At 69.4% G+C, this 194,968-nt stretch carries 183 protein-coding genes, 5 tRNA genes and 1 pseudogene (1 of these 189 cut by a window edge); 87 read left to right on the top strand and 102 right to left on the bottom strand.

Going from position 1 to position 194,968, the window contains the following annotated elements:
• The 9 genes from AC07OH_RS20415 to AC07OH_RS20455 form a co-directional block, all read left to right on the top strand.
• A protein-coding gene (locus tag AC07OH_RS20415) for an ABC transporter substrate-binding protein (protein WP_495261117.1) crosses the window boundary here: on the top strand, positions 1–110 show its end. The gene continues 904 nt to the left of window position 1, outside the view; 110 of the gene's 1,014 nt are visible here — the last part of the coding sequence; its start codon lies off the left edge, out of view; the stop codon is at positions 108–110.
• A gap of 16 nt (positions 111–126) precedes the next feature.
• Positions 127–957, top strand: coding sequence for an ABC transporter permease (locus AC07OH_RS20420; RefSeq protein ID WP_159275532.1), 831 nt, complete (start codon positions 127–129; stop codon positions 955–957).
• Positions 957–1,757, top strand: a complete 801-nt coding sequence (locus AC07OH_RS20425) for an ABC transporter permease (protein ID WP_159273407.1) — start codon at positions 957–959, stop codon at positions 1,755–1,757. The genes AC07OH_RS20420 and AC07OH_RS20425 overlap by 1 nt, the downstream gene beginning before the upstream one ends.
• Positions 1,747–2,820 (top strand): ABC transporter ATP-binding protein, encoded by a 1,074-nt coding sequence (locus AC07OH_RS20430; RefSeq protein ID WP_495301916.1) that lies wholly within the window; start codon positions 1,747–1,749, stop codon positions 2,818–2,820. The genes AC07OH_RS20425 and AC07OH_RS20430 overlap by 11 nt, the downstream gene beginning before the upstream one ends.
• The gene (locus AC07OH_RS20435; RefSeq protein WP_495301917.1) at positions 2,817–3,674 is read left to right on the top strand and encodes a phosphodiesterase; all 858 of its coding nucleotides are present in this window, start codon (positions 2,817–2,819) and stop codon (positions 3,672–3,674) included. Before AC07OH_RS20430 ends, AC07OH_RS20435 begins: the two co-directional genes overlap by 4 nt.
• 73 nt (positions 3,675–3,747) lie before the next feature.
• Complete coding sequence (locus AC07OH_RS20440; protein ID WP_495301918.1) at positions 3,748–5,409, top strand: Na/Pi cotransporter family protein; 1,662 nt, start codon at positions 3,748–3,750, stop codon at positions 5,407–5,409.
• Between the two features lie 348 nt (positions 5,410–5,757).
• Positions 5,758–6,414: a nuclease-related domain-containing protein gene (locus AC07OH_RS20445; RefSeq protein ID WP_495301919.1), complete on the top strand. Its 657-nt coding sequence runs from the start codon at positions 5,758–5,760 to the stop codon at positions 6,412–6,414.
• Positions 6,415–6,489: 75 nt separating this feature from the next.
• The gene (bamA, locus tag AC07OH_RS20450; protein WP_495301920.1) at positions 6,490–8,895 is read left to right on the top strand and encodes an outer membrane protein assembly factor BamA; all 2,406 of its coding nucleotides are present in this window, start codon (positions 6,490–6,492) and stop codon (positions 8,893–8,895) included.
• A 17-nt stretch (positions 8,896–8,912) separates the two neighbouring features.
• Positions 8,913–9,596 carry a response regulator gene (locus tag AC07OH_RS20455; protein ID WP_495301921.1) on the top strand — a complete coding sequence of 228 codons (684 nt, stop codon included), beginning with the start codon at positions 8,913–8,915 and terminating at the stop codon, positions 9,594–9,596.
• Positions 9,597–9,870: 274 nt separating this feature from the next.
• Here AC07OH_RS20455 and AC07OH_RS20460 read toward each other — a convergent pair whose 3' ends face one another.
• Both AC07OH_RS20460 and AC07OH_RS20465 read right to left on the bottom strand, forming a co-directional pair.
• Positions 9,871–10,674 (bottom strand): dioxygenase family protein, encoded by an 804-nt coding sequence (locus AC07OH_RS20460; protein WP_495301922.1) that lies wholly within the window; start codon positions 10,672–10,674, stop codon positions 9,871–9,873.
• A complete protein-coding gene (locus AC07OH_RS20465) occupies positions 10,664–10,924 on the bottom strand; it encodes a hypothetical protein (protein ID WP_495301923.1) in 261 nt (86 codons plus the stop codon). Before AC07OH_RS20465 ends, AC07OH_RS20460 begins: the two co-directional genes overlap by 11 nt.
• A gap of 166 nt (positions 10,925–11,090) precedes the next feature.
• Here AC07OH_RS20465 and AC07OH_RS20470 point away from each other — a divergent pair, with 166 nt between their 5' ends.
• Together AC07OH_RS20470 and AC07OH_RS20475 are read left to right on the top strand one after the other, a co-directional pair.
• Positions 11,091–12,674, top strand: a complete 1,584-nt coding sequence (locus AC07OH_RS20470; RefSeq protein ID WP_495301924.1) for an ATP-binding protein — start codon at positions 11,091–11,093, stop codon at positions 12,672–12,674.
• Complete coding sequence (locus AC07OH_RS20475; protein ID WP_495301925.1) at positions 12,671–13,366, top strand: response regulator; 696 nt, start codon at positions 12,671–12,673, stop codon at positions 13,364–13,366. The genes AC07OH_RS20470 and AC07OH_RS20475 overlap by 4 nt, the downstream gene beginning before the upstream one ends.
• 28 nt (positions 13,367–13,394) lie before the next feature.
• Here the strand turns inward: AC07OH_RS20475 and AC07OH_RS20480 are convergent, their stop codons facing one another.
• Complete coding sequence (locus AC07OH_RS20480) at positions 13,395–14,081, bottom strand: TetR family transcriptional regulator C-terminal domain-containing protein (RefSeq protein WP_492681772.1); 687 nt, start codon at positions 14,079–14,081, stop codon at positions 13,395–13,397.
• The gene (locus AC07OH_RS20485) at positions 14,078–15,520 is read right to left on the bottom strand and encodes an aminotransferase-like domain-containing protein (protein ID WP_495301926.1); all 1,443 of its coding nucleotides are present in this window, start codon (positions 15,518–15,520) and stop codon (positions 14,078–14,080) included. The genes AC07OH_RS20480 and AC07OH_RS20485 overlap by 4 nt, the downstream gene beginning before the upstream one ends.
• 252 nt (positions 15,521–15,772) lie before the next feature.
• Between AC07OH_RS20485 and AC07OH_RS20490 the strand changes: the two genes are divergently transcribed.
• The 5 genes from AC07OH_RS20490 to AC07OH_RS20510 all read left to right on the top strand — a co-directional run bounded on the left by AC07OH_RS20490 (position 15,773) and on the right by AC07OH_RS20510 (position 22,871).
• Positions 15,773–17,143 carry an NAD(P)-dependent oxidoreductase gene (locus tag AC07OH_RS20490; RefSeq protein ID WP_495301927.1) on the top strand — a complete coding sequence of 457 codons (1,371 nt, stop codon included), beginning with the start codon at positions 15,773–15,775 and terminating at the stop codon, positions 17,141–17,143.
• Between the two features lie 70 nt (positions 17,144–17,213).
• Complete coding sequence (preA, locus tag AC07OH_RS20495) at positions 17,214–18,524, top strand: NAD-dependent dihydropyrimidine dehydrogenase subunit PreA (RefSeq protein ID WP_495301928.1); 1,311 nt, start codon at positions 17,214–17,216, stop codon at positions 18,522–18,524.
• 100 nt (positions 18,525–18,624) lie between these two features.
• A complete protein-coding gene (locus AC07OH_RS20500; protein ID WP_495301929.1) occupies positions 18,625–20,130 on the top strand; it encodes an NCS1 family nucleobase:cation symporter-1 in 1,506 nt (501 codons plus the stop codon).
• A 26-nt stretch (positions 20,131–20,156) separates the two neighbouring features.
• Positions 20,157–21,596, top strand: coding sequence for a dihydropyrimidinase (hydA, locus tag AC07OH_RS20505; RefSeq protein WP_495301930.1), 1,440 nt, complete (start codon positions 20,157–20,159; stop codon positions 21,594–21,596).
• Positions 21,597–21,614: 18 nt separating this feature from the next.
• Entirely contained in the window at positions 21,615–22,871 is a 1,257-nt protein-coding gene (locus tag AC07OH_RS20510; protein WP_495301931.1) for a Zn-dependent hydrolase, read from the top strand.
• A 25-nt stretch (positions 22,872–22,896) separates the two neighbouring features.
• Here AC07OH_RS20510 and AC07OH_RS20515 read toward each other — a convergent pair whose 3' ends face one another.
• The 4 genes from AC07OH_RS20515 to ycaC all read right to left on the bottom strand — a co-directional run bounded on the left by AC07OH_RS20515 (position 22,897) and on the right by ycaC (position 26,223).
• A complete protein-coding gene (locus AC07OH_RS20515; protein ID WP_495301932.1) occupies positions 22,897–24,114 on the bottom strand; it encodes an acyl-CoA dehydrogenase family protein in 1,218 nt (405 codons plus the stop codon).
• Between the two features lie 98 nt (positions 24,115–24,212).
• Positions 24,213–24,809 (bottom strand): NADPH-dependent FMN reductase, encoded by a 597-nt coding sequence (locus AC07OH_RS20520; protein WP_495301933.1) that lies wholly within the window; start codon positions 24,807–24,809, stop codon positions 24,213–24,215.
• A gap of 90 nt (positions 24,810–24,899) precedes the next feature.
• Entirely contained in the window at positions 24,900–25,589 is a 690-nt protein-coding gene (locus AC07OH_RS20525; protein WP_369645980.1) for an isochorismatase family protein, read from the bottom strand.
• Positions 25,590–25,596: 7 nt separating this feature from the next.
• Positions 25,597–26,223 carry an isochorismate family cysteine hydrolase YcaC gene (ycaC, locus tag AC07OH_RS20530; protein WP_062479957.1) on the bottom strand — a complete coding sequence of 209 codons (627 nt, stop codon included), beginning with the start codon at positions 26,221–26,223 and terminating at the stop codon, positions 25,597–25,599.
• Positions 26,224–26,344: 121 nt separating this feature from the next.
• Here ycaC and AC07OH_RS20535 point away from each other — a divergent pair, with 121 nt between their 5' ends.
• From AC07OH_RS20535 to AC07OH_RS20550, 4 genes are all read left to right on the top strand, one after another.
• Positions 26,345–26,803 (top strand): hypothetical protein, encoded by a 459-nt coding sequence (locus tag AC07OH_RS20535; protein WP_495301934.1) that lies wholly within the window; start codon positions 26,345–26,347, stop codon positions 26,801–26,803.
• A gap of 179 nt (positions 26,804–26,982) precedes the next feature.
• Positions 26,983–27,681: a Bax inhibitor-1/YccA family protein gene (locus tag AC07OH_RS20540; protein WP_192193370.1), complete on the top strand. Its 699-nt coding sequence runs from the start codon at positions 26,983–26,985 to the stop codon at positions 27,679–27,681.
• Positions 27,682–27,717: 36 nt separating this feature from the next.
• Positions 27,718–28,263 carry an Rrf2 family transcriptional regulator gene (locus AC07OH_RS20545; RefSeq protein WP_495301935.1) on the top strand — a complete coding sequence of 182 codons (546 nt, stop codon included), beginning with the start codon at positions 27,718–27,720 and terminating at the stop codon, positions 28,261–28,263.
• Between the two features lie 101 nt (positions 28,264–28,364).
• The gene (locus AC07OH_RS20550; protein ID WP_062479963.1) at positions 28,365–28,811 is read left to right on the top strand and encodes a universal stress protein; all 447 of its coding nucleotides are present in this window, start codon (positions 28,365–28,367) and stop codon (positions 28,809–28,811) included.
• Positions 28,812–28,849: 38 nt separating this feature from the next.
• Here the strand turns inward: AC07OH_RS20550 and AC07OH_RS20555 are convergent, their stop codons facing one another.
• The 4 genes and pseudogenes from AC07OH_RS20555 to AC07OH_RS20570 all read right to left on the bottom strand — a co-directional run bounded on the left by AC07OH_RS20555 (position 28,850) and on the right by AC07OH_RS20570 (position 31,058).
• On the bottom strand, positions 28,850–29,278 hold the full coding sequence (locus tag AC07OH_RS20555; protein ID WP_495301936.1) for a hypothetical protein: 429 nt from the start codon (positions 29,276–29,278) through the stop codon (positions 28,850–28,852).
• A gap of 42 nt (positions 29,279–29,320) precedes the next feature.
• Positions 29,321–29,818 (bottom strand): GNAT family N-acetyltransferase, encoded by a 498-nt coding sequence (locus tag AC07OH_RS20560; RefSeq protein WP_495302035.1) that lies wholly within the window; start codon positions 29,816–29,818, stop codon positions 29,321–29,323.
• A gap of 21 nt (positions 29,819–29,839) precedes the next feature.
• Positions 29,840–30,406: pseudogene (locus tag AC07OH_RS20565) on the bottom strand (HD domain-containing protein); the annotation flags it as partial.
• A 64-nt stretch (positions 30,407–30,470) separates the two neighbouring features.
• Positions 30,471–31,058, bottom strand: coding sequence for a hemerythrin domain-containing protein (locus tag AC07OH_RS20570; RefSeq protein WP_062479967.1), 588 nt, complete (start codon positions 31,056–31,058; stop codon positions 30,471–30,473).
• Positions 31,059–31,207: 149 nt separating this feature from the next.
• Between AC07OH_RS20570 and AC07OH_RS20575 the strand changes: the two genes are divergently transcribed.
• Positions 31,208–31,720 carry a universal stress protein gene (locus AC07OH_RS20575; RefSeq protein WP_495301937.1) on the top strand — a complete coding sequence of 171 codons (513 nt, stop codon included), beginning with the start codon at positions 31,208–31,210 and terminating at the stop codon, positions 31,718–31,720.
• Between the two features lie 75 nt (positions 31,721–31,795).
• Here AC07OH_RS20575 and AC07OH_RS20580 read toward each other — a convergent pair whose 3' ends face one another.
• Entirely contained in the window at positions 31,796–32,980 is a 1,185-nt protein-coding gene (locus tag AC07OH_RS20580; RefSeq protein WP_495301938.1) for a DesA family fatty acid desaturase, read from the bottom strand.
• A gap of 181 nt (positions 32,981–33,161) precedes the next feature.
• Here AC07OH_RS20580 and AC07OH_RS20585 point away from each other — a divergent pair, with 181 nt between their 5' ends.
• Both AC07OH_RS20585 and AC07OH_RS20590 read left to right on the top strand, forming a co-directional pair.
• Complete coding sequence (locus AC07OH_RS20585) at positions 33,162–33,887, top strand: winged helix-turn-helix domain-containing protein (RefSeq protein ID WP_495301939.1); 726 nt, start codon at positions 33,162–33,164, stop codon at positions 33,885–33,887.
• Positions 33,880–35,991, top strand: coding sequence for a PAS domain S-box protein (locus tag AC07OH_RS20590; protein ID WP_495301940.1), 2,112 nt, complete (start codon positions 33,880–33,882; stop codon positions 35,989–35,991). Before AC07OH_RS20585 ends, AC07OH_RS20590 begins: the two co-directional genes overlap by 8 nt.
• Positions 35,992–36,004: 13 nt before the next feature.
• Here AC07OH_RS20590 and AC07OH_RS20595 read toward each other — a convergent pair whose 3' ends face one another.
• Positions 36,005–36,763 carry a Crp/Fnr family transcriptional regulator gene (locus AC07OH_RS20595; RefSeq protein ID WP_062481678.1) on the bottom strand — a complete coding sequence of 253 codons (759 nt, stop codon included), beginning with the start codon at positions 36,761–36,763 and terminating at the stop codon, positions 36,005–36,007.
• A 222-nt stretch (positions 36,764–36,985) separates the two neighbouring features.
• Here AC07OH_RS20595 and AC07OH_RS20600 point away from each other — a divergent pair, with 222 nt between their 5' ends.
• Positions 36,986–37,468, top strand: a complete 483-nt coding sequence (locus tag AC07OH_RS20600; protein ID WP_495301941.1) for a Rossmann-fold NAD(P)-binding domain-containing protein — start codon at positions 36,986–36,988, stop codon at positions 37,466–37,468.
• 12 nt (positions 37,469–37,480) lie between these two features.
• On the opposite strand, the gene AC07OH_RS20605 is transcribed toward AC07OH_RS20600, so the two are convergent.
• From AC07OH_RS20605 to AC07OH_RS20665, 13 genes are all read right to left on the bottom strand, one after another.
• Positions 37,481–38,182, bottom strand: coding sequence for a sulfite exporter TauE/SafE family protein (locus tag AC07OH_RS20605; RefSeq protein ID WP_495301942.1), 702 nt, complete (start codon positions 38,180–38,182; stop codon positions 37,481–37,483).
• Positions 38,183–38,186: 4 nt separating this feature from the next.
• On the bottom strand, positions 38,187–39,593 hold the full coding sequence (hemN, locus tag AC07OH_RS20610) for an oxygen-independent coproporphyrinogen III oxidase (RefSeq protein WP_495301943.1): 1,407 nt from the start codon (positions 39,591–39,593) through the stop codon (positions 38,187–38,189).
• Positions 39,590–39,832 carry a hypothetical protein gene (locus tag AC07OH_RS20615; RefSeq protein ID WP_062481687.1) on the bottom strand — a complete coding sequence of 81 codons (243 nt, stop codon included), beginning with the start codon at positions 39,830–39,832 and terminating at the stop codon, positions 39,590–39,592. The genes hemN and AC07OH_RS20615 overlap by 4 nt, the downstream gene beginning before the upstream one ends.
• Positions 39,829–40,119: a FixH family protein gene (locus AC07OH_RS20620; RefSeq protein ID WP_495301944.1), complete on the bottom strand. Its 291-nt coding sequence runs from the start codon at positions 40,117–40,119 to the stop codon at positions 39,829–39,831. Before AC07OH_RS20620 ends, AC07OH_RS20615 begins: the two co-directional genes overlap by 4 nt.
• A gap of 11 nt (positions 40,120–40,130) precedes the next feature.
• Positions 40,131–41,558, bottom strand: coding sequence for a cytochrome c oxidase accessory protein CcoG (gene ccoG, locus AC07OH_RS20625; RefSeq protein WP_492684738.1), 1,428 nt, complete (start codon positions 41,556–41,558; stop codon positions 40,131–40,133).
• Positions 41,555–42,469: a cytochrome-c oxidase, cbb3-type subunit III gene (gene ccoP, locus AC07OH_RS20630; protein WP_495301945.1), complete on the bottom strand. Its 915-nt coding sequence runs from the start codon at positions 42,467–42,469 to the stop codon at positions 41,555–41,557. Before ccoP ends, ccoG begins: the two co-directional genes overlap by 4 nt.
• A 13-nt stretch (positions 42,470–42,482) precedes the next feature.
• Positions 42,483–42,623: a cbb3-type cytochrome oxidase subunit 3 gene (locus tag AC07OH_RS20635; RefSeq protein ID WP_062481697.1), complete on the bottom strand. Its 141-nt coding sequence runs from the start codon at positions 42,621–42,623 to the stop codon at positions 42,483–42,485.
• Between the two features lie 23 nt (positions 42,624–42,646).
• Positions 42,647–43,291: a cytochrome-c oxidase, cbb3-type subunit II gene (gene ccoO, locus AC07OH_RS20640; protein ID WP_062481700.1), complete on the bottom strand. Its 645-nt coding sequence runs from the start codon at positions 43,289–43,291 to the stop codon at positions 42,647–42,649.
• Between the two features lie 26 nt (positions 43,292–43,317).
• Positions 43,318–44,760 (bottom strand): cytochrome-c oxidase, cbb3-type subunit I, encoded by a 1,443-nt coding sequence (ccoN, locus tag AC07OH_RS20645; protein WP_139702545.1) that lies wholly within the window; start codon positions 44,758–44,760, stop codon positions 43,318–43,320.
• A 247-nt stretch (positions 44,761–45,007) separates the two neighbouring features.
• On the bottom strand, positions 45,008–45,145 hold the full coding sequence (ccoS, locus tag AC07OH_RS20650) for a cbb3-type cytochrome oxidase assembly protein CcoS (protein WP_495301946.1): 138 nt from the start codon (positions 45,143–45,145) through the stop codon (positions 45,008–45,010).
• Positions 45,145–47,475: a heavy metal translocating P-type ATPase gene (locus AC07OH_RS20655; protein ID WP_495301947.1), complete on the bottom strand. Its 2,331-nt coding sequence runs from the start codon at positions 47,473–47,475 to the stop codon at positions 45,145–45,147. The genes ccoS and AC07OH_RS20655 overlap by 1 nt, the downstream gene beginning before the upstream one ends.
• 82 nt (positions 47,476–47,557) lie before the next feature.
• Positions 47,558–47,779 carry a DUF1059 domain-containing protein gene (locus AC07OH_RS20660; protein WP_062482949.1) on the bottom strand — a complete coding sequence of 74 codons (222 nt, stop codon included), beginning with the start codon at positions 47,777–47,779 and terminating at the stop codon, positions 47,558–47,560.
• Positions 47,780–47,799: 20 nt separating this feature from the next.
• A complete protein-coding gene (locus AC07OH_RS20665; RefSeq protein WP_062482952.1) occupies positions 47,800–48,861 on the bottom strand; it encodes a class I SAM-dependent methyltransferase in 1,062 nt (353 codons plus the stop codon).
• Positions 48,862–49,004: 143 nt separating this feature from the next.
• Between AC07OH_RS20665 and AC07OH_RS20670 the strand changes: the two genes are divergently transcribed.
• Complete coding sequence (locus tag AC07OH_RS20670) at positions 49,005–49,472, top strand: response regulator transcription factor (protein WP_495301948.1); 468 nt, start codon at positions 49,005–49,007, stop codon at positions 49,470–49,472.
• A gap of 25 nt (positions 49,473–49,497) precedes the next feature.
• Here AC07OH_RS20670 and AC07OH_RS20675 read toward each other — a convergent pair whose 3' ends face one another.
• The 11 genes from AC07OH_RS20675 to AC07OH_RS20725 form a co-directional block, all read right to left on the bottom strand.
• A complete protein-coding gene (locus AC07OH_RS20675; RefSeq protein ID WP_495301949.1) occupies positions 49,498–50,154 on the bottom strand; it encodes an energy transducer TonB in 657 nt (218 codons plus the stop codon).
• A complete protein-coding gene (locus AC07OH_RS20680; protein ID WP_062477298.1) occupies positions 50,151–50,588 on the bottom strand; it encodes an ExbD/TolR family protein in 438 nt (145 codons plus the stop codon). Before AC07OH_RS20680 ends, AC07OH_RS20675 begins: the two co-directional genes overlap by 4 nt.
• 17 nt (positions 50,589–50,605) lie before the next feature.
• Complete coding sequence (locus AC07OH_RS20685; protein WP_070062084.1) at positions 50,606–51,034, bottom strand: ExbD/TolR family protein; 429 nt, start codon at positions 51,032–51,034, stop codon at positions 50,606–50,608.
• Between the two features lie 28 nt (positions 51,035–51,062).
• Positions 51,063–51,929, bottom strand: a complete 867-nt coding sequence (locus tag AC07OH_RS20690) for a MotA/TolQ/ExbB proton channel family protein (protein WP_095746596.1) — start codon at positions 51,927–51,929, stop codon at positions 51,063–51,065.
• Positions 51,930–51,959: 30 nt separating this feature from the next.
• Positions 51,960–53,123, bottom strand: a complete 1,164-nt coding sequence (locus AC07OH_RS20695) for an alanine racemase (RefSeq protein ID WP_139702539.1) — start codon at positions 53,121–53,123, stop codon at positions 51,960–51,962.
• A complete protein-coding gene (locus AC07OH_RS20700; protein WP_495301950.1) occupies positions 53,120–55,486 on the bottom strand; it encodes an alpha/beta fold hydrolase in 2,367 nt (788 codons plus the stop codon). Before AC07OH_RS20700 ends, AC07OH_RS20695 begins: the two co-directional genes overlap by 4 nt.
• Positions 55,483–57,156: a serine hydrolase domain-containing protein gene (locus AC07OH_RS20705; protein ID WP_495301951.1), complete on the bottom strand. Its 1,674-nt coding sequence runs from the start codon at positions 57,154–57,156 to the stop codon at positions 55,483–55,485. The genes AC07OH_RS20700 and AC07OH_RS20705 overlap by 4 nt, the downstream gene beginning before the upstream one ends.
• 52 nt (positions 57,157–57,208) lie before the next feature.
• Positions 57,209–58,600 (bottom strand): MFS transporter, encoded by a 1,392-nt coding sequence (locus tag AC07OH_RS20710; RefSeq protein WP_095746600.1) that lies wholly within the window; start codon positions 58,598–58,600, stop codon positions 57,209–57,211.
• A gap of 1 nt (position 58,601) precedes the next feature.
• A complete protein-coding gene (locus tag AC07OH_RS20715) occupies positions 58,602–61,061 on the bottom strand; it encodes a TonB-dependent receptor (RefSeq protein ID WP_495301952.1) in 2,460 nt (819 codons plus the stop codon).
• 107 nt (positions 61,062–61,168) lie between these two features.
• Positions 61,169–62,173, bottom strand: coding sequence for a FecR family protein (locus tag AC07OH_RS20720; protein WP_495301953.1), 1,005 nt, complete (start codon positions 62,171–62,173; stop codon positions 61,169–61,171).
• Positions 62,170–62,742, bottom strand: a complete 573-nt coding sequence (locus tag AC07OH_RS20725) for an RNA polymerase sigma factor (RefSeq protein ID WP_223301388.1) — start codon at positions 62,740–62,742, stop codon at positions 62,170–62,172. Before AC07OH_RS20725 ends, AC07OH_RS20720 begins: the two co-directional genes overlap by 4 nt.
• A gap of 271 nt (positions 62,743–63,013) precedes the next feature.
• Here AC07OH_RS20725 and AC07OH_RS20730 point away from each other — a divergent pair, with 271 nt between their 5' ends.
• The 3 genes from AC07OH_RS20730 to AC07OH_RS20740 all read left to right on the top strand — a co-directional run bounded on the left by AC07OH_RS20730 (position 63,014) and on the right by AC07OH_RS20740 (position 68,270).
• A complete protein-coding gene (locus AC07OH_RS20730) occupies positions 63,014–63,406 on the top strand; it encodes an STN domain-containing protein (protein WP_495301954.1) in 393 nt (130 codons plus the stop codon).
• 193 nt (positions 63,407–63,599) lie between these two features.
• A complete protein-coding gene (locus AC07OH_RS20735) occupies positions 63,600–66,323 on the top strand; it encodes a sensor domain-containing diguanylate cyclase (RefSeq protein ID WP_495301955.1) in 2,724 nt (907 codons plus the stop codon).
• Between the two features lie 48 nt (positions 66,324–66,371).
• On the top strand, positions 66,372–68,270 hold the full coding sequence (locus tag AC07OH_RS20740; protein ID WP_495301956.1) for a GspE/PulE family protein: 1,899 nt from the start codon (positions 66,372–66,374) through the stop codon (positions 68,268–68,270).
• A 13-nt stretch (positions 68,271–68,283) separates the two neighbouring features.
• On the opposite strand, the gene AC07OH_RS20745 is transcribed toward AC07OH_RS20740, so the two are convergent.
• Positions 68,284–68,973: an EAL domain-containing protein gene (locus tag AC07OH_RS20745; RefSeq protein ID WP_495301957.1), complete on the bottom strand. Its 690-nt coding sequence runs from the start codon at positions 68,971–68,973 to the stop codon at positions 68,284–68,286.
• A gap of 396 nt (positions 68,974–69,369) precedes the next feature.
• Here AC07OH_RS20745 and AC07OH_RS20750 point away from each other — a divergent pair, with 396 nt between their 5' ends.
• Genes AC07OH_RS20750 through AC07OH_RS20765 form a run of 4 tightly spaced genes read left to right on the top strand, consistent with a single transcriptional unit; the run spans position 69,370 to position 73,490 of the window.
• On the top strand, positions 69,370–69,894 hold the full coding sequence (locus AC07OH_RS20750; protein ID WP_495301958.1) for a Csu type fimbrial protein: 525 nt from the start codon (positions 69,370–69,372) through the stop codon (positions 69,892–69,894).
• Positions 69,895–69,899: 5 nt separating this feature from the next.
• Complete coding sequence (locus AC07OH_RS20755) at positions 69,900–70,676, top strand: fimbrial biogenesis chaperone (RefSeq protein ID WP_495301959.1); 777 nt, start codon at positions 69,900–69,902, stop codon at positions 70,674–70,676.
• A complete protein-coding gene (locus tag AC07OH_RS20760; protein ID WP_495301960.1) occupies positions 70,654–72,999 on the top strand; it encodes a fimbria/pilus outer membrane usher protein in 2,346 nt (781 codons plus the stop codon). The genes AC07OH_RS20755 and AC07OH_RS20760 overlap by 23 nt, the downstream gene beginning before the upstream one ends.
• Complete coding sequence (locus AC07OH_RS20765; protein WP_495301961.1) at positions 72,969–73,490, top strand: Csu type fimbrial protein; 522 nt, start codon at positions 72,969–72,971, stop codon at positions 73,488–73,490. The genes AC07OH_RS20760 and AC07OH_RS20765 overlap by 31 nt, the downstream gene beginning before the upstream one ends.
• Positions 73,491–73,503: 13 nt before the next feature.
• On the opposite strand, the gene AC07OH_RS20770 is transcribed toward AC07OH_RS20765, so the two are convergent.
• From AC07OH_RS20770 to AC07OH_RS20815, 10 genes are all read right to left on the bottom strand, one after another.
• Complete coding sequence (locus AC07OH_RS20770) at positions 73,504–74,256, bottom strand: SDR family oxidoreductase (protein WP_369645956.1); 753 nt, start codon at positions 74,254–74,256, stop codon at positions 73,504–73,506.
• Positions 74,257–74,269: 13 nt separating this feature from the next.
• Positions 74,270–75,706 (bottom strand): aldehyde dehydrogenase family protein, encoded by a 1,437-nt coding sequence (locus tag AC07OH_RS20775; protein ID WP_495301962.1) that lies wholly within the window; start codon positions 75,704–75,706, stop codon positions 74,270–74,272.
• A gap of 1 nt (position 75,707) precedes the next feature.
• On the bottom strand, positions 75,708–76,796 hold the full coding sequence (locus AC07OH_RS20780) for an isopenicillin N synthase family dioxygenase (RefSeq protein ID WP_369645954.1): 1,089 nt from the start codon (positions 76,794–76,796) through the stop codon (positions 75,708–75,710).
• 52 nt (positions 76,797–76,848) lie between these two features.
• The gene (locus AC07OH_RS20785) at positions 76,849–78,042 is read right to left on the bottom strand and encodes an ABC transporter substrate-binding protein (protein WP_495301963.1); all 1,194 of its coding nucleotides are present in this window, start codon (positions 78,040–78,042) and stop codon (positions 76,849–76,851) included.
• Between the two features lie 83 nt (positions 78,043–78,125).
• Entirely contained in the window at positions 78,126–78,449 is a 324-nt protein-coding gene (locus AC07OH_RS20790; protein WP_495301964.1) for a hypothetical protein, read from the bottom strand.
• Positions 78,446–79,360 carry an ArgK/MeaB family GTPase gene (locus AC07OH_RS20795; RefSeq protein WP_495301965.1) on the bottom strand — a complete coding sequence of 305 codons (915 nt, stop codon included), beginning with the start codon at positions 79,358–79,360 and terminating at the stop codon, positions 78,446–78,448. The genes AC07OH_RS20790 and AC07OH_RS20795 overlap by 4 nt, the downstream gene beginning before the upstream one ends.
• The gene (locus AC07OH_RS20800; RefSeq protein ID WP_369645950.1) at positions 79,357–80,490 is read right to left on the bottom strand and encodes a CaiB/BaiF CoA transferase family protein; all 1,134 of its coding nucleotides are present in this window, start codon (positions 80,488–80,490) and stop codon (positions 79,357–79,359) included. The genes AC07OH_RS20795 and AC07OH_RS20800 overlap by 4 nt, the downstream gene beginning before the upstream one ends.
• A 61-nt stretch (positions 80,491–80,551) precedes the next feature.
• Positions 80,552–80,971 (bottom strand): cobalamin B12-binding domain-containing protein, encoded by a 420-nt coding sequence (locus tag AC07OH_RS20805; protein WP_369645949.1) that lies wholly within the window; start codon positions 80,969–80,971, stop codon positions 80,552–80,554.
• Positions 80,968–82,590 (bottom strand): acyl-CoA mutase large subunit family protein, encoded by a 1,623-nt coding sequence (locus AC07OH_RS20810; RefSeq protein ID WP_495301966.1) that lies wholly within the window; start codon positions 82,588–82,590, stop codon positions 80,968–80,970. The genes AC07OH_RS20805 and AC07OH_RS20810 overlap by 4 nt, the downstream gene beginning before the upstream one ends.
• Positions 82,587–83,342, bottom strand: a complete 756-nt coding sequence (locus tag AC07OH_RS20815) for an enoyl-CoA hydratase/isomerase family protein (RefSeq protein WP_495301967.1) — start codon at positions 83,340–83,342, stop codon at positions 82,587–82,589. Before AC07OH_RS20815 ends, AC07OH_RS20810 begins: the two co-directional genes overlap by 4 nt.
• A 213-nt stretch (positions 83,343–83,555) precedes the next feature.
• On the opposite strand from AC07OH_RS20815, the gene AC07OH_RS20820 reads away from it, so the two are divergent.
• On the top strand, positions 83,556–84,308 hold the full coding sequence (locus tag AC07OH_RS20820; protein ID WP_495301968.1) for an IclR family transcriptional regulator: 753 nt from the start codon (positions 83,556–83,558) through the stop codon (positions 84,306–84,308).
• On the opposite strand, the gene AC07OH_RS20825 is transcribed toward AC07OH_RS20820, so the two are convergent.
• The 4 genes from AC07OH_RS20825 to AC07OH_RS20840 form a co-directional block, all read right to left on the bottom strand.
• Positions 84,309–85,286, bottom strand: coding sequence for an NAD(P)H-dependent flavin oxidoreductase (locus tag AC07OH_RS20825; RefSeq protein WP_495301969.1), 978 nt, complete (start codon positions 85,284–85,286; stop codon positions 84,309–84,311). It lies immediately after the preceding gene.
• Positions 85,287–85,341: 55 nt separating this feature from the next.
• Entirely contained in the window at positions 85,342–85,947 is a 606-nt protein-coding gene (locus AC07OH_RS20830) for a TetR/AcrR family transcriptional regulator (RefSeq protein WP_062477248.1), read from the bottom strand.
• Positions 85,948–86,076: 129 nt separating this feature from the next.
• Positions 86,077–87,231, bottom strand: coding sequence for an aromatic ring-hydroxylating oxygenase subunit alpha (locus tag AC07OH_RS20835; RefSeq protein ID WP_495301970.1), 1,155 nt, complete (start codon positions 87,229–87,231; stop codon positions 86,077–86,079).
• A gap of 112 nt (positions 87,232–87,343) precedes the next feature.
• Positions 87,344–88,402 carry a beta-keto acid cleavage family enzyme gene (locus AC07OH_RS20840; RefSeq protein WP_062477244.1) on the bottom strand — a complete coding sequence of 353 codons (1,059 nt, stop codon included), beginning with the start codon at positions 88,400–88,402 and terminating at the stop codon, positions 87,344–87,346.
• Positions 88,403–88,637: 235 nt separating this feature from the next.
• On the opposite strand from AC07OH_RS20840, the gene AC07OH_RS20845 reads away from it, so the two are divergent.
• Both AC07OH_RS20845 and AC07OH_RS20850 read left to right on the top strand, forming a co-directional pair.
• A complete protein-coding gene (locus AC07OH_RS20845; protein ID WP_495301971.1) occupies positions 88,638–89,618 on the top strand; it encodes a Bug family tripartite tricarboxylate transporter substrate binding protein in 981 nt (326 codons plus the stop codon).
• A 25-nt stretch (positions 89,619–89,643) separates the two neighbouring features.
• Positions 89,644–90,684, top strand: coding sequence for an AraC family transcriptional regulator (locus AC07OH_RS20850; RefSeq protein WP_495301972.1), 1,041 nt, complete (start codon positions 89,644–89,646; stop codon positions 90,682–90,684).
• Between the two features lie 91 nt (positions 90,685–90,775).
• Here AC07OH_RS20850 and AC07OH_RS20855 read toward each other — a convergent pair whose 3' ends face one another.
• From AC07OH_RS20855 to AC07OH_RS20865, 3 genes are read right to left on the bottom strand one after another with little or no spacing between them, the layout of a single operon-like run.
• Positions 90,776–91,834 (bottom strand): beta-keto acid cleavage family enzyme, encoded by a 1,059-nt coding sequence (locus AC07OH_RS20855; RefSeq protein WP_495301973.1) that lies wholly within the window; start codon positions 91,832–91,834, stop codon positions 90,776–90,778.
• Between the two features lie 35 nt (positions 91,835–91,869).
• Entirely contained in the window at positions 91,870–92,712 is an 843-nt protein-coding gene (locus AC07OH_RS20860) for a TauD/TfdA dioxygenase family protein (protein WP_495301974.1), read from the bottom strand.
• A gap of 31 nt (positions 92,713–92,743) precedes the next feature.
• A complete protein-coding gene (locus tag AC07OH_RS20865) occupies positions 92,744–93,715 on the bottom strand; it encodes a Bug family tripartite tricarboxylate transporter substrate binding protein (protein WP_390349408.1) in 972 nt (323 codons plus the stop codon).
• A gap of 196 nt (positions 93,716–93,911) precedes the next feature.
• Between AC07OH_RS20865 and AC07OH_RS20870 the strand changes: the two genes are divergently transcribed.
• From AC07OH_RS20870 to AC07OH_RS20925, 12 genes are all read left to right on the top strand, one after another.
• Complete coding sequence (locus AC07OH_RS20870) at positions 93,912–94,883, top strand: quinone oxidoreductase family protein (RefSeq protein WP_307694967.1); 972 nt, start codon at positions 93,912–93,914, stop codon at positions 94,881–94,883.
• A gap of 23 nt (positions 94,884–94,906) precedes the next feature.
• Entirely contained in the window at positions 94,907–95,938 is a 1,032-nt protein-coding gene (locus AC07OH_RS20875; protein ID WP_495301975.1) for an AraC family transcriptional regulator, read from the top strand.
• 40 nt (positions 95,939–95,978) lie between these two features.
• A complete protein-coding gene (locus AC07OH_RS20880) occupies positions 95,979–98,675 on the top strand; it encodes a winged helix-turn-helix domain-containing protein (protein WP_495301976.1) in 2,697 nt (898 codons plus the stop codon).
• 159 nt (positions 98,676–98,834) lie between these two features.
• Positions 98,835–99,743: a TauD/TfdA dioxygenase family protein gene (locus tag AC07OH_RS20885; RefSeq protein WP_495301977.1), complete on the top strand. Its 909-nt coding sequence runs from the start codon at positions 98,835–98,837 to the stop codon at positions 99,741–99,743.
• 62 nt (positions 99,744–99,805) lie between these two features.
• Complete coding sequence (locus AC07OH_RS20890) at positions 99,806–100,864, top strand: beta-keto acid cleavage family enzyme (protein ID WP_495301978.1); 1,059 nt, start codon at positions 99,806–99,808, stop codon at positions 100,862–100,864.
• Positions 100,865–100,906: 42 nt separating this feature from the next.
• Positions 100,907–101,890 (top strand): tripartite tricarboxylate transporter substrate binding protein, encoded by a 984-nt coding sequence (locus AC07OH_RS20895; RefSeq protein ID WP_095746621.1) that lies wholly within the window; start codon positions 100,907–100,909, stop codon positions 101,888–101,890.
• Between the two features lie 14 nt (positions 101,891–101,904).
• The gene (locus AC07OH_RS20900) at positions 101,905–102,462 is read left to right on the top strand and encodes an RBBP9/YdeN family alpha/beta hydrolase (protein WP_495265788.1); all 558 of its coding nucleotides are present in this window, start codon (positions 101,905–101,907) and stop codon (positions 102,460–102,462) included.
• 38 nt (positions 102,463–102,500) lie between these two features.
• On the top strand, positions 102,501–103,472 hold the full coding sequence (locus AC07OH_RS20905) for a quinone oxidoreductase family protein (protein ID WP_495301979.1): 972 nt from the start codon (positions 102,501–102,503) through the stop codon (positions 103,470–103,472).
• A gap of 7 nt (positions 103,473–103,479) precedes the next feature.
• Positions 103,480–104,490 (top strand): YeiH family protein, encoded by a 1,011-nt coding sequence (locus AC07OH_RS20910; RefSeq protein ID WP_495301980.1) that lies wholly within the window; start codon positions 103,480–103,482, stop codon positions 104,488–104,490.
• Between the two features lie 58 nt (positions 104,491–104,548).
• Positions 104,549–105,790, top strand: coding sequence for a porin (locus AC07OH_RS20915; protein ID WP_495301981.1), 1,242 nt, complete (start codon positions 104,549–104,551; stop codon positions 105,788–105,790).
• Positions 105,791–105,849: 59 nt separating this feature from the next.
• Entirely contained in the window at positions 105,850–106,410 is a 561-nt protein-coding gene (locus AC07OH_RS20920; RefSeq protein ID WP_095746625.1) for a hypothetical protein, read from the top strand.
• Complete coding sequence (locus tag AC07OH_RS20925; RefSeq protein WP_495301982.1) at positions 106,407–107,606, top strand: PrsW family intramembrane metalloprotease; 1,200 nt, start codon at positions 106,407–106,409, stop codon at positions 107,604–107,606. Before AC07OH_RS20920 ends, AC07OH_RS20925 begins: the two co-directional genes overlap by 4 nt.
• A gap of 13 nt (positions 107,607–107,619) precedes the next feature.
• On the opposite strand, the gene AC07OH_RS20930 is transcribed toward AC07OH_RS20925, so the two are convergent.
• Together AC07OH_RS20930 and AC07OH_RS20935 are read right to left on the bottom strand one after the other, a co-directional pair.
• Positions 107,620–108,297: a peptidoglycan DD-metalloendopeptidase family protein gene (locus AC07OH_RS20930; RefSeq protein WP_495301983.1), complete on the bottom strand. Its 678-nt coding sequence runs from the start codon at positions 108,295–108,297 to the stop codon at positions 107,620–107,622.
• A 190-nt stretch (positions 108,298–108,487) separates the two neighbouring features.
• Positions 108,488–109,387 (bottom strand): LysR family transcriptional regulator, encoded by a 900-nt coding sequence (locus AC07OH_RS20935; protein WP_495301984.1) that lies wholly within the window; start codon positions 109,385–109,387, stop codon positions 108,488–108,490.
• Positions 109,388–109,484: 97 nt separating this feature from the next.
• Between AC07OH_RS20935 and AC07OH_RS20940 the strand changes: the two genes are divergently transcribed.
• From AC07OH_RS20940 to AC07OH_RS20950, 3 genes are all read left to right on the top strand, one after another.
• Complete coding sequence (locus tag AC07OH_RS20940; RefSeq protein ID WP_495301985.1) at positions 109,485–110,447, top strand: Bug family tripartite tricarboxylate transporter substrate binding protein; 963 nt, start codon at positions 109,485–109,487, stop codon at positions 110,445–110,447.
• A 4-nt stretch (positions 110,448–110,451) separates the two neighbouring features.
• Entirely contained in the window at positions 110,452–111,684 is a 1,233-nt protein-coding gene (locus AC07OH_RS20945) for a CaiB/BaiF CoA transferase family protein (protein WP_495301986.1), read from the top strand.
• Positions 111,685–111,835: 151 nt separating this feature from the next.
• On the top strand, positions 111,836–113,164 hold the full coding sequence (locus AC07OH_RS20950; RefSeq protein ID WP_495301987.1) for a porin: 1,329 nt from the start codon (positions 111,836–111,838) through the stop codon (positions 113,162–113,164).
• Between the two features lie 40 nt (positions 113,165–113,204).
• Here the strand turns inward: AC07OH_RS20950 and phaP are convergent, their stop codons facing one another.
• From phaP to AC07OH_RS20980, 6 genes are all read right to left on the bottom strand, one after another.
• On the bottom strand, positions 113,205–113,654 hold the full coding sequence (phaP, locus tag AC07OH_RS20955; RefSeq protein ID WP_495301988.1) for a TIGR01841 family phasin: 450 nt from the start codon (positions 113,652–113,654) through the stop codon (positions 113,205–113,207).
• A 44-nt stretch (positions 113,655–113,698) separates the two neighbouring features.
• Positions 113,699–115,039 carry an MFS transporter gene (locus AC07OH_RS20960; protein ID WP_495301989.1) on the bottom strand — a complete coding sequence of 447 codons (1,341 nt, stop codon included), beginning with the start codon at positions 115,037–115,039 and terminating at the stop codon, positions 113,699–113,701.
• A gap of 48 nt (positions 115,040–115,087) precedes the next feature.
• The gene (locus AC07OH_RS20965; RefSeq protein WP_495301990.1) at positions 115,088–116,704 is read right to left on the bottom strand and encodes a wax ester/triacylglycerol synthase family O-acyltransferase; all 1,617 of its coding nucleotides are present in this window, start codon (positions 116,702–116,704) and stop codon (positions 115,088–115,090) included.
• 39 nt (positions 116,705–116,743) lie between these two features.
• The gene (locus AC07OH_RS20970) at positions 116,744–118,456 is read right to left on the bottom strand and encodes a long-chain-fatty-acid--CoA ligase (RefSeq protein WP_495301991.1); all 1,713 of its coding nucleotides are present in this window, start codon (positions 118,454–118,456) and stop codon (positions 116,744–116,746) included.
• 56 nt (positions 118,457–118,512) lie between these two features.
• A complete protein-coding gene (locus AC07OH_RS20975; RefSeq protein WP_095948796.1) occupies positions 118,513–119,292 on the bottom strand; it encodes an esterase/lipase family protein in 780 nt (259 codons plus the stop codon).
• A gap of 534 nt (positions 119,293–119,826) precedes the next feature.
• Positions 119,827–120,867, bottom strand: a complete 1,041-nt coding sequence (locus tag AC07OH_RS20980; protein ID WP_495301992.1) for an AraC family transcriptional regulator — start codon at positions 120,865–120,867, stop codon at positions 119,827–119,829.
• A 299-nt stretch (positions 120,868–121,166) separates the two neighbouring features.
• Between AC07OH_RS20980 and AC07OH_RS20985 the strand changes: the two genes are divergently transcribed.
• The gene (locus AC07OH_RS20985) at positions 121,167–122,081 is read left to right on the top strand and encodes an alpha/beta fold hydrolase (protein ID WP_495301993.1); all 915 of its coding nucleotides are present in this window, start codon (positions 121,167–121,169) and stop codon (positions 122,079–122,081) included.
• A 58-nt stretch (positions 122,082–122,139) separates the two neighbouring features.
• Here AC07OH_RS20985 and AC07OH_RS20990 read toward each other — a convergent pair whose 3' ends face one another.
• The 7 genes from AC07OH_RS20990 to AC07OH_RS21020 form a co-directional block, all read right to left on the bottom strand.
• A complete protein-coding gene (locus AC07OH_RS20990) occupies positions 122,140–123,396 on the bottom strand; it encodes a hypothetical protein (RefSeq protein ID WP_495301994.1) in 1,257 nt (418 codons plus the stop codon).
• Positions 123,397–123,817: 421 nt separating this feature from the next.
• Positions 123,818–123,905 (bottom strand) — tRNA-Ser (locus AC07OH_RS20995).
• A gap of 32 nt (positions 123,906–123,937) precedes the next feature.
• On the bottom strand, positions 123,938–125,200 hold the full coding sequence (gene hemW / locus AC07OH_RS21000; RefSeq protein ID WP_495301995.1) for a radical SAM family heme chaperone HemW: 1,263 nt from the start codon (positions 125,198–125,200) through the stop codon (positions 123,938–123,940).
• 3 nt (positions 125,201–125,203) lie between these two features.
• A complete protein-coding gene (locus AC07OH_RS21005; protein ID WP_495301996.1) occupies positions 125,204–125,803 on the bottom strand; it encodes a non-canonical purine NTP pyrophosphatase in 600 nt (199 codons plus the stop codon).
• Between the two features lie 74 nt (positions 125,804–125,877).
• On the bottom strand, positions 125,878–126,609 hold the full coding sequence (rph, locus tag AC07OH_RS21010) for a ribonuclease PH (RefSeq protein WP_095948810.1): 732 nt from the start codon (positions 126,607–126,609) through the stop codon (positions 125,878–125,880).
• Between the two features lie 55 nt (positions 126,610–126,664).
• Entirely contained in the window at positions 126,665–127,573 is a 909-nt protein-coding gene (locus tag AC07OH_RS21015) for a PP2C family protein-serine/threonine phosphatase (RefSeq protein WP_062476311.1), read from the bottom strand.
• Between the two features lie 5 nt (positions 127,574–127,578).
• A complete protein-coding gene (locus tag AC07OH_RS21020; RefSeq protein WP_056573330.1) occupies positions 127,579–128,586 on the bottom strand; it encodes a serine/threonine protein kinase in 1,008 nt (335 codons plus the stop codon).
• A 91-nt stretch (positions 128,587–128,677) separates the two neighbouring features.
• Between AC07OH_RS21020 and AC07OH_RS21025 the strand changes: the two genes are divergently transcribed.
• The 4 genes from AC07OH_RS21025 (at position 128,678) to AC07OH_RS21040 (ending at position 132,808) form a co-directional block, all read left to right on the top strand.
• Positions 128,678–129,601, top strand: coding sequence for a YicC/YloC family endoribonuclease (locus AC07OH_RS21025; RefSeq protein ID WP_495301997.1), 924 nt, complete (start codon positions 128,678–128,680; stop codon positions 129,599–129,601).
• A 14-nt stretch (positions 129,602–129,615) separates the two neighbouring features.
• Positions 129,616–130,236, top strand: coding sequence for a guanylate kinase (gmk, locus tag AC07OH_RS21030; RefSeq protein WP_062476362.1), 621 nt, complete (start codon positions 129,616–129,618; stop codon positions 130,234–130,236).
• Positions 130,237–130,267: 31 nt separating this feature from the next.
• On the top strand, positions 130,268–130,471 hold the full coding sequence (rpoZ, locus tag AC07OH_RS21035) for a DNA-directed RNA polymerase subunit omega (protein ID WP_013543330.1): 204 nt from the start codon (positions 130,268–130,270) through the stop codon (positions 130,469–130,471).
• A 93-nt stretch (positions 130,472–130,564) separates the two neighbouring features.
• The gene (locus AC07OH_RS21040; RefSeq protein WP_095746649.1) at positions 130,565–132,808 is read left to right on the top strand and encodes a RelA/SpoT family protein; all 2,244 of its coding nucleotides are present in this window, start codon (positions 130,565–130,567) and stop codon (positions 132,806–132,808) included.
• 9 nt (positions 132,809–132,817) lie between these two features.
• Here the strand turns inward: AC07OH_RS21040 and greB are convergent, their stop codons facing one another.
• Positions 132,818–133,399 (bottom strand): transcription elongation factor GreB, encoded by a 582-nt coding sequence (gene greB, locus AC07OH_RS21045; protein WP_495301998.1) that lies wholly within the window; start codon positions 133,397–133,399, stop codon positions 132,818–132,820.
• Positions 133,400–133,497: 98 nt separating this feature from the next.
• On the opposite strand from greB, the gene AC07OH_RS21050 reads away from it, so the two are divergent.
• Positions 133,498–134,058, top strand: coding sequence for a thermonuclease family protein (locus AC07OH_RS21050; RefSeq protein WP_495301999.1), 561 nt, complete (start codon positions 133,498–133,500; stop codon positions 134,056–134,058).
• A gap of 69 nt (positions 134,059–134,127) precedes the next feature.
• Here AC07OH_RS21050 and AC07OH_RS21055 read toward each other — a convergent pair.
• Positions 134,128–134,204: transfer RNA gene (locus AC07OH_RS21055), tRNA-Arg, on the bottom strand.
• Between the two features lie 216 nt (positions 134,205–134,420).
• On the opposite strand from AC07OH_RS21055, the gene AC07OH_RS21060 reads away from it, so the two are divergent.
• On the top strand, positions 134,421–134,831 hold the full coding sequence (locus tag AC07OH_RS21060; RefSeq protein ID WP_070062003.1) for an HU family DNA-binding protein: 411 nt from the start codon (positions 134,421–134,423) through the stop codon (positions 134,829–134,831).
• Between the two features lie 189 nt (positions 134,832–135,020).
• Here the strand turns inward: AC07OH_RS21060 and AC07OH_RS21065 are convergent.
• From AC07OH_RS21065 to hrcA, 5 genes are all read right to left on the bottom strand, one after another.
• Positions 135,021–135,097, bottom strand: a tRNA-Arg gene (locus AC07OH_RS21065).
• 82 nt (positions 135,098–135,179) lie between these two features.
• The gene (locus tag AC07OH_RS21070; RefSeq protein WP_495302000.1) at positions 135,180–138,308 is read right to left on the bottom strand and encodes an efflux RND transporter permease subunit; all 3,129 of its coding nucleotides are present in this window, start codon (positions 138,306–138,308) and stop codon (positions 135,180–135,182) included.
• 19 nt (positions 138,309–138,327) lie between these two features.
• Positions 138,328–139,455, bottom strand: a complete 1,128-nt coding sequence (locus AC07OH_RS21075) for an efflux RND transporter periplasmic adaptor subunit (RefSeq protein WP_495302001.1) — start codon at positions 139,453–139,455, stop codon at positions 138,328–138,330.
• Positions 139,456–139,715: 260 nt separating this feature from the next.
• Positions 139,716–139,792: transfer RNA gene (locus AC07OH_RS21080), tRNA-Ile, on the bottom strand.
• A gap of 35 nt (positions 139,793–139,827) precedes the next feature.
• A complete protein-coding gene (gene hrcA, locus AC07OH_RS21085; RefSeq protein ID WP_139702596.1) occupies positions 139,828–140,835 on the bottom strand; it encodes a heat-inducible transcriptional repressor HrcA in 1,008 nt (335 codons plus the stop codon).
• A gap of 31 nt (positions 140,836–140,866) precedes the next feature.
• Between hrcA and AC07OH_RS21090 the strand changes: the two genes are divergently transcribed.
• From AC07OH_RS21090 to rapZ, 3 genes are read left to right on the top strand one after another with little or no spacing between them, the layout of a single operon-like run.
• Complete coding sequence (locus AC07OH_RS21090; protein WP_062476290.1) at positions 140,867–141,772, top strand: NAD kinase; 906 nt, start codon at positions 140,867–140,869, stop codon at positions 141,770–141,772.
• Between the two features lie 37 nt (positions 141,773–141,809).
• Complete coding sequence (gene recN, locus AC07OH_RS21095; RefSeq protein WP_062476288.1) at positions 141,810–143,492, top strand: DNA repair protein RecN; 1,683 nt, start codon at positions 141,810–141,812, stop codon at positions 143,490–143,492.
• 2 nt (positions 143,493–143,494) lie between these two features.
• Positions 143,495–144,367, top strand: a complete 873-nt coding sequence (rapZ, locus tag AC07OH_RS21100) for an RNase adapter RapZ (RefSeq protein WP_062476353.1) — start codon at positions 143,495–143,497, stop codon at positions 144,365–144,367.
• Positions 144,368–144,400: 33 nt separating this feature from the next.
• Here the strand turns inward: rapZ and mutY are convergent, their stop codons facing one another.
• From mutY to mutM, 3 genes are all read right to left on the bottom strand, one after another.
• Entirely contained in the window at positions 144,401–145,435 is a 1,035-nt protein-coding gene (gene mutY / locus AC07OH_RS21105; protein ID WP_495302036.1) for an A/G-specific adenine glycosylase, read from the bottom strand.
• Between the two features lie 40 nt (positions 145,436–145,475).
• Positions 145,476–147,449: a dynamin family protein gene (locus AC07OH_RS21110; RefSeq protein WP_495302002.1), complete on the bottom strand. Its 1,974-nt coding sequence runs from the start codon at positions 147,447–147,449 to the stop codon at positions 145,476–145,478.
• A 103-nt stretch (positions 147,450–147,552) separates the two neighbouring features.
• Positions 147,553–148,368, bottom strand: a complete 816-nt coding sequence (mutM, locus tag AC07OH_RS21115; RefSeq protein ID WP_492680352.1) for a bifunctional DNA-formamidopyrimidine glycosylase/DNA-(apurinic or apyrimidinic site) lyase — start codon at positions 148,366–148,368, stop codon at positions 147,553–147,555.
• 71 nt (positions 148,369–148,439) lie between these two features.
• On the opposite strand from mutM, the gene AC07OH_RS21120 reads away from it, so the two are divergent.
• The 8 genes from AC07OH_RS21120 (at position 148,440) to AC07OH_RS21155 (ending at position 154,984) form a co-directional block, all read left to right on the top strand.
• On the top strand, positions 148,440–150,296 hold the full coding sequence (locus AC07OH_RS21120) for a tetratricopeptide repeat protein (protein ID WP_495302003.1): 1,857 nt from the start codon (positions 148,440–148,442) through the stop codon (positions 150,294–150,296).
• A complete protein-coding gene (locus tag AC07OH_RS21125) occupies positions 150,297–150,839 on the top strand; it encodes a lipoprotein insertase outer membrane protein LolB (protein ID WP_495302004.1) in 543 nt (180 codons plus the stop codon).
• A complete protein-coding gene (gene ispE / locus AC07OH_RS21130; RefSeq protein ID WP_495302005.1) occupies positions 150,836–151,717 on the top strand; it encodes a 4-(cytidine 5'-diphospho)-2-C-methyl-D-erythritol kinase in 882 nt (293 codons plus the stop codon). The genes AC07OH_RS21125 and ispE overlap by 4 nt, the downstream gene beginning before the upstream one ends.
• A 71-nt stretch (positions 151,718–151,788) precedes the next feature.
• A tRNA-Gln gene (locus AC07OH_RS21135) sits at positions 151,789–151,865 on the top strand.
• A 142-nt stretch (positions 151,866–152,007) separates the two neighbouring features.
• On the top strand, positions 152,008–152,982 hold the full coding sequence (locus tag AC07OH_RS21140) for a ribose-phosphate pyrophosphokinase (RefSeq protein WP_062476346.1): 975 nt from the start codon (positions 152,008–152,010) through the stop codon (positions 152,980–152,982).
• Between the two features lie 86 nt (positions 152,983–153,068).
• Positions 153,069–153,722, top strand: a complete 654-nt coding sequence (locus AC07OH_RS21145; protein ID WP_489057721.1) for a 50S ribosomal protein L25/general stress protein Ctc — start codon at positions 153,069–153,071, stop codon at positions 153,720–153,722.
• An 81-nt stretch (positions 153,723–153,803) separates the two neighbouring features.
• Positions 153,804–154,439, top strand: coding sequence for an aminoacyl-tRNA hydrolase (gene pth, locus AC07OH_RS21150; protein WP_101488766.1), 636 nt, complete (start codon positions 153,804–153,806; stop codon positions 154,437–154,439).
• Between the two features lie 128 nt (positions 154,440–154,567).
• Entirely contained in the window at positions 154,568–154,984 is a 417-nt protein-coding gene (locus AC07OH_RS21155; RefSeq protein ID WP_495302006.1) for a hypothetical protein, read from the top strand.
• On the opposite strand, the gene AC07OH_RS21160 is transcribed toward AC07OH_RS21155, so the two are convergent.
• Entirely contained in the window at positions 154,967–155,272 is a 306-nt protein-coding gene (locus AC07OH_RS21160; RefSeq protein WP_495302007.1) for a YfhL family 4Fe-4S dicluster ferredoxin, read from the bottom strand. The genes AC07OH_RS21155 and AC07OH_RS21160 overlap by 18 nt on opposite strands.
• 145 nt (positions 155,273–155,417) lie before the next feature.
• Between AC07OH_RS21160 and AC07OH_RS21165 the strand changes: the two genes are divergently transcribed.
• The 6 genes from AC07OH_RS21165 (at position 155,418) to AC07OH_RS21190 (ending at position 162,238) form a co-directional block, all read left to right on the top strand.
• Complete coding sequence (locus tag AC07OH_RS21165) at positions 155,418–156,368, top strand: ABC transporter permease (RefSeq protein WP_095746670.1); 951 nt, start codon at positions 155,418–155,420, stop codon at positions 156,366–156,368.
• On the top strand, positions 156,365–157,240 hold the full coding sequence (locus AC07OH_RS21170; protein ID WP_062481348.1) for an ABC transporter permease: 876 nt from the start codon (positions 156,365–156,367) through the stop codon (positions 157,238–157,240). Before AC07OH_RS21165 ends, AC07OH_RS21170 begins: the two co-directional genes overlap by 4 nt.
• Before the next feature lie 11 nt (positions 157,241–157,251).
• Positions 157,252–158,241 carry an ABC transporter ATP-binding protein gene (locus tag AC07OH_RS21175; RefSeq protein WP_062481347.1) on the top strand — a complete coding sequence of 330 codons (990 nt, stop codon included), beginning with the start codon at positions 157,252–157,254 and terminating at the stop codon, positions 158,239–158,241.
• Positions 158,238–159,059, top strand: a complete 822-nt coding sequence (locus AC07OH_RS21180; protein ID WP_495302008.1) for an ATP-binding cassette domain-containing protein — start codon at positions 158,238–158,240, stop codon at positions 159,057–159,059. Before AC07OH_RS21175 ends, AC07OH_RS21180 begins: the two co-directional genes overlap by 4 nt.
• Before the next feature lie 273 nt (positions 159,060–159,332).
• On the top strand, positions 159,333–160,820 hold the full coding sequence (locus tag AC07OH_RS21185) for an ABC transporter substrate-binding protein (protein ID WP_495302009.1): 1,488 nt from the start codon (positions 159,333–159,335) through the stop codon (positions 160,818–160,820).
• Between the two features lie 23 nt (positions 160,821–160,843).
• Positions 160,844–162,238, top strand: a complete 1,395-nt coding sequence (locus AC07OH_RS21190; protein WP_370869615.1) for an amidase — start codon at positions 160,844–160,846, stop codon at positions 162,236–162,238.
• A gap of 9 nt (positions 162,239–162,247) precedes the next feature.
• Here AC07OH_RS21190 and AC07OH_RS21195 read toward each other — a convergent pair whose 3' ends face one another.
• Positions 162,248–163,111, bottom strand: coding sequence for a LysR family transcriptional regulator (locus tag AC07OH_RS21195; RefSeq protein WP_495302010.1), 864 nt, complete (start codon positions 163,109–163,111; stop codon positions 162,248–162,250).
• A 123-nt stretch (positions 163,112–163,234) separates the two neighbouring features.
• Between AC07OH_RS21195 and AC07OH_RS21200 the strand changes: the two genes are divergently transcribed.
• From AC07OH_RS21200 to AC07OH_RS21210, 3 genes are all read left to right on the top strand, one after another.
• Entirely contained in the window at positions 163,235–163,633 is a 399-nt protein-coding gene (locus AC07OH_RS21200; RefSeq protein ID WP_159273004.1) for a tautomerase family protein, read from the top strand.
• Positions 163,634–163,683: 50 nt separating this feature from the next.
• Positions 163,684–165,045 carry a tetratricopeptide repeat protein gene (locus AC07OH_RS21205; RefSeq protein ID WP_495302011.1) on the top strand — a complete coding sequence of 454 codons (1,362 nt, stop codon included), beginning with the start codon at positions 163,684–163,686 and terminating at the stop codon, positions 165,043–165,045.
• Positions 165,046–165,162: 117 nt separating this feature from the next.
• On the top strand, positions 165,163–166,755 hold the full coding sequence (locus tag AC07OH_RS21210; RefSeq protein ID WP_495302012.1) for an N-acyl-D-amino-acid deacylase family protein: 1,593 nt from the start codon (positions 165,163–165,165) through the stop codon (positions 166,753–166,755).
• 1 nt (position 166,756) lies between these two features.
• Here the strand turns inward: AC07OH_RS21210 and AC07OH_RS21215 are convergent, their stop codons facing one another.
• Positions 166,757–167,452, bottom strand: coding sequence for a histidine phosphatase family protein (locus AC07OH_RS21215; RefSeq protein ID WP_495302013.1), 696 nt, complete (start codon positions 167,450–167,452; stop codon positions 166,757–166,759).
• A 116-nt stretch (positions 167,453–167,568) separates the two neighbouring features.
• Between AC07OH_RS21215 and AC07OH_RS21220 the strand changes: the two genes are divergently transcribed.
• Complete coding sequence (locus tag AC07OH_RS21220; protein ID WP_185993669.1) at positions 167,569–168,279, top strand: alpha/beta fold hydrolase; 711 nt, start codon at positions 167,569–167,571, stop codon at positions 168,277–168,279.
• 9 nt (positions 168,280–168,288) lie between these two features.
• Here the strand turns inward: AC07OH_RS21220 and pcp are convergent, their stop codons facing one another.
• From pcp to AC07OH_RS21255, 7 genes are read right to left on the bottom strand one after another with little or no spacing between them, the layout of a single operon-like run.
• Positions 168,289–168,960 (bottom strand): pyroglutamyl-peptidase I, encoded by a 672-nt coding sequence (gene pcp, locus AC07OH_RS21225; protein WP_495302014.1) that lies wholly within the window; start codon positions 168,958–168,960, stop codon positions 168,289–168,291.
• A gap of 5 nt (positions 168,961–168,965) precedes the next feature.
• A complete protein-coding gene (gene pxpA, locus AC07OH_RS21230; protein WP_495302015.1) occupies positions 168,966–169,706 on the bottom strand; it encodes a 5-oxoprolinase subunit PxpA in 741 nt (246 codons plus the stop codon).
• A 55-nt stretch (positions 169,707–169,761) separates the two neighbouring features.
• A complete protein-coding gene (locus AC07OH_RS21235) occupies positions 169,762–170,760 on the bottom strand; it encodes a 5-oxoprolinase subunit C family protein (protein WP_139706437.1) in 999 nt (332 codons plus the stop codon).
• Positions 170,757–171,404, bottom strand: a complete 648-nt coding sequence (pxpB, locus tag AC07OH_RS21240; RefSeq protein WP_095747717.1) for a 5-oxoprolinase subunit PxpB — start codon at positions 171,402–171,404, stop codon at positions 170,757–170,759. The genes AC07OH_RS21235 and pxpB overlap by 4 nt, the downstream gene beginning before the upstream one ends.
• 39 nt (positions 171,405–171,443) lie before the next feature.
• Positions 171,444–171,947 carry a pantetheine-phosphate adenylyltransferase gene (gene coaD, locus AC07OH_RS21245; RefSeq protein WP_062481439.1) on the bottom strand — a complete coding sequence of 168 codons (504 nt, stop codon included), beginning with the start codon at positions 171,945–171,947 and terminating at the stop codon, positions 171,444–171,446.
• Positions 171,948–171,990: 43 nt separating this feature from the next.
• Positions 171,991–172,653: an RsmD family RNA methyltransferase gene (locus AC07OH_RS21250; RefSeq protein WP_495302016.1), complete on the bottom strand. Its 663-nt coding sequence runs from the start codon at positions 172,651–172,653 to the stop codon at positions 171,991–171,993.
• A 36-nt stretch (positions 172,654–172,689) separates the two neighbouring features.
• A complete protein-coding gene (locus AC07OH_RS21255) occupies positions 172,690–173,325 on the bottom strand; it encodes a LysE/ArgO family amino acid transporter (RefSeq protein ID WP_495302017.1) in 636 nt (211 codons plus the stop codon).
• Positions 173,326–173,404: 79 nt separating this feature from the next.
• Here AC07OH_RS21255 and AC07OH_RS21260 point away from each other — a divergent pair, with 79 nt between their 5' ends.
• On the top strand, positions 173,405–174,316 hold the full coding sequence (locus AC07OH_RS21260; protein WP_070061978.1) for a LysR family transcriptional regulator ArgP: 912 nt from the start codon (positions 173,405–173,407) through the stop codon (positions 174,314–174,316).
• Between the two features lie 18 nt (positions 174,317–174,334).
• Here AC07OH_RS21260 and AC07OH_RS21265 read toward each other — a convergent pair whose 3' ends face one another.
• Both AC07OH_RS21265 and AC07OH_RS21270 read right to left on the bottom strand, forming a co-directional pair.
• Complete coding sequence (locus AC07OH_RS21265) at positions 174,335–175,699, bottom strand: M16 family metallopeptidase (RefSeq protein ID WP_495302018.1); 1,365 nt, start codon at positions 175,697–175,699, stop codon at positions 174,335–174,337.
• A gap of 18 nt (positions 175,700–175,717) precedes the next feature.
• Positions 175,718–177,163, bottom strand: a complete 1,446-nt coding sequence (locus AC07OH_RS21270) for a M16 family metallopeptidase (RefSeq protein WP_492680320.1) — start codon at positions 177,161–177,163, stop codon at positions 175,718–175,720.
• Positions 177,164–177,192: 29 nt separating this feature from the next.
• Between AC07OH_RS21270 and ftsY the strand changes: the two genes are divergently transcribed.
• Positions 177,193–178,497 carry a signal recognition particle-docking protein FtsY gene (gene ftsY / locus AC07OH_RS21275; RefSeq protein WP_495302019.1) on the top strand — a complete coding sequence of 435 codons (1,305 nt, stop codon included), beginning with the start codon at positions 177,193–177,195 and terminating at the stop codon, positions 178,495–178,497.
• 305 nt (positions 178,498–178,802) lie between these two features.
• Here the strand turns inward: ftsY and AC07OH_RS21280 are convergent, their stop codons facing one another.
• Positions 178,803–180,602, bottom strand: a complete 1,800-nt coding sequence (locus tag AC07OH_RS21280; protein WP_489057702.1) for an ATP-binding response regulator — start codon at positions 180,600–180,602, stop codon at positions 178,803–178,805.
• Positions 180,599–181,318, bottom strand: coding sequence for a response regulator transcription factor (locus tag AC07OH_RS21285; RefSeq protein WP_495302020.1), 720 nt, complete (start codon positions 181,316–181,318; stop codon positions 180,599–180,601). The genes AC07OH_RS21280 and AC07OH_RS21285 overlap by 4 nt, the downstream gene beginning before the upstream one ends.
• Before the next feature lie 153 nt (positions 181,319–181,471).
• Here AC07OH_RS21285 and AC07OH_RS21290 point away from each other — a divergent pair, with 153 nt between their 5' ends.
• The 5 genes from AC07OH_RS21290 to AC07OH_RS21310 all read left to right on the top strand — a co-directional run bounded on the left by AC07OH_RS21290 (position 181,472) and on the right by AC07OH_RS21310 (position 187,324).
• Positions 181,472–181,936, top strand: a complete 465-nt coding sequence (locus AC07OH_RS21290; RefSeq protein WP_495302021.1) for an Mpo1 family 2-hydroxy fatty acid dioxygenase — start codon at positions 181,472–181,474, stop codon at positions 181,934–181,936.
• A gap of 189 nt (positions 181,937–182,125) precedes the next feature.
• Positions 182,126–183,469, top strand: coding sequence for an ABC transporter substrate-binding protein (locus AC07OH_RS21295; RefSeq protein WP_495302022.1), 1,344 nt, complete (start codon positions 182,126–182,128; stop codon positions 183,467–183,469).
• A 42-nt stretch (positions 183,470–183,511) separates the two neighbouring features.
• Complete coding sequence (locus tag AC07OH_RS21300; RefSeq protein ID WP_495302023.1) at positions 183,512–185,332, top strand: ABC transporter permease; 1,821 nt, start codon at positions 183,512–183,514, stop codon at positions 185,330–185,332.
• 13 nt (positions 185,333–185,345) lie between these two features.
• Positions 185,346–186,431 (top strand): ABC transporter ATP-binding protein, encoded by a 1,086-nt coding sequence (locus AC07OH_RS21305; protein ID WP_489057697.1) that lies wholly within the window; start codon positions 185,346–185,348, stop codon positions 186,429–186,431.
• Between the two features lie 14 nt (positions 186,432–186,445).
• On the top strand, positions 186,446–187,324 hold the full coding sequence (locus AC07OH_RS21310; protein WP_495302024.1) for a LysR family transcriptional regulator: 879 nt from the start codon (positions 186,446–186,448) through the stop codon (positions 187,322–187,324).
• On the opposite strand, the gene AC07OH_RS21315 is transcribed toward AC07OH_RS21310, so the two are convergent.
• Entirely contained in the window at positions 187,325–188,140 is an 816-nt protein-coding gene (locus AC07OH_RS21315; protein WP_495302025.1) for an aminotransferase class IV family protein, read from the bottom strand.
• Between the two features lie 125 nt (positions 188,141–188,265).
• Between AC07OH_RS21315 and AC07OH_RS21320 the strand changes: the two genes are divergently transcribed.
• Together AC07OH_RS21320 and rpoH are read left to right on the top strand one after the other, a co-directional pair.
• Positions 188,266–189,183 (top strand): LysR substrate-binding domain-containing protein, encoded by a 918-nt coding sequence (locus AC07OH_RS21320; RefSeq protein WP_495302026.1) that lies wholly within the window; start codon positions 188,266–188,268, stop codon positions 189,181–189,183.
• A gap of 136 nt (positions 189,184–189,319) precedes the next feature.
• Positions 189,320–190,261: an RNA polymerase sigma factor RpoH gene (gene rpoH, locus AC07OH_RS21325; RefSeq protein WP_099792678.1), complete on the top strand. Its 942-nt coding sequence runs from the start codon at positions 189,320–189,322 to the stop codon at positions 190,259–190,261.
• Positions 190,262–190,327: 66 nt separating this feature from the next.
• Here rpoH and AC07OH_RS21330 read toward each other — a convergent pair whose 3' ends face one another.
• From AC07OH_RS21330 to AC07OH_RS21355, 6 genes are all read right to left on the bottom strand, one after another.
• Positions 190,328–191,158: a DNA alkylation repair protein gene (locus AC07OH_RS21330; protein ID WP_495302027.1), complete on the bottom strand. Its 831-nt coding sequence runs from the start codon at positions 191,156–191,158 to the stop codon at positions 190,328–190,330.
• Positions 191,159–191,174: 16 nt separating this feature from the next.
• On the bottom strand, positions 191,175–191,798 hold the full coding sequence (locus AC07OH_RS21335) for an SCO family protein (RefSeq protein ID WP_495302028.1): 624 nt from the start codon (positions 191,796–191,798) through the stop codon (positions 191,175–191,177).
• A 17-nt stretch (positions 191,799–191,815) separates the two neighbouring features.
• On the bottom strand, positions 191,816–192,721 hold the full coding sequence (cyoE, locus tag AC07OH_RS21340; protein WP_095950890.1) for a heme o synthase: 906 nt from the start codon (positions 192,719–192,721) through the stop codon (positions 191,816–191,818).
• The gene (locus tag AC07OH_RS21345) at positions 192,718–193,941 is read right to left on the bottom strand and encodes a COX15/CtaA family protein (RefSeq protein ID WP_495302029.1); all 1,224 of its coding nucleotides are present in this window, start codon (positions 193,939–193,941) and stop codon (positions 192,718–192,720) included. Before AC07OH_RS21345 ends, cyoE begins: the two co-directional genes overlap by 4 nt.
• Before the next feature lie 22 nt (positions 193,942–193,963).
• Positions 193,964–194,647, bottom strand: coding sequence for a redox-active disulfide-containing membrane protein (locus tag AC07OH_RS21350; RefSeq protein WP_495302030.1), 684 nt, complete (start codon positions 194,645–194,647; stop codon positions 193,964–193,966).
• The coding region (locus AC07OH_RS21355; RefSeq protein WP_495302031.1) for an SURF1 family cytochrome oxidase biogenesis protein at positions 194,631–194,968 on the bottom strand (338 nt) is incomplete at its 5' end. The genes AC07OH_RS21350 and AC07OH_RS21355, both read right to left, overlap by 17 nt.

Genomic DNA, 194,968 nt, shown 5'->3' on the forward strand with positions numbered 1-194,968 from the left:
CGCAGTTCCTGCCCGCGAGCGACTACGCGCGTGCCAAGACCGTCGACTACGCCCGCATGGCCGACGCGCAACGTGGCTTCTCCGACCAGTACCTGAAGGAAGTGCGCTGACCCGGCGCCGCGCGCGATGACACGCACCACCTCCTCCAACGCCTGGAACCCGCGCTGGCGATTGCTGGCCTGCGTCGCGCCGGCGGCCGTCTTCTTCGCGGCCTTCTGGCTGCTGCCGGTGGTGCGCCTGCTCGCGCTGCCGGCCGACAAGGGCGCCGCCACCTACTTCGCGGTGCTGACCGATGCGCGCTACCTGCACAGCATGGCCAACACCGTCGCGCTGTCGGTGGCGGTGACGCTGGCCACGCTGGTGCTGGGCGCGGCGGTGGGCATCTACCTCGCGCGCCATGCCTTCCCGGGCAAGCGCATGCTGCTGTCGCTGCTCACGCTGCCGCTGTCGTTCCCGGGCGTGATCATCGGCTTCTTCGTGATCCTGCTCGGCGGGCGCCAGGGCGTGGTGGCCGACCTGAGCGACGCGCTGGTCGGCGAACGCATCACCTTCGCCTACGGCCTGCTCGGGCTCTTCCTGGCGTACCTGTATTTCTCGCTGCCGCGCGCCATTGCCACCTACGCCGCGGCGGCCGAGTCGATGAACACGCAGCTCGAAGAGGCGGCGCGTTCGCTCGGCGCCTCAAAGCTGCGCGTGGCGCGCGACGTGTGGATGCCCGAGCTGGCGCCCACCACGCTGGCCTGCGGCGCCATCCTGTTCGCCACCTCGATGGGCGCCTTCGGCACGGCCTTCACACTGGCCAGCAAGTTCGAGGTGATCCCCATCACCATCTACAACGAGTTCACCAACTACGCCAACTTCGCGCTCGCCGCGTCGCTGTCGATCTCGCTGGGTGTCGTGACCTGGCTGGTGCTCTTCGTGGCGCGCCGCTTCGGCGCCAACCCGGTCGCCCGATGATGAAGACCCCTTCGCAACCCCGCGCCCCTTTCCTGCTCGCCATCACGGTGATCGTGAGCCTCTTCATGATCGCGCCGATGCTGCTGTCGGTGATGGCCGGCCTCGTCAACAACTACAGCACCGGCCTGAAGAGCGGCCTCACGCTGCGCTGGCTGGGCGAGGTGTGGGAGAACTACGGCGGCACCGTCGGCTGGTCGCTCGCGCTGGCCGTGGCCTGCGTCGTGTGCACCGTGCTGATCGGCGTGCCCTGCGCCTACACGCTGGCGCGCAGCCGCTCGCGCGCGGCGCGCATCTTCGAGGAACTGCTGACCTTGCCGGTCGCGGTGCCGGGCCTGGCGACGGCGCTCGCGCTCATCCTCGCCTACGGCCAGCTCACGGCCTTCCGCCAGAGCTTCGCCTTCATCCTCGTGGGCCACATCGTCTTCACGCTGCCGTTCATGGTGCGCACCGTGAGCTCGGCCTTCCAGCGCGACGACCTGCTCGCGCTCGAAGAGGCCGCGCGCTCGCTGGGCGCGAACTTCCGCCAGCGCTTCATGGGCATCCTCGTGCCGGCCGTGTTCCCGGCCATCGTCGCCGGCAGCCTGATGGTGTTCACGCTGTCGGTGGGCGAATTCAACCTCACCTGGATGCTGCACACGCCGCTCACGCGCACGCTGCCCGTGGGCCTGGCCGACAGCTACGCCTCGATGCGCATCGAGATCGGATCGGCCTACACGCTGGTCTTTTTCGCCGTCATTCTTCCGGTGCTGTGGGGCCTGCAGTACCTTGCCAACCTGATGCAGAAACGCCATGGAACTTGAACGCATCCCCGTCGACATCTCGAACTGCGCGAAGACCTATGCCGACGGCACGCGCGGCCTGCAGCCCACCAACCTCAAGGTGGAAGCTGGCGAAGTGCTCGCGCTGCTCGGCCCCTCGGGTTGCGGCAAGACCACGCTGCTGCGGCTCATCGCCGGACTGGAAGCGCCCGACGACGGCAGCCGCATCGTCTTCGGCGACCAGGACGTCACGCAGCGCCCGGTCGAGCACCGCGGCGTGGGCATGGTGTTCCAGAGCTACGCGCTCTTTCCGCAGATGACGGTGGCGGCCAACATCGGCTACGGCCTGCGCATCCGCGGCGTGTCGCCCGATGAAGAGAAACGTGCCGTGGGCGAGCTGGTCGACCTCGTGCGACTGGGCGGCCTGGAGAACAAGCGCCCCGCCGAACTCTCGGGCGGCCAGCGCCAGCGCGTGGCCCTGGCGCGCGCCGTGGCCGTGCGCCCGCGCGTGCTGCTGCTCGACGAGCCGCTGGCCGCGCTCGACGCCAAGCTCAAGGAATCGCTGCGCGACGAACTGGCCGAGCTGCTGCGCCGCCTGCACATCACGGCCATCCACGTCACGCACGACCAGCAGGAGGCGCTGGCCATCGCCGACCGGCTCGCGGTGATGCGCGCCGGGCGCATCGTGCAGGTCGGGCGCGGCGAAGACCTGTACCGCGCGCCCGCGCACCCCTTCGTGGCCGAGTTCCTGGGCCGGGTCAACCGGCTGGAGCGCGCGCCCGACGCCATCGCACAGGGCGTTGTCCGACTCGGAGGGTCGTCGCTGCCCTGCCCCGCGCCCTGGCAGCAGCATGCGACGCTGCTGGTGCGGCCCGAAGACATCGAGGTCGGCGCGCCCCCGCCCGGCGAGGCGCCCGACTGGGGCCGCGCCACGGTCGAACGCCGCACCTTCCTCGGCGACCGCGTGCAGTTGCACCTGCGCCTGCAGGACCAGCCCGTGCTGGTGGCCGACGTGGGGCGCGACAACCCCTTCGGACCGGGCGACGCGGTGGGCCTGCGCATCCCGGCCGACCGCCTGATGACCTCGCAGGAAACCCGCGCATGACCACGACAACGAACCCCAACACCTTCCTGGTCCAGCTGACCGACCTGCACATCCGCGAGCCCGGCCGGCTGGCCTATGGCCGCATCGACACGGCGCCGTACCTCGCACGCGCCGTGCAGTCGGTGCTCGCGTTGCGCCAGCCGCCCGACGCGGTGGTGATCACCGGCGACCTGACCGACTTCGGCCGCGCCGCCGAGTACGACCACCTGGCCGCCCTGCTCGCGCCGCTGACGATGCCCGTCTACCTGCTGCCCGGCAACCACGACGACCGCGACCAGCTGCGCCGCAGCTTTCCGGGCCACGCCTACCTGGGCACGGGCGCCGACACGCACGGCTTCGTGCAGTACTCGGTGCGCGTGGGCGCGCTGCGGCTGCTCACGCTCGACACCTGCGTGCCCGGCGCCAGCCACGGCACGCTGTGCGACAAGCGCCTGGCCTGGCTCGAAACCCAGCTCGACGCCTGCCGCCACGAGCCCGTGGTGGTCGCCATGCACCACCCGCCCTTCGAGACGCTGATCGGCCACATGGACGAGATCGGCCTGCTCGAAGGCGCCGACGCGCTCGAAGCCCTGCTGCGCCGCTACACGAACGTCGAGCGCGTGATCTGCGGCCACCTGCACCGCGCCATCGACGTGCGCTTCGGCGGCACCATCGCCTCGACCTCGCCGGCGCAGGCGCACCAGGTCTGCCTCGACCTGGCGCCCGACGCCGCCTCGGCCTGGACGCTGGAGCCGCCCGCCTTCCGCGTGCACGCCTGGTCCGCGGCCGGGCGCCGGCTCGTCACCCACCTGGCGGCCTCTGGCAGCTTCGAAGGGCCTTATCCTTTCCACGACAACGGAGCCCTGATCGACTGAAGCGTCTACTTGTGGAAAATGGGGCTGAAACGAATCAAAACGAAAACAAGAGAAAGGTCAGACCCCGCCCTCCATGAAGCACCTTTTGAATCTGCTTGCGGCCGTCGCCCTGCTGGTGTGGGGCACGCACCTCGTGCGCACCGGCGTGCTGCGCGTCTTCGGCGCCAACCTGCGCAAGATCCTCGTGCAGAGCATGCGCAACCGCTTCACGGCCGCGCTCTCGGGCATCGGCGTCACGGCGCTCGTGCAGTCGAGCACGGCCACCTCGCTCATGACCTCCTCCTTCGTGGGGCAGGGCCTGGTCACGCTGCCGGCGGCGCTGGCGGTGATGCGGGGCGCCGACGTGGGCACGGCGCTGATCTCGGTGCTGTTCTCGGCGGACCTCTCGTGGCTCTCGCCGATGTTCATCTTCGTGGGGGTGGTGCTGTTCATCACGCGCTCGGCCACCGTGGCGGGGCGCGTGGGGCGGGTGCTGATCGGGCTGGGGCTGATGCTGCTGGCGCTGCAGCTGGTGGTGGCGGCCACCGAACCGCTGTTCTCGTCACCGGCCGTGCGGGCGCTGCTGGTGTCCATCACCAGCGATGTGCTGCTGGAGATCACGCTCGGTGCCGCACTCGCCATCGTGGCGTACTCGAGCCTGGCGGTGGTGCTGCTGGTGGCGGCCATGGCGAGCTCGAACGTGGTGCCGCTCGACGTGGCGCTGGGCCTGGTGCTCGGCGCCAACCTGGGCAGCGGCCTGCTGGCGGTGCTGACCACCGCGCGCTCGGCCGTGTCGGTGCGGCAGGTGACGGTGGGCAACCTGCTGTTCAAGGCGCTGGGCGTGGCACTGGTCACGCCGTTCGTGGGGCTGTGGGTGCGCTACGTGCAGCCCCAGCTGCCGAACCAGACGCACGGCGTGGTGCTGTTCCACCTGGCGTTCAACATCGTGATCAGCGTCGGCTTCATCGGCCTCACGCAATGGGTCGCCAAGCTGGTGACGCGCATGTTGCCCGTGCCGCCGCAGCCCGTGGGCACGAGCCGGCCGCACCACCTCGATCCTTCGGCGCTGTCGACGCCTTCGCTCGCCATTTCGAACGCGGCGCGCGAGGCGCTGCACCAGGCCGACATCGTGGAGACGATGCTGATCGGCACGCTCGATGTGATCCGCAACAACGACCTGCGGCTGGCGCAGGAGCTGCGGCAGCTGGACGACACGGTGGACGAGCTGTACTCGGCGATCAAGTACTACATGACGCGCATTTCGCGCGAGGCGCTGGGCGAAGAGGAAAGCCGGCGCTGGACGGACATCATCAGCTTCACGATCAACATGGAGCAGATCGGGGACATCATCGAGCGGGTGATCATTGATATCGAGGACAAGAAGATCAAGCCGCAGCGCAACTTTTCAGCTGCGGGGATGGCGGAGATTGTGGAGCTGCATGAGCGGTTGATTGCGAATCTGCGGTTGAGTATGAGCGTGTTCTTGAATGGCAATGTTCGCGACGCGCAGAAGCTGCTGGAAGAAAAAGCACGGTTCCGCGATCTGGAGCGGGCCTATGCAACAACCCATCTGGATCGGTTGTCGGATCGGACTACTTTGAGCATCGAGACGAGTTCGCTGCACATCGATCTGATCAGTGATTTGAAGCGGATCAATTCGCATATCTGTTCGATTGCTTATCCGATTCTTGAATCTGCCGGGGCCTTGGCGCCGAGCCGGCTTCGTGAATCTCGGCTCGGGAAAATCGAAGGCTGATCGTTTTGTTTCCCGAGGCCGGGTCTCGCCCCGGCGGGCGACTCACTTTCTTTTGCTTCGCCAAAAGAAAGTAAGCAAAGAAAAGGCGACCCTGCTGTCTGCGTCCCTCCGCTTCGCTGCGGGCAACCTGCGGTGCTCACGTTTCGCGGGGTCTCGCCCAAACTCGCTTCGCTCAAACAAGGGCGAGCCCTGATCCGCGAAACGCTGCGCTCCTCGGCGCATACAGAAGGGATGGGGAACCTCACAGGCCTTTGCTTCGCTCGGCCTGGGAACACCGCAAGGCTCTGCCTCGTTTACCAGAAGTCTCCTAAAAGGCCGGCAATGCTCGGGGCTTCGAAGGAGTTCGACATGACCATTGTTCTGCCGCAAAGCGCGGTCGCCGCGTCGCTCGGGGTGCAGCAGCTCGCCACGGCGTTCAGTCCGGCGTTTTCGCACCTGCGCATTCTTCGCAACCTCATCATCCCGATGCCCTCCGGTTGCGCGGTGCCCACAGCGCGCATCGATGCGGTGATCGTGTGCGAGACGGGGGTGTACCTGTTCGAGATCAAGGCGTGGCGCAACGCGTTCGTCTACCGCAAGAAGTCCGACGAAGCGCCGCCGCGCTGGTTCCTGCGGTTGCATGGCTGCACGCGGGCGCGCGAGGTGAAAGACCCGGCCTGGCAGGGCGGGCGCAAGACGACGCAGCTGCGCAGCCTGCTGCCCGACGACCTGCGGCTGCAGTACTTCGTGCTGCTGCCGTGCGAAGGCGTGGAGCTGGAGGGCGTGATGCCGGCTGCGGTGATCACGCAGCAGGACCTGCCGTACATCGCGCGCCTGGTGCGCAACAACGGGCGCACGGCGCGCACGTACCCGCTGCTGGACGCGCAGGCGGTCGATCGCACGGTGCAGCGGCTGCTGGAGATCCAGGGCGATCTGTCGCTGGAGACGCATGCGCAGAACTGCCGCGAACGCTTCGAACGGCCTGCGGTGGCGTGGCCGGCGGTGAACGCGATGGGGTTGCAGTAACGACTGCTCACCAACCGGCCCTGCGCGCGGGAGGGCGTCCCACATTCCTCCGACATTGGTGAAGACCATGCGGTGATGACGATTCCTCCCAAGTCTCTCGCAGCCCTTGCTGCGTTGTGCCTCGCGATGGCGGCCTGCCCGGCGCAGGCCGCCGACCCGTTCACCGTGCAAGACATCCACCTCGAAGGCCTGCAGCGCGTCGAAGCGGGCACGGTGTTCGCAACCCTTGGCCTGAAGGCCGGCGACATGTACAGCGACGACCGCGGCAGCGCGGCCATTCGCGCGCTGTTCGACCTCGGGCTGTTCAAGGACGTGCGCATCGACGTGAACGGCCGGGTGCTCGTCGTCATCGTCGAAGAGCGCCCCACCGTGGCCGATGTCGACTTCGCGGGCACCAAGGAGTTCGACAAGGCGGCGCTGCAGAAGGCGCTGCGCGACATCGGACTGGCCGAAGGCCGGACGTACGACAAGGCGCTGGCCGACCGCGGGGAGCAGGAGCTCAAGCGCCAGTACATCGGCCGCAGCCTCTACAACGCGCAGGTGGTCACCACCGTGACGCCGCTGGAGCGCAACCGCGTCAACCTGACGTTCAGCGTGACGGAGGGCGAACCGGCGCGCATCACGCGGGTGCGCGTGGTGGGCCAGCAGGCTTTCGACGAGCGCACGCTGCTCGACCTGTTCGACCAGGACAGCGGCGGCTGGCTGGCCTGGTACACGAAGTCGAACCAGTACGCGCGCGCCAAGTTCGACGCCGACCTGGAAACGCTGCGCGCGTTCTACCTGACGCGCGGGTACCTCGAGTTCCGCATCGAGTCGACGCAGGTCGCGATCTCGCCCGACCGGCAGACGCTGGAGCTCACGGTGAACATCAGCGAGGGCGAGAAGTTCGCGGTGGCGGGCGTGAAGCTGGCGGGCAACTACCTGGGGCGCGAGGACGAGTTCAAGTCGCTCGTCACCGTGCGCTCCGGCGCGTCCTACAACGGCGAGGACGTGGCGGCCACCACCAAGGCCTTCGCCGACCACTTCGGCACCTTCGGCTACGCCTTCGCGCGCGTGAAAGCCGAGCCCGAGATCGACCGCGCCCGGCGCCGCGTCGTGATGGTACTGAACGCCGAGCCCGGGCGGCGCGCCTATGTGCGGCGGCTGAACATCGGCGGCAATGCGCGCACGCGCGACGAGGTGATCCGGCGCGAGTTCCGCCAGTACGAAGGCGCCTGGTACGACGGCACGAAGATCAAGCTCTCGCGCGACCGCGTCGACCGGCTGGGCTTCTTCACCGAGGTGAACGTCGAGACCGCCGAAGTGCCAAGCAGCAACGACCAGGTCGACCTGAACGTCACCGTGGCCGAGAAGCCCACGGGCTCGCTGCAACTCGGCGCGGGCTACTCGTCGACCGACAAGATCTCGCTGAGCTTCGGCATCACGCAGGAGAACGTGTTCGGCTCGGGCAACTACCTGGGGCTGCAGGTCAACACCAGCTCGTACAACCGCTCGGTGTCGCTCACGGCCACCGACCCGTACTTCACGAAGGACGGCATCTCGCGCACCTTCAACCTCTTTCACACCACCACGCGGCCCTACTACGAAGCCGACGGCAACTACAAGCTCGCGAGCGACGGCGGCTCGGTGCGCTTCGGGCTGCCGGTGAACGAGCTGGACACGGTGTACCTGGGCATCGGCGTGGAGCGTTATTCGTTCACGCCGGGCACCAACGGCTCGTACACGCTGGTCAACGGCTCGTATGTCTACACGGCCACGCCGCAGGCCTACCTCGACTACTTCCAGTGCACCGGCACCGCGCCGAGCGTGGTGTGCGCGGGCAGGAACGTGGTGGGCATCCCGGCCACCGTGGGCTGGTCGCGCGACGACCGCGACAGCGCGCTGGTGCCCACGCGCGGGCGCCTGCAAAGCGCCAACCTCGAACTGGGCGTGGGCAGCGAACTGCGCTACCTGAAGACCAACTACCAGTACCAGCAGTACGTGCCGCTGTCCAAGCAGTACACGCTGGCCTTCAACGGCCAACTGGGCTATGCAAAGGCGCTGGGCGGCAGCAGCTTCCCGATCTTCAAGAACTTCTATGCGGGCGGGCTGGGCTCGATCCGCGGCTTCGAGCAGAACTCGCTGGGCCCGACCGACGCGGTCACCGGCGGTTCGCTGGGCGGCACGCGCAAGGCGATCTTCAACATGGAGCTGACCACGCCCTTCCCCGGCGCGGGCAATGACAAATCGCTGCGCCTGTACACCTTCTTCGATGCGGGCAACGTGTTCGCCGAACGCACGGCCAGCATGACCGACGCGCAGTGGAAGGCCCAGAACCGCCTGCGCGCGTCGGCCGGCCTGGGCATCAGCTGGATCTCGCCGCTGGGCCCGTTGCGCCTGGCGTATGCGGTGCCGATCGTCTACCAGAAGGAGGACACGGCCAACGGCATCGCGGCCGACCGCACGCAGCGCTTCCAGTTCCAGATCGGCACGTCCTTCTGAACCGGACCGCACGCGCCATGAGCCGCATCCTGCTGGTGGAAGACGGACGCGAGATCGCGTCGCTGTTGCTGGGCCCGCTGCGGCGCGCGGGCCACGAGGTCGAGCAGCTGGGCGACGGCGCCGCCGCGCTCGAGCGCATCCTGCACGCACCGCCGGCGCTCACGCTGCTCGACGTGGTGCTGCCGCGCATCGACGGGCTGCAGGTGATCGCGCAGGTGCGCGCGCGCAGCGACCACCCGATCATCGTGCTGACGGCGCGCGCGCACGAGGCCGACCGGCTGCGCGGCTTCGACCTGGGCGCCGACGACTATGTCTGCAAGCCCTTCTCGCCGCGCGAGGTGGTGGCGCGCGTGCATACGGTGCTGCGCCGGCGCGCGCCGCCCGACCTGAGCGTGGGCATGGCCTCGCCGGCGGTGGCCTTCGACAGCGCGATGGGCCATGCCTGGCTGGAGGGGCGGTTCCTGGCGCTCACGCGCCGCGAGCTGCTGTTGCTGCGCGCGCTGTCGCGCGAACCGGGGCGCGTGTTCACGCGCGCCAGGCTGCTCGAAGCGGCCTTTCCCGAGGCGCTGGACGTGAACGAGCGCGCGGTCGACGGGCACATCAAGAACCTGCGGCGCAAGCTCGCGGCCGTGTCGCCCTCCCACGGCTGGATCCGTTCGGTCTACGGCGTGGGGTTCAGCTTCGCGCAGCGGCTGGGCTGAGGGCCGGCCCGGCCTTGCACGGGCCGTGGCCGCGCGATGTGCGGCTTTCGCTGCGCCTTTGCATGATCGGCGCCAGCGTCGACAGGCTGGCATTGCGCACTGCCACCTGTCGCGCCTCCACGCAAGCGCCGCGTGCCGCGACGCTGATGCCCAGCGCCAGGCTGCAGAACGCAAGACAGCCCGCGCAGGTGTGCGCCAGTGCGCGCATCGCGGCCCGTGGTGTCAAGCGCCCCTCGACGGACACGGCAGGCGGGAGCGGCATCCGCAACACCGCTCAGCCTTCCGTGCGCGGCGGCACCAGCGCGCGGATGCGGGCAAGGCCCTCGGGCGTGCGCGGCCGCATCGGCCGCACGCCGCCCGCTGGCATGGGCCCCTTGCCGGGCGGCGGCGGGCGCTCGGTCACCGGGCGCGCGGCGGGGTCGACCACCAGCGTGAGCAGCGCGACATAGCGCCGGCCCTCCTCGCGCACCGCGCCCAGCACCGTGTCGCCGGCCCGCAGCGCGATGCCGTCGGCGCTGTTGAGCGTGTCGCGCAACCGCGCGCGCTGGTAGCTGGAGACCTGCGTGTAGAGGAACTCGCTGAGCGCATCGGGCAGGAAGAACTGCGTCGTGAGCACGGCGCGCTCGCGGTGGTGCACCTTGACGTGGATGTGCGTGGTGCGCCCCGCGTACCAGCCCGGGTAGAGCGTGGCGAACACGGCCTGGCCGTCGCGGTCGGTGCGCTGGCTGCCGCGCAGGAAGGCCTGGCCTTCGAAGCCGCGCGTGCGGTCGTCGCCCTGCCCGCCGAAGCCCGAGTAGTTGCCCTGCGCGTCGCAGTGCCACAGGTCGGTGCGCAGGCCGCGCAGCGGGCGCCCGGCGGCATCGCGCACGCGCAGGCGCACGTCGAGCGGCACGCCCTCGCGGCCGTCGGTCAGGTCGGTGCGGAAGTTCGCGAGGTCTAGGTAGTACGGGCCCTCGGTGGTCTGGGCGGTCAGCGGAAGCTTCTGCGCTGCTGCAACGGCCCCGGGTGCGGACGCGGCCAGGCCGGCCGTACCGATCGCGGCCAGCAGGCCCCGGCGCCCGATCGCTTCACCGGCCATGAGCGGCCTCCTTCCTGGCAGGCGCGCGCACGCCCGAAGCCCGGGCCTCGGCCCAGACCACGAGCAGCGTCCACACATGCGCGACGCCCCAGAACAGCGCCGCCAGCAGGAACAGCAGCAGGTCGGTGTCGGCGTCGCCCGGGGGCGTGGACGGCGGCGCCGCGTGCCCCGGCGGGGCCCAGGCGAGCGCGGCGGCGGCCAGTGCGCGGAAGGCGGAGGTGGGAGAGGCGCGGTGCGTGTCCGGTGTCATGACGGGCATCGTGCGATCCGAATCGGGAGAAATGTGGGAGAGGCGCGGGAGAGCGCGTCTCCCAGATTCCTCCCCAATCGGGCGCCATGATCCGCGGCTTGCCCATGCCATCCCCGCCCCCGAAACGCATGCCGCAGAATGCGGCCATGCCCCCGCCGCCGAGCCCATGCCGCGCCTGACCCTCTCCCGCAAGATCTTCCTGGCCCTGGCCGCCCTGCTGATCGTGCTGCTGCTGAGCTTCGTGGGCTTCTCGATCGTCGCGCTGCAGCGGGGCCTGGGCGCCTACGTGGCCGAGATCGAGATCCGCCGCATGGACTGGCTCTCGCAGCTCCTGCTGAAGCACTACACCGCCAACGGCGACTGGAAGAAACTGCGCGACAACGACGACGCCTGGCACCGCCTGCAGCTGGGCCAGTCGGCGATGGTGATCGACGGCGCCGCCACGCCCGACGACCGGCGGCTGCCGCCCTGGTACGAGCGCCGTGCGCCCGGCACACAGGGCGACGGCGCGCCGCCGGCAGAACCGTCCAGCGGGCTCTCGCCCACCGCCTCGCCCCCGCCACCACAGCTCGACCTGCTACCCCGCCGCTTCCTGATGCCGCCCCCGGGTTTCTTTCCCGGCCTGGCCGGCCCGCCCGACTCGATCTTTCGCCGCCTCGCCGTGCTCGATGCCCACGGCGCGCTCGTGGTCGGCGCGACCATCGACCCCGAGAACGCCGCGCGCCGGCCGATCCGCCACGGGCGCACCGTCGTCGGCTACCTCGCGCTCGCGCCGATGCAGGGCCTGGAGAGCGAGGCCGACCGCGCCTTTCTTGCCCGGCAGTCCGGCGTGATCGCGCTCACCGGGCTGTGCGGCCTGGCCTTTGCGCTCGTGCTGTCGTGGCTATTGGCGCGCCGCTGGTTCCAGCCGATCGACGCGCTCACGCAGGCCGCGCAAGATGTGGCGCGCGGGCGGCTCTCGACGCGCGTGGCGGTCCACGGCTCGGACGAGCTCGCGCTGCTGGGCAAGACCTTCAACGACATGGCGCAGCGCCTGGACACGGCCGAGGCCTCGCGCCGCGCCTGGCTGGCCGATGCGGCGCACGAACTGCGCACGCCGCTGGCGGCCATGCGCGCGGAGATCGAGGCGCTGCAGGACGGCGTGCGCAGCTTCGACGAACGCACCGCGCTGCGCATGCACCGGCAGGTGATCCGCCTCGGCCAGCTGGTCGACGACCTGCGCAGCAGCATGCGCGAGCCCCAGAGCGACCTGCTGAAGGCGCCGGTGTACCCGCTGTCGCTGCTGAAGGAGGCGCTCGACCACACGCGCGACCGCTTCACGCAGCGCAGCATCGCGCTCGACCGCGACGCCCTCGACCGCATCGCCGCCTCGGCCCAGCCGGTGATCGACGGCGATGCGCACCGGCTGCACCAGGTCTTCATGAACCTGCTGGAGAACACGCTGGCCTACACCGACGCCGGCGGCCAGCTGCGCATCGGCGTGAGCGTCGAAGGCGCATGGACCGGCCACTGCCTCACGCTGGTGTTCGACGACAGCGCACCGGGCGTGCCCGAGGAAGAGATTCCGCGCCTCTTCGACCGCCTGTTCCGCGGCGAGACCTCGCGCAGCCGCGCGCTGGGCGGCTCGGGCCTGGGCCTGTCGATCTGCCGCGCGACCATCGAGGCGCACGGCGGCAGCATCGAGGCGGCCCCCTCGCCGCTGGGCGGGCTGCGCATGACGATCACCCTTCCCCTAGCGGCTTCCGCATGACACGCATCGTGATCGTCGAGGACGAACTCGACATCGCCTCCGTGGTGCAGGACTACCTGCGCCACGCCGGCTACGACACCGAGCATTTCGCCGACGGGCAGAGCGCGCTCGAGCGCATCGTCGCCGCGCCGCCCGACCTCACGCTGCTCGACATCATGCTGCCGCGCCTCGATGGCATCGAGGTGCTGCGCCGCGCGCGCGAGCACACGGCGCACCCGATCATCATGCTCACCGCGCGCATCGAGGAGGTCGACCGCCTGCTCGGCCTGGAGCTGGGCGCCGACGACTACGTGTGCAAGCCCTTCTCGCCGCGCGAGCTGGTGGCGCGCGTGCGCGCCGTGCTGCGCCGCACCGCGCCGACCGTGGCCGTGGCGGCACCGGGCGATGCCCCGGGCCTGGTGCTCGACGACGTGCACTGGCGCGCCTCGCTCGACGGCACGCCGCTGAACCTCACGCGCCGCGAGTTCGGGCTGCTGCAGGTGCTGTCGCGGCACCCGGGCCGCATCTTCTCGCGCGCCCGGCTGCTGGAGCTGGCCTACGACGACACGGTGGACGTGACCGAGCGCGCCATCGACAGCCACGTGAAAAACCTGCGCCGCAAGCTCGGCGCGGTGACACCCGCGCACGACTGGATCCGCTCGGTGTACGGCGTCGGCTTTGCGTGGGAAGCGCCGGCCGACGCGGCGCATTGAACGCCCTGGTCCCTGGCGGAAGCGGCACTCAGCCGTTCCACGGCGGGCTTGCCACCACCGCCGACGTCGCGGGTCGCGACAAGCCCAGCGCCCCTTCCAGCATCCGCATGATCGTCTCGCGCGCCTGGTCGAAATCTTCCGGCTCCAGCGCCTGTTTGCCGAGCAGCATCCGCATCTGCCAGGCGAAGTCGGCGTAGGTCTGGGTCATGGCCCAGAGCGTGAAGAGCAGGTGCGGCACCGGCAGCGGGTCGATGTCGCCGCCCGCCATCCAGCGTTGCAGCACGGCCGCCTCGGCGCGAAAGGCGGGCACCAGCTTGGCTTGGATGTCGTCGGCGCACTGCGGGGCCTGCGAAATGATTTCCTGCGCGAACAGGCGCGAGCCCGAAGGGTGGTCGTAGGAAAACTTGAGCTTCTGCGTGACGTAGCGCTCCAGCGCCGCGTGCGGATCGAGGTCCGCATCGGCGAGGCTGTTCAGGTTCGACAGCCACGAATCGAGCACGTCGTTGAAGACGCGCCGGTACAGCGCCTTCTTCGAGGGAAAGTAATACAGCAGGCTCTGCTTGGACACGCCCGCGTCGGCCGCGATGTCGTCGACCGACACGCCGCCATAGCCGTGCAGCGCAAAGCGCTCCTGCGCCACCGCGAGGATGGCGCTCTCCAGGTTCTGGCGGCGCGCCTGGCGCTTCACCGCAGGGGGACGTGGCGCCACGCTCATGGGTGCCTGATCCGCGCCAGGAAGCGCACCAGCCGCTCGTCGCCGCACTGCGTGACGTTGAAGCGGAACCACGCGAAGGGCTGCGGCGTGGTGCAGAAGTCGGCAGCGGCGGTGAGCGGCAGGCCCTGCTTGCGGGCCTCCTGCAGCACCGCATCGCTCGACGGCCGCGGCTCGCTGCCGGCCGGCCAGCCGGCGCAGAGAAACGGCCCGCCATCGGGCACGCACAGTGCCTGCAGGCCCGCGCCGGTCAGCAGCGACAGGGTGCGCTCGCCGGCGATCTTCAAGGACGTGTTGAGCCGCTGCAGGAAGCGCGCATGGCCGGCATCGGCCAGCACTTCGCAGGCCACGCGTTCCTCGAACTCGCTCGGCCCAAGCGTGGTGTGCAGGCAGCGCAGCGCGGGGTCGTCGGTCCAGCGCTGCGGCAACAGCACGTGCGCGAGCCGCAGGCGGGCCGACAGGGTGGCCGAGACGCTGCCGACCTGGGCCACGCGCTGCAGGCCGTCCATGGCCGCCAGGCTGGGCGCCTGCAGCGGCGAGAGCCCGCGCCAGGCGTCCAGCTCGATGACGCGCAGGTCGTGCCGCTCGGCGGCCTGCAGCGCCTGGTGCGCGCCTTGCGGCGTCATGCACACGCCCAGCGGGTTGGACACGGCCGTCGACACGAACAGCAGCCGGCGCCGGCCCTCCACGGGCAGCAAGGCGGCCTGCTCATCGAGTGCGGCAATGTCGAGGCAGCCGCCGCGGCGCGGCACTTCCAGCGTGCGCCGGCCCAGCGTGTGGATCAGCCGGCGCAGCTGGCGCGACGCGGGCGACTCGATCATCACCGCATCGCCGGGCGCGGTCCACGCCTGCAACAGGCACATCGCGGCGCCGAGGCTGCCGGCGGCGGTCATCACCTGCTGCGGACCGAGTGCCGGCAGCTCGGTGCGATGGCGTGCGGCGATGCGCTCGCGCAGCCGCGCCAGTCCGAGCCCGGGCCTGGCGCCGTCGTCCCATTCGGGGGTCGCCCGGGCCACGCGGCGCATGGCCTCGCGCACCAGTTCGTCGCCGCGGTATTCGGCCGGTGGCGGCCTGTCGGGGTCCGCATGCGCCTCGGCCGCGGGCGCTGCCGCAACGTCCGGCGCGGGCGCCGGCCGGTGCAGCACGTAGTAGCCGCTGCCCGGCCGCGAAGCCAGCACCGAGCGCGCGCGCAAGGCGCTGTACGACTCGGTGACGGTGAAGGTACTGATGCCCAGCTTGCCGGCCAGCGCGCGCACCGAAGGCATCTTGGTGCCGGGCGCCAGGCGCCCGTCGATGACGCGCAGCTCGACGCCCACCACGAGGCGCTGCGCCAGCCCGAGGCCGGGTGCGGCCTCGTCCATGTCGCCCATCAGGCCCTGCATCCAACCGGCACCGGCCTGCGCCGGCTGGCGCAGCACCGACGCGTTGCTTGAACTCTGCATCACCGGGTCTCCTTCGACACACATGTGGCCCGCCTGGACAGGGTTTGCCCTCGGGAACTGTGCTGGGCAGTGCACCAAACAGCATGGTCGGCGGCGGCAAACACTTTCTCGTTCGCCGCGCCAACTGTGTATGGGCGGCACCCCTCGTTTGCTGAATCATCGCGACATTCGACCACTTGGTCAAACTTCATGAGGGCTCGATCTCTCATGTCGCACACGGTTACCCCACCACGACCTGGAGCTTGAAAGCCCATGAGCAGCACGATGAATCCCGTCGCGCCCAGCGCGCACATTGCCTCCGATGTGCGCGCCGGCCGTCTCGACCCCGCGCAGTACGCCAAGAACTTCTGCGATGCCCACCCGCCGCTGAACGTGGTGCAGGCCAACATCGAAGCCGAGCGCTGCTACTACTGCTTCGACGCGCCCTGCCAGACGGCCTGCCCCACGGGCATCGACATCCCGACCTTCATCCGCCGCATCGCCGACGGCAACCTGCGCGGCGCCGCGCGCACCATCCTCGAAGAGAACCCGCTGGGCGGCATGTGCGCCCGCGTGTGCCCGACCGAGGTGCTGTGCGAGCAGGCCTGCGTGCGCAACAGCAACGAGAGCAAGCCGGTCGAGATTGGCCTGCTGCAGCGCCACGCGACCGATGCCTTCTTCGACGCGCCCGGCGCACCGCTGTTCGTGCGCGCCGCCGACACCGGCAAGCGCGTGGCCGTCGTCGGCGCGGGCCCGGCCGGCCTGGCCTGCGCGCACCGCCTCGCGGTGCTGGGCCACCAGGTGACGCTGTTCGATGCGCGCCCCAAGCTCGGCGGCCTGAACGAATACGGACTGGCCAGCTACAAGACAGTGAACGACTTCGCCCAACGCGAGATCGAGTGGCTGCTGTCGGTGGGCGGCATCGAGGTGCGCAACAACCAGGCGCTGGGCCGCGAGCTGCACCTCGATGCACTCGCCAGCGAATACGACGCCGTGTTCCTCGGCCTGGGCCTGGCCGGCGTGAACACGCTGGGCCTGGGCGAGCAGACCGGCGTGCGCGATGCGGTGGACTTCATCGCCGAACTGCGCCAGGCCGCCTCGCCGGCCGACGTGGCCATCGGCCGCCACGTGGTGGTGATCGGCGGCGGCATGACCGCCGTGGATGCGGCCGTGCAGTCGCGCAAGCTCGGCGCGGAAGACGTGAGCATCGTCTACCGGCGCGGCGCCGAGGCCATGGGCGCTTCGGTCGACGAGCAGAGCTGGGCCAAGGAGAACGGCGTGCGCATCATCCACTGGGCCGCGCCCAAGGCCCTGCGCGCCAAGGGCGGCGTGCTGCGCGGCATCGACTTCGCGCGCACCGCGCTGGTCGACGGCAAGCTGGTCGAGACCGGCGAAGCGCTCGCACTGCAGGCCGACATGGTGCTGTGCGCCATCGGCCAGAGCTTTGTCGCGACGGCGCTGGAAGACAGCGGCGTGCAGCTGCAGGGCGGGCGCATCAGCACCGATGCGGAATGCCGCAGCTCGCTCCCGAAGGTCTGGGCCGGCGGCGACGCGCGCTTCGGCGGGCGCGACCTCACGGTCGAGGCGGTGGAAGACGGCAAGCAGGCCGCGCTGTCCATCGACCGCCACCTGCGCGCTGCGTGACGCGACAGCGCCCGCTCTTCCTTTCTCACCTCTCATCCGAGCGCGCCGCGGCGCGACAGGAGCAATTCACATGGCAGACCTGAGCATCGACTTCGTGGGCATCCGCAGCCCCAACCCTTTCTGGCTGGCCTCGGCGCCGCCGACCGACAAGGAGATCAACGTGGTCCGCGCCTTCGAGGCCGGCTGGGGCGGCGTGGTCTGGAAGACCGTGGGCGAAGACCCGAACGTGGTCAATGTGCACGGCCCGCGCTATGCCGTGTCGTATGCGGCCGACCGCCGCGTGACGGGCTTCAACAACATCGAGCTGATCTCCGACCGGCCGCTGCGCACCAACCTCGAAGAGATGGCGCGCGTCAAGCGCAACTGGCCCGACCGCGCGCTGGTGGCGTCGATCATGGTGCCGTGCACCGAAGAGGCCTGGAAGAACATCCTGCCGATGGTGGAAGACACCGGCTGCGACGGCATCGAGCTGAACTTCGGCTGCCCGCACGGCATGAGCGAACGCGGCATGGGCGCGGCCGTGGGCCAGGTGCCCGAGTACATCCAGATGGTGGCCGAGTGGTGCAAGCACTATTCGAAGCTGCCGGTGATCGTGAAGCTCACGCCCAACGTGGCCGACATCCGGCCCGCCGCGCGCGCGGCCAAGAAAGGCGGCGCCGATGCGGTGAGCCTCATCAACACCATCAACTCGATCATGGGCGTCGACCTCGATGCCATGGCGATGTTTCCGCACACCGACGGCAAGGGCTCGCACGGCGGCTACTGCGGCCCCGGCGCCAAGCCGATCGCGCTGCACATGGTGGCCGAGATCGCACGCGACCCGCAGACCGCCGGCCTGCCCATCTCGGGCATCGGCGGCGTCTCGACCTGGCGCGACGCGGCGGAGTTCATCGCACTGGGCAGCGGCTCGGTGCAGGTGTGCACCGCCGCGATGGTCTACGGCTTCAAGATCGTGCAGGACCTGTGCGACGGCCTCTCGAACTTCATGGACCAGAAGGGCTACGCCAACCTGGAGCAGTTGCGCGGCCGTGCGGTCGGCAGCATCACCGACTGGCAGCAGCTCAATCTGAACCACGTCGACAAGGCCGTGATCCACCAGGACCTGTGCATCCAGTGCGGCCGCTGCCACGTGGTGTGCGAAGACACCTCGCACCAGGCCATCAGCGCCACCAAGGACGGCATGCGCTTCTTCGAGGTGAAGGAAGAAGAGTGCGTGGGCTGCAACCTGTGCGTGTCGATCTGCCCGGTGCCCGGCGCGCTGTCGATGCGCACGCTGAAGGCCGGCGAGACGGACGCGCGCACCGGCCACCCGGTGGTCGGCCACTACGCCAACTGGACCACGCACCCCAACAACCCGATGCGCACCGGCAGCCCTGCCTGAGCGCATGCATGAATGACGAAGCCTGGCGCAGACCGGGCGGCGGCAGGAGGGGAACGACAACACGGCAAAAAACACGACACACGTGCAGGAGACAACCCACATGACGACCCCACAGCACGGCGGCGCACCCGCCGCAAACCTCTGGAACGAGGACCTGGCGCCCACCACGCTGGCGCAGCGAACGTGGCGCTGGTACCACTTCGCCGCGCTCTGGGTGGGCATGGTGATGTGCATCCCCGCCTACATGCTGGCGGCCAGCCTGATCGAGGGCGGCATGTCGTGGGGGCAGGCGGTGCTGACCGTGTTCCTCGGCAACGCCATCGTGCTGGTGCCGATGCTGCTCATCGGCCACGCCGGCGCGAAGTACGGCATTCCCTACGCGGTGATGGCGCGTGCCTCGTTCGGCACGCGCGGAGCGCGGCTCCCCGCATTGCTGCGCGCCATCGTGGCCTGCGGCTGGTACGGCATCCAGACCTGGTTCGGCGGCCAGATGATCTACACGCTGGTCGGTGTGCTCATGGGCCAGCCGCTGGGCGGCGACAAGCTGCCGATGCTCGGCATCAACGGCGCGCAACTCGTGTGCTTTTTGATCTTCTGGGCCATACAGCTCTACTTCGTGGTGCATGGCATCGAGTCGATCCGCAGGCTCGAAACCTACACCGCGCCGCTCAAGATCATCGTGTGCGTCGCGCTGCTCTACTGGGCCGTGCAACGCGCGGGCGGCCTGGGCCCGATCTTCGACCAGCCTTCGCAGTTCGAGGCCGGCGGCAAGAAGGCCGGCATGTTCTGGGCGGTGTTCTGGCCGTCGCTCACGGCCATGGTGGGTTTCTGGGCCACGCTGGCGCTGAACATTCCCGACTTCACGCGCTTCTCGCGTTCGCAGCGCGACCAAGTGGTGGGCCAGGTCATCGGGCTGCCCGCGCCGATGGGCCTGCTCGCGATGATGGCGGTGATGGTCACCTCGGCCACCGTGGTCATCTACGGCAAGGCGCTGTGGGACCCGGTGGACCTGGCCAGCCGCATGACCGGCGCCGCGGTGCTGATCGCGCTCATCATCCTGCTGATCGACACGGTGAGCGTGAACCTGGCGGCCAACCTGGTGGGCCCGGCCTACGACTTCTCGGCCCTCAACCCGAAGAAGATCTCGTACCGCACGGGCGGCTACATCACCGCCGGCATCGCCATCGTGATGATGCCGTGGAAGGTGCTGGAGACCACGCAGGGCTACATCTTCACCTGGCTCATCGGCTACTCGGCGCTGCTCGGGCCGGTGGCCGGCATCCTGATTTCCGACTACTACCTCATCCGCCGCAAGGAGCTGGACGTCGATGCGCTCTACCGCGAGACCGGCGCCTACAGCTACGGCAACGGCTGGAACATGGCGGCCATCGTCGCTTTCATCGTCGGCGTGCTGCCGAACATTCCCGGCTTCCTCAACGCCGCCTTTCCGTCGGCCGTGCCGTCGATGCCCGAGTTCTTCAAGACGATCTACACCTACGCCTGGTTCGTCGGCGTGGTGCTGTCGGCCGTGGTCTACATGGGGCTGATGAAGGCGCGTGCGCCACAGCTTCAGGGCATGACGCCACCCCTCAAGAACCCCAGCTGAAGCAAGAAAGAAAAGGAACCCACGCCATGACCGTTCTCATTCGCGGTGGCACGGTGGTCAACGCCGATGCCGAGCACCGTGCCGACGTGCTCTGCCAGGGGGACAAGATCCTCCAGGTCGGCACCGACCTGCAGGTGCCGGCGGGCGCCGAGGTGATCGACGCCGGGGGCGCCTACGTCATGCCCGGCGGCATCGACCCGCACACCCACATGCAGCTGCCCTTCATGGGCACCGTGGCAGCCGACGACTTCTTCAGCGGCACGGCGGCCGGCCTGGCCGGCGGCACCACCAGCATCATCGACTTCGTGATTCCCGATCCGCAGCAGTCGCTGATGGACGCCTTTCGCATGTGGCGCGGCTGGGCCGAAAAATCCGCCGGCGACTACAGCTTTCACGTGGCCGTGACCTGGTGGAACGACAGCGTGCACAAGGACATGGGCACGCTGGTGCACGAGCACGGCGTGAACAGCTTCAAGCACTTCATGGCCTACAAGAACGCGATCATGGCCGACGACGAGATCCTGGTGAAGAGCTTCCAGCGCTCGCTGGAGCTCGGCGCCATGCCGACGGTGCATGCGGAAAACGGCGAGCTGGTCGCGATGCTGCAGCAGCAGTTGTTGGCACAGGGCATCCGCGGGCCCGAGGGCCATCCGCTGTCGCGCCCGCCGATGGTCGAGGCCGAGGCCGCCAACCGCGCCATCGCCATCGCCGACGTGCTGGGTGTGCCGATCTACGTGGTACACGTGTCGTGCGGCGAGGCACTCGACGCCATCGCCCGTGCCCGCGCACGCGGCCAGCGCGTGTACGGCGAGGTGCTGGCCGGCCACCTCGTGGTCGACGAGAGCGCCTACCGCGACCCCGACTTCGCGCGCGCCGCCGCCCACGTGATGAGCCCGCCCTTCCGCTCGCGCGAGAACCAGGCCATGCTGTGGCGCGGCCTGCAGGGCGGCAACCTGCACACCACGGCCACCGACCATTGCACCTTCTGCGCCGAGCAGAAAGCGGCCGGCCGCAACGACTTCACGAAGATTCCCAACGGCTGCGGCGGCGTCGAAGAGCGCATGGCCGTGCTGTGGGACGCGGGCGTCAACGCCGGCCGGCTCACGCCCTCGGAGTTCGTGCGCGTCACCTCGACCACCGCAGCGCAGCTGTTCAACCTGTACCCGCGCAAGGGCGTGATCCAGGCCGGGGCCGACGCCGACATCGTGGTGTGGGACCCGAAGGCGACCAAGACGCTGTCGGTGAAGACGCAGCACTCCAAGAGCGACTTCAACATCTTCGAAGGCCGCCAAGTGACGGGTGTGCCCAGGCACACCGTGAGCGCAGGCCGCTGGGTCTGGCGCGACGGCGACCTGCGCGCCGAGCCTGGCACCGGCCGCTACCTCAAGCGCCCGCCCTTCGCGCCGATGTTCACCGCACTCGAACGTTTCAAGCAGCAGCACGCGCCCACGGCCGTGGCGCGCTGAACCCCCAAGGAGTCATACATGAATGCAGCAGTGGACACGCAGGTGCTGACGATCAACGGCGAGCGCCTGTGGAACTCGCTGATGGAACTGGCGCGCATCGGCGCCACCCCCAAGGGCGGCGTCAAGCGGCTGGCGCTGACCGACCTCGACAAGCAGGGCCGCGACCTCGTGGTGTCGTGGGGCAAGGCGGCCGGTCTGAGCATCACGGTCGACAAGATCGGCAACGTCTTCATGCGCCGTGAAGGCAGCAACCCCGCGCTGCCGCCCATCGTGTCGGGCAGCCACATCGACACGCAGCCCACCGGCGGCAAGTTCGACGGCAACTACGGCGTGCTGTCGGCGCTGGAAGTGGTGCGCACGCTGAACGACCAGGGCATCCGCACCGAGGCGCCCATCGAGGTCGCGTTCTGGACCAACGAGGAAGGCTCGCGCTTCGTGCCGGTGATGATGGGCTCGGGCGTCTTCTGCGGCGCCTTCAGCCTGGAGCACGCCTACGCCGCGAAAGACACGGAGGGCAAGACGGTGCGCGAAGAGCTGGCGCGCATCGGCTACATCGGCGACCAGACGCCGGGCGACCACCCCATCGGCGCCTACTTCGAGGCGCACATCGAACAGGGGCCGGTGCTGGAAGATGCGGACAAGGTCATCGGCGTGGTGCCGGCGGTGCTCGGCCTCTCGTGGTACGACTGCGTCGTCACCGGCATGGAGGCGCATGCGGGCCCCACGCCGATGCACCTGCGCCGCGACGCGCTGCAGGTGGCGACGCGGATCATGCAGGAGGTGGTGGCCATCGGGCTGCGCTACCCACCCTACGGGCGCGGCACGGTCGGCATGGTGCAGGTGCACCCGAACAGCCGCAACGTGATTCCTGGCGAGGTGAAGTTCTCGGTCGACCTGCGCAACGTGAGCGGCGAACTGCTCGACCGCATGCACGGCGAGATCCTCGCCTGCGTCGAGCGCACGGGGCGCGAAACCGGGTTGGGCGTGACGATCGAGCGCGTGTCGTACTTTCCGCCCTGCCCGTTTCACCCCGATTGCGTGGATGCGGTGCGGCGCGCGACCGAACGGCTCGGCTACTCGACCATGGACGTGGTGTCGGGCGCGGGCCACGACGCGATCTATGCCGCGCGGCTGGCACCGGCCGGCATGATCTTCGTGCCCTGCAAGGACGGCATCAGCCACAACGAGATCGAGGACGCGCAGCCCGGCCACCTGACGGCCGGCTGCAACGTACTTCTGCACGCCATGCTCGAACGGGCGAAGCGCGTCGACTGACGCCCTCGCGGCTGCGGCGCTGCCGTTACTGGTACGCCGCCAGCTCCTGCTTGGCGATCGCGTTGCGGTGCACCTCGTCCGGGCCGTCGGCCACGCGCAGGTGCCGCTCGTAGGCGTAGAAGTGCGTGAGCAGCGTGTCCTGGCTCAGGCCCATGGCGCCGAAGGCCTGCATGGCCCAGTCGATCACCTTCACGCAGTTGTTGGGCGTGAGCACCTTGATCATCGCGATCTCTTTCGCCGCGACCTTGTTGCCCACGGTGTCCATGCGGTAGGCCGCGTTCAGCACCATCCAGCGCGACTGCTCGATCAGCATGCGCGACTCGGCAATGCGCTCGCGCCACACGCCCTGCTCCGACAGCGGCTTGTGGAAGGCCACGCGCGACACGAGGCGCTGGCACATCATCTCCAGCGCGGCCTCGGCCATGCCGATGGCGCGCATGCAGTGGTGGATGCGTCCGGGGCCGAGGCGGCCTTGCGCGATCTCGAAGCCACGGCCCTCGCCCAGCAGGATGTTCTCGACCGGCACGCGCACGTTGTCGAACACGATCTCGGGATGGCCGAAGGGCGGGTCGTACATGCCCAGCAGCTGCATGTCGCGCACGATGGTGATGCCGGGCGTGTTCTTGGGCACGAGCACCATCGACTGCTGCTTGTGGCGGTCGGCGTTGTCGGGGTCGGTCTTGCCCATCAGCACGAAGATTTCGCAGCGCTCGTTCATGGCGCCGGTGATGTACCACTTGCGCCCGTTGATCACGTATTCGTCGCCCTCGCGGCGGATGCTGCAGCGGATGTTGGTGGCGTCGCTGGAGGCCACCTCGGGCTCGGTCATGGCGAACGACGAGCGGATCTCGCCGGCCAGCAGCGGCGTGAGCCAGCGCTCCTGCTGCGCCTTGGTGCCGTAGCGCGCCAGCACTTCCATGTTGCCGGTGTCGGGCGCGGAGCAGTTGAAGATTTCCGCGCACCAGTAGCGCCGGCCCATGATCTCGCACAGCGGCGCGTACTCGACGTTGCTCAGGCCCGGGCCGTGTTCCGACTCGGGCAGGAACAGGTTCCACAGGCCGCGCTCGCGCGCCTTGGCCTTCAGGCCGGCCATCATCGGCAGCTCGGCGTAGGGCCGGCCGGTGCGGGCGTTGGCGGCCAGCTCTTCCTCGCGGCGCTTCTCGTTCGGGTAGACGTGCTCGTCCATGAACTTGAGCAGCTCGGCGCGCAGCGCGAGCACCCGGGGCGTGAATTCGAATTGCATGTCGTCTCGTCCTTCTTCCAATGTGCGGTCGAAGATACGTCGCGATGCGGATCGGGACGGTCGTTCGCGCGACAGCACGAACGCCGCCCCTGCGCGGATCAACGTGGGGTGGGCAATGCCGTTGCGAGCGCGGCCAGCGCCGCCACCACCTTCTGCACCGACTGCGCGGCGCGCGCGTCCTTCAGCGTGCCGTCGGCATCGAAGGCCTCGTTCGCGCGCCCGAGCGCGAACTGCTGCGGCGCCACCAGCATGGCGAAGGCCATCTGCAGGTACTGTCGCAGGAAGTTCATCGAGCGCAGCGCACCCAGCGGCCCGGGTGAAGCCGACAGCAACGCGGCCGGCTTGTTGGCCGTGGCGGCCAGCCCGCCCGCATGGCCCTCGCCCGGCGGAATGCGCGAGAGCCAGCTGAAGGCGTTGATGACCAGCGGCGTGGGGAAGCCGTTGTACTCGGGCGTGACAATCAGCACGCCGTCGCTCGCCGCGATGGCGCTGCGCAGTTCGTGCGCGCCGGCCGGCACGCCCGAGGCGGCCTCGAGGTCGCCGTCGTACACGGGCAGCGCCAGCGCGCGCAGGTCCATCTCCGTCACCTGCAGGCCCGCCGCGCGCGCGGTGGCCGCGGCCACGGCCGCCAGCCGGCGGTTGAGCGAGCCGTCGCGGGCGCTGCCGGGAATGATCAGGATGCGGGGACTGTCCATGCGAGGCTCCTTGCCGTGCGTTGAAAGAAGGAAAGCCGCGCCACACGTTTCGCGTGCGGCGCGGCGTTCGTCAGTGTCGCATCGAGGCGATCAGCTGCGCTGCGAATCCAGCTGCTCGCTGTTCGTCACCACCTCCTGTGCCTTCATGTAGCTCTCGATCAGCAGCTGGTAAGGCGGGAACACGGCGCTGTAGGCCTCGGCCCATTGCGCGGCATCGTCGCGGTGCCAGGTCTTCTGCACTTCGGAGCACACGCCCGCGGTGTCGATCGGCACCACGCCGGCCTGCACCACGCGCGCCAGCGTGATCTCCTGCGCCATCTTCGAGTAGGTGCCCGAGGCGTCGATCACCGCGAACACGCGGTAGCCCTCATGCACCGCCGCGATGCTCGGGAAGGCCATGCACACGCTGGTGATGGTGCCGGCAATGATCAGCGTGCCGCGCCCGGTGGCCTTCACTGCCGCCACGAACTCGGGGTTGTCCCAGGCGTTGATCTCGCCCTTGCGCGCCACGTACTGCGCATGCGGCGCGTACTTGTGCACTTCGGGAATCAGCGGCCCGTTCGGGCCCTGCGGCACCGAGGCGGTGGTGATGACCGGGATCTTCGCCAGCGTCGCGACCTTGGCCAGCGTGGTGACGTTGGAACGCAGCTCGGTCATCGGCATGTCCTTCACGGTCTGGAACAGGCCGCTCTGGTGGTCGATGAGCAGCATCACGGCGTCATCCGGGTCGATGACGGGCTTGGCGCCGTTGAAGTTGGCGACGGTGTTCGGCGTGGTCATGGGGTGCTCACTTTCCTTGGGTCAGCTGCGTGTAGCTGGTGATGAGGTTGCGGTAGTCGGGGATGTGGTTGGAGAACAGCGTGCCCAGCCCCTCGATGTCGTTGCGCCAGTCGCGGTGCAACTCGCAGGCCACGCCGAACCACGACATCAGCTGCGCGCCGGCGGCCGACATGCGGTCCCACGCGGCCTGGCGCGTCACGTCATTGAAGGTGCCCGACGCGTCGGTGACGACGAACACGTCGAAGCCCTCGGCCAGCGCCGACAGCGCCGGGAAGGCCACGCAGACCTCGGTGACCACGCCGGCGATCAGCAGTTGCTTCTTGCCCGTGGCCTTGACGGCCTTGACGAAGTCCTCGTTGTCCCAGGCGTTGATCTGACCGGGGCGCGGGATGTAGGGCGCGTCGGGGAACTGGGCCTTCAGCTCGGGCACGAGCGGGCCGTTGGGGCCGTTCTCGAAGCTGGTGGTCAGCACCGTGGGCAGCTTGAAGTAGCTGGCGATGTCGGCCAGGGCCAGCACGTTGTTCTTGAACTTGTCGGGGTCGATGTCGCGCACCAGCGAGAGCAGGCCGGTCTGGTGGTCGACCAGCAGCACGGCGACATCGTTCTTGTCGAGACGGGTGTAAGGCTTGGACATGAGAGGCTTCCTTTGTGAGGTTGAATGCCGGGGAAAAATGGCCCCCGATGCATGTCCGTCAGCGTAAAAGCGCCCCCGAAAGTCCGGTAGTCGGCGAAATTCGCCTGCAGCGTTCCACCCGATGGACGATGACAACACCCGTGCGCGCTGGTCGGATGAATTCGCGCCCGCCGGAGCCGATCCCTCGCGGCGGGTAAAATACCCCTACATGTCCCGCTGGTTTGCCGCTACCGTCCTCGCTTTCATGCTGTCCTGCTACGGCTTCGCCGTGCTCGCGCACGGGCTCGTCGGCGGCAACCATGTGACGTCGACGGGTGACCGCCAGACCGTCGCGACGCTCGCCGTCGCACTGGCCGATGGCGGTAACAGCGAGTCCGGCAACACGTCTTCGTCAGAAGACCCGTCCGCCATGGACGAAGCCGGCTCCGAGCACGCCGAACTGCTCGACGCCCGCCCCCACGCGCGCAACCTGCTGGTGCTGTCCGCGCAACCGCCGCGGCTGGGCTCCACCTCGGTGCTCTCGCCGCTGCTCGACCGGCCCAAGCGGCCACCCCGGCCCCACGCCCTTCTCGCCGCCTGAGGCCGCGCGGCGGCGAGCGAACGCCTGAGGACCGATCCGGTCCGGGCGTTTGCGCTCACCCATCCGGCCCGTCGCCGTTTTTGCGCGACGCACCTGCCCCTTCTTTTTCAGCCGTCTGACGGCCCTGCCGCACGTGTCATGCGATCCGTCCGGCCCTCTCTCTTTTTCAGGATTTTTTGATGAACTCCAGCCCATCGGCCTACCCCTCCAGCTTCGGCGCACCGTTGGCCTCGGTCCAGGAACGCAACCGCGTTCTGCGCAACACCTACTGGCTGCTCGCGCTGTCGATGGTGCCCACCGTGCTGGGCGCCTGGCTCGGCGTGGCCACCGGCCTCACGCGCGCCATGTCGCCGGGCATCGGCATCATGGTGTTCCTCGGCGGCGCCTTCGGCTTCATGTACGCCATCGAGAAGACCAAGAACTCCGCCGCCGGCGTGCCCGTGCTGCTGGCCTTCACCTTCTTCATGGGCCTGATGCTGTCGCGCCTGGTCGGCAGCGTGCTCGGCCTGTCCAACGGCGCCAGCCTGGTGATGACCGCCTTCGCCGGCACCGGCGGCATCTTCCTGGGCATGGCCATGCTCTCGACGGTCATCAAGCGCGACATCTCGGCCATGGGCAAGTGGCTCTTCGTGGGCGCCATCGGCCTGCTGGTGGTGGGCATCGCCAACGTCTTCATCCAGTCGAGCGCACTGATGATGACGCTGTCGGTCGCCGCCATCGGCATCTTCTCGGCCTTCATCCTGCACGACCTGAAGCGCGTGAAGGACGGCCTGGAAACCAACTACATCTCGGCCACGCTGGGCGTGTACCTGAGCCTCTACAACGTGTTCCAGTCGCTGCTGGCCCTGCTGGGCATCGCCGGCGGCCGGGACGAGTAAGCGCGCCAGAACGACAAGACAAGGAAGGAAAGCACCATGCGCCTCACCACCAAGGGCCGCTTCGCGGTCACCGCGATGATCGACATCGCCCTGCACGGCCGCTCGGGCCCCGTCACGCTGGCCTCGATCAGCCTGCGCCAGCAGGTCTCGCTCTCGTACCTGGAACTGCTGTTCGCCAAGCTGCGCCGCAACGGGCTGGTCGAATCCACCCGCGGCCCCGGCGGCGGCTACTCGCTCAGCCGCAAGGCCACGGAGATCACGGTGGCCGACATCGTGCTCACCATCGAAGACCTGGGCGCCAGCAAGATCCGCCCGCGCGCCGCCGGCTCGGCCGACGAACCCGGCCGCTGCGAGATCGACGACCTGTGGGCCTCCGTGAACCTGCGCGCCGTCGAGTTCCTGCGCTCGATCTCGCTGCAAAGCCTGGTCGACGAACAGAAGGCCAAGGGCGTGCAGCCCGCCACCAGCGCGGCCGCGCGCCGCACCACGGCCATCGTCGGCTCGCCGGTGCGCAAGCCCTTCGTGGTCGACGCGCCGAACTCGGTGTTCGCACTGGGACGGCGCCACAGCACGAGCAGCTGATACCCGGCACGCGCGGGCGGCACGGCCTTGAATGTGCCGCCCGCGCGGACTAGACTGCAATGGCAAGGGCACCCGCGGTGCCGGGGGCCAAGGAGCCTGCCATGTACAAGCGTGTTCTCGTCGCCACCGACGGCTCTTCGCTGTCGGACAAGGCGGTGGCCGCGGCCATCGACCTCGCGTTGCTGACCGGCGCCGAGCTGGTGAGCGTCAACGTCGCGCACATCCAGCCCTATGGCTATTTCGAAGGCTCGATGCTGCTGAACCAGACGGACTTCGAAGCCAACCAGAAACACGTCGAGCAGGCGGCCCAGCGCGTGGCCGATGCGGTGCGCGACACCGCCCTGGCCAAGGGCGTGCGCCGCGCCGACGCGGTGGTCATGAAGTCGAACCAGGTGGCCGAAGCCATCATCCACGCCGCCAAGAACCAGGACTGCGACCTGATCGTGATGGCCTCGCACGGGCGCCGCAGCCTGGCCCGGCTGCTGCTGGGCAGCGAGACGCTGCACGTGCTGACGCACTCGCACATTCCGGTGCTGGTGCTGCGCTGAACTGAACGAATGAGGCACCGCGCACGCGGTGCGCGGGGTTATCTCGTCGCTGCGGACTCGACGGTCTCGACGACCGTGCGACCGGCCGGGGGGCACGACGGCCCGGCATCGCGGCCGAAGCAGCGCGCGGCCTGCGTGCGCGCCTGGGCTTCCTGCGCGTGGCGCGCTTCGGCGGCCCCGACCTGGTAGTCGAGCAGCCACTTCATCAGCAACACCATCGCGATCACCAGCCCCAGCGCCACGCCCAGCAGGGTCGTGCGCCAGTTGCGCGGGCGCGCCGCCGACGGCGCGCGGGCCGGGGGGCTGCTCTCCATCGCGGTGAAGCCCGCAAGGCTGCGGGACGCACCACCGTCATGGATGCGGCGGCGGGGTGGTTCGGGGGTCGCGGAACGCGCGGACACCGAGGTCTGCGCGCGCTTCACGCGCGGCGCATGGGCAGTGTCCGAAGGCAGGTGGCGGGCAGGCATGACGGGGGCGATTATGAACGCCTTGCGCCCCCGGTCCGTGCGTCAGGCACCGACGCCGAACGCCGCGTGGTACCGCACCTCGCCAACCGGCCACGCGCTGTGGAACGACACGGCCTGAAAGTATTCCGGCGGAACGCCCGGCAACACCAGCCCGGGCCGCACGACGAAGCCGAAGCGGCCATAGAAGGCCGGGTCGCCCAGCAGCACGCAGCCCTGCGCGCCAGCGTCGCGCAGGCCCGCCAGCGCCGCGTCCATCAGCCGCCGGCCGAAGCCCTGCCCCTGGCGCGCGGGCGCCACCGAGATCGGGCCCAGGCCATGCCAGCCAGTCGTATCGTCCGAGATCGCCACGGGCGACAGCGCCACATGGCCGACGATCTCGCCGCCTTCCTCGACCACGAGCGACAGCGTGAGCTGGCCGGCCGCGCGCAAGGCGTCGACGATGAGGTGCTCGGTGCCGTCGGCATGCGGGGCCTCGGCAAACGCCGCCACCGTCAGTTGCCGGATGGCGGCCTCGTCGCCCGGTTGCTCGGGGCGAACCACCGGCCCCGCCTCCGTCCGCCGCGCGGCCTCCACCTTCTTCTGCGTGTCGGCATCCACTAGCGCCCGCATGGCGCGAAACAGCGGCCGGCTGCCGGTGTGCTTCTGGCCGTAGCCGAGGTTGAATTTGTAGTCGAAGTCCGGCGGGTTTGCGCCCTGGTTGTGCTGCAGCAGGGTCTCGAGCTTGTCGAGCGCCTTCACCGCCTGCGCTTCGGGCGTCTCGGCCTTTTCGTACTCGTCCCACAGCGCCAGGATGCCGGCGCGCAGCGGCGCGTCGAGCGTGCGCGTGAGCACCTGCAGGTCTTCGCGCTCCTGCGCGCTCTTGTCGGGATGCGCGCCCTGTTCGATGGCGGGAATGTCGCCATGGATCGCCTCGCCCAGGTCGTGCACCACGCACATCTTCAGCACCTTGAGCAGGTCCAGGTCGGCCAGTTCGTCCTCGAAGGCCATGGCCATCAGGCACAGGCGCCAGCTGTGCTCGGCCGTGCTCTCGGTGCGGCCCGAAGCGGTGTGCGCGCTGCGCAGCACGCTCTTGAGGCGCTCGGCCTCGCGAAGGAAGTCCAGCCTTCCCCTGATCTGATCGATGTCCATCTCGCGGTCTCGTTCGTCCTGAATGTGTCAGGCCGAGCCTAAGCGATCCGCAGGCACACCGTTGTTACAGCGCCGGCCCCAGTCCGATCGGCGCGGGCACCGCGTTGACGATGCGCGTGAAGAGCGACGCATACACCTCGTCGGGCGCGGGGTGGTTGGAGAACAGGTCGCGGTTCTCGCCGAAGGCCGCGTCGAGCTCGCGCCAGTCGTCGGCACTGAGCACGCGCTCGGCCAGCGGCAGGATCTCGCGTTCCTCGTGCGCCATGTGGTCCAGGTAGAAGCTCACGTACTCGTTCATCGCCTGCTCGAAGGCCAGGCGGCGCGGCTCGCCGAGCATCTCGAAGGCGAGCAGCGCGTGCTCGACATGGCGGATCTTGCGCTCGCCCCAGGCGTGGTCGTTGTCCAGCTTGTCCATCAGGTCGCGCGAGATCGGCGTGCACGCGCGCAGCCGGGGAAAGAGCAGCTCGGTCTCCTTCGGGTGGTGGCGCTTCTCGGGAAACTCGTCCACGTAGAACAGCATCGCGCGCAACGTCGCGAAGTCGGGCATCGTGCCCTTGCGGCGGTGCTGATCGAGCAGCATCACGATGGAACGCAGCATGGCCGCCAGCGCGGCGTGCTCCTGGCGAATGATCCGGACGGCGGCATGTGTCATGGAGGGTCTCCTTCTTTCGAAGGCCCCAAGGGTCGCAAGCCTGACGCGGCCCAAGCTTGTTCCAGATCAAGGCCCGTGCATGCAGCCGGGCACAGACTGGCATGGCATCTCCTGTCTTTTTCTTCAACGCACCCTGGAGGTTCCACACCATGTACCAACGCATCCTGGTTCCCGTCGACGGCAGTTCCACCTCCGCCGAAGGCCTGGCCGAAGCCATCCGCCTGGCCAAGCTCACCGGTGGCCGCCTGCGCATCGTCCACATCCTCGACGAGCTCTCGTTCGCGCTCGGCATGGACGTCTACGCCGGCCATTCGGGCGACTGGCTCGGGGCGCTGCGCGCCAACGCCGTGACGCTGCTCGAGAAGGCGCGCGCCCAGGCGCAGGACGCGGGCGTCGAGGCCGAAGTCGTGCTGCGCGACGGCTTCAAGGCCGGCGCGGTCCACGACCAGGTGGTGACCGAAGCCATCGCCTCGAAGGCCGACCTGATCGTGCTCGGCACGCACGGGCGGCGCGGCCTGAGCCGCTGGGCCATGGGCAGCAGCGCCGAACACATCCTGCGCATGGCGCCCGTGCCGGTGCTGCTGATCCGCGCGCCCGAAGCCGCAGCCAAGGTGGAGTCCGAGCGCTTCAGCCTGCCGGACGGGCAGGTCGCGAACCAGTGAGTCTTCCGACGCGCGAACGCTGAAAAGCGCTGGCCGGTTTTCCACCGGCCAGCGCTTTTTCTCTTTCGAAGCCTCTCAGGCGTAGGAACGCAGCCGCACCGCAAAGGCCGCCAGCGGCGCGATGCCGCTGGCTTCGGCGCGCTCGCACCAGTCCTGCAGCCGCTTCACGAGCTGTTCGCCGGTGGCGCCCGAGCGGCTCCACAGCGCGGTCAGCTCACGCCGCATGGCGTACATCGTTTCCAGTGCCTGCGAAGCCACCAGCGCTTGCGTGAGCTGCGCATGGCGCGTGGCGTCGAGCGCCTTTTCTTCCTTGCCGAGCCAGGGCCGCGCGGCGCGCAAGGCACGTGCCTTGTTCGGCGCGAGCGCATGCACCCGCGCCAGCTCTTCGGTGCAAGCCTGCTTCAGCGAGCGCGAGTAGTTCGACAGCACGTCGTAGTGGTGCCGGATCACCGCCTGCACCGTGAGCAGGTCGACGGTGGCGCGCGGCGTGGTGAGGCGCGGCTTCGGCGCGAGGTGCTTCACCTTCGCCAGCCCCAGCGCCTGCAGCGCGCGGATGTAGACCCAGCCGATGTCGAACTCGAACCACTTGTTCGAGAGCTTCGCCGAGGTCGGGAACGCATGGTGGTTGTTGTGCAGCTCTTCGCCACCGATCAAGAGGCCGATGGGAAAGATGTTCGTGCTCGCGTCCGACGCGGGCCAGTTGCGGTAGCCCCAGAAGTGGCCGATGCCGTTGACCACGCCGGCGGCCCAGAACGGAATCCATGCGATCTGCACGAGCAGCACCAGCGCGCCCGGCAGCACGCCGAACAGCGTCATGTCGATCAGGCCCATGCAGGTGATGCCCAGCGTCTGGTAGCGCGTGTACAGCCGGCGCTCGAGCCAGTCGTCGGGCGTGCCGTGGCCGTAGCGGCTGAGCGTCTCGGGGTTGCGCGCCTCGGCCACGTACAGCAGCACGCCGCCCCACAGCACGCGCTTCAGGCCCACCACCTGCGGGCTGTGCGGGTCCTCGGGCGTGTCGCACTTGGCGTGGTGCTTGCGGTGCACCGCGGCCCATTGCTTGGTGACCATGCCCGTGGTCATCCAGAGCCAGAAGCGGAAGAAGTGGCTGGCGATGGGGTGCAGGTCGAGCGCGCGGTGCGCCTGGTGGCGGTGCAGGAAGATGGTGACCGAGGCGATGGTGACGTGCGTCAGCGCCAGCGCGGCCAACAGCACGCCCCACCACGGGAGATCGAGCGCGCCCGAGAAAAGAAAAGATGCCATTCGTTCGTACCTTCTGGACCCTGTGGACAACGGGCGCGATTCTCGGAAGCGCCCCGCCCGCATGCCTTGCGCCAGATCAACAGCGGGCGCTGCGGCTGCCAGCGCCGCGCCTTGCGTGCTACGCTTCCCGGCTCCCAGCGCCCTTCCCCGTGGCGCCGGCGTTTTTTCTCCCAGCCCCCGCATGACTTCTGCCCCCCACATCGCGGTGCTCGACGACGAGGTCGACATCACGCTGCTGCTGGCCAACTACCTCCAGGGCCACGGCTACCGCGTCACCCAGATCCACGACGGCGCGGCGCTGCGCTCGCTCATGGCTACCGACCCGGCCGACCTCGTGCTGCTGGACCTCGGCCTGCCCGGCGAAGACGGCTTTTCCATCGCCCGCCACATGCGCGAGAACTGGCGCTGCGGCCTCGTGATCGTCACCGGCCGCGGCGACCCGGTGGACAAGGTGGTGGGCCTCGAAGTGGGCGCCGACGACTACGTGACCAAGCCCTTCGACCTGCGCGAGTTGGCGGCGCGCGTCAAGGCCGTGCTGCGGCGCCTGACGCCCGACGCGTCGGCAGCCGCCGCCGCCCCCACGCCGCCCGAGCGCCTGCGCTTCGCCGGCTGGCGCCTGGACACCGCCGCGCGCAGCCTCAGCAACGCGCAGGGCGAGGCCGTGGCGCTGACCACCGGCGAGTTCGACCTGCTGTGCGCCTTCGCGCGGCACCCGGGCCGCGTGCTCTCGCGCGACTTCCTGCTCGAACAGACGCGCGGGCGCGAAGCCGCCCCCTTCGACCGCACGATCGACGTGCAGGTCGGCCGGCTGCGCAAGAAGATCGAGGCCAACGCCGACGATCCGCAGCTCATCAAGTCGGTGCGCGGCGCGGGCTACATCCTGGTGCCGCCGGTCACCCATGGCTGACGGCAGCGCACCCTCGATTCCCGGCCTGCCCTCGGGCGTCGAGGAAGGCAGCGTGTTCCGCTCGCTGTTCGCCGCGTATCCCGATTCGCTGCTGGTGGTCGACCAGTCGGGCCGCATCGTGCTGGCCAACCCCTCGGCCGCCGCCATGCTCGGCTACGCGGCCGACGAGCTCGTGGGCCTGAGCGTGGAAGCGCTGGTGCCCGACAGCATCCGCCCGCGCCACGCGGCGTTTCGCGAAGCCTACGGCCGCGCGCCGCGCCCGCGCCCGATGGGCACCGACATGGAGCTGGTAGCCAAGCGCAAGGACGGCAGCGAGGTGATGGTCGAGATCGCGCTGAGCCCGCTGCAGAACCAGGGCCTGCCCTTCGTGGTGGCGGCGATCCGCGACATCGGCGCCTACCCGCGCGTGAAGCAGGCGCTGCAGCGCGCGCGCTACAGCGAACACCTGGCGCAGCTGGGCCGGCTGGCGGTCGACACGCGCGACCTGCAGGTGGTGCTGGCGCAGGTGCCCGAGATCGTCGCGACCGCATTGCAGGTCGAGGTGGCGATGGTGTGGCTGCTCGACGGCAGCCAGCGCGAGTTTCGCCTGGCCAGCGGCGTGGGCCTGGTCGCCGACGAGAGCGTCGGCCTGCGCATCGCCAACCGGCCCGACACGCAACCCGGCTACGTGCTCTCGCAAGGCTGCCCCGTCGTGGTGACCGACTACCGCGAAGAGCGCCGCTTCACCGTGCCACCCGCCTACCTCGAGGCCGGGCTGGTCAGCGCGCTGGCCGTGCCGCTGTCCGACCGGGGCCGCGTGACCGGCATGCTATCGGTGCGCGCCACGGCCGCGCGGCGCTTCGGCGACGAGGAGATCCGCTTTCTCGAATCGGTGGCCAGCCTGCTGGCCACCAGCCTGCAGCGCGTGCAGACCGAAGAGGCACTGAACCACGCACAGCGCCTGGAGAGCGTGGGCCAGCTCACCGGCGGCATCGCGCACGACTTCAACAACCTGCTCACCATCATCCAGGGCAACCTGCAGGTGCTCGAAGAACTGCCGCAGCTCGCGGCCGACGGCTATGCGCAGCAGCTCGTGGCCGCCGCCGCGCGCGCCAGCCGGCGCGGCGCCGAACTCACGGGCAAGCTGCTGGCCTTCTCGCGGCGCCAGATGCTGCAGCCCGACGCGGTCGACGTGCGGCAGATGCTGCACTCGCTCACCGACATGCTGCGCCGCACGCTCGACCAGCGCATCCAGATCGAGATCGACGCCGACGACCCCTGCCCCGCCGTGCGCGCCGACCCGGGCCAGCTCGAATCGGCGCTGCTGAACATCGCCATCAACGCGCGCGACGCCATGCCCGAGGGCGGGCGCCTGCACTTTCGCGCCGAGGCCTGCGACGCCCTGCCCGCCACCGTGCGCCAGGAACTGAGCGACGCCGACGCCGGCCGCCGCTTCGTCGCGCTCTCCATCGCCGACAGCGGCACCGGCATGACCGACGCGGTCATGGAGCACCTCTTCGAGCCCTTCTTCACCACCAAGGAAGCCGGGCGCGGCACCGGCCTGGGCCTGAGCACGGTGTACGGCTTCGTGAAGCAGTCGCGCGGCGCCATCGCCATCGACAGCAAGCTCAACGCCGGCACCACCGTGACGCTTTACCTGCCGCAGGTCGAGGCCGAGGCGGCGAGTGCTGCAGCACCTGCCGATGAAGACCCCATCGAGATCGAAGCTGAAGCCACGCTGGCACCGGGCCTGCGCGTGATGCTGGTCGAAGACGACGCCGAGGTGCGCCAGGTGGTCCACACCTTCCTGACCACGCTGGGCTGCGAGGTCGCGACCGCCGCCAATGCGGAGCAAGCCCTGCCCGCGATGGCCGCCGAGGCCACGCCCTTCGACCTGCTGCTGAGCGACATCGCGCTCGGCCCCGGCATGCGCGGCACGCGGCTGGCCGCCGAGGCGGTGCAACGCCAACCGCGGCTCGCGGTGCTGCTGATGTCGGGGTTCTCGGCGGAGCTGCTTGACGCCGACCGCGAAGCGCCCCCGGGCTGGGAGCTGCTGCGCAAACCGTATTCGCGCAGCGAGCTCGCACGCGCGATGGCGCGGGCGCTGCTGGCCGCGCGCGAGTGAGCGAAACCTCCTCTTACTGAAGCATCGCGGGCGCCGGCGCCAGGCAGCGCTGCACGAAGGCCGAGAGCGCGCCCACATCGGGAATCTGCACCTCGCGCCGGCCCTTGGTGGCAAAGCCGATGACCTTGTCGCGCGCCAGCCGCGAGAGCGCACGGCTCACGCTTTCGAGCGTCATGCCCAGGTAGTTGCCGATCTCGGCGCGCGTCATGCGCAGCGTGATCTCGTCGGTGCGCATGCCGCGGTCGGCCAGCGACTCGGCCCAGTAGCGCAGGAAGTCGGCCACGCGCGCGTCGGCCGGCAGCGTGCACACCGACATCAGCGAATCGCGGTCGTGCGCGATCTCGCGGCTCATCGCGGCGTGCAGCATCTGCAGCAGCGCGGGGTGCGTGGTGCACGCCGCCAGCAGGGATTCGTAGGGCACGACCCAGACCTCGCCGGTGTCCATGGCCACGGCGTCGCACACGTAGCGCTGGCCCGCGATGCCGTCGAAGCCCAGCCAGTCGCCGCGGAACTTCAGGCCCACCACCTGCTCGCGGCCGTCGGCCGAGAGGTTCACGATCTTGAAGAAGCCCGAGTTCAGGATGTAGAGGTTGCCGAAGCGTTCGCCGGCCTGGTAGATCACGTCGCCCGTGTGCACCATGCGGCGCTGCGGTTGCAGCTGCTCGGCCAGCAGGCGCAGGCGCTCGGCCGTGCGGCGACCCGCGTCTTCCTTGTGCACCGTCGGAAGGGGCCGAAGCGGCAGGATGGGGTTGGGGCGGGCACTCGTGAGCATGGGGATTCCTCGGCGTTCTGTCTTGTGTAGCGTTGCCTGCGATCAGGCGATGTCTCGATGCTAGGAAGCGCGAGGCCCCGCAGTGACAACGGCCCGCATCGGTGCGTAACGTCGGGTGAATGCTCTGTGTCCGGCGTGTAACAGCGGGGCGGTCCTTGATGTGGGTCAAGGCCGGCGCGGCATCGACGGCTAGCCTCCGCGAGACACATGTCGAACCTTGCCATGCACCCTTCCACCGCCGCGCTGTCGCCCCAGAGAGAGGCCAGCCTGCTGGGCCGCGCCCGGCTGCTCCAGCGCGCCGCGCTCGACGGCGCCGCGCCGCCGCGGCTGCTGCGCGGCAAGAACCTCGGCCTGCTCAGCGAAGCCGGCGACAGCGCCGCGCTCGCCCTGCTGCGCCAGGCCGCCGAGGAACTGGGCGCGCAGGTCGCGACCATGCGTTCCAGCCTGTCGACCGACACGCCGGTGCAGGAGCTGCAGCACACGGCGCGCATGCTCGGCCGGCTCTACGACGCTGTCGCCTGCGAGGGCATCGATGCCGCGCTGGTGCGCCAGATCGGCCAGCACGCGGGCATTCCGGTGCACGACGGCGCGGCGGCCGACAGCCACCCCACGGCCGCGCTCGCGGGCCTGCTCGGCGAAGGCACGGCGGCGGCAGACAACCGGCGCTTCGTGTTGCAGGCGTTGCTGATCGAGAGCATCGCCTGAGGAGTTAGCGCGTCAGCCGCACCAGTCGGCGATGCGGTGGCTCAGGTCCATCCACAGCGCTTGCAGCGCCACCGCCGCCAACAGCACCCCCGCCAGCCGCGCACCCCAGGCCTGGCGCGTGCCGCTGTCGCCCCAGCCGCGCAGGCGCTGCCACAGCCACGGCGCAGCGAGCAGCGACACGCTGCTGCCGAGCGCGAACAGCGCCATCGTCGAGGCGCCCTGCAACGGGCCATTGCCCAGCGCGGCCAGCATGAGCGCCGAATAGAGCAGGCCGCAGGGCATCGCGACCCACAGCGTGCCCGTGGCGAGCACGCCCAGCAGCGAGCCGCCGGCCATCGGCCGCAGTCGGGCTTCGAGCGCGCGTCCGGCGCGTTGCGCCCACAGCGGCTGACGACCCGCGACAGCGAGCACCACGCCCCAGGCGAGCACGAACACATGCAGCATCACCCACAGCGGCCGCCAGGCCGCGACCTGTGCGCTGGCTGCGCCCAAACCGTGCAGGCTCGCGGCGGCGATGGCGCCGGCGGCTGCGTAGCTCGCCATGCGGCCGAGGTGGAAGGCGACCGGTGCGACGGGATGCACAGCCTGCGAGGGCCCGCCCACCGGCACGATGCGAATCACCGCGGACGACACCGCGCCGCACATCGCCACGCAGTGCGGCCCGCCCGCGAGCCCCATCAGCAATGCGGCGCCGGCGAGTGCGGGGGAATCCATCGAATCAAACGACGCGCGAAAAGCGCGTGCGCGTCGCTGCGCAATAACGATCGAACACCATCGCCACCGCACGCACGAGGAACCAGCCGGCCTCGGTGACCTCGATGGCGCGCGGCGACAGGCGCACCAGCCCTTGCTCTGCCATCGGCGCCAGCGCGGCGCGCTCGGGGGCGAAATAGTCCGCGAAGGCGATGCCGTGCGCGGCCTCGACGGCGTCGAAGTCCACGCGGCCCCGGCACATCAGCGCCATGATGACCTCGCGGCGCAGCAGGTCGTCGTCCGACAGTGCGAGCCCCTTGACCACGGGCAGGCGGCCCTGGTCGAGCAGCGCGTAATAGTCTTCCAGCGTCTTCGCGTTCTGGCTGTAGGTGGCGCCCACGCGGCCGATGGCCGACACGCCGAGCGCGACGAGATCGCCGTCGGGCTGCGTGCTGTAGCCCTGGAAGTCGCGGTGCAGCCGGCCCTCGCGTTTGGCCACGGCCAGCGGGTCGTCGGGCAGCGCGAAGTGGTCCATGCCGATGTAGACGTAGCCGGCCTCGGTGAGCGCCGCAATCGCGCGCCCGAGCATGCGCACGCGCGTGGGCGCATCGGGCAACTCGTCGGCCGCGATGCGCCGCTGCGGCTTGAAGCGCTCCGGCAGGTGGGCGTAGGCATACAGCGCGATGCGGTCGGGCCGCAGTTCGCGGATCTGCGCCAGCGTGCGCTCGAACGAGGCATCGTTCTGGCGCGGCAGGCCGTAGATCAGGTCGACATTGATCGATTTGAAACCCAGCGCGCGCGCCGCGTCCATGAGCGCGAAGACCTGCGCCGCCGGCTGGATGCGGTGCACGGCCTGCTGCACGGCGGGGTCGAAGTCCTGCACGCCGAAGCTCAGTCGGTTGAACCCAAGCGCGGCCAGCGCCGCGAGGCGCTTCGCATCGACGGTGCGCGGATCGATCTCGATCGACTGCTCGCCGCCCGGCACGAAGGCGAACGCGCGGCGCAGCAGGGCCACCAGTTCGCCCAGCTCTTCGTCGTCCAGGAAGGTCGGCGTGCCGCCACCCAGGTGCAGCTGGCCGACAGGCGCACCGGGGCCAAGTTGCGCGACCTGCAGCGCCACTTCGCGCGCGAGGTAGTCGAGGTACTGCCGCCCGCGCTCGCGGTGCTTCGTCACGACCTTGTTGCAGGCGCAGTAGTAGCACAGCGATTCGCAGAACGGGATGTGCACGTACAGCGACAGCGGCTCGCCGGCCGTGTCCGCATCGCGCCGCAGCTGCAGCGCCTGCGCGTAGTCGTCGGCACCGAAGGTCTCGACGAAGCGGTCGGCCGTGGGGTACGAGGTGTAGCGCGGGCCGGGCACGTCGAAGCGGCGCAGCAGCTCGACGGGCAGCACGGACGGGGTCTCGGGAACGCAGGCCAGGGACGAGCTCATGACGCAGTCTCTTTCTCGGACGGCAGCGCCAGCAGCGTGGTGCACGCGCTCGAGGCCGCCGCCATCAGCCAGAACACGAAGAAGGACACGGTGTAGATGCCCTGGCGCGACATGCGCAGCGCATCGGCGCCGCAGTACGAGTGGATCGGATCGATCATCGCGAACACCAGCACCTCCATGCCGCAAGCCACGAGGAACGACGGCCACAGGATGCCGGCGATGCGGCGCATGGCACTCATGGGGCCACCCTCTTGGGCACTGGCACATCGTCCTCCGGCGTCGCCGCGTGGTTGCGCCCGGCCTGCGCCGGCATGCGCTTCTTGTCGGCCAGCGTGCGGTTGATCTCGATGCCTTCGCGGTAGTAGTCCTCCGACACCAGCACCTCGGGGGTGCGCAGCGCCAGCCACACGGTCGCGATGCTCGCCAGCACCACGGCGGCGGGCCCCGCGATCACCAGCCAGACCAGCGGGTAGCGCCACCAGGGACCTGAGGTCGCGGGCGCGTTCATCGGCAGGGCATCGTTCATGGGAAGACCTTTCAGCGCGGCACCAGGAAGACCGCTTTTTCGGAAACCTGCGCCGCGCCATCCGCCTGCCGGATGTCGAAGTGCACCGTGTGCGAACCGGCCGGCGCGGCGCCATAAGGCACCTGCAGCCGCACCGCGACCCAGCGCGCCTGCGCGGGCTCGACCTCGATGGCCTCGTCGGGCGAGGCCACGCTCAACCCCTCGATGCCGCGCGCGGCGATGCGGTAGTGCTGCGTGCGCTCGGTCGCGTTCATGATCTGCAGCCGGTAGACGTTCTCCAGCCGCCCGCCCTCGACGATGCGCGCCAGCGAGGCACGGTCGCGCACCACGTCGACCTTCAGCGGCGTGCGCGCGACCAGGCTGGCGAGCAGGCCCGCCACCAGCAGCGCGAGCAATGCGGTGTAGACCAGCACGCGCGGGCGCAGCACGCGGCGCCACAGCTGGCGGCGCGACCAGCCGGCCTCCATGCCGTTCTGCGTGTCGTAGCGGATGAGGCGCGGCGCGTAGCCCATCTTGTCCATCACGCTGTCGCAGGCGTCCACGCACAGGCCGCAGCCGATGCACTCGTACTGCAGGCCCTGGCGAATGTCGATGCCGGTGGGGCACACCTGCACGCACAGGCTGCAGTCGATGCAGTCGCCCAAGGCGGCGCTGCGCGGGTCGACGTTCTTGCGGCGCGGTGCGCGCGGCTCGCCGCGCCGCGGGTCGTAGCTGACGATGAGCGTGTCGCGGTCGAACATCGCGCTCTGGAAGCGCGCGTAGGGGCACATGTACTTGCACACCTGCTCGCGCATGAAGCCGGCGTTGCCGTACGTGGCAAAGCCGTAGAAGAACACCCAGAACACTTCCCACGAGCCCATCTGCGTCTGCAGGAAGGCCATGCCCAGCTCGCGGATGGGCGTGAAGTAGCCCACGAACGTGAAGCCGGTCCACAGCGCGATGCCGATCCAGACGAGGTGCTTGAAGGCCTTCTTCACCAGCTTCTCGAGCGAGAACGCGCCGGCGTCGAGCCGGATGCGCGCGCTGCGGTTGCCTTCGATGCGCTGCTCCACCCACAGGAACATCTCGGTGTAGACGGTCTGCGGGCAGGCGTAGCCACACCACAGGCGGCCGGCCACGGCCGTGAAGAGAAAGAGGGAGAGCGCGCTGATCACCAGCAGGCCCGACAGGTAGATCAGGTCCTGCGGGTACAGCACCAGACCGAAGATGTAGAAGCGCCGCGCGGCCAGGTCGAACAGCACCATCTGCCGCTCGCCCCATTCCACCCAGGGCATGCCGTAGAACACCAGCTGCGTGAGAAAGACCATGGCCCAGCGCCAGCGCGCGAACAGGCCCTGCACGCTGCGCGGGTAGATCTTCTTCGTCGCCTCGTACAGGCCGACCTCCGGCGCGGCGGCGGGCGGCGCGCTCGCGATCGGGATGACGGTCTTTCGCGTCATGGTGTCCCGGTCGCAGGGTTGGACATGCCCCACACGTAGGAGGCCAGCAGCTTGATCTGCGCCTCGGTCAGGCGCCCGTCCTGCGCGGGCATGGCGCTGTGCTTGCCCTCGTTGATGATCTGCACGATGGCGGCCTCGCCGTAGCCGTGCAGCCAGATGCGGTCGTTCAGGCGCGGGGCGCCCAGCGCCGGGTTGCCCACGCCGCCGATGCCGTGGCAGGCCGCGCAGGCGGCGAACTTGGGCTTGCCCAGGCCCGCGCGCAGCGAGTCGTGCGGCTCGCCCGACAGGCTCAGCACGTAGTGGGCGACGTTCTTCACGTCGTCGGGCGAGCCGACCATCGCGGCGGCCGGCGGCATCACGCCGATGCGGCCCTTGGTGATCGACTCGACGATCTTGTCGGGCGTGCCGCCGTGCAGCCAGTCGGCATCGGTGAGGTTGGGAAAGCCCTTGCTGCCGCGCGCGTCGGAGCCGTGGCACTGCGCGCAGTTGTTCATGAACAGGCGCTCGCCGATGGCGCGGGCCTGCGGGTCGCGCGCGGCTTCTTCGATGGGCATGGGCGCGTAGCGCGCGTACACAGGTTCCAGCGCCTGCGTGGCCTTGGCCACGTCCTGCTGGTACTCGGCGCGCGAGCTCCAGTCGTTCGTGCCGCGAAAGCTGCCCAGGCCCGGGAACACGGCCAGGTAGCCGAGCGAGAAGACGATGGTCAGCACGAACAGGCCCACCCACCACAGCGGCAGCGGGTTGTTGGCTTCGCGCAGGTCTTCGTCCCACACGTGGCCGGTGGTGTTGTCGGCGTCGGAGGGCACGCGCTTGCGCGCCGTGAGCCACAAGAGCAGCACGCAGCCCAGGATGCTCAGCAGCGAGGCCACGGCCACGTAGCTGGACCAGAAGTTACCAATGAAGTCGCTCATCGTGCGGCTCCCTTCAGTCCTGCTCGAACGGCAACCGGGCCGCTTCGGCGAAGCGCTGCGTGTTGCGGCGCGAACAGGCCCAGGCCACGATGCCGATGAAGACGACGAAGCAGGCGATGGTGGCGGCGATGCGCAGGGTGGTGATGTCGGTCATGGGGCGTTGCCTGTTCTTTCTTCTTACTTGAGCGCCAGGCCCAGCGACTGCAGGTAGGCCACGGTGGCGTCCATGTCGGTCTTACCGGCGACCTCGTCGGCGGCCTTGGCAATCTCTTCGTCGGTATAGGGCACGCCCACCGTGCGCAGCGCGCGCATGCGGGTGGCGATGCTGCCGGCGTCGACCAGCCCCTTCTCCAGCCACGGGTAGGCCGGCATGTTCGACTCGGGCACGAGGTCGCGCGGGTTGTTCAGGTGGATGCGGTGCCACTCGTCGCTGTACTTGCCGCCCACGCGGTGCAGGTCGGGGCCGGTGCGCTTGCTGCCCCACTGGAAGGGGTGGTCGTACACGAACTCGCCGGCCACCGAGTAGTGGCCGTAGCGCAGCGTCTCCGAGCGGAAGGGGCGGATCATCTGCGAGTGGCAGTTGTAGCAACCCTCGCGCAGGTACACGTCGCGGCCGGCCAGCTGCAGCGGCGTGAGCGGCTTCACGCCCTCCACGGCCTCGGTGGTCGACTTCTGGAAGAACAGCGGCACGATCTCCACGAGGCCGCCGATGGCCACCACCAGCAGGATCAGCACGATCATCAGCAGGTTGTTGGTCTCGACCTTCTCGTGCGTGAAGCCGGTGGCGGCGGGCGCGGAGTTCTGGTTGTCAGGTGCGTTCATCGTGCGTCTTCAAAGGCTTCGGGGCTTCAGGCGTGGGCGGCGGCAACGGCCGGGATCTCGGCGCGCACCGAGCGACCGGTGATCACGGTCATCCAGACGTTCCAGGCCATGACCAGCATGCCGCCCAGGTAGAGCACGCCGCCGATCACGCGCACCAGGTAGTAGGGGAAGGTGGCCTTCACGCTTTCGACGAAGGTGTAGGTCAGCGTGCCGTCGGCATTGATCTCGCGCCACATGAGGCCCTGCATCACGCCGGCGATCCACATCGCGGCGATGTACAGCACGATGCCGATGGTGGCCATCCAGAAGTGCACGTCGATGGCGCGCACGCTGTACATGGCGAGGCGGCCGTACATGCGCGGGATCAGGTAGTACAGCGACCCCATGGTGATGAAGCCCACCCAGCCCAGCGCGCCGGAGTGCACGTGGCCCACGGTCCAGTCGGTGTAGTGGCTCAGGGCGTTGACGGTCTTGATCGACATCAGCGGGCCCTCGAAGGTCGACATGCCGTAGAACGACAGCGCGACGATCAGGAAGCGCAGGATGGGGTCGGTGCGCAGCTTGTGCCAGGCGCCCGAGAGCGTCATCACGCCGTTGATCATGCCGCCCCAGCTGGGCGCCAGAAGGATGAGCGAGAACACCATGCCCAGCGACTGCGTCCAGTCGGGCAGCGCGGTGTAGTGCAGGTGGTGCGGGCCGGCCCACATGTAGGTGAAGATCAGCGCCCAGAAGTGCACGATCGACAGCCGGTACGAGTACACCGGGCGCCCCGCCTGCTTGGGGATGTAGTAGTACATCATTCCGAGGAAACCGGCCGTGAGGAAGAAGCCCACGGCGTTGTGGCCGTACCACCACTGCACCATCGCGTCCTGCACGCCGGCGTAGGCCGAGTAGCTCTTCATCCAGCCGGCCGGAATGGCCGCGCTGTTGACGATGTGCAGCAGCGCCACCGCGATGATGAAGGCGCCGTAGAACCAGTTGGCCACGTAGATGTGGCGCACCTTGCGCAGGCCGATGGTGCCGAAGAACACGATGGCGTAGGCCACCCAGACCACGGCGATCAGGATGTCGATGGGCCATTCGAGCTCGGCGTATTCCTTGCCGCTGGTGTAGCCCAGCGGCAGGCTGATGGCGGCGGCGACGATCACCAGCTGCCAGCCCCAGAACACGAACGAGGCCAGCGCCGGCGCGAACAGCCGCACCTGGCAGGTGCGCTGCACCACGTGGAAGCTCGTGGCCATGAGCGCGCAGCCACCGAAGGCGAAGATCACCGCGTTGGTGTGCAGCGGACGCAGGCGGCCGTAGCTGAGCCAGGGAATGCCGAGGTTGAGTTCGGGCCAGGTCAGCTGCGACGCGATGATCACGCCGACCAGCATGCCGACCACCCCCCAGACCACCGACATGAGTGCGAACTGCCGCACGACGGTGTCGTCGTAGATGGCCGCGGGAGGGTGCGTGGTCTGCTGCATCGTGGTGCCCGTAGATGTGGTTTGCGGGCAGTGTCTGCCCGCGTCGCCCGGGCAGGCTTGATGCAGATCAAGCCCGCTCCGTTCTCCACTGCGGCTTGTGTCGACGGCGGCACACGAGCTCGAACGATGCCGAAGGCCGCGGAGCAGGCCGTGCCAGAACACCCGCGGAACTGGCTATGCCAGGCCGCAGGGTGTGCCCCCTGCAAGGGGGTTGGCGAAGCGACACGAAGTGCGCGTAGCCTGGGGGTTAGTCATCCTTCAGGATGCGATCGCCTTCGACCTCGATGTCCTCGAACTGGCCGCGCTCAATGGCCCACCAGAGGCCTCCGAGGATCGCCAGAACGAGCACCACCGACAGCGGCACGAGCAGGAACAGCACGTCCATCAGGCCACCGCCGCCTTGCCTGGCGCAGCGAGGCGCGCTGCGTTGAGCACCACCAGCAGCGAGCTCGCGGCCATGCCCAGCCCCGCGAGCCAGGGCGGCAGCCAGCCGGCCACGGCCAGCGGCACGCACACGGCGTTGTAGGCCGCGGCCCAGAACAGGTTCTGGCGCACCACGCGCAGCGTGCGGCGCGCCTGCGCCACCGCGGCGGGAATGGCCTGCAGTGCGTCGCCCAGCACCACGAAGTCCGAACGTGCGCGCGACAGCGGCACGGCGTGGCCGAAGGCGAACGACGCGTTGGCGCGCGCCAGGCTGGGGCCGTCGTTCAGGCCGTCGCCGACCATCGCCACCTCGCGCCCGGCCGCCTGCAGCTGCCACAGCACCTCGAGCTTGTCCTCGGGTGCGCAGTCGCCCTGCACCGCCGCGATGCCGGCCTGCGCGCCGATGGCACGCGCCGCGTTCTCGCGGTCGCCCGACAGCAGCCGCACCGACAGCCCCTGCGCCTGCAACGCTGCCACGGTCTGCGTGGCGTCGGGGCGCAGCTCCTCGGCGAGCACGAAGCTGGCGAGCCAGCCCTCGTCGTCGCTCAGGTGGATCTGCGCCGCATCGACCTGCAGCGGCGGGACTTCGCAGAAGGCCGCCGAGCCCAGTCGCACGGGGCGCGCACCGTGGTCGTCCACGGCATCGCGCCGGTGCAGCGAGGCCGCCACGCCCTGCCCCACCGTCTCGCGCAGCTGCGTCGCCGACCAGGCCGGCGGCACGCGGAACTGCGCCTGCCAGGCGTTGACGAGCGCGCGCGCCGCCGGATGCAGCGACAGCGCGGCGAGTGCCGCACCGATCTCCAACGCATCGCCGGGGCGCAGGCCCTGGCGGCAGTACACGCGCGCCAGGCGCGGCGTGTCGCCCGTGAGCGTGCCGGTCTTGTCGAACACCACGGTGTCGACGCCGGCCAGCGCTTCGAGCGCCTGCAGGTTCGAGGTGAGCACGCCGCCGCGCGCCAGGGCGCCCGCGCTCGCGAGCATCGCGGCGGGCGTGGCCAGCGACAACGCGCAGGGGCAGGTGACGATCAGCACCGCCACCGCGACCATCAGCGCCTTGCCGGGATCGACCGCCCACCACAGCGCGCCCGCGCCGAACGCGCAGGCCAGCACGGCGATGAGAAAGGGCCGCGCCACGCGGTCGGCCAGACGGGCCAGGCGCGGCTTGTCGAGCGCGGCGTTTTCCATGAGCCGCACGATCTGCGCGAAGCGCGTGCCCTCGCCCACCGAGGCGATGTGCACCTGCACCACGGCCGAGAGGTTGTGGCTGCCTGCGAGCACGCGGTCGCCGCAGGGGCGCGGCACGGGGCGCGACTCACCGGTGAGCAGCGCCTCGTCGGCGGTGGTGTCGCCGTCGATCACCGTGCCGTCGGCCGGAAAGGCCTCGCCGGGGCGCACGCGCACCACGTCGCCCGCGCCGAGCCGGCGCACCGCCACGCGCGTCCATGCGCCGTCGGGCCCGAGGCGCTCCACGCTGTCGGGCAGCCGGTGCATCAGCGCCTCGAGCGCGCCGGCCGTGCGGTCGCGCAACCGCGCCTCGAGCCAGCGGCCGGTGAGCAGGAAGAAGACGAACATCGTCAGCGAGTCGAAGTAGACCTCGTGCCCCAGCGGCCCCGTGGGGTCGAAGGTGGCGGCGGTGCTCACGACGAAGGTGATGACGACGCCGAAGGTCACGGGCAGGTCCATGCCCACGCGGCCGATGCGCAGGTCGCGCCAGGCGCTGCGAAAGAAGGGACCGCACGAGAACAGCACCACGGGCAGGCTGAGCACCCACGAGGCCCAGCGCAGCAGCTGCGCCGCATCGGCCGTCATGTCGCCGGGGCGCGCGACGTAGGCCGGGTAGGCGTACATCATCACCTGCATCATGCAAAAGCCCGCGACCAGCCAGCGCCACAGCGCCATGCGCAGCTCGCGCGTGCGCGTCTCGCGCGCGCTGCGGCTGCCGGCCGGCAGCAAGGGGTAGCCCGCGCGCGCGCTGGCCTCGAACCAGCGCGAAGGCCGCGTGGCCCCAGCCGACCACACGACGCGCGCGCGCCGGCTCGCGGCATTCACCTGCACCTCGGTCACGCCGGGCACCTGCGCCAGCGCGGCCTCGACGGTGAAGGCGCAGCCCGCGCAGTGCATGCCCTCGACCGCCACCTGCGATTCCCAGCGGCCCGCGGCGGCCTCCAGCGGGCGGCCGAACGCGGCCCACTCGGCGGGGTCGTCGAGCAGCTGCCAGGCGTCGGCGCGGGCGTCAGCCCCCGTGGACGACGGAACGGACGGAAACGGCGCGAGCGCGGCGGAAGCTTGCATCGGGGCAGGCTAAGGGCCTTGCCGATGCAAGCGTTTGATCTGCATCAAGGTTCGTTGCGGCGGCCGGGGCCGCGCAGGACCTTCAGGCGGGTGTCTTCGCAGCCTCCAGCTGCACCGGCGGCGTGCCGGCCTTGAACATGCTCGCCAGCTGCTTGCGCAGTTCGGGCGTGTCGGTGTGGCCGTGAACGGCCACGGCGTGCTGGACGGCGGCATCGAGCAGTTCGCCTTCGGAATCGGCGCAGAGCGCGACACTGCAGTTCATCGTGCTTGGATACTCGCGGCAGTCGATGTATTGGCGTGACATGGCGCCTCCTGGATGCGTCCCTACGGACGAGCTTCGAAGATCAGGTTGAAGGGGGTTTCGCTGGCGCGGCGGAAATGCGAGAAGCCGCCCTGCGAGACGACGTCGCGCAGGCGCGCTTCACCGGCCTGCGCCCCCAGGCACAGGCCCACTTCCTGCGAACGCGAGGCCGGCGTGCAGATGAAGCTGGAGGCCGAATAGAACACGCGCCCCACCGGGTTGATGTTGTCCTCCAGCCGGTCGTTGGCAAAGGGCTCGACGATCATCCACGTGCCCTGCGGCTTGAGGGTGCGCCGCACGTGCGCCGCCGCGCCGACGGGGTCGCCCATGTCGTGCAGGCAGTCGAAGACGGCGACCAGGTCGTAGTCTTCGCCGGGGAAATCCTTGGCGCTCGCGACCTCGAAGCGCAGACGCTTTTCATCGTCGACACCGGCCTTGCGCGCGGTTTCGCGGGCGCGCTCGATCGACGGCGCGTGGTAGTCGAAGCCGACGAAGCTGGATTGGGGATAGGCCTGCGCCATCAGCAGCGTCGAGGCACCGTGCCCGCAGCCCACGTCAGCCACGCGCGCGCCGCTTTTCAGCAGAGGCTCGATGCCTTCGAGCGCCGGAATCCACTGGCTCACGAGGTTGGCCGCGTAGCCGGGCCGGAAGAAGCGCTCGGTGCCATGGAACAGGGCCACGTCGTGCTCGTGCCAGCCGATGCCCAGGCCCGTGCGCATGGCCTGGACCATCTTGGGAATGATCTTGAACTGCGCCACGGCGATCTGGAACGCGCCGGGCACGAAGGCCGGGCTGCCTTCCTCGGCCAGCGCGAAGGCCTGTTCCTCGGTCAGCGAGAACAGCTCGCCCTTCGGGTCGTACTCGACATAGCCGCTGGCGGCCTGGGCCGAGAGCCATTCGCGCAGGTAGCGCGGGTCGGTCTCGGTGCGGCGGGCGAGCTGCTCCGCGGTGGCGGGGCCTTCGGCCAGCGCCTTGTACAGGCCGAGCTGGTCGCCCACGACGATGGTGGCCGCGTGCATCACGGCCCCGATGTCGTGGACGAAGTTACCCATGAACGCGTTAAGCCGTGTTTCGTCGATGGCCATGTGTATCCCCTTCGTCGACAGGCGACAGACGCGGCCCCTGCCTGCCTATACTGAATTCGCGGCAAAGGGCCTGCGAGCATCCTGTCTCTCGATGCGTGTGGGCGCCATACGCAGCAATGCGTATGCACCGTGAAAGGCATGCCATGACGCACCTGTCGCGCCACGATTGGGCGAACGCGCTTCGCCTGCTGGACAAGCTGGAGTCCGGGCATCTGCCCGCGCGGCACCGTGGCGCCGACGACCATCCCCTGCACACCCCGCGCCGCGTCGCCAAGGCGCCGGGCCGGCGCGAACTGCGCCGCGCCGCGCAGCAGGCCGACTACTGCCGGCGCGTGGGGCTGGAGCATGCGATGGCGGTGGCCTTCCTGTACCGGCTGGCCTGCCGCACCGCCGTGCCGTTGCCCGATGCGCAACCCGCCGGCCTCACGCCGCGCGAGGGCGATGTCATGCACTGGCTCTCGCAGGGCAAGACCGACGCCGAGATCGCCGCCCTGCTCACGATCAGCCCCCGCACCGTGCACAAGCACCTGGAGCATGTCTACGTGAAGCTGGGCGTGGAGACGCGCACGGCCGCCGTGATGCGCGCGCTCGCCATGGGCCGACCTGTCTGAAAAAGAGAGATCGGCGCCATTCCCCCTACTCGATGCGGAAGACGAACTCCTGCGTCGCCAGCACCTCCGCGTCGCCCGTGGTCTGGCATTCGTAGCGCATCACCGCCGCACGCACGGCCGAGTGGTACACGCGCGGCCCCGACAGGAAGCGCACTTCCTGCACATGGCCGCCCTTGATGCGGACCTCGGCCTTGACCACGCCGCCGATGCCTTCGTCCAGCGCCTTGCGCGGCATCTCGGGCTTGACCTGCCGCGGGCAGGCCACCGCGATGTCGGTGGAGGTCGCCTTCGGCGGGGCCGGCGGCGCGGGGGGCGCCGGCGGTGCGGCCGGCGGTGGCGGCACGGGTTCGGTGTTCTGCACGGCGGTGATCGCGGGCGCCGAGGTGGCGGGCGGTGTCACGGCCGGCGGCGGCACGTAGGCCGGGCGCGGCGGCGGCGGGGCCTTGGGCGTTTCCTGGCGCACAATCTTCTTCGGCGGCGGGGGCGGCGGTGGCGGGGGTGGCGGCGGCTTGATCTCGCTGATGATGGTCGCGTCCATCGGCTTCTTGATCAGCTCGACCGTCTGGCGCGCCAGCCCCGACACGAGCGCGTAGCCCACGCCGACGTGGAACAGCACCATCACGGCGATGCCGACGGGGCCGAAGCGCGATTTCGGGTTGAAGTCCTTGCGGGAGGGCTTCATGGGATGAACTGCTCCGCACCCACGATGCCCAGCTTGCTCACGCCCGTGCGCTGCGCCGAAGCCATCACGCCGGCCACCACTTCGTACTTGGCGCGGCGGTCGGGCCGCAGGTGCACCTCGGGCTGCACGGCCTGCGCGGCGACCTGCTCGAAGCGCCGTTCCATCTCCGTGCGGTCGGCCAGCGGCTCGCCGTTCCACTGCACGACGCTGAGCGCGTCGATGTCGATGCGCAGCACCTCGGGCTTGAGATCGCTGGGCGGCGGGTTGCCCGTGGGCATGTTCAGGTTCACCGAATGCAGCTGGATCGGGATGGTGATGATCAGCATGATCAGCAGCACCAGCATCACGTCGATGAGCGGCGTGGTGTTGATGTCCATCATCGGCTCGTCGGAAGGCGTGCTGCTGCGCCGCCCCTGCTTCTGTTTTCTTGGCATGACTTGCTTGTCTCGTCTCAGTTGCGCGCCGGCGGCTCGGTGATGAAGCCCACCTTGGCGATCCCGGCCGCCTGGCAGGCGTAGATGATCCGGCCCACCGGCTCGTAGTCGGAATGCCAGTCGCCGCGGATGTGCACCTCGGGCTGCGGGTTCAGGGCCGCCACCTTGGTGAGCCGCGCCACCAGCGCGGGCGTGTCACGCACCGGCGTGTCGTACCAGTAGGTGCGACCGCTGGCGTCCACCGAGATCACGACGGTCTCGGGCTTGCTCTCGCGCACCTCGTTGCGCTCCTTCGGCACCGCGACGGGCACCGAGTAATTGACCACCGGGATGGTGATGAGGAAGATGATCAGCAGCACCAGCATCACGTCGACCAGCGGCGTGGTGTTGATGGCCGCGATGGCCTGTTCCTCGTCTCCCCCGGAAGCCGGGATGTTCATCGCCATGGCGCAGTCCGCTTGTGTGCGCGGGGCGTCAGGCGGCGGCGCTGCCGGCCAGGATCACGGAGTGCAGCTCGCCGCTGAACTCGCGCACGTCGTCCATCACGGTGATGTTGCGGCGCAGGAGCCAGTTGTAGCCCAGCACCGCGGGCACGGCCACGGCCAGGCCGATGGCGGTCATGATGAGCGCCTCGCCCACCGGGCCGGCCACCTTGTCGATCGACGCCTGCCCCGCCACGCCGATGGCGGTGAGCGCGTGGTAGATGCCCCAGACGGTGCCGAACAGGCCGACGAAGGGCGCGGTGGAACCCACGGTGGCCAGCAGCGACATGCCGTTGCCCAGGCGCCGCTGCACGCGCTCGGTGGCGCGGTGGATGCACAGGTCGACGAAGTCGGCGAAGTCGACCTTGCCGCGCAGGCCGTCGTGCTTCTGCGTGGCCTGCATGCCGGCGTCGGCGATGAAGCGGAACGGGCTGCCTTCGGCCAGCCGCGCGGTGCCGGCCTGCACGGTGCCCGCGTTCCAGAACTCGTTGTCGACCGCGCGCGCCTGGCGGCCCATGCGCATCTGCTCGAGCAGCTTGGTGACGATCACGTACCAGCTGCCCATCGACATGATCGCCAGGATGGCGAGCACGGCCTTGGCCACGGCATCGCTCTGCGACCAGAGCGCGCCCACGCCGTAGGGATTGTCGACCTTGGCGGTGGCGGCCGGCGCAGCGACCGGGGCTGCAGGCTTCTCGGGCACCGCCACGGGCGCCGGCGTGGCGGCAGCAGCACTGGCCGCGGCCTGCGGTGCGGCCGGCGTCTGGGCGCCCGCGAGTTGCGGCGCGCTGCCCAAGCCGAGGGCCAGAACAAAGGGCGCGGCCACGGCCGTCAGCCGTGCAAGGAATGTCTTCGTCATCGTTGTCTTCTCCAGAAAAATTGATTGGCTTCAGGCGCCGGCCTGCCAGCCGTGCGCCTTGTCCCAGACCGCCTGCACGCCGCTGCCCGCGCCGTCCACCACGTGGTAGCGGTCGTAGGGCGCGGCCGTCATGCAGGCGTGGTGCGGCAGCACGCGCACGCGGGCGCCCAGGGGCAGCGCGCGGAACATGGCCTGTGCGTCGTCGTCGCCTTCGCAGGCGATCAGCCCGTGCTCCTGGTGCAGCTCAGCCACGCACAGGCCGGGCAGCGGCACCGTGCCGTCGGCCCGGCACACCAGCCCGAAGCCCAGGCCGGCGCGGAACTCGGCCGCCGATTGGTCCTTGGACAGCGCGAGCGCGCCGGCGTCGATCAGCACGCGGCGCGAGCGCGGGTTGTGACCGATCACCGTGGCCAGCACCGATAGCGCGATCTCGTCCACGCCGCAGATGCCGCGCGCCGCCTGGTCCAGGTCGAAGAAGGTGTAGACGCCGGGGCGCATCTCGGTGACGCCCTCGAGCGACTGCGCGCACACGGCCGTGGGCGTGGAGCCCACGCTCACCACCTCGACCGGGATGCCGACCGCGCGCAGCCGCTCGGCCGCATGCACGGCGCCGGCGCGCTCGGCCTCGGCAATGGCGCGGATCGCCGTGCCGCCCTGCACGTGGTAGCTGTGGCCCGCATGCGTGAGCACGCCGGCCAGCGCCAGCGATTCGCTGCGCTGCACCTCGCGCGCGAGCGACAGCAGGCCGTCGTCGCGCGGGCCGACGCCGCCGCGGCCGCCGCCCGTGTCGATCTCCAGCAGCACGCGAAAGCTCGCGCCCAGCGCCCGCGCGCGGGCGCCGGCCGCCTGCACCGCCTCGACCGAATCGGCCAGCAGCGTCACGCGCGCGCCGTGCGTGCGCTGGATGTCGTGCAGCGCCTCGATCTTGTTCGCGTCGATGCCCACCGCGTAGGTCAGGTCGGTGAAGCCGTGGCGCGCGAAGTAGGCGGCCTCGGCCACGGTCGACACCGTGAGCCCGCCGGCCTGCCCGCGCGTGGCGCGGCGCGCCACTTCGGCCGACTTGGCCGTCTTCAGGTGCGGACGCAGCGCCACGCCATGGCGCGCCGCGCGCTGTGCCATCGCTTCGCAGTTGCGTTCGAGCACGCCGACGTCGAGCAGCAGCGCGGGCGTGGTGAGTTCGGCCAGGGGCGTCATCGGCCGGTTCCGGACGCGATCTGCGCCATCACGGCGTCGATTTCCTCGGCCACGCGCTGCACGAGCGGTGGCAGCAGCACCAGCGTCATGTGCGCGGCCCCTTCGATGCAGGCCAGGCGGCGTTGCGTCGACAGCGCCGCATGCGCTTCCTGGAACTCGGGCCAGCGCTGCTGCACCGCTGCAATGGCCGGGTCGGCACCTGCCGGCAGCGGCTGCTGCTTCGCCCACAACACGGCCAGCGGACGGGAGCCGAAGTCGGGCGAGGCCGCAGCCTGGCGCGCGACGTGCGGCAGGCCGCGCACCTCGGCCACCATGGTGTCGAGCGCTTCGGGCGTGTAGGTCGCCTTCATCTGGCGCAGCACCTGCGGCATGTCGGCGAACAGGGCCTCGATGGGCGCCTGCTCCGGCGGCGGCGGGCCGCCGGCCTGGAAGTCCGCGCGCTTGACGCGCTCGGCCGCGAACTGCGATTCGGGCGGGTGCTCGTACATCGCGAACTGGTCGGGGTGGCTGGCGTCGAGCATCACCACGCCTGCGACCTGCTGCGGGTACAGGCCTGCGTAGACCCGGTTCAGCAGGCCGCCGAGCGAATGGCCGACGAGCACGATCGGGCCCGTCACGCCGGCGGCCTCGAGCAGCGCATGCAGGCGGTGCGCGGTGCGCTCGCCGTCGAAGGGCGCGTCGTCGGCGTCGCTCCAGCCCATGCCGGCGCGGTCGTAGCTGATCACCGGGTGCTTGGCCGCCAGCGCCTGCTGCAGGCGCGCGTAGGTCGGCGAGGCGCAGCCGCCGCCGGCCTCGATGACGAGCGTGGGCTGTGCGGCGCTGGCCGGCACGGGGCCGCTGCGCTGCAGGTGCATGGCGCGGCCGTCGATGGTGTAGAGCTCGCCGGGTGCGGCCATGTGGTACGGACGCCCGGGCTGTTCCACGCGCGGCCAGTAGTCCAGGTCGCGCACGCGGTACGGCAGGTTGGCGAAGTCGGTGCTCAGCGAGGCCGGCGTCGACACGTACAGCACCGACTTGGCCAGGGGCCCGAACTCCGCGTGGAAGTGCTGCGCCGACTTCACGATGACCAGCTTCTTGGCCGCCAGGTCGATGCCCAGGCCCGTGAAGAGGTCGGCGCCGATGACCTGGTTGCGCTTGCTGATGAGCACGATGTCCACGCCGTCGGCCGCCTGCACCCACACGCAAGGGCCCATGGGCGTGCGCACGCCCGACAGGCCGCCCTGCGAGTGCGCCTCCACCACGTTCATCACGGTCACGTGCAGGTCGATCGGGTCGCCCGAGGCCGGGCCGCACTTGCCGCCCAGGCGCAGCTCGAAGCTCGCGCCCACGCCCGCGTCGCGGCACAGCTGCACCGCCCCCAGGTCCCACACGCCACCGAAGGCCACGTCGCCGATGCCGCGCTCGACCACGGCGCGCAGCATGAAGGTGCTGTCGCTGGTGGCGCCGCCGCCGGGGTTGTCGGCGGTGTCGGCGATGACCACGGGGCCGCCCTGCACGGCCATGGCCTTGGCGAGCGTCTCCTCGATCGAGAGCGAGGGCACGCCGGTCTCGTGGCGCAGGTCCCAGAAGCCGCGGCCGAGTTCTTCGGCGAGCTTGGCGGCGAGCGCGGGGTCGTTGTCCGTCACCACCCACAGCTTGGCGCCCGACTCGGGCACGTCGGCCCAAGGGAAGCCATGGCCCAGCGACACCGAGAGCACGCCCGGCAGCTTTTCGGCGTCCTGCATGCGGCGCACGAAGCCGGCCATCGGCTCGCGCGTGGTGTGCCACTTGCCGACCATGCGGCAGTCGTGCACGGCCGTCACGGGCTTCACGCGGCCCTGCGCGGTGTCGACCACGATGCGGATCAGCTCGGTCAGGCGCTCGAACGCGTCGGTGTGCGGATATTCCTTGTAGCAAATGATCGCGTCCGCCGTGTTCAGCATCTTCTGCGTGAAGTGGCAGTGCAGGTCGAGCGAGACGCCGATGGGCACGTTCGGCCCGACGATCTCGCGCACGCGCGAGATCACGTCGCCTTCGCAGTCGTCGTAGCCGTCGGCCACCATCGCGCCGTGCAGCACGAGGATCACGCCGTCGACCGGGCCGGCCTTGCGCAGGTCGTCCAGGATCTCGTCGCGCAGGCGCTCGTACACGCTGCGCACGGTGCGCCCCAGCGGCTGCGCAAAGGCCAGCAGGCTCTCGACGGTTTCATGGCCTTCCGCGGCCAGCTGCCGGCGCACTTCCACCGCGTACAGGCCGTAGCCGGTGGCGTCGCGCGTGCTGGCGTCGCCGCGGAAGATGCCGTATTCCTCGTAGCTGCCCAGGCCGGTGGGGGCCGAGACGAAGGTGTTGGTTTCGGTGGCGAACAGGGTGGTGAAGAACTTCATGCGCGGGGCTCCTGGCGGGCAAGGTGAATGTTTCGCGAGCGCGTCGTGGCGAACCGCAGTCCCACGACCCGGCCGCCCTGGCGCTCCACGGTGAGCACCGATTTGCCCAGCTGGGCCAGCACCGGGTCGACCGAGGCGAGCGTGGCCACGTCGGCCGACAGCGGCGTCAGCACGCACACGTGCTGGCCGTGGCGCCCCTGCACCGTGAGCTGCAACCTGCCGTCCACCAGCACCATCCGCGCGGTGGCGTCGAGGTCGGGGCTGATGTAGTCGCCGCACAGTTCGTCGGCGAGCGAGGCGGCATCGGGCGCGGTCTCGGGCAGGCGCTCGAAGCGGCGCGGCTGGCCGCCTTCGTGCAGCACGAAGGCATCGGGTGCGCGTTGCGGGTCGATGTCGGCGGTGTCGATCACGAGGTCGTTCGTCGGCAGGTCCTGCAGGCCCAGCCACAGCGTGCCGTCGCCCTGGTTCAGGGGCCTGGCCTCGCCGGCCTGCCACGACAGCGCCAGCTTGCCGGCCACGTCCGCAAAGCCCAGCAAGCCGCCGGTGGAGGGTGCGTGGTAGCGCTGGCCGGGCAGCGCGGGGAAGGCGCTGGCCAGCGGGCGCACCTCGGGCGGCGCGAGCGCGTCGCCCAGCAGCAGCTCGATCACCTTGAGGGCCAACGCCGACGGCGACACGGGCGCGCCGTTCACCATGGCGATGATGTCCAGCCCGTGGCTGGGCACGCTGATCATCTGCGACTGCGCGCCGAGCACGGCGCCCGCATGGTGCACGATCTCGACGCCGCGGTACGGGTGGCGCGCGAGGCCGAAGCCGTAGTTCACCTGGGAGCCCGACGACAGCGTGGTGGGCGCCGACAGCAGGGCCCAGCTCTTCGCGCTGCCCACGATCTTCTCGCTGCCGTGCATGTGGGCGAGCCAGCGCAGCATGTCGTCCGCCGTCGACACCAGCGAGCCGCCGCCGTCGAGTTCGCACGGGTACAGGCCGCGACGCCAGCCGCCGCCGGGCGCGGGCATGTACAGGCCGGCCATGCCGGGGACCACGTCGAGGTCGGTCACCACCGACGAGGTGTCGGCCATGCCCAGCGGGCCGAACAGGCGCGCCTTCAGGAAGTCGTTGAAGCTCTTGCCGCTCACGCGCTCGACGATCTTGGCCAGCAGGAAGTAGCCGCCGTTGCTGTAGACCATGTGCGTGCCGGGCTCGAAGTTCAGCTCGCTCTGGCGCGCCATGGCCGGCAGGCCCGGGCCGGGCAGCGTGAACGTGAGGCCGTGCGCAATGGCCCACAGCTCGTCGTGGCCGCGCCAGCCGCTGGTGTGCGTGAGCAGGTGGCGCAGCGTGGGGCCGTTGGCGCTCAGTTGCGGCAGCTCGGGCAGGTACTTCTGCACCGGGTCTTCCACGTCGAGCAGGCCGTCTTCGGCCAGCAGCAGCACGGCCATGGCCGTGAAGTGCTTGCTGGTGGAGGCGATGCGCATGCGCGTGGTCGGCGTGAGCGCCACGCCCATCTCCAGGCTGGCCATGCCGACGGCGCGGCGGTACAGCAGGCGGCCATGCTGCGCGATGGCCAGCACCAGGCCGGGCGCGTCGCTGCGGTTCAGGGGCGCCACCAGCGCGTCGATGGCGGCCAGTGCGGAAGCGGTGTCAGGAAGAGGAGCTGAAGGGTGTGGTTGTGACATGGAGGAACAACGAACGATGAAAGAGGGGGAGCGGGATCTCGACGCAGCAGGCTCAGTTCGGCTTCGCCTCGCGCATCAGGCGCACGAACGGGCCTTCGGCGGCACGCAGCACCATGGCGCCCAGGCTGCCGCCGACCAGCGTGGTCACGACGATGGACACCGCCAGCCCGTTGGGCATCGACTTGAGGGCGTCCGACAACATGCCCACCACCAGCGGCCCCACCACGCCGAAGGGCAGGCTGGCCAGCGTGAGCATGGCGATGGTGCGGGCGCGCAGGTGCGGCGGCGCCGCGTCCTGCAGCACGTTGGGCAGCAGCACCGCGCTGCCGATGAGCGGCACCACCAAGAGGCCCAGCAGCGCGAAGTTGTGGTTGGCCGAGCTCGTGAACAGCAGCAGCGTCGACATCAGTGCAGCCGAGAGGTTGCCCAGCATGATCAGCCGCAGCGCCGCAGCCGGCCCCATGCGCGGCTGCACGTAGCGCATCGACAGCACGCCCAGCAGGCCGCCGGCCACCGTGCCGCACAGGAAGGCCAGGCCCATGCCCTGCCCCATCTGCACCGGCGTGACGCCGTAGGTGCGCGCCGTGAGGATCGGCAGCCAGGTGCCCAGCGAGCTCAGGCCCACGCTGGTCAGGCCCACGCCGACCACCAGGCCCGCGAAGGTGCGCCAGTGCTGGCGCAGGTGCTGGCGCAGGGTCGTGGCGCCCGGTGCGTCGGTGGCCGGTGCCCCCGGCTTGGCCTTGGCTTCCTGTGCACCGCCGCGCGGCGTGCGCCGGATCGACAGCACCAGCAGCGTCACCGGAATGCCGGCGCTGGCCAGCACGAAGAAGGTCAGGCGCCAGGCTTCGAGCTGCTGCATCGCGACGGGCAGCCAGGGCCGCAGGTCGTCCGTGAGGTGCACGATGGTGCCGCCCAGCAGCGCGCCCAGCGCACTGCCGAAGATGGCCGACAGCGCGAACACCGCATTCGCCAGCACCCGCTGCGCCCGCGGGAACAGGTCGGGGATCATGCTGTTGGTGATGGGCGTGAGGCCCGCCTCGCCCACGCCCAGGCCGACGGAGGCGACGAACAGCACGCCGTAGTCCATGGCCGTGCCGCGCATGGCGGTGGCGGCGCTCCACAGCACCACGCAGGCCGCGAGCACCACGCGCCGGTCGTAGCGGTCGCTGAGCCAGCCCAGCGGCAAGGTGGCGATGCCGGTGAACAGCACGATGCCCGCGCCCTGCAGCAGCCCGAGCTGCGTGTCAGAGAGCGACAGCGTCTGGCGGATCGGCTCCGTCAGCAGCGTGAGGATGACCTTGTCGATCGAGCCCAGCACCGTCGCGATGATGAGCACCGCCAGCGCATACCAGGCGCTGGTGGGCGCCTTGCGGGTCGTTTCCAGGGCCGCAGGGGCGGCCGCATCCAGCGGCATCGGTGCCGCGAACGGTGGGAGGCCCGACATGTCAGAACGGAACGTTGACGTTCACGCCGATGGTGCGCGCGGGCACGAGCGCCGCGGTCACCAGGTTCGGGTTCGCGTTGAGTCCGGTTTCGATCGACACGATGCCGCGCTTGTTCGTCAGGTTGCGCACGTAGGCCGAGACGCTGAAGCGCTTGAAGTCGATGCCCGCCTGCAGGTCGACCAGCGTGTAGGCCGGCATGTTGATGCTCGGAATGGCCGTGCTGCCGCGGTAGCCCGCATCGCGCTTGCCGGTGTAGCGCGCGCTGATGCCGACGTAGGCCGGGTGATCGGCCAGGCTGAAGTTGCGCGTCACGCCCAGGGTGGCGGCAAAGCGCGGCGTGTGCGGCAGGCGCGCGCCGGCCTTGGCGCCCAGGCCCTTGGCATCCTCGGTCAGGCGCGCATCGACGGCCGCGGCGTTGGCGGTGAAGCGCCATTCCTTGCTGGGCTTCCAGTTGAGCGTGAGCTCGCTGCCCTTGATGCGGGCCGCGCCCGCGTTGGTGACGAACACGAAGGCGCCGCTGCGCGTGGGCTGCTGCACGCCGGTCCACTCGATGTCGTACAGCGCCGCCTCCAGCGACAGCGTGCGGTCCAGCAGGTCGGCCTTGTAGCCCAGCTCGTAGCTCCACAGCGAGTCGGAGTTGTACATCGGCTGCACCACGTTGCGGTCGGTGTCGGCCTTGAGCACGTTGGGACCGCCGGGGCGGTAGCCGCTGGCCGCGCGGAAGTACATGGTGCTCGTCTCCGACAGCGTGTACTTGGCGGCGGCCAGGTAGGTGGTCGGGCTTTCCGACGAGGTGCCGGCGGCACTGGCGGCGACCGACCCGACGAGCTGGCCGGTCTGGCGGCTGGCGTACTTCTGGTTGTTGCGCGCCAGGCGCACGCCGCCGGTGAGCGAGAACTTGGGCGTCACGTTCCAGGTGACGTCGCCGTAGGCCGCCTCCTCGCGGTAGCGCGAGGACTGCGTCGAGGTCAGCAGGCCGAGGCTGCGGCCCCCGATCAGGTTGGCGTCCATGACGCCGTTGTTGCTGCCGCGTTCGCGGTTCAGGTACAGGCCCGCCAGCCACTCGATGGTGGTGCCCGAGCGCGAGGTCAGGCGGAACTCCTGGCTGACGCGGTGCTGCTCCACGGCGCTGTTCACCGGCACCGAGGCCACCGGCACGCGCAGCGCGCTCAGCAGCGGCCCGTAGCGGCCGGTGACGTCGACGACGTTGTTGATCTTCACGTCCTGCGCGGAGGTGATCGAGTTCAGGCGGGCCCAGCCGAAGTCGTATTCCACGTCCAGTCCGAACAGCTGCGTGAGGTTGCTGTACGACTCGTTGGCCGACAGCTGGCGCGTGCGCTCCCGCGTCCAGGGGCGCAGCGTGCGCTGGTCCATGTCCTCGAAGCCCAGGCCCTTGCGATGCACGTCCTGCACGGTGCCCGTGAGGCGCACCGTGAGTTCGCGCGTGGGCGTGAGCAGCAGCGAGACCCGGCCGCCGTCGGTGTGGCCGCGGTCGATGTTGCGCCCGCGCGCCAGGCCCGTGGCGTCGTAGCTGCCGCCGAACTGGTCGGTGAAGGCGGCGAAGCGCACGGCCGCCACGTCTTCCTTGAGCGGCACGTTGAGCACCGCGCCGGTCGTGAAGCCCGGACCGCCGCCCTGCGTCCACGAGGTGCCCAGCCTCACCGAGCCCGCGAACTCCATGGTGTCGGGCTGGTTGGTCACGTACTTGAGCACGCCGCTCATGGCACCGGCGCCGTACAGCGTGCCCTGCGGGCCGCGCAGCACCTCGATGTGGCTCAGGTCGAGCATGCCCATGTCCAGCGGCGTGTTGCCACCGCTCGCGCCGGCCGAGCTCAGGCCGGTGGCCACGTCGTCCACGTACACGCCCACGGTCGCGATGCCCTGCACCGGGCCGGTGGTCAGCCCGCGCATGGTGAGCGTGCCGCCCACGCTGCCGCTGCTGGTGAGGTTCACGCCCGGCTGCTCGGCCACGTAGTCGGCCAGGTTCTTGGCGCCCGCGCGCTCCAGCGCCTGGGCCTTCATCACGTTGACCTGCATCGGGATCTCGCGCACCGGCTCGCGGCGGCGCGTGGCGGTGACGGTGACGCTGTCGAGCGACTGCGGCGTCTCGTCGGCCTGCGGCTTGGCGGCAGCAGCCGTGTAGATCACGATGGCGCCGTCGTCACCGCGGCGCGTGCGCAGCGGCGTGCCTTCGAGCAGCCGTGCCAGCGCGTCCTGCGGCGACAGCGCGCCCTTCACGCCGCGCGTGGCCACGCCCTTCACGTCGTCGACCTTGTAGAGCAGCTGCACGCCGCCTTGCGCGATGTAGGCGTCGAGCGCGGTCTTGAGATCGCCACCGCTCACATCGAAGCCTTGCGCCGGAGCCTGTGTCTGCGCATGCGCGGCCATGCCGCTGGCCAGCGCCCACGCACCGCCGATGACCCAGGGCCGAAGCCCTGCCCAATAGGTTCTCTTCTTCAAGGACGGCAGGCCGGGGCGGGGCGCGGTGCGATTCATTGTGTGTGTCTCCAGCGTGGTTATTTGTTTGGGTACCCACTGAGACGAATGCCCCGTCACATTCCGGTAATTTACGGATTCGAAATTCTTATTTCGTTGCCGCTCTCGTGCGCAGCAAGCCCGAAGCCCTGCTTGAGAAGCCCCACGAAGCCGCTCATGTTGTTCGCATCGAAGCTGCCGCCGATGCGCACCTGCGCGATGACCGGGTCGGCGATCACGAGCTTGCGCAGGTTGTAGCGGTTGAACTGCGCGGCCGCGTCGCCCAGCGTGGTCTGGTCGAACACGAGCTTGCCTTCGCGCCAGCTCAGTTCGTCGTCGACCTGCTTGGGCGCCTTCGACATCACGAGCACGTTGTCGGCATGCGTGACCGCGGCCTGGTTGCGCGTAAGCACGGTGGGCTCGGTGCTTCGGGCATCGGGCTTGGCCGCGGCAATCTGCACGCGCCCTTCTTCCACCGTCACGTTCACCTGGTCGCCCTGGCGCCGCACGAGGAAGCGCGTGCCCAGCACGGTGATGCGGCGGTCGCCGGCAATGACGACGAAGGGGTGCGCCTTGTCGTGCGCGATGTCGAAGTAGGCCTCGCCCGCGTCGAGCCACACCTTGCGCCCGCTGTCGTTCACGGCCGTGCGCACCTGCGTGGCGGTGTTCAGCGTGAGCTTCGAACCGTCGGACAACGCCACCGACTGGCGCGCGCCCACGGCCGTGGCGTAGTGCTGGCCGCGCTCTTCCTGCGTGTACTGCCAGCCGAGCCAGGCGGTGCCCGCGGCGGCCACGAGCACGCCGGCGGCGATGCGTTGCAGCGAGAAGCGCGACAGGCGTGGCGCCGGCCGTGCGGCCTGCGGTGCGAGTGCCGGAGCCGGCGTGGGGAGAGGAATAGGAATCGCCGGCGTGCGCAGCGCGCCCAGCCGGTCGCCGCGCTCCCACGCGCTGGACAGCCGCAGCCAGGCCACGCGGTGGGCGATGGAGGCGGCGATCCAGGCGTCCAGCTGCTGCTGGTCGGTGTCGGTCCAGTCGCCGCTGTCGCGGCGGGCCAGCCAGTCGGCGGCCAACGATTCGATGCGCTGGGCTTCGCTCATGGTGAGAGCCTCCGCTCGTTCTGCGCTCGCCCGAAGGCCTTGGTGTCCAGCTGCACGCCGCCCGACAGCAAGGCGTCGGCCAGGGCGCGCACGCCGCGCGAGACCTGGCGCTCGACCGTGTCCTCGGTGATGCCCAGCTGCGTGGCGACCTCGCGCTGCGAGAGCCCGTCGATCTTGCGCATCTCGACCACGCGGCGGCACTTGGAGGGCAGCGCGTCGAGCGCCGTCTGCAACAGCCGCAGCTCGCCGCGGCCGGCGGCGTGGCGTTCGGGCGTGAGCTCGTCGGCGGAGAAATCGAGCGCGTCGAGGTCGGCAATGATCTCGATGGAAACGATCTGCGCGCGCCGGGCGCGGTCGATCAGCAGGTTGCGCGCGGTGGCAAAAACGAAAGGCTTGACCTGGTCGGGCATGGATCTGGAGGCGGACTCGTAAATGCGCACGTAGACGTCCTGCCGCAGGTCGGGCACTTCGGCGTCGTCGCGCCAGTTGCGGCGAAGGAAACGCGTGAGCGCGGCTTCCATCGGCAGCACCTCGCTGACGAACCAGGCGTCCAAGTCACTGAGAACCACAAAGCGCTCCTGGAAATTGAAGGGCCGAAAGGAGAACGGCAGGCCGCCGGGATTGGCGACAGACAGTGAGACGAACGGCCCGAAGATTTCCGGTAACGCGCGAAGGCCCGCCGGCGAAATTTCTTCCAATTTCCGTGCCCGGCGGTGGCTCCCCAAATTCTAGAAGGCACGGTCCAAGGGCTTTTCCCCCTTGCCCCGTTACCGGAAAGTGCCCGCGAACTCGTCTCACCGGGGGCAGAAGAAAAACCAATTCGCGGAAACACAGACCGACATGATTCGAATCCGGAGGCAGCCCCCCACCCTCCTTGCCCTCTTCATCAGACGCCCCCGCCTCGCCCTCATCGCCGCCGCCAGCCTGCTGGCGACGGGGCTGGCCTTCGCCCACGCGCGGGAGTTCGATGTGAAGAGCGGCGAGCTGCGGCCCGCGCTCGACGCCTACATCGCCCAGTCGGGCGTGCAGCTCATCTACAAGATGGAAGACGTCAAGGATCTCTCGACCCGGGGCATCAGGGGAAAGCTCGCCACCGACGCGGCGCTGGACCGCCTGCTCGACGGCACCCGCCTGCGCGTGCGGCGCGGGCAGGACGGCGCGATGGTGCTCATCGCGCCGGCCCGCTCGCCCGCGGCCGCGCGTTCGGAGCCGCCGCCGCGCATGGTCGAGTAATACGATCGACTTCACCCGTCGTGCGCGGGACAACGCCGGCGCCGCTCGGCCCCGCGAGATGCACCGGAATGGCGCGCATTTCTCGCACTTTCTGACACACTAGCTGCGCAACGCGCGAAGGGTGTGTGCCGTGCCCCCTGGCCGGCCCGGCCGGTGGTCCCCGCCGCTTCGCTGCACCGCCCGCACGACGCCCATGAAACTCTTCGCGACCGCGAAACGCCGCATCAGCCTGAACACGCGCCTCAGCGTCGGCGTTGCGGCCGTCGTGCTGGCCACCACCTTCATCATCGCCACGGTGGCGCTGCACCTGGTCAAGAACCGCATGCAGGCCTCGATCGCCAACGAGGAGTTCGCGCGGCTGTCGGCCATCGCGAGCGCGGTGGAGCAGAAGTTCGCGAGCCGGCGCATCCTGCTGAAGACGGTCGCCGAAAGCGTGAGCTCGCACGGCATCACAAGCGCCGCGCCGCTGCAGCCCTTTCTCGAAAAGCACCAGTCCCTGCGGGCGGCGTTCGACAACGTCGCCTTCCTCGACACGGACGGCGAGCTGGTCGCCAACCTGAACGGCGCGCAGCAGATCGGCAAGGTGAACGTGAAGGACCGCGCGTACTTCAAGGACACGGTCGCCGCGCGCACCGGCCTGATCTCGCAGCCCTACCGCAACCGGCTCAACGGCCTGGCGCAGGTCGCCATCACCGAGCCCGTGCTCGATGCGGCCGGCCGGGTGCTGTTCGTGATCTCCGGCTCCATCAACCTGAAGGAGCGCAACATCCTGGGCGAGCTGGCCGACGTGCGCTTCGGCCAGACGGGCTACGTGTTCATCACCACCGCCGACGGCGTCGTGATCGACCACCCGCTGGCCGACCGCGTGCTCAAGCAGGCCAACATGGCCATGGCCGACGACGCGCCCGACCTCGACCGCGCGATCGGCGGCTTCGAAGGCACCATCGAAGGCGTCAACCATGCGGGCGTGCCCGGCCTGTACGCCTTCAAGCGCATCCGCCAGACCGACTGGATCATGGGCTCGATGTACCCGCGCCACGAGGCCTTTGCCCGCATCGACGCCATCGAGCGCAGCGCGTGGATCGGCGCCATCGTGCTGGCGGTGCTGGCCGGCGCGCTCGCGCTGGCCGTGGTGCGCCAGCAGCTGCGCCCGCTCACCGGGCTGCACCGCCACATGCTCGACGCCCACGCGGCGCCCACGCAGGCGGCCGTGGCGCGCACCTACCCGGACGACGAGATCGGCGACCTCTCGCGCACCTTCGACCGGCTCATGCAGCAGCACCAGGCCAGCGAGAAGTTCCTGCGCGACATCACCGACAACCTGCCGGCCATGATCTCGCACGCCGATGCGCAGGGCCGCTACACCTTCGTGAATGCGCGGCTGTGCGAGGAGCTCGGCTACAGCGCCGAAGAACTGGTGGGCCAGCCCGTGCAGAGCATGAGCGGCCTGCACGACGACCCGACGCTGGAGAACAGCCTGCGCCGCGTGCTGTCCGGCGAGGCCGTGTCCTTCGAGCGGCGCGGCGCCGCGCACCGCGACGAGGAAGAGCACTTCTTCCAGACCGACCTCATCCCCGAGCTCGACGCGCAGGGGCAGGTGTGCGGCTACTACGCGATGACCTTCGACATCACGCAGCGCAAGCGCATCGAGCTCGAGCTGGCGCACAGCGAGGCGCAGATCCGCACCATCGCCGACAACATTCCCGCGCTGGTCTCGCACGTCGACGCCACGCTGCACTACACCTTCGTCAACGCCAAGGTGCGCACGCTGCACCGCGGCGACCCGCTGGTCGGCCGGTGGATGCCAGCGGTGCGGGGCGAGGCCGATTTCGCGGTGGTGCGGCCCTACATGGAGCGCGCGCTGGCGGGCGAGACGGTCATCATCGAGAAGGCCGGCGATGTCGCGCTGGGCATCGGCGACCGCACCTTCAAGGCCCACTACATCCCCGACCAGGACGCCGAGGGTATGGTGCACGGCGTGTTCGCGATGACCTTCGACATCACCGACGAAGTGAACATCCGCCGCGCCCTCACGCAGCAGGAAAAGCGCCTGCGCGACGTGACCGACAACATCCCGGCGCTGGTGGCCTACTTCGACCGCGACGAGAACTGCCTGTACGGCAACAGCCGCGCGCGGCGCATGGCGGGCCTGGACGACCGCGCGCCGCTCGAGGGCGTGACGCTGCGCTCGGCCGTGGGCGAGACGGTGTACATGCAACACACGCCCCACCTGCCCACGGTGCTCGCCGGCAAGGCCACGCAGTACGCGGTGCAGGTGCCGGTGAACGACCGCGAGGCGCACTTCCAGGTCAACCTGATCCCCGACAAGGACCTGGCAGGCCGGGTGCCGGGCTTCTACCTCATGACCTTCAACGTCACGGCGCTGAAGGAGGCCGAGCGCAAGCTCATCGAGCTGGCGCGCATGGACGTGCTGACCGGCCTGCCGAACCGGCTGGCCTTCAACGAGCAGTTGCCCGCGGCGATGTCGCGCGTGCGCCGCGCCGAAGGCGGCATGGCGCTGATGTTCCTGGACATCGACCACTTCAAGGCCATCAACGACACCCTCGGCCACTCCACCGGCGACGGCGTGCTGGCCGAATATGCGCGCCGCCTGCGCGCCAGCGTGCGCGAGACCGACACCGTGGTGCGCCTGGCCGGCGACGAGTTCGTGATCGTGCTGGAGAACGTGCACTCGCAGGACGCGGTGGCGGGCGTGGCGCACAAGATCGTCTCGCAGATCGCGGCGCCGGCATTCCCCGTGGAAGGCCGGCGGCTGGACGTCACGACCAGCATCGGCATCGTGTTCGTCGAGACGGTCGATGCCAGCGTCGGCGCCGGCGAACTGCTCGCGCGGGCGGACACGGCGCTCTACGCGGCCAAGTCGCAGGGCCGCAACCGTTTCGCGTTTTACCGTTAGCGTCGGCACACCCGCCGCGCCCCCTCACCCCCACCAGGAGACCCATCCATGGCAGCCACCGAAGTCGTCATGCCCGAACAGCTCGTGCAGGAGCTCGACCTGCAAAGCCGCATGCCGATCGCGCGCATCGGCCAGGCGCTGATGTCGCTGGGCATGATCACGCAGGCGCAACTCGACGCGGCACTCCAGCAGCAGCAGCGCGAGCCCACGGTGCCGCTGGGCGAGACGCTGGTGCGCATGGGCGTCGTGAGCCGCGGCCAGCTGCAGACCGCGCTGGTGCGCAAGATGGGCTACCCGCTGGTGAACCTGCATGTGTTCCCGGCCGCGGCCGACGCGCTGCGCAAGGTGGGCCACGAGGCCGCGCGGCGCCTGCAGGTGATGCCGCTCATGCTGCACGGTGGGCGCCTGGTGGTGGCGCTCGACGACCCGGTCAACCGGCACGCGGTGATCGACGAGGTGGAGTTCATTGCGCAGACGAAGATCATTCCCGTGCTGGGCCAGTGCCTGGACCTGGACGGCGTGCTGCACAAGGCCTACGAGAAGGTCGGCCAGGTGGCGGCCGACCGGCCGGTGATCGACATGAACGACCCGATGCGCCCGCTCGAATTCGACATGACGGGCACCAGCACGCTGCTGAAGACGCTCGAGAAGGAAGAGTCGACCGCCGCGCCCGCCGCCGGCGAGGCGCCCGTCGAGCAGTCGGACAACTCGCTGGTGCGCATGATCAACAGCATGATCCTGGAGGCGCACCGCGAGGGTGCCTCCGACATCCACATCGAGAGCGACCCGGGGCAGGAAAAAACGCGCATCCGTTTTCGTCGCGACGGCCGGCTCTACACCTACCTGGAGCTGCCGCCCAGCTACCGCAACGCGGTGGTCGCGCGCGTGAAGATCATGTGCGACCTGGACATCAGCGAAAAGCGCAAGCCGCAGGACGGCAAGATCAACTTCTCGAAGTACTCGCCGCAGCACCGCATCGAGCTGCGCGTGGCCACCATCCCGACCAACAACGGCCTAGAAGACGTGGTGATGCGCATCCTGGCCTCGGCCAAGCCCATTGCGCTCGATGCGCTGGGCCTGTCCGAGCGCAACCTGGCGCAGCTCTCGCAGGCGGTCGACCGGCCCTACGGCATGGTGCTGTGCGTGGGCCCCACGGGCTCGGGCAAGACCACCACCTTGCACTCGGCGCTCATGCGCATCAACACGCCCGAGCGCAAGATCTGGACCGCCGAGGACCCCATCGAGATCACGCAGCCGGGCCTGCGCCAGGTGCAGGTCAACCCGCGCATCGACTGGACCTTTGCCAAGGCGTTGCGCGCCTTCGTGCGCGCCGACCCCGACGTGATCATGGTCGGCGAAATCCGCGACGCCGAGACCGCGAAGACTGCCATCGAGGCCTCCCTCACCGGCCACCTCGTGCTGTCGACGCTGCACACCAACAGCGCGCCCGAAACCGTGACGCGCCTGCTCGACATGGGCATGGACCCGTTCAACTTCGCCGACTCGCTGCTGGCGGTGCTGGCGCAGCGGCTGGTGCGCTGCCTGTGCCCGCAGTGCGTGCAAAGCCGCCCGGCGACCAGCGAGGCGGTCGAGGAGCTGCTGGCCGACTACATGCACGCCTTCGGCGCGCAGGACACGCCGGCCGCGCGCGACGCCGTGCGCGCCGAGTGGCTGCAGCGCTACGGGCGCGACGGGCACATCCAGACCTACACGAGCACCGGCTGCAAGCACTGCAACGACACCGGCTTCAAGGGCCGCTTGGGCATCCATGAACTCATGGTGATGTCGAAGGGCCTGCGCCGGCTGGTGCAGGGCGGCGCGCGCGCCGAGGAGCTGCAGGACGCCGCGATGCGCGAGGGCATGCGCACGCTGCGTCAGGACGGCATCGAAAAAGTGCTGGCCGGCCGGACCACGCTCGAGGAAGTGCGCGCGACCAGCAACGTCTGACGCGGGAAAAGGCTCAGGCGGCGGCGTCCCACGCCACCGCCGGCAGCGTGGCGATGGCCGGCCGCGCAAACAGGTAGCCCTGAAACAGTTCCACGCCGATCTCGCGCAAGGCGCGCACCTCTTCGGCCGCCTCCACGCCTTCGGCGATCACGCGGATCTGCAGCTCGTCGCAGGTCGCGACGAAGCCCCGCACGATGGTGAGCCGCACCGGGTCGGCATGGATGCCGCGGATCAGGCTCAGGTCGATCTTCACCACGTCGGGCTGGAACGCGGCCAGCAGCTCGAAGCCGGCGTAGGCCGCGCCGAAATCGTCGATGGCCGAGGTGAAGCCGTGGCGCTTGAAGGCACGGAAGGTGTCGGCCAGGCCGTGCAGGTCGCGCACACGCTCGCCCTCGGTGATCTCGAACATCAGCTGGCGCACCGGAAACTTGCAGCGCTTGGCGGCAGCCATGGCGGTGCGGAAGCACTCGGCCTGCCCCGCGACGTCGTTGGGCATGACGTTGAGGCTCAGGCGCGACTTCATGCCCAGGCCCGAGGCGATCTCGATGGCCTTGACGCGGCAGGCTTCGTGGAAGGCGAAACGGTCGACCGGATCGACGCGCCCCAGCACCTCGGCCGCGCCTTCGCCCGACAGGCCGCGCACCAGCGCCTCGTGCGCATAGATCTCGTGCCGGCCCAGGTCCACGATGGGCTGAAAGGCCATGGTGAACCCCGAGGCGAGGCCAGCAGGCGCGGCATCAGCATGTATTTCGGCGATCACGGATCGAAGACCTCGCAGGCAAGGTTGCAATGGCGTCAGGTGGCGCCTCCCAGGGCGTAAATGTAAACGGTTCTATACACCGCACGCACACCCGTCGGCAGACAACCGACCCGTCGCGTGCTGGCATGCGGCCTGCGTCCGCGGGGGTTGTAGGCCGAAATTACTCGTGGGTTTTCCCGTTATCAGAAAAATCTGTAGCCGCTTTGGGACAGTGGATGTATGCCCCCTGTCCCACCGGGGGGAGATTGGTTAGAAAGGGAGCGCCCGCTACCGAAACCGGTGGGTGGATTTTCACTGTCGTTCCTGGGTTTCCAGTCCACCGATGAAAGGTCCCATCCGATGCGCCACCTGCTCCGCCCCGTCCTTCGCACCCTGGCCCGCGCCGTGCTGCCCGTCGGCGCCTTGTTGACATTGGCGCCGTCCGCGCAGGCGGCCGCCGCGACCACGACCTTCCAGGTCACGGCCACGGTGCTCAAGGCCTGCCTGATGAGCACGCCGGCCACGCTGGCGTTCGGACCGTACGACCCGGCGGCGGCCACCGCGCTGGCCGCCACCACCAGCCTCAACGTCACCTGCACCTTCGGCACGGCCTACTCGCTCGGCCTGAGTGCAGGCGGCGGGACGGTGGCGAACCGCCTGATGACCAGCACCTCGGCCGCCGCGGGCAACAACACGCTGAACTATGGCCTGTTCAAGGACAGCGGCCACCTGACCAACTGGGACAACAGCGTCTCGGGCACCGGCTACACCGGCAGCGGGTTGCCCCAGACGCAGACGATCTACGGCCAGATTCCCACAGGGCAGTACGCCGCGGCGCCGGCCACCGACTACGTCGACACGATCACGGTCACGCTGACCTACTGACCGGCTTGACGCTCAGCCTGCACGGCATGCGCCGCACCTTCCTGCTGGGGTCCGCCCTGTGGGCGGGCCTGCTGCTGGCGCCCCTTCCCGCTGCCGCCGCCAGCCTCAGCGTGGCGCCGCTGCGCATCGTGCTCACGCCGCAGCGCCCGGTCGCCTCGCTCACCATGGGCAACGCCGAAGACACCGAGGTCGCGGTGCAGGCCGAGGTGGTGGCGTGGTCGCAGCAGGACGGACGCGATGCCTATGAACCCACGCGCGATGTGCTGGTCAACCCGGCCATCTTCCGCCTGCCGCCGGGCGGGCGGCAGATCGTGCGCCTCGGGCTGCAGGTGCCGGCCGATGCCGCGGAGCGCAGCTACCGCATCTTTCTTCGCCAGCTGCCGCGCGACCAGGCCTTGCCGGCGGACGGCGCCGAGGGCGCGAAGGTGCAGACGCTGCTGCGCATCGGCGTGCCGGTGTTCGTGCCGCCGCTGCAGCCGCGCCGCGCGCTGCAATGGTCGCTGCAGGCCGAGCGCGGCGGACACTACAAGCTGGTGTTCGACAACCAGGGCAGCGAGCACATCCAGGTCACGCAGCTCGTGGTGCGCCGCGAGGACGGCACCGAGCTGCTGCGCAAGAGCCTGTCGCAGTACGCGCTGGCCGGTCAGTCGGCCGGCATCGACATCGAGCTGCCCGCCCTGCCCCCCGACACCCGCCTGCAGATCGAGGCCGCCACCGATGCACCCGAGGCGTCGTCCAGCGCCACCGTGCGCGTGCCCCGTGCGCCTGCCACGCCACGCTAGCCTCTGGGTCTGCTGCGGCTGGCTGGGCTTGCGCGTGGCCTGCGCACAGACGGGGGCCCCCGATGCGGGCGGCGAGGTGCAGCCGGCGATCCTCGACGTGCGCATCAACGGCCTGACCCAGCCGGCGCCGCGCCCGCTGCTGCGGCGCGGTGCGCAGCTGCTGGCGGCGGAATCCGACTTCGCGGCCTGGCGCCTAGTGCGGCCCGCCACCGCGGCGCTGCGGCGCGAGGGCACCGATTACTACGACCTGCGCGCGCTGCCCGGCGCACAGCTGCAGCTCGACGAAGGTGCGCAGAGCGTGGACCTCAGCGTGCCCGCCGAAGCGTTCACGCTGGGCACCATGCAGGCGTACACCGGCGACCGCCCGCCGCTGTCGGCCTCGGCCTTCGGCGCTTTTCTCAACTACGACCTGGCCTTGCAGCACGACCGCGAAGGCACGCGCGCCTCGGGCTACTTCGATGCGGCGGCGTCGGCCGACTGGGGCCTGGTGGGCACGAGCGTCGTCGCCGGGCAGTCCGCGTTCGGCGGGCGCGGCACGACGCGGCTGGACAGCTACTTCCGCCGCGACGACCCCGCGCGGCTCACGCGCCTCACGGTGGGCGATTCGGTCACGCAGGCCTCTGCGTGGTCCACGCCCTTTCGCTTCGGCGGCGTGCAGTTCGGCACGCGCTTCGGGCTGCAGCCCGGTTTCATCAGCTACCCGATGCCCAGCCTGCGCGGCGGTGCGGCCGTGCCGTCGGCGGTGGAGGTGTATGTGAACGACACGCTGCGCTACCAGCGCCGCGTCGACGCCGGCCCGTTCGCGCTCAGCGACGTGCCCGTGCTCACCGGCGCGGGCGAGATGCGCTTTGCCGTCACCGACGCGCTGGGCGTGCAGCGCACCGTGACCACGCCCTACTACGTGAGCTCCAACCTGCTGCGCGCGGGCCTGTCCGACTACTCGCTCGACGCCGGCTGGACGCGCCTGCGCTACGGCGAGCGCAGCTTCGACTACGGCCCGCCCTTCGTCGCCGGCACGTGGCGGTACGGCGTGAACGACAGCGTGACCGTCGAGACACGCGGCGAAGCCAGCGCGCGCAGCCAGACCGCGGGCGCCGGCGTGACCTGGGTCTGGGGCACGCTCGGCGAACTCTCACTGCACGGCGCCGCCAGCCGCAGCAGGGACGGCGACAGCGGCCGCCTCTGGCGCGCCGCCTACACGCGCACCAGCGACGAATGGAATTTCTCGGTGAGCCGCCAGGTGGCCAGCCGCGGCTTCACGCAGATCGCCTGGCACGACAGCCCCGTGCACACCGACGCACAGACCCAACTCTTCGCAGGCCGCTCGCTGGGCCGCTACGGCACGCTGGGTGCGAGCCACACGCGGCTGCGCTACACCACCGGCGAGCACATCGGCGTGACCACCGCCAGCTGGTCGATCGGCCTCGGCGGCAACGCCTGGCTCGGCACCTCGGTGGCCCGCACGCGCCAGGACGGCAAGCCGTCCATCACCTCGGTGAGCGTGAGCCTCACCTTCTCGCTCGGCGAGCGCCGGCACGCCACGCTCTCGGTGCAGCAGCAGAAACCGGGCGGCCATTCGGCCGTGGCCGAGTGGGTGCAGCAGCCGCCCAGCGACGAAGGTTGGGGCTACCGGCTGCGCGCCGCCGACGGCGAGAACGCGCGCAGCGAGGCCGGCGTCGATTGGCGCGGTCGCTACGGCACGCTCGCAGCCGAAGCGGCGCGCGCGCAGGGCCAGACCGCGGTGCGCCTGCGCGCCAGCGGCGCCGTGGGTCTTGCGGGCGGCGTGGGCTTTGCCACGCGCCAGTCGGACGACGCCTTCGCGCTCGTGACCGTGCCCGGCGCCGCGGGCGTGAAGGTCTACCGCGAGAACCAGCCCTGGACCACCACCGACAGCGAAGGCCGCGCCGTCGTCTCGGGCCTGCGCGCCTACGAGCCGAACCACATCAGCATCGACAACGGCGACCTGTCGATCGAGGCCCAGGTGCGCAGCGACGTGCTGCGCGTGGTGCCGCGCTACAAGGGCGTGGCGCAGGCCAGCTTCGACATCGCGCGCGACACGGTGGCGAACGTCACGGTGCTGCTGCCCGACGGCAGCCCGCTGCCACCGGGCATCGACGTGATGCGGTCGGCGCGCGGCACCTCGCTGCTGTCGGGCTTCCATGGCCTCGTGTCGGTCGACGACCCGCAGCCGAACGAGCGCTTCGAGGCGCGATGGAAGAACGGTCATTGCCGCTTCACGCTCGGCGCGCCCGATCGCGCGGCCGGCGCACTGCCTTCGATGGGACCTTACCGATGCGAACCCGTGTCGTCGTCCCCGCGCTGACCGCCGCGTTGGCGCTGGCGGGGCTGCTGGCCCCGGGCGCGTCGCTGGCCGGGTGCACGGGCGTGGGTCTTTTCGGCTGCAGCGCCACCGTCAGCGCGACGACGCTGGCCTTCGGCAACTACGACCCCGCCGCCGCGACGCCCAAGGACAACACCTCGACCGTCACCGTCGCCGGCACGGTCACGGGCGTGGGCATCCTGGTGACGCTGTCGTTCACGATCAGCCTGGACGCGGGCTCGGCCGGCAACATCACCAGCCGGCAGATGGTGGGCCCGGTCGGTGCCACGCCGCTGGGCTACAACCTCTACACCACCAACGCGCGCAGCACCGTCTGGGGCCTCAACAGCGTCAGCGACAGCTACAGCGCGGTAGCGGCCATCGGCGGCACCACCACGCCACGCCCCCACACCGTCTACGGCCGCATTCCGGCCGGCCAGTACGTGGCACCGGGTCCCTACAGCAGCACGATCACGGTGACCGTGACGTACTGAGACAGCAGCACGCTCAGATCGACCGTCCGCCGTCCACCGGCATCTCCACCCCCGTCAGGAAGCGCGCCTGCGGGCTGCCCAGGAACACCGCGACATTCGCCACGTCTTCCGGATCGCACATGCGCCCCAGCGGAATCGTCGAGACGAAGCGCGCGCGGTTGTCGGCCGTGTCGGCCACGCCCATGAAGTCCTGCAGCAGGCCCGTGGCGGCCATCACCGGCGCGATGAGGTTCACGCGGATGCCGTCGGGCGCGAGCTCGACCGCCATCGACTTCGTCATGACCCGCACCGCGCCCTTCGAGCTGTTGTACCAGGTGAGGCCGGGCCGCGGCCGGATGGCGCCGACCGAGCCGACGTTGAGGATCACGCCGCCCCCGTTCGCCTTCATCACCGGCACGACGGCGCGGGCCATGTGATAGATCGACTTCACGTTCACCGAGAACACGCGGTCGAAGGTGGCCTCGTCGACCTCGAGCATCGACTGGTTGCGGTGCGTGGTGCCCGCGTTGTTGATGACGATGTCGGGCCCGCCGAAACGCGCCCTCGCCTGTTCGACCAGCGCCTGCACCTGCTCGAAACGCGTCACGTCGCAGGCCACGGGCATGGCGTTGTCGCCCAGCGCCGAGGCCACCGCCTGCGCGGCCTCCAGGTTGATATCGGCCAGCACGACCTTCGCGCCCGCCGCGACGTACGCGCGGGCGATGGCGGCGCCGAAGCCGCTCCCCGCCCCGGTGACGATCGCCGTCTTCTGGTTCAGCATCGACATGGTGTTGGTTTCCTTATTCGTAGTGATGGACGACGGTCTTGGTGGTGCTCATCTCCTCGAGCGCCAGCAGACCCTTCTCGCGGCCGTAGCCGCTCTTCTTCACGCCGCCGAAGGGCAGCTCGACACCGCCTCCCGCACCGTAGCAGTTGATGAACACCTGCCCGCTCGCCAGCCGCTGCGCCATGCGCGCCTGGCGGTTGCCGTTCTCGGTCCACACGCCGGCCACCAGGCCGTACTCGGTGGCATTGGCCAGCTGCACCGCGTCGTCCTCGTCGTCGAAGGGCATCGCCGCGAGCACGGGGCCGAAGATCTCCTGGCTCGCCAGCCGGTGCGTGCGCGGCACCGGGCCGAAGAGCACGGGCGCGACGAAGAAGCCTTCGGGCGACAGGCCGTCCGCGAGCCGGCCTTCGGCCAGGCGCGGCACGCCTTCGGCCACCGCCTCGCGCACGATGGCCTGCACGCGCGCCTGGTGCCGCGCGTTGATCATCGGCCCGCAGTCCAGGTCCTGCTCCGGGGTGCCGACCTTCAGCGCCGCGAAGTGCGTCGCGATGGTGTCGACGAAGCGGTCGTAGATGCCCTTGTGCACCAGCAGCCGGCTGCCCGCCGAACAGGTCTGGCCGGCGTTCTGCACGATGGCGCGCACGATGACGGGCGCGGCCTTGGCCAGGTCGGCGTCGTCGAACACGATCTGCGGCGACTTGCCGCCCAGCTCCAGCACGCAGGGCACGTGGTGGCGCGCGGTGGCCTGCTGCACCTGCATGCCGACCTCGGGCGAGCCGGTGAAGGTCGCGAAGTCGATGCCCGGGTGCGCCGTGAGCGCGGCGCCGGCCTCGGTGCCCAGGCCGGTGACGATGTTCAGCGCGCCCGGCGGCAGGCCGGCCTCCATCGCCAGCTCGGCAAGCTTGAGGGCGCTCAGGCACGCGTCCTCCGACGGCTTGACCACCGCCGCGTTGCCCATCGCCAGTGCGGGCGCCAGCGTGCGGCCCATCATCTGCGCCGGGTAGTTCCACGGAATGATGTGCGCCGTCACGCCGTGCGGAATGCGCACCACGCTCACGTTGTAGCCGTTCAGGTACGGAATGGTCTGGCCGTGCACCTTGTCGGCCGCGCCGCCGTAGAACTCGAAGTAACGCGCCACCGCCGCCGCGTCGGCGCGCGCCACGGCCATCGGCTTGCCGGTGTCGCGCGCCTCCAGTTGCGCCAGCGCCTCGCCGTTGGCCAGGATGAGCTGCGCCAGGCGCTGCAGGATGCGCCCGCGCTCGGTGGCCGTCATGCGGCCCCAGGCGCCGTCGAGCGCGCGGCGCGCGGCGGCCACCGCCAGGTCCACGTCCTCGGCCCGCCCGCGGGCGAGGGTGCCGAAGGGCTGCGCGCTGCACGGGTCGAGCACCGCCAGGGTCTCGCCCGCGCGCGCATCGACCCAGCGGCCGTCGATCAACATCTGGCGTTTCATCTCAGGCCTGCGCGGTCACGCCGGCGGGCTCGACCTCCTTCATGAAGTTGGGGTCGTTGTAGTGGTACAGGTCGTCCAGGTAGGGCACGAAGAAGTCGTAGAACGAGCGCGTGTCGTAGCGCGCCTGCTCGCCGGGTGCGATGCACTCGGGAATGGGCGCCACGCTGGCGTCGTCGTCCGGGTAGAAGAAGAAGGTCAGCGCATAACGCTTCATCGGCGGGTTGACCACGCGGTGCGGCGTGGCAATGAAGTGGTCATTCGACAGGCGGTTGAGCACCTGCCCGGTGTTGACGATGAGCGCATCCTTCACGTAGCTCACCTTGAGCCATTCCTTGGCCGGCGTCATCACCTGCAGGCCCGGCACCGGCGTCATCGGCAGCAGCGTGAGGAAGCTGCCGTCGGAGTGCGGCGCCAGCGCGTACTGGCCTTCGTCCATGTGCTCCTCGGGGTGGTAGTAGGCGCAGCGCTGGTAGTACTCGGGCGCCTTGAACATCGGATCGAAGTGCTCGGCGCGCAGGCCGAGCGCACGCGCGTAGATGGGCAGCAGCTTCAGCGAGAGCTTTTCCATCGCGCTCTGGTAGGCATGCAGCGCGGCCTTGAAGGCCGGCAGGCTCTCGGGCCACTGGTTCAGTCCGCGGTGGCGCACGTTGGCGCGCACCTTGGGGTCGTCGGCGTCGCGGTTGCGCATGAAGAGCCAGGCGGCGTTGGTGTCCTTCTTGGTGTTGACCGCGATCTTTTCCATGATGGCGGTCGACTTCAGGATCGACGACTTCGGCGGCAGGTAGCCCTGGTGGTGGTAGCCGACGCGGTGACGCAGTTTCTCTTCCATCGACAGCTCGAACAGCTTGGCGGTCTGCGCGAACGACTCGTCGATGAGCGACTGCGGGATGCCGTGGTTCACGATGGCGAAGAAGCCCAGGTTCTCCTGGATCAGCTTCACGTCGGCGGCCAGTTGTTCCAGCGCGCCGGGCTCGCCGGCCAGGTAGGGGCCGACATCGAGCAGCGGCAGCTCCTTCGCGGCCGCGATGGCGGCCTTCACCTTTTCGGACGGTGCGACGGTGGGAGGGATGGCACGGGGGTTGGCTGTCATGGTCTTTTGTCTCCTGTGGTTGGAAAGGGTGGGTGGGCAGGGTCCGGCCGCCTCAACTCCAGTTCTTGCACTTCGATTCCGCCTTCGATGCGAAGGCCTGCTCGCCCGGTATGCGCTGCACCGGCTTGTAGTAGTCCCACGGGCGCCTGGAGTCGGCCGGGCTCTTGATCTCCATGAGCTGCAGGTCGTGCACCATGCGGCCGTCGCCGCGGATGTGGCCGTTGGACGTGTACATGTCGTCGATCTTCAGCGTGCGCAGCTGCGTCATCACCGGGTCGGAGCTGTCGGTGCCGGCGGCGCCCACGGCCTTCAGGTACTGCAGCGCGGCCGAGTAGCTGGCGGCCTGCATGCTGGTGGGCATCTTCTTCATCTTGTCGAAGAAGCGGGCCGACCACTTGCGCGAGCGCTCGTCGGTGTCCCAGTACCAGGCCTCGGTCAGGTTGATGCCGCTGGTGAGCTTCAGGCCGAGCGCATGCACGTCGGTGATGAAGAGCATGAGGCCGGCGATCTTCATCGACTTGGTGACGCCGAACTGCTGCGCGGCCTTGATGGCGCCGATGGTGTCGCCGCCGCCGTTGGCCAGGCCCAGCACCTGCGCCTTCGAGGCCTGCGCCTGCAGCAGGAACGACGAGAAATCGGTGGCCGACAGCGGATGCCGCACGCTGCCGACGACCTTGCCGCCGTTGGCCAGCACGACCTGCGTGGTCTCTTTCTCGAGCGAGTCGCCGAAGGCGTAGTCCACCGTCAGGAAGTACCAGCTCTTGCCGCCCTGGCGCGTCATGGCGGCGCCGGTGCCGCGCGCCAGCGCCACGGTGTCGTACAGGTAGTGCACGGTGTAGGGCGAGCACTCTTCGTTGGTGAGTTGCGCGGCCACGCCGCCGGTCACCATCACGACCTTCTTCTTCTCGGCCGCGATCTTCGCAATGGCCAGGCTGGTGCCCGAGCTGGGCCCGCTGATGATCATGTCCACGCCCTGCGTGTCGAACCACTCGCGCGCCTTGGTGGCGGCGATGTCGGGCTTGGCCGAGTGGTTGGCGGTGATCACCTCGATCTTCTTGCCGTTCACGGTGCCGCCCGCATCGGCGACAGCCATCTTCACGGCCTCCACGAGGCCCGCGCCGCCCATGTCGGAATACAGGCCGCTCATGTCGGCCATCACGCCGATGCGCACGACGTCGTCGCTGCCCTGCGCAAAGGCCGGTGCGGCCACGGCAGCCAGCACGGCCGCCGCGATGCGCCGGCGCAAGGGCGGTGTCCTTGGAATCTCTTTTGTTTTCGTCGCATGCTTTTGCATTTTTTGTCTCCTTCTTCTGTCGTAGGTTTCGAACGCTATCGGTCCGCTGCGTGGCTCCCATCGCTTGCGCGCTGCGCCGACTGGTGGCGCAGCAGCTGCAACATCTGCGGCCGCACCGGCCCCGGCATGCGGGCCGCCACGGCCTCGCAGTGCGCCCAGAGCGCGGGTGCGACGGGGGCGCGCAGCCGAACGGCGTCGAGCAGCCGCTGGATCGCCAGCCGGTCGTGCCGCATGGCCACGCTGCGCTCCAGCAAGGCGAGCGCCGCCGCACCGGCGTCCTGCGCCTGCTGCGGCGAGGCGTGCGCTTCGCCGCCGGCGCGCAACGACTTCTTGAGCGTGCGGATGGCGTCGCGCTTCATGCGCCCTCCTGCGCATGCGGCAACGCGGCCACGGCCCGCACCAGCTGCTCGGCGATGGGCCTGTCGAAGAAGGCGCCGTCCTGGCGCGCGATGAACTGCCCGATGCGCAGCTCCAGCAGGCGACGCAGCCGGTAGCGCGCGCGCCGTGCGCGGGCCATCGCGCGCACCTCGGGCGCCTGCGCGTGCCAGGCCTGGTGGCGGTCGATGGTGTCCGACAGCGCCTGCAGCGATGCGGGGTCGCCGGCCGCGCTCAGCAGGATGGGCGGCACCCAGTCGCCCGGGGCGTGGCGCGCCATCGTGGCGATGCGGCGGATGTCGGTCGCCATGCGCTGCGCGCCCGGCAGGTCTGCCTTGTGGACCACGAAGATGTCGGCCATTTCCATGATGCCGGCCTTCATGGCCTGCACGATGTCGCCGCTGTCGGGCAGCAGCACCAGCACCATCGTGTCGACCTGCGCGCGCACGGCGTGCTCGGCCTGGCCCACGCCGACGGTTTCGAGCAGCACCTCGTCGAAACCGAAGCGGTCCATCAGTTCCAGCATCTCGGGCAGGTTGTCGGCCAGCCCGTCGCCGGTGCGGCGCGAGCCGAGCGAACGGATGTACAGCTGCGCATTGCCCGCAAGCTCGTCCATGCGCACGCGGTCGCCGAGGATGGCGCCACCGCTCTTCGGGCTGCTCGGGTCCACGGCCAGCACGCCCAGGCGCCCGCGCGGCGCGCGCAGCTGCGCCAGGTGGCCGACCAGCGTGCTCTTGCCCGCGCCCGGCGCGCCGGTGATGCCGACACGCCGCGCCGCATGCGACGGCGGATCGCGCAGCGGCTCGCGTGCCAGCGCCATCGGGTCGGAGTTGGCCAGCCGCGTGAGTTCGCGGCTCAAGGCCCACCGATCGAGCGGCGCCGCATCCATGCTCATGCCGCCACCTTGCCCAGCACCTCGTCCGCATGCTCGTTGAGCAGCGGCGGCAGGCCGTAGCGCGGCGTGAAGCCGTCGAAGCGCACCGGGCTGGCCACGGCCTGCAGCGGCAGGCTGCCGTCGCCCAACGACACGACCAGCCGCCGCGCGGTGGCGATGTCGCCGCACAACGCGTCGTTGAGCGTGCCGACCTCGGCCGCCACCACGCCCAGCGGCACCAGCCGCCGCACCCACTCGGCCGCCGGCGCGCCGCGCAGCAGCTGCGCGATGGCGGCGATGACCTCGGTGCGGTGCGCGCGCCGGCCGGCCATGGTGCAAAAGCGCGCGTCGGTGGTCCATTCGGAATGCCCGACCTCGTCGCAGAAGATCTTCCAGAACTTGTCGTGCGTGATGAAGAGCGTGAGCCAGCCGTCGGCGGTCGGGAAGATCTGCGCCGGCACCACGTAGGGGTGCGACGAATCGGCCTGGCGCGCCATGGTCTCTCCCGCGTTGAGCACGGCGCCGGCCAGGTAATTGAGCTGCGAGAGCATCACGTCGTACATCGCGACGTCGACCTGCCCGCCCTTGCCCTGCACGATCTTGGCCAGCAGGCCGATGGCGGCCACCAGCCCCGCCGAGTTGTCGACGGCCGAGTAGCCGGCCTTGGTGGGCGGTGCGTCGGGGTCGCCGGTGAGCGCCATCACGCCGGTCAGCGCCTGGATCACGTAGTCGTAGGCGGGGCTGTCGGCGTGCGGGCCGTCCAGGCCGTAGCCGGTGAGCGCCACGCAGACGATGCGCTCGTTCCACTGCCGCATGGCGTCGTAGGTGAGGCCGAGCTTGCGGATCGCCGAGGGCCGCAGGTTGGTGACCACCGCGTGCGAGGTCTCGGCGATGCGGCCCAGCGCCTCCTGCCCTTCGGTGCTGGCGAGGTCGAGCACCACGCTCTTCTTGCTGCGGTTGAGGCTGGCGAAGTAGGCGTTGTGCGGGCCGATGAAGTGCGGGCTGACGCTGCGCGCGATGTCGCCCTCGGGCGTCTCGATCTTGATGACCTCGGCGCCCATGTCGGCCAGCATCAGGCCGCAGTACGGCCCGGCCAGCATGTGGCCGACCTCGATGATGCGGATGCCGTCGAGCGGCCCAACCGCGCTCACAGGAGTACCTCCGTGCTTCGCACTGCGGTGCGGGCTTGCTTGGGGCGGCCCGGCGCGGCGCTCATGCCAGACACTCCGCCAGCGAAGCCACCACCTGCTCCAGCGGCATGTCCGCCGTGAAGACCGCACTCACGCCGAGTGCGCGCAGGTGGGCATGGTCTTCCGCCGGGATGGTGCCGCCGACGAACACCTTCACGTCGTGCGCCTTCAGTTCGCGCAGCTGCGCGATCACGTCCGACACCAGCTCCTTGTGGCTGCCCGACAGGATGCTCAGGCCGACCGCGTCGACGCCTTCGTCGACCGCCACCTGCGCAATCTGCAGCGGGCTGCGGCGCAGGCCGGTGTAGATCACCTCGGCGCCGGCGTTGCGCAGGGTCAGGGCGATGATCTTGGCGCCGATGTCGTGGCCGTCGAGGCCGGGCTTGCCGATCAGGATGCGCCGGGCCGCGAGCGCGGCGGTGCCTGGTTGCTGCGTGCTCATAGGTTCACCGGCTCCTTGAATTCGCCCCACTGGGCTTTGAGACAGGCCACCATCTCGCCGACGGTGGCGTAGGCGTGGCAGCACTCCACGAGGTAGGGCATGACGTTCTCGCGGTCCTTGGCCGACGCGGCCGACAGCCGCGCGAGCGAGCGCGCCACGGCCGCGTTGTCGCGCGTGTCGAGCGTGCGCTGGAACTTCTCCAGCGCGCGCTGCGCCACGGTCGGGTCGAGCGTGAAGACCTCGCCGACCTTGACCTCTTCGTTCTCTTTCCTGAAGTGGTTCTGCCCCACCACCACGGTGCGCCCGGCGTCGTTGTCGAGCTTGCGCTCCAGGCCGCGCTCGGCCAGCCGCATCTGGATCCAGCCTTCCTCGATGGCGCGCACCACGCCGCCGTAGGCATCGATCTCGTCCATCACGCGCACGATCTGCTCTTCGATGCGGTCGGTGTGCTGCTCCAGGAAATAACTGCCGCCCAGCGGATCGACGGTGCGGCCGATGCCGCTTTCGTAGGCCAGGATCTGCTGCGTGCGCACCGCCAGCTCGGCCGAGAACTCGGTCGGGATCTGGAAGGCCTCGTCGAAGGCGCAGGTGAAGATCGACTGCGCGCCGCCGAACACCGCGGCCATGGTTTCCACCGCGACGCGCACCACGTTGTTGTAGGGCTGCGGCGCCACCAGCGACGAGCCGCCGCACACCACGCCGAAGCGGAAGTGCTGGGCCTTCGGGTCCTGCACGCCGTAGCGCTCCTTCATGAGGCGTGCCCACAGCCGGCGGCCGGCGCGGAACTTCGCGATCTCGTCGAAGAAGTCCATGTGCACATAGAAGAAGAACGACAGCCGCTTGGCGAACTTCTCGACGTCGCCGCCGCGCGCGCGCAGCTCGTCCACATAGGCCAGGCCGTTGGCCAGCGTGTAGGCCATTTCCTCCGCGGCGGTGGCGCCCGCGTCGCGCACGTGCGCCCCGGCGATGCTGATCGGGTTGAAGCGCGGCGAGACCTCGTTCGAGTACAGGATGGTGTCGGCAATGAGCCGCATCGACGGGCGCACCGGAAAGATCCAGGTGCCGCGCGCCACGTACTCCTTGAGGATGTCGTTCTGGATGGTGCCGGTGAGCTGGTCGCGCCGCACGCCCTGCTTGTCGGCCACGGCCAGGTACATCGCATAGATGATCGCGGCCGTGCCGTTGATGGTGAACGAGGTCGAGATGCGCGACAGGTCGAGGTCCTTGAACAGGATCTCCGCCTCGCTGAGGTTCGACAGCGACACACCGACCTTGCCGATCTCGGGGCGCGCCATCGGGTGCGTGGGATCGAGCCCGCACTGGGTCGGCAGGTCCAGTGCCACCGAAAGCCCCGTCTGGCCCTTGGCCAGCAGGAACTTGTAGCGCTCGTTCGATTCCTCGGCGGTGCCGAAGCCGGAGTACTGGCGGATGGTCCACAGCCGGCCCTGGTAGCCGTCGGGGAAGATGCCGCGCGTGAAAGGGGAGGCACCCGGCTCGCCGATGCGCTCGGGCCGCACGGCGTCGGCACCAACGCTGGCGGGCACCTCGATGCCGGTCGGGCTCGTGGGGTACAGGCGCGGCTCGTTGGCGGCGCTGGGCATGAGGTCGTCGCGCTTCATCGGGCGGCCTTGGCAAGGAAGCGGTCGGAGGCCTGCCAGTGGTCGTCGTGCAGCCAGGTGGCCAGCACCTGCGCATGCTCGACCTCGCGGCGCGCGCCGTACGAGGCGCCCTCGCGCCACGCGATGAGCTGCGCCTTCATGCCGCGCAGCACCTGCGGCGGGTGCGCGCGCAGCGGCGCAAGGAACGCGCGCAGGTCTTCGCCGTCGGCGCCGTCTGCAATCGACGCATCGGCCAGGCCCCACTGCAGGGCCTGCGCCGCGTCGACCATTTCGCAGCGACCCATCATGCGCAGCGCGCGCGCACCGCCCACCAACCGGCACAGGTCAGGGCCACCGCCCCAGGCGGTGCTGATCGCGAGCTTGGCCTGGATGAAACCGATGCGCGCGTGCGCGGCCTGCAGGCGCATGTCGCAGGCCAGTGCCAGTTCGGCCCCACCGCCGATGGCGTCGCCGTTGAGGTACGCCAGCACCGGCACCGGGCAGCGGCGCACGGCGTCGAGCGCGCCGCGCGAGCGCTCGACCATCGCGTGGGTGGCGGCCTCGTCGCGCACGTCCGAGAGCTCGACCAGGTCGCCGCCCGCGGCGAAGAAGCGCTCGCCGGCGCCGCGAAGAATGACGAGCCGGGTGTCGGGCCGGGCCCCGTGCGCGGCGACCGCCTGGGCCAGCGCCGTGAGCACGCGGCCCGCGAGGGCGTTGTGCTTGGCGGCGCGGTCGATGGTGATCCACACCACGCCGTCGGCGTGTGCGTCCACTGTGATGTCCTGGCTGGCTTGCTGCACCTTGGTATGTCTCCGTCGAACTGTCGTAGGCCCATCGTAGGAACCGACTTATTCGGGAACAAGAACCTATGTTCAGCATTACGAACGAATGACAGAATGACCGCGCGGATCGCGCTCGCCGATCCCGTTTGTTCAGGCGGCTGAATTTCGTCGCCCGGTCCGTTCCACCGTTCAGGAGAAGCGCCCATGACTGGCGTCACCGTGACCGCGATCGCGCGGGTGATCGACATCTTCGAAGCCTTCCAGGCGAGCCAGCGGCCGCTGTCGCTCACCGAACTCGCCGAGGCCGTGGGCGTGCCCAAGAGCACCTGCCACGCCATCGTCTCGACGCTGACCGCGCGCGGCTACCTGTACACGCTGAGCCGGCCGCGCGCGCTCTACCCGACGCGGCGCATGTTCGACGTGATGCACGACATCAGCGCCAAGGACCCGTTCATCGAGCGCGCCACGCCGGTGCTCGAGCGGCTGCGCGACGCCACGCGCGAGACGGTGATCCTGGGCAAGCGCCAGGGCGACTCGGTGATCTACCTGCAGGTGGTCGAGGGCCTGCACCCCATCCGCTATTCGGCCAAGCCCGGCGAGTTCAAGCCGCTGCATTCCAGCTCCATCGGCAAGGCCCTGCTGGGCAGCCTGAAGGAGCCCGAGCTGCGCGCCTGGCTCAAGGAGCGCACGCTGCCCGCCGTGACCGCCACCACCAAGACCGCGCACGAGGCGCTGGTGGCCGACGTGCTCGACAGCCGCAAGCTCGGCTACTTCGTGACGCGCGGCGAGAACGTGAGCGACGTGTGGGCCGTGGCGGCCTTCCTGCAGCTGCACAACGACACGGTGGCGGTGGCCGTGGCCGGTCCGCAGCACCGCATCGCGTCCAGCGTGGCCGAGGTGGCGCGGCTGCTGGTGGCCAGCTGCAGCTTCCTGGCGCGGCAGGTCGAGCGGGGCTGATCAGCCCCTCAGCATGCCCGCCAGGCGCTTGGCGATGAGCTCATCGGCCTGCGCCATGATGCGGTCGATGAGCTCGGCGCAGCTGGGCACGTCGTGGATCAGGCCGGCCACCATGCCGCAGCTCCAGGCGCCGGCGTCCATGTGGCCCTCGGTCATCACCTTCGGGTAGATGCCGGCGACCTGGTCCATGATGTCGTCGATCTTCAGCGCATCGCCCTTGGCGCGCTCGATCTCGATGAGGCGCTCCACGCCCGCGTTGTTGATCACGCGCTCGGTGTTGCGCAGCGAACGCATGATCAGGCGCGTGTCGAGCTCGGAGGCGTTGACGATGGCCTGCTTCACGTTGGCGTGCACCGGCGCCTCTTTGGTCGCGATGAAGCGCGTGCCCATGTTCATGCCCTCGGCGCCCAGCGCGAGCGCGGCCACGAGGCTGCGGCCGTCGGCCATGCCGCCCGAGGCGACGAACGGGATCTTCAGTTCTTCGGCCGCGCGCGGCAGCAGGATCATGTTGGGCACGTCGTCTTCGCCGGGGTGGCCGCCGCACTCGAAGCCGTCGACGCTCACGGCGTCGCAGCCGATGCGCTCGGCCTTGAGCGCGTGGCGCACCGAGGTGCACTTGTGGATCACCTTGATGCCCGCGGCCTTCAGCGCCGGCATGTAGGCCTCGGGGCTGCGGCCCGCGGTTTCCACGGCCTTGATGCCGCCCTCGACGATGGCCGCGATGTACTCGGGGTACGGCGGCGAGGCAAAGGTCGGCAGGAAGGTGAGGTTCACGCCGAAGGGCTTGTCGGTCATCTCGTGGCAGCGGGCGATCTCGCGCGCCAGCAGCTCGGGCGTCTTCTGCGTGAGGCCCGTGATGATGCCCAGGCCACCGGCGTTGGAGACGGCCGCGGCCAGCTCGGCGAAGCCGACATAGTGCATGCCGCCCTGGATGATCGGGTGGCGGATGCCGAAGAGTTCGGTGATGCGGGTTTTCAAGGGAACGTCCTTTGGTCGGGGTTGCTGGGAAGGAAAGAGAGAGAGAAAGAAAAAATCAGGGCGGCGAGATGACGCGCAGCACGTCGCGCGCCATCGCCTTCATCCAGGCCGTGTCGCTCTTCAGCGCAGGCTCTGCGAAGGTCTTGGCGAAGGTGGGCCGCGCCATCTTGGCGTAGTTCAGCGTGCCGAAGATGAGCGTGAGCACCACCACGGCCGACAGGTCGTCGCGCACGAGGCCGGCCGCCTGCGCTGCGGCCACCAGGCCCAGGCTGGCTTGCAGAAAGCCTTCGAGCGGCCGGGTCTGTGCGTGCTGGATGCGCTCGGCGTTGTCGAGCAGTTCGCGCGTGACGAGCTTGAAGCCCGTGGGCCGCGCGTGCATCCACTCGACCTGCAGCGCGACGAACGCCTGCAGCCGCGCAGGCAGGTCGGGGGCCGCCTCGACGCGCTTGCAGATGCGCGCCGTCAGGTCCTCGGCTTGCTTCTCGAGCACGGCGCGGTACAGCACCTCCTTGCTCGCAAAGTGGTGCAGCAGCCCCGGGTTGCCGACTTCGCAATCCCGTGCGATGGCCGACAGCGACGCGCCCTGGAAGCCATGGTCGGCAAAGTGCTGCTCGGCGCGCGCGAGGATCGTTTCTTTACGGGAAGGGGCAAGGGTGGCCATCGGCGGTTCTGGAAAGCGTCACGCAGAAGAGCGCATGCCGCGAAGACGCGACCGGCGATCAGACGCGATGCGCGCCATTCTTTCTTGTGTCTTGTGGTCTGGTTGTTGCACGCGCGACACCCTCGCGCGTCAGCGTGCGGCCGGCATCGCCGCCACCTGCTGCGCCAGCTGCGCATGGAAGCGCGGCGCGCTGTACTCGAAGGTGCCGAAGCTGAGCGCGTCGTTCGCGCCCGAGGCCAGCCCGGCCTGGATCGACTCGGCCAGTGCGTAGTCTTCCGCGAGCGTGCGCCGGTACAGCGCCACGTTGGCGTCCCAGTGCGCGGTCGCCTTCTCCGAGGCCGGCGCCTCGGGAATCAGCGTGAGCTCGTGCACGCGCGTGCGCGTGGCGCCCAGCGGCTCCAGCATGCTGAGCTGCGCGTGGTCGGGCTGCACGAGGATGGTCGTGTTGGGAAAGAAGAAGTAGGTCAGGTTGCCGTAGCGACGCGGATCGAAACCGGCGGCGTCGGGCCGGTGTTCCTGGAACTTCGACTTGAGCAGGTACAGGCGCCGGTTCAGGTCGAACTCGTCGATCACCTGCAGGTTGTGCAGGAACATGTGGGCGATGGTCTCGCGGTGCGCCACCTTGAAGTGGTAGGCCTCGAAGGAACCGTCGACCAGCAGCTTCCAGTTGGCCTCGACCTCGTACGTGCGCGGCGCATAGGCCACGGGCGCGCGCAGCCCGGCCAGCGACTCGAGGTTGTCCATGAGCACGCCCAGGTGCGCGCAGGGGTCGCTGTCCGCCTGCGACGGATCGCACACGACCCAGACCACGCCCGCGCGCTCGACCGTGGCCAGCCGGCGCAGGCCCGACGCGTCCTGCTTCAGGCAAGGAAAGCCGAAGGACTCGGGCACGCCGCGCAAGGCGCCGTCGGGCTTGTAGGTCCATGCGTGGTACGGGCAGACGAAGGCGCGCGCCTCGCTGCCGCTGCCCTCGGGCACCACGCGCGCGCCGCGGTGGCGGCACACGTTGAGAAAGGCCTGCACCTGCCCGCTCTCCTGGCGCACCAGCAGCAGCGGCACACCGGTGTGCGTGAGCGACAGCCACGCACCGGGCGACGCGAGCGAGGCGCTGGCGGCCACCGGCTGCGGATGCCGCTGCAGCAGCCGCCGCTCGTCGCGCGCGATGGCCTCGTCGGTGTACTGGCCGACCGGCACGCGGTCGCCCTCCCCTTGCGCGTCGGCACGCCCGGCCTGCAGGGCCGTGGTCGCTCGGCGATGGAGTTCGGCTGCGAAGTTCTCGCTCATCGGGGGCTTTCTGTGCGATGCGATGCAGCCCGGTGAGCTGCGCGATCGGCCCAGTCTACCGACTGACCAGTCGGTACGTCAACCGCCCCCCCGGGAAGCGGTGGAAGCGGTATCAGGCCGGCTTGCGCAGGAATCCCTGCTGCGCCCCATTGCGGTTGGGCGCAAAGCCGTTGGCCTGCAGCGTCTCTTCGGTGGTCTCGTAGAACACGCCGATCTTCATGATCTCGCGCGCCTGCTGCGCGGTGGCGATGGGGCGGCCGAACTCGGTCGCGATGCGCACGAGCTGTTTGATCTGCTCGACCGAGCTCATCTTGCCGGTGCGGGTCTGGTTCCACAGCACGTCCTCGATGCCGCAGCGCACGTGCAGGCCCAGGGCGATGCCGATCATGTTCACGGGCAGCACGTTGAGCACCGAGCTCTCCACGGTGACCACCGCGCCGTCGGGTGCGGCGCGCAAGAAGTTGGCCAGGTTGTAGATGTTGGCCTGGTCCATGCCGCCGCTGATGGCCACCCAGTTCATCACCAGCGGGCCCTTGTAGACGCCGCGGCGGATCATGCGTTCGATGGTCTCGAAGCTGTTGATGTTGTAGCACTGGAACTCGCTCTGGATGCCCGCGGCCGTGAGGCGGCGGATGTGCTCTTCCACCCAGCTGGGGTTCGAGGGCACGATCATGTCCCGGTACGTCGAATACAGCCGCGGGTCGCCGCGCGACAGGCCCTTGAAGTCGTCCAGCCCCGCGTGCTCGGTCACGTTCATCTGCGTGGTGTTGACGGTCACCGTCACCTGGTCGGGCCGGGGCGTGAGTTCGGCCAGCATGTGGCGCGTGTCGTCGCTCAGCCACTTGGCGGCGGCGCCGTCGTCCTCGGGCGCGAAGCTGATGGAGCCGCCCACCTGGATGACCATCTCGGGCACGCGGGCACGCACGCCGGCGATCAGTTCGTTGAACATCGACAGCCGCTTGCTGCCCTTGCCGTTGGCCTCGCGCACATGCAGGTGCAGCACGGTGGCGCCGGCCTCGTAGCAGTCGACCGCCTTCTGGATCTGTTCTTCCATCGTGACCGGAATGTCTTCTGGAAAGTCGGCGGGAATCCAGCCCGGCGCGTAGGGCGCGGCCGTGATGATCAGGGGCTGCTGGTTCTCGGGATACAGGTGGCCGTCGAGGAAGTTCATGATGGGTGTCTCCGGTGGGAAGGTGGTTCTGACGCCAAAAGTGTCTGGCGCACCTGCGAAAACTTCTTGCTCATCGGGGGCGCGGTTTTGTCTTTTTGGGGCATTGAAACGGCGCGTGCAAAGACAGGTGTCGCTGTCGCGATCCGGTAAGTGGCCGACGCGTGGCGCCAAGCATTCAAAGGAGGTGGCGCCACAGAATCCGCACGCCCTTGTCTCTTCCACCTGAGGACGAACCATGTGTCTGCATCTGCTGCGAGCCTCCCTCCTCTTCCTGGCCGCGCTGTGCTGCGGCACGGCCTCGGCCCAGGCCTGGCCCGACAAGCCCATTCGGCTGATCGTTCCCGCGCCGCCGGGCGGCATCTCCGACGCGGCGGCGCGGCTGCTCGCCGAACAGCTGCGCACGAACCTCGGCCAGACCGTGCTGGTGGACAACAAGCCGGGCGGCTCCGCCGTCATCGCCGAGCGCGCGCTGATGGCCGCGCCGGCCGACGGCTACACGCTGATGGTCGGGCCGTCGAGCGTGCTGTCCGACATTCCGCTCACGGTGAAGACGCCCTTCGACCCGCTCAAGACCTTCACCTACGTCGGCGAGGTGACGGGCATGTTCCATGTGCTGGTGGCCAATGCCGGCTTCCCGCCGAACACGGTGAACGACCTGCTGGCGCATGCCAAGGCGCACCCGCGCTCGGTCAGCGTGGCCAACCTGAGCACGGGCACGCGCTCCAACCTGCTGGGCGAGATGCTGCGCGCGCGCAGCGGCAACGACATCCTCGTGGTGCCGTACAAGGGCTCGGCGCCGGCGCTGGTCGACCTCATGGGCAACCAGGTGCAGCTGACCTTCGAGGTGGTGAGCAACGTCACCTCGCTGATCCGCAGCGGAAAGATCAAGGCGCTGGCCGTGGCGTCGCCCAGGCGCTCGCGCTTCCTGCCCGACGTGCCCACCTTCGGCGAGCTGGGCCTGCCCGACTTCGTGATGCCCGACGCGAGCGTGGGCGTGTTCGTGCTCAGCAGCATGCCGCCGGCGCTGCAGGAGAAAATCCGCGCCGAGGTGGCCCGGGCCGTGCAGGCGCCGAAGTTTCGCGAGGCGCTGCTCGCGCAGAATTACGATCCGCCCCGCGAGATGTCGCTGCAGCAGCTGCGCCAGACGCTGGACGCCACGACCGCCCACAATCGGGCCATCATCGAGAAACTGCAACTCAAGATCAGCCCCGAGTGAACGCGGGGCCCTTCCCACAGCCACCATGAAGCACCTCGGTCGACTGATGCGCAGCGCGAGCCTCAGCGGCTACGTGGAGCTGGTGCAGTCGCTCGGCCGCGACCCCCATGCTTTCATGCGCACCGTGGGGCTGAAGGCGCAGCTGCTCGAGCACCCCGAGACGCTGATCCCCGGCGACGCGGTGCGCGAGCTGCTCGAGATCACCGCGCGCGCCACGCGCACCGAAGATTTCGCGCTGCGGCTGGCGGCGCAGCGCAAGCTCTCGGCGCTGGGCCCCATCAGCGTCGTGCTCAAGGAAGAGCCCACGCCGCGCGACGCGCTCGACACGCTGGGCCGCTACCTGAAGCTGGTGAACGCCTCGCTGAGCTTTCGCCTCGAGGACACGGGCGACATGGTCATCATCCAGGAAGACCTGCTGCCCAGCCCCGGGCTGCCGATGCGCCAGTCGATGGAGCTGGCCGTGGGCATCATGTTTCGCATCCTCGGCGAGCTCATCGATCCGCAGTGGCGCCCGCAGCAGGTGTGCTTCACGCACCGCCCGCCGGCGGACATGGCGGCGCACCGCGCCTTCTTCGGGCGCAACGTCAAGTTCAACCAGGATTTCAACGGCCTCGTGTGCCTGGCGGCCGACCTGCGCAAGCCACGCGAATCGGGCGACCAGGGCGTGGCGCGTTTCGCGCGCGAGTACCTCGAAGCCGCGCTGAAAGACCGCGGAGAGAGCACGCGCGAAGCCTGCCGCGAACTCATCCTGGCGCTCATGCCCGGCGGCGGCTGCACCGCGCAGGAAGTGGCGCGGCACCTGCGCGTGGACCGCCGCACGCTGCACCGCCGGCTCGAGACCGAAGGCCTCACCTTCAGCCGCCTGCTCGACGACGTGCGCTCCGACCTCGTGAAGCGCCACCTGCGCGACAGCGACCTGCCGCTGAGCGAAGTGGCCGAGCTGCTGGGGTTTTCGGGGCCCAGCAGCTTCAGCCACTGGTTCCGCCACCACTTCGGCTGCAGCGCCTCGCAGTGGAGCAAGCAGACGGCCGGCGCGGTGGCTCAGGGCGCGGTGCGCGCGTTCTGAACCAGGTCTTCGTGGCGCAGGGCATGCGCGATGCCCTCCAGCAGGCGCCAGGCGGCGCGCGTGAAACGCCTCGTCATCGCCATCGTCCTTCTCAGGCCGCCTTGCGCAGGAAGCCCTGGTTGCCTCCGTTGCGGTTCGGCGCGAAGCCGTTGGCGGCCAGCGACTCTTCGGCCGTCTCGTAGAACACGCCGATCTTCGAGATCTCGCGCGCCTGCTGCGCCGTGGCGATGGGGCGGCCGAACTGGCGCGAGATGGCCACCAGCTGCTCGATCTGCGCCACGGTGCCGATCTTGGCGGTGCGCGTCTGGTTCCACAGCACGTCCTCCGTGCCGCAGCGCACGTGCAGGCCCATGGCGATGCCCATCATGTTCACGGGCAGCACGTTGCGCACCGAGCTTTCCACGGTGAGCACGGCACCGTCGGGCACGGCGCGCACGAAGTTGGCCAGGTTGTAGATGTTCGGCGCATCCATGCCGCCGCTGATCGCCACCCAGTTCATCACCAGCGGGCCCTTGTAGACGCCGCGCCGCATCAGGCGCTCGACCGACTCGAAGCTGTTGATGTTGTAGCACTGGAAGGCGCTCTGGATGCCCGCCTTCGTGAGGCGGCGGATGTGCTCCTCGACCCAGCCCGGCTGCGCCGGCACCGTCATCTCCTTGTAGGCCTCGAAGATGGCCGGGATCTCGCGCGAGGTGCCCTTGAAGTCGGCCAGCTCGGCGTGTTCGGTGACGTTCATCTGCGAGGTGTTGACCGTCACCGTCACCTGGTCGGGCGTGGGCTCGAGTTCGGCCAGCATGTGGCGCGTGTCGTCGCTCAGCCACTTGGCGGCCGCGCCTTCGCTCTCGGGCGCGAAGCTGATCGAGCCGCCCACCTGGATGATCATTTCGGGCGCGCGCGCGCGCACGCCGGCGATCAGCTCGTTGAACTTCGACAGCCGCTTGCTGCCCTTGCCGTCGAGTTCGCGCACATGCAGGTGCAGCACGGTGGCGCCGGCGTTGTAGCAATCGACCGCCTTCTGGATCTGCTCTTCCATCGTGACCGGGATCTCGCCCGGGAAGTCGGAAGGAAGCCAGCCCGGTGCATAGGGCGCGGCGGTGATGATCAGCGGCTGCTGGTTTTCGGGAAAGAGGTGGCCGTCGAGGAAGTTCATGGCGTGCGTCTGTCAGGTTGCGAGGGGGGCGATGCTCAGTACGGCACGTCACCGACGATGCCGGCGCGTTCCATCTTTCGTGGCGCGGGCCAGTAGTCGTTCAGTGCGTAGTGCTGCGTGCTGCGGTTGTCCCAGACGACCACGTCGCCCGGCTGCCACGACCAGCGCACCTGGTACTCGGGGATGGTGGCGCGACTGAGCAGATAGTTCAGCAGCAGCGCCGCACCCGGTGTCTTGTCGATGCCGTGGCGCACGTTCTCAGGGGTGCTGTAGTTCACGAAGTGCGTGGTGAAGCTGCCCACGTAGAGCACCTTCTCGCCGGTCTCGGGGTGCGTGCGCACCACGGGGTGCTCCACGGGCGGATGCTCCTGGCCCAGCTTGAGGCGCGCTTCCATCGGCATCACGGCGCCGAACGAATGCTCGATGCTGGCCTTGGCGCGCAGCTTGCCGATCTTCTGCTTGATCTCGTCGGGCAGCTCGTCGTGCGCCTGCACCATGTTCACCCAGATGGTGTCGCCGCCGACCTTGGGGCACTCGATGCAGCGCAGCACCGCGCCCATCGCGGGGCTCTGGCGCCACAGGCCGTCGCAGTGGTAGGTGTTCTCGTAGCTGTGCTTGTTGTCGCTGCGGTAGATGCGCACGAGGCCCGGGTGCTCGGGGTCGCTGCCGACCACGGGGTGGTCTTCCAGTTCGCCGAAGCAGCGTGCAAAGGCGACGTGCTCGGCGCGCTCGATGTCCTGGCCGCGGAAGAAAAGCACCTTGTGCTTGAGCAGCGCGGCGCGGATCGACGCAAAGCACTCGGGGTCGCGCGAGGCCTCGCCCAGGTGGACGTCCGAGATTTCGGCGCCGATGGACGGCGTGAGGGTTCTGATCTTCATGAGAGGTCTCCGATGGAATGGCGCGTGCCGCTCAGTTCGCCTGGATGCGGTACTTCTTGACGATGGCCGCGTTGCGCTCCGACAGCGCGCGGGTCTCGGCGATGAGCGCGGGCGTGTCGACGCTGAGTTCGGGCTCCAGGCCCACGTCGAGCAGCTTCTGCTGTACGGCGGGCGCCTGGCCGGCCTTCTCGATCGCCGCATGGAGCTTTGCCATCACGTCGGCCGGCAGCTTGGCCGAGCCGATGAAGCCGACCCAGCCGCGGAACTGCAGGTCGGGGTAGCCCAGCTCGGTGGTGGTCGGCAAGTCGGGCAGGAAGCGCGAGCGGGTCTTGCCGGTGAAGGCATAGGGGCGCAGCTTGCCGGCCTTGATGAGCGGCATCGAGGTGAGCATGCCGTCGAACATCAGGTCGACCTGGCCGCCCAGCAGGTCCTGCAGCGCGGGCGGCGAGCCGGGATAGCCGATGTGCTGCAGGTCGAGCCCGGCGCGGTCGCTGAGGATGAGGCCCGCGTACTGCGACACGGTGCCGGGGCTGTAGCTGGCGAAGCTGGCCTTGCCCTTGCGCGTCTTCAGCTCGGCGACGAGGCCCTGGAAGTCCTTGGCCGGGAAGTTCGCGGCCGTGACGAGCACCACGCCCGAGCGCGCCACCGAGCCGATGGGCACCACGTCCTTCAGCGGATCGAAGGGCATCTTCACGACCTGCGGCGTTTCGGCCAGCACGTTGCTCGCGGCCATCACGATGGTGTTGCCGTCGGCCGGTGCCTGCAGCATGGCCTGCAGGCCGATGGAGCCGCCCGCGCCGGGGCGGTTCTCGACGATCACGGGGCGGCCGATGTCCAGCGCCATCTGCTGCCCGACGACGCGGGCCACGATGTCCATCGTGCCGCCCGGCGGCGCGGGAACGATGAGCTTGACGGGCTTGTCGCCCAGCGCCCAGGCCCCGAGGGCCATCGAGCATCCGACCAGCGCCACGGCGGCGGCGCGTCCAAATTGCAGCAGTTTCATGGGGTGTCTCCGGTTGTTGTCTTGCAGGCCTCGGTGGGCCGATGCCGTCAGTATCCGGCGCACCCCGCCCGCATTTCTTGCTTTATTGGGGCATCGATTTGCCAATTTGGGACATCGCCAAGACCACGCTTCCCGCCGCCGCCACGCGCCGCAAGAATCCGTTCCATACAGCCCCACACACCCCAGGAGACGCACCATGAACCAGGCCATCCGCTTCCACGAGACCGGCAGCGCCGACGTGCTCAAGCTCGAACACGTCGAGGTCGGCGAGCCCGGCCCGGGCCAGGCGCGCGTGCGCCACAGCCTCATCGCCGTCAACTTCATCGACATCTATTTCCGCACCGGGCGCTATCCGCTCGCGCTGCCCAATGGCCTGGGTTCCGATGCCGTGGGCGTGGTCGAGGCCGTGGGGCCGGGCGTGACCGACATCCGCGTGGGTGATCGCGTGGGTTACCTCATCGGGCCGCAGGGTGCGTATTCGCAGGTGCGTGTGATGCCGGCTGACGTTCTGATCCCATTGCCCGATGGCATCTCGGACCGCACCGCCGCCACGCTGATGATGAAGGGCATGACGGCGCAGTACCTGTTCCGGCAGGTCTATCCGCTCCAGGGTGGCGAGACCATCCTGTACCACGCAGCGGCCGGCGGCGTCGGTCTCATCGCCTGCCAGTGGGCACGTGCGATGGGCGTCACGATGATCGGCACCGTGAGCACCGACGAGAAAGCCGCCGTCGCCAAGGCCAACGGCTGCACCCACACCATCGTGACTTCGCGAGAGAACATCGCCCAGCGCGTGCGCGAGATCACCGAGGGCAAGGGCGTGCCCGTCGTGTACGACTCGGTCGGCAAAGACACGCTGGAAGCCTCGCTCGATTGCCTGCAGCCGCGCGGCACGCTGGTGAGCAATGGCACGTCTTCCGGCGCCGTGGTCCTCGACACCAAGCTGCTGGCGGCGAAGGGCTCGATCTGGCTCACGCGGCCGGCGATGGTGCACTACATCCACCCGCGCCCGCACATGCTCAGCATGGCCGACGAACTCTTCGACCACGTGCTGGCCGGCCGCATCGTGAGCGAGCCCCAGCAGAGCTTCGCACTGGCCGACGCGGCCGAGGCGCACCGCGCGCTCGAAGGCCGCAAGACCACCGGCGCCACCGTGCTCGTGCCCTGAGATCTGCCACGTGCGGACTTGCGATGTCCTCCCTGGTCCGCGCGGCAAGCCTCACCCACTACCGCGAGGTCGCCCGCGCCAGCGGCCTGGACCCGGCGCGCATGCTCCTGGACGCCGGCCTGAACCCCCGCGTGCTGGACGAGCCCGACCTGATGATCCCGGTCGACCGCGTCGCCGCGCTGCTGCAGGCCTCGGCCGAGCGTTCGGGCAACGACAGCTTCGGGCTGTGCATGGCCGAGGGGCGGCGGCTGTCGAACCTCGGGGCCGTCGGCCTGCTGGTGCGCGAGCAGCCGACGCTGCGCGATTCGCTCGACGTGCTGATGCGCTACCAGCCGCTGCTCAACGGCTCGCTATCGCTGATGGTCGAGGCCTTCGGCCAGGTGGTGGTCATCCGCGAGGAAGTGCAGCCCGGCAAGGCGCACCGCGCCACGCGCCAGCGCATCGAACTCGCGCTGGGCGTGATGCTGCGCCTGCTGCGACAGTTTCTCGGCGCCGACTGGCAGCCCCGGCGCGTGTGCCTGGCGCACCCCGCGCCGCGCGACCTGCGCACGCACCACCGCGTGCTGGGCGCGGCCGTCGCCTTCGACCAGGACTTTCACGGCATCGTCTGCGCGCGCGACGACCTGGACGCGCCCAACCCTTCGGCCGACCCGGCCATGGCGCGCTACGCCCGGCAACTGCTCGACGCGGCAGCGCCTGCGCCCGGCGACGCGCTGCCGGGCGACGTGCGGCGCGCGGTGCTGCTGCTCCTGCCCAGCGGGCGCTGCAGCATCGCGCAGGTGTCGGCGCACGTGGGCGTGGAATGCCGCACGATCCAGCGCCGGCTGGCGGACGACGGGCAGAGCTTCTCGGCCATCGTCAACGACGTGCGCAAGGAACTCGCCGTGCGCCATGTGCTGGAGGGCGACCGCCCGCTGGCCGAGGTCGCAGGCCTGCTGGGCTTCTGCGCGCCCAGCGGGCTGTCGCGCTGGTTCCATGCGCAGTACGGCTGCAGCGCGAAGGCCAGCCGCGCGCGACGGGGGGCACCGCGCCGCGCTTCGGCCTCGCGCGATTGACGTGGAGAATCGCTCTTCTTCTCACGAGCAAGAGCGAGCCTTGGCCACTTTCCCGCCCCCCGATGCGAGCGGCGCCCCGCGCGACCTGCTGCTCAAGGTGACGCCGCCCCGTGTCCCGCGTCACCTGGTCTCGCGCGCGCGGCTCCTGTCGAGCGCCGACGCGCTGCGCGACCACGCCGTGTGCGTGGTGCAGGCGCCCTCGGGCTTCGGCAAGACCTCGCTGCTGGCGCAGTGGCGGCTGGAGTACCTGGGCCTGGGCGTGCCGGTCGGCTGGGTCTCGGCGCAGAGCCAGGACGACCCGGGCCGGCTGGTGCAGAGCCTGGCGCTGGCGCTGCGCGTCGCCATGGGCCGCCCCGCGTTCGGGCGCAGCCTGTTCCAGGACGACCGGCCCGGCACGCTCGGCAGCGTCACGGCGCTGCTGGCCGAGCTGGCGCAGGCGGCCTTGAACGTGGTGCTGGTCATCGACGAGGCCGACCGCCTGCCGCCCGCCTCGCGCGAGGCGCTGGCCTACCTGCTGCGCAACGCGCCGCCCAACGTGCGCACGCTGATCGCCACGCGCCCCGACGGCCGCCTCGACATCGAGGACCTCGTGGCCTACGGGCAGTGCGTGGAGATCGGCCCGGCGCTGCTGAAGTTCAGCCTCGACGAGACGCTGCAGCTGGTGCACGCGCGCTTCGGCGCGCGTGTCGACCGCAACACCGCCGCCCGGCTGCACGAGCTGACCGAAGGCTGGCCGCTGGGCCTGCAGCTGGCCACGACCATCATCGCGCGCGGGGCCGACGCGCACGCCGCGCACACGGTCCTGGGCGACATGACGGCCGCCGCCGGCGAGCTGCAGGGCGAGCTGGTGCGGCTGCTGCTGGTGAACCTCGACCCGCAGGATCGCGACTTCCTGGCCCGCATCGCCGTGCTCGACCTGCTGCATCCCGAGCTGTGCCGCGCCGTCTCCGGCGTCGACGATGCCGCGGCGCGGCTGGCGCGGCTGAGCAACGACACGCCGGTGTTCGCCGCCGCCGAAGGGGGCGAGTGGCTGCGCATGCATGCGCTGGCGCGCGACGTGCTGCGCCAGCGTTTTGCCGCGCTCGACGCCGCCGAGCAGGTGGCGGCGCATGCGCGCGCCGCGCAGTGGCTGGCCGCGCACGAGCTGCTCGACGAGGCCGCCCACCATGCGCTGAGCGCGGGCCAGCACCAGACCGCCTACGAACTCGCGGAGCGCAGCCTGTACGAATCACTCATGCGGCGCGGCCGGCAGGCCACGGTGCTCGAATGGATGGCGCAGATGCCGGCCGACGAACTCGACCGGCGCCCGCGCCTGCTGTTGGCCGCGGCATGGACGCTCGCATCGAGCGAGCGGCATGAAGAAGCCGGCCGCTTCGTGGCGCGCATCCTGGCGCAGCCCGATGTGAGCGACGCGCTGCGCTGCGAATGCGCGCTGATCCTGGGCGGCGCCGCCGTGTTCGCGGACGACCCCGACCGCTTCGTCGCACTGCACGCGCCCTGGACCGAGGCCGTGCCGCTGACCGACCCGCTGCTGCTGCAGTCGCATGCCAACCGCATGGCCTACCGCGCGCTGCTCGAGGGCGAGCCCGCGCTCGCGCGCCTGCGCCAGCAGCAGGCCCTGCGCGGGCACCCGGGCCACGGCGTCGACTACATCCGGCGCTGGAGCGAGCTGGTCATCGGCCTGAGCTATGCGTGGGAGGGCCAGGTGCTGCTGGCCGAACAGCTGCTGCGCCCCGCCGTGGCCGGCGCCGAGGCCGAGATGGGCCGGCGCCACCGCTTCAGCTGCAACCTGGCCGCGCTGCTCGCGTCGGTGGCCTGGGAGCGCGACCTGCCCGGCGACGCCGCCACGCTGCTGGCCGACCGCCTCGACGTGCTCGAGCACAGCGGCCTGCCCGAATCGCTGCTGCAGGCCTACCGCACGGCGGCGCGCATCGCGGCGGCCGAAGGCGCCGAGCACCGCGCGCTGGAACTGCTGGACGCGCTGGACGCGGCCGGTGCCGCGCGTCGCCTGCCGCGGCTGCGCATCGCCAGCCTGGCCGAGCAGGTGCGCCTGCATGCGCAGCGCCACCGCGCCCAGACCTGCCGCGAGCTGTGCGAGCGCATCGACGCGCAACTGGCCGACCCCACGCTGCCGCAGGGCCCGCTGTGGCGGCGCAGCGTGGAAGCACTGCGCGACGTGGCACGCGCCCACGCGGCCATCGCCGCGCGCGACTGGCCCGACGCCCTCGCGAAGCTGGCGCGTGCCGACGAACAGGCGCGCCAGCGCAAGCAGGGCGGCCTGCACATCGAACTGCTGGGGCTGCGCGCGCTGGCGCTGGAGCGCTGCGGCCAGCCGGCGCAGGCGCTGCTGCGCGAGGCCATGGACCTGGCGCGCGCCTACGGGCTGCAGCGCGTGTTCTCCGACGCGCACCCCGAGTTGGGCGCCTGGGTCGGCACGCTCGCGGCCGAGGGCGCGCAGGCCGAGATCGCGGTCGCGCCCCTTGCGCCCGCCGTGCCGCCTGCGCTTGCGCCTGCAACACCCGCATCGCCCGGCGCCGTGCTCACGCCCAAGGAGGGCGAGGTGCTGGTGCTGCTGGCGCGCAACCTGTCGAACAAGGAAATCGGGCGCGCCATGCAGGTGGGCGAAACCACCGTCAAGTGGCACGTGAAGAACCTGTTCGCCAAGCTCGACGCGGGCACGCGCACGCAGGTGGTGCAGCGCGCGCGCATCCTGGGGCTGCTCGCCGCGGGGCACTGAGGGCTCGCCGCCAGGCACTGAGGGTTTCTCCCTCCCCTCCAGGGCCGCCTCCCCCTCCTGCGAGGAGGGGGCGCGCGCAGGGGCTCCGACCTATTCTTGCTTCCAGCACGGTCACCGCCGCACAGCGGCACCCCACGACCGGCACAGGAGACAAGACACATGGGTTCCACGATCCAGCCAGGCCTCTCGAACGGGGCCCCCGCCGTGCACACGCGCGGCCTCCAGGTCCACCCCGTGACCTGTGCCATCGGCGCCGAGCTGCGCCACATGTCGCTGGCCGAAGCCTCGCGCGACGCCGGCCTGGCGGCCGAGATCCGCGCGCTGCTGGTGCAGCACAAGGTGCTGTTCTTCCGCCAGCAGGAACTCACGCGCGCCGAGCACGTCACCTTCGCCCGCCACTTCGGCGAGCTGGAAGACCACCCCGTGGTCGGCAGCGACCCCGAGCACCCGGGCCTGGTGCGCATCTACAAGAACCCCGAGACGCCGGTCGACCGCTACGAGAACAGCTGGCACACCGACGCCACCTGGCGCGAGAAGCCGCCCTTCGGCTGCGTGCTGCGTTGCGTCGAGTGCCCGCCGGTGGGCGGCGACACCATGTGGGCCAACATGGCGCTGGCCTTCGAGAAGCTGCCCGCGCACATCCAGCAGCAGATTGCCGGGCTGCGCGCGCGCCACAGCATCGAGGCCACCTTCGGCGCCGCGATGCCGATCGAGAAGCGCCTGGCGCTGAAGGCCCAGTTTCCCGACGCCGAGCACCCGGTGGTGCGCACGCACCCCGACACGGGCGAGAAGATCTTGTTCCTCAACGGCTTCACGACCCACTTCACCAACTTCCACACGCCGGCCAACGTGCGCTACGGGCAGGACTACCAGCCCGGCGCCGCCCTGCTGCTGGCCTACCTCGTGAGCCAGGTGCAGATCCCCGAGTACCAGGTGCGCTGGCGCTGGCAGCCGGGCGACGTGGCCATGTGGGACAACCGTTCGACCCAGCACTACGCGGTCATGGACTACCCGCCCTGCCATCGAAAGATGGAACGCGCCGGCATCGTCGGCGACGCGGTCTTCTGAGCGGGCGCCGCCGCGCCGCGCCTTCCCTTCTTCTCTTCCCTTTTTCTACCGAGGTTCCTGCCATGAATTTTCTCGACGGCCATCTGTTCCCCGAAAACCAGCAGCCGCTGATCATCACCGCCGCGCCGTACGCCCCTTCATGGATGCCTTCGGACTTTCCCGGCGAGATTGCCGTGACCATGGAGGACCAGATCCAACGGGCGGTGGACTGCTACAACGCCGGCGCCACCGTGCTGCACCTGCACGTGCGCGAGCTCGACGGCCGGGGCAGCAAGCGCCTGTCCATGTTCAACGAGCTGATTGCCGGCGTGCGTGCGCGCGTGCCGGAGATGATCATCCAGGTGGGCGGCTCGATCAGCTTCGCACCCGAGACCGACGGTGCGGCCGCCAAGTGGCTGAGTGACGACACGCGCCACATGCTGGCCGAGCTCGACCCCAAGCCCGACCAGGTGACGGTGACCATCAACACCTCGCAGATGAACGTGATGGAGCAGTTCGACCTGCGCGACATCCAGGGCACGTCGATGGAAGACCCCGCCACCTTCAACGCCTACAAGGAAATGACCGTGCCTTCGCAGCCCGGCTGGGCCGAGGAGCACATCCGCCGACTGACCAAGGCGGGCATCCAGAGCGCCTTCCAGTGCTACAACATCAACAGCTTCGAGTCGGTGGAGCGGCTGATGCGTCGCGGCATCTACAAGGGCCCGCTGGTCATGAACTGGGTGGCCATCGGCGGCGGCATGGACGTGCCCAACATCTACAGCCTGGCCAACTTCATGCGCGCCGTGCCCGACGGCGCGGTGGTGACGGTGGAGGCCTCGGTACTCAACGTGCTGCCGATCAACATGATGGGCATCGCCATGGGCCTGCACGTGCGCACCGGCACCGAAGACAACCTGTGGAACCAGGACCGCTCGGCCAAGATCGGCACCGCCAAGCAAGTCGAGCAACTCGTTCGCATTTCGCGCGAATTCGGCCGCCCCATCGCCACGGGCCAGCAGGCACGCGAGATGTCCAAGATCGGCGTTTTCTACGACACCACCGAAGCGTCGCTGGCGGCGAACGGCTTTGCGCCCAATGCCCCGGGCCGGCAGCAGGGCTTCCTGCGCAAGGCAGCCTGAGCACCCCACACCACCGGCACCAGAACACCTGGAGACATCGCGATGAAAAAAACCCACAACATCCTTCGCCGCCTGAAGCCCTGGGCAGCCGCCCTGGCCGCCGCGCCCCTGCTCGCCCATGCCTGGACCAACAAGCCCGTGCGGATCGTGGTGCCGGCGCCCGCGGGCGGCACCATGGACGTCGTGGCCCGCGTGTTGTCCGACGCCATTTCGGCCGAGATCGGGCAGCCGGTGATCGTCGACAACAAGCCGGGCGCCGGTGGCGCCATCGGGGTGCAGGCGCTCAACAGCGCGCCGCCCGACGGGCAGACCATCATGTTCATGGTCAGCAACATCCTGACCGAGATTCCCCTGGTGATGAAGACCAGCTTCGACCCGGTCAAGGACGTGAAGCCGGTGACCATGGTGGCCCGCTCAGCGATGGTGCTGGTGAGCGCGCCGTCGGTGCCGGCCAACGACCTGAAAGGCCTCATCGCCTACCTGAAGACCGGCAAGGGCAGCCCGGGCAGCTACGCCTCGTACTCCGCGGGCACCAGCTCGCACTACGCCGGCGCCATCTTTGCCAGGAAGGCGGGGCTGGACCTGCAGCACGTGCCGTTCCCGGGCTCGCCGCCGGCACTGCAGAACCTGATGGGCAGCCAGGTCGACATCCTGTTCGACGGCATCGTCACGTCGCTGCCGCTGATCAAGGCCGGCAAGGTGAAGGTCTTCGGGGTCGGGGCCAAGACCCGGCTGGCGCAGCTGCCGGACGTGCCCACGATGGCCGAGCAGGGCTTCGACGAGATCGACTTCTCGAACTGGGCCGGCGCCATCGTGTCGGCCAAGATGCCCGACGACCTCGTCAAGCGGATCAATGCGGTCCTCACGAAGGCCGCCTCCTCGCCGAAGGTGCGGGAGCGGCTCATCGCGCAGAACTTCGTGCCGATGACCAGCGAGAGCCCCGAGCAGCTCGCGAAGATCACGCACGACGAGTACGAGCGCAACGCGCGGATCGTCAAGACCTACAACATCCAGCTCAACCAGTGAGGGTGCAGGCCGACATGACTGCGCCCACCGTCCTCATCGTTCCCGGCCTGCGCGACGCCGTCGCCAGCCACTGGCAGACCCTGCTCGCCGCACGCCTGCCGCGCGTGCGCGCGGTGCCGCCCATGGGCCGCGACGACCTCGACTGCGCCGCGCGCGTGGCGGCCATCGAGCGCGAGGCGCAGGCGGTCGAGGGGCCGCTGGTCATCGTGGCGCACAGCGGCGGCGTGGTGATGCTGGCGCACTGGGCGCAGCGCACGCGCCGGCCGGTGCGCGGCGCCCTGCTGGCCACGCCGCCCGACTTCGAGCGGCCGATGCCCGAGGGCTACCCCACCGTCGAGGCCCTGCGCGCCGGCGGCTGGCTGCCGGTGCCGACCGGGCCGCTGCCGTTCCCGAGCATCGTGGCGGCGAGCCGCAACGACCCGCTGGCGCCCTTCGATCGCGTGGTGCAGATGGCGCAGGGCTGGGGCAGCCGCCTGGTCGACCTCGGCGAGGTCGGCCACCTCAACCCCGCCTCGGGCTACGGCGAATGGCCGGGCGCGCAGGCCTTCATCGACGAACTCTCGGCGGGCTGAAGTCTTTCTGCCCGCCCTTCCTACCGAAAGAACTCCCCATGGTCCAAGCCATCCGCTTCCACGAGACCGGCAGCGCCGACGTGCTCCAGCTCGAACACGTCGAGGTCGGTGAACCCGGCCCGGGGCAAGCGCGCGTGCGCCACAGCCTCATCGCCGTCAACTTCATCGACATCTATTTCCGCACCGGGCGCTATCCGCTGGCGCTGCCCAACGGGCTCGGCTCCGATGCCGTGGGCGTGGTCGAGGCCGTGGGGCCCGGTGTCACCGACATCCGCGTGGGCGATCGCGTGGGCTACCTCATCGGGCCGCAGGGTGCGTACTCGCAGGTGCGTGTGATGCCAGCCGATGTGCTCATTCCGCTGCCCGATGGCATCTCTGATCGCACCGCTGCCACATTGATGATGAAGGGCATGACGGCGCAGTACCTGTTCCGCCAGGTCTATCCGCTCAAGGGCGGCGAGACGATCCTCTATCACGCAGCCGCTGGCGGCGTCGGACTCATCGCCTGCCAGTGGGCACGCGCGATGGGCGTCACGATGATCGGCACCGTCAGCACCGACGAGAAGGCCGCCGTTGCCAAGGCCAACGGTTGCACGCACACCATCGTGACCTCGCGCGAGAACATCGCCCAGCGCGTACGCGAGATCACCGATGGGAAAGGCGTGCCGGTCGTCTACGACTCGGTGGGCAAGGACACGCTCGAGGCTTCGCTCGACTGCCTGCAACCGCGCGGCACGCTGGTGAGCAACGGCACGTCGTCGGGCGCCGTGGTCGTCGACTCGCAGGTGCTGGCCGCCAAGGGCTCGATCTGGCTCACGCGGCCCGCGATGGTGCACTACATCCATCCACGCCCGCACATGCTCAGCATGGCCGACGAACTCTTCGACCACGTGCTGGCCGGCCGCATCGTGAGCGAGCCGCAGCAGAGCTTCGCCCTGGCCGACGCCGCCGAGGCACACCGCGCCCTCGAAGGTCGCAAGACCACCGGCGCCACCGTGCTCGTGCCCTGAGGTTTTCATGATCGCCTTGTCTGTCGCCGCATGGCCGGCGCGCGGCCGCCTGCTCTTTCCGGGCGTGCTCGCCTGCGCGGTGGTCGCCGCCGCGTCCACCTTCTTGTCGCAGCACTACGGTGCGCCGGTGATGCTGTTCGCGCTCATCCTCGGCATGGCGATGAACTTTCTTTCGGCCGAGGGCCCGTGCAAGCCCGGCATCGAGTTCACCGCGCGCCACGTGCTGCGCTGGGGCGTGGCGCTGCTCGGGTTGCGCATCACGGCCGCGCAGGTGGTGGCGCTGGGCTGGCACCCGGTGCTGCTGGTGGCGGTGTCGCTGGTGCTGACCATCGGCGTGTCGATGGTCGTGGCGCGGCTGATGGGTTTCAACGTGCTGTTCGGCCTGCTCAGTGGCGGCGCCACCGCGATCTGCGGCGCCTCGGCCGCGCTGGCGCTGGCCGCGGCGCTGCCGCCGCATCCGCTGAAGGAACGCGCCACGCTGTTCACGGTGGTCGGCGTGTCGGCGCTGTCGACCCTCACGATGATCGCCTACCCCCTGATCGCGCGGGCCCTGGGCATGGACGCGCACACGGCCGGCGTGTTCCTGGGCGCCACCATCCACGACGTGGCGCAGGTGGTGGGCGCTGGCTACGGCATGTCGCAGGCCACGGGCGACACGGCCACGCTGGTCAAGCTGATGCGCGTGGCGGCGCTGCTGCCGGTCATTTTGTTCGCCGTGATGTTCACGCGCGCCACCGGCAAGGCCGTGGGCGGCCAGCGCCCGCCGCTGCTGCCGTGGTTCGCGGTGGCCTTCGCCGCGCTGGTGGCGCTCAACAGCACGGGCTGGCTGCCGCCCTCGCTCTCCACCGCGGGCAGCGACCTGTCGCGCTGGTGCCTGGTGGCGGCCATGGCCGGCATCGGCATGAAGACGCAGCTGCGCGAGCTGGTCGACGTGGGCCTCAAGCCGGTGGTGCTGATGGTCGGCGAGACCGTCTTCATCGCCGCGCTGGTGCTCGCGCTGCTGCGCTGGGCGCCCTGACACGCAGCCCCCACGACGACAGAGACGACAACACACACAACAACCAGGAGACAAGACCATGAAGAAGAAGACCCTCATCGCCGCCGCGGCCGCGGCCCTCGCTGCCGGCACCGCCCTCGCCCAGTCCTCGCTCACGCTGTTCGGCGTGATGGACGCGGGCGTGAGCCACTACCGCACCACCAGCAGTTCGTACAACCCGCTGCGCCCGGCCGAGCTGCGCCAGAGCCAGACGGTGCTGTCGCCCTCGGGCAATGCGTCCAGCCGCATCGGCTTTCGCGGCACCGAGGACCTGGGCGGCGGGCTGGCCGCGAGCTTCTGGCTGGAGGCGCCGCTGAGCAACGACACGGGCAGCGGCATCACGAACTTCGGACGCCGCTCCACGCTCAGCCTCAGCGGCCCCTTCGGCGAAGTGCGCCTGGGCCGCGACTACACGGCCTCGTTCTGGAACGACGCGGTGTTCGACCCCTTCAGCGTCAACGGCGTGGGCACCAACCTGATCGCGGTGGTCAACAGCAACATCGCGGCCTCGCGCGCGCTGGCCACGGGCGGCCTGCTGAACGGCGGGCTCTCGGCCGGCACCGACAGCTACCTGCGCACGAGCAACGCCATCAGCTACTTCCTGCCGCCGAACCTGGGCGGCTTCTACGGCCAGGTGCAGTACGCGCTGCACGAGAACACCAAGGTCAGCAACGTGCCCGACAGCCCTTCGCAGCGCGGGCGCTACGTAGGCGGGCGCATCGGCTGGGCCAGCGGCCCGGCCGACGTCGCGCTGGGCTACGGCGAGAGCACGCTGGCCAGCGCCGCCGCGCAGAGCGAGAAGATCAAGAGCCTGAACCTGGGCGCCTCGTACGACTTCGGCGTGGTGAAGGTGTTCGGCGAATGGTCGCGCGTGCGTGACGTGCGCCACAGCGCCACGCCGTTTGCCAACGGCGCGCTGCACCTGAGCGACCGCTACGACGGCCTCATGGCCGGCGTGAACGTGCCGCTGGGCGCGGGCGTGGTGCGCGCCTCGTACGCGCGCGTGCGCTTCGTCAACGGGCTGGGCCTGCCCGACGGCAATTCGTCGGTGAACAAGCTGGCGCTGGGCTACGTGCACAACCTCTCCAAGCGCACGGCGCTGTATGCCTCGGTGGCGCGCATCCACATCGCCAACGGCCGCAACAACCCGACCGTGATGGGCGTGACGCCGCTGGTGCTGAGCCTGCCGGCGATCTTCCCGCAACCGGCCTACGCGACCACCAACGGCATGCAGCCGCACCGCGCGCTGGGCTACGACGTTGGTATTCGCATGGCGTTCTGAGCGCCTGACGACAGCGGCGGCGCCCCCGCGCCGTCGCTTCGGTGTGGCACGATCCACGGATGCTTCAACCGTCCCGCCGCATCCCGTACCGCACCTGGCCGGGCGCGCTCGCGATCCTCCTGGCCATTGCCGCGTACGTCGGCGGCCTGACCTTCTGGAACAACCACACGCCCGGCAGCCGGCCGCTGCCCGCGGGCGAGACCGTGTCGGTCGCCCACGCGCGCTTCGAGCCCGCACCGGGCTGGCAGATGGACGTGTCGCGCTCCAAGGCCGGCCAGTCGCTCATGCTCTTCAAGGGCGGCCACAAGTTCCTCGTGACCACGCGCCTGTGGATGGGCGGGCCCGACGGCCCGATGGTGCGCCAGCAGCGGCTCATGGAGCGCGGCCAGGGCCTGACCGTCGAAGGCGACGTGTCCGACTTCGTCACCGGCTGGGGCCTGCAGGGCAAGACCTTCGCCTACTACGGCGCCAAGCTCGCCGGCCGTTTCTGGCAGGTGGTCGACACGCCGCGCCGCTCGCTGGTGCAGATCGACGTGTACGGCCCCACCGACGGCTTCAACGAAGCGCTGGCCGACGCCCGCAAGATGCTCGACTCGATGGACCTGGAGGCACCGCTGTGAGCACCACCACTGAAGCCACTGTTGCCACGCAGGAAGACGCCGACTGGCCCATCGGTACCGACTCGTTCTTCCAGCCGCAGCGCGCCGCGTTCTGGCTGCTCGCGGCGCTGATCCTCAACGGCCTGTTCTACACGGTGTCGATGTTCTCGCTGGGCTTTCGCGTGGTGCCCGTCACCGCGCTGCTGGGCCTGCTGGTGTGGGGCGGCTACACGGCGGCCTTCGTGCTGTTTTTCCGCACGCTCGACCTGCTGGAGCAGCACCCGCCCGAGGCCTACGTGCTGGCCTTTGCGTGGGGCGGGCTGGGCGCGGTGTACTTCGCGGCGCCGGCCAACATCGCCATCCAGAGCCTGTGCGCCAAGCTGGTGTCGCCGGAATTCGTGGCAGCGTGGGGGCCGGCCATCGCGGGGCCGATCACCGAAGAGTTCCTGAAGCTCGCGGGCGTGATCCTGCTGGTGCTGATCGCGCGCAACCAGTTCGAAACGTATCTGTCGGTGCTGATCGTCGGCGCCATGGCCGGGCTGGGCTTCCAGGTGATCGAGAACCTGAGCTACACGGTGAACAGCGCCGTGAACTTCCCGCTCGAGAACCAGGTGTACCCGGTGCTCTACCACCTGCTGATGCGCGGGCTGCTGAGCGGGCTGTGGAGCCATGCGGCCTACACGACCATCGCCTCGTTCGGCGTGGCGTGGTTCCTGCTCAACCCGCAGCGCTCGATGGCGGCGCGCATCGGCTGCGCCGTCTTCTACTTCGCGCTAGCGTGGGCGATGCACTTCATCTGGAACTCGCCGCTGCTCGAAGACCGCTTCGACGACGGCTTTGTCGGCATCGCGCTGCTGCTCATCGTCAAGGGCATCCCGGTAGTGATCGCCGCGGCCTTCGTCTGGCGCGCCGCCGCGCGCGAGAACGGCACCTACCTGCATGCGCTGGCGGCCTACTTCGTGCCCGAGCGCGAGCTGATCCGCGACGACGAATGGGTGCGCCTGGGCGCGCCGCTGCTGCGCTACCGCGTGCGCCGCGACATGGGCAAGGAATTCGGCAAGCGCGCCCGGCGCCTGAAGGCACAGCTGCAGCGCGAGCAGCTGCGGCTCATCCTGAAGGCCGGCACGCACGGGCGCGGGCCGCAGACGCGGCGCCATGAAGTCGCGGTGCGCCGCCTGCGGGCCGAGCTCGACCTGCTCACCCGGCCGCAGGGCTGAAGGCCCGTTGCGCTTACTTCGCCGGCAGGTACAGGCGCGGATCGACGGCCTTGCCGCGGTAGCGGATCTCGAAGTGCAGCTTGGCGCGGCCGCCCTCCGCCGGGCCGATCTCGGCGAGCTTCTGGCCGCGCTGCACGCGCTGGCCCTGCTTCACGCCCACGGTGCCCACGTTGGTGTAGATCGACATGTAGGAGCCGCCGTGGTCGACCATGATCACGCTGCCGTAGCCGCGCATCGTTTCGGTCGCGGCCACCGAGCCGGCGCCGATCGCGTGCACGGGCTCGCCGCTGCTGCCGCTGATGTCGAGGCCCTTGTTGCTGTTGCCGTTGAAGCCCGCAATGACCGCGCCCTGCGTCGGCCAGCCCCAGTCGCTGCGCCGCGACGCGGGCGGCACCACGGGGTCGCGCTCACGGGGTGCGGGCGCGGGCTTGGCTTTTTCGGCACTGCCGCTGCCGCCGCTGCTGCGCGGCGGCGGCGTGGCCGCCCCCGTCGCGGCACCACCCGGCGGCACCACGCGCAGCACCTGGCCGGCTTCGAGCTGGTCGGGGTCCTTGATCTGGTTCCAGCGGGCGATCTCGGCCGTCGTCCGGCCGTGCCGCTGCGCGATGCGGTACAGCGTGTCGCCCGTCTGCACGACGTACTCGCCGGGGCCCGCCACCGGCGTGCTGGGCGTGGTGGAGCATGCGCCCACCAGCAATGCCGCCGTCAACGCGGCGCACGCGCCCCATCTTCTCCCTGTCACAACCACGCGCTGAGTCCTTTCTGATTCATCCGGATCGCGCGACCTCGCGGGGCGAGGCGCGCCTGAACAATCCGGCAAGGCTACCAGCAGTCGTTGTGCGGACATTGCGCCCGCAGGAACGGCCGCGCGCAGGCCGCCCTCAGCGCTCCTTGCGCAGGATGCCTTCCAGTGCCTCGATGGCTTGCGTTGCCGAAGGGCTGAGGTAGCCACCGGCGCGCCGCACGATGCCCACCCGGCGCGTCGAGCGCCATCCGCCGACGGGGCTGACCGCCACGAACTGCGCCGCGACATGGGGCTCTTTCAGGACCGCACGCGGCACGGGCATCAAGGCGCCCAACGTGCGCAGCAGCGCCAGCTCGCGCTGGGCCGAACGCGAGGTGCCCACCGGCTCGGGCGGGTCGAGCCGATGCGCGCGGAAATTCGCTTCGAACTCGGTGTGGGTCGAGGTGCCGGGCGCCATGACGATCCACCGCGCCTGCGCCAACTGCTCCCATGCAACTTCGCGTTTCGTGCGCGCCAGCGGATGGCCGATCGGTGCCATGGGCACCAGGGGGTCGTCTCGCAGGCCTTCCCACGCCAGGGGTGCCGGCGGCTTCTTGTGCAGGCCGGTCAAGGCGAACTCCAGCTCGCCCATGGCCACGCCGCGCGTGAGCGAGTCGGAGTTGCCGCCCGACAGGTCCACACTGATGCCGCGCTCGATGAGCGCAGACACCACCGGCAGCACCCAGCGGTCGGGGATGCCGTTGCCAACCCCACAGCGCAGCACGCCGGTTCGCGCCTGCCGCAGGTCGCGCAGCTCCGCATAGAGATCGGAGGCATCCAGGTCGATGCGCTGCGCCCGCCTCAGGAAGGCCTGGCCCAGCTCGGTGGGGCGCATGCCCCGGGCCAGCCGTTCGAACAGCTTGACCTTGGTGGCGCGCTCGAGCCGGGTCACGGCCTTGCTCAGGGTGCCCGGTGAAATGCCGAGGCAGGCCGAGGCGCTGCTCAGCCCGCCTTCGCGCGCGATCACCACAGCCAGATGGAGGTCGTTCAAGTTCATGGTTTTCCAAAGTGGAAAAGGTCCCCATGAAATGTAGGTTGCTGCGTGCCGGGCGGCAACCTATCGTTCAGCCCCACAAGACCAGGAGACAACCACCATGCTTCGCAGTTCCTTCCTCCTCGGTGCCCTGTGCGCCCTGGGGACCGCTTCCGCCTGGGCGCAGGCGCCCTACCCCTCGCGCCCCCTCACGCTGGTGGTGCCGTTCGCCGCGGGCAGCGGCACCGACATCGGCGCGCGCGTGCTGGCCAAGGACCTGACGGACCTGCTGAAAACGCCCGTCGTCATCGACAACAAGCAGGGGGCCAACGGTGCGCTGGGCGCGGCAACGGTCGCACGCGCCAAACCCGACGGCTACACCCTGCTGATTGGCTCGGCCACGACCAACGCCGTCAACTTTTCGTTCTTCCCGGCCAAGCTGGGCTATGAGCCCGGGTCGTTCGACATGGTGGCGGGCCTGGGCACCAGCCCGATCTCGCTGTACGTCGCGGGCAACGCCAAGTGGCGCAACCTGGCCGACCTGCGGGCCTACGCCAAGGCCCATCCGAACGAACTGCGGTGCGGAAGCGGCAACGCCGTGACGCAGGTGGCCTGCGAAATCTTCCGCAAGGCGACAGGCATCGATGCCGTCACGGTCCCCTACAAGTCGAACCCGCAATCGCTGACGGACCTGGCAGGCGGGCACATCGACTTCGCGTTTTCCGACGCGTCGGTGGCCAAGGTCTTCATCGACGGCAACAAGCTGAAGCCGTTGGTCGTGGCCGCCGCACAGCGCTATCCGGCGACGCCGGACGTGGCCACGTTCCGCGAACAAGGCATGGCCGATTTCGAGCTCGCCGGGTGGACCGCCGTGTTCGTGCCTGCCGGCACGCCGGCGCCTGTCGCGGAGATGCTGAATGCCGCAGTCCGCAAATCGCTGGCGTCGCCGGAGTCGGTGCAGCTGCGCGCCAGCAACGGGACGCAGCCACTGGCTTTCACGCTGGAAGAAAGCCGCCGCTTCGCCAGGGAAGAGATCGCCCGCTGGGCGCGCTACGTGAAGAGCAGCGGCGTCAAGCCGGAGTGACGTCATGACATCGAACACCACCACACCCCTGGCAGGCCTGCGCGTCATCGACTGGACGCACGTGCTGGCCGGGCCCTTCGCCGGCTACCAGCTGGGCCTGCTCGGCGCCGAGGTGATCCGCATCGAGCGCGCCGACGGCGACGACATGATCCGCACCAAGGGCCTGGACGGCGAACTGACCGCCCTCGGGCTGGGCGAGACCTTCGTGACGCAGGGCGCGGGCAAGCGGTCGCTGGCGCTCGATGCGCGCGACCCGCGGGCCAAGGAGGCACTGGCAGCGCTGATCGGCAGCGCGGACGTGCTGCTGGAGAACTTCCGGCCCGGCAAGCTGGCGGCGCTCGGTTTCGATCCGCAGCAACTGATCGAGCGCCATCCGCAGCTGGTCGTCTGCTCGATCACCGGCTTCGGACCTGCCTCGGATCGGCGCGCCTACGACCACGTCATCCAGGCTGCCAGCGGCCTGATGGCCGCCAACGCCGGCAGTGACGGCAAGCCGCAGCGGGTGGGCTTCCCCCTGGTCGACTACGCCGTGGGCCAGCAGGCTGCGCTGGCGGTGATGAGCGCGCTCTACCGGCGCGACCGCACGAACGGAGAGGCACGCACACGCGGCGAGTGGCTCCAGGTGTCGATGATGGGCGCGGCGCTCACGCTGATGGCGCCCACCTACGCCGGGCCGCTGGTCAGCGGCATGGAGATGCCGCGCAGTGCGTCGACGGCGTTTTCCGGCAGCCCTTTGTCGGGCACCTTCGAGGCGACCGACGGCCAGCTGGCCATCGTCTGCAATGCGGCCAACCAGGCGGTGGGGCTGCTGAGCGCGCTGCGCGAAGCCGGCACGGACGCATCGCTGCTGTCGGCATTGCACGAGGCCGCCGAGCAGCGCGATGTGACGCGCGCGCAGGCGTTGCTGGGGCAGGCACTGGGCGCACGGACCGTGGCCGAATGGGATGCGCTGCTGACCCGCCACGAGGTGCCCGCCACGCCGGTGATGCGCCCCGCACAGGCGGCGGCACAGATGGCGCGCGACTGGCCGCACGTGGAGCTGTCGCTGTCCCACACCTCGCGGCGGGTGCCGGTGCCCGGCATCGGCTTCACGTCCAGCGAACCGCTGACGCCTTCGCTGCGCGCACCGGTGCGTCGCGGCGCGGACACGCGCCGCATCCTGGCCGAGGCCGGGCTGGAGGCGTCGACCATCGCCGCCATGTTCGCCGACGGCGCGGCGAGCGAACCCGCGGCCTGAACGCCCACGGCGCGCCCTGACGCGCGCCTCTCCCACCGCACCGAAGTCATCGAAGGGCACACGCCCTTCGGCACACCCGAGCCCTGGAACGCAGCAATGCGCACCAGCGGCCTCGTTCATCCCTGAAGAAGCACGCAACGCAAGACCTGCCATGAAGCAACATCACGCCCTGTCCGCCCTCGCCCTGCTCACCGCCGCCGGTGTCGCATCGGCCCAATCGTCCGTAACGGTGTTCGGCATCGTCGACGTCGGCATCAGCCGCTACACGTCGAAGAGCACGCACCACAGCCCCAACCCCTTCGCGGTGCCGCCGGCCAACGCAGCAGGCGGCGTGAAGAAAAGCCAGACCGCCCTGTCGAACTCGGGCTATGCGGGCAGCCGCATCGGCTTTCGCGGCACGGAAGACCTGGGCGGTGGCCTGGCGGCCAGCTTCTGGCTCGAATCGGGCATCTCGAACGACGACGGTGCCAAGGGCATCGACAACTTCAACCGCCGCTCCACCGTGAGCCTGTCGGGGCCCTTCGGTGAAGTGCGGCTGGGCCGCGACTACGCCGCGACCTTCTGGAACGACACCGTGTTCAGCCCCTTCGGCACGCAGGGCGTGGGCACCAACCTCATGGCCAACATCAACAGCCGCCTGGCCGCCGCCGCCGGGCCCGGCTCCGTGGTGGGCGCGACCGACAACTACGTGCGCACCGGCAATTCGATCGGCTACTTCCTGCCGCCGAACCTGGGCGGCGTCTACGGCCAGCTGCAGTACGCGCTGCACGAGAACACGAAGCGCAGCGACCAGCCCGGCACGCCGTCGGCCAAGGGCCGCTTCGTGGGTGGGCGCTTCGGCTACGCCAATGGTCCGCTCGACATGGCTATTGCCTACAGCCAGAGCACGGCCGCCGACAGCACCACGCTCAACGCGCTGGGCCTCGTGACCGCCACGCAGGAGCGCAAGATCAACTCGCTGAACCTGGGTGCCTCGTACGACTTCGGTCCCGCCAAGCTGTTCGGCGAGCTGTCGCGTGTGCAGGACCAGAACGAGACCGGTGCACTGCAGAACCTGCCGGGCCTGGCCGTTCCGCTCATGACCACCACGACGCGCAAGGACCGGTACGACGGCTACCTGCTCGGCGCGAGCGTGCCCGTCGGCCCCGGCCTCATCCGCGCGTCGTACGCCTCGGTGAAGTACAAGAACGGCGCACCAGCCGCGACCGACCTGAACAGCCTGCTGTGGGGCCTGAACGGCCAACGCGACACCACGGCGAACCAGATCGCGCTGGGCTACGTGCACAACCTCTCGAAGCGCACCGCGCTGTATGCCTCGGTGTCCCGCATCCGCATCAAGAACGGCTGGAACAACCCCGGTGTGATGGGCGCGATCACTGGCGGCTCGCCCAGCTACCTCGCGGGCGGCACCGCGCAGGCCGCGGGCTGGGCGCCGCGCTCCTCGATGGGCTACGACGTCGGCATCCGTCACGCCTTCTGAACGGACGCCACGCAGACATCCTGCGTGGCGTTCATGGCGTCTACTTCTTCGGCTGCAGCAGCTGCTGCAGGTTCGCCATGTTCTCGTTCAGGCGGTCCTGCACCACCTTCCAGCTGTTGTTGCGCGCCTGCGCTTCCAGCTGCGCCAGTTCGCGGAAGTTGTCGACGGCCTGCTGCACGCCGCGCTGCGCGACCTCGGCCTGTTTGGAGAGGGCGTCCTTGCCGGTGGCGTCCTTCAGTGCGTCCTGCCACTGGGCCAGCGTGTCGCGCAGGATCTCGCCGCGCCGCTGCGCCAGCGACTGGATGCCTTCGTAGGCCTGCCGGTTGGCTTCGGCCAGCGCCTCCATGTCCTTGCGCTGCCACTCCACGAGCGCGCCGACGTCCACGCCGGGCAGCTTGAGCTGCTCGATCAGCTTGCTGAAGTCTTCCATCGACGGCAGCGCCGTGGGAAAGAGCGGGTTGGCGTTGGCTGCGGTCTTGCTGGTTGCCATGAATTGAATCTCCTTGGTGAGTGAAATAGCAGGTAACGAAAAAATCAGGCCGTCGCGAGCTGCGAGCGGCGCGCGGCGGCGGGCCGCATGACGAGCAGCAGGACCACGCCGGACGACAGCCACAGCCCGATCGCAAGGAACATGCTGTTGTCCGAGCTGCCCGAGGCGGTAGTGATCCACGCGGTGATCACCGGCATCACGGCGGGCCCGAGATTGCCCAGGCTGCTGATCAACGCGATGCCGCCGGCCGCCGACTTGCGCGGCAGGTACTCGCTGATGGCTGCGAAGAAGATCGGCGTGTTGGCCGACTGGCCAATGCTCATCACCGCGAGGCCCGCCAGCGCCAGCACCAGGTTGCCGCCGCTGAAGACGGCCACCAGCAAGCCCGCCGAGGCCAGCGCGACGCAGAAGAAGAAGTGCTTGCGCCGCTCCAGGTGCTTGTCGGAACTGCGCCCGACGAACACCATGCCCACGGCGCCGAAGACCGCCGGGATGGCCGACAGCAGGCCGACCATGAACACATCGCCCACGCCCCAGTTCTTGATGAGCGTGGGCACCAGGAACACCAGCGTGTAGTTGGCGCCCAGGAACAGGAAGTACACGAAGGCCATCGTGAACACCTTGGGGTCGCGCAGCAGCGCCCAGAACGAGCCGTGCGAGGCGGTTTCCACCGCATGCGGTTCGTTGTCCAGGTGGTTGCGCAGCGCGAGCTTCTCGGATGGCGTAAGCCAGTTGGCCTGCTCGGGCTTGTCCTTGAGGTAGAAGAACGCGACGATGCCCAGCACCGAGGCCGGCAGCCCCTGCACCACGAACAGCCACTGCCAGCCGTGGTGGCCGCCCAGGCCGTTCATGTACTTCATGATCCAGCCCGACAGCGGGCCGGCCAGCAGGTAGCCGATGGCGGTGGCCGTCATGAAGATCGAGATCACCTTGCAGCGCCGCGCCGAGGGGTACCAGTAGGTGAGGTACAGGATGATCCCCGGGAAGAAGCCCGCCTCGAACGCGCCCAGCAGGAAGCGCAGCACGTAGAACTGCGTGGTGGTCTCCACGAACATCATGGCCGAGGCCACGAGCCCCCAGCAGAACATGATGCGCAGCAGCGTCTTGCGCGCGCCGATCTTCTCGAGCATCAGGTTGCTGGGCACCTCGAAGAGGAAGTAGCCGATGAAGAAGATGCCCGCGCCCAGCGCATAGGCCTCGTTGCTGAAGGCCAGCGTCTGCTTCATCTGCAGCTGCGCGAAGCCGATGTTGATGCGGTCGATGAAGGCGACGATGTAGCAGAGGATCAACAGCGGCAGCAGGTGCCAGCTGACCTTCGAAAACAAAGCCTCGTCCGCCGCGTTGTACGGCGCGCGGGCGGGGGCCTGCGCAGAAGTGGGGGTCATGGTCTTGCTTTCCTTTGGGGTCGGTCGGTGAAGGAATCGGCGGGAAGGCTAGGCAGCGGCGGCGGCGCGCTTGCCCTTGGCAGGAGCGGCCGGCTTGCGCGGCGCGCGAGGCTTCTTGCCGGCGGGTGCGGCAGCAGTGGCAGCCGCACGCGGCTTGGCGGCGGCCGGCGCCTTCGCGCGGCGCGGAGCCTTGACGGGCACGACCTCGGCCTCGACCTCCTTCGCGACCGCTGGCTTGGCCACGGCCTCGACACTCGGCAGCCGCTCGATCTGCCGCAGCGCCGCGCGCAGGTGGCCGATCAGCTCGTACGACTCTTCCTGCGACAGGATGCGGCGGCACGCCGTGAGGCCGAAGTCGAGCGAGCCCGCGTAGCTTTGCACCGTGATGTTCAGCGCGCTGCCGTGGTACGGGATCGACACGGGGTAGAAGTGCATCATCCGCGCGCCCGCCACGTAGAGCGTGGCGCCCGGCCCCGGCACGTTCGAGATCAGCACGTTGGCCGCGGGCGGCACGCGGCGCGCCAGGTTGGAGCGGCCGTACAGCGAGGCCAGGCTGGTCATGAGCCAGGGCGAGCCGGTGATCGGCATGTCGACGCCGAGCACGGGCTTGAGCTCGCGCACCACGGCCTTGGCCGCCTCCGACGAGGCATGGATCGCCTTGAAGCGCTCGGCCGCGTCGCCGATGTCGGTCGCCAGGTCGACGCGCACCATCGACACCTGGTTGTTCATCGAGTCGTCGCCCTCCGCGCGCAGGCTCACGGGCACGCCGGCGATCAGCGCTTCTTTCGGCAGCAGGTTGCGCTCCTTCAGGAAGCGGGCCAGCGCCTCGCTGCACATCGCCATCACGATGGTGTTGACGGTGCCGCCCACGCGCTTGCCCAGCGCCTTCAGTTCGTCGAAGGGCAGCGACATCGTGCTGTACGAGCGCTGGTTGGTGATGGCGTCGTTGAACATGCTCTTGGGCGCCATGCCCAGGCTCAGGCGCCGCTCGCCCTTGCCGGTCTGCTGGCTCGCCAGCACGCTGCCGGCTGCCGTGAGCGCGCGCGCGGCCGCCGGCAGCAGCTCGGCGAGCTTGCGGTACTGGCGCGCCGAGTTCGACACCGCCGCCTGCAGCAGCTCGGCCACGCCGAGCTGGTAGTGGCTGCCGCTGCCGCGCTTGCGGCGCGCGGGCGGCACCTCGCGCATCTGCGCCGTGGTGTCGTAGAGCACCTTGGCCAGCTCGGTGCCGGCCTTGCCGTCGACGCCGCTGTGGTGGGCCTTGGTGTAGAAGGCCACCTGGCCGTTCTCCAGGCCTTCGATGACGTACATCTCCCACAGCGGGCGGCTGCGGTCGAGCAGGCTGGAATGCAGGCGCGCCACGAGGTGGTGCAGCTGTTCCATGGTGCCGGGGCGGCGCAGCGTGAGGCTGCGCACGTGGTAGTCGAGGTCGATGTCGTCGTCGTCGATCCACACCGGCTCGGCCAGCTCGAAGGGCATCTGCGCGAGCTTGCGCGTGAGCACCGACGCCAGGTGCAGCCGCTTGCCCAGCATGCCCTTCACGTCTTCGTAGTAGTCGCCCCGGTAGTCCTCGGGCAGGTCCAGGAGCATGAGGCTGCCGACGTGCATCGGCGTCTCGGGGGTTTCAAGGTGCAGGAACGACGCGTCCATGCTGCTCAGGTGGTCCATGGCGTGGCCTCTTTCGTCGGTGGGATTGGGGGGTGCCGTTCAGGCGGTGGCTGCGGCGACGGCCTGCTTGCGCAGCTCTTCGTCCACGAGGTCTTTCTTGGAGAGCTTGCCCACTGCCGTCTTGGGCAGCGCGGCGCGGATCTCCAGGGCCTGCACCATCTCGTGCTTGCCCACGCGCTCCTTGAGGAAGCTTTGCAGGGCCTTGATGTCGAAGGCCTCGGCGCCGGGTTTGAGCGTGACGAAGGCCTTGGGCGACTGGCCGCGGTATTCGTCGGGCACGCCGATCACCGCCACCTCATGCACGGCCGGGTGCTGGTAGATGGCCTCTTCGAGCACGCGCGGATAGACGTTGTAGCCGCTGCACAGCAGCATGTCCTTGCAGCGGTCGACGATGAAGACGAAGCCGTCCTCGTCCATGTAGCCCACGTCGCCGGTGCGAAAGAAGCCGTCGAAGGTGGTGCTGTCGGCCGTGGCCTCGGGCTTGTTCCAATAGCCCTTCATCACGTTGGGGCCCTGGATGCACATCTCGCCCTTCTCACCCAGCGGCACGTAGCGCGAGGGGTCTTCGAGGTCGAGCATCTTGATGACCACGCCCGGGTGCGGAATGCCGCACGAGCCCGCCTTGCGCTGGCCATGCGCGGGCGAGAAGGTGCCGGTGGGCGATGTTTCCGTCATGCCCCAGCCTTCGGCCAGCCAGGTGCCGGTGATGGCGCGGAAGCGCTCGCCGACCTCCATGGGCAGCGGCGCGCCGCCCGAGTTGCACAGCTTGAGCGAGTGCAGGTCGTACTGCGGCGTGTCGGGGTCGCCGATCACCGCGGTGAACATGGTGGGCACGCCGCAGAAGGTGGTGAGCTTCTTCTCGGCGATGTCGCGCAGCGCGGCCTTGGGGTCGAAGCGCAGGTGCTGCACGATCTCGGCCGCCAGGCGCACGCCCAGCAGCAAGTTGACCGTGAGCGCGTAGATGTGAAACGGCGGCAGCACGGCGAGCAGCCGCTCGGTGCCCATCTGCAGCACGGGCGGCGTGCCCGACTGCGTGATCACCACCTGCTCGCAGGCCGACGAGAGGTTGGCGTGCGTGAGCATCGCGCCCTTGGGCAGGCCGGTGGTGCCGCCCGTGTACTGCAGGATGGCCAGCGCCTCGCGCGGATCGCCGAGGAGGTGCGGCGTGTAGCGGCCGTCGTTGTCGAGCAGCTCGGAAAAACGCAGATGGTGCTCGTCGCCCGAGATCTCGACCGTTTCGTTCTTCGCCTTCATCTGCGCGGCCACCTGCTCGGGTGCGCCCGTCATCTCGGCGAGGTTGCCCACGATGAGCTTCTTCAGCCGTGTCTTGCCGAGCATGGCGGCCATCTGCGGGTACAGCGCCGCAAGGTCGAGCGTGATGAGGAAGTCGGTCTGGCTGTCCTCGATCTTGTGCTCGAGCACCTTCGCCGCATCGAGCGGCGAGTAGTTGACCACCGTGCCGCCCGCCTGCAGCACGCCGAACAGTGCGACCAGGTAGTGCGGCGTGTTGGGCAGGAACAGGCCCACGTGCACGCCGGGGCGCACGCCCAGGGCCTGCAGCCCCTTGGCGGCGCGATCGACCAGCGCGCCGAGCTCGCGGTAGTTCAGCCGCTTGCCCATGAAGTCGATGGCCGGCCGGTCGGGAAAACCGGCCACGGCGTCGGCCAGGATCTGCTGGACCGAGGTGGGCGTGATCTCGTGGTCCCACGCCACGCCTTCGGGGTAGGAAGCCAGCCAGGGCTTGCTGTTCATGTGCGTCTCCAGGAAGTGAATGAGTGGGTGAATGACTGACTGACCGATGCAGCGCGTCAGGCGGCCTTGCGCACGTCGCGGTGCGGATCGAGGTACAGCAGGCGGCGCAGGCCTTCTCGGCGGAACGGCTTCCACTGGCCCTCGGGCTGCGCGAGCCGGTCGGCGATGGCATAGAGCACCACCGGGTTGTGGCCGAGGCCGCAGTGGCTGCCCTCGACCTCGATGTTTTCCGAGGTCGCGGTCTCGCGTTCGCGGCAGCCCTGCCAGGCCACGATGCCATCGCTGCGGCTGTAAATGGCGCTGGCCGGCACGGGCGGCGGCGTGCGCATGCGCTCGCGCTCGGGCCAGTCCTCGACCTTGCGCTCGCTCACCATCTCGTACAGCCGCCACGCGTTGCTCGCGCGCGGCTCGCCGGCGAACGGGCTGCCGAGCGTGATGACGCTGCGCACCTGCGAAGGCGCGCGCCGCGCCAGCTCGCGTGCGAACACGCCGCCCAGGCTCCAGCCGACGATGCTCACCTTGCGCTGGTAGCGTTCGTGCAACTCGGCCAGGCGCTCCTGCATCTGGTCTTCCACGCCGGGGCGCGGGCCGAAGTTGGGGCCGAGCTTCCATCCGTGCGCGCGGTAGCCGCGGTCGCGCAGGAAAGCGCGCAGCGGCTGCGTCGACGCGTCGCTCGCCGAGAGGCCGGGCAGCACGAGCACGGGATGCCCGTCGCCCGCGGGCGCCATGCGCAGCATCGGGGCCATGGTGAAGAACGCGGACAGCTCCGCCACGGCGCGCCACTCGAGCATCAGCAGGCGGCGGGACGGCGGGGCCATCGAAGAAGATTCGGTCATGGTCATCTCGGGAGTGGAGGGAAAGGGAAAGAGAAAAAAGAGAGGCGAAGAAAAAGCCCGACGTGCAGACGCGATGCACACGGCTACCCGGTCGGGCGGTCGTTCGAGAGAGGATCGAGATCGGGGAAAAGGGTTGACGGCGCCGCGCAACGGCGGCGCCCGGCCTGTACGGCGGCACGCATGCATGGTGTGAACCCGCCGCGTACGTCCAGTCCGTGCCGGGCATGCCGGCACGCGCGAGGTGCATCCATGTGTTGTCTCCTGTCGGCCTCGTCCGGGCCTTCAGCGAGGCTCGGATCGGGCACTTTGTTGTCGTTGCTCTGGGCGCCATCTTTTCGCGGCGACGTCGACAAGGAAAGGTGCGATGCGACCACTTCGCGGTGATTTCGGGACGCGCATTTGAACGACGCGCAAGCGCGACTCACAACTGCGAACAGATGTGTGGATCGATGGCCACGCGAACGCCGAACGAGGGCGCGCGCGTGCGAATCAGCGGTGATTCACGATGCCGATGCGGCATCGCGCAGGCGAAGCTCAGGCCTTCGCCGCGCGGTAGTCCTGCGGGCTGCGGCCGGTCCAGCGCACGAAGGCGTGGCGGAAGTTCGAGGCGTCGCTGTAGCCCAGCCGCTCGGCGATTTCCTCGGTCGTCATGCGCGTGGTGCGCAGGTACTCGATGGCCAGCACGCGGCGCACGTCGGCCAGGATGCCGCGGTAGGTCGTGCCTTCGGTCTCGAGCCGCCGGCGCAAGGTGCGCGGATGGATCGACAGCTCCGAAGCCATCGGCTCGATGGTCGGAAAGCGCCACGGCATGTGGTCGATCAGCGTGCGCCGCACCACCGACGAGACACCGCCCGAGCGCGGCAGATCGGCCAGCACCTGCTGGCACATCTCGCTCACCATCGCATGCGTGACCGAGTCGGGCAGCCGCGACGGATGGCCGACCCACGGCGAGCCCACATGCAGTTCATCGCGCGGCTGGCCGAACGCCACGGGGCAGCCGAACAGCGTGCGGTAGGCGCTCAGGTCCTCGGGCTCGGCAAAGCGCACGTGCAGTGCGCAGAGGCCGAACGACGGACCGAAGAGATCGCGTCCCAGCCGCAGGTGCACCGCAAAGGCGAACTCGAGCGCGAAGCGGTACAGCGGGTCTTGCGGGTCGGACGACAGCAGCACCTCGTAGGGCAGCACCGCGGTGCCGCCGCTGCAGGTGTACGACACCGGCCCGGCCACGGGGCCCATGACGCGGTTGTACTTGATGGTGAAGTCCATCAGGTCGGCATGCGTGGGGCTGCTCAGCAACCCGTAGCCGTACATGCCGTAGGCCGTGAGGTGCATGCGGATGCCCGCGCGGAAGGCGATGGTGGGCCCGGGCGCCAGACGCACCGCGTTGCGGAAGACCACGGCCGCCTGCTCGTAGGAAATCCGCGTTGCCGGTGCGCGCAGCTGATCTTCCGTCAGGCCACTTCCGCTCAGGGTTTGTTCCGGTGCGATGCCTTCTTCGACCAGGGTGGCGACGATGGCTGCGACGCGCTGGGGTCCGTAGACGCGTGACGCGAAGTCGGGTGGCGAACGATGCACGACGATTCAATCCCTTCAGAACACATGCCTTCGATGGCGAGGCCGCCACTGGCCTCGCACTCCAAGGTCGTCGCAGGATATCGAAGCGTTCTGCACGCGCAGACTCGGAGTTTCCCGATAGCGCCAAATTGTCCCGAAGTCACTCCCGGTTGGTCTGAACGAACCTTTCTCACGCTGGTGCCCCACGGAAAGATCGTCGACGAAGCACCGTCCCGGCCGCAGGGCACAAAGCGCAACGCGCGACGGTTGCCTTTCGCTTCTCTTCCTTTCTCTCCCCTTCCTTTTCACCGCCACGCCCCATGCAACGCGACCCCTCTTCCCCTTCGTTCGCTTCGTCCAACGGCATCGAGCTGGCCTACGACTGCTTCGGCGATCCGGCAGCATCACCGCTGCTGCTCATCATGGGCCTGGGCACGCAGATGATTGCGTGGGACGAAGCCTTCTGCGAGCGCCTGGCCGGTCGCGGCTACCGCGTCATCCGCTTCGACAACCGCGACATCGGACAGTCCACGCGCCTGAGCGCCGCGGGTATTCCCGACGTGGCCAAGCTGCTCGGGCAGGCGCTGGCCGGCGTGCCGGTGAGCGCGAGCCAGGTGCCGTACACGCTGGCCCACATGGCCGCCGATGCGGTCGGCCTGCTCGACGCGCTGGGCATCGATCGCGCCCACATCGTCGGCGCCTCGATGGGCGGCGCCATCGGCCAGGAGATCGCGCTGCGCCATCCGGCGCGCGTGCGCACGCTGGTGTCGATCATGGCCACTAGCGGCGCCCCCGACCTGCCGCCGCCCCAACCGCAGGCGCTGCAGGTGCTGCTCACGCCCACGCCACTGGACCGCGACGGCTACATCGCGCGCCAGCAGCAGGTGATGAAGGTGCTGCGCGCCGGTTCGCATCCGGACGAAGAGGCGCTCGATGCCGCGCGCGCGGAACGCAGTTTCGAACGCGGCCTGCACCCGGCCGGCTACGCACGCCAGCTCGCGGCCATCATCGCGTCAGGCAGCCGCAGGGAACGGCTGGCGTCGCTGAAGGCGCCGACGCTGGTGATCCATGGCGATGTCGATCCGCTGGTGCCGATCGAATGCGGGAAGGACGTGGCGCGCCACGTGCCCGGCGCGCGGATGGTGACCATCGAGGGCATGGGCCACGCGCTGCCGAAGGTGACGTGGGCGCCGGTGATCGATGCGATTGCGGGGCATGCGGTCGAGGGCCGCTGATCGATTCGACATCGACGCGCATGACATCGCGCAGGTTGCCCATTGTGGGCTGGCATCGTTATTGAAGCAGTACAGCAGCGATGTCCGTGAGTGTTGCCAGCTTCTGTGAACCTACAAGAGCTGCGCCACGGTGAGTCATTGGGAAGTCCGTCTCACCGATCTGCACGACATCGCACAGGCCGGTGAGCCTCAATAGTTCACTTCCATTCACCTCGACCACGTCGGGGAAGGACTGCTCCTCGGGCTGCATTCCTTCATTCCAGTCGTCAATGCCCTGCTGGGCATCCGCACGGCTCGGGAATAGTTCGAGGACATCAGCTTCCCGGTAGTTTCCTGAGGTGGCGTCCATGCAGGTGACGATGCAGGGCCTGCCTTCCTCGACAAGGAAAAAGGCATTTACTCTCGCCAAAGCTACTGTGTCGGGGTGGTTGCGACCGCGGCGAATGAGCCAAATTCCGTTGGGGCCTCGAACGCTGAGATGAGGGACGAGTCCGAGCTGGCGGAGCTGTGGATCATCATCGAACAGATGAATGCTTGTGCCTGGTCTGCCCAGCAGCAGGAGGGTGCTGCCACACCACGCCTTGGTGCGCCGTCCGAACGCAGAGCGCCACTCACCACTGGGCTCGATCTCTCGCATCGCTTGCGTCAGAGGTGGCAGAAGACGGGAAGTCTTCTTGCTGACGAGTGCCAGCTCAATGCACCGGGCGACGTATTTTTCAGACTCCCTGAAATCCTCGCTGAGCATCGGCACGAGTGACTTCCGATCGAACGCGATGAAGTTCCACTCAATGATGCCTTTGCGCCGAAGCTTGAGCAGTTCCTCCAATTGTTCGACGTGAGCATCCAACTGGTCCACGCGAAACGGTAAGGCATCGATCGGCCGCTTCGCCCGCCCTGCGGTTGGGTCGGGAACGATTGCATCGAGCGCTGCTCGCCAATGGCAACCGGACCCGGTCCAAATGAGCACCGGGTTGGGGAACTCGATGCCAGACGAATTCTTCGCAGGAGTGCCTGCATAACAACGAACGAAGGCAAGCGAGCCACAAAGCGTCTTCATCAGTGTTCGTTCAGGGGGCTCGGGGCCAACGGAGTCGACCTCCACGACCACATCCAGATCGCCACATTCGAGCGCCCCGCGAGCAAACGAACCGACCACCCAGAGATTCTTGGCTGTTGAAGTGCAGGATTCCGGACGTTCGAAGAACCAATGCTTGAACGACAGCGTGTGAGTGCTGCAGGCGTCCAGCCGCTCGCAGAGCCGGATGAGCTTCTTCTTGAACAATGCTCTGGGAAAGCGCTTTTCAGTTGCAGCCATGGACTCGGAGGATTAACGCTAGGCCAGCAATCCTAACCAGCGATACGCTGGATTTTTCATGATGAGGAGCGCGCGCAGGCACATCGTGAAGCCGCGTGTTTCTCACACGAGCCTTGATTCCAGAATCGAAATCCACATGAACAGGGGCCGCCCGTCCATGAGGTTGGGGGTTCAAATCCCCCGTCCGGCGGCATTTCATCCGGTAGGGGATTTTGAGTCCCTTGCTAGTTTCGCGTGGCGCGCCATCCGGCCTCCCTTTGGGAGTTTGCGCCCGATGCCATCGATCGCACTGGCGACGGCCGAATCCCTGACTTCGTGACGGCGCGCTGTCTCCCTAGACTCAAAAAAGGAGCGCCCCTCAAAGATAAAGTCCCGTCGCATTAGCTGCGCGGGACTTTCAAGAACTGCCAAAAATAGATTCTGGCGGAGAGTGTGAGATTCGAACTCACGGACGCTTTCACGTCGGCAGTTTTCAAGACTGCTGGTTTAAACCACTCACCCAACTCTCCGGAACCGTCGATTTTATGCCGACGGCGCAGCCTTACTCGTCATCGGGCAGGAACAGCGTCTGCAGATCGCTCAGGAAGTCGAGTCCGCGCTCCGTGGGCCACACGCGGAACAGGTCGCGTGCGACGAGCCCCTTGCGCTCGGCCTCTTCCATGCCGCGCTGGATCGACGTCATCGCCAGGCCCGTGCGCTCGCTGAACTGGGGCAGCGTGAAACCCTGCTTCAGCCGCAGCGCGTTGAGCATGAACTCGAAGGGCAGGTCGGCCAGTGCCACTTCGTCGCTCTGCGAGACGGCTGCACCGGCGCGCGCGTTCTCCATGTAGAGGCGCGGTTCGCGATAACGCACCTGCCGCACGATGCGGTGCGCAAAGCTCAGCTTGCTGTGCGCACCGGCGCCAATGCCGAGGTAATCGCCGAACTGCCAGTAGTTGAGGTTGTGCGCGCACTGGTGGCCGTCGCGCGCATAGGCCGAGACCTCGTAGCGCGACATGCCGCTCGCGCCCGTGCGCTCGGTGATGCGGTCGAGCATGGCGTAGGCGATGTCGTCCTCGGGCAGCGTGGGCGGGAACTTGGCGAACCAGGTGTTGGGCTCGATGGTGAGGTGGTAGATCGAGATGTGCGGCGGCGCCAGCGCCAACGCCTGGGTCAGGTCGGCGTCGAGGCCTTCCATGGTCTGGCCCGGCAGGGCGTACATCAGGTCGAGGTTGAAGGTGTCGAAGGCGCTCGCGGCTTCTTCGACCGCGGCAATGGCCTGGGCGCGGTCGTGCACGCGGCCCAGCGCCGTCAGGTGCTCGTCGTTGAAGCTCTGCACACCCACCGACAGGCGCGTGACGCCGGCCGCGCGGTAGGCGCGGAAGCGGTTGCGCTCGAAGGTGCCGGGGTTGGCCTCGAGGGTGATCTCGCACTCGGGGGCGAGCTTGAGGCGCGCGCGCACGTCGCCGAGCAACCGGTCGATGGCTTGCGGCGAGAACAGGCTGGGCGTGCCGCCGCCGATGAAGATGGTGTGGACGGTGCGGCCCCAGATCAGCGGCAGCGCGGCGTCGAGGTCGGCGATCAGCGCGTCGATGTAGGCGGCTTCGGGAAGGCCGTCGATGTCGGCCTCGCTCGTGGCGCGCCACTCATGCGAGTTGAAGTCGCAATACGGGCACTTGCGCAGGCACCACGGCAGGTGGATGTACAGCGACAGCGGCGGCAGCGCGGCGAGTTGCAACGGGCCGGGGCGCATCCAGTGCAGCACGTCATTGGCCTGGGGGGCGCCGCCGGCTTGGGCGGGCTGGATCGGGAAGACGGTGGCCATGGGTCAGAACCAGCGCTCGCGCATCAGGGCGAGCATGGCCTGCGCGGCGCGGCCGCGGTGGCTGTTGGCGTTCTTCACGTCGGGCGGCAGCTGGGCGAAGGTCTTGCCGAAACTCGGCAGGTACATGACGGGGTCGAAGCCGAAGCCGTTGTCGCCGATGGGCGCGGGCGCGACCTCGCCGACCACGCGGCCGACGGCAATGAGCGGCTCGGGGTCGTCGTGGCGACGCAGCGCGACGAGCGTGCTGACGAGCGCGGCGCGGCGGTTGACCACGCCGTCGAGCTGTTCGAGCAGCGCCTTCACGTTGTTGGCATCGCCCTTGGCGTAGCCGAACTGCGTGGCGTAGTAGGCGGTGTCGACACCCGGCAGGCCGCCGAAGGCGTCGACGCACAGGCCGGCGTCGTCGGCAATGGCCGGCAGGCCGGTGGCGGCGCTGGCATGACGCGCCTTGGTGAGCGCGTTCTCGACGAAGGTGCGGAAGGGTTCTTCAGCCTCGCCCACACCCAGCGCCGACTGCGGCACCAGGGTGACGGACAGCTCGGCAAACAGCTGCTGGAGTTCGGCGAGCTTGCCCGCGTTGTTGGAAGCCAGAACCAGTTTCATGGAAAGTCAAAGATGGCTGTAGCGCCCGATGGATGGGCGGGCGCCAGTAGCTAGTGGTTGTGGTCGTCGGTCGTTCAGTTCGAAAGCAGGGCCTGCTGCTGCAGGCTCACGAGCTCGCCGATGCCCTTTTCGGCCAGGCCGAGCAGGAGGTTCATTTCTTCGCGCGTGAAGGCCACGCCTTCGGCCGTGCCCTGCACTTCGACGAAGTGGCCGGCGCCGGTCATGACGACGTTCATGTCGGTGTCGCAGGCCGAATCTTCGGTGTACTCGAGGTCGAGCAGCGGCGTGCCGTCGACGATGCCCACCGAAATGGCGGCCACCTGGCCCTTGATGGGCGAGGTCTTGAGCGCGCCGGAGGCCAGCAGCTTGTCGACGGCGTCCTGTGCGGCCACGAAGGCGCCGGTGATGGCCGCAGTGCGCGTGCCGCCGTCGGCCTGCAGCACGTCGCAGTCGAGGTGGATGGTGCGTTCGCCCAGAGCGGCGAGGTCGAACACGGCGCGCATCGAGCGGCCGATGAGGCGCTGGATTTCCTGCGTGCGGCCGGTCTGCTTGCCCTTGGCGGCCTCGCGGCTGCTGCGGGTGTGGGTGGCGCGCGGCAGCATGCCGTATTCGGCCGTGACCCAGCCTTCGCCGCTGCCCTTCTTGTGCGGCGGCACCTTTTCTTCGACCGAGGCGGTGCACAGCACGCGGGTCTGGCCGAACTCGATGAGCACGGAGCCCTCGGCGTGGATGGTGAAACCGCGGGTGATGCGCACGGGGCGCAGCTGGTCGGCGGCGCGGCCGCCGCTTCGTGTGAAAGCAGTCATGTGTCTGGAGGAAACCGAAAAAGAAAAAGAAAAACCGCGAGACCCGATCAGGAGATCAGGTCTTGCGGGCGGCTGAGCGGCGGATGGCTTCGTTGATCTCGGCGATGGAGCGCTCGATGGCGTCTTCGTCGAGGTCGTCGATCTCGCTGTCGGACGGCATGCCGGCCTGGATGGTCGAGGCGAACACGCCGTCGTCGATGGTTTCGGTGGACACGCCGCGGTCGTCGCCGGGCGTCTCGGGCATTTCCCACTCGAGCGCGATGAGCGTCACGTTGTCGCTGTGGGCGCCACCCTTGCGCAGCGCCATCTCGGCGAGGTCGGGCGCGGCGTCGGACACGGGCTTGCCGGACGAGAGGGTGTGCACGATGACGGCGTCGTCGAGCACGCCCCAGACGCCGTCGGAGCACAGCATGAGGCGGTCGCCGCGCTGCAGCGGCAGCGGCGCCGACACGTCGAACAGCGGCGTGGTGGGCGAGCCCAGGCAGGTCAGCAGCAGGTTGCGGTTGACGGGCGCGTCGGTGGCGCCGTGAGGCTTGGGGCGCTCGGCATGCGAGTGATCGCGCGTGCGGGTCAGCAGGCGGCCGTCGCGCACAACGTAGAGGCGCGAGTCGCCGCAGTGCAACCAGGTGGCGGTGGCGTTCTGCAGCACGGCCGCGACGACGGTGGTGCGGGGCGTGTCGAGCATCGCCTTGTGGCTCGCGTACCGCATGATCTGCTGGTGCGCCGACATGGCCGATTCAGCCAGGAAGGCCTTCACGTCCTTCACGGTGGGGCGGGCCTCGCGCTGGTACAGCGCGGCGATGGTCTGCAGCGCCAGCTGGGCCGCCACTTCGCCTTCAGGGTGGCCGCCCATGCCGTCAGCGAGCACGAACAGGCCCGACTCCCGCGTGTAGCAGTAGCCCATGCGGTCTTCGTTCTTGAGACGGCCACCCTTGCGGCTGACCTGGAACACGGAGAACTTCATGTCGATCAGGCCGGACGGGTGGTGGGCGCGGCGGCGCGCGGCAGGCTCTTCTTGTCGAAGGAGCGGATGTTGTCGATCGACAGGCGTACCTTTTCGCCGACCGTGAGCTTGGTGTAGCGGCGCTCACCTTCGCGGCTGAGTTCTTTCTGCAGCGCAAACACCGACTGCGGGCGCGAGAGCGGGTCGAGCGACATGCACCACTCGACCACCTCGATGAGGTTGTCGGAGTACACGCCGCGCAGGCGCGAGAGCGACAGGCTCAGGCGGTCTTTCTCGATGCGCCGGGGCGCGTCGTTGGGCGGGTAGCCCTGCATGCAGGCGTAGATGCAGGCGCCGATGGCGTAGATGTCGGTCCAGGGGCCCATCGACGAATCGCGCCGGTACATCTCGGGGGCGGCGAAGCCGGGCGTGTACATCGGGCGGATGAAGATGCCCTCTTTGCTGAGCACTTCGCGCGCGGCGCCGAAGTCGATCAGCACGGCGCGGTCGTCGTCGGTGACGAAGATGTTGGCGGGCTTGATGTCCAGGTGCAGCATCTTGTACTGGTGGACGATGCGCAGGCCGCGCAGGATTTCGTCGAACAGCGAACGGATGGTCGATTCGCGGAACACCTTCTGCCGCTTCAGGTCGCGTGCCGTGACCACGAAATCCTGCAGGGTCGCGCCCTCCAGGTAGTTCATGACCATGTAGACGGTCTCGTTTTCGCGGAAGAAATTGAGCACGCTGACCACCGACGCATGCGAAATTTGCGCGAGCGAGCGGCCTTCTTCGAAGAAGCTCTTGAGCCCCAGGCGGTACAGCGACAGCTTCTCGGGCGGCACCTGCGGCGCCAGCTCGCCGGGGCCCCGGGTGGCGAGCGACGAAGGCAGGTATTCCTTGACGGCGACCTGCTGGCCGTTCGGGTCGATCGCGAGGTAGACCACGCCGAAACCGCCCGCGGAAAGCCGGCGAACAACGCGATATCCGCCAATGACCGTATCGGGCAACAGGGGCGTAGGCTTGACCTTTGACATAATCCGGGAGTTTCGCCCGAAGGCGATGGTGCGGCAAGCGAACGCTGTACCGACGCCTCGGTGCTTGCAAGCAAAACCACAGTGAGGCGCAATGCCAGTTTACAGCATGACCGGCTATGCCAGCGGCCAGAACGGCCCCGCAGGCAGCCACTCCGAAGCCGATGCACGGCCCTCCGCCGCGGGCCGACTCGGGGTCGAAATCCGCTCGGTCAACAGCCGCTTTCTCGACCTCACCTTCAAGCTCCCCGAGGAGCTGCGCCAGCATGAGACCGCGCTGCGCGAGCTGCTCACGGCCAGGCTCAAGCGCGGCAAGGTCGAGGTGCGCGCGGCCATCGAGAACACGTCCCAGGCGGGCGTGGTCGAGCCCTCCGTCAAGCTGCTTCAGCGGCTGAACGGCGTGCAGGACGGCATCCGCGCCTGGCTGCCCGGCGCCCGCGAGCTGAGCGTGGCCGACGTGCTGCGGCTGGCCGGCGGCGACGGTGCCACGCGCGGCGACTGGGGCCCCGACCTGCTCGACGTGGCAGGCAAGGCCCTGGAGGCCCTGATCTCCGCCCGACAGCGCGAAGGCGCCCGGCTGGCCAAGATGCTCGAAGCGCACCTGGCGCAGCTGCGCACACTGGTGCTGCAGGCTGGCCCGCTGGTGCCGCAACTGGTCGAACAGCAGCGCACCCGCTTCCTAGAGCGCTGGCAGGAGGCCATGGGCCTGACCGCCGGCACGGGCGGCACGCTGCCCGAAGCCGCCCAGGACCGCGCCCTGACCGAAGCCACCGCCTTCGCGATCCGCATCGACGTGGCGGAAGAGCTCACGCGGCTGAATTCGCACCTCGACGAGATCGAGCGGCTGCTCAAGAAGGGCGGCGAGATCGGCAAGCGGCTGGATTTCCTGATCCAGGAACTTCACCGCGAAGCCAACACCCTGGGCTCCAAGTCGGCAGCCCTGGAACTCACGCGCATCGGCGTGGACATGAAGGTCCTCATCGAACAGATGCGCGAGCAGGTGCAGAACATCGAATGACGACGAGCCTACCCATGGACTACCCCGGCAATATCTTCGTGGTCGCCGCCCCCAGCGGCGCTGGAAAATCGAGCCTGGTCAAGGCGCTCATGGAGCTCGACTCGGCCGTTCAACCCTCGGTGTCCCACACCACGCGCCCCCCCCGCGGGCAGGAAAAGCACGGCCGGGAGTACTTTTTCGCTTCCCCGAGCGAATTCGACGCCCTGATCGCGGCCGACGGCTTCGTCGAATGGGCCCACGTGCACGGCCACCGCTACGGCACGTCGAAGAAGGCGGTCGAGGAGCGGGTGGCCCTGGGCACCGACGTGATCCTCGAAATCGACTTCCAGGGCGCACTGCAGATCCGCAAGACCTTTGCCAACGCGGTCATGATCTTCATCCTCCCGCCCAGCTGGGAGGAGCTGCGTTCCCGCCTCGAACGGCGCGGCGAGGACAGTGCGGCGGTGATCGAATTGCGCCTGAAGAACGCGGCCGAAGAGATGGCCCAGGCCGGAAAATTCGATTTCGTTATAATCAACGAGTTATTTGAGCGCGCACTTTTCGATCTCAAGGCGATCGTCCACGCGCAGCGGCTCCGGTATTCCGCACAGCGCAGAGCACGTGCCGATACGTTCGCCGCACTGAACATCCCTTGAAATCCCCGCTCACCGACCGAAAGAATTCATCATGGCCCGCATCACCGTCGAAGATTGTCTCGTTCAGATCCCGAACCGCTTCCAGCTCGTTCTCGCCGCCACGTACCGTGCGCGCATGCTGAGCCAAGGCCACGCACCCAAGATCGAGAGCAAGAACAAGCCCGCCGTCACGGCCCTGCGCGAAATCGCCGAAGGCAAGATCGGCATCGAGATGCTCAAGAAAGTGCCGGGCTGATCTGACGCAGCCCCGCAACGAAAAGGCACCGCATTGCGGTGCTTTTTTTACGTCTGGACGCGTCCACAGAGCGGTCACGCTAAAGTGGTAGCCATGAGCGCGGTCGCCAAACCTCCGTCCCCCACGCCGAAACCGAGTCCGGCGGCGCTGAACGCGGCCGCCGCGAGTTTTGCCGCGCTGACGGCCCGCCTCGACTACCTGAGCCCCGAAGACACCGAGCTGGTGCGCCGGGCCTACCGCTTCGCCGACGAGGCCCACCTCGGGCAGCTGCGCAACAGTGGCGAGCCGTACATCACCCACCCCATCGCCGTGGCGGCGCAGTGCGCCGAGTGGAAGCTCGACGCCCAGGCGCTCATGGCCGCGCTGCTGCACGACGCCATCGAGGACTGCGGGGTCACCAAGCCGGAACTCATCGAGCGCTTCGGCGCGCCGGTTGCCGAACTGGTCGACGGGCTCACCAAGCTCGACAAGCTGCAGTTCAACACGCGCGAAGAAAACCAGGCCGAGTCCTTCCGCAAGATGCTGCTGGCCATGGCGCGCGATGTGCGCGTCATCCTGGTCAAGCTGGCCGACCGCACGCACAACATGCGCACGCTGGCCGATGCGCCGCGCGAGAAGTGGGCGCGCATCTCGCGTGAAACGCTCGAGATCTACGCCCCCATCGCGCACCGGCTGGGCCTGAACCAGACCTACCGCGAACTGCAGGACCTGTCGTTCCGCCACCTCAAGCCCTGGCGCTACGCCACGCTGGCCAAGGCCGTCGCCAAGGCCCGCGGACGACGACGCGACCTGATCCAGAAGGTGCAGAAAGAGGTCGAGACGGCCTTCTCCGCCGCCGGCATGACGCTGCGCATCGCGGGCCGCGAGAAAACGCTCTATTCCATCTACCGCAAGATGGAAGAAAAACACCTGAGCTTCGCGCAGGTCACCGACATCTACGGCTTCCGGCTCATCGTGCCGAACGTGATCGCCTGCTACACCGGCCTGGGCATCCTGCACCAGATGTACAAGCCGCTGCCGGGCAAGTTCAAGGACCACATCGCGATCGCCAAGCTCAACGGCTACCAGTCGCTGCACACCACGCTGGTGGGCCCTGCCGGCGTGAGCGTGGAGTTCCAGCTGCGCACCGAGGCCATGCACGTGGTGGCCGAATCGGGCGTGGCGGCGCACTGGCTCTACAAGGCCGCCGAGCCCAATGCCGCGAGCAACGACCGGCTGGGCACCAAGTGGCTGCAGTCGCTGCTCGACATCCAGGACGAAACACGCGACGCCGCCGAGTTCTGGGACCACGTCAAGGTCGACCTGTTCCCCGACGCCGTCTACGTCTTCACGCCCAAGAGCCAGATCATGGCGCTGCCGCGCGGCGCCACCGTGGTCGACTTCGCGTATGCCATTCACAGCAACATCGGCGACCACACCTCGGCCGCGCGCATCAACGGCGACCAGGTGCCGCTGCGCACCGAGCTGAAGAACGGTGATGTGGTCGAAGTGATCACCGCGCCCGTGTCCACACCCAACCCCGCGTGGCTGGGCTTCGTGCGCACCGGCCGGGCACGCTCCAAGATCCGTCACTACCTGAAGACGCTGGCGCATGCCGAGTCCGAAGGCCTGGGCGAGAAGCTGCTGGCGCAGGCGCTGCGCGCCGAAGGCCTGGGCAAACTGCCCGAGGAAGACGACGAACACCAGGCACTGTGGGAGAAGCTGCTGCGCTTCACCGGCAACCGCACCCGCGCCGAGCTGCTGACCGACATCGGCCTGGGCAAGCGCATCGCGAGCATCGTCGCCAAGCGGCTCATGGCGCTGCTGGCCGAGATCGGCGAGCGCCCCGACGCCCTGCTGCTCAGCCGCGAACGCTTCACCTCGCACGAGGCCGTGTCGCAAGGCGCCGTGACGCTCGATGGCAGCGAGAACTCCTCCGTTCGCTTCGCCCAGTGCTGCCGGCCCATCCCCGGCGATCAGATCGTCGGCTACCTCGGGCACGGCGAAGGGCTGGTGGTGCACACCGACGATTGCGGCGTGGGCCAGCGCCTGCGCAACAAGGACAGCGAGCGCTTCTTCGCGGTCGAGTGGGCCGACGAGCCCACGCGTGCCTTCGAGACCGGCGTGGTCATCACCGTGCGCAACGACAAGGGCGTGCTGGCCCGCGTGGCGGCCACCTTGGCCGATGCCGAGGCCGACATCACGCACGTGGAAATGGCCGACGAGACCCCGCAGGACTCGACCGACCTGCGCTTCGTGATCGCGGTGCGCGACCGCACGCACCTCGATGCCGTGCTGCGCGCCGCGCGCCGGACCGCGTCGGTGCTGACCGCGGCGCGGACGATTCCGGCGCCCTGACCTTCTTCGTCAGTTCGCCGGCATGCGCGGCGCCGGGTAGCTCACCGACAGGATCTCCACCTCGTGCGCCCCGCCGGGCGTCACGAGCTTCACCACGTCGCCTTCGCGCGCTTTCAGCAGCGCACGCGCGATCGGTGAAATCCAGCTGACCTCCGACTTGGCGCTCTCGGCCTCGTCGATGCCGAGGATCGTGACGCTGCGCTCCTCGCCGGTTTCGTCGGCGTAGCGGACCGTGGCGCCGAAGAAGACCTGGTCGCGGCCATGGTGCACCGACGGATCGGTGATCTCCGCGATCTCGAGCCGCTTGCCGAGGAAACGGATGCGCCGATCGATCTCGCGCAGGCGCTTCTTGCCGTAGAGGTAGTCGCCGTTCTCGGAGCGGTCACCGTTCTTCGCGGCCCAGTGCACGGCCTCGACGACCTTGGGGCGCTCCTCGTCCATCAGCTGCAGCAGTTCGTCGCGCAGGCGCGCGTAGCCCTCGGGCGTGATGTAGTTCTTGCTACCCGCCGGCAGCGCGGGTGCGGCGCCGCCTGCGCCGTCATCGTCGTCGTCCGCATCGGCGTCCGACTCCTTGGTGAATGCCTTGTTCAATGCAGAGCCCTTCAAATCGGAAATACTGGGCGCCCTTGCCGCGCCCTACAAGCCGGTGAGTTTGCCGCAACCGCCATGCCCAGGAGACAGGAGCCCCCGTGACCGCCACCGGACATTTCCCTTGCCGTCGCCATGCCTCGGCGGGGCTTCATTTGTACGCTCTCGCGGTCCTTGCTGCCGCACTGGGCTTTCTTCCCTTCGATACCTACGCCAGAACACAGACCTGCTTCGTCGTGAGCATCCACAGCGGCGACACCATGACCGCCCGATGCGGCGACGCGGCCAGTGCCAATGCGTGGCGTCGCGTGCGCCTGCAGGGCATCGAGGCGCCAAAGTCCTGGCAGCCCTTCGCAGAGCAAGCTCGGCAGAAGATGCACGACATGGTTCGCCTGAAGCCGGCAGACGTCGACTGCGACGCTTTCACATCCCACGCCCACGAACGCGTCTGCCGCGTGATGGTGACGCCGGATTCAGCCCCCAATGGCCCGAGGGCGCTCGACGCAGGCTTGGCATTGCTGACCGTCGGATTGGCACACTGGCAGCCTGCGCAGGCGCAGCGCCTGTCGCCCCAGGAGCGCGGGCAGTACGAATTTGCGGAGGAAGAAGCGAAGGCCAAGCGGGCCGGCCTCTGGAAGGACGCACGACCGGCACGTCCTTGATGCGGGCACGCTGCAATGACCGGCCAAAGAAAAAGGGTTAGCTCGAAAAACGAGCTAACCCTTGAAGAGTGGTGCGGCTGGCAGGAATTGAACCCACGACCCCTTGGTTCGTAGCCAAGTACTCTATCCAACTGAGCTACAGCCGCACAGCTTTCGATTATAGCGTGTTTTTTCGCCCGCCCCAACCTTTGTGATCGAAAGCTGAAAATACGGACGACGACCGCCTGCAATGGGGCCTGTTGCAACGCATCCGGCCCGTGCCGTGCCAAAGAGGCCCTTCCGACCCGGTACACTCCGCCCCGCCCGGAATAAGCCTGGGCCGCCGTAGGCAACACGGCGCCATACCATCCAAGGAATACTGAATGAACCGCATCGAACTGGTCGAGAAGATCGCCACCACCCACAACCTGAGCAAGGCCGAGGCCGCACGCGTCCTCGAAACGATCACCAGCAGCGTCGTCGCTGCCGTGAAGAAGGGCGATTCGGTCCAGCTGGTCGGCTTCGGTACTTTCAAGCAAGTCGCACGCGCTGCACGCTCGGGCTTCAACCCCCAGGCCGGCACCAAGATCAAGATCGCCGCCACCAAGGTGCCGAAGTTCGTCGCCGGCGCTGCCTTCAAGGCCGCCATCGACCCCAAGGCCGCCAAGCGCAAGGCTGAAAAGGCCGCTGCTGCACCTGCTGCCAAGAAGGCCGCCGCTCCGAAGAAGGCAGCTGTCACGAAGGCAGTCGTCGCCAAGGCTCCCGCCAAGAAGGCCGTCGCCAAGAAGAAGTAAGACCAACGGTGCGACGACAGTTGCGCAGGCTTGGCCTGGCAGTTGTCTGTATCGACGTCAAAAAGCCGCCCTCGGGCGGCTTTTTTTGTGGGCGCCTGCCGCGCAGTGAATGCGGGCAGCGAAACCCTCTCTGCGACGGCCCAAACGAAAATAGCCTGGAAGAGAAACTCTTCCAGGCTATTCGAGAGATGGTGCGGCTGGCAGGAATTGAACCCACGACCCCTTGGTTCGTAGCCAAGTACTCTATCCAACTGAGCTACAGCCGCGCAGCCTTGAATTCTACCCTGCCGAAAGCGCTGTTCCGGCGAGGCCTCCAAAAAAGCTTCACGGCCCTGCGATGCGACGGCCTCAGGCCACTTGTTCTCCACCCGCCTTGCGCCCCATCAACCTTGCGGCCATGCGCTTCACCAGCAGGTAGAACAGCGGCACGAAGAAGATGCCCAATGCCGTTGCCGCAAGCACGCCGCCGAACACGCCGGTGCCGATCGCGACCTGGCTGCCCGAGCCCGCGCCGGTGGCCACCGCCAGCGGGATCACGCCCGCCAGGAAGGCCAGCGAGGTCATCAGGATCGGCCGCAGCCGCAGGCGCGCGCCTTCGGCCACCGCTTCCAGCAACGGCACACCACGACGCAGCGCGGCCTCCGCGAACTCGATGATCAGGATCGCGTTCTTGGCCGACAGGCCGATGGTCGCGAGCAGGCCGACCTGGAAGTAGATGTCGTTCGACAACCCGCGCAGCGCCGCTGCGATCACCGCACCGAGCACGCCCAGCGGAATCACCAGCATCACCGACACCGGCACCGACCAGCTCTCGTACAGCGCCGCCAGGCACAGGAAGACCACGAGGATCGACAGCGCGAACAGCAGCGGCGCCTGCCCGCCCGACAGCCGCTCCTGGTACGACAGGCCGCTCCAGGCCTGGCCCGTGCCGCTCTGCTGCTTCGCGAGGGTCTCGATGGCCGCCATGGCCGTGCCCGAACTGATGCCCTGCGCGGCCGCGCCCTGGATCTGCACCGCGGGCAAGCCGTTGTAGCGCTCCAGCTGCGATGCGCCCTGCGACCAGCGCGTGGTGGCAAAGGCCGAGAACGGCGTCATCGCACCCGTGCTGCCGCGCACGAACCACTGGCCGATGTCGTCCGGCGCCGAGCGGTACGGCGCATCGGCCTGCACGTACACGCGCTTCACGCGGCCGCGGTCGATGAAGTCGTTGACGTAGCTGCCGCCCCAGGCAATGCCCAGCGTGGTGTTCACGTCGTCCAGCGACAGCCGCAGCGCCGAGGCCTTCAGCTGGTCGATGTCGACCTGCAGCTGCGGCGTGCCGGCCACGCTGTTGGCGCGCACCGACTGCAGGCGCGGGTCCTTGTTCGCGTCGCGCACCAGCTTTTCGCGCGCCTGCAACAGCCGCTCGGCGCCCATGCCCGAGGTGTCCTGCAGCCAGAACTCGAAGCCGTTCGATTCGCCCAGCCCTTCGATGGGCGGCGGCACCATGCCGAAGACCTCGGCGTCGCGCTGCTGCTTGGCCAGCGCCTTGCCGGCGCGCTCGACGATGGCGTGGGCGCGCTTGTCCGCACTGGCGCGTTCGGACCAGTCCTTCAGCGAGACAAACGCCATGCCCATGTTCTGCCCCGAGCCGCTGTAGCTCCAGCCAGTGAGCGTGAAGATGGTGTCGGTCGTGTCCTTCTCGGTCTCGAGAAAGTGCTTTTCGATGGCGCGGTTCACTTCGTCGGTGCGGCCCGAAGTGGCGCCGGCCGGCAGCGTCGCGATCACCATCACGCTGCCCTGGTCCTCTTCCGGCAGGAAGCCGCCGGGCAGGCTCAGGTACAGCAGGCCCATGCCGGCCACGATGGCGACATACACCGCCGTGAAGCGCAGCGGCTTGCGCAGGATGCGGCCCAGCGCGCTCACATAGCGGCCTTGCGCGGCATCGAAACGGCGATTGAAGGCCCCCAGGAAGCCACGCGTGCGCGGTGGCACGCCAGGCTTCAGGAAGCGTGCGCACAGCGCCGGGATGAGCACGATGGCCACCACCACCGACAGCGCCATCGACGCGATGATGGTCACCGAGAACTGCCGGTAGATCACGCCCACCGAGCCGCCGAAGAAGGCCATGGGCAGGAACACCGCCGACACCACCACCGCGATGCCGACCAGCGCACCGGTGATCTCTTGCATCGACTGGATCGTGGCCGCCTTCGCATCGAGCCCCTCTTCGTGCATGACCCGCTCGACGTTCTCCACCACCACGATGGCGTCGTCCACCAGCAGGCCGATGGCCAGCACCATGCCGAACAGCGTGAGCACGTTGATCGAATAGCCGAAGGCCGCCAGCACGCCGAACGTGCCCAGCAGCACCACCGGCACGGTGATCGCGGGAATCACCGTGGCACGCCAGTTCTGCAGGAAGAGGAACATCACGACCACCACCAGCGCGATGGCCTCCAGCAGCGTCCGGATGACTGACTGGATCGAGATCTTGACGAAGCGCGTCGTGTCTTCCGCGTAGGCCACGCGCAGGCCGGCGGGCAGCGAGCGCTCGAGCTCGGCGATGCGCGCCTTCACCGCGCGGGCGGTGGTCAGCGCGTTGGCGCCGGGTGCCAGCATCACGGCCGAGCCTGCGGCCGGGTGGCCGTTCAGGCGTGTGGTCTCGGCGTACGACTCGCTGCCGATCTCCACGCGCGCCACGTCGCCCAGCCGCACCACGGCGCCGTCGGCCTGCGTCTTGAGCACGATGGCCTTGAACTGGTCGGGCGTCTGCAGCCGCGACATCGCGGTGACGGTGGCGTTCAGGTGCTGCGTCGGCGCCGACGGCCGCGCGCCGATCTCGCCCACCGACACCTGCGTGTTCTGCGCGGTGATGGCGGCCGTGACGTCGGACGGCATCAGCTGGTAACTGGCCAGCCGGTGCGGGTCGAGCCAGATGCGCATGGCGTACGCAGCGCCGAAGGCCTGCACCGAGCCCACACCGTCGACGCGGCTGATCGGGTCGCGCAGGTTGCTGGCCATCCAGTCGGCGATGTCGGTGTCGGTGCGCTGGCCGGTCTCGTCGTAGAGCGCCACGATCAGCAGGAAGTTGTTCTGCGACTTGGCGACCGTCACGCCCTGCTGCTGCACCGCCTGCGGCAGCCGGCTGGTGGCCTGGCTGACCTTGTTCTGCACCTGCACCTGCGCGGTGTCGGGGTCGATACCCTGGCGGAAGGTGACGTTGATCTCGGCCCAGCCGGCCGCGCTGCTGGTCGACTTGAAATACATCAGGCCATCGATGCCCTTGAGCTGCTGCTCGAGCACCTGCGTGACGCTGTTTTCCACCGCCTGCGCCGAGGCGCCGGGGTAGTTGGCCGACACGACCACGGTCGGCGGCGCGATGTCCGGGTACTGCGACACCGGCAGCGTGCGAATGGCCACGCCGCCGGCCAGCATGATGAGGATGGCAATGACCCAGGCGAAGACGGGCCGCTGGATGAAGAAATGAGCGATCACGGGAGGTTGTCGCTTCTGATCAATCGGCCGGCGAAGGCGCGGCGGCGGACGATGCGCCCGCCGTGGACACCGGCACCGGCTTCACTTTTTCGCCAGGGCGCGCGCGCTGCAGGCCATCGACCACCAGGCGGTCGCCCTCGCGCAGGCCCCGGGTCACGACCCAGTGCTCGCCCTCGGTGCTGCGCACTTCGAGCGCGCGCAGCTCGACCTTGTTGTCGGCCGCCACCACCAGCGCGGTCGGCTCGCCCTTCTCGTTGCGGGCCACGCCGCGCTGGGGCGCCAGGATGGCCTGGCGCTCCACGCCGGACTCGACCTGCGCGCGCACGTACATGCCCGGCAGCAGCAGCCCTTGCGGGTTCGGGAATTCCGCACGCAACGTGACCGAGCCGGTGGCCTCGTCGACCGCCACTTCGGAGAACTTCAGCGTGCCGGCATGCGGGTAAGGCAGGCCGTCCTCCATGCGCAGGCGCACCTGGGTGCTGGCCGGCGCCATGTCGCCCGAGATGAAGCGACGCTTGAGCTTCGTCAACGCCAGGCTCGACTGCACCACGTCGACGTAGATCGGATCGAGCCGCTGGATCGTGGCCAGCGCCATCGCCTGGCCCGGCGCCACGAGCGCGCCTTCGGTCACGGCGGAGCGGCCGATGCGTCCCGCGATGGGCGCGGTGATGCGCGTGAAGTCGAGGTTGATGCGCGCCGCCTTCACGGCCGCCTGCGCGGCCTTCACGCCGGCTTGCGCCTGCACCAGCGCCGCCTGCGCCTCTTCGTGTTCCTGCCTGCTCACGGCGTTGGCCTTGACCAGTTCGCCGAAGCGATCGGCCTTGCCGCGCAGGCTGGCGATGGTGGCCTGCGAGGTGGCCAGCGTGGCCTGCGCCTGCTCGTGCGCGGCCTCGAACGGGCCGGGGTCGATCTCGTACAGCACCTGGCCCGCGCGGACCATGCCGCCCTCTTCGAACAGCCGCTTGCGCACGATGCCGTTGACCTGCGGCCGCACCTCGGAGACGCGGTAGGCGGCCGTGCGGCCCGCGAGCTCGGTGTGCACAGCCACGTCGCTGGCGTGCAGCGCCACCACGCCGACTTCGGGCGGCGCGTCATCGGTGGTGGAAGCCTGCTTGGCACCGCATGCAGCGAGCGCGAACAGGGACATCGGAAGCAGAAGCTTGAAAAGCGGGGTCATGGCCATCGGGAATCGCAGTGCGGCGCGCGCAGGGATCACCCGGCTCGTTACATTTGCACTCAAATGGTGCATTCTGCCTTCGATGTTGCATTGCAACCTGAAGGAATCCTGTGTTTGCCGTAGGTGAAATCAGCGGCGGCCGCGGGCCCCGCTCGCGCCCTCGCAGCAGCAAAGAAAAAGGCCGCGCAGTGAGGCCTTCGTCGGAGTGTCTACAGAGGGGGAATGTGTGGTGGTAGGCCGTGAGTGGCTTGAACACTCGACCAACGGATTATGAGTCCGCTGCTCTAACCAACTGAGCTAACGGCCCACGCGGGCCCGATTCTATGCGCCGCGCGCGGCCACTTACTTGCGGTGGCTCAGCGCGTTGCTCACCAGCCGCGACGTGATGTCGACGATCTGAATCATGCGGTCGTACGGCATGCGGGTCGGCCCGATCACGCCCAGCGTGCCGACCACCTGGCCGTCGACCTCGTAGTTGGCGCTGACGATGGACAGCTCCTCGAAGGGCACGACCTGGCTTTCGCCGCCGATGAAGATGCGCACGCCCTCGGCCTTGCTCGACACGTCGAGCAGCCGCATCAGCTGTGCCTTCTCTTCAAAAAGATCGAAGGCGCGCCGCAACTGCCCCATGTCACTGGAGAAATCGGTCACTGACAGCAGGTTGCGCTCGCCGGAGATCACGACGTCGTCGGCCTGGGCATCGGTGAGCACTTCGGAGCTGACCTGCACCGCGGCCTGCATCAGCGCCGCGATTTCACCGCGCAGCTTCTCGACCTCGGACTGCAGCCGGTCGCGCACCTGCTCGATCGTCAGGCCCGCGAAATGCGCGTTGATGTAGTTCGAGGCCTCGACCAGTTGCGACTGCGAGTAGTCGGATTCCGGGAAGATCACGCGGTTCTGCACGTCGCCGTCGGGCGACACGATGATCACCAGCAGCCGCCGCTCCGAGAGTCGCAAAAATTCGATCTGCTTGAACACCGAGGCGCGGCGCGGCGCCATCACGACGCCCACGAACTGCGACAGGTTCGACAGCAGGTGCGCGGCGTTGGCGATCACCTTCTGCGGCTGGTCGGCCGCCAGGCTCGGCGTGCTCATCTGCTCGCGCTGCGCGGTCAGCATGGTGTCGACGAACAACCGGTAACCGCGCGTGGTCGGCACGCGTCCGGCCGAGGTGTGGGGGCTGGCGATGAGCCCCAGCGCCTCGAGGTCGGACATGACGTTGCGGATGGTCGCGGGCGAGAGATCCAGCCCCGCCGACCGCGAGAGCGTGCGTGATCCGACGGGTTGCCCATCGGCGATGTAACGCTCGACCAGCGTCTTCAACAGCAACTTGGCACGGTCGTCCAGCATTGCAAGATTTTAGTGTTGTAATTTGTGAGCTATGACCTCACGCTTTCGTCACGTCGCCCTGATCGGCAAATACCAGGCTTCCGGCGCCCGGGCGCAAGCCGATGCGCGCGACGGCGTGATGGAGGGCATCGGCGCCTTCCTCGAATCGCAGGGTTGCACGGTGTTCGTGGAGCGTTCGTCCTGCGAGGACACCGACGCACCGCCCCACCCGCGCTACCAGGCGCTGTCGGTCGAAGAGATCGGCCAGCGCTGCGACCTCGGCCTCGTGGTCGGCGGTGACGGCACCATGCTCGGCATCGGCCGCCAGCTCGCGTGCTATGGCATCCCGCTGATCGGCATCAACCGCGGCCGACTCGGTTTCATCACCGACATCCCGCTGGACAACTACCAGGCCACGCTGATCCCGATGCTGGCCGGCGAATACGAAGAAGACCACCGCAGCCTGATGCACGCGCAGGTGCTCCGCGACGAGGCCGTCGTGTTCGACGCGCTCGCGATGAACGACGTGGTGGTCAATCGCGGCGCCACCTCGGGCATGGTCGAGATGCGCGTGTCGGTGGGCCGCCATTTCGTGGCCAACCAGCGCGCCGACGGGCTGATCATCGCGTCGCCCACGGGCTCGACGGCCTACGCGCTGTCGGCCGGCGGGCCGCTGCTGCATCCGGCGGTGCCGGGCTGGGTGATGGTGCCGATTGCGCCGCACACGCTGTCCAACCGCCCCGTGCTGCTGCCCGACGCCGACGAGATCGTGATCGAGCTGGTGAGCGGGCGCGACGCCAGCGCCAATTTCGACATGCAGTCGCTCGCCTCGCTCGCCATCGGCGACCGCGTGGTGGTGCGCCGCTCCGACTTCCGGGTGCGCTTCCTGCACCCGCGCGGCTGGAGCTACTTCGACACGCTGCGGAAAAAACTCCATTGGAACGAAGGGGGCTCCTGAATGAAGGACCACGCCCCCAGCTTGAGGACGAACTGAGATGGCTTTGCGACGCATCGCACTGCGCGACTTCGTGATCGTGCGGTCCCTTGAACTCGACCTGTCCGCCGGCTTCACGGTGCTGACCGGGGAAACCGGCGCCGGCAAGTCCATCCTGATCGACGCGCTGCAGCTGGCGCTGGGCAACCGCGCCGATGCCGGTGCCGTGCGCGAAGGCGCCGAGCGGCTCGACGTGAGCGCCGAGTTCGACGCCGACCCGGCCCTGGCCGGCTGGCTCGACGAAGGCGGCTTCGAGGCCGGCGACGGCCTGCTGCTGCGCCGCACGGTCGACCTGCAGGGACGCAGCCGCGGCTGGATCAACGGCAGCCCCGCCACCGCCACGCAACTGCGCGAACTCGGCGACCGCCTGCTCGACATCCACGGCCAGCACGCCTGGCAGAGCCTGACCCGCCCCGAGGCCGTGCGCGGCCTGCTCGACGCCTACGCGGGCGCGCGCACCGACGCGCTCGACGCCGCCTGGCAGAGCTGGCGCCAGGCGCTCTCGGCGCTCGAGCACGCACGCTCGGCGCAAGACTCGCTGCAACGCGAGCGTGAGCGGCTGCAGTGGCAGATTTCCGAAGTCGCCAAGCTGGCGCCGGGTGCCGACGAGTGGGATGAGCTCTCCGCCCATCACTCGCGCATCTCGAACGCGCAGGCCCTCATCGACGCCGCCCAGGGCGCGAGCCAGGCGCTCGAAGACGACGACAACGGCGCCCTCGCCGCCCTCTCGCGCGCCGCGACGCTGCTGCAGAACTGCGAGCACATCGAGCCCGAATTCCGCACGCTGGGCGAGGTGCTGGCCTCCTGCGTGGCGCAGGCCTCGGACGCGGCCCACTCGCTGCACGGCTACCTGCGCGACACCGACACCGATCCCAAGACCCTCGCCGAACTCGACGAGCGCATGGGCCTGTGGATGTCGCTCGCGCGCCGCTACAAGCGCACGCCCGCCGAGCTGCCCGCGTTGCTGGCCGGCTGGCAGGCGGAGCTGCAGGCGCTCGACGCGCAAAGCGACCTCGAAGGCCTGGAGCGTGCCGAGCAGAACACCCAGCAGGCCTACATGAAGGAAGCCAAGGCCCTCGGCAAGATCCGCAAGCAGGCCGCGCCGCGCCTGGCCCAGGCCGTCACGCAGGCGATGCAGGGCCTGGGCATGCAGGGCGGGCGCTTCGACGTCGAACTGCAGCCGCTGGCACAGCCCGGTCGCGCCGGCCTCGAAGAAATTTCGTTCCTGGTGGCCGGCCACGCCGGCAGCACGCCGCGCGCCATCGGCAAGGTGGCCTCGGGCGGCGAACTCTCGCGCATCGCGCTGGCCATTGCCGTGACGACCAGCGAACTGGGCGCCGCGCAGACGCTGATCTTCGACGAGGTCGATGCGGGCGTGGGCGGAGCGGTGGCCGAAACCGTCGGCCGTCTCATGAAGCAGCTCGGCCGCGACCGCCAGGTGCTCGCCGTGACCCATCTTCCCCAGGTGGCAGCCTGTGCCGACCACCACCTCGTGGTCGCCAAGCGCCAGACGACGGCGGCCGGCACGGACGGCCCGCGCACCGAGAGCGGCGTGTCGCGCCTGGCCGCCGACGACCGCGCCCGCGAAATCGCCCGCATGCTGGGCGGCGAAAAGGTGTCGGCCACCTCGCTGGCCCACGCGCGCGAAATGCTGGGCCACAAGACCCCGGCGACCGCTCCATGAACATGAATCTCGACCTCGTCCTCATCACCGGAATGTCGGGCTCCGGCAAGTCGGTGGCGCTGCACGCGCTGGAAGACGCCGGCTACTACTGCGTCGACAACCTGCCACCCGAACTGCTCACGGCCTTCATCGCCCTGCAGCACGAGCAGCAGGCCACGCGCGTGGCGATCGCGATGGACGTGCGCAGCGGCGTGTCGCTGCCGATCGTGCCGCAGCAGCTCGAGGCGCTGCGTGCCGACGGCGTCTCGCTGCGCTCGCTGTTCCTCGACGCGACCACCGACGCACTGCTGCGCCGCTATTCCGAAACGCGCCGGCGCCATCCGCTCTCGCGCCAGGAAAGCCGCACCGACGTGCCCGAGCAGCACCGCGTGCTGGTGCAGGCCATCGAACTCGAACGCGAGCTGCTGGCCGACCTGCGCGACGGCGCCGACGTGATCGACACCAGCCTCATCCGCCCCGCGCAGCTCCAGAGCTACATCAAGGGGCTGATCTCGGCGCCGCAGAACGCGCTGACGCTGGTGTTCGAGTCGTTCGCCTTCAAGCGCGGCGTACCGCTCGATGCGGACTACGTGTTCGATGTGCGCATGCTGCCCAACCCGCACTACGTGCCGGCGCTGCGCGCGCTCACGGGCCGCGACGAGCCGGTGATCGAATGGCTGCGCGAGCACGACGATGTGGCGCGCATGTTCGACGACATCGAGCAGTTCCTGACGCACTGGCTCGACGCGCTGGCGCGCGACCACCGCAGCTACGTGACGGTGGCCATCGGCTGCACGGGCGGGCAGCACCGGTCGGTGTTCCTGGTCGAGCAGCTGGCGCGCGCCTTCGGTGCCCGCTGGGGCGCGCTCAAGCGCCACCGCGAACTCGACGCCTGACGGCGGCGAAGCCGGCCTACCGCCGGGGGCCGTTCAGGCCTCGGCGGTTTCCAGCAATTTGCGCATCGGGGCGGGCAGCCCCAGCCGGCTCCACTCCTGCGCCTCGACCCAGCGCGCGCCCTCGCCTTGCGGCTGGACGCCCTGCAGCAGCACGGGGTGCAGGTGCAGGTCCTTGTGGGTCAGCACGTGCACGAAGGGCGGCAGATCCTGCGTGTCATGCGCCGCACCCGACGGCAGGGCCGCGAGCAGGTCGTCGTGGCTGTCGAACACCGGCAGGCAATGCAGCCCCGCCCAGATGCCCTTGGCGGGCCGCTTCTCCAGCCACACGCGCCCTTGCGCGTCGCGCGCCAGCAGCACCCACAGCGGCTGGGCGCTGCGCTTGAGCTTGCGCGTCTTCACCGGGTAGCGCTCGGGCGCGCCCTGGCGCAACCCCACGCAGCTGGCGTTCACCGGGCAGATCATGCAGCTGGGCTTGCGCGGTAGGCAGACCGTGGCGCCCAGGTCCATCAGGCCCTGCGTGTAGCTCGCCACCGCTTCGCGCTGGCCGTCCGGCGGCAGCAGCTGAGTGGCGAGATTCCACAGCGCGCGCTCCTGCGCCGATGACGACATGTCGCCGTCGAAGCCGAGCACGCGCGTCAGCACGCGCTTCACGTTGCCGTCGAGGATGGCCACGCGCTCGCCGAAACAGAAGGCCGCAATCGCAGCCGCCGTCGAACGCCCGATGCCGGGCAGGGTCACGAGTTCGGCGGCGGTGTGCGGAAAGGCGCCGCCGAAGCGCGCGACCACCTCCTGCGCGCAGCGGTGCATGTTGCGCGCGCGGCTGTAGTAGCCGAGGCCGCTCCACAGGCCGAACACCTCGTCCTCGGTGCCGGCGGCCAGCGCCGCCACGTCGGGGAAGCGCTCGAGAAAGCGCGCGAAGTAGCCGAGCACGGTCGTGACCTGGGTCTGCTGGAGCATCACCTCGGAGAGCCAGACGCGATAGGGGTCGCGCGTGTTCTGCCACGGCAACTCGCTGCGCCCGTGGCTGCGCTGCCAGCGCACGACCTGCGCCGCGAAATCGGGAGGCAGCGACAGGGAGGGAGAGACGGCCGCCCGCGCGGCGGCGCGCTCAGGCCGCACGCAGTTGCTCGCCCGCGATGGCGGCGGCCGCGGCAGGCGGCTGGCTGCCGTGCTGCGCGATCAGCGAGGTGAACTCGTGCAGCCGCTCCTGCAGCGCGGCCAGGTGGCTTTCTTGCGCGGCGATCTCGGCCAGCCGGTCGTCGAGGCTGCCCGCGGCGTTCTGGATGCGCTCGATCGCCTCGATGCGCTTGCTGAAATTGCGGCGACGCTCCTTGAGCTGCGCATCGATCTGCGCGCTGGCGCCCTTGCTCCAGCGCTCGACCTCGGTCATGGCGGCTTCGTTGACGAGCCGCAGCCGGCTGGCCAATGCGCGCACCAGCTTGTCGCAGAAGTCGGCCTGCGCGAGCTTGATCAGGTTGCCCACGCCCAGGTAGTGGATGTGGCTGCGCTCGATCTGGCCCAGCTCCTGCTCGAAGCCGCTCAGGTCGGGCTCGGCCGGCGCCTGCAACGTGAAGCCCTGCTCGGCATTGAGCTGGCGGAAGGTGGCGTGCAGCATCGACTGGATCTCGGCCGTCGTCGCCTGCACTTCGCGCAGGTTGTTGCGCAGCGCATCGAAGGTTTCGCCGTACACCTTGCGCACGTTGAACTTGACGCCGGGACGCTTGAGCGCCGCGGCCAGCCTGACCATGTCGGCCTTGAGCGCCGTACGCCCGAGCACCGCGTACACCTCGCGCAGCAGCTTGCCCTGCACCGAGCGCAGCGCCAGGATGCGGGTGTTGCTGCCCTCGAATTCGGCGTGTTCCTGGTCGATGCGCGCACGCATGTGGCGGATGACCGACACGTTCTTGCCGCGCAGGCCCTGCAGCTCCAGTGCCTGCTCCGACAGGTCGCGCTGTCGCACCTTCAGCAGGCGCTCGGCCTCGGTGCGCAGCGCGGTCATGCCGGCATCGACCGCGAGCCGCAGCATGGTCTCGCGCTTGCCGAGCACGCCTTCGCCGAGCAGCGCTTCGAGCGCCGGCAGCCGGCTGGCGTCGAGCAGGGCCGCGTCGTGCGCGATCTTGGCCTGCAGGCCCTTCTGTGCGGACACCGGCAGCACCTGCGCCAGCGGCACTTCGAGCAGCCGAGCAGCACCTTCGCGCTGGCGCTCGATCTGCTGCGCGATCTGTGTCGGGGTGCTCAGCGTGTCCCACAGCGTGTCGATCTTGTTGAGCACCACGAAGCGCGTGTCGTGGCTGTCGTCGCCGGTGATCAGGTGCTCGCGCCAGATCGACAGGTCGGAGCGGGTCACGCCGGTTTCGGCGCCCAGGATGAAAACCACGGCATGCGCCTGCGGGATCAGGCTCACGGTGAGTTCGGGCTCGGCACCGATCGCATTCAGGCCGGGCGTGTCGAGGATCACGAGGCCCTGCTCGAGCAGCGGGTGCGGCATGTTGAGCACCGCATGGCGCCAGCGCGGAATCTCGACGCGGCCTTCGGCGTCCTGCACCGGGTTGTCGTCGGGCGTCTCGGGGTTCCAGAAGCCGAGCGCGCGGGCTTCGTCCTTGCTCACCCAGCGGACTTCGGCCACCTTGCCCATGGCCCGGGCCAGTTGCTCGGCGTCGCCCACCTCGATGGGCAACTCGGTCCAGCGCGTGGGCCGCTCGCGCCAGTGGGCGAGCGAATGCGGCTCCAGGCGGGTTTCGATGGGCAGCAGGCGCAGCTTGGGCGCCAGGGCGGCGTCGTAGCCCAGCTCGGTCGGGCACATCGTGGTGCGCCCGGCGCTGGCCGGCATGATCCGCCGCCCGTAGCCGGCGAAGAAGATCGCGTTGATCAGCTCCGACTTGCCGCGCGAGAACTCGGCCACGAAGGCCACCATGACCTTGCTGGTGCGGATCTGGTCTTCGAGGGCGCGCAGCCGCTCGGCCACGGCCTGGTCGAGCAGCTCGTTGTCGGTCAGCCAACGGGACAGCCACTGAAGGCGGCGGGCGAAGTTGCTCCGCCAGGCGCCGTGCTGATCGAGCTGTTGGTTGAAAGAGCGGCTCAAGGGGAAGATGTAAGTAAGAATTTACAAATATAACATCGCCAAATGGCGAACGGGGTACCAGCAGGAGTTTGCCCCGAAGCAGCCGCCACGGGGCCCGCCTTCCCTAGGATTTCTGGCAATGGGGACAGTAATAAGTAGAGCGCTGTCCCTGTTTCAGCTGCCGGATCGGCGTGCCGCACACCCGGCACGGCTCGCCCGTGCGGCCGTAGACGGTCGCTTCGAGCTGGAAGTAGCCGCTCTGGCCGTCCACGTTCGAGAAGTCGCGCAGCGTGCTGCCGCCCTTCTCCACCGCCCGGGCCAGGATGTCTCGAACCGCCGCGTGGAGCTTTGCCGCTCGAGGCCGGCTGATTCGCGCGGCCGACAACGTCGGCCGGATGCCGGCCAGGAACAGCGCCTCGGACGCATAGATATTGCCCACACCCACCACCACCTCGCCGGCCAGAAGCACCTGCTTGACGGCCGTCTTGCGCTTCTTGAGGCCGGCATGGAACGCATCGAGGTCGAAATCGTCGCCCAGCGGCTCCATGCCCAGGCCGCCGAGCAACTTGATGGCCCAGGGAGCTTCTTCGTGGTCCACGTAGACCACGGCGCCGAAGCGGCGCGGATCGTTGAGCCGCAAGGTGCCGCGGTCGGTGGCCAGGTCGAAGTGATCGTGCGTGCCGGGCGGCGGCAGTACCGCGTCGAAGCGCAGGCTGCCCGACATGCCAAGGTGCAGCAGCAGGATGCCGCGGTCAAGGTCGATCAGCAGGTATTTGCCGCGGCGCCGCACCTGGAGCACCCGCCGCCCGACCAGCGCCTCGGGCAGCACCATCAGTGCCCAACGCAAGGGCTTGCCGATGCGGACCGCATCGATGCGCGCGCCGGCGATGCGGTCGGCAAAGCCGCGCCGGGTGACTTCGACTTCGGGTAGTTCAGGCATGAAAAGTAAAACTCCGGCAGCGACGAAGCCCCATGCGGCGCTCGTTCAAATGGCTGGATTATTATGGTCAGATGAACCCATCGCCCCGCCGTCACCGCCTTGCGGCGGCCGCGTCTCTCGTGCTGCTTGCCTACACAACGCACGCACAGTCTCTTGAACCCACCGCCGCCGGCAACCCGCCTCCCGCCATCGAGCGCACGGCGCCGCCGAAGCCACCGGTGCGCCCCCGGACGACCCCTGCGGCCGCCAAGCCGGCCGCCGAGGCCCCGCAGCCGTCGGCGCTGACGGCCGACCTGTTCTACGAAATCCTCATGGGCGAGATCACCGCCCGCTCCGGCGACCCCGGCTCCGGCTATTCGCTGGTGCTCGACGCCGCCCGGCGCCTGCGCGACGGCAAGCTGTTCCAGCGCGCGGTCGAAATTGCGCTGCAGTCGCGCTCCGGCGATGCCGCCATCTCCGCGGCGCGCGCCTGGCAGGAAGCCTTGCCCAATTCGCGCGATGCCCGGCGCATCGAGCTGCAGATCCTGATTGCGCTGAACCGCATCAGCGAAACCGTCGAACCGCTGCGCGCCGAAGTGGCCGCCACCTCGCAGATCGAACGGCCTCTGCTGATGGCGGTGATCGCACGCACCTACGGCCGCGCCGCCGACAAGAAGCTCGCCGCCTCGGTGGTCGAGCAGGCGCTGGTCGACGAACTCAAGAGCCCGACCAACGGCGGACTGGCTTGGGCCACCGTGGGCCGGCTGCGCCTGAACGCCGGCGACCCCTCGGGCGCGCTGGATGCCGCGCGCAAGGGGCAAGCCATCGACCCATCGTCCGAGGCGCCCTCGGCGCTGGCGCTCGAGCTCATCGACCCGGGCCAGCCGCTGGCCGAGCCGATCGTCACGCGCTACCTCGCGAACAACCCCAAGGCCTCGCCCGACCTGCGCATCGCGTACGCACGCACGCTGGTCGAGAACCGCCGCTTCAGCGACGCCAGCACGCAGCTGCAGACCCTGACCGCCGCGCGCCCCGAGCTGGCGGAGCCCTGGCTGCTGCTGGGCAGCCTGCAGATGCAGGCCCGCCAGGAAGCGGCGGCCGAAACCTCGCTCAAGCGCTACGTCGACCTGATGACAGCGCCGGGCCAGAGCCAGGACGCCGGTGACGTCGCGGACCGCAAGCGCGGGCTGACGCAGGCGTACCTCGTGCTGTCGCAGCTGGCGGAACGGCGCAAGGATTTCCAGGCAGCCGACCGCTGGATCACGCGCATCGACAGCTCTGACAACCAGAGCGCCATCCAGGGCCGCCGCGCCAGCCTGCTCGCGAAGCAGGGCAAGCTGCCGCAGGCGCGCGAGCTGCTGCGCGCGCTGCCCGAGCGCACGGCGGAGGAACGCAAGCAGAAACTGCTGGCCGAAACCCAGCTGCTGCGTGAAGCCAAGCAATACCAGGCCGCCTACGACCTGCTGGCCCAGGCCTCGGCCGCCGCGCCGGACGACGGCGACCTCGTCTACGACCAGGCCATGATGGCCGAGAAGCTCAATCGCCTGGACGACATGGAGCGGCTGCTGCGCCGCCTGATGACGCTCAAGCCCGAGAGCCAGAACGCGTACAACGCGCTGGGCTACTCCTTTGCCGATCGCAAGGTCCGGCTCGACGAAGCCCGCACGCTGATCCAGAAGGCCGTGCAGCTCGCGCCCGAAGACCCGTTCATTGCCGACAGCTTGGGCTGGGTCGAGTTCCGGCTTGGCAACACGGCGGAGGCGATCCGCATCCTGGAGGCGGCCTACAAGACCCGGCCCGACGCCGAGATCGGCGCGCACTTCGGCGAGGTCCTGTGGTCGATCGGCCAGAAGGACCGCGCGGTCGCGATCTGGAAAGAATCGCTGCTGACGGACGCCGAGAACGAGACGCTGCAGGAAACCCTCAAGCGCCTGCGCGTCAAACCCTGAATGGCATCGATCACGCAATCGGCTCCCGCACGGGGCGACAACGCCCTCAGCCGCCGCGCGGCGCTCGGCGCCAGTGGCGCTGCGCTGCTGTGGCTGACCGGTTGTGCACAGCTCTCGGGCGGCTCCTCCGCCGCTCCCGGGCGTTCGGCCAGCTGGAGCGGCCGCATGTCGCTGCGCATCGACAGTGAACCCGTCCAGACCTTTGCCGCCCTGTTCGAGCTGCGCGGCTCGGCCGAAGCCGGCGACCTGACACTGACCACGCCCATCGGCAGCACGCTCGCCCAACTGCACTGGGCACCCGGTGAAGCCCTGTTGAAGAACGGCAGCGACACCCGCCGCTACGACTCCGTCGACGCACTGATCGAAGCCGCCACGGGCGCCGCCATTCCGGTGGGCGCGCTGTTCGGCTGGCTCGACGGCCGCGCCGACCCCGTGCCCGGCTGGCGCGCCGACCTGGGCCAGCTGTCGAACGGCCGCCTGCAGGCCACGCGCGAATCCCCGGCGCCTCGGGCAGACCTGCGCATCGTGTTCGAACGCTCATGAAGGCGATCTACGACCTTCCCGCGCCGGCCAAGCTGAACCTGTTCCTGCACATCACCGGGCGGCGCGACGACGGCTATCACCTGCTGCAGTCGGTCTTCATGCTGATCGATTGGTGCGACACGCTTCACGTCGAGCTACGCAACGATGGTCAATTGAGTCGCGAAGACCTCACCACGCCGCTGCCAGCCGACGATCTCGTGTTGCGTGCTGCCCGCGCGCTGCAGGCGCACGCTGCGCCCGGCCAGGGCGCCCACATCGGCATCGCCAAGCATGTGCCGGCGCAGGCTGGCATGGGCGGCGGGTCGTCGGATGCGGCCACCTGCCTGCTCGCGCTCAACCGCCTCTGGAACCTGAACCTGCCGCTGACGCGCCTGGCGCAGATCGGGTTGAAGCTCGGTGCGGACGTCCCTTTCTTCCTCGGCGGACGCAACGCCTGGGTCGAGGGCATCGGCGAAGAAATCACACCGGTCAACCTGCCACCGGCACGCTTCGTGGTGGCCAAGCCACCCGAGGGACTCGATACCCGATTAATTTTTTCTGCGGATGATTTGGAACGGGCAACTCCTGTTGCTATAATCTCAGGCTTTGCTGCAGATAGCGAACAGCTAGAAGCCACAAACCTCGGCAACGGGGTTTACGACTTCGGTCACAACGACCTGCAGCCGGTTGCCCAACGGCTTTGCCCCGCAGTCACCGACGCCATCGAATGGCTCGGACTGCAAGGATTCAAGGCTAGGATGACCGGCTCCGGAAGTTCGGTGTTCGCGAAGATGCCGCAATTGCCGCAGGAAGCGGAACTGCTCGAAGCCCCCCGGGGATGGCAGGTTCGACAATGCGACAATCTGGCAGTTCATCCACTCTGGGGATGGGCAGCCTGAAGAGATAATCGGAACGCTCTGCGGTTCGATGCGACATATATCGGTGGGTGGTGCAAACCATCAACCTGTGTAGGGGAGTCGCCAAGCTGGTTAAGGCACTGGATTTTGATTCCAGCATGCAAAGGTTCGAATCCTTTCTCCCCTGCCAAATCTCTCAAACTGCGGCCTGATGGCCGCAGTGCTTCTTTTGCAGTCCACCGGCTGCAATAATCGGCGGCCCACACAGGCCGCCACGACTCGAAACCTTGGCGGCTTTCCCGCAAGCCCATTTGCACTGCCCGGACGCGCTCATGCAGGCCAATCACCCTGATTTCTTGGTTTTCACCGGCAACGCCAATCCCGGCCTTGCAGCGGAAATCGCGCACAACCTCGGCACCTCGCTGGGCGCCGCACGCGTCGGTCGCTTCTCCGACGGTGAAGTCACCGTCGAGATCAACCAGAACGTCCGCGCCCGCGACGTGTTCGTGGTGCAGTCGACCTGCGCGCCGACCAACGAAAACCTGATGGAACTGCTGATCATGGTCGACGCGCTCAAGCGCGCTTCGGCCGAGCGGATCAGCGCCGTGATTCCCTACTTCGGCTACGCCCGCCAGGACCGCCGCCCACGCTCGAGCCGCGTGCCAATCTCGGCCAAGGTGGTCGCCAACCTGCTGGAAACCGTGGGCGTCGAGCGCGTGCTCACCATGGACCTGCACGCCGACCAGATCCAGGGCTTCTTCGACATTCCGGTCGACAACATCTACGCCTCGCCCGTGCTGCTGGGCGACCTGCGCCAGAAGAACTACGAAGACCTGATCGTGGTCTCTCCGGACGTCGGCGGCGTGGTGCGCGCCCGTGCGCTGGCCAAGCAACTGAACTGCGACCTCGCCATCATCGACAAGCGCCGCCCGAAGGCCAATGTCAGCGAAGTCATGAACGTGATCGGCGAGATCGACGGCCGCAACTGCGTGATCATGGACGACATGATTGACACGGCCGGCACGCTGGTCAAAGCGGCCGAAGTGCTGAAGGAGCGCGGCGCCAAGAGCGTGTACGCCTACTGCACGCACCCGATCTTCTCGGGCCCGGCCATCGAACGCCTCTCCAAGGGCACCGCTCTGGACGAAGTGGTCGTCACCAACACCATTCCTCTTTCCGACGCGGCCGTCGCGTGCGGAAAGATCCGCCAGCTCTCCGTGGCACCGCTGATCGCCGAAACGATCCAGCGCATTGCCAAGGGCGAGTCGGTGATGAGTTTGTTCTCGGACCAGGACAACCTGTTCTGAGCTGAGAGCGAAAAAGCGGGCCTCCTACGGAGGCCTTTTTGAATCGGAGTCTCACTGGTCGCGGTGGACTCTCACAGGAGCTAGTTATGAAATTCGTCGCTTATGAGCGCGCAAAGCAGGGCACGGGTGCGAGCCGCCGTCTCCGCATCACGGGCAAGACCCCGGGCATCGTCTACGGTGGTGACACCCAGCCGCAACTGATCGAAATCGATCACAACGCGCTGTGGCACGCCCTGAAGAAGGAAGCCTTCCACTCGTCGATCCTCGAAATGGACCTCGCCGGCGCCGTCACCAAGGTGCTGCTGCGCGACGTGCAATACCACCCGTTCCGCCAGCTGGTGCAACACATCGACTTCCAACGCGTCGATGCCAAGACCCGCATGAACATGAAGGTGCCGCTTCACTTCAAGGGTGAAGAAGAATCCGACGCCGTCAAGCTGGATCACAACCTCGTGAACCACGTGATGACCGAACTGGAAATCAACTGCCTGCCGAGCGATCTGCCTGAATTCATCGAGATCGACCTCTCGAGCCTGAAGAAGAACGCCACGCTGCACGTCAACGACATCAAGCTGCCCAAGGGCGTGAAGTTCGTGAGCCACGGCAAGACCAACCCCGTCATCGTGTCGGCCGTGCCGCCGCTGGTCTCGGAAGAGCCGGCACCCGCTGCTGAAGGCGCTGCTGCCGAAGGCGCTGCCGCCGCTGGCAAGCCCGCCGCCAAGACGGCCAAGAAGAAGTAATCCTCTTTCTTTCCGTCTGCGAACAGAAGGCCCGCCTCGTGCGGGCCTTTTGCTTTGTGGGGCGGCGAGATAATTCCCGCCATGATCAAGCTGTTTGTCGGCCTCGGAAACCCGGGCCCTGAGTACGAAGCCACGCGCCACAACGCCGGCTTCTGGTGGATCGATGCGCTCGCGCGCGACTGGAAGCTCAACCTCGTGCCCGAGCGCGGCTACCACGGCCTCGCGGCACGCGCGAACATCGGCGGCCAGAGCATCTGGCTGCTGGAGCCGCAGACCTTCATGAACCTGTCGGGCAAGTCGGTGGCCTCGCTGGCGCGCTTCTTCAAGATCGCCCCCGAAGAAATCCTCGTGGTGCACGACGAACTCGACGTGGTGCCCGGCCAGGCCAAGCTCAAGTTCGGCGGCAGCCATGCGGGCCACAACGGCCTGCGCGACATCCACGCGCAGCTCGGCACCGGCGACTACTGGCGCCTGCGGCTGGGCATCGGCCACCCCGGCGTGAAATCGGAGGTCGTCAACTGGGTGCTCAAGAAGCCGCTCAAGGAGCAGCGCGAAGCGATCGAAGACGCCATCGTGCGCACTCTGCATGCCGCCCCCGCGCTGGTGGCCGGCGAGATGGAAAAAGCCACGCTGATGATTCACACGAGCAAACCGCCGCGGCCCAAGCCGCCGAGACGGGAGCCCGGCGACGGAGGCACGACGCCTGCCGCCACCTAGCCGGCCACGGGAGTGCAGGGAGGAAGAGCAAACAAAAAATGAGAAAAAGAAGAACGACGACGAAGAACAAGAAGACCGCAGGAACAGCGGCAATCGCTATGTTTTCAATAGCACTGGCTACCGTATCCATGGGCGCTTCAGCCCAGACCTGGCGATGCGGCAACACCTATTCCGACCAGCCCTGCGAAGGCGGGCGGACCGTGAAGGTGGACGACCGGCGCAACGATGCGGACCGCAGGGCGTCGGAAGACGCCACGCGCCGCAACGAACACAGCGCGGGTCGGCTGGCACGCCACCGGGAGTCGCAGGAGCGGGAGGCGCTCGGCCGGCGCAGTCCCACGACCTTCGATGCGGGGCGCTTCGCCACGAGCGCGCAACCGCTCACGCCCGCCGAACAGGCCGCCCAGGCCCGTCAGCGCAAGCACACGGCCGAGCCCCGCCCGACGAGCGCGCGCTTCAACAGCCCTTCGACCGGCGACGAGGCGCCGAAGGACACAGGCAAGAAGAAAAAGAAGAAGAAACCCGGCTCAGAGGGCGCCGGCTGACGACGACGGCGAGGCGGCATCCGAAGACGGCGCTGCCGCCTTGTCCGCCGTGAGACGCACGTACTTCTGCAGCAGCGTCTCGCGGGTCTCCACATGGTCCGGGTTCACCGGGATGCAGGCCACCGGGCAGATCTGCACGCACTGCGGTTCGTCGAAGTGGCCGACGCACTCGGTGCACTTGTGCGGGTCGATCTCGTAGAACTCGGCGCCCATGTAGATCGCATCGTTCGGGCACTCGGGCTCGCAGACATCGCAGTTGATGCATTCGTCGGTGATCATGAGGGCCATCCCCCGATTATCGGCGGACCGGGCGAACGCCCTGCCACAGGCCTTGCGGAGCCCGCGTCGGCGTCAGGGCGGTCCGGCGAGGAGCGACAAAGTTCACAGTCGAGGCACGGTTGTTGCACCAGTCAGTTATGCTGCGGCCCGCCCCATGAGTCTGTTTCTATTCAAGCGCATCGCCACGCTGATCGGCACCCTGATCGGCGCCTCGGTCATCGTTTTCCTCGTCCTCGAGATCCTGCCCGGCAACGCCGCGCAGATGCTCATGGGCCCCGACGCCTCGCCCGACGCCGTCGCCGCCCTGGCCACCAAGCTCGGCCTCGACCAGCCCGCATGGACCCGCTACTGGCACTGGATCGGCGGCCTGCTCACCGGCAACCTGGGTGACAGCTATGCCTACAGCTCTCCCGTCATCGACCTGATCCTCGAGCGCCTGGCCCTCACCGTGCCGCTGGCCGTGATGGCCATGGCCCTGACTGTCGTCATCGCCCTGCTCGTGGGCGTGACGGCTGCGGCGCGCCATAACAAGCTCGGCGACGTCGGCCTCATGGGCATGGCGCAGGTCGGTATCGCCATCCCCAATTTCTGGTTCGCGATCCTGCTGATCCTGGTGTTCTCGGTGCAGCTGCAGTGGTTCTCCGCGGGCGGCTTCGAGGGCTGGGGTGAGGGCATCTTCGCGGGATTGAAATCGCTGCTGCTGCCGGCGCTCTCGCTGGCGGTGGTGCAGGCCGCGATCCTCGCCCGCATCACACGCTCCGCCGTGCTCGAGGTGATGCGCGAAGACTTCGTGCGCACGGCACGCGCCAAGGGCGTGTCGCAGCGCATGGTGCTGTGGACCCACGTGCTGCGCAACGCGATGATCCCCGTCATCACCGTGATGGGCATGCAGTTCTCCGAGCTGCTGGCCGGCACCATCGTGGTGGAGAACGTGTTCTACCTGCCCGGGCTGGGCCGGCTGATCTTCCAGGCCATCAGCAATCGCGACCTGATCGTGGTGCGCAACTGCGTGATGCTGCTCGCGGCCATGGTCGTCATCGTGAACTTCGTGGTCGACGTGCTCTATGCCGTGATCGACCCGCGCATCAAGGCGAGCGACGTATGAGCACGACCACCGTTCCCAGCGCCGTCGCGCTCAAGGTGCCGGGCTTCTGGCGCCGCGCCCTGCACCACCGCAGCTTCGCGATTGGCGGCGTGCTGAGCCTGCTGCTGTTGATCGCTGCCGTGCTCTCCCTGGTCTGGACGCCCTGGTCGCCCTACGCGATGGACATGGCGAACAAGATGCAGGGCCCTTCGGCCACGCACTGGCTCGGCACCGATGCCTTTGGGCGCGACGTGGCCTCGCTGCTGCTCGTGGGCGCGCGCGCGTCCATCCTCGTGGGCGTGATCGCCGTTGGCATCGGCCTCGTGGTCGGCACCGCGCTGGGCCTGCTCGCTGCTGCGAGACGCGGCTGGGTCGAAGAAGCGGTGATGCGCCTGTCGGACTTCACGCTCGCCTTCCCCGCGATCCTCTCGGCCATCATGATGACCGCCGTGTTCGGTGCCGGCATCGTCAACGCGATCATCGCGATCGGCATCTACAACATCCCGACGTTTGCACGCATCACGCGCGCCTCGGCCAACGCGATCTGGTCGCGCGAGTACGTGGCCGCGGCGCGCGCCTGCGGCAAGGGATCGTTCGCGATCACGATGCAACACGTGCTGCCGAACATCTCGGCCGTGCTGATCGTTCAGATCACCATCCGCTTCGCCATCGCCATCCTGGCGGAAGCCGCCCTCTCCTACCTCGGCCTCGGCACGCAACCGCCTCAACCGTCGTGGGGCCGCATGCTCAGCGAAGCCCAGACCCTCATGTTCCAGCAGCCGCTGCTCGCGGTGTTCCCCGGCATGGCCATCGCCCTGGCGGTGCTCGGCCTGAACCTGATGGGCGACGGCCTGCGCGACCTGCTCGATCCGCGCCTGGCGCGCGCGAGATAAGCAAGCACGCCATGGCACTTCTCGAAGTCAACGACCTCCACATCGGCCTGCAGACGCAACGCGGCCCCGCCGAAGCCGTGCGCGGCATTTCCTTCTCGCTGGAGCGCGGCGAAACGCTGGGCATCGTGGGCGAGTCGGGCTGCGGCAAGTCGATCACCGTGATGTCGCTCATGGGCCTGCTGCCCGCGACCGCGAAGGTCACGGGCAGCATCCGCTTCGACGGCACCGAGCTGGTCGGGCGCGACGAAAAGGACATGTGCCAGATCCGCGGCAACCGCATCGGCATGATTTTCCAGGAGCCGATGACGGCGCTGAACCCGGTGCACACCATCGCGCGCCAGGTCGGTGAACCGCTGCGGCTGCACCGCGGCCTGTCGAAGGCTGAGGCACGCAAGGAAGTGCTCGCGCTGCTCGACCGCGTCGGCATTCCCGACGCCGCCTCGCGCCTCGATGCGTACCCGCACCAGTTCTCCGGCGGGCAGCGCCAGCGCATCGGCATCGCGATGGCGCTGGCCTGCGGGCCCGACCTGCTGATCGCCGACGAGCCCACCACCGCGCTCGACGTGACGATCCAGAAGCAGATCCTGGAGCTCATCCAGGGCCTCGTGGCCGAGCGCGGCATGGCGCTGATCCTGATCTCGCACGACCTCGGCGTGATCTCGCAGACGGTCTCGAAGATGCTCGTGATGTACGGCGGCAGCGTGGTCGAGAGCGGCCCCACCGACGCCGTGTTCGCCAAGCGCGCCCACCCCTACACGCAAGGCCTGTTCGCCGCGCGCCCCGCCATCGGCGCGCCGCGCGGCCTGCGCCTGGCGACCATCCGCGGCAGCGTGCCCGAGCTGGTCGACCTGCCGCCGGGCTGCCCGTTCGCGGGCCGCTGCGCGTACACGGTCGATGCCTGCCACACCACGCGGCCGTCCGCCACGGTGCTGCCACCGGACCACGCGGTGCGCTGCATGCGTCTCGAAGAAATTGCAGCCGCGCAGGCTGTTGCGCCATGAATCCATCGACCCCGTTGCTGCAGGTGACCGACCTCGTGCGGCACTACGCCCTGCCGCGCGAAAAGCTCTTCGGCCCGCCGCCCACCGTGAAGGCGCTCAACGGCGTGAGCTTCGAGGTGCAGGCCGGCAAGAGCGTGGGCATCGTCGGCGAATCGGGTTCGGGCAAGTCGACCATCGCGCGCCTCGTGATGGCGCTGGACACGCCGACTTCGGGCAGCGTCGCGCTCGAAGGCCGCAACCTGCACACGCTCTCGAAGGCCGATCTGCGCACCGCGCGGCGCGACTTCCAGATGGTGTTCCAGGACCCGTACGGTTCGCTCGATCCGCGCCAGACCGTCGCGCGCATCGTCGCCGAGCCGCTCGAAGCGCTGGCCGAAACGCGCCGTGCCGAACAGCGCGAACGCGCCGCCGAAGCGCTCGCGGCCGTCGGCCTGCGCACCACCGACCTCGACAAGTACCCGCACGAGTTCTCCGGCGGCCAGCGCCAGCGCATCGCGATTGCACGCGCGCTCATCACGCGCCCCAAGCTCATCGTCGCCGACGAGCCCGTGAGCGCGCTCGACGTCTCGGTGCAGGCCCAGGTGCTCAACCTCATGCAGGACCTGCAGCAGCAGTTCGGCATCAGCTATTTGCTCATCAGCCACGACCTCGCCGTGGTCAACCACCTGTGCGACGAGGTGTGCGTGGTGTTCAAGGGCCAGATCGTGGAGCAGGGGCCGCCGGCCGAGCTGTTCCATCACGCGCAGCATCCGTACACCCGCACCCTGCTCTCGGCGGTGCTGCACACACCGCCCGGCGGCACGCTGCGCGCGGCCTGAACACCGGGGCGCGGCCTCGGACACATCGGTCATGAGCATCTGGTGGCGCAAGCGCTTGGCTTCGCGCAAGATCGCTCGCCCATCCGGGAACGTCCCGAGGAAATAGCGCCCGCGCCGGCGCGCACCGGAGGGCCTGCTGCGAGAGAATGATCCGCTGCACGTGGCATCTTTCGTGCTGTGTGTCTTTCTTTCGTGGCGCTGCGCTTCCCCCTGGGGCACGGTGCGCGCCGAAGCAGTCATTCGACACTGACCGTTTTCCGGAGATCACCCCGTATGTTGAACCGTCGCACGCTCCTTACCACCGCCGGCGCCACCGTCGCCCTGGCCACCCCGCTGGCCGGCATGGCGCAGGGCCGCAAGGACGCCATCGTGATCGGCATGGCCCTGGAGCCGCCAGGCCTGGACCCGACCACCGGCGCCGCCGCCGCCATCGCCGAGGTCGTGCAGTACAACATCCTGGAAACGCTGACCAAGATCAATGTCGACGGCAGCGTCACGCCGCTGTTGGCCGAGAGCTGGGAAATCTCGCCCGACCTGAAGACCTACACCTTCAAGCTGCGCAAGGGCGTCAAGTTCCAGAACGGCGAGCCCTTCAACGCGTCCACCGTCAAGTTCGCGTTCGACCGCGCCGGCGGCGAGAAGAGCACCAACAAGGACAAGCGCACCTTCGCCAACCTCGCCACGCAGGTGGTCGACGAGCACACGGTGGTGGTCATCAACAAGGAGATCGACCCCGACCTGCCCTTCGTGCTGGGCCAGGCCACGGCCGCCATCGTCGAGCCCAAGAGCGCCGAGGGCAACGCCACCAAGCCGATCGGCACCGGCCCCTACAAGCTGGACAACTGGGCCAAGGGCTCGTCGATCACGCTGAGCAAGTGGGAGGGCTTCCGCGCCCCCGCCGTCGCGAAGATCAACAAGGTCACCTTCCGCTTCATCTCGGACACCGCCGCGCAGGCCGCCGCCGTGCTCTCGGGCGACGTGGACGTGTTCACGCGCATCGGCACGCGCGCCGTGCCGCAGTTCCGCAACAACCCGCAGTTCCAGACCATCCTGGCCGGTTCGCGCGCCAAGACCATCCTCTCGATCAACAACAAGAAGAAGCCCCTGGACGACGTGCGCGTGCGCCGCGCCATCCTCGCGGCCATCGACCGCAAGGCCTTCATCGAGGGCGCGGCCGACGGCCTGGGCGTGCCGATCGGCAGCCACTACGTGCCGGGTGCCGCGGGCTACATCGACACCACGGGCATCAACCCCTTCGACATCGAGAAGGCCAAGAAGCTGCTGGCCGAAGCCGGCGTGAAGACCCCGATCGAACTGCGCATGACCCTGCCCCCGCCGCCGTACGCGCGCCAGGGCGGCGAAGTCATCGTGGCCCAGCTCGCCAAGATCGGCATCAACGTGAAGATCCAGAACGTCGAGTGGGCGCAGTGGCTCAGCGGCACCTACACCAACAAGGACTACGACCTGTCGATCATTTCGCACGTCGAGCCCTTCGACCTGGGCAACTACGCCAAGCCCGACTACTACTGGGGCTACCAGTCGAAGGCCTTCGACACACTGTTCGACAAGATCAAGTCCACCGGCAACGCGGCGGAGCGCAACAAGCTGCTGGGCGAGGCGCAGAAGCTGCTGGCCACCGACGCGGCCAACGGCTTCCTCTACCAGCCGCAGTTCCCGACCGTGGCCAAGAAGAACGTCAAGGGCCTCTGGAAAGAGAACCCGATCTTCGTGAACGACCTGTCGGCCCTGTCGTGGGGATGAGCCCCGCAGTGCCTGACCCTTCCCTGCCTTCGTTGAGCGACCTGTCGGCGCAGGAGCTCTCCGCGGCCTACCGCGAGAAGCGCCTGTCGCCGGTCGAGGTGACGCGCGCCGTCATCGCGCGCATCGAGCACTGCGAGCCCCGGCTGCAGGCCACGTGGCTGTTCCGGCCCGAGGCCGCGCTGGAGCAGGCGCGTGCCTCGGAGCAGCGCTGGCAGCGCGGCGACGCGCGCGGTCCGCTCGACGGCGTGCCGACGACCATCAAGGAAAACATCGCCACGCGCGGCGACCCGCTGCCCGCAGGCACGGCCGCCGTCGACCTCATGCCCGCGGCCGCCGACGCCCCGCCGGCCGCGCGCCTGAAGGAGGCCGGCGCGGTCATCGTCAGCAAGACCACCATGCCCGACTACGGCATGCTGTCGTCGGGGCTGTCGAGCTTTCACACGCTGGCGCGCAACCCCTGGGACTTGAGCCGCACGCCGGGCGGTTCCAGCGCCGGCGCCGGCGCGGCTGCCGCCGCAGGCTACGGCCCGCTGCACCTGGGCACCGACATCGGCGGCTCGCTGCGGCTGCCCGCCAGCTGGTGCGGCATCTTCACGCTCAAGCCCAGCCTGGGACGCATCCCGATCGACCCGCCCTACATGGGCCGCGCCGCCGGCCCCATGACGCGTACCGTCGGCGACGCCGCGCTCATGATGCAGGCGCTGGCCCGGCCCGACGCGCGCGACAGCATGAGCCTGCCCGCGCAGGACATCGACTGGGCCGCGTTCGACGTCGCGCCCGACCACCTGCGCGGCCTGCGCATCGGGCTGCTGCTGGACGCCGGCTGCGGCCTCGCGGTCGAACCCGAGATCCAGGCCGCGGTCGAGCAGGCGGCGCGCCTGTTCGAAAAGGCCGGCGCCACCGTCGAGCCCATGCAGCCCTTCATGTCGCAGGCCCTGCTCGACGGCATGGACCACCTGTGGCGCATGCGCTCGCTCGTGGACCTGAAGGCCCTGCGCCCCGACCAGCGCGCCAAGGTGCTGCCTTACATCCGCGAGTGGGCCGAGAGCGCCGCCGAGTTCAGTGGCGAGCATGTGTTCCGCAGCTTCAGCCAGTTCCACGCCACGCGCGTCACCACGGTGAACGCCTGCGCCCGCTTCGACTACGTGATCTCGCCGGTGTCGCCCAACATGCCGGCGGCGGCCGAGGCGCCCTCGCCCACCAACGACCCGCTGCGGCCGCTGGAGCACATCGGCTTCACGGTGCCGTTCAACATGTCGGAGCAGCCGGCGGCGTCGGTGAACTGCGGGTACTCGGCCGGCGGTTTGCCGATCGGGCTGCAGATCGCGGGACAGCGCTTCGACGACCTCGGCGTGCTGCGCGTGGCGCGTGCGTTCGAGCAGATCCGGGAAGTGCAGCGGCCCTGGCCGCAGGTCTGAGCACGGCCTTCAGGCCAGCTGCAACGACAGCATCTCCCGCGCCCGCGTCACGAACGCGGTCTCGCCCCGCCGCGCAGGCAACCACTGGAACGCCACGCGCGGCAGCGCCGGCAGCCCGTGGGGCGGCGCGACCCGCGCGATGCCCTCCCCGATCGCCGATTCGTTGAGGCAGGCCACGCCCAGGCCCGCGGCCAGGGCCGACTGCAGGCCCGCCACGCCTGACGCCACGTGCGCCAGCACGTAGGGCACGCGGCGGCGGCGCAGCAGGGACACGGTGAACTGGTGCAGCGAGCAGGTGTCGGGCAGCGCCAGCAGCCGCACTGGCTCGCCGCGCACCACGCGCAGGCCGACCGCGCCGAGCCACGCCAGCGATTCGCGCCGCAGCACGGCGCCACCGCCCGCCGCGGCTGCATTGGCCCCCGCGATGTTCATGGCCAGCCCCACGTCGAAATCGCCGTGCGCATAGGCGGTGCGCAGCGCGTCGCTCTTCAGGATGGTCACGTGCAGCCGCACCTGCGGATAGCGTTCGCCGAGCCGGCCCAGCAGACGGGTGAGGTCGCCGGGGCGAAAGTAGTCGGTCACGGCCAGCCGCAGCTCGCCCTGCAGGGTTTCGCCGCGCAGGTCGCGAAAGGCCTCGTCGCTCAGCGCGAGGATGCGGCGCGCGTGCCCCAGCAGCCGCAGGCCCGCCTCGGTGGGCGCCACGCCGGCCTTGCTGCGGGTCAGCAGCGACTGGCCGGCGCGCTCCTCGAGCTTGCGGATCTGCTCGCTCACCGAGGACTGCGACAGGTACACGCGCGGCGCCGCGGCCGTGAGGCTGCCGGCGTCGGCCACCGCCACCAGGGTGCGCAACTGTTCGAGGTCGAAGCCTTGCATGGTGCCTGCCTATCCATTCGCTGATCCGATGGATTCCATCATATCTTCCCGCTTTTCCGATGACGAGAGAAATCCCACAATCACCCCATCGACCACCCGTTCTTCAACGCAAAGGAGTCCACCATGCCCCACATCGTCGTCCACCTCTCCGGCCAGCCTGACGCCGCCCTCACCCGCAAGACCGTCGACACGGTCGCCGAGCTCACGCAGAGCGTGCTGGGCAAGGCACTGCCGGTCATCGCCGTCACGGTGCAGTACATCGCCGCCGACAGCTGGTTCATCGGCGGCCAATCGCTGGCCGAGCTCGGCAAGTCGGCCTTCCACCTGGACATCAGCGTGACCGACGAGACCAACACCAAGGCCGAGAAGGCGCGCTACCTGCGCGAGGTGCACGCGGCCATGGCGCGGCTGCGGCCCGACCTGCACGAGGTGTCGTACGTCCACGTGATCGACGCGCGCGCCGCGGCCTACGGCTACGGCGGCCAGACGCAGGAGTACCGCCACCAGCAAGCGGGTGTCTAGGGCGTCTCACAGGGACTTGAAAGACGCCGGGGGCGTGGCACCATGCCGCCATGCCCTCCCACGGAACCCCGCTCGCCGCCGACAGCCTCGGCAATCCGCTCACGCTCGACGACGCCGCCAGCCTCGCGCTGGTCGACGACTTCGTCATGGGCTTTCTCTCGACCGAGGCACGCGCCGTGAACCTGCTGGCGCTGGCCGAGCGCGATGCCAGCCCGATCGTGCAGGCCTACTGCGCGACGCTGCACCTGTTCGCCGAATCGCGCGAGGCCGCGGCCAACGCGCGGCCCTTCCTCGACAAGGCCCGCGCCGGTGCGGCGCGCGCCACGCCGCGCGAGCAGCGCTACATCGCCGCCGTCCAGGCCTGGGCCGACGGCGACATCGCGCGCGCCATCGCGCTGCATGCCGAGCAGGCGCGCGAGCATCCGCGCGACCTGGTGTCGGTGAAGCTGGGCCAGTACCACTGCTTCAACACCGGCGACTGCCCCGGCATGCTGCGGCTCGCGCTCGCGGCGCTGCCGGCCGCGGCCGAGGTGCCCTACGTGCACGGCATGGCGGCCTTCGGCTACGAGCAGTGCCATCTGCTGCACGAAGCCGAGGCCAGCGCGCGCCGCGCGATCGGCCTGTGCCGCAAGGAGCCCTGGGCCCACCATGCGCTGGCGCACGTGATGCTCACCGAAGGCCGGCTGGCCGAGGGGCTGGCGTTCATGCAAAGCGTGAGCGACACCTGGACCGGACTCAACTCCTTCATGGTGACGCACAACTGGTGGCACGTGGCGCTGTTCCTCATCGACCTGGGCCGCGACGCCGAGGCGCTCGCGGTGTACGACGAGCATGCCTGGGGCGTGGTGAAGGACTACTCGCAGGACCAGATCGGCGCCGTGTCGCTGCTCGCGCGGCTCGAGCTGGCGGGCATCGACGTCGGTGCGCGCTGGGACGACGTGGCCGACCACCTGCGGCAGCGCCAGGCCGACCATGTGCTGCCCTTTCTCGACCTGCAGTACCTCTACGGCCTGGCGCGCGCCGGCCGGCCCGAGGCGCAGGTGCTGCTGCACAACATCGAAGCCTTCGCGCCCGTGGCGCCGGCGTCCACGCGCGCCGCGTGGCAGCGCGTGTGCGTGCCGGCCGCGCGCGGCCTCATGGCCCATGCGCGCGGCGACGTGGCGGGCGCGGTCGAGGGCCTGGGCGTCGCGCTGCCGCGCATGATCGAGATCGGCGGCAGCCATGCGCAGCGCGACCTGTTCGAGCAGTTGTACCTCGACGCACTGGTGCGCACCGGCACCGAGTCCGCGCTCGCGGGCGCGCAGGGCCTGCTGCAGCAGCAGCTCAACGGCCAGCCCGAGTCGCTGCGGCTGCGGCGGCAGACCGACGCGGTCTACGCGCGGCTGGGGCTCGGGCAGATCACGGCGCGCTGAGCGGCGCGCGACGCCACCCATGCCTTCCAGTCATGGGGCGTGCCGCAAAAGGAATTAACGGCTGCGCGGAAGCGACTCCTAAACTGGCCGCTCCTCCCGCTCTCCTCCCGTTCGCCCATGCAGCGCTCCCTCGTCACGCTGGCCGTACTCGCGGCCCTCGCCTCACCCTTCCACGCCACCGCCGCTGAAGCCCCCGTCGCGCTCGACCTGCTGCTGCGCGGCGGCACCATCTACACGGGCGACAGCGACACACCCGTGGTCGGCGACGTCGGCATCGCAGGCGACCGCATCGTGTTCGCGGGCCGCGCCATGCCGGCGCAGTTCAGCGCGCGGCGCACCATCGACGCCACCGGCCTCGTGGTGGCGCCCGGCTTCATCGACGCCCACACGCACGCCGACGCCGACCTGCTCTCGAGCGACGCGCGCAAGCGCCTGAACATTCCCTTCCTCACGCAGGGCGTGACCACGGCGGTGATCGGCAACGACGGCTTCGGCGGCTACGACATCGCGGCGCAGACGCAGAAGCTGCGCGCCGTGCCGGTCGGCACCAACGTCGCGATGTACGCGGGCTTCGGGCCGCTGCGCATCAGCCAGCTCGGCGAGGCCAACCGCGCCCCCACGCCCGCGCAGATGGACACCATGAAGCAGCACCTGAGCCGCGCGATGTGCGACGGTGCGCTCGGGCTGTCGACGGGCCTGTTCTACCCGCCGCAGAATTTCTCGAAGACCGAGGAGGTCATCGAACTCGCGAAGGTGGCGGCCGCGCACGGCGGCCTGTACGACAGCCACATCCGCGACGAGGCCATGTACAACATCGGCCTCAAGGGCTCGATCGACGAGGTGATCCGCATCGGTCACGAGGCGAAGCTGCCGGTGCACGTGGCGCACATCAAGGCGCTGGGCGTGGCGGTGCAGGGCCAGAGCGGCGACATCATCCGGCGCATCGAGAAGGAGCGCGCCGCGGGCCTGGACATCACGGCCGACCACTACCCCTGGACCGCGTCGAGCACGCGCTTCTCGGCCGCGCTGCTGCCGCCCTGGGCCAACGAAGGCGGCCGCGCCGCGACGCTGCAGCGCTTCGACGCAGCGGCGCAGCAGGAGCGCCTGCGCAAGGACATGCGCGAGAACCTGCGCCTGCGCGGCGGGCCCGAGGCCATCCTGTTCTCGGCCGGCAGCACGAAGTACGTGGGCAAGACGCTGGCCGACGTGGCCAAGGCCTCGAACGCCGACCCGGTCGACGCCGCCATCGCCGTGCTGCGCGACGGCGACCTGATGATCGCCTCGTTCAACATGAGCGACGACGACGTGCGTGCCTTCATGAAGCGGCCGTGGGTCATGACCTCGTCCGACTCGTCGCTGGGCCATCCGCGCGCCTACGGCACCTTCGCGCGCAAGTACGACCAGTACGTGGTGAAGGAACGCGCGATTTCGCTGGCGCAGTTCATCCGCAGCAGCAGCGCGTACACGGCCGACACGCTGGGCCTCGTGCAGCGCGGCCACCTGCGCCCCGGCTACCACGCCGACGTGGTGGTGTTCGATCCGAAGCGCTACGCCGCCAAGGCCACCTACACGCAGCCGACGCTGCTGTCCGAAGGCGTGGTCACGGTGCTGGTGAACGGCCGCCTCGCGGTGGACGGCGGCCAGCCCACGGGCGTGGGCGCCGGCGTGCCGCTGCTGCGCACGCCGAAGCCGGGCAGCTGCCCGGCCTGAATCAGTCTTTCTTCAGGTGCCGCCGCTGGTCGTAGGTCGGCTGCGGCGGCAGGTCGGCGAGGTGGCGCGTGTCGGCCCACTCGACGATCTCGATGGCGTCCGGCGCGGCCGGGTTGGCGATGCGGATGCGGTTGAAGCCCGCGTTCGGGATCTCGCTCTGGCGCGGGCCGCTGAGGCTCAGGCCGCGCGCGGTGCGCCACACCATGTCGAGCACGCCGCCGTGCGTGACGACGATCAGGCGCTGGCCGCGATGCGCCGCGGCCACGGCGCCGAGCGCGCCGATCACGCGCGCATGGAACTCGCGCGCGCTCTCGCCCTGCGGCATGGCGTGGTCTTCGCGGAACTCCAGCCACTCCTCCCAGGCACGCGGATGCTGGCTCTGGATCTCGTCGGCCCGCATGCCCTCGACCACGCCGAAGTGCTGCTCGCGCAGCGCCACCGAGGTGACGACCGGCAGCGCCAGCTGCTGCGCCGCGGGCGCCGCGGTCTGCTGGGCGCGCATGAGGTCGCTGCTGATGAGGTGCCGTGCCGTCTCGCCCGCGAGCCGCAGGCCGAGGCGGCGCGCCTGCTCGTGGCCGATGTCGTTGAGCGGGACGTCCGCGTGGCCCTGGAAGCGCAGTTCGCGGTTCCAGGCGGTTTCGCCGTGGCGGATCAGGATGAGGTCGGTGGGGGCGGAGTCGGGGATGGTGGTGGACATTGCATGCATTGTCCCCCGAGTGCATGACACGGCGGCTTCGTGCCAACCCGCTGTTGCACGGCTGCCACCGCGTACGGGCCGTGCGCCGGGTGCGTCCGATCGCGCAAAATCGGCCCATGCCTCATCTTGTCCTGCTGCCCGGCCTTGCCTGCGACGAACGCCTCTGGGAGGCCCAGTTGCCCGCACTTCCCGCCGCCTTCGGCGCCCGCGTGAGCGACGTCCAGACGCGCCACGACACCATCGAGGGCATGGCCAGTGCCGTGCTGCGCGAGCACGACGGCCCGCTGGTGCTGTGCGGCGCCTCGATGGGCGGCATGGTCGCGATGGAAGCGGCGCGCCAGGCGCCCGAGCGCATCGCCGGGTTGATGCTGCTGGGCACCAGCGCGCGGCCCGAGACGCCCGACATGTTCGCGCTGCGCGAAGGCGCCATCGAATGGTTCGAGCGCGGCGAGGTGCGCGAGATCATCGAGCCCAACGTCGCCTTCGCCTTCCATCCCGCGCAGGCCGCCAACCCGGCGCTGGTGCAGCGCTACCTGGACATCGTCCTCGGCGCCGGCGCGGCCCAGCTCATCCGCCAGAACCACGCCGTGATGCGCCGCCCCGACGCGCGCACGCACCTGGCCCTGCTGCGCGCGCCGGTGCTGCTGATGTGCGGCGACGACGACCGCCTCGCGCCACCCGAATGCACGCGCGAGATGGCGGCGCTGCTGCCGCGCGCCGAGGTGGTGTGGGTGCCGCAATGCGGCCACATGCTGACGATGGAAAAACCCGCCTTCGTCAACACGGCGCTCAACGCCTGGCTGGGCAAGCACTTCCCCCGCGCTTGAGAGCCCCGGTCAGTGCAGCTGGCCGCCGGTTTCCGCGACGTCCTGCTTCACGGCCAGCGCGGTCTTCACGGTGATGCGCAAGGCATCGACCAGCGTCTCGAGCGCCATGCTCGGCGCGCCCGGAAAGCGCGCCGCCTGCGCGGGCAGGTAGGGAATGTGAATGAAGCCGCCGCGCGCGCCCTTCGCCGTCGCGTGCGTCGCGATGCGGTGCATCAGCCCGTAGAAGAGGTGGTTGCACACGAAGGTGCCCGCGCTGTTCGACACCGAGGCCGGCACGCCGCCCGCGCGCAGCTCACGCACGATGGCCTTCACGGGCAGGCTCGAGAAGTAGGCTGCCGGCGCGCCGGGCACCACGGGCACGTCGATCGGCTGGCGGCCGAGGTTGTCGGGCACGCGCGCGTCGTCGACGTTGATGGCGATGCGCTCCGGCGTGAACTCGGCGCGGCCACCGGCCTGGCCGATGCAGATCACCAGCGTCGGCTGGAGCTCGTCCATCGCACGGTCGAGCGCGGCGAGCGCCTCGCCGAAGACGCAGGGCACGAGGCGCGCGTGCACGGTGGCACGGCCGCACTGCCAGCCGTCGAGTGAGCGCACCGCTTCCCAGGATGGGTTGAGCAGCTCCTGCTCGAAGGGCTCGAAGCCCGTCAGCAGGACGTTGGGGGAAGCGCGCTTCGCCGGCATCCTGTTCAAGCCATCGCGCGAACGTCGATGCCTTCCTGCTGCAGCCGCTCGCGGATGCGCCGCGCGAAAGCCAGCGCATGCGCGCCGTCGCCGTGCAGGCACACGCTCTGGGCATTGACGGGCACGGTGCTGCCGTCGATGGCGACCACGCGGTGGTCGCGCACCAGCGACAGCGTCTGCGCCAGCGACTGTTCTTCGCTCTCGATGAGCGCGCCGGGCTGGCTGCGCGGCACGAGGCTGCCGTCGGGCATGTAGCCCCGGTCGGCGAACACTTCCTCCACAGGCTGCAGGCCGGCACGGCGGGCCGCGTCGATCATGTGGCTGCCGGCCAGGCCGAAGAACTTGAGCGAGGGGTCGAAGCGGCGCACCGCCTCGCACAGCGCCTCGGCGAGTTCGGGTTCTTTCACCGCCTGGTTGTAGAGCTGGCCGTGCGGCTTCACGTGCGCGAGCCGGCCGCCCTCGGCCTTGACGATCGCGGCCAGCGCGCCGACCTGGTAGAGCACGTTCGCCACGATCTCCTCGGGCGGCAGGTGCATGGTGCTGCGGCCGAAGTTCTCGCGGTCGGGAAAGCTCGGGTGCGCGCCGATCGCCACGCCGTGGGCCATGGCCCAGCGCACGCACTGCTGCATGGTCCTGGCGTCGCCCGCGTGCCAGCCGCAGGCGATGTTGGCGGAACTCACGAGGCCGAGCAGCGCTTCGTCGCTGCCGGCGCCTTCGCCGAGGTCGGCGTTCAGGTCGATCTGCATGGGGTGTTCTCCGTCTCGGGGGCAGGTGCGGGAGCCTCCTGCTTCAGCCAACAGTCTAGGCCGCGCCGGGCCAGCCCGCCGCGGCGAGCCCCTGCGCCACCTGCGCCAGGTAGCGCTGCTGCGCAGCCCAGGCCGCGAGCGCGTGCGACAGGTCGGTGCGCACCAGCCGCAGCCGGCCCCCGAGCGGCGCCTGCGCGAGCTTCCAGAGGTCGGCGCGGATCACCACGCCGATGCGCGGGTAGCCGCCGGTGGTCTGCGCGTCGCCCATGAGGATGATCGGCTGGCCCGAAGGCGGCACCTGGATCGTGCCGGGGATCACGCCCGACGAGAGCATGTCGCCGCCCGCCTTGCGCTGCAGCTCGGCGCCGGCGAGCCGGCTGCCCATGCGGTTGCTTTGCGGCGTGATGCGCCAGCGCTCGCTCCACAGCAGCGCCTGCGCGTCGGGCGTGAACAGATCGAACTCGGGACCGGGCAGCACGCGCAGCGCGAAGGCGCCGTCGGGCTCGGCCGTGCCCCAGTCAGGCGCACGCAGGCCGAAGGGACGGCGCGCGTTCTGGTCGGCACCGAGGCGCGAAGCGCCCAGCGCGAGCCGGTCGCCCTTGCGCAGCGCGCGGCCCTCGTGGCCGCCGAAGCCGGCCTTGAGGTCGGTGCTGCGCGAGCCGAGCACGGGTGCCACGTCGATGCCGCCGGCCACCGCGAGCCAGCTGCGCAGGCCGGCCTTCGGCGTGCCGGGCGCGTTGGCACCGGCCAGGCGCAAGGTCTGGCCGGCGCGCACCGGCACGCTCCAGCAGGGCCACAGCGGCACGCCGTCGAGCGTGGCGCCGAAGTCGTCGCCGGTGAGCGCGATGCGGGTGTCGACTTCGAACTGCAGCTCGCAACCGCCCATGGTGAATTCGATGCCCGCCGCCGCGTCGGCATTGCCGGCCAGCCGGTTCGCCAGCGTGAGCGCGAGCATGTCGAGCGCGCCGCCCGGGCAGATGCCCAGCTGGCGCAGGCCGGGCCGCCCGAGGTCCTGCACCGAGGCATGCACGCCGGGTTTGCGCACGAGGATCATGTCTGCAGGCTTTCGACGACGAAGCGCACGCGGTCGCCGGGGCGCAGCAGCGTGGGTGATTCCGCCGAGGGATCGAACAGTTCGAGCGGCGTGCGCCCGATGAGCTGCCAGCCGCCCGGCGACACCAGCGGATAGATGCCGGTCTGCTCGCCACCGATGCCGACCGAGCGCGCCGGCACGGCGGTGCGCGGTTCGGCGCGGCGCGGTGTCGCGAGCTCGGGCGGCAGCCCGCCCATGAAGGCGAAGCCCGGCAGGAAGCCGAGCAGGTAGACCACGTAGTCGCCGCCGCTGTGGCGTCGCACCACCTCGGCCGCCGACAGCCCGGTGTGGGCCGCCACGTCGGCGAGGTCAGGGCCGTGCTCGCCACCGTAGGCCACGGGAATCTCGATGCGCCGCCCTTCAGCGGCATGGGCCGCGAGCCCTGGCCAGGCCTCGAGCACGCGCGCCGCGAGTTCCTCGAACGCCACGGCGGTCGGGTCGAAGGTCAGCGTGAGGTTGTTCATGCCCGGCAGCGCTTCGCCGACGCCGGGCCAGGCCAGCACCTCGGCGGCCAGCGCCCAGATGCGCTGCTGCTGCGCCAGCGTGGCGGGCGCGGGCAGGTCGCACACCAGCGCCGCATCGCCCAGCGGATGCAGGCGGGGCAAGGGGGTGGCGCTCACCTCAGCGCGAAGCCTGGAGCGGGCTCATTCCCTGCCCAGGCTGCGGACTTTGGCGGTGAGCTGCTGCTCGACGTTCGGCGAGACGAACTTGTTGACCTCGCCGCCGAGCATGGCGATCTCGCGCACGAAGGTGCTGGAGATGAACTGGTACTTGTCGCTCGGGGTCAGGAACACGGTCTCGACGTCGGGCATCAGCGAGCGGTTCATGCCGGCGAGCTGGAACTCGTAGTCGAAGTCGGTCACGGCGCGCAGGCCGCGCACCATGGCCTTGCCGCCGCGCGCGACGACGAAGTCGCGCAGCAGGCCCGAGAAGCTCTCGACCGTCACCTGGTCGCTGTAGGGCTTCACTGCCTCGCGGGCCATGTCCATGCGCTCGGAGAGCGTGAACAGCGCCTTCTTGTGGTGGCCCGCCGCGACGGCGACGATCACCTTGGAGAAGAGTTGGGTTGCACGCCGCACCACGTCCTCGTGACCGAGGGTGATGGGGTCGAAAGTGCCGGGATAAACCGCGATCACGTTGCTGGCCATGGTTGGTTCTTCCTCATGCTGCCGGTGCGGCTTGTCCGGCGGATTATGCAGGCACGGACACAGCGCGGCGCAGCAGATGGGCATGCACGGCGCCGGCCTTCAGGTAGCGGAATTCCATGAGGCCCAGCGCGGCGAGTTCCTCGGCGGCCCAGCGGCGCGGCGCCTCGAGGTAGATCGCGCCGTCGGCATGCAGCGCGCGCGCGGCGGCGCGCAGGGCCGGCTCGTACAGCGCGAGGTTGTCGAAGGGCGGATCGAGAAACACAGCCTGCAGGCTGCCCGCCGCCGCACGCTCGAGCGCGGTGACGCCGTTGCCGCGCTCCACGCGCACGGCCTCGGCCGAGAGCTTGGTCTTGGCGGCCTGCAGCTGGGCGACCAGCGCGGCGTCCTGCTCGCACAGCAGCACGTGGGCCGCGCCGCGCGAGGCGGCTTCGAGACCGAGCGCACCGGTGCCCGCGAAGGCGTCGATGCAGTGCCAGCCCGGCAAGGCACCGCCGCCCACGCCGGCCAGGCTCGCAAGCCAGTTGAACAGCGTTTCGCGCACGCGGTCGGGCGTAGGGCGCAGGCCGGGCTTGTCGGCCACGGCCAGGCGGGTGCGCTTCCATTCGCCGCCGATGATGCGGACCTCGCTGGGCCGCGACGGGCGCTTGGCGGCGGGGGCGCGCGAAACAGGCGCGGCGGCGTTCTTCTTCGGGGGCTTCTGGGGCATGCGGCGAGCTTAACGCCGCAGCTGGCCCCCCTTCACTCAGTAGCCCATGAACGCGCGACGGGCCAGCAGCGCGGCGAGCACGAGCATGGTGCCGCCGATGAGCGCATCGAGCATCTGCCAGGCGCGCGGGCGTGCGAACACCGGCGCCAGCAGCCGCGCGCCGAAGCCCAGCGCGGTGAACCACAGCACGCTGGCCAGCGTCGACCCGACCACGAACCAGGCCTTGAGCAGGCCCGGGTACTGCGCCCCGGCCGTGCCCACGAGCAGCACGGTGTCCAGGTAGACGTGCGGGTTCAGCAGCGTGAAGCCGGCGGCCTGCGCGACCACCGCGGCGCGCGAGCGCGAGGCGCCCTGCGACACCGTCTGCAGCGCGCCCGGCTGGCGCGAGCGCCACAGCGCGCGCAGGCCGTAGCCGCAGAGAAAAGCCGCGCCGAAGCCCGCGAGCAGCGTCGCCAGCATCGGCCGCCCCTTCAGCGCCTGCGCCATGCCGGCCACGCCGGCCGCGACCAGCACCGCGTCGCAGACGGCGCAGAACAGCACCACCGCGCTCACGTACTCGCGGCGCAGGCCCTGGCGCAGCACGTAGGCGTTCTGGGCGCCGATGGCGACGATGAGCACCAGGCTCATGAAGAGCCCGTTGAGGAAAGCGGTGGAGGCGTGAACGGCGGTCATGGTCCGAGCTTGCCGTCCGCCCAGCATTCAATCAAACTAAACTTTCTAACGCCAATTCAGTTTTACTTCATTCACGACCATGCTCGACTACGCCGCCCTGCACGCCCTTGCCGCCGTGGTGCGCGAAGGCAGTTTCGAGCGCGCCGCCCGCGCGCTGCATGTCACGCCCTCGGCGGTGTCGCAGCGCGTGAAGCTGCTCGAGGAGCGCACCGGCGGCGCGCTGCTGGTGCGTGGCCAGCCCTGCGTGGCGACCGAGGCCGGCCTGCAGCTGTGCCGGCACGTCGAACGCGTGGGCATGCTGGAACACGAGCTGCGCGAGGCCCTGCCCGCGCTGGGCATGGGCAGCGGCGAGGCGCACGAGCGGGTCACGGTGCGGGTGGCGGTCAACGCGGACAGCCTCGCGACCTGGTTCATGGCGGGCGCCGCCGCCTTCGCCGCACAGGCGCCCGACGCCCTGCTCGACCTCACGGCCGACGACCAGGACCACACGGCCGAGCGGCTGCGCAGCGGCGCCGTGCTGGCGGCCGTGACCGCGCTGGCCCAGCCGGTCACGGGCTGCAACAGCGAGGCGCTGGGCACGGTGCACTACGTGGCCGCCGCGAGCCCCGGTTTCGTGGAACGCTATTTCGCCAAGGGCGTGGGCGCGCGCACACTGGCCGCCGCGCCGAACCTGGTGTTCGACCGCAAGGACCGGCTGCAGGCGCGCTGGGTGCGCCGCATCTGCCACCGCAACGTGGAGACGCCGCGCCACTGGGTGCCCTCGCCCGCCGCCTTCGTCGAGGCGGCCTGCCGCGGCATCGGCTGGGGCATGCACCCGACCAGCATGGTGGCCGATGCGCTGCGCGACGGCACGCTGGTGGAACTGGTGCCCGGCGCGACGCTGCCGGTGCCGCTGTACTGGCAGCACGCCCGCGCGGCGCCGCGCCTGCTGGCGCAGCTCGGCGCCGCGGTGCGCGAGGCCGCGCGCAGCGGGCCGCACGCGCTGGCCTGAACTTTTCTTTTTTCTTGCTTACTGCGCCGCGGCGGCCGGCTTGCCGCCCACCACCACCGTCACCATGCGCTGCGGCTGCAGCTTGCGGGCGAACGCGGCCTGGATGTCGGCGGCCGTGACCGCGTTCATGCGCGCGGTCCAGGTGTCGAGGTAGTCCAGTGGCAGGTCGTACCAGGCGATGTTGGCGACGTTGCCGATCAGCTTGCGGTTGCTGTCCAGCAGCAACGGGAAGCCGCCGATCAGGTTGTCCTTCGCGGCCTTCAGCTCCTTCTCGGTCGGGCCTTCGGCCACGAACTTCGCGAGCACGTCGCGCGAAACCTTCGTCGCCGCCTCGGCCTGGTCGGGCCGGGTCTGGAAGCCAATGCGGAAGGCGCCCGCCTCGAGCCCCGGCGCAAAGCCGCTGTACACGCTGTAGGCCAGGCCGCGCTTCTCGCGCACCTCTTCGGTCAGCCGCGAGACAAAGCCGCCGCCGCCGAGCACGTAGTTGCCGAGCGTGAGCGCGAAGTGGTCCGGGTCCTGGCGCGGGTAGCCGGGCTGGCCGATGAAGACGTGGGCCTGCGCCGAGTCGAACGCGATGCGCTCGTCCTTCGGCGCCGTGAGCGCCGCCACCGGCGCGATGCCCGGCAGCGGTGCGCAGGCGCCGGGACTGGGCAGGCGCGACAGCAGCGTGGTCGCGAGCGCCTCGGCCTCGGCGCGCGTGACCGCGCCCACGATGCTGAGCTTGGCGCGGCACGGCAGGATCAGCTGCTCGTAGCGCTGGCGCATGGCGGCGGTGTCGATGCGCGCGAGCGTCTCTTCCGTCACTTCCTGGCCGTAAGGGTGCGTGCCGTACACGGCCTGCGCGAAGGCGCGGCCGACGACGGTGGCGGGCTTGGTGTTGGCTTCCTTGATGGCGGCGTTGATGCGCTCGCGTTCGCGCGACCAGATGTCGTCGGGGAACGAGGGCTCGCCGATCTCGCGTGCGGCCAGGGCCACGGCCTTGGTCAGCAGCGCGGGGTCGGACAGCGTGCGCAGCGTGTAGCTGGTGCGGTCGGTGCCGGCGCTCACGTCGAAGCTGGCGCCCAGGTCGGCCCAGGCCTCGCCCAGCGCGTTCTGGTCGAGCGCGGGCTCGCCGTTGCGCCCGGCGCGCACGCCCTTCTCGACCATCGCGGCGCTGGTGCTGGCCAGCCCGGCCTGCGCGGCCGGATCGCGCCGGCTGCCGGCGTCGAAGTCGATCTGCACGTCGACGATCGGCAGCGCATTGGTCGACACCAGGTACACCTTGGCGCCGTTGGCCAGCGTCCAGTGCTGGATGGGCAGCGCGGCCTGCGCGCCGCCCATGCCGAACAGAGCGGTGATGCCCGCCAGGAGGGCGGTGCTTGCAATCTTCTTGAGGTTCTTCATGAGGGAATCCGGTGCCTTTCAGCGCATCTCGCCCACGGGGGCTGCGAAGCCGCGGCCGCGCTTGGGTTCGGGCGGCAGGGGCCGCAGCGTGGCGACCGTGAGCTGGTCATCGCCGAAGTACTTGGCGGCCACGGCCTGCACCTGCGCCGCCGTCACGGCCTGCAGCCGGGCGACGATGCGCTCGCTGGCGTCCAGCGGCAGACCCATGATCCAGTTGCTGCCGAGTTCGCGCGCCTGCGCCATCACCGAATCGCGCTTGTAGGTTTCGCTCGCCACCCACTGCGTCTTGACGCGGGCCAGCTCGGCCTCGCCGACACCGTCCTTCGCCACGCGCGCCACCTGGGCGCGCAGCGCGGCCTCGACCGTCTCGGCGGTCTTGCCGGCGGCCGGCACGCCGTCGAGCATGAAGAGTTGCGGACCGCGGCCGATGAAGCCCGCGTACGCGCCGGCCGAATCGGCCACACGGCCGGGGCCTTGCGTGAGCGCGCGGTCGAGCCGCGCGCCGGCGTAGCCGTCGAGCACGGCCGAGAGCACCACCAGCGCCCAGGCGTCGCTGTTGGCGTCGTCGATGTTGGTGAGCTGCGGCACGCGGAAGGCGAGCGACACGTAGGCCTGCTCGGCCGGGGCCTTGAATTCGAGGCGGCGGATGCCGCGCTGCGCGGGCTCGGTGCGCGGTTTGCGCTCCGGCACGGCGCGCGCGGGGATGCTGCCGTAGTACTTCTCGGCCAGCGCGCGCACGCGCGCCACGTCGACATCGCCGGCCACCACGAGCACGGCATTGGCCGGCACGTACCAGCGCTGGAAGAAGGCGCGCGCGTCGGCCGGCGTCATCGATTCGAGGTCGCTCATCCAGCCCACCACCGGACGGCGGTAGGGCGACGAGGTGAAGACGGCCGCGTTCTGCTGCTCGCCGAGCAGGGCGCGCGGCTGGTCGTCGGTGCGCAGGCGGCGCTCTTCCTTGACCACCTCGATCTCGCGCTTGAACTCGTCGTCGGGCCACTGGTTGTTGGCGAAGCGGTCCGATTCGAGCTTCATCACCTGTTCGAGGCTGCCCACCGGGATCTGCTGGTAGTAGCCGGTGGCGTCGCGCATGGTGAAGGCGTTTTCCTGGCCGCCCAGCGCTGCCACGCGGCGCGAGAACTCGCCGGCCGGCACGCTCTTCGTGCCCTTGAACAGCATGTGCTCCAGCACGTGCGCCACGCCCGAGGTGCCGTCGACCTCGTCCATGGAGCCGACCCGCACCCACACCATCTGCACCGCGGTCGGCGAGCGCCGGTCGGGCTGCACGATCACGGTCATGCCGTTGGCGAGGGTGAATTGCTGGGGGCCCGGAGCGGCGGCAGTCGAGGCCGACGCGGCGGGAGCGGGGGTGGACTGGGCCTGCGCGGGCACGGTCCACAGCGCAGAAAGCGCCAGGGCCAGCACCGCACCAGACGCAGCGCGGCGTGGCGAGAGGTGTTTCATAGAATGGGTCGGATTGTAAAAAGCTCCCGATGTTCAGTTTCTTCAAGAAAAAACCACCTGCCGATGCCCCGGTGACACCGGCCCCGCCGCCGACCACCGAACCCGCGCCCTCCCCGGCCGCGGAACCCGCACCGGCACGCTCGGTGTTCTCGCCGTCGAGCTGGTTCGGGTCGAAGCCGGCGGCGGAAGCACCTGTTCCCGCACCCGCACCCGCCCCTGCGCCGGCCCCCGAGCCGGCACCGGCCGCGCCCGTGGTGGCGCCGACGCCCGCGCCAGTTCCGGTCGCCGCACCTGCGCCGATCCCTGCGCCAGCGCCCGCCCCCGTTCCTGCACCCGCCCCTGTCATTGCGCCACCGCCGCCTCCTCCGGCGCCCGTGCCCGCACCGCCTCCCGCGCCTGTCGCCGTCGTCGCCGAACCGGCCCCCATCGCCACCGAGCGCAAGAGCTGGTTCGACAAGCTCAAGACCGGGCTGCGCAAGACCGGCACCGGCATCCAGGCGGTGTTCGTCAATGCGCAGATCGACGACGCACTGTATGAAGAACTCGAATCGGCGCTCCTGATGGCCGACACCGGCGTCAAGGCCACCGAGTACCTGCTCGCCGACCTGAAGGTGCGCGTCAAGCGCCAGATGGCCACCGACGCCGCGCAGGTCAAGCTGCTGCTGGCCGACGCCGTCACCGACCTGCTCAAGCCGCTCGAGAAGCCGCTGGTCATCGGCGAGTACACGCCCACCGTGATCATGGTGGCGGGCGTCAACGGCGCGGGCAAGACCACCTCCATTGGCAAGCTCACCAAGCACCTGGCCACCGAAGGCGCCTCGGTGCTGCTGGCCGCGGCCGACACCTTCCGCGCCGCGGCACGCGAGCAACTGCTGGTCTGGGCCGACCGCAACACCGTCGAGATCGTCAGCAACGAAGGCGGCGACCCCTCGGCCGTGAGCTTCGACGCCGTGAACGCCGGCAAGGCACGCGGCAAGGACGTGGTGCTGGTCGACACGGCCGGGCGCCTGCCGACGCAACTGCACCTGATGGACGAGCTCAAGAAGATCAAGCGCGTCGTCACCAAGGCCGACGCCACCGCGCCGCACGAGGTGCTGCTGGTGATCGACGGCAACACCGGCCAGAACGCACTCGCGCAGGTCAGGGCCTTCGACGAGACCCTGGGCCTCACGGGCCTCATCGTGACCAAGCTCGACGGCACCGCCAAGGGCGGCGTGCTGTGCGCCATCGCGCGCGAGCGGCCGATTCCGGTGTACTTCATCGGCGTGGGCGAAAAGCTCGAAGACCTCGAGACCTTCAACGCCCGCGAGTTCGCGCAGGCGCTGCTGGGCTGAGGCTTCCGCTTCGGGCAAAAAAACGGCCCCCGGCTTTCGCCGGGGGCCGTCAGCTCCCTGTCTTTCTTATTTCTCCCTTGTATTCCCCCTGCGTGTGGCCTGTGCGGCGTCGCGCCTCGTGTGCGAAGGCACCGGTGGTCGACGCCTGCAACGCCCCCTGATTTCGCTTCCCTGAAACCCGAAATTACGACGGGAGGCGAACGCCCGGCAGTGCCAAAAGTCATTGCATGTGTGGCCAACCGATGGGATCGGCACGCAATGAACTACAACGTATTCACTTTCAGCCGCAGGCTGTGTGCCAAACGCTACGGTGCCGGCACAAGCCCCGCCATGGCCTGCAGCAGCGCATCGGGCGCCACGGGCTTGAACAGCACCGGCACACCCGACTCGCGCACGCGCTGCAGGCGGTCGGGCGAGGTCTCGCCGGTGATGAGCAGCAGCGGCAGCTCGGTGCCCAGGTGCCGACTCAGGCGCAGGCCCACGTCGAGGCCGTCGACGCCGTCGGCCAGGCGGTAGTCGCACATCAACAGGCCGAAGGGCCGGCCCTCGGCGCGGGCCTGGTGCAGTGCCTCGGCTGCGGCGGCCTCGTCGGCGACGGCGTGCGCATCGATCGCGTGCGAGCGCAGCAGGCCGGTCATGGCTTCGCGGATTTCAAGTTCGTCGTCCATCAACAGCACGCGACCGGGCAGCATGGCCGCGCGCCGACGTGCAGCCAGTTCGACACTGCCGGCCGGAAACGGGCCCACGAGCGCGCTGACCTGCGGCGGCACGGTCGGCAGCACGACGCGGAAGTGCGTGCCCCGGCCCGGGCGCGAATGCATCTGCACCGGATGGCCCAGCAGCCGCGACAGGCGACGCACGATCGACAGGCCGATGCCCAGGCCACGCGCACGGTCGCGACCCGGGTTATCGATTTGGTAGAACTCTTCGAAGATGCGGTGCGACTGCTCGGGCGCGATGCCGATGCCGGTGTCGCGCACCTCGATCCACACGGTGTCGCCGCGATCGCGCGCCGTCACGGTCACGCCGCCCTGCACGGTGTACTTCAGGGCGTTGTCCATCAGGTTGGACAGCATGCGGTGCAGCAGCTGCGGATCGCTGCGCACCCACAGGCCGCTGGCGCGCACGCGCAGCTGCAGCTCCTTCTGCTCGGCCTGCGCCGAGAAGGTGTGGTTGAGCGGCAGGAACAGCGCATCGAGTTCCACCGGCTGCGGCGACGGCGTGATGACGCCCGCGTCGAGCCGGGACACATCGAGCATGGTGTCCAGCGACGCGCCCAGCGAGTTCACCGCGCGCATCAGGCGCTCGGCGTTGCGGCTCTCGGGACGGCCGCGCAGCTCGTTCTCGAGCGCGGCGCCGAACAGCGCGATGGCGTGCAGCGGCTGGCGCAGGTCGTGGCTGGCGGCACCGAGGAAGCGGGTCTTTTCTTCGCTGGCGCGCTCGGTGGCGGCGATCTGCTCGCCCAGGCGCGCGGCCAGCGCCTCGTTCTCGAAGCGCAGCATGAGCGAGTCGGTCAGCAGCCGGTGCTGGCGCACGCCGGCGTGCAGCGTGAGCATCAGGTAGGCCGAGCCGGCCGCGGCCAGGAACAGGTGCAGGCCATCGCCCTGCCAGGCCAGCGCGATGATCATGCCCAGCGACATGGGCAGCGTGTAGCCGAACAGCGCGGGCTTGAGCGGCCACAGCGACTGCGCGGCGCGCGCGCAGCTGCCGACGATCACGGCCATCAGCAGCGAGGTCATGGGCAGGTTCTCGTGCGGCACGATGAACCACGGCACCACCGCCGTGATCATGCTCACCAGCGTGACCATGCGCGAGATCTTGCGCGCCCAGTACGGGCTCTCGGAGGCCGGCTTGTCGGGCGTCCAGCGTGGCGTGAAGAACACGTAGATGTCGACCGCCACCAGCGCCGCCATCCAGAACAGCAGGCGCGCATCGCTGAGCTGCGAGTAGATGATGCAGCCGAACACGATCACGAAGCCCAGGTGGGTCAGCGTGGAGATGCCGTAGGTGTCGTAGACCGAGCCGACGTGCTCGCGCAGCACGCGCTGGCCCAGCAGCTGGCCGGCGGCGGCGTCGCCGCGGCCCGCCAGCGTGGCGCCGCTCAACGCAGCATGCTGATCAGCTGGGCGCGCGAGCGCATGCCGAACAGCAGCAGGATGGTCGAGACATGGTTCTTCACCGTGCCCTCGCTCAGGTTGGCCAGTTGCGCGATCTCCTTGTTCGCCTTGCCTTCGAGCACCCATTGCAGCACCTGCATCTGGCGCGGCGTGAGTTCCTGCCAGGCGCTGGCGTGCGCGAATTCCGCGTAGCCTGACAGCGACTTGGGCAGCGCCGCGGGCGGCAACGGCTGCGGCGGTGTGCCGTCGGCCTCGAACAGGCCGCAGGCGCGGATGAAGCCCACCATCTCCTTCAGGTCGGCGGACTTGGGCAAGAAGGCGCTGGCGCCGAGCGCGAGCGCGCCTTGCGCCAGCGTGCTGTTGGCGGTGCCCGAGAGCACCACGACGCGTGCCGCCGGAAAGCGCAGGCGGAACTCGGCCAGGCCGCTGAGCCCGTGCGTGTCGGGCAGCGCGAGGTCGAGCAGCACGAGGCCGATGGCGACCTCGTTCGCCGCATAGAGCGCGAGCGCGTCGGCGATGTTGCCGGCCTCGAACACCGAAATGCGCGCGCCCGAGGTGGCGGCCTGGGCCTGCACCAGCGCGCTCACGCCCAGGCGCAGCAGGTCGTGGTCGTCCACCACCAGGATCGCGCCGGACACGCCGGCAGGCACACCGGTGTCGGTGAGGGGCGGCGGGGGTGCGGAGGGGGAGTCGAAAGAGGCCACGGATTTGATCTTAGCGGCGCAAGCCCCGGGCGACAGTGCCCTAAGTCATGGCGCCCTGCCCTCGTCCCCCCGGGACGACGCCACTTGCCATGGTGCGGCGCCGTGGGCACCATGGAAGTCTTGCCGCAACGCACGGCGCCCCGGAGACCTGCCATGACCCACACTGCCGCCGCCCCGCTCGCCACCAGCGAGCGCAAGGTCGACCGCCTGCTCGCCCACTACGAGGGGAGCCACCGCCATCCGACCAACGAGCTGATCCACTTCGTGGCCATCCCCGCGATCATGCTGAGCATCGTCGGGCTGCTGTTCGCGATCCATCCGTGGGTGGCCTACGCCTTCGTGGCGGCCAGCCTCGTGTACTACGCCCTGCTGCGCTCGCCGGCCTTCCTCATCACGATGCTGGCGCTCACGGTGCTGGCGCTGGTGGCGGTGCATGCGATGGGCACCGCGGTGGCGCCGGTGTCGGCGGCGATCTTCGTGGTGGCATGGATCTTCCAGTTCGTCGGCCACAAGATGGAAGGCAAGAAGCCGTCGTTCTTCGAGGACATCCAATACCTCTGGGTCGGTCCGCTGTTCGTGCTGTCGAAGCTGTTCCTGAAGCTCGGCATCCGCTGGTAAACGGCGCCTCCCACCCCGTCTCCTTTTCGTTGCCGCCCTCGGGTGAACCCTGAGGGGTGATGGCGTGCATCACGTTTTCTGATTGGCCCCCGCGCGGCACGTCATGCACGATGCCGACCGACATGACCGCAAGCGCTCGCCACGAAGCGCGCGGCATGCGTCCTCGCCAACGACCTGGAGACACACACCATGCCTTCCCGCTTCACCCTGCGCACGCTCGCGCTTTCGTTCTCGCTGCTGGCCGCCGGCCTCGGCGGCGCTGCCCATGCCGGCACCGTCACGGTCGTCACCTCCTTTCCCAAGGAGCTGACGCAGGCCTACAAGGTGGCGTTCGAGAAAGCCAACCCCGGCATCAAGCTGGAGATCCTCAACAAGAGCACGGTGCAGGGCATCTCGTACGTGCGCGAGCTGCCGGTGGGCCAGCGGCCCGACGTGTTCTGGGCCTCGGCGCCCGATGCCTTCGAGGTGCTGGCCGGGCAGAAGCTGCTGGAGAACGTGGCGGCGCAGGCCAACAAGGCGGTGCCCGAGAAGGTCGGCAACTACCCCATCAACAACCCGCAGGGCCTGTACCTGGGGCAGGCGCTGGCAGGCTACGGCCTGATGTGGAACACGCGCTACATGGCCGCCAACAAGCTGCCCGCGCCCGCGCAGTGGAGCGACCTGATGAAGCCGGTGTACTTCGGCCACGCGGCCATGAGCGCGCCCTCGCGCTCGGGCACCACGCACCTGACGGTGGAGACGCTGCTGCAGGGCGAAGGCTGGGACAAGGGCTGGAACCAGCTGCTGCAGATTTCGGGCAACAGCGCAGCCATCACCGAGCGCAGCTTCGGCGTGCCCGACGGCGTGAACAACGGGCAGTTCGGCATCGGCCTGGTGATCGACTTCTTCGGCCTGGCCGGCAAGTTCTCGGGCTTCCCGGTGGAGTTCGTCTACCCCGACGTGACGGCCGTGGTGCCGGCCAACATCGGCCTGGTCAGCGGCAGCAAGAACCCCGAAGAGGCGCGCAAGTTCATCGCCTACAGCGTGTCGACCGAAGGCCAGCTGCTGCTGCTCGACCCGAAGATCTCGCGCCTGCCGGTGCTGCCGCCGTCGGCACTCGGTGGCAAGGTGCCGCCCGCCTATCCGAACCCGTTCGAGATCGCCAAGCGCGCCAAGGTGCACTTCGACTCCGACCTTTCGGAAGCCCGCTACAACGTGGTGTCGTCGCTGTTCGACCAGACCATCACCTTCCGCCACAAGGAACTCAAGGCCGCCACCAAGGCGATCCACGAGGCCACGGCCGCACTGGCCAAGAAGCCCAACGCGCAGGGCCAGGCGCAGCTCAAGCAGGCGCGCGACCTGGCCTTCACGCCGCTGGTGGGCGCGTCGATGGCGAACGACAAGGACTTCCTGGCGCTGTTCACCGCCAACAAGAAGGACGCTGCCTCGAACAAGCAGGTCACCGGCCTGGAAGACCGCTGGAGCACGCAGGCCCGCGAGCAGTACGAACGCGCCCGCACGCTGGCCGAGCAGGCTTTGGCCAGCGCCCGTTGAACCCCTTTGAACACGCACTGAGCGCCACCGGACACCTCACCGATGACCACCCTCACCGCCGGCACCGCGCCGGCCACCACGCGCGCGCGCCGCTTCAGCCAGGTGCGCCCTGGCGCCTGGCTGGCCGGCGCCCTCGTGCTCGGCTTTCTGCTGCTGTTTCTCGTGCTGCCGGTCGGCCGGGTTTTCTACACCGCCTTCGTCGATGCCGACGGCGGCCTGACCTTCGGCCACTTCGGCGCCTTCTTCGAACAGGGGCTGATGCGCGAGTCGTTCTTCAACAGCCTGTTCGTGGCCACGGCGTCGGCGCTGTTCGCGGCACTCATCGCAGTGCCGCTGTCGTACTTCACGGTGCGCTTCCAGTTCCGCGGCGCGATGCTGATCCAGACGCTGGGCGTGCTGCCGCTGATCATGCCGCCCTTCGTGGGCGCGGCCGCGATGCAGCTGATCTTCGGCCGCTCGGGCTCGCTGAACCTGCTGCTCAACCAGTACTTCGGCATCACGCTGCCGATCATGGAAGGGCTCAACGGCGTGATCTTCGTCGAGGCCATCCACTACTTCCCGTTCATCCTGATGAACCTGACGGTGGCGCTGCGCAACATCGACGGCGCCATGGAAGAAGCGGCGCTCAACCTGGGCTGCACCGGCTGGCGCCTGTTCTGGCGCGTGATCTTCCCGCTGGCCATGCCGGGCTTCGTGGCCGGCGCCTCGCTGGTGTTCGTGAAGGTGTTCGACGACCTGGGCACGCCCCTGGTGCTGGGCCAGACCAACATGCTGGCGCCGCAGGCCTATCTGCGCATCACGCAGGTGGGGCTGGAAGACCCGCTGGGCTACGTGATCAGCGTGATCATGATCGTGTTCTCGATCACGGCCATGGCGCTGTCGGCGCGCATGCTGGCAGGCAAGGAGTACTCCACGATCCAGAAGGGCGGCGCGAGCATCGCCAAGCGCCAGCTGTCGCCGCTGGGCTCGTTCGCGGCCTACGGCTGGATCTTCGTGGTGCTGCTGGTGGTGCTGAGCCCGCACCTGGGCGTGCTGCTGCTGTCGCTGGCGCAGGTGTGGAGCTTCTCGCCGCTGCCCGACGCCTACACGCTGGCCCACTACGAGACCGTGTTCCACGACGCCGGCGGCATGATGAAGAACACGCTGCTGTACTGCGGCCTGGCCGCGGGCCTGGACGTGGTGCTGGGCGTGACCATCGCCTACCTGATGCTGCGCACCTCGCTGCCCGCGCGCAAGTGGCTCGACTGGATCGCCACCGCCTCGCTGGCCGTGCCGGGCATCGTGCTGGCCATCGGCTACCTGCGCCTGTTCAAGGGCGTCACGGTGCCGGGCACCGACACGCTGCTGACCAGCACCTGGATCGTGATCATGCTGGCCTACGCGGTGCGCCGCCTGCCCTACGCGCTGCGCTCCTGCGTGGCCGCGCTGCAGCAGGTGCACGTGTCGCTCGAGGAAGCGGCCGAGAGCCTGGGCGCGACCAAGATGCGCACCATCCAGCGCGTGGTGGTGCCGCTGATGGCGGGAGGCATTCTGGCCGGCTTCGTGACCAGCTTCATCACGGCGGCGGTGGAGCTGTCGGCCACCATCCTGCTGTCGTCGGCCGAGTCGCAGGCGCCGATGAGCTACGGCATCTACCTGTACATGCAGAGCGTGGCCGGCCGCGGGCCCGGCGCGGCGCTGGGCGTGCTGGCGATCGCCGTGGTGGCGCTGGGCACCTACCTGTCGCACCTGGTGGTCGAGCGCACCGGCCAGCGGCTCACGGCGCGGCCGCTCGATGAAGCGCTGCCGCCGCTGCCGATCGTGGCACCTGCCGCACCTGTCGTGCCCGCCCCCATTGCTGCCGCCCCGGCGGCCAAGATCTGACCCAAGGCTCCCCATGAAAAAAGTACCTGTCCAGTGCCGCAACGTGCGGCTCGCCTACGGCACCACCGAAGTGCTCAAGGACGTCAACATCGACATCGAGCCCGGCGAGTTCTTCGCCCTGCTCGGGCCCTCGGGCTCGGGCAAGTCGACGCTGCTGCGCCTGATTGCCGGCTTCAACCGCCACCAGCACGGCGAAGTGCTGATCGACGGCAAGGACGTGAGCGACAAGGCCCCCTGGGAACGCAACATCGGCATGGTGTTCCAGAGCTACGCGCTGTGGCCGCACATGACGGTGTGGGACAACGTGGCCTTCGGGCTGGTGGAGCGCAAGGCGCCCAAGGCGGTCATCAAGGAGAAGGTGACGGCCGCGCTCGAGCTGGTGGGGCTGCTGCCGTATGCGCAGCGCCGCCCGAGCCAGCTGTCGGGCGGCCAGCAGCAGCGCGTGGCGCTGGCGCGCACCATCGTCATCGAGCCGCAGGTGCTGCTGCTGGACGAGCCGCTCTCCAACCTGGACAAGACCTTGCGCGTGCAGATGCGCCAGGAGCTGCTGGCGATGCAGCGGCGCCTGGGGCTGACCACCATCTTCGTCACGCACGACCAGGAAGAGGCCATGACCACGGCCGACCGCATGGCCGTGCTCGACAAGGGCGTGGTGCAGCAGGTCGGCGCGCCGGCCACGCTCTACGATTACCCGGTGAACACCTTCGTCGCCAACTTCGTCGGCACCATGAACCTGCTCGAGGGCAAGGTGCGCTCGCGCCGCGGCGACACGCTCTCGCTGGACGTCGACGGCGTGGGCGAACTGCACTTTCCGCTGCCCACCGACGCGCCCGAGGCCGACACGCTGCAGATCAGCTTTCGCCCGCACACGCTGCGCGTGGACGTGGCCGACGCGGCGCACGATGCGCGCTACGTGTGGGTGCCGGGCACCGTGGAAGCCAGCGAGTTCCTCGGCGAGTTCACGCGGTATCGCGTGCGCGTGGGCCACCAGAACCTGGCGGTCGATCACCCGCACCACATGGGGCTGTCGAAGTTCCCGGTCGGCGGCGCGGTGAGCCTGGGCATCGAGCCTTCGCAAGTGCGCCTGTTCGGCGCCTGACGCGCAGCGCGCCGATGGAGTTGCACCAGATCCGCGCCTTTGTCGCGGTGGCACGCGTGGGCAACGTGACGCGCGCGGCCGACGTGCTGTGCGTCACGCAGCCCGCGGTCACCGCGCAGATCAAGGGCCTGGAATCGAGCCTCGGCGTGGCCCTGTTCGACCGCGGCGCCGGCCGCATGACACTCACGCGCGCCGGCGACCGGCTGCTGCCGCAGGCCGAGGCGCTGCTGAGCGCGGCCAGCGAGCTCAAGGGCGCGGCGCGGCGCATGCAGGGCGAACTCGGTGGACGCATCGACCTGGGCCTGCCCGGCGAGACGCCCGAGTTCCTGCGCACCGGCCACCTGTCGGTCGCGGTGCAGCGCAGCCTGCCGCTGGTGGAGCTGCACACGCGCACCCACGCCGTGGGCCACCTGCTCGACCAGGTGCGCGGCGGCGGGCTGGCGGGCGCCTTCACCATCAGCGTGCACCCGCCGCGCGATCTGCAGTGGATCGCGCTGCGCTCGGTCTGCTACCGCATCGCCTTTCCGCCGCGCCTGGCCACCGAGATGCAGCGCGGCGGCTGGCGCGTGCTGGCCGGGCTGCCGTGGGTGGACGGCACGGCGGAATCGCACGTGCACCAGATGCTGCGTGGCCTGTTCGAGCAGCAGGGCCTGGCACCCAACGTCGTGATGCGCAGCGACGACACCAGCGCACTCGAAACCTTCGTACGCGCCGGCAGCGCCTGCGCGCTGCTGCGCGAAGAAGTCGCCGTGCCGGGCGTGGAACGCGGCGACTGGGTCGTGTGGGGCCACGCGCGCGTGGACGCCCAGCTGTACTTCAGCAGCGCGACCGAACGCGCCGGCGATCCGCTGGTGGTGGCGCTGACGTCGGCGGTGCAGTCGGTCTGGGGCTGATCAGGGCGACACGAGCGGCTCGGCTTCGTAAGCCCGGTGCAGCAGCTCCACGAAAGCCGGCGCCGCCGGCAACGCCACGTCGCCGATGCGGTGCACCGCCACGCCCGCCGTCCACGAGTTCATGACCACGGCGCCGGCCAGGGCGGGCAGGTCGGCCATCCGCAGTACCTGGCTGCGCTGCGGGACGTCGAGGCGATCGAGCTGGCGGCGCACGATGCCCATCGTGGTGCCGGTGAGGACGTCGGCCTCGGGCCACACCACCGCCTGGCCGTCCCAGAAGGCCAGGTTCCAGATCGACGCCTCGCCGAGCCGGCCCTGCCGGTCGAGAAAGGCCGTGTCGTCGAAGCCCTGCGCGGCGGCCTGGCGCAGCAGCTGGGTCTTGGCGCCTTCGCCGACGTGCTTCACGGCCGGCAGGAAGCGCTCGTGCTCGATCGCGGCCAGGGTCAGCGGGCCGGCGGGGCCGTTGGAAGGCGGGCCGGTGCGGATCAACACCTCGGGCACCGCGTCGGCCGCGGTGAACTCGCCGGCCGGAGAGTAGACGGTGGCGGTCAGCGACAGGTCCGCCGGGCCGGCCGCGAGCGCCGCCCGCAGGTGGGCGCGCACCGTGTCGTCGGGCAGCGCCTGGCCGAACAGGGTCTCAGAGGCGAAGCGCAGCCGCGCCAGGTGGAGGTCGAGGCCCCGCACTCGGCCGCCGCGCACCTGCATGGCGGTGAAATGGGCGTGGCCGGCGAAGGCCAGCGACGCCAGGGCCTCGGCGGGTGCGGGCTGGCCGTTGCGTTGCACGACGAAAGTGGAAGAAGGGGTGCTGGCGAACATGGTTTCATTGCTCCTGAAAGGGGATCGTTGTGGATGGATCTTCAAGTTCTTGAACTATCCCGCGTTGACTTCGCTTTGAGAAACGAATAGTTTTTGGGAAATCATCAAAAACTATTTGAAGATCAATGCACCTCCAACTGATCCCCGGCACCCGCGCCCTGCGCACCTTCGAGGCTGCCGGGCGGCACCTGAACTTCACGCGGGCCGCCGAGGAGGTCGGGCTGACACCGGCGGCCGTGAGCCACCAGATCAAGGAGATCGAGGACCAACTCGGCGTGGTGCTGTTCACGCGCACCAGCCGCAGCATCCGCCTGACACCGGCCGGCGCGGTGTGGTTCGAGGCCACCGCCGACGCCCTCGACACCCTGCGCCGCGCCGCCGGCCGCGCCCGGCGCATGGCGCGCGGGGCGGCGACGCTGCGCGTGTCGACCAGCGCCCGCTTCGCGACCAACTGGCTTCTGCCCCGGCTGCCGCAGTTCCGCGCCGCCAACCCGGGGCTGGAACTGGGTTTCGATATTTCCGACGCGCTGCGGGATTTCGACGCCGACGACATCGACGTGGCGATCCGTTTCGGCAAGGGACAAGACCCGGGCACGCGCGCGCAGCGCCTGTTCGACACCGTGATCGTGCCGGTCTGCAGCCCCAGGCTGCTCGCCGGCGGGCCCCCGCTGGCAACGCCGCGCGACCTGCTCCAGCACACGCTGTGCTTCGTCGACTGGAAGACCGACGGCATGGTCTGGCCGAACTGGCCGATGTGGATGGCCGCGGCCGGGATCGAGGGCTTCGACGACAGCCGCTGTATCGGCTTCGCCGACTCGAGCGACGTGGTGCGCGCCGTCACCGAGAGCGGCATGGTCGGCCTGGCCGACCTGGACATGATCGGCGCCGACCTCGCCCAGGGCCGGCTGGTGCGGCTGTTCGACATCGGCGTGCCCATGGCGGCGGGCTACGCCTACCACCTGGTCTACCCGGAAGGCAGCGCCCAGGACCCGCGCATCCTGGCGTTTCAGGACTGGCTGCTCGGGCAAGCGGCACGGACTTGAAAAACGCCAAACGGCATACAAATATCCAACAAATCGCGACAAAAGCTATCGCAACGATAGAAACCCAAGGGAACCCTTGGCTTAGCACTCCCTCTAACCGAGTGCTAATATGGCCAACACAAAGGAGTTTCCCCTGATGACAACGCTGTCTGGAGTCTCTGCCAACCAGCTGGCCGTCGCCAACCCATGGTCGATGGTCCCCCCGCTGGGCAACCTGGATGCCTACATTTCGGCCGCCAACCGCCTGCCGCTGCTCACGCTCGAAGAAGAGCAGGGCTTCGCACGCAAGTTGCGCGACCAGAACGACCTCGAAGCCGCCGGTGCGCTGATCCTGTCGCACTTGCGCTTGGTCGTCTCGATTTCCCGCCAGTACCTGGGCTACGGGCTGCCGCACGGCGACCTGATCCAGGAAGGCAACGTCGGTCTCATGAAGGCCGTGAAGCGTTTCGACCCCGACCAGGGCGTGCGGCTGGTGAGCTACGCCATGCACTGGATCAAGGCCGAGATCCACGAGTACATCCTGAAGAACTGGCGCATGGTCAAGGTCGCGACGACCAAGGCCCAGCGCAAGCTGTTCTTCAATCTGCGTTCGATGAAGCAGAGTTTCAAGGCCGACTCGGCCGCGGCCGACAACGGCACGCACCGCGAGACGCTGAGCCCCGACGAGGTCTCGCAGATGGCCACGCGCCTGAACGTGAAGCCCGAGGAAGTGCTCGAGATGGAAACCCGCCTGTCGGGCGGCGACGTGTTGCTCGATCCGGGTCCGTCCGATGACGGCGACGAAGGCTTCGGCCCCATCGCCTATCTGGCCGACGCCACGCAGGAACCGACCGCCTTGCTCGAATCGCAGCAGCGCGACCGCCTGTCGAGCGACGGCATCGCCACCGCCCTGGAGGCGCTGGACGACCGCAGCCGCCGCATCGTCGAAGAGCGCTGGCTCAAGGTGAACGACGACGGCTCGGGCGGCATGACGCTGCACGACCTGGCCGCGGTGTACGGCGTGAGCGCCGAGCGCATCCGCCAGATCGAAGTGGCGGCGATGAAGAAGATGAAGAAGGCGCTGGCCGAGTACGCGTAAGCGTCACGACCGCCCTCCTCCACGAAAAAGCCCGGCAGTGCCGGGCTTTTTTTCGTTCGGGGCGCTTCAGGGCGTCGACTTGGTCAGCGTGCGCAGCGCCCGCTTCGCGATGTAGCGGGTCTCGGCAACCGGCGATTCGGCCACCCAGCGCGTGCACAGCGTCTCGACCCACTCGGGCTGCGTCTTGCTGGCATCGTTGAGCCAGTTGGCGACCGAGTTCTGCACGTAGCGATGCGCGTCGGCGCGCAGCGGCTCCAGCAGCGGCAGCGCCAGCCAGGGCTCGGCCTTCAGCGTCTCGATCTGCGCGCACCACACGCCGCGCGGGCGCGTGAGTTCGCTGGCGAAGCGGCGCACGTTCGGATCGGCATCGGTCACCCAGGGCTGCAACAACGCCAGCGCCTCGTCGAGCGAGTCGATGACGCTGTCGCGCACCGCCATCCAGGCGAACTCGCGCACGCCGAAGTGCGGGTCGGCGGCAAAGCGGCGCACGGCGTCGAGCTGGGCCGCCAGCGGCAGGCCCGACAGCGTGATCCACTGCACCGCCCAGCAGCGCGCCACGTCGCTGGCGTGCGTGGCCAGCCGGTGCGCCACGGCATCGCGCTCGGCGTGTTCGGCCGTCATGTCGTACAGCGCCCGCGCGATGTGGCTGTGGCGCTGCATGGGCTTGAAGGCGGCCAGCATGGCGAGCGTGTCGTCCAGCCGTTCGTGCGCCGGGTCGAGGCCGACATGGCCCGCCACGCTGCGCGCGAGCAGCGGCAATTCGAGCGCGAGGAATTCGTTGAGGTTGACGGTCTCGAGCAGCCCGCCGTTCAGCGCGCCCAGCACCTCGGGCGGAATGAGCGCGATGCGGAACGCGCCCTTGCGCGACTTCAGGTGCGCGACCGATGCGGCGTCCATGCCCGGGGCACCCGGCTCAGGACGCGAGCAGCGTCTTCAGGTCCGACACCATCGCCGGCACGCCCGCGCCGTAGCGCGCGTAGAGCCGCAGCCGGCCCTGCGGGTCGTAGATGTAGCTGGCGGCCGAATGGTCCATGGCGTAGCTGGTCGGCGTCTTGCCCTCGACCTTCTTGTAGTAGACCTTGAAGTCCTTCGCGACGGCGGCCAGCTGCTCGGGCGTGGGAATGAGGGCCACGAAGCTCGGGTCGAAGGCGCCCATGTAGGCCTTGAGCACCTCGGGCGTGTCGCGCGCCGGATCGACGGTGACGAACAGCACCTGCAGCTTGCTGCCGTCGGCGCCAAGCTGCTGCTTGACCTGCGCCATCTCGGTCATGGTGGTCGGGCAGACGTCGGGGCACTGCACGTAGCCGAAGAACAGCACGACCGCCTTGCCCTTGAAGTCGGCCAGCGTGCGCACCTTGCCGTCGGCGTCGGTGAGCGAAAAGTCTTTGGCGTAGTCGGCGCCCGTGATGTCGACCGCCTGGAAGCTCTGCTTCGGCTGCTGCTCGCTGCAGGCCGAAAGGCCCAGGCCCAGCGTGGCCGAGGCGGCCACCCAGCCGGCCGTGGCGGCGATCGATTTCAGGGCATTGCGCTTGTTCATGGGCAGGTCAGGTCCGGTCAGCGGAGGTAATGGTCGACGAGCAGCGCCGCGAACAGCACGCTCAGGTGGATGAGCGAAAACCGGAAGGTCTTGCGCGCCAGCGTGTCGGAATAGTTGCGCCACAGCGCGAAGGCATAGCCGGTGAAGCCGATGCTCACGCCGATGGCGACCACGAGGTAGAGCCAGCCGCTCATGCCGTAGATGAAGGGCATCAGGCAGGCGGCGAACAGGATGAAGGTGTACAGCAGCACCTGCAGCCGCGTGAACTCGTTGCCATGCGTCACGGGCAGCATCGGCAGGCCGGCCTTGCGGTAGTCCTCGACGCGGTACAGCGCCAGCGCCCAGAAGTGCGGCGGGGTCCACAGGAAGATGATCAGGAACAGGATCAGCGCCTCGGGGCCGACGTCGCCCGTCATGGCGGACCAGCCCAGCACCGGCGGCATGGCACCCGAGGCGCCGCCGATCACGATGTTCTGGGGCGTCAGCGGCTTCAGGATGACGGTGTAGATCACCGCGTAGCCGACGAAGGTGGCAAACGTGAGCCACATGGTCAGGGGGTTGACCGTGAACCACAGCAGCGCCGAGCCGGCCGCGCACAGCAGCGCCGAGAACACCAGCGCCTGCATGTCGCTGAGTTGCCCGCGCGCCGTGGGGCGCCAGGCGGTGCGCTTCATCTTGGCGTCGATGCCCTTCTCGACCAGGCAGTTGAACGCGGCGGCCGCGCCGGCCACCAGCCAGATGCCGATGCAGGCCAGCACGCCGCGCTGCACATCGGCCCACGACGGCAGGCCGGGCACGGCCAGCACCATGCCGATGAGCGCGCAGAACACGATCAGCTGCACCACGCGCGGCTTGGTGAGCGCGTAGAACTGGCGCAGCACATTGGCGGTGCTGGCGTGCTGAACAGGAATCGGGGTGCTCACGCGGTGGCTTTCTTCGGGTTGGGGGTGCCGCGCGCATTGTCGACGGCGCGCGGAATCGGTGCAGCGGCGGCGCTTTCGCGGCGGCTCTCGCACAGCGCCCAGGTCAGGACCACCGCCAGCGCCGCGGCGCCGCCGGTGTGGAGCACGGCGGCAGCCAGCGGCCAGCCGAGCAGCACGTTGCCCAGGCCCGTGGCCAGCTGCAGCAGCGCCAGCCCGAGCAGCCAGCGGGCCTGCGGGCGCAGCGCCTCGAGGCGGCGCAGGCGCCAGGCCAGCAGGCCGAGCGCCACGAACACGGCGTACGCCATGAGGCGGTGCGCGTAGTGGATGGCGGTGAGGGCGGAAAAGTCGAGCGGCTGGCCCTCGCCGGTCACGCCGAGGTGGCGCCAGATCTCGAAGCCCTGCACGAAGTTCATCGGCGGCCACCAGCTGTCCTGGCAGGTCGGGAACTGCGTGCAGGCCAGCACCGCGTAGTTGGTGCTGACCCAGCCGCCGAGCGCGATCTGCAGCACCAGCAGCACCGCCGTGGCGATCAGCCCGTTGCGCAGGGCCGGCGACACGGCCGTGGGCAGGCGCTGCGCCGCTACCTGGCGGTAGCGCACGGCCTGGATGCACAGCAGCGCGAGCAGCACGATGGCGCCCATCAGGTGCATCGTGACGATGGCGGGGAACAGCTTCCAGGTGACGGTCATGGCGCCGAAGGCGCCCTGCAGGCAGACCCAGACCAGCGTGGCCGCGGGCCACCAGGCGCTGAGCACGACGTGATGGTGCGCGCTGTCGACCGGCGGCGCGGGCTGGCGCCGCTGGCGGCGGCGCACGATCCAAGTGGCGCCGGCCAGCGTGAGGATCAGCACCCCGACGCCGGTCGCGAGGTAGCGGTGGACCATCTCGATCCAGGCCTTGCTGTGCGTCACGGGGCCGGTCGGCTGGGCCGCCTGCGCCATGGCGATCTCGTGGCGTGCGCCGGCCGGGCTGGCGTTGCCGTAGCAGCCGGGCCAGTCGGGGCAGCCCAGGCCCGAATCGGTGAGCCGCGTGAAGGCGCCGAACAGCGTGAGGTCGAAGGTGAGGAACAGCGTGAGCACGGTCAGCGCATGCAACCGCCGCGCGGGGCCGGAGCCGGCGTTGCGGCGCCACACCCAGACCAGCGGGCCGAGCGCGAGCAGCACGCCGGCGCCCATCATCCAGGCGATCGGCGTGAGGTCGTAGAGGGAGCTCGTGTCCATGGGGCAGTTGTTCGTGCGCGGCTCAACGCCCCGCTTCGTCCCACGACGACGAGGCGCGCAGCAGGCGGTCGATGTCGCGCTTGGCGCGGCTCGCGCCGGCGGCGTCCATGCGGGCCGGGAAACGCATCATCCAGTTGCCCATCGGATCGACCACGTAGAGGTGCTCGGGCAGCGTGTGGCCTTGCACAGGCGCGAGCCAGCGTGCCAGCTGGTCGGCCGGCACGCGCAGCACGGTCGCGCCGTGCAGGCCGTTGGTCAGGCGCTCGGGCACGGGCGCCGCGTCGCTCACGAGCCAGACGCGGTCCAGGCGGTCTTTTTCGCGGCCCAGGCTCTCGCGCAGCTGACGCTGCAGGTACAGCTGCTGCTCGCACAGCGCGTCGCAGGCCGCATCGGCCACCGCCACCAGCAGCCACTGGCCCTTGAGCGTGGTCAGCTCGACCGGCGCGCCGTTGCGGTCGGTTGCCGTGAGGCGGGGCATCTCGTGCTGCGGATCGATCAGCTCGCCGTACACGCTGCGGCCCTCGGGGCGGATCACGTAGTAGGTGAAGTAGGAGGCGATCACGGGCGCCGCGCACATCAGCAGCACGGCGATCATCTTCCAGCGCCCGTGGACGGTGCGGCGGTTCTCGGCCTCGTCCAGCGCCTGGCCCGGCGACGGCATCGAGTGCACGGTCAGGCCCAGCGGCTCGTCAGAGGCCGCGGCCATCGCGTGCGCGGCGCCGCGCGCGCCGGAAGGGGGAGATGAATTGGAACCAGACATAGAGGATGACAACGAGGGCCGACAGGCCGAACCACTGGAATGCGTAACCGTAGTGCCTCTCGAGGCCCAACGCCGGGGCCGGCCAGTCGCGCTGCAGGCCCTCGGATGCCGGCCCGCTCTGCTGCAGCGACACGTCGGTGCGCAGCGGCAGCTGGGTCTCGGCACGGAATGCCTCCAGGTCGAGATTTTGCCGGATGGGGGAAGACCCCTGAATGCCCGGTGCCGGAGCGGTGGGGCCCGAGGCGGCCTGCGCCGCCGGGGCCGGCG

This window comes from Variovorax sp. GW821-FHT10C12 (genome assembly GCF_059415405.1).

Excerpts from the sequence above, each read along its gene's own strand:
- AC07OH_RS20775 (WP_495301962.1), bottom strand. The coding sequence starts at position 75,706 with ATGAAACGCCAGATGTTGATCGACGGCCGCTGGGTCGATGCGCGCGCG.
- AC07OH_RS20915 (WP_495301981.1), top strand. The coding sequence starts at position 104,549 with ATGAAGAAGAAGACCCTCATCGCCGCCGCGGCCGCGGCCCTCGCTGCC.
- AC07OH_RS20965 (WP_495301990.1), bottom strand. The coding sequence starts at position 116,704 with ATGGACCACCTGAGCAGCATGGACGCGTCGTTCCTGCACCTTGAAACC.
- AC07OH_RS21305 (WP_489057697.1), top strand. The coding sequence starts at position 185,346 with ATGAAAAAAGTACCTGTCCAGTGCCGCAACGTGCGGCTCGCCTACGGC.
- AC07OH_RS20730 (WP_495301954.1), top strand. The coding sequence starts at position 63,014 with ATGATTCGAATCCGGAGGCAGCCCCCCACCCTCCTTGCCCTCTTCATC.
- AC07OH_RS21075 (WP_495302001.1), bottom strand. The coding sequence starts at position 139,455 with ATGTCCCTGTTCGCGCTCGCTGCATGCGGTGCCAAGCAGGCTTCCACC.
- AC07OH_RS21005 (WP_495301996.1), bottom strand. The coding sequence starts at position 125,803 with ATGAAACTGGTTCTGGCTTCCAACAACGCGGGCAAGCTCGCCGAACTC.
- AC07OH_RS20555 (WP_495301936.1), bottom strand. The coding sequence starts at position 29,278 with ATGCCTGCCCGCCACCTGCCTTCGGACACTGCCCATGCGCCGCGCGTG.
- AC07OH_RS21345 (WP_495302029.1), bottom strand. The coding sequence starts at position 193,941 with ATGGACACGAGCTCCCTCTACGACCTCACGCCGATCGCCTGGATGATG.
- AC07OH_RS20595 (WP_062481678.1), bottom strand. The coding sequence starts at position 36,763 with ATGCTCACGAGTGCCCGCCCCAACCCCATCCTGCCGCTTCGGCCCCTT.
- AC07OH_RS21155 (WP_495302006.1), top strand. The coding sequence starts at position 154,568 with ATGGGCGCTTCAGCCCAGACCTGGCGATGCGGCAACACCTATTCCGAC.
- AC07OH_RS20485 (WP_495301926.1), bottom strand. The coding sequence starts at position 15,520 with ATGCAGAGTTCAAGCAACGCGTCGGTGCTGCGCCAGCCGGCGCAGGCC.
- AC07OH_RS21265 (WP_495302018.1), bottom strand. The coding sequence starts at position 175,699 with ATGAAGAACCTCAAGAAGATTGCAAGCACCGCCCTCCTGGCGGGCATC.
- ftsY (WP_495302019.1), top strand. The coding sequence starts at position 177,193 with ATGTTCAGTTTCTTCAAGAAAAAACCACCTGCCGATGCCCCGGTGACA.
- AC07OH_RS21315 (WP_495302025.1), bottom strand. The coding sequence starts at position 188,140 with ATGTTCGCCAGCACCCCTTCTTCCACTTTCGTCGTGCAACGCAACGGC.
- AC07OH_RS20835 (WP_495301970.1), bottom strand. The coding sequence starts at position 87,231 with ATGAGCGAGAACTTCGCAGCCGAACTCCATCGCCGAGCGACCACGGCC.
- AC07OH_RS20460 (WP_495301922.1), bottom strand. The coding sequence starts at position 10,674 with ATGGCCGGTGAAGCGATCGGGCGCCGGGGCCTGCTGGCCGCGATCGGT.
- AC07OH_RS21040 (WP_095746649.1), top strand. The coding sequence starts at position 130,565 with ATGAGCGCGGTCGCCAAACCTCCGTCCCCCACGCCGAAACCGAGTCCG.
- AC07OH_RS20475 (WP_495301925.1), top strand. The coding sequence starts at position 12,671 with ATGACACGCATCGTGATCGTCGAGGACGAACTCGACATCGCCTCCGTG.
- hemW (WP_495301995.1), bottom strand. The coding sequence starts at position 125,200 with ATGGCCACCGTCTTCCCGATCCAGCCCGCCCAAGCCGGCGGCGCCCCC.
- AC07OH_RS21025 (WP_495301997.1), top strand. The coding sequence starts at position 128,678 with ATGCCAGTTTACAGCATGACCGGCTATGCCAGCGGCCAGAACGGCCCC.
- recN (WP_062476288.1), top strand. The coding sequence starts at position 141,810 with ATGGCTTTGCGACGCATCGCACTGCGCGACTTCGTGATCGTGCGGTCC.
- AC07OH_RS20945 (WP_495301986.1), top strand. The coding sequence starts at position 110,452 with ATGACATCGAACACCACCACACCCCTGGCAGGCCTGCGCGTCATCGAC.
- AC07OH_RS20710 (WP_095746600.1), bottom strand. The coding sequence starts at position 58,600 with ATGTCGGGCCTCCCACCGTTCGCGGCACCGATGCCGCTGGATGCGGCC.
- AC07OH_RS20500 (WP_495301929.1), top strand. The coding sequence starts at position 18,625 with ATGACGACCCCACAGCACGGCGGCGCACCCGCCGCAAACCTCTGGAAC.
- AC07OH_RS21185 (WP_495302009.1), top strand. The coding sequence starts at position 159,333 with ATGTTGAACCGTCGCACGCTCCTTACCACCGCCGGCGCCACCGTCGCC.
- AC07OH_RS20970 (WP_495301991.1), bottom strand. The coding sequence starts at position 118,456 with ATGAACAGCAAGCCCTGGCTGGCTTCCTACCCCGAAGGCGTGGCGTGG.
- ccoS (WP_495301946.1), bottom strand. The coding sequence starts at position 45,145 with ATGGACGTGCTGTTCCTGCTCGTGCCGCTGTCGGTGGTGCTCGTTCTG.
- AC07OH_RS20695 (WP_139702539.1), bottom strand. The coding sequence starts at position 53,123 with ATGACGCCCCTGGCCGAACTCACCACGCCCGCGCTGCTGCTCGACGTC.
- AC07OH_RS20845 (WP_495301971.1), top strand. The coding sequence starts at position 88,638 with ATGTGTCTGCATCTGCTGCGAGCCTCCCTCCTCTTCCTGGCCGCGCTG.
- AC07OH_RS20465 (WP_495301923.1), bottom strand. The coding sequence starts at position 10,924 with ATGACACCGGACACGCACCGCGCCTCTCCCACCTCCGCCTTCCGCGCA.
- AC07OH_RS20575 (WP_495301937.1), top strand. The coding sequence starts at position 31,208 with ATGTACCAACGCATCCTGGTTCCCGTCGACGGCAGTTCCACCTCCGCC.
- AC07OH_RS21335 (WP_495302028.1), bottom strand. The coding sequence starts at position 191,798 with ATGAACAAGCGCAATGCCCTGAAATCGATCGCCGCCACGGCCGGCTGG.
- AC07OH_RS20510 (WP_495301931.1), top strand. The coding sequence starts at position 21,615 with ATGAATGCAGCAGTGGACACGCAGGTGCTGACGATCAACGGCGAGCGC.
- AC07OH_RS21255 (WP_495302017.1), bottom strand. The coding sequence starts at position 173,325 with ATGACCGCCGTTCACGCCTCCACCGCTTTCCTCAACGGGCTCTTCATG.
- AC07OH_RS21145 (WP_489057721.1), top strand. The coding sequence starts at position 153,069 with ATGAAATTCGTCGCTTATGAGCGCGCAAAGCAGGGCACGGGTGCGAGC.
- AC07OH_RS21140 (WP_062476346.1), top strand. The coding sequence starts at position 152,008 with ATGCAGGCCAATCACCCTGATTTCTTGGTTTTCACCGGCAACGCCAAT.
- AC07OH_RS21250 (WP_495302016.1), bottom strand. The coding sequence starts at position 172,653 with ATGCCCCAGAAGCCCCCGAAGAAGAACGCCGCCGCGCCTGTTTCGCGC.
- AC07OH_RS20950 (WP_495301987.1), top strand. The coding sequence starts at position 111,836 with ATGAAGCAACATCACGCCCTGTCCGCCCTCGCCCTGCTCACCGCCGCC.
- AC07OH_RS20850 (WP_495301972.1), top strand. The coding sequence starts at position 89,644 with ATGAAGCACCTCGGTCGACTGATGCGCAGCGCGAGCCTCAGCGGCTAC.
- AC07OH_RS20435 (WP_495301917.1), top strand. The coding sequence starts at position 2,817 with ATGACCACGACAACGAACCCCAACACCTTCCTGGTCCAGCTGACCGAC.
- AC07OH_RS20865 (WP_390349408.1), bottom strand. The coding sequence starts at position 93,715 with ATGAAACTGCTGCAATTTGGACGCGCCGCCGCCGTGGCGCTGGTCGGA.
- AC07OH_RS20960 (WP_495301989.1), bottom strand. The coding sequence starts at position 115,039 with ATGACCCCCACTTCTGCGCAGGCCCCCGCCCGCGCGCCGTACAACGCG.
- AC07OH_RS21125 (WP_495302004.1), top strand. The coding sequence starts at position 150,297 with ATGGCATCGATCACGCAATCGGCTCCCGCACGGGGCGACAACGCCCTC.
- AC07OH_RS20600 (WP_495301941.1), top strand. The coding sequence starts at position 36,986 with ATGCACCCTTCCACCGCCGCGCTGTCGCCCCAGAGAGAGGCCAGCCTG.
- hrcA (WP_139702596.1), bottom strand. The coding sequence starts at position 140,835 with ATGCTGGACGACCGTGCCAAGTTGCTGTTGAAGACGCTGGTCGAGCGT.
- AC07OH_RS20750 (WP_495301958.1), top strand. The coding sequence starts at position 69,370 with ATGCGCCACCTGCTCCGCCCCGTCCTTCGCACCCTGGCCCGCGCCGTG.
- AC07OH_RS20550 (WP_062479963.1), top strand. The coding sequence starts at position 28,365 with ATGTACAAGCGTGTTCTCGTCGCCACCGACGGCTCTTCGCTGTCGGAC.
- AC07OH_RS20935 (WP_495301984.1), bottom strand. The coding sequence starts at position 109,387 with ATGAACTTGAACGACCTCCATCTGGCTGTGGTGATCGCGCGCGAAGGC.
- AC07OH_RS21215 (WP_495302013.1), bottom strand. The coding sequence starts at position 167,452 with ATGTCCACCACCATCCCCGACTCCGCCCCCACCGACCTCATCCTGATC.
- AC07OH_RS20430 (WP_495301916.1), top strand. The coding sequence starts at position 1,747 with ATGGAACTTGAACGCATCCCCGTCGACATCTCGAACTGCGCGAAGACC.
- AC07OH_RS20620 (WP_495301944.1), bottom strand. The coding sequence starts at position 40,119 with ATGAACGATGCCCTGCCGATGAACGCGCCCGCGACCTCAGGTCCCTGG.
- AC07OH_RS20990 (WP_495301994.1), bottom strand. The coding sequence starts at position 123,396 with ATGGCTGCAACTGAAAAGCGCTTTCCCAGAGCATTGTTCAAGAAGAAG.
- AC07OH_RS20425 (WP_159273407.1), top strand. The coding sequence starts at position 957 with ATGAAGACCCCTTCGCAACCCCGCGCCCCTTTCCTGCTCGCCATCACG.
- ccoN (WP_139702545.1), bottom strand. The coding sequence starts at position 44,760 with ATGCAGCAGACCACGCACCCTCCCGCGGCCATCTACGACGACACCGTC.
- AC07OH_RS21300 (WP_495302023.1), top strand. The coding sequence starts at position 183,512 with ATGACCACCCTCACCGCCGGCACCGCGCCGGCCACCACGCGCGCGCGC.
- AC07OH_RS20705 (WP_495301951.1), bottom strand. The coding sequence starts at position 57,156 with ATGTCACAACCACACCCTTCAGCTCCTCTTCCTGACACCGCTTCCGCA.
- rpoH (WP_099792678.1), top strand. The coding sequence starts at position 189,320 with ATGACAACGCTGTCTGGAGTCTCTGCCAACCAGCTGGCCGTCGCCAAC.
- bamA (WP_495301920.1), top strand. The coding sequence starts at position 6,490 with ATGACGATTCCTCCCAAGTCTCTCGCAGCCCTTGCTGCGTTGTGCCTC.
- gmk (WP_062476362.1), top strand. The coding sequence starts at position 129,616 with ATGGACTACCCCGGCAATATCTTCGTGGTCGCCGCCCCCAGCGGCGCT.
- AC07OH_RS20665 (WP_062482952.1), bottom strand. The coding sequence starts at position 48,861 with ATGGCCATCGACGAAACACGGCTTAACGCGTTCATGGGTAACTTCGTC.
- AC07OH_RS20660 (WP_062482949.1), bottom strand. The coding sequence starts at position 47,779 with ATGTCACGCCAATACATCGACTGCCGCGAGTATCCAAGCACGATGAAC.
- pcp (WP_495302014.1), bottom strand. The coding sequence starts at position 168,960 with ATGCCGGCGAAGCGCGCTTCCCCCAACGTCCTGCTGACGGGCTTCGAG.
- AC07OH_RS21195 (WP_495302010.1), bottom strand. The coding sequence starts at position 163,111 with ATGCAAGGCTTCGACCTCGAACAGTTGCGCACCCTGGTGGCGGTGGCC.
- AC07OH_RS20875 (WP_495301975.1), top strand. The coding sequence starts at position 94,907 with ATGTCCTCCCTGGTCCGCGCGGCAAGCCTCACCCACTACCGCGAGGTC.
- AC07OH_RS20905 (WP_495301979.1), top strand. The coding sequence starts at position 102,501 with ATGGTCCAAGCCATCCGCTTCCACGAGACCGGCAGCGCCGACGTGCTC.
- AC07OH_RS20545 (WP_495301935.1), top strand. The coding sequence starts at position 27,718 with ATGCGCCTCACCACCAAGGGCCGCTTCGCGGTCACCGCGATGATCGAC.
- AC07OH_RS21310 (WP_495302024.1), top strand. The coding sequence starts at position 186,446 with ATGGAGTTGCACCAGATCCGCGCCTTTGTCGCGGTGGCACGCGTGGGC.
- AC07OH_RS21235 (WP_139706437.1), bottom strand. The coding sequence starts at position 170,760 with ATGATCCTCGTGCGCAAACCCGGCGTGCATGCCTCGGTGCAGGACCTC.
- AC07OH_RS21200 (WP_159273004.1), top strand. The coding sequence starts at position 163,235 with ATGCCCCACATCGTCGTCCACCTCTCCGGCCAGCCTGACGCCGCCCTC.
- AC07OH_RS20535 (WP_495301934.1), top strand. The coding sequence starts at position 26,345 with ATGGACGATGACAACACCCGTGCGCGCTGGTCGGATGAATTCGCGCCC.
- AC07OH_RS21270 (WP_492680320.1), bottom strand. The coding sequence starts at position 177,163 with ATGAAACACCTCTCGCCACGCCGCGCTGCGTCTGGTGCGGTGCTGGCC.
- AC07OH_RS21205 (WP_495302011.1), top strand. The coding sequence starts at position 163,684 with ATGCCCTCCCACGGAACCCCGCTCGCCGCCGACAGCCTCGGCAATCCG.
- AC07OH_RS20740 (WP_495301956.1), top strand. The coding sequence starts at position 66,372 with ATGGCAGCCACCGAAGTCGTCATGCCCGAACAGCTCGTGCAGGAGCTC.
- AC07OH_RS20810 (WP_495301966.1), bottom strand. The coding sequence starts at position 82,590 with ATGAAGCGCGACGACCTCATGCCCAGCGCCGCCAACGAGCCGCGCCTG.
- preA (WP_495301928.1), top strand. The coding sequence starts at position 17,214 with ATGGCAGACCTGAGCATCGACTTCGTGGGCATCCGCAGCCCCAACCCT.
- AC07OH_RS21210 (WP_495302012.1), top strand. The coding sequence starts at position 165,163 with ATGCAGCGCTCCCTCGTCACGCTGGCCGTACTCGCGGCCCTCGCCTCA.
- AC07OH_RS20675 (WP_495301949.1), bottom strand. The coding sequence starts at position 50,154 with ATGAAGCCCTCCCGCAAGGACTTCAACCCGAAATCGCGCTTCGGCCCC.
- AC07OH_RS21260 (WP_070061978.1), top strand. The coding sequence starts at position 173,405 with ATGCTCGACTACGCCGCCCTGCACGCCCTTGCCGCCGTGGTGCGCGAA.
- AC07OH_RS21295 (WP_495302022.1), top strand. The coding sequence starts at position 182,126 with ATGCCTTCCCGCTTCACCCTGCGCACGCTCGCGCTTTCGTTCTCGCTG.
- AC07OH_RS21020 (WP_056573330.1), bottom strand. The coding sequence starts at position 128,586 with ATGTCAAAGGTCAAGCCTACGCCCCTGTTGCCCGATACGGTCATTGGC.
- AC07OH_RS20540 (WP_192193370.1), top strand. The coding sequence starts at position 26,983 with ATGAACTCCAGCCCATCGGCCTACCCCTCCAGCTTCGGCGCACCGTTG.
- AC07OH_RS20520 (WP_495301933.1), bottom strand. The coding sequence starts at position 24,809 with ATGGACAGTCCCCGCATCCTGATCATTCCCGGCAGCGCCCGCGACGGC.
- AC07OH_RS20585 (WP_495301939.1), top strand. The coding sequence starts at position 33,162 with ATGACTTCTGCCCCCCACATCGCGGTGCTCGACGACGAGGTCGACATC.
- ycaC (WP_062479957.1), bottom strand. The coding sequence starts at position 26,223 with ATGTCCAAGCCTTACACCCGTCTCGACAAGAACGATGTCGCCGTGCTG.
- AC07OH_RS21090 (WP_062476290.1), top strand. The coding sequence starts at position 140,867 with ATGACCTCACGCTTTCGTCACGTCGCCCTGATCGGCAAATACCAGGCT.
- AC07OH_RS20455 (WP_495301921.1), top strand. The coding sequence starts at position 8,913 with ATGAGCCGCATCCTGCTGGTGGAAGACGGACGCGAGATCGCGTCGCTG.
- AC07OH_RS21350 (WP_495302030.1), bottom strand. The coding sequence starts at position 194,647 with ATGGCCGCGGCCTCTGACGAGCCGCTGGGCCTGACCGTGCACTCGATG.
- coaD (WP_062481439.1), bottom strand. The coding sequence starts at position 171,947 with ATGGCCAGCAACGTGATCGCGGTTTATCCCGGCACTTTCGACCCCATC.
- ispE (WP_495302005.1), top strand. The coding sequence starts at position 150,836 with ATGAAGGCGATCTACGACCTTCCCGCGCCGGCCAAGCTGAACCTGTTC.
- AC07OH_RS20720 (WP_495301953.1), bottom strand. The coding sequence starts at position 62,173 with ATGAGCGAAGCCCAGCGCATCGAATCGTTGGCCGCCGACTGGCTGGCC.
- AC07OH_RS20670 (WP_495301948.1), top strand. The coding sequence starts at position 49,005 with ATGACGCACCTGTCGCGCCACGATTGGGCGAACGCGCTTCGCCTGCTG.
- AC07OH_RS20770 (WP_369645956.1), bottom strand. The coding sequence starts at position 74,256 with ATGTCGATGCTGAACCAGAAGACGGCGATCGTCACCGGGGCGGGGAGC.
- AC07OH_RS20445 (WP_495301919.1), top strand. The coding sequence starts at position 5,758 with ATGACCATTGTTCTGCCGCAAAGCGCGGTCGCCGCGTCGCTCGGGGTG.
- AC07OH_RS21060 (WP_070062003.1), top strand. The coding sequence starts at position 134,421 with ATGAACCGCATCGAACTGGTCGAGAAGATCGCCACCACCCACAACCTG.
- pxpA (WP_495302015.1), bottom strand. The coding sequence starts at position 169,706 with ATGCAGATCGACCTGAACGCCGACCTCGGCGAAGGCGCCGGCAGCGAC.
- AC07OH_RS20895 (WP_095746621.1), top strand. The coding sequence starts at position 100,907 with ATGAAAAAAACCCACAACATCCTTCGCCGCCTGAAGCCCTGGGCAGCC.
- AC07OH_RS20830 (WP_062477248.1), bottom strand. The coding sequence starts at position 85,947 with ATGGCCACCCTTGCCCCTTCCCGTAAAGAAACGATCCTCGCGCGCGCC.
- AC07OH_RS20765 (WP_495301961.1), top strand. The coding sequence starts at position 72,969 with ATGCGAACCCGTGTCGTCGTCCCCGCGCTGACCGCCGCGTTGGCGCTG.
- AC07OH_RS21120 (WP_495302003.1), top strand. The coding sequence starts at position 148,440 with ATGAACCCATCGCCCCGCCGTCACCGCCTTGCGGCGGCCGCGTCTCTC.
- pth (WP_101488766.1), top strand. The coding sequence starts at position 153,804 with ATGATCAAGCTGTTTGTCGGCCTCGGAAACCCGGGCCCTGAGTACGAA.
- AC07OH_RS20570 (WP_062479967.1), bottom strand. The coding sequence starts at position 31,058 with ATGACACATGCCGCCGTCCGGATCATTCGCCAGGAGCACGCCGCGCTG.
- AC07OH_RS20440 (WP_495301918.1), top strand. The coding sequence starts at position 3,748 with ATGAAGCACCTTTTGAATCTGCTTGCGGCCGTCGCCCTGCTGGTGTGG.
- AC07OH_RS21290 (WP_495302021.1), top strand. The coding sequence starts at position 181,472 with ATGACCCACACTGCCGCCGCCCCGCTCGCCACCAGCGAGCGCAAGGTC.
- AC07OH_RS21320 (WP_495302026.1), top strand. The coding sequence starts at position 188,266 with ATGCACCTCCAACTGATCCCCGGCACCCGCGCCCTGCGCACCTTCGAG.
- AC07OH_RS21220 (WP_185993669.1), top strand. The coding sequence starts at position 167,569 with ATGCCTCATCTTGTCCTGCTGCCCGGCCTTGCCTGCGACGAACGCCTC.
- AC07OH_RS20420 (WP_159275532.1), top strand. The coding sequence starts at position 127 with ATGACACGCACCACCTCCTCCAACGCCTGGAACCCGCGCTGGCGATTG.
- AC07OH_RS20900 (WP_495265788.1), top strand. The coding sequence starts at position 101,905 with ATGACTGCGCCCACCGTCCTCATCGTTCCCGGCCTGCGCGACGCCGTC.
- AC07OH_RS20855 (WP_495301973.1), bottom strand. The coding sequence starts at position 91,834 with ATGAACTTCCTCGACGGCCACCTCTTTCCCGAAAACCAGCAGCCGCTG.
- AC07OH_RS21170 (WP_062481348.1), top strand. The coding sequence starts at position 156,365 with ATGAGCACGACCACCGTTCCCAGCGCCGTCGCGCTCAAGGTGCCGGGC.
- hydA (WP_495301930.1), top strand. The coding sequence starts at position 20,157 with ATGACCGTTCTCATTCGCGGTGGCACGGTGGTCAACGCCGATGCCGAG.
- AC07OH_RS20635 (WP_062481697.1), bottom strand. The coding sequence starts at position 42,623 with ATGACCGACATCACCACCCTGCGCATCGCCGCCACCATCGCCTGCTTC.
- AC07OH_RS20745 (WP_495301957.1), bottom strand. The coding sequence starts at position 68,973 with ATGGCCTTTCAGCCCATCGTGGACCTGGGCCGGCACGAGATCTATGCG.
- AC07OH_RS20890 (WP_495301978.1), top strand. The coding sequence starts at position 99,806 with ATGAATTTTCTCGACGGCCATCTGTTCCCCGAAAACCAGCAGCCGCTG.
- AC07OH_RS20605 (WP_495301942.1), bottom strand. The coding sequence starts at position 38,182 with ATGGATTCCCCCGCACTCGCCGGCGCCGCATTGCTGATGGGGCTCGCG.
- AC07OH_RS20735 (WP_495301955.1), top strand. The coding sequence starts at position 63,600 with ATGAAACTCTTCGCGACCGCGAAACGCCGCATCAGCCTGAACACGCGC.
- AC07OH_RS21330 (WP_495302027.1), bottom strand. The coding sequence starts at position 191,158 with ATGGACGCCGCATCGGTCGCGCACCTGAAGTCGCGCAAGGGCGCGTTC.
- mutM (WP_492680352.1), bottom strand. The coding sequence starts at position 148,368 with ATGCCTGAACTACCCGAAGTCGAAGTCACCCGGCGCGGCTTTGCCGAC.
- AC07OH_RS20820 (WP_495301968.1), top strand. The coding sequence starts at position 83,556 with ATGACTGGCGTCACCGTGACCGCGATCGCGCGGGTGATCGACATCTTC.
- AC07OH_RS20805 (WP_369645949.1), bottom strand. The coding sequence starts at position 80,971 with ATGAGCACGCAGCAACCAGGCACCGCCGCGCTCGCGGCCCGGCGCATC.
- AC07OH_RS20985 (WP_495301993.1), top strand. The coding sequence starts at position 121,167 with ATGCAACGCGACCCCTCTTCCCCTTCGTTCGCTTCGTCCAACGGCATC.
- AC07OH_RS20490 (WP_495301927.1), top strand. The coding sequence starts at position 15,773 with ATGAGCAGCACGATGAATCCCGTCGCGCCCAGCGCGCACATTGCCTCC.
- ccoO (WP_062481700.1), bottom strand. The coding sequence starts at position 43,291 with ATGAACGCACCTGACAACCAGAACTCCGCGCCCGCCGCCACCGGCTTC.
- ccoG (WP_492684738.1), bottom strand. The coding sequence starts at position 41,558 with ATGACGCGAAAGACCGTCATCCCGATCGCGAGCGCGCCGCCCGCCGCC.
- AC07OH_RS20940 (WP_495301985.1), top strand. The coding sequence starts at position 109,485 with ATGCTTCGCAGTTCCTTCCTCCTCGGTGCCCTGTGCGCCCTGGGGACC.
- AC07OH_RS20700 (WP_495301950.1), bottom strand. The coding sequence starts at position 55,486 with ATGAAGTTCTTCACCACCCTGTTCGCCACCGAAACCAACACCTTCGTC.
- AC07OH_RS20685 (WP_070062084.1), bottom strand. The coding sequence starts at position 51,034 with ATGGCGATGAACATCCCGGCTTCCGGGGGAGACGAGGAACAGGCCATC.
- AC07OH_RS20790 (WP_495301964.1), bottom strand. The coding sequence starts at position 78,449 with ATGAAGCGCGACGCCATCCGCACGCTCAAGAAGTCGTTGCGCGCCGGC.
- rapZ (WP_062476353.1), top strand. The coding sequence starts at position 143,495 with ATGAATCTCGACCTCGTCCTCATCACCGGAATGTCGGGCTCCGGCAAG.
- ccoP (WP_495301945.1), bottom strand. The coding sequence starts at position 42,469 with ATGAGCGACTTCATTGGTAACTTCTGGTCCAGCTACGTGGCCGTGGCC.
- rph (WP_095948810.1), bottom strand. The coding sequence starts at position 126,609 with ATGACTGCTTTCACACGAAGCGGCGGCCGCGCCGCCGACCAGCTGCGC.
- hemN (WP_495301943.1), bottom strand. The coding sequence starts at position 39,593 with ATGAGCTCGTCCCTGGCCTGCGTTCCCGAGACCCCGTCCGTGCTGCCC.
- AC07OH_RS20795 (WP_495301965.1), bottom strand. The coding sequence starts at position 79,360 with ATGAGCATGGATGCGGCGCCGCTCGATCGGTGGGCCTTGAGCCGCGAA.
- AC07OH_RS21165 (WP_095746670.1), top strand. The coding sequence starts at position 155,418 with ATGAGTCTGTTTCTATTCAAGCGCATCGCCACGCTGATCGGCACCCTG.
- AC07OH_RS20920 (WP_095746625.1), top strand. The coding sequence starts at position 105,850 with ATGCTTCAACCGTCCCGCCGCATCCCGTACCGCACCTGGCCGGGCGCG.
- AC07OH_RS21015 (WP_062476311.1), bottom strand. The coding sequence starts at position 127,573 with ATGAAGTTCTCCGTGTTCCAGGTCAGCCGCAAGGGTGGCCGTCTCAAG.
- AC07OH_RS20515 (WP_495301932.1), bottom strand. The coding sequence starts at position 24,114 with ATGCAATTCGAATTCACGCCCCGGGTGCTCGCGCTGCGCGCCGAGCTG.
- rpoZ (WP_013543330.1), top strand. The coding sequence starts at position 130,268 with ATGGCCCGCATCACCGTCGAAGATTGTCTCGTTCAGATCCCGAACCGC.
- phaP (WP_495301988.1), bottom strand. The coding sequence starts at position 113,654 with ATGGCAACCAGCAAGACCGCAGCCAACGCCAACCCGCTCTTTCCCACG.
- AC07OH_RS20885 (WP_495301977.1), top strand. The coding sequence starts at position 98,835 with ATGGGTTCCACGATCCAGCCAGGCCTCTCGAACGGGGCCCCCGCCGTG.
- AC07OH_RS20780 (WP_369645954.1), bottom strand. The coding sequence starts at position 76,796 with ATGACAGCCAACCCCCGTGCCATCCCTCCCACCGTCGCACCGTCCGAA.
- AC07OH_RS20470 (WP_495301924.1), top strand. The coding sequence starts at position 11,091 with ATGCCGCGCCTGACCCTCTCCCGCAAGATCTTCCTGGCCCTGGCCGCC.
- AC07OH_RS20870 (WP_307694967.1), top strand. The coding sequence starts at position 93,912 with ATGAACCAGGCCATCCGCTTCCACGAGACCGGCAGCGCCGACGTGCTC.
- AC07OH_RS20655 (WP_495301947.1), bottom strand. The coding sequence starts at position 47,475 with ATGCAAGCTTCCGCCGCGCTCGCGCCGTTTCCGTCCGTTCCGTCGTCC.
- AC07OH_RS20680 (WP_062477298.1), bottom strand. The coding sequence starts at position 50,588 with ATGCCAAGAAAACAGAAGCAGGGGCGGCGCAGCAGCACGCCTTCCGAC.
- AC07OH_RS20590 (WP_495301940.1), top strand. The coding sequence starts at position 33,880 with ATGGCTGACGGCAGCGCACCCTCGATTCCCGGCCTGCCCTCGGGCGTC.
- AC07OH_RS20525 (WP_369645980.1), bottom strand. The coding sequence starts at position 25,589 with ATGACCACGCCGAACACCGTCGCCAACTTCAACGGCGCCAAGCCCGTC.
- AC07OH_RS20580 (WP_495301938.1), bottom strand. The coding sequence starts at position 32,980 with ATGGCATCTTTTCTTTTCTCGGGCGCGCTCGATCTCCCGTGGTGGGGC.
- AC07OH_RS21160 (WP_495302007.1), bottom strand. The coding sequence starts at position 155,272 with ATGGCCCTCATGATCACCGACGAATGCATCAACTGCGATGTCTGCGAG.
- AC07OH_RS21180 (WP_495302008.1), top strand. The coding sequence starts at position 158,238 with ATGAATCCATCGACCCCGTTGCTGCAGGTGACCGACCTCGTGCGGCAC.
- AC07OH_RS21175 (WP_062481347.1), top strand. The coding sequence starts at position 157,252 with ATGGCACTTCTCGAAGTCAACGACCTCCACATCGGCCTGCAGACGCAA.
- AC07OH_RS20910 (WP_495301980.1), top strand. The coding sequence starts at position 103,480 with ATGATCGCCTTGTCTGTCGCCGCATGGCCGGCGCGCGGCCGCCTGCTC.
- AC07OH_RS20975 (WP_095948796.1), bottom strand. The coding sequence starts at position 119,292 with ATGACCGAATCTTCTTCGATGGCCCCGCCGTCCCGCCGCCTGCTGATG.
- AC07OH_RS20480 (WP_492681772.1), bottom strand. The coding sequence starts at position 14,081 with ATGAGCGTGGCGCCACGTCCCCCTGCGGTGAAGCGCCAGGCGCGCCGC.
- AC07OH_RS20840 (WP_062477244.1), bottom strand. The coding sequence starts at position 88,402 with ATGAACTTCCTCGACGGCCACCTGTATCCCGAGAACCAGCAGCCCCTG.
- AC07OH_RS20615 (WP_062481687.1), bottom strand. The coding sequence starts at position 39,832 with ATGAGTGCCATGCGCCGCATCGCCGGCATCCTGTGGCCGTCGTTCCTC.
- AC07OH_RS20860 (WP_495301974.1), bottom strand. The coding sequence starts at position 92,712 with ATGAAGATCAGAACCCTCACGCCGTCCATCGGCGCCGAAATCTCGGAC.
- AC07OH_RS20690 (WP_095746596.1), bottom strand. The coding sequence starts at position 51,929 with ATGACGAAGACATTCCTTGCACGGCTGACGGCCGTGGCCGCGCCCTTT.